This window comes from Amycolatopsis sp. NPDC043887 (assembly GCF_056435665.1).
Genome location: NZ_JBWKEB010000002.1, coordinates 1 through 230686, shown reverse-complemented (window position 1 = coordinate 230686; position 230686 = coordinate 1). Strand labels below are relative to the sequence as shown.

General features: G+C 69.2%; 215 protein-coding genes and 4 pseudogenes (1 of these 219 cut by a window edge). 138 read left to right on the top strand and 81 right to left on the bottom strand.

Going from position 1 to position 230686, the window contains the following annotated elements:
* Positions 1–1263: the 5' portion of a SulP family inorganic anion transporter gene (locus AC069H_RS06215; protein ID WP_478231555.1), read on the bottom strand. Its footprint begins 408 nt before the window's first position; the window shows 1263 of its 1671 coding nt (coding positions 1–1263); the start codon lies at positions 1261–1263; its stop codon lies beyond the left edge, outside the window.
* A gap of 4 nt (positions 1264–1267) precedes the next feature.
* On the bottom strand, positions 1268–1597 hold the full coding sequence (locus AC069H_RS06210; protein ID WP_007031391.1) for an ArsR/SmtB family transcription factor: 330 nt from the start codon (positions 1595–1597) through the stop codon (positions 1268–1270).
* Between the two features lie 100 nt (positions 1598–1697).
* Between AC069H_RS06210 and AC069H_RS06205 the strand changes: the two genes are divergently transcribed.
* Positions 1698–3638, top strand: a complete 1941-nt coding sequence (locus tag AC069H_RS06205; RefSeq protein ID WP_478231554.1) for a transglycosylase domain-containing protein — start codon at positions 1698–1700, stop codon at positions 3636–3638.
* 226 nt (positions 3639–3864) lie between these two features.
* On the opposite strand, the gene AC069H_RS06200 is transcribed toward AC069H_RS06205, so the two are convergent.
* Together AC069H_RS06200 and AC069H_RS06195 are read right to left on the bottom strand one after the other, a co-directional pair.
* Positions 3865–4521, bottom strand: coding sequence for an O-methyltransferase (locus AC069H_RS06200; protein WP_478225700.1), 657 nt, complete (start codon positions 4519–4521; stop codon positions 3865–3867).
* A 32-nt stretch (positions 4522–4553) separates the two neighbouring features.
* The gene (locus AC069H_RS06195) at positions 4554–5381 is read right to left on the bottom strand and encodes an ABC transporter ATP-binding protein (RefSeq protein ID WP_478231553.1); all 828 of its coding nucleotides are present in this window, start codon (positions 5379–5381) and stop codon (positions 4554–4556) included.
* 129 nt (positions 5382–5510) lie between these two features.
* Between AC069H_RS06195 and AC069H_RS06190 the strand changes: the two genes are divergently transcribed.
* Complete coding sequence (locus AC069H_RS06190; protein WP_478231552.1) at positions 5511–6827, top strand: aminotransferase-like domain-containing protein; 1317 nt, start codon at positions 5511–5513, stop codon at positions 6825–6827.
* A gap of 70 nt (positions 6828–6897) precedes the next feature.
* On the opposite strand, the gene AC069H_RS06185 is transcribed toward AC069H_RS06190, so the two are convergent.
* The 3 genes from AC069H_RS06185 to AC069H_RS06175 all read right to left on the bottom strand — a co-directional run bounded on the left by AC069H_RS06185 (position 6898) and on the right by AC069H_RS06175 (position 11070).
* Entirely contained in the window at positions 6898–8706 is a 1809-nt protein-coding gene (locus AC069H_RS06185; RefSeq protein ID WP_478231551.1) for a hypothetical protein, read from the bottom strand.
* 113 nt (positions 8707–8819) lie between these two features.
* The gene (locus AC069H_RS06180; RefSeq protein ID WP_478225696.1) at positions 8820–10793 is read right to left on the bottom strand and encodes an SDR family oxidoreductase; all 1974 of its coding nucleotides are present in this window, start codon (positions 10791–10793) and stop codon (positions 8820–8822) included.
* Positions 10794–10851: 58 nt separating this feature from the next.
* The gene (locus AC069H_RS06175; protein WP_478225695.1) at positions 10852–11070 is read right to left on the bottom strand and encodes a hypothetical protein; all 219 of its coding nucleotides are present in this window, start codon (positions 11068–11070) and stop codon (positions 10852–10854) included.
* 195 nt (positions 11071–11265) lie between these two features.
* Between AC069H_RS06175 and AC069H_RS06170 the strand changes: the two genes are divergently transcribed.
* Positions 11266–12489: an NAD(P)/FAD-dependent oxidoreductase gene (locus tag AC069H_RS06170; RefSeq protein WP_478231550.1), complete on the top strand. Its 1224-nt coding sequence runs from the start codon at positions 11266–11268 to the stop codon at positions 12487–12489.
* A gap of 77 nt (positions 12490–12566) precedes the next feature.
* Here the strand turns inward: AC069H_RS06170 and AC069H_RS06165 are convergent, their stop codons facing one another.
* Complete coding sequence (locus AC069H_RS06165) at positions 12567–13820, bottom strand: Bcr/CflA family multidrug efflux MFS transporter (protein WP_478231549.1); 1254 nt, start codon at positions 13818–13820, stop codon at positions 12567–12569.
* A 230-nt stretch (positions 13821–14050) separates the two neighbouring features.
* On the opposite strand from AC069H_RS06165, the gene AC069H_RS06160 reads away from it, so the two are divergent.
* Genes AC069H_RS06160 through AC069H_RS06135 form a run of 6 tightly spaced genes read left to right on the top strand, consistent with a single transcriptional unit; the run spans position 14051 to position 20562 of the window.
* On the top strand, positions 14051–14911 hold the full coding sequence (locus AC069H_RS06160) for a fumarylacetoacetate hydrolase family protein (protein WP_478231548.1): 861 nt from the start codon (positions 14051–14053) through the stop codon (positions 14909–14911).
* Positions 14911–16212, top strand: coding sequence for an enolase C-terminal domain-like protein (locus AC069H_RS06155; protein WP_478231547.1), 1302 nt, complete (start codon positions 14911–14913; stop codon positions 16210–16212). The genes AC069H_RS06160 and AC069H_RS06155 overlap by 1 nt, the downstream gene beginning before the upstream one ends.
* Positions 16209–16967 carry an SDR family NAD(P)-dependent oxidoreductase gene (locus tag AC069H_RS06150; RefSeq protein WP_478231546.1) on the top strand — a complete coding sequence of 253 codons (759 nt, stop codon included), beginning with the start codon at positions 16209–16211 and terminating at the stop codon, positions 16965–16967. Before AC069H_RS06155 ends, AC069H_RS06150 begins: the two co-directional genes overlap by 4 nt.
* A gap of 39 nt (positions 16968–17006) precedes the next feature.
* Entirely contained in the window at positions 17007–18032 is a 1026-nt protein-coding gene (locus AC069H_RS06145; protein WP_478231934.1) for a sugar ABC transporter substrate-binding protein, read from the top strand.
* Entirely contained in the window at positions 18029–19549 is a 1521-nt protein-coding gene (locus AC069H_RS06140; protein ID WP_478231545.1) for a sugar ABC transporter ATP-binding protein, read from the top strand. The genes AC069H_RS06145 and AC069H_RS06140 overlap by 4 nt, the downstream gene beginning before the upstream one ends.
* A complete protein-coding gene (locus tag AC069H_RS06135; protein WP_016336350.1) occupies positions 19546–20562 on the top strand; it encodes an ABC transporter permease in 1017 nt (338 codons plus the stop codon). The genes AC069H_RS06140 and AC069H_RS06135 overlap by 4 nt, the downstream gene beginning before the upstream one ends.
* An 85-nt stretch (positions 20563–20647) precedes the next feature.
* Here AC069H_RS06135 and AC069H_RS06130 read toward each other — a convergent pair whose 3' ends face one another.
* Positions 20648–21358, bottom strand: coding sequence for a FadR/GntR family transcriptional regulator (locus AC069H_RS06130; RefSeq protein ID WP_034321224.1), 711 nt, complete (start codon positions 21356–21358; stop codon positions 20648–20650).
* A 106-nt stretch (positions 21359–21464) separates the two neighbouring features.
* Between AC069H_RS06130 and AC069H_RS06125 the strand changes: the two genes are divergently transcribed.
* Genes AC069H_RS06125 through AC069H_RS06110 form a run of 4 tightly spaced genes read left to right on the top strand, consistent with a single transcriptional unit; the run spans position 21465 to position 23729 of the window.
* A complete protein-coding gene (locus AC069H_RS06125; protein WP_425342042.1) occupies positions 21465–21767 on the top strand; it encodes an L-rhamnose mutarotase in 303 nt (100 codons plus the stop codon).
* Complete coding sequence (locus AC069H_RS06120) at positions 21764–22735, top strand: aldo/keto reductase (RefSeq protein WP_478231544.1); 972 nt, start codon at positions 21764–21766, stop codon at positions 22733–22735. Before AC069H_RS06125 ends, AC069H_RS06120 begins: the two co-directional genes overlap by 4 nt.
* Complete coding sequence (locus tag AC069H_RS06115) at positions 22732–23577, top strand: amidohydrolase family protein (RefSeq protein ID WP_478225687.1); 846 nt, start codon at positions 22732–22734, stop codon at positions 23575–23577. Before AC069H_RS06120 ends, AC069H_RS06115 begins: the two co-directional genes overlap by 4 nt.
* Positions 23574–23729 (top strand): hypothetical protein, encoded by a 156-nt coding sequence (locus tag AC069H_RS06110; protein WP_340687244.1) that lies wholly within the window; start codon positions 23574–23576, stop codon positions 23727–23729. Before AC069H_RS06115 ends, AC069H_RS06110 begins: the two co-directional genes overlap by 4 nt.
* A gap of 360 nt (positions 23730–24089) precedes the next feature.
* On the opposite strand, the gene shbA is transcribed toward AC069H_RS06110, so the two are convergent.
* The 4 genes from shbA to AC069H_RS06090 all read right to left on the bottom strand — a co-directional run bounded on the left by shbA (position 24090) and on the right by AC069H_RS06090 (position 26112).
* Positions 24090–24746 carry an RNA polymerase sigma factor ShbA gene (shbA, locus tag AC069H_RS06105; protein WP_233621370.1) on the bottom strand — a complete coding sequence of 219 codons (657 nt, stop codon included), beginning with the start codon at positions 24744–24746 and terminating at the stop codon, positions 24090–24092.
* 250 nt (positions 24747–24996) lie between these two features.
* Positions 24997–25299, bottom strand: a complete 303-nt coding sequence (locus tag AC069H_RS06100; protein ID WP_340687246.1) for a DUF202 domain-containing protein — start codon at positions 25297–25299, stop codon at positions 24997–24999.
* Positions 25296–25646, bottom strand: a complete 351-nt coding sequence (locus AC069H_RS06095; RefSeq protein WP_340687247.1) for a YidH family protein — start codon at positions 25644–25646, stop codon at positions 25296–25298. The genes AC069H_RS06100 and AC069H_RS06095 overlap by 4 nt, the downstream gene beginning before the upstream one ends.
* A gap of 10 nt (positions 25647–25656) precedes the next feature.
* Positions 25657–26112, bottom strand: coding sequence for a GtrA family protein (locus tag AC069H_RS06090; protein WP_478225686.1), 456 nt, complete (start codon positions 26110–26112; stop codon positions 25657–25659).
* Positions 26113–26284: 172 nt separating this feature from the next.
* Between AC069H_RS06090 and AC069H_RS06085 the strand changes: the two genes are divergently transcribed.
* Together AC069H_RS06085 and AC069H_RS06080 are read left to right on the top strand one after the other, a co-directional pair.
* The gene (locus AC069H_RS06085) at positions 26285–26500 is read left to right on the top strand and encodes a hypothetical protein (RefSeq protein WP_125673288.1); all 216 of its coding nucleotides are present in this window, start codon (positions 26285–26287) and stop codon (positions 26498–26500) included.
* An 81-nt stretch (positions 26501–26581) separates the two neighbouring features.
* Entirely contained in the window at positions 26582–26893 is a 312-nt protein-coding gene (locus AC069H_RS06080; RefSeq protein ID WP_005153325.1) for a hypothetical protein, read from the top strand.
* A 12-nt stretch (positions 26894–26905) separates the two neighbouring features.
* Here AC069H_RS06080 and AC069H_RS06075 read toward each other — a convergent pair whose 3' ends face one another.
* Both AC069H_RS06075 and AC069H_RS06070 read right to left on the bottom strand, forming a co-directional pair.
* Positions 26906–28030, bottom strand: a complete 1125-nt coding sequence (locus AC069H_RS06075) for a glycerate kinase (protein ID WP_478231543.1) — start codon at positions 28028–28030, stop codon at positions 26906–26908.
* Complete coding sequence (locus tag AC069H_RS06070) at positions 28027–28992, bottom strand: 2-hydroxyacid dehydrogenase (protein ID WP_478231542.1); 966 nt, start codon at positions 28990–28992, stop codon at positions 28027–28029. Before AC069H_RS06070 ends, AC069H_RS06075 begins: the two co-directional genes overlap by 4 nt.
* Positions 28993–29760: 768 nt before the next feature.
* Here AC069H_RS06070 and AC069H_RS06065 point away from each other — a divergent pair.
* From AC069H_RS06065 to AC069H_RS06020, 10 genes are all read left to right on the top strand, one after another.
* A complete protein-coding gene (locus AC069H_RS06065) occupies positions 29761–30570 on the top strand; it encodes a CoA transferase subunit A (RefSeq protein WP_478225680.1) in 810 nt (269 codons plus the stop codon).
* The gene (locus AC069H_RS06060) at positions 30567–31322 is read left to right on the top strand and encodes a CoA-transferase subunit beta (RefSeq protein ID WP_478231541.1); all 756 of its coding nucleotides are present in this window, start codon (positions 30567–30569) and stop codon (positions 31320–31322) included. Before AC069H_RS06065 ends, AC069H_RS06060 begins: the two co-directional genes overlap by 4 nt.
* Entirely contained in the window at positions 31319–32497 is a 1179-nt protein-coding gene (locus AC069H_RS06055) for a thiolase family protein (RefSeq protein ID WP_478231540.1), read from the top strand. Before AC069H_RS06060 ends, AC069H_RS06055 begins: the two co-directional genes overlap by 4 nt.
* Positions 32498–32525: 28 nt before the next feature.
* Positions 32526–33260, top strand: coding sequence for a protocatechuate 3,4-dioxygenase subunit beta (gene pcaH / locus AC069H_RS06050; protein WP_478225678.1), 735 nt, complete (start codon positions 32526–32528; stop codon positions 33258–33260).
* Positions 33260–33808, top strand: a complete 549-nt coding sequence (gene pcaG, locus AC069H_RS06045; RefSeq protein WP_478231539.1) for a protocatechuate 3,4-dioxygenase subunit alpha — start codon at positions 33260–33262, stop codon at positions 33806–33808. The genes pcaH and pcaG overlap by 1 nt, the downstream gene beginning before the upstream one ends.
* The gene (gene pcaD / locus AC069H_RS06040; RefSeq protein WP_478231538.1) at positions 33801–34580 is read left to right on the top strand and encodes a 3-oxoadipate enol-lactonase; all 780 of its coding nucleotides are present in this window, start codon (positions 33801–33803) and stop codon (positions 34578–34580) included. Before pcaG ends, pcaD begins: the two co-directional genes overlap by 8 nt.
* Positions 34577–34981 (top strand): 4-carboxymuconolactone decarboxylase, encoded by a 405-nt coding sequence (gene pcaC, locus AC069H_RS06035; protein WP_340687258.1) that lies wholly within the window; start codon positions 34577–34579, stop codon positions 34979–34981. Before pcaD ends, pcaC begins: the two co-directional genes overlap by 4 nt.
* Positions 34982–35152: 171 nt before the next feature.
* A complete protein-coding gene (locus AC069H_RS06030; RefSeq protein ID WP_478231537.1) occupies positions 35153–35959 on the top strand; it encodes an IclR family transcriptional regulator domain-containing protein in 807 nt (268 codons plus the stop codon).
* Entirely contained in the window at positions 35952–36521 is a 570-nt protein-coding gene (locus AC069H_RS06025; RefSeq protein WP_478225674.1) for a nucleotidyltransferase family protein, read from the top strand. Before AC069H_RS06030 ends, AC069H_RS06025 begins: the two co-directional genes overlap by 8 nt.
* A gap of 31 nt (positions 36522–36552) precedes the next feature.
* Entirely contained in the window at positions 36553–37425 is an 873-nt protein-coding gene (locus AC069H_RS06020) for an AAA family ATPase (protein ID WP_478231536.1), read from the top strand.
* A gap of 3 nt (positions 37426–37428) precedes the next feature.
* Here the strand turns inward: AC069H_RS06020 and AC069H_RS06015 are convergent, their stop codons facing one another.
* Positions 37429–38448 (bottom strand): aldo/keto reductase, encoded by a 1020-nt coding sequence (locus AC069H_RS06015; RefSeq protein ID WP_478231933.1) that lies wholly within the window; start codon positions 38446–38448, stop codon positions 37429–37431.
* Positions 38449–38549: 101 nt separating this feature from the next.
* On the opposite strand from AC069H_RS06015, the gene AC069H_RS06010 reads away from it, so the two are divergent.
* The 4 genes from AC069H_RS06010 (at position 38550) to AC069H_RS05995 (ending at position 42672) form a co-directional block, all read left to right on the top strand.
* A complete protein-coding gene (locus AC069H_RS06010; protein ID WP_478231535.1) occupies positions 38550–39116 on the top strand; it encodes a TetR/AcrR family transcriptional regulator in 567 nt (188 codons plus the stop codon).
* Between the two features lie 57 nt (positions 39117–39173).
* Positions 39174–40385, top strand: coding sequence for an FAD-dependent oxidoreductase (locus AC069H_RS06005; protein WP_478231534.1), 1212 nt, complete (start codon positions 39174–39176; stop codon positions 40383–40385).
* An 81-nt stretch (positions 40386–40466) separates the two neighbouring features.
* The gene (locus AC069H_RS06000; RefSeq protein WP_478231533.1) at positions 40467–41567 is read left to right on the top strand and encodes a vWA domain-containing protein; all 1101 of its coding nucleotides are present in this window, start codon (positions 40467–40469) and stop codon (positions 41565–41567) included.
* Positions 41560–42672 (top strand): XdhC family protein, encoded by a 1113-nt coding sequence (locus AC069H_RS05995; RefSeq protein WP_478231532.1) that lies wholly within the window; start codon positions 41560–41562, stop codon positions 42670–42672. Before AC069H_RS06000 ends, AC069H_RS05995 begins: the two co-directional genes overlap by 8 nt.
* On the opposite strand, the gene AC069H_RS05990 is transcribed toward AC069H_RS05995, so the two are convergent.
* A complete protein-coding gene (locus tag AC069H_RS05990; protein ID WP_478231531.1) occupies positions 42650–43129 on the bottom strand; it encodes an Lrp/AsnC family transcriptional regulator in 480 nt (159 codons plus the stop codon). The genes AC069H_RS05995 and AC069H_RS05990 overlap by 23 nt on opposite strands.
* A gap of 79 nt (positions 43130–43208) precedes the next feature.
* Between AC069H_RS05990 and AC069H_RS05985 the strand changes: the two genes are divergently transcribed.
* The 6 genes from AC069H_RS05985 to AC069H_RS05960 all read left to right on the top strand — a co-directional run bounded on the left by AC069H_RS05985 (position 43209) and on the right by AC069H_RS05960 (position 49966).
* Positions 43209–44126, top strand: a complete 918-nt coding sequence (locus AC069H_RS05985) for a threonine ammonia-lyase (protein WP_478231932.1) — start codon at positions 43209–43211, stop codon at positions 44124–44126.
* Between the two features lie 276 nt (positions 44127–44402).
* Complete coding sequence (locus tag AC069H_RS05980) at positions 44403–44933, top strand: (2Fe-2S)-binding protein (RefSeq protein WP_478225666.1); 531 nt, start codon at positions 44403–44405, stop codon at positions 44931–44933.
* Positions 44933–47371, top strand: coding sequence for a xanthine dehydrogenase family protein molybdopterin-binding subunit (locus tag AC069H_RS05975; RefSeq protein ID WP_478231530.1), 2439 nt, complete (start codon positions 44933–44935; stop codon positions 47369–47371). Before AC069H_RS05980 ends, AC069H_RS05975 begins: the two co-directional genes overlap by 1 nt.
* On the top strand, positions 47368–48222 hold the full coding sequence (locus tag AC069H_RS05970) for an FAD binding domain-containing protein (RefSeq protein ID WP_478231529.1): 855 nt from the start codon (positions 47368–47370) through the stop codon (positions 48220–48222). Before AC069H_RS05975 ends, AC069H_RS05970 begins: the two co-directional genes overlap by 4 nt.
* Positions 48223–48244: 22 nt before the next feature.
* A complete protein-coding gene (locus AC069H_RS05965; protein WP_478225663.1) occupies positions 48245–48880 on the top strand; it encodes an SRPBCC family protein in 636 nt (211 codons plus the stop codon).
* Positions 48881–48907: 27 nt separating this feature from the next.
* Positions 48908–49966 (top strand): NAD(P)-binding domain-containing protein, encoded by a 1059-nt coding sequence (locus AC069H_RS05960; protein ID WP_478231528.1) that lies wholly within the window; start codon positions 48908–48910, stop codon positions 49964–49966.
* Here AC069H_RS05960 and AC069H_RS05955 read toward each other — a convergent pair.
* Positions 49935–50228: a hypothetical protein gene (locus AC069H_RS05955; RefSeq protein WP_478231527.1), complete on the bottom strand. Its 294-nt coding sequence runs from the start codon at positions 50226–50228 to the stop codon at positions 49935–49937. The genes AC069H_RS05960 and AC069H_RS05955 overlap by 32 nt on opposite strands.
* Before the next feature lie 25 nt (positions 50229–50253).
* On the opposite strand from AC069H_RS05955, the gene AC069H_RS05950 reads away from it, so the two are divergent.
* On the top strand, positions 50254–50457 hold the full coding sequence (locus tag AC069H_RS05950; protein WP_478231526.1) for a hypothetical protein: 204 nt from the start codon (positions 50254–50256) through the stop codon (positions 50455–50457).
* Positions 50458–50500: 43 nt separating this feature from the next.
* Entirely contained in the window at positions 50501–51178 is a 678-nt protein-coding gene (locus AC069H_RS05945; RefSeq protein WP_478231525.1) for an NAD(P)-dependent oxidoreductase, read from the top strand.
* Between the two features lie 4 nt (positions 51179–51182).
* On the opposite strand, the gene iolD is transcribed toward AC069H_RS05945, so the two are convergent.
* Genes iolD through AC069H_RS05910 form a run of 7 tightly spaced genes read right to left on the bottom strand, consistent with a single transcriptional unit; the run spans position 51183 to position 58566 of the window.
* The gene (gene iolD / locus AC069H_RS05940) at positions 51183–53027 is read right to left on the bottom strand and encodes a 3D-(3,5/4)-trihydroxycyclohexane-1,2-dione acylhydrolase (decyclizing) (RefSeq protein WP_478231524.1); all 1845 of its coding nucleotides are present in this window, start codon (positions 53025–53027) and stop codon (positions 51183–51185) included.
* The gene (gene iolB, locus AC069H_RS05935) at positions 53024–53914 is read right to left on the bottom strand and encodes a 5-deoxy-glucuronate isomerase (protein ID WP_478231523.1); all 891 of its coding nucleotides are present in this window, start codon (positions 53912–53914) and stop codon (positions 53024–53026) included. The genes iolD and iolB overlap by 4 nt, the downstream gene beginning before the upstream one ends.
* Positions 53911–54843, bottom strand: coding sequence for a 5-dehydro-2-deoxygluconokinase (iolC, locus tag AC069H_RS05930; RefSeq protein ID WP_478231522.1), 933 nt, complete (start codon positions 54841–54843; stop codon positions 53911–53913). The genes iolB and iolC overlap by 4 nt, the downstream gene beginning before the upstream one ends.
* Complete coding sequence (locus AC069H_RS05925; RefSeq protein ID WP_478231521.1) at positions 54840–55625, bottom strand: ATP-binding cassette domain-containing protein; 786 nt, start codon at positions 55623–55625, stop codon at positions 54840–54842. The genes iolC and AC069H_RS05925 overlap by 4 nt, the downstream gene beginning before the upstream one ends.
* Positions 55622–56656, bottom strand: a complete 1035-nt coding sequence (locus tag AC069H_RS05920; protein ID WP_478231520.1) for an ABC transporter permease — start codon at positions 56654–56656, stop codon at positions 55622–55624. Before AC069H_RS05920 ends, AC069H_RS05925 begins: the two co-directional genes overlap by 4 nt.
* On the bottom strand, positions 56653–57642 hold the full coding sequence (locus AC069H_RS05915) for a sugar ABC transporter substrate-binding protein (RefSeq protein ID WP_478225654.1): 990 nt from the start codon (positions 57640–57642) through the stop codon (positions 56653–56655). The genes AC069H_RS05920 and AC069H_RS05915 overlap by 4 nt, the downstream gene beginning before the upstream one ends.
* 24 nt (positions 57643–57666) lie before the next feature.
* The gene (locus AC069H_RS05910; RefSeq protein ID WP_478225653.1) at positions 57667–58566 is read right to left on the bottom strand and encodes a sugar phosphate isomerase/epimerase family protein; all 900 of its coding nucleotides are present in this window, start codon (positions 58564–58566) and stop codon (positions 57667–57669) included.
* A gap of 114 nt (positions 58567–58680) precedes the next feature.
* On the opposite strand from AC069H_RS05910, the gene AC069H_RS05905 reads away from it, so the two are divergent.
* The 3 genes from AC069H_RS05905 (at position 58681) to AC069H_RS05895 (ending at position 61543) form a co-directional block, all read left to right on the top strand.
* Positions 58681–59685, top strand: a complete 1005-nt coding sequence (locus AC069H_RS05905) for a LacI family DNA-binding transcriptional regulator (protein ID WP_478231519.1) — start codon at positions 58681–58683, stop codon at positions 59683–59685.
* Positions 59686–59689: 4 nt separating this feature from the next.
* Positions 59690–60691, top strand: coding sequence for a Gfo/Idh/MocA family protein (locus tag AC069H_RS05900; protein WP_478231518.1), 1002 nt, complete (start codon positions 59690–59692; stop codon positions 60689–60691).
* A 279-nt stretch (positions 60692–60970) separates the two neighbouring features.
* On the top strand, positions 60971–61543 hold the full coding sequence (locus tag AC069H_RS05895) for a hypothetical protein (RefSeq protein ID WP_478231517.1): 573 nt from the start codon (positions 60971–60973) through the stop codon (positions 61541–61543).
* Here the strand turns inward: AC069H_RS05895 and AC069H_RS05890 are convergent.
* Positions 61495–64467 carry an AfsR/SARP family transcriptional regulator gene (locus tag AC069H_RS05890; RefSeq protein WP_478231516.1) on the bottom strand — a complete coding sequence of 991 codons (2973 nt, stop codon included), beginning with the start codon at positions 64465–64467 and terminating at the stop codon, positions 61495–61497. The two genes, AC069H_RS05895 and AC069H_RS05890, sit on opposite strands and share 49 nt — an antisense overlap.
* 415 nt (positions 64468–64882) lie before the next feature.
* On the opposite strand from AC069H_RS05890, the gene AC069H_RS05885 reads away from it, so the two are divergent.
* The 4 genes from AC069H_RS05885 (at position 64883) to AC069H_RS05870 (ending at position 68262) form a co-directional block, all read left to right on the top strand.
* On the top strand, positions 64883–65278 hold the full coding sequence (locus AC069H_RS05885) for a GntR family transcriptional regulator (RefSeq protein WP_478231515.1): 396 nt from the start codon (positions 64883–64885) through the stop codon (positions 65276–65278).
* Positions 65275–66138, top strand: coding sequence for an ABC transporter ATP-binding protein (locus AC069H_RS05880; protein ID WP_478231514.1), 864 nt, complete (start codon positions 65275–65277; stop codon positions 66136–66138). The genes AC069H_RS05885 and AC069H_RS05880 overlap by 4 nt, the downstream gene beginning before the upstream one ends.
* A gap of 9 nt (positions 66139–66147) precedes the next feature.
* Positions 66148–66936, top strand: coding sequence for an ABC transporter permease (locus AC069H_RS05875; RefSeq protein ID WP_478231513.1), 789 nt, complete (start codon positions 66148–66150; stop codon positions 66934–66936).
* Between the two features lie 405 nt (positions 66937–67341).
* Positions 67342–68262, top strand: coding sequence for an ABC transporter permease (locus AC069H_RS05870; protein ID WP_478231512.1), 921 nt, complete (start codon positions 67342–67344; stop codon positions 68260–68262).
* 21 nt (positions 68263–68283) lie between these two features.
* On the opposite strand, the gene asnB is transcribed toward AC069H_RS05870, so the two are convergent.
* Positions 68284–70116 (bottom strand): asparagine synthase (glutamine-hydrolyzing), encoded by a 1833-nt coding sequence (gene asnB / locus AC069H_RS05865; RefSeq protein WP_478231511.1) that lies wholly within the window; start codon positions 70114–70116, stop codon positions 68284–68286.
* Between the two features lie 344 nt (positions 70117–70460).
* Here asnB and kdpF point away from each other — a divergent pair, with 344 nt between their 5' ends.
* The 9 genes from kdpF (at position 70461) to smc (ending at position 83267) form a co-directional block, all read left to right on the top strand.
* Complete coding sequence (gene kdpF, locus AC069H_RS05860) at positions 70461–70562, top strand: K(+)-transporting ATPase subunit F (RefSeq protein WP_020630647.1); 102 nt, start codon at positions 70461–70463, stop codon at positions 70560–70562.
* A complete protein-coding gene (gene kdpA / locus AC069H_RS05855) occupies positions 70562–72223 on the top strand; it encodes a potassium-transporting ATPase subunit KdpA (protein WP_478231510.1) in 1662 nt (553 codons plus the stop codon). The genes kdpF and kdpA overlap by 1 nt, the downstream gene beginning before the upstream one ends.
* A gap of 160 nt (positions 72224–72383) precedes the next feature.
* Entirely contained in the window at positions 72384–74477 is a 2094-nt protein-coding gene (kdpB, locus tag AC069H_RS05850) for a potassium-transporting ATPase subunit KdpB (protein WP_478231509.1), read from the top strand.
* A 3-nt stretch (positions 74478–74480) separates the two neighbouring features.
* Positions 74481–75092 (top strand): potassium-transporting ATPase subunit C, encoded by a 612-nt coding sequence (locus AC069H_RS05845; protein WP_478225641.1) that lies wholly within the window; start codon positions 74481–74483, stop codon positions 75090–75092.
* Between the two features lie 5 nt (positions 75093–75097).
* Complete coding sequence (locus AC069H_RS05840) at positions 75098–77683, top strand: DUF4118 domain-containing protein (protein WP_478231508.1); 2586 nt, start codon at positions 75098–75100, stop codon at positions 77681–77683.
* A complete protein-coding gene (locus AC069H_RS05835; protein WP_478231507.1) occupies positions 77680–78381 on the top strand; it encodes a response regulator in 702 nt (233 codons plus the stop codon). The genes AC069H_RS05840 and AC069H_RS05835 overlap by 4 nt, the downstream gene beginning before the upstream one ends.
* A 120-nt stretch (positions 78382–78501) precedes the next feature.
* The gene (locus AC069H_RS05830) at positions 78502–79038 is read left to right on the top strand and encodes a hypothetical protein (protein ID WP_478231506.1); all 537 of its coding nucleotides are present in this window, start codon (positions 78502–78504) and stop codon (positions 79036–79038) included.
* A 253-nt stretch (positions 79039–79291) separates the two neighbouring features.
* Complete coding sequence (locus AC069H_RS05825; protein ID WP_478225638.1) at positions 79292–79579, top strand: acylphosphatase; 288 nt, start codon at positions 79292–79294, stop codon at positions 79577–79579.
* Between the two features lie 88 nt (positions 79580–79667).
* A complete protein-coding gene (smc, locus tag AC069H_RS05820; protein WP_478231505.1) occupies positions 79668–83267 on the top strand; it encodes a chromosome segregation protein SMC in 3600 nt (1199 codons plus the stop codon).
* Positions 83268–83337: 70 nt separating this feature from the next.
* Here smc and AC069H_RS05815 read toward each other — a convergent pair whose 3' ends face one another.
* Positions 83338–84921 carry a sodium:solute symporter gene (locus AC069H_RS05815; RefSeq protein WP_478225636.1) on the bottom strand — a complete coding sequence of 528 codons (1584 nt, stop codon included), beginning with the start codon at positions 84919–84921 and terminating at the stop codon, positions 83338–83340.
* Positions 84922–84930: 9 nt separating this feature from the next.
* On the bottom strand, positions 84931–86148 hold the full coding sequence (locus tag AC069H_RS05810; protein WP_478231504.1) for an anhydro-N-acetylmuramic acid kinase: 1218 nt from the start codon (positions 86146–86148) through the stop codon (positions 84931–84933).
* 152 nt (positions 86149–86300) lie between these two features.
* On the opposite strand from AC069H_RS05810, the gene ftsY reads away from it, so the two are divergent.
* Complete coding sequence (gene ftsY, locus AC069H_RS05805) at positions 86301–87617, top strand: signal recognition particle-docking protein FtsY (RefSeq protein ID WP_478231503.1); 1317 nt, start codon at positions 86301–86303, stop codon at positions 87615–87617.
* Between the two features lie 64 nt (positions 87618–87681).
* Here the strand turns inward: ftsY and AC069H_RS05800 are convergent, their stop codons facing one another.
* Positions 87682–89178, bottom strand: coding sequence for an MFS transporter (locus tag AC069H_RS05800; protein ID WP_478231502.1), 1497 nt, complete (start codon positions 89176–89178; stop codon positions 87682–87684).
* Between the two features lie 108 nt (positions 89179–89286).
* On the opposite strand from AC069H_RS05800, the gene AC069H_RS05795 reads away from it, so the two are divergent.
* The gene (locus AC069H_RS05795; RefSeq protein ID WP_478225632.1) at positions 89287–90018 is read left to right on the top strand and encodes a TetR/AcrR family transcriptional regulator; all 732 of its coding nucleotides are present in this window, start codon (positions 89287–89289) and stop codon (positions 90016–90018) included.
* On the opposite strand, the gene AC069H_RS05790 is transcribed toward AC069H_RS05795, so the two are convergent.
* Entirely contained in the window at positions 90008–90784 is a 777-nt protein-coding gene (locus tag AC069H_RS05790; RefSeq protein ID WP_125673234.1) for an IclR family transcriptional regulator, read from the bottom strand. The genes AC069H_RS05795 and AC069H_RS05790 overlap by 11 nt on opposite strands.
* Before the next feature lie 103 nt (positions 90785–90887).
* Between AC069H_RS05790 and aceB the strand changes: the two genes are divergently transcribed.
* Both aceB and AC069H_RS05780 read left to right on the top strand, forming a co-directional pair.
* Entirely contained in the window at positions 90888–92465 is a 1578-nt protein-coding gene (aceB, locus tag AC069H_RS05785) for a malate synthase A (RefSeq protein ID WP_340687300.1), read from the top strand.
* 4 nt (positions 92466–92469) lie between these two features.
* On the top strand, positions 92470–93666 hold the full coding sequence (locus AC069H_RS05780; RefSeq protein ID WP_478231501.1) for a DUF6986 family protein: 1197 nt from the start codon (positions 92470–92472) through the stop codon (positions 93664–93666).
* A gap of 64 nt (positions 93667–93730) precedes the next feature.
* Here AC069H_RS05780 and AC069H_RS05775 read toward each other — a convergent pair whose 3' ends face one another.
* A complete protein-coding gene (locus AC069H_RS05775; protein WP_478231500.1) occupies positions 93731–94075 on the bottom strand; it encodes a hypothetical protein in 345 nt (114 codons plus the stop codon).
* A gap of 370 nt (positions 94076–94445) precedes the next feature.
* Between AC069H_RS05775 and AC069H_RS05770 the strand changes: the two genes are divergently transcribed.
* Positions 94446–94691, top strand: a complete 246-nt coding sequence (locus AC069H_RS05770) for a hypothetical protein (RefSeq protein ID WP_340687303.1) — start codon at positions 94446–94448, stop codon at positions 94689–94691.
* Position 94692: 1 nt separating this feature from the next.
* Here AC069H_RS05770 and wzt read toward each other — a convergent pair whose 3' ends face one another.
* Entirely contained in the window at positions 94693–95427 is a 735-nt protein-coding gene (gene wzt / locus AC069H_RS05765) for a galactan export ABC transporter ATP-binding subunit Wzt/RfbE (protein ID WP_478225628.1), read from the bottom strand.
* A gap of 74 nt (positions 95428–95501) precedes the next feature.
* On the opposite strand from wzt, the gene AC069H_RS05760 reads away from it, so the two are divergent.
* Both AC069H_RS05760 and AC069H_RS05755 read left to right on the top strand, forming a co-directional pair.
* Positions 95502–96140: a TetR/AcrR family transcriptional regulator gene (locus tag AC069H_RS05760; RefSeq protein ID WP_478231499.1), complete on the top strand. Its 639-nt coding sequence runs from the start codon at positions 95502–95504 to the stop codon at positions 96138–96140.
* A 135-nt stretch (positions 96141–96275) separates the two neighbouring features.
* The gene (locus AC069H_RS05755; protein ID WP_478231498.1) at positions 96276–96629 is read left to right on the top strand and encodes a hypothetical protein; all 354 of its coding nucleotides are present in this window, start codon (positions 96276–96278) and stop codon (positions 96627–96629) included.
* A gap of 507 nt (positions 96630–97136) precedes the next feature.
* Here the strand turns inward: AC069H_RS05755 and AC069H_RS05750 are convergent.
* Both AC069H_RS05750 and AC069H_RS05745 read right to left on the bottom strand, forming a co-directional pair.
* Positions 97137–98390, bottom strand: a complete 1254-nt coding sequence (locus AC069H_RS05750) for an HNH endonuclease signature motif containing protein (protein WP_478231497.1) — start codon at positions 98388–98390, stop codon at positions 97137–97139.
* Positions 98391–98629: 239 nt separating this feature from the next.
* Positions 98630–99115, bottom strand: a complete 486-nt coding sequence (locus tag AC069H_RS05745) for an N-acetyltransferase family protein (protein ID WP_478231496.1) — start codon at positions 99113–99115, stop codon at positions 98630–98632.
* A gap of 63 nt (positions 99116–99178) precedes the next feature.
* Between AC069H_RS05745 and AC069H_RS05740 the strand changes: the two genes are divergently transcribed.
* On the top strand, positions 99179–99790 hold the full coding sequence (locus AC069H_RS05740; RefSeq protein WP_478231495.1) for a hypothetical protein: 612 nt from the start codon (positions 99179–99181) through the stop codon (positions 99788–99790).
* Between the two features lie 8 nt (positions 99791–99798).
* On the opposite strand, the gene AC069H_RS05735 is transcribed toward AC069H_RS05740, so the two are convergent.
* Genes AC069H_RS05735 through AC069H_RS05725 form a run of 3 tightly spaced genes read right to left on the bottom strand, consistent with a single transcriptional unit; the run spans position 99799 to position 102355 of the window.
* A complete protein-coding gene (locus AC069H_RS05735; RefSeq protein ID WP_478231494.1) occupies positions 99799–100413 on the bottom strand; it encodes a DsbA family protein in 615 nt (204 codons plus the stop codon).
* A gap of 36 nt (positions 100414–100449) precedes the next feature.
* Positions 100450–100932 carry a MarR family winged helix-turn-helix transcriptional regulator gene (locus AC069H_RS05730; RefSeq protein WP_478231493.1) on the bottom strand — a complete coding sequence of 161 codons (483 nt, stop codon included), beginning with the start codon at positions 100930–100932 and terminating at the stop codon, positions 100450–100452.
* 1 nt (position 100933) lies between these two features.
* A complete protein-coding gene (locus AC069H_RS05725; protein ID WP_478231492.1) occupies positions 100934–102355 on the bottom strand; it encodes a PucR family transcriptional regulator in 1422 nt (473 codons plus the stop codon).
* Positions 102356–102491: 136 nt separating this feature from the next.
* On the opposite strand from AC069H_RS05725, the gene AC069H_RS05720 reads away from it, so the two are divergent.
* The 7 genes from AC069H_RS05720 to AC069H_RS05690 are packed head-to-tail and all read left to right on the top strand — an operon-like array spanning position 102492 to position 109813.
* Complete coding sequence (locus AC069H_RS05720; RefSeq protein WP_478231491.1) at positions 102492–103361, top strand: FAD binding domain-containing protein; 870 nt, start codon at positions 102492–102494, stop codon at positions 103359–103361.
* Positions 103352–103822 (top strand): (2Fe-2S)-binding protein, encoded by a 471-nt coding sequence (locus tag AC069H_RS05715; RefSeq protein WP_478231490.1) that lies wholly within the window; start codon positions 103352–103354, stop codon positions 103820–103822. Before AC069H_RS05720 ends, AC069H_RS05715 begins: the two co-directional genes overlap by 10 nt.
* A complete protein-coding gene (locus AC069H_RS05710; protein ID WP_478231489.1) occupies positions 103819–105168 on the top strand; it encodes an 8-oxoguanine deaminase in 1350 nt (449 codons plus the stop codon). Before AC069H_RS05715 ends, AC069H_RS05710 begins: the two co-directional genes overlap by 4 nt.
* On the top strand, positions 105165–107447 hold the full coding sequence (gene pucD, locus AC069H_RS05705) for a xanthine dehydrogenase subunit D (RefSeq protein ID WP_478231488.1): 2283 nt from the start codon (positions 105165–105167) through the stop codon (positions 107445–107447). Before AC069H_RS05710 ends, pucD begins: the two co-directional genes overlap by 4 nt.
* Before the next feature lie 33 nt (positions 107448–107480).
* Entirely contained in the window at positions 107481–107975 is a 495-nt protein-coding gene (locus AC069H_RS05700) for a nucleoside deaminase (RefSeq protein ID WP_016336263.1), read from the top strand.
* Between the two features lie 33 nt (positions 107976–108008).
* Positions 108009–109451, top strand: a complete 1443-nt coding sequence (locus AC069H_RS05695) for an NCS2 family permease (RefSeq protein WP_478231487.1) — start codon at positions 108009–108011, stop codon at positions 109449–109451.
* Positions 109442–109813, top strand: a complete 372-nt coding sequence (locus AC069H_RS05690) for an allophanate hydrolase-related protein (protein WP_478231486.1) — start codon at positions 109442–109444, stop codon at positions 109811–109813. Before AC069H_RS05695 ends, AC069H_RS05690 begins: the two co-directional genes overlap by 10 nt.
* Before the next feature lie 59 nt (positions 109814–109872).
* On the opposite strand, the gene AC069H_RS05685 is transcribed toward AC069H_RS05690, so the two are convergent.
* Together AC069H_RS05685 and AC069H_RS05680 are read right to left on the bottom strand one after the other, a co-directional pair.
* Entirely contained in the window at positions 109873–110562 is a 690-nt protein-coding gene (locus AC069H_RS05685; RefSeq protein ID WP_478231485.1) for a hypothetical protein, read from the bottom strand.
* 102 nt (positions 110563–110664) lie between these two features.
* Positions 110665–111240 carry a TetR/AcrR family transcriptional regulator gene (locus tag AC069H_RS05680; RefSeq protein ID WP_478231484.1) on the bottom strand — a complete coding sequence of 192 codons (576 nt, stop codon included), beginning with the start codon at positions 111238–111240 and terminating at the stop codon, positions 110665–110667.
* Positions 111241–111398: 158 nt separating this feature from the next.
* Here AC069H_RS05680 and AC069H_RS05675 point away from each other — a divergent pair, with 158 nt between their 5' ends.
* Positions 111399–112904 (top strand): alpha/beta hydrolase, encoded by a 1506-nt coding sequence (locus AC069H_RS05675; RefSeq protein ID WP_478231483.1) that lies wholly within the window; start codon positions 111399–111401, stop codon positions 112902–112904.
* Here AC069H_RS05675 and pucL read toward each other — a convergent pair.
* The 4 genes from pucL to AC069H_RS05655 are packed head-to-tail and all read right to left on the bottom strand — an operon-like array spanning position 112901 to position 115125.
* The gene (gene pucL, locus AC069H_RS05670; protein WP_478231482.1) at positions 112901–113779 is read right to left on the bottom strand and encodes a factor-independent urate hydroxylase; all 879 of its coding nucleotides are present in this window, start codon (positions 113777–113779) and stop codon (positions 112901–112903) included. The two genes, AC069H_RS05675 and pucL, sit on opposite strands and share 4 nt — an antisense overlap.
* A 5-nt stretch (positions 113780–113784) precedes the next feature.
* Positions 113785–114102: a hydroxyisourate hydrolase gene (uraH, locus tag AC069H_RS05665; RefSeq protein WP_478231481.1), complete on the bottom strand. Its 318-nt coding sequence runs from the start codon at positions 114100–114102 to the stop codon at positions 113785–113787.
* A complete protein-coding gene (gene uraD / locus AC069H_RS05660) occupies positions 114099–114590 on the bottom strand; it encodes a 2-oxo-4-hydroxy-4-carboxy-5-ureidoimidazoline decarboxylase (protein WP_478231480.1) in 492 nt (163 codons plus the stop codon). Before uraD ends, uraH begins: the two co-directional genes overlap by 4 nt.
* Before the next feature lie 58 nt (positions 114591–114648).
* Positions 114649–115125, bottom strand: coding sequence for a helix-turn-helix domain-containing protein (locus AC069H_RS05655; protein ID WP_378413866.1), 477 nt, complete (start codon positions 115123–115125; stop codon positions 114649–114651).
* A gap of 105 nt (positions 115126–115230) precedes the next feature.
* On the opposite strand from AC069H_RS05655, the gene allB reads away from it, so the two are divergent.
* Both allB and alc read left to right on the top strand, forming a co-directional pair.
* The gene (gene allB / locus AC069H_RS05650; RefSeq protein WP_478225607.1) at positions 115231–116559 is read left to right on the top strand and encodes an allantoinase AllB; all 1329 of its coding nucleotides are present in this window, start codon (positions 115231–115233) and stop codon (positions 116557–116559) included.
* 1 nt (position 116560) lies between these two features.
* On the top strand, positions 116561–117577 hold the full coding sequence (gene alc / locus AC069H_RS05645; RefSeq protein ID WP_478231479.1) for an allantoicase: 1017 nt from the start codon (positions 116561–116563) through the stop codon (positions 117575–117577).
* On the opposite strand, the gene AC069H_RS05640 is transcribed toward alc, so the two are convergent.
* The 5 genes and pseudogenes from AC069H_RS05640 to AC069H_RS05620 form a co-directional block, all read right to left on the bottom strand.
* Complete coding sequence (locus tag AC069H_RS05640; RefSeq protein WP_340687324.1) at positions 117568–117744, bottom strand: hypothetical protein; 177 nt, start codon at positions 117742–117744, stop codon at positions 117568–117570. The genes alc and AC069H_RS05640 overlap by 10 nt on opposite strands.
* Before the next feature lie 34 nt (positions 117745–117778).
* Positions 117779–118229: pseudogene (locus AC069H_RS05635) on the bottom strand (CoA-binding protein).
* Positions 118226–118811: pseudogene (locus tag AC069H_RS05630) on the bottom strand (PLP-dependent transferase); the annotation flags it as partial. The pseudogenes AC069H_RS05630 and AC069H_RS05635, both read right to left, overlap by 4 nt.
* A gap of 65 nt (positions 118812–118876) precedes the next feature.
* Positions 118877–119491, bottom strand: a complete 615-nt coding sequence (locus AC069H_RS05625) for a (2Fe-2S)-binding protein (RefSeq protein ID WP_478231478.1) — start codon at positions 119489–119491, stop codon at positions 118877–118879.
* Positions 119491–120351: a putative RNA methyltransferase gene (locus AC069H_RS05620; protein ID WP_478231477.1), complete on the bottom strand. Its 861-nt coding sequence runs from the start codon at positions 120349–120351 to the stop codon at positions 119491–119493. The genes AC069H_RS05625 and AC069H_RS05620 overlap by 1 nt, the downstream gene beginning before the upstream one ends.
* 175 nt (positions 120352–120526) lie before the next feature.
* On the opposite strand from AC069H_RS05620, the gene AC069H_RS05615 reads away from it, so the two are divergent.
* The 25 genes from AC069H_RS05615 (at position 120527) to AC069H_RS05495 (ending at position 143121) form a co-directional block, all read left to right on the top strand.
* Entirely contained in the window at positions 120527–121921 is a 1395-nt protein-coding gene (locus AC069H_RS05615; protein WP_478225603.1) for an ammonium transporter, read from the top strand.
* Entirely contained in the window at positions 121918–122256 is a 339-nt protein-coding gene (locus AC069H_RS05610; protein ID WP_020630602.1) for a P-II family nitrogen regulator, read from the top strand. The genes AC069H_RS05615 and AC069H_RS05610 overlap by 4 nt, the downstream gene beginning before the upstream one ends.
* Positions 122257–122265: 9 nt before the next feature.
* Positions 122266–124581 (top strand): [protein-PII] uridylyltransferase, encoded by a 2316-nt coding sequence (locus AC069H_RS05605; protein WP_478231476.1) that lies wholly within the window; start codon positions 122266–122268, stop codon positions 124579–124581.
* A gap of 50 nt (positions 124582–124631) precedes the next feature.
* Positions 124632–125219 (top strand): EamA family transporter, encoded by a 588-nt coding sequence (locus AC069H_RS05600; protein WP_478231475.1) that lies wholly within the window; start codon positions 124632–124634, stop codon positions 125217–125219.
* A gap of 165 nt (positions 125220–125384) precedes the next feature.
* Complete coding sequence (locus AC069H_RS05595) at positions 125385–125777, top strand: hypothetical protein (protein ID WP_465431354.1); 393 nt, start codon at positions 125385–125387, stop codon at positions 125775–125777.
* A gap of 50 nt (positions 125778–125827) precedes the next feature.
* The gene (ku, locus tag AC069H_RS05590) at positions 125828–126667 is read left to right on the top strand and encodes a non-homologous end joining protein Ku (RefSeq protein WP_478231474.1); all 840 of its coding nucleotides are present in this window, start codon (positions 125828–125830) and stop codon (positions 126665–126667) included.
* Between the two features lie 260 nt (positions 126668–126927).
* Positions 126928–127629: a pentapeptide repeat-containing protein gene (locus AC069H_RS05585; protein ID WP_478231473.1), complete on the top strand. Its 702-nt coding sequence runs from the start codon at positions 126928–126930 to the stop codon at positions 127627–127629.
* Positions 127548–128528 carry a pentapeptide repeat-containing protein gene (locus AC069H_RS05580; RefSeq protein WP_478231472.1) on the top strand — a complete coding sequence of 327 codons (981 nt, stop codon included), beginning with the start codon at positions 127548–127550 and terminating at the stop codon, positions 128526–128528. The genes AC069H_RS05585 and AC069H_RS05580 overlap by 82 nt, the downstream gene beginning before the upstream one ends.
* 78 nt (positions 128529–128606) lie before the next feature.
* Positions 128607–130142 carry a signal recognition particle protein gene (gene ffh, locus AC069H_RS05575; protein ID WP_007032900.1) on the top strand — a complete coding sequence of 512 codons (1536 nt, stop codon included), beginning with the start codon at positions 128607–128609 and terminating at the stop codon, positions 130140–130142.
* Positions 130143–130146: 4 nt separating this feature from the next.
* The gene (locus AC069H_RS05570; RefSeq protein WP_478231471.1) at positions 130147–131220 is read left to right on the top strand and encodes an amidohydrolase family protein; all 1074 of its coding nucleotides are present in this window, start codon (positions 130147–130149) and stop codon (positions 131218–131220) included.
* Positions 131221–131359: 139 nt separating this feature from the next.
* Positions 131360–132109, top strand: a complete 750-nt coding sequence (locus tag AC069H_RS05565) for a CPBP family intramembrane glutamic endopeptidase (RefSeq protein ID WP_350579133.1) — start codon at positions 131360–131362, stop codon at positions 132107–132109.
* A gap of 57 nt (positions 132110–132166) precedes the next feature.
* The gene (locus AC069H_RS05560) at positions 132167–132973 is read left to right on the top strand and encodes a lysostaphin resistance A-like protein (RefSeq protein WP_478225596.1); all 807 of its coding nucleotides are present in this window, start codon (positions 132167–132169) and stop codon (positions 132971–132973) included.
* 157 nt (positions 132974–133130) lie between these two features.
* Entirely contained in the window at positions 133131–133577 is a 447-nt protein-coding gene (gene rpsP / locus AC069H_RS05555) for a 30S ribosomal protein S16 (RefSeq protein WP_005154724.1), read from the top strand.
* On the top strand, positions 133574–133813 hold the full coding sequence (locus AC069H_RS05550) for an RNA-binding protein (RefSeq protein ID WP_003103110.1): 240 nt from the start codon (positions 133574–133576) through the stop codon (positions 133811–133813). The genes rpsP and AC069H_RS05550 overlap by 4 nt, the downstream gene beginning before the upstream one ends.
* 16 nt (positions 133814–133829) lie before the next feature.
* Complete coding sequence (gene rimM, locus AC069H_RS05545) at positions 133830–134342, top strand: ribosome maturation factor RimM (RefSeq protein WP_340687343.1); 513 nt, start codon at positions 133830–133832, stop codon at positions 134340–134342.
* A complete protein-coding gene (gene trmD, locus AC069H_RS05540) occupies positions 134342–135106 on the top strand; it encodes a tRNA (guanosine(37)-N1)-methyltransferase TrmD (RefSeq protein ID WP_478231470.1) in 765 nt (254 codons plus the stop codon). Before rimM ends, trmD begins: the two co-directional genes overlap by 1 nt.
* A gap of 182 nt (positions 135107–135288) precedes the next feature.
* A complete protein-coding gene (gene rplS, locus AC069H_RS05535) occupies positions 135289–135657 on the top strand; it encodes a 50S ribosomal protein L19 (RefSeq protein WP_005154717.1) in 369 nt (122 codons plus the stop codon).
* A gap of 31 nt (positions 135658–135688) precedes the next feature.
* Positions 135689–136639: a signal peptidase I gene (gene lepB / locus AC069H_RS05530; RefSeq protein ID WP_478225594.1), complete on the top strand. Its 951-nt coding sequence runs from the start codon at positions 135689–135691 to the stop codon at positions 136637–136639.
* Positions 136640–136697: 58 nt separating this feature from the next.
* Positions 136698–137477, top strand: a complete 780-nt coding sequence (locus AC069H_RS05525; RefSeq protein ID WP_478225856.1) for a ribonuclease HII — start codon at positions 136698–136700, stop codon at positions 137475–137477.
* A complete protein-coding gene (locus tag AC069H_RS05520) occupies positions 137474–137797 on the top strand; it encodes a DUF2469 domain-containing protein (protein WP_003096226.1) in 324 nt (107 codons plus the stop codon). Before AC069H_RS05525 ends, AC069H_RS05520 begins: the two co-directional genes overlap by 4 nt.
* A 232-nt stretch (positions 137798–138029) precedes the next feature.
* A complete protein-coding gene (locus tag AC069H_RS05515) occupies positions 138030–138416 on the top strand; it encodes a YraN family protein (protein ID WP_478231469.1) in 387 nt (128 codons plus the stop codon).
* On the top strand, positions 138417–139928 hold the full coding sequence (locus AC069H_RS05510) for a YifB family Mg chelatase-like AAA ATPase (RefSeq protein ID WP_478231468.1): 1512 nt from the start codon (positions 138417–138419) through the stop codon (positions 139926–139928).
* The gene (gene dprA, locus AC069H_RS05505) at positions 139925–141064 is read left to right on the top strand and encodes a DNA-processing protein DprA (protein ID WP_478231467.1); all 1140 of its coding nucleotides are present in this window, start codon (positions 139925–139927) and stop codon (positions 141062–141064) included. The genes AC069H_RS05510 and dprA overlap by 4 nt, the downstream gene beginning before the upstream one ends.
* 105 nt (positions 141065–141169) lie before the next feature.
* A complete protein-coding gene (locus tag AC069H_RS05500) occupies positions 141170–142165 on the top strand; it encodes a tyrosine recombinase XerC (RefSeq protein WP_478231466.1) in 996 nt (331 codons plus the stop codon).
* Positions 142166–142272: 107 nt separating this feature from the next.
* Complete coding sequence (locus AC069H_RS05495; protein ID WP_478225590.1) at positions 142273–143121, top strand: FliA/WhiG family RNA polymerase sigma factor; 849 nt, start codon at positions 142273–142275, stop codon at positions 143119–143121.
* A 448-nt stretch (positions 143122–143569) separates the two neighbouring features.
* Here the strand turns inward: AC069H_RS05495 and AC069H_RS05490 are convergent, their stop codons facing one another.
* Positions 143570–144178, bottom strand: a complete 609-nt coding sequence (locus AC069H_RS05490; protein ID WP_478231465.1) for a murein hydrolase activator EnvC family protein — start codon at positions 144176–144178, stop codon at positions 143570–143572.
* A 381-nt stretch (positions 144179–144559) separates the two neighbouring features.
* Between AC069H_RS05490 and rpsB the strand changes: the two genes are divergently transcribed.
* From rpsB to AC069H_RS05460, 6 genes are all read left to right on the top strand, one after another.
* Entirely contained in the window at positions 144560–145432 is an 873-nt protein-coding gene (gene rpsB, locus AC069H_RS05485) for a 30S ribosomal protein S2 (protein WP_034310929.1), read from the top strand.
* A 93-nt stretch (positions 145433–145525) separates the two neighbouring features.
* On the top strand, positions 145526–146350 hold the full coding sequence (gene tsf / locus AC069H_RS05480) for a translation elongation factor Ts (RefSeq protein WP_340687351.1): 825 nt from the start codon (positions 145526–145528) through the stop codon (positions 146348–146350).
* A 92-nt stretch (positions 146351–146442) separates the two neighbouring features.
* Positions 146443–147186: a UMP kinase gene (pyrH, locus tag AC069H_RS05475; protein WP_005154669.1), complete on the top strand. Its 744-nt coding sequence runs from the start codon at positions 146443–146445 to the stop codon at positions 147184–147186.
* Positions 147187–147237: 51 nt separating this feature from the next.
* Positions 147238–147795 (top strand): ribosome recycling factor, encoded by a 558-nt coding sequence (gene frr, locus AC069H_RS05470; RefSeq protein WP_034310934.1) that lies wholly within the window; start codon positions 147238–147240, stop codon positions 147793–147795.
* On the top strand, positions 147795–148691 hold the full coding sequence (locus AC069H_RS05465; RefSeq protein WP_340687352.1) for a phosphatidate cytidylyltransferase: 897 nt from the start codon (positions 147795–147797) through the stop codon (positions 148689–148691). The genes frr and AC069H_RS05465 overlap by 1 nt, the downstream gene beginning before the upstream one ends.
* An 83-nt stretch (positions 148692–148774) precedes the next feature.
* A complete protein-coding gene (locus tag AC069H_RS05460; RefSeq protein ID WP_478231931.1) occupies positions 148775–150286 on the top strand; it encodes a carboxylesterase/lipase family protein in 1512 nt (503 codons plus the stop codon).
* A 32-nt stretch (positions 150287–150318) separates the two neighbouring features.
* On the opposite strand, the gene AC069H_RS05455 is transcribed toward AC069H_RS05460, so the two are convergent.
* Positions 150319–151164 (bottom strand): VOC family protein, encoded by an 846-nt coding sequence (locus tag AC069H_RS05455; protein ID WP_478231464.1) that lies wholly within the window; start codon positions 151162–151164, stop codon positions 150319–150321.
* Between the two features lie 115 nt (positions 151165–151279).
* Here AC069H_RS05455 and AC069H_RS05450 point away from each other — a divergent pair, with 115 nt between their 5' ends.
* Positions 151280–152119: a class I SAM-dependent methyltransferase gene (locus tag AC069H_RS05450; RefSeq protein WP_478231463.1), complete on the top strand. Its 840-nt coding sequence runs from the start codon at positions 151280–151282 to the stop codon at positions 152117–152119.
* On the opposite strand, the gene AC069H_RS05445 is transcribed toward AC069H_RS05450, so the two are convergent.
* The 5 genes from AC069H_RS05445 to AC069H_RS05425 all read right to left on the bottom strand — a co-directional run bounded on the left by AC069H_RS05445 (position 152065) and on the right by AC069H_RS05425 (position 156816).
* Positions 152065–152673, bottom strand: a complete 609-nt coding sequence (locus AC069H_RS05445; RefSeq protein ID WP_478231462.1) for a PadR family transcriptional regulator — start codon at positions 152671–152673, stop codon at positions 152065–152067. The two genes, AC069H_RS05450 and AC069H_RS05445, sit on opposite strands and share 55 nt — an antisense overlap.
* An 88-nt stretch (positions 152674–152761) precedes the next feature.
* On the bottom strand, positions 152762–153229 hold the full coding sequence (locus AC069H_RS05440) for an N-acetyltransferase family protein (protein WP_478231461.1): 468 nt from the start codon (positions 153227–153229) through the stop codon (positions 152762–152764).
* A complete protein-coding gene (locus AC069H_RS05435) occupies positions 153219–154430 on the bottom strand; it encodes an MDR family MFS transporter (RefSeq protein WP_478231460.1) in 1212 nt (403 codons plus the stop codon). Before AC069H_RS05435 ends, AC069H_RS05440 begins: the two co-directional genes overlap by 11 nt.
* A complete protein-coding gene (locus AC069H_RS05430) occupies positions 154427–156595 on the bottom strand; it encodes a YcaO-like family protein (RefSeq protein WP_478231459.1) in 2169 nt (722 codons plus the stop codon). Before AC069H_RS05430 ends, AC069H_RS05435 begins: the two co-directional genes overlap by 4 nt.
* Positions 156596–156681: 86 nt before the next feature.
* A complete protein-coding gene (locus AC069H_RS05425; protein ID WP_255632411.1) occupies positions 156682–156816 on the bottom strand; it encodes a hypothetical protein in 135 nt (44 codons plus the stop codon).
* Between the two features lie 219 nt (positions 156817–157035).
* On the opposite strand from AC069H_RS05425, the gene rlmN reads away from it, so the two are divergent.
* Both rlmN and AC069H_RS05415 read left to right on the top strand, forming a co-directional pair.
* On the top strand, positions 157036–158142 hold the full coding sequence (rlmN, locus tag AC069H_RS05420; protein ID WP_340687360.1) for a dual-specificity RNA methyltransferase RlmN: 1107 nt from the start codon (positions 157036–157038) through the stop codon (positions 158140–158142).
* Between the two features lie 33 nt (positions 158143–158175).
* Positions 158176–158481, top strand: coding sequence for a hypothetical protein (locus AC069H_RS05415; RefSeq protein WP_478225854.1), 306 nt, complete (start codon positions 158176–158178; stop codon positions 158479–158481).
* Here AC069H_RS05415 and AC069H_RS05410 read toward each other — a convergent pair.
* A pseudogene (locus tag AC069H_RS05410) lies at positions 158478–159043 on the bottom strand (dihydrofolate reductase family protein). The gene AC069H_RS05415 and the pseudogene AC069H_RS05410 overlap by 4 nt on opposite strands.
* A gap of 129 nt (positions 159044–159172) precedes the next feature.
* Between AC069H_RS05410 and AC069H_RS05405 the strand changes: the two are divergent.
* Positions 159173–159595, top strand: a complete 423-nt coding sequence (locus tag AC069H_RS05405; RefSeq protein ID WP_478231458.1) for a hypothetical protein — start codon at positions 159173–159175, stop codon at positions 159593–159595.
* Between the two features lie 104 nt (positions 159596–159699).
* Positions 159700–160515 carry a DUF1206 domain-containing protein gene (locus AC069H_RS05400; RefSeq protein ID WP_478231456.1) on the top strand — a complete coding sequence of 272 codons (816 nt, stop codon included), beginning with the start codon at positions 159700–159702 and terminating at the stop codon, positions 160513–160515.
* Positions 160516–160631: 116 nt separating this feature from the next.
* Here AC069H_RS05400 and AC069H_RS05395 read toward each other — a convergent pair whose 3' ends face one another.
* The 3 genes and pseudogenes from AC069H_RS05395 to AC069H_RS05385 form a co-directional block, all read right to left on the bottom strand.
* Positions 160632–160769, bottom strand: coding sequence for an SDR family NAD(P)-dependent oxidoreductase (locus AC069H_RS05395; protein ID WP_478231455.1), 138 nt, complete (start codon positions 160767–160769; stop codon positions 160632–160634).
* A gap of 64 nt (positions 160770–160833) precedes the next feature.
* Positions 160834–161187 (bottom strand): annotated as a pseudogene (locus AC069H_RS05390) (SDR family NAD(P)-dependent oxidoreductase); the annotation flags it as partial.
* Between the two features lie 16 nt (positions 161188–161203).
* Positions 161204–161977 (bottom strand): AraC family transcriptional regulator, encoded by a 774-nt coding sequence (locus tag AC069H_RS05385; protein ID WP_478231454.1) that lies wholly within the window; start codon positions 161975–161977, stop codon positions 161204–161206.
* 91 nt (positions 161978–162068) lie between these two features.
* Between AC069H_RS05385 and AC069H_RS05380 the strand changes: the two genes are divergently transcribed.
* From AC069H_RS05380 to AC069H_RS05355, 6 genes are all read left to right on the top strand, one after another.
* On the top strand, positions 162069–162872 hold the full coding sequence (locus tag AC069H_RS05380; protein WP_478231453.1) for a sulfite exporter TauE/SafE family protein: 804 nt from the start codon (positions 162069–162071) through the stop codon (positions 162870–162872).
* Between the two features lie 127 nt (positions 162873–162999).
* The gene (locus AC069H_RS05375; RefSeq protein ID WP_478231452.1) at positions 163000–164985 is read left to right on the top strand and encodes a peptidase S8/S53 subtilisin kexin sedolisin; all 1986 of its coding nucleotides are present in this window, start codon (positions 163000–163002) and stop codon (positions 164983–164985) included.
* A gap of 79 nt (positions 164986–165064) precedes the next feature.
* Positions 165065–166246: a cysteine desulfurase-like protein gene (locus AC069H_RS05370; protein WP_478231451.1), complete on the top strand. Its 1182-nt coding sequence runs from the start codon at positions 165065–165067 to the stop codon at positions 166244–166246.
* Positions 166247–166508: 262 nt separating this feature from the next.
* Positions 166509–167060 (top strand): hypothetical protein, encoded by a 552-nt coding sequence (locus AC069H_RS05365; RefSeq protein WP_478231450.1) that lies wholly within the window; start codon positions 166509–166511, stop codon positions 167058–167060.
* 136 nt (positions 167061–167196) lie between these two features.
* Complete coding sequence (locus tag AC069H_RS05360) at positions 167197–168024, top strand: poly(ethylene terephthalate) hydrolase family protein (RefSeq protein ID WP_478231449.1); 828 nt, start codon at positions 167197–167199, stop codon at positions 168022–168024.
* A gap of 67 nt (positions 168025–168091) precedes the next feature.
* Positions 168092–168646, top strand: a complete 555-nt coding sequence (locus AC069H_RS05355; protein WP_478231448.1) for a cysteine hydrolase family protein — start codon at positions 168092–168094, stop codon at positions 168644–168646.
* A gap of 6 nt (positions 168647–168652) precedes the next feature.
* Here AC069H_RS05355 and AC069H_RS05350 read toward each other — a convergent pair whose 3' ends face one another.
* On the bottom strand, positions 168653–170089 hold the full coding sequence (locus AC069H_RS05350; RefSeq protein ID WP_478231447.1) for a PP2C family protein-serine/threonine phosphatase: 1437 nt from the start codon (positions 170087–170089) through the stop codon (positions 168653–168655).
* A 347-nt stretch (positions 170090–170436) separates the two neighbouring features.
* Between AC069H_RS05350 and AC069H_RS05345 the strand changes: the two genes are divergently transcribed.
* Both AC069H_RS05345 and AC069H_RS05340 read left to right on the top strand, forming a co-directional pair.
* Positions 170437–171261 (top strand): GAF and ANTAR domain-containing protein, encoded by an 825-nt coding sequence (locus AC069H_RS05345; RefSeq protein ID WP_478225572.1) that lies wholly within the window; start codon positions 170437–170439, stop codon positions 171259–171261.
* A 28-nt stretch (positions 171262–171289) separates the two neighbouring features.
* The gene (locus tag AC069H_RS05340; RefSeq protein WP_478225571.1) at positions 171290–172153 is read left to right on the top strand and encodes an alpha/beta fold hydrolase; all 864 of its coding nucleotides are present in this window, start codon (positions 171290–171292) and stop codon (positions 172151–172153) included.
* Between the two features lie 37 nt (positions 172154–172190).
* Here AC069H_RS05340 and AC069H_RS05335 read toward each other — a convergent pair whose 3' ends face one another.
* The 5 genes from AC069H_RS05335 to AC069H_RS05315 all read right to left on the bottom strand — a co-directional run bounded on the left by AC069H_RS05335 (position 172191) and on the right by AC069H_RS05315 (position 175929).
* The gene (locus tag AC069H_RS05335) at positions 172191–172532 is read right to left on the bottom strand and encodes a hypothetical protein (RefSeq protein WP_478225570.1); all 342 of its coding nucleotides are present in this window, start codon (positions 172530–172532) and stop codon (positions 172191–172193) included.
* Positions 172533–172696: 164 nt separating this feature from the next.
* Entirely contained in the window at positions 172697–174232 is a 1536-nt protein-coding gene (locus AC069H_RS05330; protein WP_478231446.1) for an alkaline phosphatase D family protein, read from the bottom strand.
* An 83-nt stretch (positions 174233–174315) separates the two neighbouring features.
* Entirely contained in the window at positions 174316–175278 is a 963-nt protein-coding gene (locus AC069H_RS05325) for an NAD(P)-dependent alcohol dehydrogenase (protein ID WP_478231445.1), read from the bottom strand.
* Positions 175279–175285: 7 nt separating this feature from the next.
* Positions 175286–175507, bottom strand: coding sequence for a helix-turn-helix transcriptional regulator (locus AC069H_RS05320; RefSeq protein ID WP_478225567.1), 222 nt, complete (start codon positions 175505–175507; stop codon positions 175286–175288).
* The gene (locus AC069H_RS05315) at positions 175501–175929 is read right to left on the bottom strand and encodes a hypothetical protein (RefSeq protein ID WP_478231444.1); all 429 of its coding nucleotides are present in this window, start codon (positions 175927–175929) and stop codon (positions 175501–175503) included. The genes AC069H_RS05320 and AC069H_RS05315 overlap by 7 nt, the downstream gene beginning before the upstream one ends.
* Before the next feature lie 80 nt (positions 175930–176009).
* Between AC069H_RS05315 and AC069H_RS05310 the strand changes: the two genes are divergently transcribed.
* Both AC069H_RS05310 and AC069H_RS05305 read left to right on the top strand, forming a co-directional pair.
* Positions 176010–176393, top strand: a complete 384-nt coding sequence (locus AC069H_RS05310; protein ID WP_478231443.1) for an LLM class flavin-dependent oxidoreductase — start codon at positions 176010–176012, stop codon at positions 176391–176393.
* A 30-nt stretch (positions 176394–176423) separates the two neighbouring features.
* Positions 176424–176801, top strand: a complete 378-nt coding sequence (locus AC069H_RS05305) for a hypothetical protein (RefSeq protein ID WP_478231442.1) — start codon at positions 176424–176426, stop codon at positions 176799–176801.
* 15 nt (positions 176802–176816) lie between these two features.
* Here AC069H_RS05305 and AC069H_RS05300 read toward each other — a convergent pair whose 3' ends face one another.
* A complete protein-coding gene (locus tag AC069H_RS05300) occupies positions 176817–177203 on the bottom strand; it encodes a MarR family winged helix-turn-helix transcriptional regulator (protein ID WP_478225563.1) in 387 nt (128 codons plus the stop codon).
* Positions 177204–177289: 86 nt separating this feature from the next.
* On the opposite strand from AC069H_RS05300, the gene AC069H_RS05295 reads away from it, so the two are divergent.
* Positions 177290–178747: an MFS transporter gene (locus AC069H_RS05295; RefSeq protein ID WP_478231440.1), complete on the top strand. Its 1458-nt coding sequence runs from the start codon at positions 177290–177292 to the stop codon at positions 178745–178747.
* A gap of 51 nt (positions 178748–178798) precedes the next feature.
* Here the strand turns inward: AC069H_RS05295 and AC069H_RS05290 are convergent, their stop codons facing one another.
* Entirely contained in the window at positions 178799–180049 is a 1251-nt protein-coding gene (locus AC069H_RS05290; RefSeq protein ID WP_478231439.1) for a cytochrome P450, read from the bottom strand.
* Positions 180050–180097: 48 nt separating this feature from the next.
* Here AC069H_RS05290 and AC069H_RS05285 point away from each other — a divergent pair, with 48 nt between their 5' ends.
* Positions 180098–180826 (top strand): alpha/beta fold hydrolase, encoded by a 729-nt coding sequence (locus tag AC069H_RS05285; protein ID WP_478225560.1) that lies wholly within the window; start codon positions 180098–180100, stop codon positions 180824–180826.
* Positions 180827–180880: 54 nt separating this feature from the next.
* Here the strand turns inward: AC069H_RS05285 and pdxR are convergent, their stop codons facing one another.
* Complete coding sequence (gene pdxR, locus AC069H_RS05280) at positions 180881–182317, bottom strand: MocR-like pyridoxine biosynthesis transcription factor PdxR (protein ID WP_478231437.1); 1437 nt, start codon at positions 182315–182317, stop codon at positions 180881–180883.
* A 12-nt stretch (positions 182318–182329) separates the two neighbouring features.
* Positions 182330–185938 carry a methionine synthase gene (metH, locus tag AC069H_RS05275; RefSeq protein WP_478231436.1) on the bottom strand — a complete coding sequence of 1203 codons (3609 nt, stop codon included), beginning with the start codon at positions 185936–185938 and terminating at the stop codon, positions 182330–182332.
* A gap of 554 nt (positions 185939–186492) precedes the next feature.
* Here metH and AC069H_RS05270 point away from each other — a divergent pair.
* The 3 genes from AC069H_RS05270 to AC069H_RS05260 all read left to right on the top strand — a co-directional run bounded on the left by AC069H_RS05270 (position 186493) and on the right by AC069H_RS05260 (position 198219).
* Positions 186493–188403 (top strand): tachylectin-related carbohydrate-binding protein, encoded by a 1911-nt coding sequence (locus tag AC069H_RS05270; RefSeq protein ID WP_478231435.1) that lies wholly within the window; start codon positions 186493–186495, stop codon positions 188401–188403.
* A gap of 111 nt (positions 188404–188514) precedes the next feature.
* Positions 188515–197742 (top strand): LamG-like jellyroll fold domain-containing protein, encoded by a 9228-nt coding sequence (locus AC069H_RS05265; RefSeq protein ID WP_478231434.1) that lies wholly within the window; start codon positions 188515–188517, stop codon positions 197740–197742.
* Positions 197743–198219, top strand: a complete 477-nt coding sequence (locus AC069H_RS05260) for a hypothetical protein (protein WP_478231433.1) — start codon at positions 197743–197745, stop codon at positions 198217–198219. It begins immediately after the preceding gene.
* Between the two features lie 93 nt (positions 198220–198312).
* Here AC069H_RS05260 and AC069H_RS05255 read toward each other — a convergent pair whose 3' ends face one another.
* Complete coding sequence (locus AC069H_RS05255; RefSeq protein ID WP_478231432.1) at positions 198313–198990, bottom strand: peptidylprolyl isomerase; 678 nt, start codon at positions 198988–198990, stop codon at positions 198313–198315.
* Positions 198991–199080: 90 nt separating this feature from the next.
* Between AC069H_RS05255 and AC069H_RS05250 the strand changes: the two genes are divergently transcribed.
* A complete protein-coding gene (locus AC069H_RS05250) occupies positions 199081–199680 on the top strand; it encodes a hypothetical protein (RefSeq protein ID WP_478231431.1) in 600 nt (199 codons plus the stop codon).
* 12 nt (positions 199681–199692) lie between these two features.
* Here AC069H_RS05250 and AC069H_RS05245 read toward each other — a convergent pair whose 3' ends face one another.
* Positions 199693–199962 (bottom strand): DUF2631 domain-containing protein, encoded by a 270-nt coding sequence (locus AC069H_RS05245; protein WP_034311011.1) that lies wholly within the window; start codon positions 199960–199962, stop codon positions 199693–199695.
* Between the two features lie 95 nt (positions 199963–200057).
* On the opposite strand from AC069H_RS05245, the gene dxr reads away from it, so the two are divergent.
* The 6 genes from dxr to map all read left to right on the top strand — a co-directional run bounded on the left by dxr (position 200058) and on the right by map (position 207524).
* Positions 200058–201263 (top strand): 1-deoxy-D-xylulose-5-phosphate reductoisomerase, encoded by a 1206-nt coding sequence (gene dxr, locus AC069H_RS05240; RefSeq protein WP_478231430.1) that lies wholly within the window; start codon positions 200058–200060, stop codon positions 201261–201263.
* Positions 201264–201266: 3 nt separating this feature from the next.
* Positions 201267–202508, top strand: coding sequence for a M50 family metallopeptidase (locus AC069H_RS05235; protein WP_478231429.1), 1242 nt, complete (start codon positions 201267–201269; stop codon positions 202506–202508).
* Between the two features lie 118 nt (positions 202509–202626).
* Positions 202627–203778 carry a flavodoxin-dependent (E)-4-hydroxy-3-methylbut-2-enyl-diphosphate synthase gene (gene ispG, locus AC069H_RS05230; protein WP_167373562.1) on the top strand — a complete coding sequence of 384 codons (1152 nt, stop codon included), beginning with the start codon at positions 202627–202629 and terminating at the stop codon, positions 203776–203778.
* 155 nt (positions 203779–203933) lie between these two features.
* Positions 203934–204788: a GNAT family N-acetyltransferase gene (locus tag AC069H_RS05225; protein ID WP_478230674.1), complete on the top strand. Its 855-nt coding sequence runs from the start codon at positions 203934–203936 to the stop codon at positions 204786–204788.
* Positions 204789–204837: 49 nt separating this feature from the next.
* Positions 204838–206643 carry a penicillin-binding transpeptidase domain-containing protein gene (locus tag AC069H_RS05220; RefSeq protein WP_478231428.1) on the top strand — a complete coding sequence of 602 codons (1806 nt, stop codon included), beginning with the start codon at positions 204838–204840 and terminating at the stop codon, positions 206641–206643.
* Positions 206644–206666: 23 nt separating this feature from the next.
* On the top strand, positions 206667–207524 hold the full coding sequence (gene map, locus AC069H_RS05215) for a type I methionyl aminopeptidase (protein WP_478230676.1): 858 nt from the start codon (positions 206667–206669) through the stop codon (positions 207522–207524).
* Positions 207525–207750: 226 nt separating this feature from the next.
* Here map and AC069H_RS05210 read toward each other — a convergent pair whose 3' ends face one another.
* A complete protein-coding gene (locus AC069H_RS05210; protein ID WP_478230677.1) occupies positions 207751–208440 on the bottom strand; it encodes a FadR/GntR family transcriptional regulator in 690 nt (229 codons plus the stop codon).
* A 48-nt stretch (positions 208441–208488) separates the two neighbouring features.
* On the opposite strand from AC069H_RS05210, the gene AC069H_RS05205 reads away from it, so the two are divergent.
* Both AC069H_RS05205 and AC069H_RS05200 read left to right on the top strand, forming a co-directional pair.
* Positions 208489–209736, top strand: a complete 1248-nt coding sequence (locus tag AC069H_RS05205; protein ID WP_478231427.1) for a CynX/NimT family MFS transporter — start codon at positions 208489–208491, stop codon at positions 209734–209736.
* A gap of 89 nt (positions 209737–209825) precedes the next feature.
* Positions 209826–210302 carry a hypothetical protein gene (locus AC069H_RS05200; RefSeq protein ID WP_478231426.1) on the top strand — a complete coding sequence of 159 codons (477 nt, stop codon included), beginning with the start codon at positions 209826–209828 and terminating at the stop codon, positions 210300–210302.
* Positions 210303–210388: 86 nt separating this feature from the next.
* On the opposite strand, the gene AC069H_RS05195 is transcribed toward AC069H_RS05200, so the two are convergent.
* Together AC069H_RS05195 and AC069H_RS05190 are read right to left on the bottom strand one after the other, a co-directional pair.
* Entirely contained in the window at positions 210389–211783 is a 1395-nt protein-coding gene (locus tag AC069H_RS05195; RefSeq protein WP_478230680.1) for a mycothione reductase, read from the bottom strand.
* Between the two features lie 76 nt (positions 211784–211859).
* On the bottom strand, positions 211860–212522 hold the full coding sequence (locus AC069H_RS05190) for a M15 family metallopeptidase (RefSeq protein WP_478231425.1): 663 nt from the start codon (positions 212520–212522) through the stop codon (positions 211860–211862).
* Between the two features lie 334 nt (positions 212523–212856).
* On the opposite strand from AC069H_RS05190, the gene AC069H_RS05185 reads away from it, so the two are divergent.
* Together AC069H_RS05185 and AC069H_RS05180 are read left to right on the top strand one after the other, a co-directional pair.
* Positions 212857–213690, top strand: coding sequence for a S1 family peptidase (locus AC069H_RS05185; RefSeq protein ID WP_478231424.1), 834 nt, complete (start codon positions 212857–212859; stop codon positions 213688–213690).
* A 33-nt stretch (positions 213691–213723) separates the two neighbouring features.
* On the top strand, positions 213724–214206 hold the full coding sequence (locus AC069H_RS05180) for a GNAT family N-acetyltransferase (RefSeq protein ID WP_219149924.1): 483 nt from the start codon (positions 213724–213726) through the stop codon (positions 214204–214206).
* Here the strand turns inward: AC069H_RS05180 and AC069H_RS05175 are convergent.
* The 4 genes from AC069H_RS05175 to AC069H_RS05160 form a co-directional block, all read right to left on the bottom strand.
* The gene (locus tag AC069H_RS05175; protein WP_478230683.1) at positions 214172–215359 is read right to left on the bottom strand and encodes an 8-amino-7-oxononanoate synthase; all 1188 of its coding nucleotides are present in this window, start codon (positions 215357–215359) and stop codon (positions 214172–214174) included. The genes AC069H_RS05180 and AC069H_RS05175 overlap by 35 nt on opposite strands.
* A 142-nt stretch (positions 215360–215501) precedes the next feature.
* Positions 215502–217001, bottom strand: a complete 1500-nt coding sequence (locus tag AC069H_RS05170) for a DEAD/DEAH box helicase (protein WP_478230684.1) — start codon at positions 216999–217001, stop codon at positions 215502–215504.
* 344 nt (positions 217002–217345) lie between these two features.
* Complete coding sequence (locus AC069H_RS05165; RefSeq protein ID WP_478231423.1) at positions 217346–218287, bottom strand: serine protein kinase RIO; 942 nt, start codon at positions 218285–218287, stop codon at positions 217346–217348.
* 331 nt (positions 218288–218618) lie between these two features.
* Positions 218619–221444 (bottom strand): ATP-binding protein, encoded by a 2826-nt coding sequence (locus AC069H_RS05160; protein WP_478231930.1) that lies wholly within the window; start codon positions 221442–221444, stop codon positions 218619–218621.
* 311 nt (positions 221445–221755) lie between these two features.
* On the opposite strand from AC069H_RS05160, the gene AC069H_RS05155 reads away from it, so the two are divergent.
* The 3 genes from AC069H_RS05155 (at position 221756) to AC069H_RS05145 (ending at position 226063) form a co-directional block, all read left to right on the top strand.
* Entirely contained in the window at positions 221756–222919 is a 1164-nt protein-coding gene (locus AC069H_RS05155; protein ID WP_478231422.1) for a S8 family peptidase, read from the top strand.
* A complete protein-coding gene (locus tag AC069H_RS05150; protein ID WP_478231421.1) occupies positions 222919–224466 on the top strand; it encodes a S8 family serine peptidase in 1548 nt (515 codons plus the stop codon). The genes AC069H_RS05155 and AC069H_RS05150 overlap by 1 nt, the downstream gene beginning before the upstream one ends.
* Positions 224467–224539: 73 nt before the next feature.
* A complete protein-coding gene (locus AC069H_RS05145; protein ID WP_478230688.1) occupies positions 224540–226063 on the top strand; it encodes a phytoene desaturase family protein in 1524 nt (507 codons plus the stop codon).
* Positions 226064–226116: 53 nt separating this feature from the next.
* Here AC069H_RS05145 and AC069H_RS05140 read toward each other — a convergent pair whose 3' ends face one another.
* Together AC069H_RS05140 and yaaA are read right to left on the bottom strand one after the other, a co-directional pair.
* A complete protein-coding gene (locus tag AC069H_RS05140; RefSeq protein ID WP_478231420.1) occupies positions 226117–227568 on the bottom strand; it encodes a trypsin-like serine protease in 1452 nt (483 codons plus the stop codon).
* Positions 227569–227655: 87 nt separating this feature from the next.
* Complete coding sequence (gene yaaA, locus AC069H_RS05135; RefSeq protein WP_478230690.1) at positions 227656–228411, bottom strand: peroxide stress protein YaaA; 756 nt, start codon at positions 228409–228411, stop codon at positions 227656–227658.
* A gap of 59 nt (positions 228412–228470) precedes the next feature.
* On the opposite strand from yaaA, the gene AC069H_RS05130 reads away from it, so the two are divergent.
* Together AC069H_RS05130 and AC069H_RS05125 are read left to right on the top strand one after the other, a co-directional pair.
* Positions 228471–229439, top strand: a complete 969-nt coding sequence (locus AC069H_RS05130; protein WP_478231419.1) for a GNAT family N-acetyltransferase — start codon at positions 228471–228473, stop codon at positions 229437–229439.
* Between the two features lie 73 nt (positions 229440–229512).
* Positions 229513–230487, top strand: coding sequence for an aminoglycoside phosphotransferase (locus AC069H_RS05125; protein ID WP_478230692.1), 975 nt, complete (start codon positions 229513–229515; stop codon positions 230485–230487).
* Positions 230488–230686: the final 199 nt, after the last annotated feature.

Below are 230686 nucleotides of genomic sequence, written 5' to 3'. Positions count from 1 at the left end.
CTCGACGCGGGCCGCCTTCGCGATCGCCCGCAGCGCCAGGGCGCCCGCCACGACGAGGCCGAGGATGACCGCCGTGACCAGGTCCAGGATCAGGGTCGCGGCCGCGGTGAGCACGAGGACCAGCGCATCGCGCCGGGTCGAGCGCAGCAGCGCGCGGACCGAGCCCGCCTCGACCATGCGGACGGCGGTGGCCAGCAGCACCCCGGCGAGCGCCGCGATCGGGATCGTGGCGACCAGCGGCGCGGCCGCGAAGACGATCACCGTCAGCACCATCGCGTGGGTGAACGAGGCCAGCCGGGACTTCGCCCCGGCACGGACGTTGACCGCGGTGCGCGCGATCGCCGCGGTGGCGGGCACGCCGCCGAACAGCGGGGTGACGAGGTTCGCGAGGCCTTGCCCGAACAGTTCCCGGTCCGGGTCGTGGCGTTCGTTGACGCTCATCGCGTCGGCGACCGTGGCCGACAGCAGGCTTTCGAGCGCGGCCAGCGCCGCGACGGCGACGGCGGAGGGCGCCAGCGCGCCCAAGGTCGACAGATCCAGGAAGTCCAGCGAAGGTGCGGGAAGACCGTTGGGCAGGGCGCCGATGCGAGCGACCGGCAGCTGCGCGAAATGACTCACGAGGGTCGCGATGGCCACCGCGACCAGCGAGAACGGGATCGACGGCCGCCATCGGGCGCCGAGCAGCATCAGGGAGGCGACCCCGAAGGCGATCGCGATCGACGGCCAGGCCGGATGCCCGGCGAAATCGGCCACCGCCTTCGCCGCGACGACGGCCACCTTCTCGCCTTCCGGGGTGGCGACGCCGAGCGCGGCGGGGACCTGCTGCAACGCGATCACCCCAGCGATGCCCAGTGTGAAGCCTTCGACCACCGGCGTCGGCACGTAGCGCATGTACCGGCCGGCGCGGGCGACCGCGAGCAGGAGCAGCAAGACCCCGGCGAGCAGGCCCACCGTCAGCACGCCGCCCGCTCCGTGCGTGGCCATGATCGGAACCAGCACCACGGTCATCGCGCCGGTCGGCCCGGACACCTGGAGGTTGGAGCCGCCGAAGATCGCGGCCAGCGCGCCGGCGACGATCGCGGTGACCAGCCCGGCTTCGGCCCCGAGGCCGGACGAGATGCCGAAGCCCAGCGCCAGCGGCAGGGCGACGATCGCGACGGTCAGGCCCGCCGTGAGGTCGCGCCGGGGAGCGCGTTTGAGCGTCCGCAGGTCTTCACGTCCGGGCAGGAGCGAGCGCAGCTCCGAAAGCTTCAGACCCGCCACGGCTTCACTCCGCGTCGCGCAGCTGGGCGAGCAAGGCGTTCTGGTCGGCCAGCAGCTCGGTGAGGATGCGCCGGGCCGCGCGCAGGAGCTCGACGACGTCGCCACCGGCGAGCGCGTACACGACCGTCGAGCCCTCGCGGGTCGAGGTGACGATCCCCGACCGGCGCAGGACGGCCAGCTGCTGCGAGAGGTTGGAGGCCTCGACCTCGATCTCGGCGAGCAGTTCGCGGACGGCCTTCGGGCCTTCGGCGAGCAGTTCGAGCACACGGATCCGGACCGGGTGGCCCAGCATGCGGAAGAACTCCGCCTTGGCCTGGTACAGGGGGACGGGCATATGACCACATTATCAAATGAAGAATTCTTCAAGTCTTGAACCGGATGCCATCCGGTGACTTTCCCACAACCTTTTCACTCGTTCGGGCGTCTAACTTGGCGTGGAAAACCCGGATGAGGCAGACGCACCCGAGTCGGAGACCACGGCCACCCCGGAGCCGAAACGGAAGAAGCGCAGGTGGCGCAAGATCGCCGCCTGGACGCTCGGCCTGGTGATCGGCATCCCGGTCGTCGCGTTCGGGCTCGCGTACGTCCTGCTCGACGTCCGCAGCCCGCAAGAGGTCCTCGCCGACCTCGACAAGACCGTCGTCCTGCAGAACGCCGACGGTTCCGAACTGCTCAAGGTGGTCCCGCCCGGCGGCGACCGGCTGTTCGTGCCGTACGACGCCGTCCCCGCGAAACTGCGCGACGCGATCGTCGCGACCGAGGACCCGACCTTCTGGGACAACGAGGGCTTCGACCTCACCGGACTCGGCCGCGCGCTGGTGACCGGCGTCGGCGGCGGTTCGGGGATCACCCAGCAGTACATCAAGAAATCCACCGGCAACGAGGACGCCACCCTCGCCCGCAAGTTCTCCGAGCTGGTGCTCGCCACGAAGATCACCCAGCAGCAGACCAAGAAGGAGATCTTCGAGAGCTACGTCAACATCATCTCGTTCGGCCGCGGCACCTACGGCCCGGCCTCGGCGATGAACGCCTACTTCGGCCGCAAGCTCGACGACTCGATGACCTGGAGCGAGGCGGCGTTCCTCGCGGGCATGATCCAGTCGCCGTCGGTGCACGACCCGTACGCCTCCAGCCACGAGCACGCGAGGAAACGCTGGTCCTACGTGGTGAACAAGCTGGTCTCGCGCGGCTACGTCGGTCAGGCCGAAGCGGTCGCCATGACCTATCCGGAGGACGCGATCCAGGCGCCGTCGGAGACCAGGGCCGGTCGCGTGACCTACGAGCAGTACCACATCAAGCAGCAGGTCCTCGCGGAACTGGAACAGGTCGGCTACCCGCTCGACCGGCTCCGCGGCGGTGCGATGAAGGTCGAGACGACCATTGATCCGCGGGCGCAGGCCGAAGCCGAGAAGACGGTCAAGGAGCGGTTGCGGGGACAGCCTGAGCACTTCCGGGCGTCGCTGGTCGCCGTCGAACCCGGGACCGGCGCCATCCGCGCCTACAACGGCGGTGGCTGGAGCGTGCACGACTACGCCGGCACCCCGTACGGCACCGGCTCCGCCTTCCAGCCGTTCATCCTCGCCGCCGGCCTCGAACGGGGCGTCGGCGTGGACGAACCCCTCAAGGTGCCCGCGGCGGTCGACTTCCTCGGCGAGACCTTCGAGTTCCAGGACCAATGCGGCGAAGCCGGGAAGTGCACGCTGCGCGAGGCGATGGTGCGGGGCGCACGAGGCCCGTTCGTCGACCTGGCGAAGAAACTCGGCGCGGAAACGGTCCGCGAAGGTGCCCGCGCGGCAGGGATCCCCGAGGCCGTCGACGGCGCGGTGACGTTGCGGGAGAAGGACGGGTTCCTGATCGGTCCCGGGATCGCGGTCGGCCGATATCCCTTGCGCCCCAGCGACATGGCCGGCGCCTACGCGACCTTCGCCGCCGACGGCCTGCGCGCCACCCCGCATCTGGTGTCGAAGATCCGGGACGAGAACGGCGAAGTCGTGTGGGAACGGCCGTCGGACAGGGCACCCGCGTTCAAGGACGACGAGGCGCTGAGCCGCCGGATCGCGGGCACGATGAGCCAGGTGCTGGCCACCGGACTGAAAGACCGCCCGGCCGCGCTGAAGGCCGGCGACTTCCAGTACAACGAGACGGACGACAACGCCGGCGGCTGGGCGGTCGGGTACACCCCCCAACTCGCGACCGCGGTCTGGGTCGGCTCCGACGAGCCGCGCCGGATGCGGGACGCCGCCGGGGAGAAACTGACCGGGCGGACTATCCCGGCCGACATGTGGCAGCGCTTCATGATCGGCTTCCATCAGGGACTGCCGGTGCGGTGGCCGGACGGCTCCGGCCCGCGGCCCGCCACGACGGCGCCGCGGTGAGGCATCGGCCCAGGTGGTGGTGAAGGCCTCCTTGCCTACCCTGAAAGTAGGGAAGGAGGCCTTCACGCCCCTCCTCCGACGCAGCCTGGGCGAGCCCATGGTCTGGGCGTGTGCCGCGAAAGCCACTTTCGCGACACGATCGCCGACCGGGCCACGAGCGGACCGCCCACCGCACCCGAGACCAGCAGACCCGAAGAGAACACGAATCGCCGGCCGAGTGGTTCCTTCAGGGCTTCACGAGCACGACGGTGAGCCCGTCGTAGCCCTTGCTGCCGACCGTCTGGATCGCCGTCGCGTCGACGCGGGGTTCGGCGGCGATCATCTCGTGCAGCCGCCTGATCCCTTGGATGTTCGGGTCTTCGCTGGCGGCGTCGGTCACCGCGCCACCGCGGACGACGTTGTCGACCACGATCACGCCGCCGGGCCGGACGAGCTTCAGCGACGCTGCGAAGTAGGCCGGGTTGTTGGCTTTGTCTGCGTCGATGAACGCCAGGTCGATCGGGCCCTCGACCGAGGGCAGCAGGTCCAGCGCCTTGCCGACACGGACGTCGACCAGCCCGCCGAGCCCGGCCGCTGCGATGTTCCCGCGCGCGACCTCGGCGTGTTTCGGGTCGAATTCGAGGGTGACGAGCCTGCCCTGCGGTGGCAGGGCGCGGGCGAGCCAGATCGTGCTGTACCCGCCAAGCGTGCCGATCTCCAGGATGGACCGGGCGCCGATCATCCTCGCCATCAGGTTGAGCAGTTTGCCCTGATTCGGCGCGACGGCGATCGACGGCAGCCCGGCCTCGTCCGACGCCTGCCGCGCGCCTTCGAGGGCGGGATCGGACGGGACGAGCACTCCGGACAGATAGTCGTCCACTTCGGACCACAGTTGCTGTGACATGGCACCTCCGCGGCCAACCTACTCCGGGACCATCAGGCGGCGCGGCGTCCGGCTTTCGGGATCACCAGCGGGGTACCGGTTTCCGGGCACGGCATGACCCGGCATGGCAGCTCGAAGATCTTCTCGACGTTGGCCGCGGTCACGACCTCTTCGGGCGAGCCGGTCGCCAAGACCTCTCCGCCGCGCATCGCGATCATGTGCGTCGCGTAGCGGGCGGCGTGGTTGAGGTCGTGCAGCACCGCGACCAGTGTCCGGCCCTGTTCCTGGTGCAGCTGCGCGCACAGATCGAGGATGTCCATCTGGTGTGCGATGTCCAGATAGGTCGTCGGCTCGTCGAGCAGCAGGAGATCGGTCTCCTGCGCGAGCGCCATCGCCATCCACACGCGCTGCCGCTGGCCGCCCGACAGTTCGTCGACCAGCCGCTCGGCGAGGTCGTCGACCCCGGTGGCGCGCATGGACTCCGCGACCACGGTGGCGTCCTCACGGGACCATTGGCGCAGCAGGCGCTGGTGCGGGTACCGGCCCCGCGCGACGAGGTCCGCGACGGTGATGCCGTCGGGCGCGGTCGAGCTCTGCGGAAGCAGGCCGAGCCGCCGGGCGACTTCCTTGGCGGGGAAGGAGCTGATCGCCTGTCCGTCGAGGAACACCGAACCCTGGCGGGGTTTGAGCATCCGCGCGAGCGCGCGCAGCAGGGTCGTCTTGCCGCAGGCGTTCGGGCCGACGATGACGGTGAACGACCGGTCGGGGATGACCACCCCGAGGTCTTCGGCCACGGTCCGGCCGTCGTAGGCGAGCGTCAGCGCGTCCGCGTGCAGGCGGGACGTCGTGCTCTGCTCGGTGAGGGTTTCCACGGTCTCCACGCAGGTTAGGCTAACCTAGGAGTCCGCCGTTGTGGTGTTCCGTAGGTCGCAGTCGGCTCACGACGCTCGTCGATGGCATCATCCCCAGTGCAATCCCGCGAGCGGTCTCGGAGCGATCGAAGGAACGGCATGGAGGACTACCGGATAGTCGCGGACGAGATCTCCGCCGACGTCGAGGCGGGAAGGCTCCGCCCTGGCGACCGGCTGCCCCCGCAGCGGCGGTTCGCCCGCGAACGCGGGATCGCGAACTCGACCGCCGCGAGGGTCTACGGCGAACTCGTCCGGAGAGGCGTCGTGGTCGGCGAGGTCGGCCGGGGCACGTTCGTCCGCGCCGGAAGGCCGCCGCTGGAGACCGCCCTCGCCGAACCCGGTGGCGCGACGGTCGACCTCGAGCTCAACTTCGCCGTCCTCCCGGAACAGTCGGCGCTGGTCGGGAAGGCGCTGGAGCCGTTGCTGCGCGAAGACGTCCTGACAGCGGCGCTGCGGCCGGGAAGCGTCTCCGCCTCGAAGCAGGCGCGTGACGCCGTCGCCGGTTTGCTCGCGAAGGACGGCTGGACGCCGGAAATCCTCTTCGCCGGGAGCGGGCGCCAGGCCATCGCGGCCGCCATCGCCGCCTTCGTGCCGATGGGGGAACGCCTCGCCGTCGAAGCCATCACCTATCCCGTGGTCAAGGCGCTCGCCGGACGGCTCGGCGTCCAGTTGGTGCCCATCGAGACCGACGACATGGGTCTCATTCCCGAGGCGCTCGAAGCCGCGTCCGTCCGCGCGCTGTACGTCCAGCCGACGCTGCACAACCCGCTCGGGTCCACAATGGACGAAGCGCGGCGCGTCGAGCTGGCGGAAACGGTGCGCCGGATGGACATCCCGGTGATCGAGGACGGCATCTACACCTTCCTCCGGCCCGAGGTCCGCCCGTTCGCGGCGTACGCGCCGGAACGCACGGTGTTCACCGACAGCATGTCCAAACGGCTCGCCCCGGGGCTGACCACCGGATTCCTCGCCGTCCCGGCGGAATGGAAGGAACGGCTGGCCGCGTCCGTGCGCTCGGGCGGCTGGGTCGCGCCCCGGTTCGCCGTCGAAGCCGCCACCCGGTGGATCACCGGCGGGACACTGGAAACCGTCGAGCGGGCGAAACGGCTCGACGCCGCGGAACGCCAGCGGGTGACGGCGGCGCGGCTGGCCGGGTTCACCCTGCGCGCCGATCCGCGGGCGTATCACTCCTGGTGGGAACTCCCCGAACACTGGCGCGCCGAAACCTTCGTCGCCGCGGCCGCGCGACGCGGGATCGCGGTCACCCCGGCGGCCGCGTTCGCCGTCGTCCCCGGCCACGCGCCGAACGCGGTCCGCCTCGCCGTCTCGTCGCCGCCGCTCGAGACGCTCGGGGCCGCTTTGGACGTCCTCGCCGGTCTCGCTTCCGGCCGCCCCGAGGACGCCGGCGTCGACTGACCCCACGCGTTTCGTCCTCTGAATGCGGTAGTTCGTAGTGCGAACTACCGCATTCAGAGGACGAAACGCGTCAGGGGCGCGGCGCCCACTTGCCGATGAAGCTGCCGCAGGTGACGGTCTGCCCGGTGAGCCGCGACCGCAGCGCGTTCTCCAGCCCGAGGTAGTCGAAGATCGGCGCGTCCGCGGCGACCTCGGCGGGCACCGGCCCGCCCTTGGCGAGGGCGGGCATGCTCACGGTCTGGAACAGCACCAGGTAGTCGCCTTCGCGGTTGAGGACGTCGGCCGTCGCGAGCATGCGTTCCGGAGCGTCGGCGACGATCTCCAGCGGCAGCGGCCATTCCAGCGGGAACGGGTTGCGCAGGCCGAAGGCGGGATAGGCGAACGGGTTGTCCGGCAGGACGGCCGTGCGTCCCGCGGGGAATCGCGTGACACAGTCCTGGATCTGGGAGATGTAGGTGAAGGTGCCCGGATTCGTCCGGATCCCGCGCATCGACGGCGTCACCTTGCCGAGGTCACCGGTCAGCTTCTCGTGCGCCATGTCGAGATACGCGGCCTCGTCGTGGTGCGCGACCACGGCCCAGCCCGACGCCAGCACCGCGACCAGGCCCATCGCGGTGGCGCCCACCAGCCTCAACCGGCGAGACGGCTCGGGCAGCGGCGGCAGCGCGTCCGACAGCAGCAGGATCGCCGTCAGCGCCAGTGTTCCGGTGAACAGCGTCGGCGTGTCGTTCCCCCAGGACAGGCTGGTCATGAAGCCGGTCGCGAAGACCAGCGCGCCCATCCGCGGGAATCGCCGCGTCGCCGCCCAGTGCACCAGCAGTGCGACACCGAGGATCCACCAGAGGACGTCCGCCCAGCGCGACGCGCCGGTGAAGTGCCCGTCGACGACGGTGCCGACCACCACCGCCACGCCGGCCAGGAGCAGCAGCCGCGCGAGGAGCGCCCCGGCGAAACCCGCGCGGTCGCGGAAGATCCCGAGCAGGGCGAGGAACACCCCGGCGATCACGAAGAAGGTCAAGCCCCGCACCGGCGGCCGCAGCAGGGACGCGGGATTTTCCAGCCACAGCCCGAGAAGCCGCTCGCCGTACGCGGGCAGGCCGCCGGTGAGCTGCTCGGCCATCGCGCCGAGCCCGCCGTCGAGTGTGATGATTCCGAAGTAGAACACCAGAAAAGCGCCCAGTGCCAGCAGATCCCAGCCCAGCCGGGCCCACCAGCGGCCGGTGCGGAACGCGCCTTCCCGCAGCGACGGGTGCAGCAGCAGCCAGCACAGCGCGATCAGCGGCACGGGCGCGAAACTCTGCTTGACGAACACCGCGGTGCCCAGTAGCACCAGACCGAGCCGCCGCGGCCACGCCTTGCCGTTGCGCAGCCCCGAATCCAGTGCCCAGGCACCGCAGGCGGTCAGGAAGATCCCGTCGATCGTGTGCCAGGCCATCAGCGGGAAGGCGTTGAGGTTCAGCAGCGACGCGGCCGCCGTCAGCCCGGTGAGCCCAGGACCCCAGTCACGGACGCGGCGCCGGGTGACCAGTACGGCGAAGGCGATGGTCGCCAGGATGATCTCCAGCATGCTGAGCACACTTGAGACGAAGAAGAGCGGCCCCGGCAGCACGAAGTCGACGATGTGCAGGTACGCCGAACCCAGCGGCCGCGCGGAGATGATGTCGGAATGCGGGACTTCGCCGTGCAGTACCCGCCACGCCTGGGCGAGGATGAAACCCTGGTCCGACGGGTGGAAACCGAAGCGCCCCACCCGGAGTTCGGTGGCGACGGCGAGCGCGAGCACCCAGGCCACGTGCAGGGAAAGCCGCAGCACTGTCCTGGACGGACGTACCACCGCCGCGTCCGGTCCGGTCGACAGCGGGGGACTGGCGACGTCCACACTGCCCCTTCCCGGTCGTCCTGCCTCGGCCCGTGCCCGCCGACCCCCCGGCGTATCGGAAACCGATGGTAGCGGCCGGGGGCGTCCCCCGATCGAGCCCTGGCGGCGGGACGTCAGGGACGGCGGCGCCAGACCAGCCGGGTGACGGCTCCCGCCACCGACGCGAGCGGAGCCTTCCTGGGCAGGCCACGGGATTCCGGCGCTGACTCGGGCATGGCGCGGTAGACGAGATGGGCGAAGAACCGTGCCGTCCGAGGTGCGACGAGCGTCACCAGTTCGGCGGCCGTGCCTTCGGGCAGGTTCAGGATCTCGGGTCGTTTCTCCAGCGCCTTCACCACCAGCGCGGCAGCGCGTTCGGGAGAACTCGACGGCATACCGCGGTAGGACCCGGTCGGCGTGATCATGTCGGTGCGCACCAGCGGCATCCGGACCGAGGTGAAGGTGACGCCGTCGGAAAGCGTTTCCCGGCCGGCGGTCAGCCCGAACTCCTCCAATGCCGCCTTCGAGGCCAGGTAAGCGGAAAACCTCGGCGTGTCCGTTTGCAGTCCTTGGGTCGTCACGTTGACGACGTGCCCGAATCCGCGCGCGGTCATCGACGGCAGCAGGCCCAGCGTCAGCCGCACGGGGCCGAAGTAGTTGATCGCCATCGTCCGCTCGAAGTCGTGGAACCGTTCGGTGGACAGCGAAAGCGACCGCCGGATCGACCGGCCCGCGTTGTTGACCAGCATGTCGACGGCGCCGTGCGCGGCGAGCACGTCCTTGACCAGAGCGTCGACGGCACCGCCGTCGGTGAGGTCGCACGGATACGCCGACGCCTTCCCGCCCGCCGCGACGATCTGCTCGCGGACCTGTTCCAGCTCATCGGCGCGCCTGGCCACGAGGATCACTTCGCCGCCCTTCGCGGCGACGGCCAGCGCGGAGGCGCGACCGATGCCCGACGACGCGCCGGTGATCAGCACCTTGCGGCCGTCGAGGGGTTCCGGCCCCGGACGGCGGCGGCCGCGGTCGGGATCGAGGTGCTCCAGCCAGTATCGGTAGAGCGGACCGGCGTACTCCTCCAACGGCGGCAAGGTGATCCCGCTGCCTCCGAGCGCGGCCGTGGTCGCGCTCGTGTCGAAGTCGACCTCCATGCTCAGATGCGGCAGGACTTCCAGCGGGATGCCGAGTTCCGCCAGCACCGCCGCGCGGGCCGAACGCCCGCCGGGGACGCGGTCGAATCCGGCGGCCGCGGATTTCGCCAGCCGGGTTCCGGCCCGCTTCAGCGCTCCGGACGGCAGGGGAGGAAGGACCGCGGAGATCTTCGGCCCGCCCGCGGCCCGCGCGAAGGCGTTGTAGACCTCGTGAAGCGGCTGTGGCCGGGGCGACGCGAGGTGGTACGTGCTGCCGCTGGGCGCGTCGACGTGCATGAGGTGTTCCATCGCTTCGACGACGTAGTCGACCGGAACGATGTTCGTGGCGCCGAGATCCGGGGCGGCGAGAGGGAGACGCCGGGGCAACGCGGCGAGCCGCGAAATGGCCGGGAGGAAGTAGTACGGGCCGTCGATCTTGTCCATCTCGCCGGTCCGCGAATCGCCGGCCACGGCGGACGGCCGGTACACGCGGAACGGCGTTTTCCCGTGCTGCCGCACGAGTTTCTCCGCCTCGAACTTCGTCGCGTGGTACGGCGACGCGAAGCTCTGTCCGAGGTCGAAATCGGCCTCGGTGAACCGCCCGGCGTACTGCCCGGCGACCGCGATCGACGAGACGTGGTGGAAGAGCCCGGCCTTCGCGGCGACGGCGAACTCCAGGACGTTGCGGGTGCCGTCGACGTTGGCCGCGCGGTTCGCCGCTTCGTCCGCGGTGAGGTCGTAGATCGCGCCGAGATGCACGACGTGGTCAAGGGGCGCCAGATGGGCGGGATCGATGCCCAGCAGGGGTTCGGTCAGGTCGCCGGTGACGGGAACGAGCTTCTCGTGGCTCGGGAGCTTCCCGCGTGAGGTCTCCCTCACGAGAACATGGACGGCTACGGTCTCAGGTCGCCGTAGTAGGCGCGCGACCAGGCGTTTTCCCAGAAAACCCGTCGCGCCCGTCACGAAGTAGGTGGTCATGGCCGGCTCCTTCCGAACGGAGCCGACTCTACCTACTCGGAAGTAGGAACGGTAGTTGTCATTCCTTGTGGTCCGGATGTTCGGCCACCGCGACCACGGCGTCGCGGAGCGCGGCGCGCAAGCGCCCCACGTCCAGCGGCCCCAGTACGGCGGCCTCTCCGGGCGGTGCCACGAGCACGATCTTGTCGCTGCTCACGAACACCGTCACGTCCCTGCGCCTGCCCGCGAGATCCCGGCAGCCGACCGACCATTCGTCCCGGGGTGCCAACGTCCTCATCCTCCCGTATCCCATGATCTCCCTTTCTCGTCCGAGGCTGGGACGAGGCGCTTTCGGGGGCGTGACGCGGGTTACCCGACATTCCTACTGATGGGTTAACCGATCCCTCGTATCGTGATCGACTTCCGCCTTCACTGAGCCGGACGAGCACGAACGGGAGTAGCGTCCGGGGGAGGACTGCTTGGGAGGTCATCGATGTCCGAACCCAGGAAGATCGTCATCGTCGGAGCCGGTCTCGCCGGAGCGACGGCGGCCGGGACGCTGCGAGAGCGCGGTTACGCGGGAGAAATCCTGCTGCTCGGCACCGACACGCATCGCCCGTACGAATTACCGCCCTTGTCCAAAGGGCTCCTGATGGGCAAGGCCGATGAACCCGACTGGGTGCACGACGAGGGTTTCTACGGAGAGAAGGACATCGCGTTCGAGAGCGGCGTGACCGCGACCAAGGTCGAACTCGGCGCGCGGCTCGTGCACGACGACGCGGGCGGTGAACACCGTTTCGACCGGCTCGTGCTTGCGACCGGCTCGGGGGCGCGCTCGCTGCCGGTGCCCGGCGGGGACCTGCCGGGACTGCGGACCCTGCGCACCCTCGACGACGCGCTGGCGCTGCGCTCGGCGTTCAAGGATGCCGGACGGGTGGTGATCGTCGGCGCGGGCTGGATCGGGACCGAGGCCGCGGCGGCCGCCAGGGAACACGGTGCCGAGGTGACCGTGGTCGACCAGGTCGGCTCACCCTTGCTCGCGGTGCTGGGCGAGCAGGTGTCCGGGGTGTTCAAAGGCCTGCACACCGAGCACGGCGTGAACTGGCGTTTGGGTGAAGGCGTCGCCGGATTCACGGGCGGCCCGGACGGGGTGACGGGTGTTCGCCTGAAGAGTGGTGACGAGCTTCCCGCGGACGTCGTCCTGGTGGCCGTCGGCGCCGCGCCGCGGGTCGACCTCGCGCACGCCGCCGGGCTGGAACTGTCCGACGACGGAGGCGTCTGCGCCGACGCCGGCCTGCGGACGGCGGCGCCCGACGTCTACGCCATCGGCGACATCGCCGCGCATTTCCATCCCCGCTACGGAAAACGTGTCCGCGTCGAGCACTGGTCGAACGCGAAGTGGCAGGGCGAGCACGTCGCCGGGAACCTGCTGGGGGAGAACAAGCCGTACCTGCGGAGTCCCTATTTCTTCTCGGACCAGTACGACCTTGGCTGCGAATACCGGGGTCTCGCCGATCCCGAACGGGATGAGCTCGTGGTGCGGGGCGATCTCGCGGCGCGGGACTTCACGGCGTTCTGGCTGCGGGACGGGCAGGTGACCGCCGCGATGAACGTCAACCAATGGGACGACGGGGACGCGTTGAAGGCCCTGGTCGAGGGGCGCGCGGCGGTGACCGCGGAGCAGTTGAGGACCGCTGATCTTTCGACGCTGGGGTGACCACCCGTGCAATGAAGGGGCCTTTCATAGCAAAATTTGCTATGAAAGGCCCCTTCATTGCGCTCTGTTGCTGTGGCTTAAGCCTCCTGGGCGACCAAGGCCCGCGAAGAACGCGAAGAACGCGTCATGGTCCCGAAGGCCAGCAGCGCCAGTACGCCGAAGGCCGCCATCACGATCCCCATCGGGACCGCGGTGCCCGCGCCGCCCAGCCCGACCAGCGGAGTCGCCAGCCCGCCGACGACGAACTGCAGCACGCCGAGCAGCGCCGATGCCGAACCGGCGGACCGCGCCTGTTCGGCGAGCGCCAGGGAGCTCGCGTTCGGCGCCACCATGCCGATGCTCGACACCAGGATGAACAGCGGGATCAGCAACCCGGCCAGGCCGAGGTCCAGCACCGCCGCGGCCAGGACGCCGAATCCGGCGACCGCCGCGATGACGAGACCGACGGTCAGCAGGGTCCGTTCCGGGAAGCGGCCGACGATACGCCCGTTCAGCTGGCCGACGGCCACGATGCCGATGCCGTTGAGCCCGAACACCAGGCTGTACGCCTGCGGGCTGAGCCCGTAGACGCCTTGCAGCGCGAAGGACGAGCCGGAGATGTAGGCGAACAGGCTCCCGAACATCAGCCCGGAGGCCAGCGCGTAGCCGAGGAAGCCGCGGTCGCGGAGCAGGCTCGCGTACTTCCGCAGCACCGAGCCGAACCGCGCGGGCGTGCGGCGTTCCTCGGGCAGCGGTTCCGGCAGCAGGAAGAAGACGACGGCGAGCAGGATCGCGCCGAACACGGTCAGGCAGACGAACACGCCGCGCCACGAGGTCCAGTTCAGGATCTGGCCGCCGATGATCGGCGCCAGGATCGGGGCGAGCCCGTTGACCAGCATGAGCAGCGAGAAGAACTTCGTCATCGCGGTGCCGGAGTAGAGGTCGCGCACGGTCGCCCTGGCGATCACGATGCCCGCCGCGGCGCCGAAGGCCTGGACGCCTCGTGCGGCGATGAGCAGTTCGGCGGTCGGGGCGACGGCGCACAGGATCGAGCCGACCATGTAGAGCGCGAGGCCCGCCACGAGCGGTTTGCGGCGGCCGATCGCGTCGGACAGCGGTCCGAGGATCAGCTGGCCGATGGCGAGCCCGATGATGAACGCGCTCAGTGTGAGCTGCACGGTCGCGTCCGCCGCGCGCAGTTCGCCCGCCATCCGCGGCAGCGCGGGCAGGTACATGTCGATGGACAGGGGCCCGAAGGCGGACAGGCCGCCGAGGATCAGGACGAATCGGGCGCGTCCGCTCGTGCGGGGCCGCGCGACGGGTTCTTCCACTCGCTCGGGCGCGATGGTCATGCTCTTCCCTTCCCCAGTCATGGTTCCGCGACGAATAACTTGCTTAGAGTAGGTAACTATTCCCTCTGTGACCCATCGCACTTCCTCGTCCGACTACTGATCCGATCAATTTTCGATCCAAATCCGAACGGACCCTAGATCTTGGCCAAGCTCGTCGGGTATACATCGGATGTCTGTTCGTTGCTGTGGGAGCCGTTGATTGTTGGCGGTTCGGCTTGAAGGGAAAATCCGTGCAGCTGTTGCGACTCGGGGAGCCGGGAAGTGAGCGTCCGTTCGTACGTGCCGGGGACGGCACGCTGCGCGACCTCTCGGGGCTGACCACCGACATCGATGGCGGCTTCTTCGCGAGCGACGGCGTGGCCAGGGTCGCCGCCGCGCTGGCCGCCGGTGAGCTGCCCGAAGCCGGCCCCGAAGCCGCGCGGGCCAGGGTGGGCGCGCCGATCGCGCGGCCGGGCAAGGTCGTCTGCATCGGCCTCAACTACCGGCAGCACGCCGAGGAGTCCGGCGCCGCCGTCCCGACCGAGCCCGTCGTGTTCATGAAGGCCTCCGACGTCGTGGTCGGGCCGGAGGACGACGTGCTCGTGCCGCGCGGCTCGACCAAGACCGACTGGGAGGTCGAGCTCGGCGTCGTCATCGGCAAGACCGCGCGCTACCTCGAAAGCGCCGAAGAGGCGCTCGAGTACGTCGCCGGTTACACCGTCTCGAACGACGTGTCCGAACGCGAGTTCCAGCTCGAACGCGGCGGCACCTGGGACAAGGGCAAGTCGTGCGAGAACTTCAACCCGCTCGGCCCGTGGCTGGTCACCGCCGACGAGGTGGCCGATCCGCAAGCCCTCGGCCTGCGGTTGTGGGTCAACGGCGAGAAGAAGCAGGACTCCTCGACCAAGGACATGATCTTTCCGGTCGCCGAGATCGTGCACTACCTGAGCCGGTTCATGGTGCTGCGGCCCGGCGACCTGATCAACACCGGCACTCCGCAGGGCGTCGCTCTCGGCCAGCCGGATCCCAAGCCGTACCTGCGCGAAGGGGACGTCATCGAGCTCGAGATCGACGGCCTCGGCCGCCAGCGCCAGAACGTCAGGCAGGCGTGATGGCGAAGATCGTGGGCATGGAGGTGCTCGACGTCCGGTTCCCCACGTCGCGGGAGCTCGACGGTTCGGACGCCATGAACCCGGACCCGGACTACTCGGCCGCGTACGTCGTGCTGCACACCGACGGCGGTCCGGACGGGTACGGACTCGCTTTCACCATCGGCCGCGGCAATGACGTCCAGGCCGCGGCGATCCGCGCGCTGGAACCGCACGTCGTCGGCATGGACGTGCCGACCGACGCCGCCGCTCTCGGCGCCCTGTCGAGGACGCTGGTCGGCGATTCGCAACTGCGGTGGCTCGGCCCGGAAAAGGGTGTCGCGCATATGGCGATCGGCGCGGTGGTCAACGCCGCCTGGGATCTCGCGGCGCGCGTCGCCGGCCTCCCGGTCTGGCGATTCGCCGCCGAAATGTCGCCCGAGGACCTGGTCTCCCTCGTCGACTTCCGCTACCTGACCGACGCGCTGACCGAGCAGGAGGCGCTCGACATCCTCCGCGCCGCCGAGCCGGGCCGCGCCGAGCGGATCGCCCGGATCGAGCGTGACGGATACCGCGCGTACAGCACTTCTCCCGGCTGGCTCGGCTACTCGGACGCGAAACTGGTCCGGCTCGCCGAGCAGGCGGTGACGGACGGCTTCGAGATGATCAAGCTGAAGGTCGGCGGGAATCTGGAGGACGACGTCCGCCGGATGAAACTCGCCCGCGAGACCGTCGGCCCGGACATCCGGGTCGCCGTCGACGCGAACCAGCGCTGGGACGTCTCGACCGCGATCACCTGGATGACCGCGCTGGCGCCGTACGACCCGTACTGGATCGAGGAGCCCACCTCGCCGGACGACGTGCTCGGGCACGCCACGATCGCCAAGGCGCTCGCCCCGATCCGGGTGGCCACCGGCGAGCACGTCCAGAACCGTGTGGTGTTCAAGCAACTGTTGCAGGCGGGCGCGATCTCGGTGCTGCAGCTGGACGCCGCCAGGGTCGGCGGGTTCAACGAGAACCTGGCGATCCTGTTGCTGGCGGCCAAGTTCGGGATCCCGGTGTGCCCGCACGCCGGCGGTGTCGGGCTGTGCGAACTCGTCCGGCACCTGTCGATGTTCGATTTCGTGGCGGTATCCGGCTCCGGCACCGACCGGTCCATCGAGTGGGTCGACCACCTCCACGAGCACTTCACCGATCCGGCAGCCGTCGTCGACGGCCGCTACGTCGCCCCGTCCGCGCCGGGCTTCTCGGCACGGATGCACGACGCGACGCTGCGCCGGTTCACCTTCCCCGACGGTCCGGAATGGACGGAGACAAGCAAGTGAGTGAGTTCGAAGGCCTCGTCGCGGCGGTCACCGGAGGCGCGTCGGGAATCGGCCGGGCCACCGCGGACCTGCTCGCCGCACGCGGGGCGAAGGTCGCGGTCCTCGACCTGAATCCCGGTGACCTTCCCGAAGGTCTCACCGGATTCCGCTGCGACGTCGGTTCCGACGAAGAGGTCCGGTCGGCGATCGACGCGGTCGCGGACCGGTTCGGCGGGATCGACGTCCTGGTCAACAACGCGGGTATCGGCGCGCAGGGCGACGTCACCGCCAACAGCGACGACGAATGGCACCGCGTGCTCGACATCAACGTCGTCGGCATGGTGCGGCTGGCGCGGGCGGCGTTGCCGCACCTCAAGAACTCGCCCTCGGCCGCGATCGTCAACACCTGTTCGATCGCCGCGTGGGCGGGCTTGCCCAACCGTGCGCTGTACTCGGCCAGCAAGGGCGCGGTGCTCTCGCTGACCCTGGCGATGGCGACCGACCACCTCGCCGACCGGATCCGGGTCAACTGCGTCTGCCCCGGCACCGCGGACACCCCGTGGGTCGGCAGGCTGCTCGACGCCGCGGGCGATCCGGAGACCGAACGCGCCGCGCTGGCCGCCCGTCAGCCGATGGGCAGGCTGGTCACCGCGGACGAGGTCGCGAACGCGGTCGTGTACCTGGCCAGCCCGCTGTCGGCTTCGACCACCGGCACGGCGCTCGCTGTCGACGGAGGGATGTACGGGCTGCGCCCGCGCGGCCCGGTCCAGCAGTAGTTTTTCGCTGTCATCAAGGAGGATGCGGTGCGTACGAGGGTGATCAAGGTGGCCGCCGCGGCCACCGCGTTCGGGCTGGCCCTGTCGGCCTGTGGGTCCACGAAGGACAACGCCCCCCAGCCGGGTACGGGCGGGGGCGGCAAGGTCGGCGCGACGATCCCGTTGCTGACCTCGCCGTTCTGGCAGGCCTACAACAACTACGTACCGCTGAAGGCGAAGGAACAGGGTGTCGAGGCGCTGCCGACGGTCAACGCGGACAGCGACTCGGCGAAGCAGATCACCGACATCAACACCTTGCTCAACCAGGGCGTCAAGGGCCTGGTCGTGACGCCGCTGGACTCCGCGGCCGTCGTGGCGGGCCTCAAGGCGGCGGAGAACAAGGGGGTCCCCGTGGTCGCCGTCGACGTCGCGCCGGAGAGCGGCAAGGTCGCCATGGTGGTGCGCGCGGACAACAAGGCGTACGGCACCAAGGCCTGCGAGGCGATCGGCGCGAAGGTGACGTCGGGCAAGGTCGTGCAGGTCATGGGCGACCTGGCCTCGGTCAACGGCCGCGACCGCTCCGAGGCGTTCCGGCAGTGCATGAAGACGAAGTACCCGGACGTCCAGGTGCTGGAGGTCGCCGCCGAATGGAAGGCGGACAAGGCTTCGTCCGGTTTGGACAGTCTGCTGACCGCGAACCCGGATATCAAGGCCGTGTACATGCAGGCGGGCGGCGTGTACCTGGCGCCGACGCAGCAGGCGCTCAAGCGCAAGAACCTCTACTTCCCGGTCGGCGACCCGAAGCATGTCGTGCTGGTCAGCAACGACGGCATCCCGCAGGAGCTCGCCGCGATCCGCGCGGGCGAACTCGACGCGACCGTCTCGCAGCCGGCCGACGACTACGCCAAGTACGGCATGTACTGGATCAAGAAGGCCATGGCGGGGGAGACCTTCAAGGCGGGGCCGACCGATCACGGCAGCACCGTCGTCGAGGTCCGGCCCGGCATCCTGGAAGACCAGCTCCCCGCGCCCGTCGTCACCAAGGACAACGTGGACGACAAGGCACTCTGGGGGAACAACCTGTGAGCGCGCTGCCCGCCGGATCCGCCGCCGTGCCGGTGGTCAGCGCACAGGGCGTCGGCAAACGCTACGGCCCGACCGTGGCGCTGTCCGACGTCAGCCTCACCGTGCACCCCGGCGAGTCGCACGCGCTCGTCGGCCGCAACGGTGCCGGGAAATCGACACTCGTCTCCATCCTCACCGGACTGTCCAAAACGGACACCGGGCGCGTCGAGTTCGGCGGCGTCCCCGCACCGCCCTTGTCCAGGCAGGACGACTGGAAACGCGCGGTCGCCTGCGTCTACCAGCACGCGATGGTCGTCCCGCAGCTGACCGTCGCGGAGAACCTGTTCCTCAATCGCCAGTCGGGCACGGGGTTCGCGATCGGCTGGAAGCGGTTGCGCCGTCAGGCACGGGAACTGCTCGACTCCTGGGACGTGCGGGTCGACGTCGACACCCCGGCGGGCGAGCTTTCGGTGGAGGACCGGCAGTTCGTCGAGATCGCCAGGGCGCTCTCCTACGGTGCCCGGTTCATCGTTCTCGACGAACCGACGGCGCAGCTGGACAGCCAGGCGATCGAACGGCTCTTCGCGCGGATGCGCCAGATGCAGGACAACGGGGTGACGTTCCTGTTCATCTCGCATCACCTCCACGAGGTCTACGAAGTCTGTCAGGCGGTCACCGTGCTGCGCGACGCCAAGCACATCCTGACCGCGCCGGTCTCCGAGGTCGGGCGTGCCGAGCTGATCGACGCGATGACCGGTGAGCAGGGCGGGCTTTCCGTGCGTGACGCCTCCACCCGCGAGGCGCTGGCTCAGGACGCCGACGAGGTGCTGACCGTCGACGGGCTTTCCGGTGACGGGTTCTCCGACGTGACCTTCCGGATCCATCGCGGCGAGGTGATCGGGCTCGCGGGCAGCAACGCCAGCGGCAAGCATCAGGTCGCCGAAACCGTGTACGGCCTCCGTTCGCCGTCCGGCGGCACGATCGAGGTGGACGGGAAGCCGCTGAAACCGGGCGACATCCCGGCCGCGATCCGCGCCGGGATCGGCTGTGTGCCGAGGGACCGGCACCACGAGGGGCTGGTGCTGGAGCATTCCATCGCGGACAACGCCACACTGTCCATTTTGGACCGTATGGGGAAGGGTGGCCTGGCGTCACCGGGCGCGCGATACGGCCGTGCCGCCCAGGCGTTGAAGGACTACGACATCGTCGCGGCCGACGCGGACCAGCCGGTGTCCGACCTTTCCGGCGGCAATCAGCAGAAAGTCGTCCTGGCCCGCGCGCTGGCCGGGGATCCGCGCCTGGTGGTGCTCATCAACCCGACCGCGGGCGTGGACGTGAAATCGAAGGAAGCGCTGCTCGCGGTCGTCGACCGGGTGCGCGCGGAGGGCAAGGCGGTGCTGATCGTCAGCGACGAGCTGGACGATCTTCGTCTGAGCGACCGGGTGCTGGTGCTGCGCGCCGGTGCCGTGGTCGCCGAACACCGGGCGGGCTGGTCCGACGGCGACCTGGTGGCCGACATCGAAGGAGTCGAACGGTGACCGAGTTGATGACCGATCCGAAGACTTCGACACTCGCGGCACCGCCGAAGCGCCGGAAGTTCCGCTGGCTGCGCGAACTCGCCCTGGTGCCCGCGCTCGTCGTGGTGCTGATCATCGGAGGACTGATCAGTGACACGTTCCTGACCTTCGGCAGCATCGTCGGGATCCTGTCCGCCTCGGCAGCGCTGTCGATGGTGGTGCTGGGCGAATCCCTCGTGCTGCTCACCGGGAAGTTCGACCTGTCGCTGGAATCCACCATGGGCATGGCGCCCGCGCTCGGCGCGATGCTGGTCATCCCAGTGGCGTCCTCGGGCTTCGGCACCGAGATCCCCGGCTTCGCGGGCATCCTCGCCGTACTGGTGGCCGGTGCCGCGGTCGGGTTCGTGAACGGCTTCCTGATCGTCAAGCTGAAGCTGAACGCCTTCATCGTCACGCTGGCGATGCTGACGGTGCTGCGCGGCACGCAGATCGGGTCCACCCAGGGAAAGACGCTCTTCGATCAGCTGGACGTGTTCACCGCGCTGGCCACGACGACGTTCATCGGGCTGCCGATGTCGGTGTGGCTGGCCGCGGCGCTGTTCACCGTGTTCGGGCTGGGACTGCGGTATCACCGGATCGGCCGGTCGCTCTACGCCATCGGCGGCAACCGGGAAGCCGCGCGGGCTGCCGGTATCCGGGTCGACCGGATCTCGTGGGGTGTCTTCGTGGTGGCCGGTGTGCTGGCCGCGCTCGGCGGGCTCGCGTACACCGGCTACGTCGGTGCGCTCGGGGCGGACCAGGGCGACGGATTGATCCTTCAGGTGTTCGCGGCTGCGGTGATCGGCGGTGTCTCACTGGACGGTGGGAAGGGCACTCTGGTCGGGGCGCTCACCGGTGTGCTGCTCCTGCAGACGGTCACCAACCTGCTGCAGGTGGCGCAGGTGCCGCCGGAATGGCTGAAGGCGATCTACGGCGTGATCATCCTGGTCGCGCTGATCATCTCCCGCTATGCCGGCGGGAAGGCCCAAACGTAGTCCGAAAGTCCGTGAAGGCCTCCTTCCCTACCTTGAGAGTAGGGAAGGAGGCCTTCACGGAGCGTCCATGGAGGAGAGTGCGGTGTCAGGAAGCTTCGGCGGCCGTGGTGGGGTCGTCGGCGGTGCCGAGCGCGTTGCGGAGCCACTGCTCCACCCCCGCCACGTGCACGGTCGCCCAGGAACGCGCGAGTTCGGGCTCACGGGCCGCGATGGCCTCGTAGATCGCCGTGTGCTGCTCGCGGGTCTTCGCGACCGCGCCCTCCTGGGTGAGCCCGCGCCAGATGCGGGCCCGCGCGGTGGGGCCGGACAGGCTGTCCAGCAGGGAGCACAGCACCGGATTGCCGGAGCCGTCGGCGATCTTGCGATGGAACTGCAGGTCGTTCGCGACCAGCGCCTCCACCGTCGGCGAGTCGGCCAGTTCGTCGAGCAGGCGGCCTAGTTCCTCGATGTCCTCGTCGCTCATGTGCATCGCGGCCAGCGCCGTCGCCGCCGGTTCGAGGATCCGGCGCACGGCGAGGAAGTCCAGCACGGTGTCGTCGCGGTGGAAGTCCACCACGAACGTCATCGCGTCGAGGAGGAGATTCGGTTCGAGGCTGGTGACGTACGTTCCGTCGCCCTGGCGGACGTCGAGCACGCGGATCAGGCACAACGCCTTCACCGCTTCGCGCAGCGAACTGCGGGACAGGCCGAGCCGCTGGGCCAGTTCGGCCTCCTTCGGCAGCCTGTCGCCCGGAGCAAGCTCGCCGGAGATGATCATGTCCTTGATCTTGTCGATCGCGACATCGGTGACCGGCATGTTCCACCGCCCTCCCCGAAGACCTCGGATGTTTGAGTGTTAGTTGACAGAGTGCCATGTTTCGAGTCGAGGAGGCGCGGTGACCCACGGTGTCGCACTACAAAGAGTGGCGCTCCACACCCGGTTGAAGCCGGGCAAGGAGGCCGAATACGAGTCGGTCCACGCCGTGATCCCGCCTGAGCTGGACGAAGCCCTGCGCGGTGCGGGCGTGCGTTCGTGGCGGATCTGGCGGGACGGGCTCGACCTGTTCCACGTCGTGGAGGTCGAGGACTACGCGAAGATGCGCGCGATCCTGCGCGACCACCCGGCCAACATCCCGTGGCAGGCACGGATGTCGGAACTGCTCGACGTCGAGGACGACTACTCGGGCGACGATTCGGGGCTCGGCCTCGTTTGGGAGCTTCCGTGAAGATCCCCCTGTCCCCGCTGGGGCTCGGCTGCGCGCAGCTGGGCAACCTGTACCACGCCATCACCGACGAGACGGCCGAAGCGACCGTCCGGCAGGCGTGGGACGAAGGCATCCGTTACTTCGACACCGCCCCGCACTACGGTCTCGGGCTGTCGGAACGGCGGCTGGGCGCGGCGCTTTCGGTGTATCCCCGCGCGGATTTCGTGGTCTCGACGAAGGTCGGCCGCGTGCTGGAACCCGATCCCGGCGGCGCTTCGCGCACCGACTCGCAGGGTTTCGTCGTTCCCGCCGCGTACAAACGCAGATGGGACTTCAGCCGCGACGGGATCCTCCGGTCGCTTGAGGACAGTCTGGAACGGCTGGGGCTCGACCGCGTCGACGTCGTCTACGTGCACGACCCGGACGAACACTTCGAGGACACCGTCAACGGTGCGTTCCCCGCGCTGCTCGAACTACGGGAGCAGGGTGTCGTCGACGCCATCGGGGCAGGGATGAACCAGGCGCCGATGCTCACGGAGTTCGTCCGCCGGTTCGATCTCGACGTGATCCTGCTGGCCGGCCGGTACACCCTGCTCAACCAGCCCGCGCTCGACGACCTTCTTCCGCTGTGCGCGGAACGCGGCGTGGACGTGGTGGCGGGCGGGGTGTTCAACGCCGGGATCCTCGCCACCGCGTCGCCGGGCACGATGTACGACTACGCCGAGGCCCCCGCCGAACTGGTGGAGCGCGCCCAGCGGATCGCCGACGTCTGCGCGCGGCACGGTGTCGAACTCCCGCAGGCCGCGCTGGCGTTGCCCGCCGCGCATCCATCGGTGGTGTCCGTCGTCGTCGGCGCGCACGATCCCGGCCAGGTCCGGCTCAACGCCGAACGGTTCCGGCGTCCGGTGCCACGCGAGGTGTGGACGGACCTGATCCGTGCGGGACTGTTGCGTGAGGACACCGTGCTGCGACAGGAGGGACGGCCGTGATCGACGCGCACCATCATCTTTGGGATCCCGCGCGGCGGGACTACCCGTGGATGACCGGTACGGCACTGGAACCGATCCGCCGTCCGTACACAGTGGACGGTCTGCGCACGGTGACGAAGGCGGCGGGAGTGAAGGGGACCGTGCTGGTGCAGACGGTCTCGTCGGAAGAGGAGACGCGCGAGTTCCTCGCGGCGGCTCAGGCCGAGCGGCTCATCGTGGGCGTCGTCGGCTGGACCGACCTCACCGCGCCCGGCGTCGCCGAGCGCGTGGCGTCGTTTTCCGGGCCGTTGGTGGGAATCCGGCATCAGGTGGAGGACGAGCCGGACCCGTCGTGGCTGACGCGGCCCGAGGTCCTGCGTGGTCTCGCCGCCCTCGGCGAGGCCGGGCTGGCGTACGACCTGCTGGTGAAGCCACCGCAGCTCCCCGCCGCGCTCGCCGCCGCGAAAGCGTTGCCGGACCAGGTTTTCGTGCTCGACCACGCCGCGAAGCCACCGATCGCCACGGGCGAATGGCAGCCGTGGGCCGATGGTGTCGCGGCCTTGGGGGAGCTGGACAACGTGTACTGCAAGCTTTCGGGGCTGGTGACCGAGGCCGACTGGGCGCGGTGGAAGGTCGGGCATCTGGCGCGCTGGGCCGAACACGTACTGGAGTCCTTCGGGGCTTCGCGGCTGATGTTCGGCTCGGACTGGCCGGTCTGCGAGCTCGCGGCGGCGTACGAAGTCGTCGTGGACACCGCCTTTTCGTTGACGGGCTCGCTGAGCGACGGTGAGCGGCTGGAGTTCTTCGACGGCACCGCGAAGCGCGCTTACCGGCTTCCCGCCGCGGGTACCCGGCCCTCATGACGACAGCACCGTTCGAACCGAACCCCCACACCGGGGAAGTCCGTATCGCGGCCGCGGACGCCGGACCGGGCGCACCGGAGCCCGCCGAAGGCTTCGGCCCCGTCGACAACGAGGACGACACGTCCGTTCCCCCGGACGACGAGGACCAGTGAGCCGGCTGGATGTGCCGAGCCCCACGTGCCGCGCCGTTTGGCCGATGGCGGGGCGGGTATCGAGTGCTCGTGACTTCCTCTATGGAGAAAGAGCCCGGCGCGGGTTCGCTGCCGATCGCCGGTGACCACGGATGATCGTCGTGGCTCTGGTGTTCGTCGCCCATCGCAGAGCGATGGAGTCGCGCACTCAGGCGTGGCATTCCGGGCGGAACCGGATCCATCGGTGATCGCGAAGTTGCCCCGGGCGGTCGGCGTCGCCGAACTGCGGCGGTGAATCGCTCCGAGCGGAAGAAGTGGGCGGCGCGGGGTCCGGGCGCCTGAGAGCCGCCGATCGACGACCTGCGGCAGGAGGACGAAAGATCAGAACTCGTCCTGCTTGACCATCGTCCGCAGGCGGGCCAGTGCGCGGTGCTGCGTCACGCGCACGTTGCCGGCGGAGATCCCGAGCGCTTCGGCGGTTTCGGCGGCGGACAGGCCGACGGCGATGCGGAGGGCGAGGATCTCCTGCTGCACCCGCGGCAGGGTGGAGAGCAGGCGGCTGAGCCGGGCACCGAGGTCCAGGTGCAGGGCGTGCGTTTCGGGTTCGTTGTCGCCGATGGGCCGTTCCGGCAGTTCCGGGACCGGTTCCGACCGGTCGCGGGAGACCGCGCGGTAGGCGTCCGCGACCTTGTTGGCGGCGATGGCGTGCACGAGGTAGAGGAACGAGCCGCCGCGATCCTGATAGCCGGGCAGCGCCTTCAACACCGCCATGCACACTTCCTGCGCGACGTCGTCCGCCGACAGGTAGGACAGGTCGCGGCCGCCCATTCTGGCGCGGCAGTAGCGGACCACGACGGGGCCGATCATCCGCAGGAGGGACTGGATCGCGGCGGGATTCCCGTCGCCCGCGTCCTTGACGAGGGGGTCGAGGTCCTCCTTCGTCAGCCGTCCGCCCGGTCGAGGCAGGTTCTCCGGAGTCGTGTATCCGGGGACCGCATCGGGGGTGACGGTTCTGGACGCGCTGGAAGTTGCTTGCATGGTCGTCCTCCCCGGCCGACCCTGCGACCTTCGCTGTCGAGGGGTCAACACTCCGTAACGATTGAGGGCGGCAGATGCTCCGTAAGATCAGATTCATCTGCCGCCGTTGCGACGCAGCGTAATCGTAGGCGTCGATCGGACGGCAGTAAAGATTTCAACTAGAGATAGCCCATTCGCCGGAGTCGGCTTAATACAACCGAGACTCTGCGCCGGGAAAACGGGCTCCGAGGTAGCTGGACGTGTGCGCCACTTAGCGCACCGCGATCAGCGCGACCGCTGTCGCTACGACGAGTGCCGATGCCGTGACAGCAACGACTCTGTTAAGAGGTTTCGGGGTTCCCGGGCGGCGGAGTGCTCGTTCACGGATCGCGCCGGTGGCGACCAAGGTGATCACCATGGCGCCCGCGAACGCGACCGGGACGACCGCCGTCCCCCAGCCCCGCCGGGCCGCGGTGTGCAAGAGCAGGAGTGTGCAGGCAGTAGCCGCGAGCGCGGTCCGGCGCCACGCCAGCCCGGTCCGCTCCGCTTGCGCTCCGTGATCGCGCGGGCTCACGAAAAGACCACGAGCGCCGCCGCCGTCAGGGTGATCGCGAGGATCCCGGCGGTCAGCAGGATCAGCATCCCGCTCTTCGGCAGCGGCCGTCCCGCGCGCATCGCGCTCTGCACCTGCCGCCAGCGTGGATACGCGCTCGCCGCGACGACGGCGGCCAGCAGGACGCACAATCCCGCCAGGACGGTGCTCAACGCGCTCGGGTCGGGAACCAGCTGATGGACGGCGACGCCGCCGGCCAGCAGGCCGAGGGCCGTCCGGAGCCAGGCGAGGAAGGTCCGTTCGTTGGCGAGCGTGAATCGGTAATCGGGTTCGGAGCCGCCGTCGTGCGGGCCGTTGATCTCTGCCACTTGAAGGAGACTAGGCGTTCCGGCGCGCGAAGACCCACCAGCGAAGGACCGCGAAGCGCGCGATGCCGCCCACGACGCTGGCCGCGAGCAGGGCGCCTGTCTGTTCCAGCGCGGTCGGCTCGGTGATCACCGCGTCGAGCGACGCGAGCACGATCGAGCCGTACGCGGCGTAGAAGGCGAAGGTCACCAGATCCTGGAAATGCCGTTTGCCCGCGTTGCTCTTCCGGGTGGCGAAGGTGACCCTGCGGTGGAATTCGGTGTTCCCGACGGTCGTGACCGCGAGCGCGACCAGATTGGCGAACTGGGGGCCGAGGATCGGCTGCAGGACAAGGAACACCACCGCCTGCAGGCCGGTGGCGGCGACGCCGGCGACGACGTACCAAGCGGCATGGTTGCCGAGTTCGTGATGCCGCTCCGGCGCGCGCCGGATGATCCGGTGCCCTGGCGCCCACCTGGTGGTGGTCATACCGACGACGCTACTCCTTGTTTCACAAACTCGTGAAGGTAGTGAACCACCTGAGAAACTGTGATCCCCGCGACAGCGCCGCCGTTTGGCCTGCGGAGACGCCGGGTAAGCCACAGGGACCGGGTCGAGTACAGCACGCCCCGGCCAACGTCCGACCAGGAGGGAGCGGCCGATGAGCGACCGGGAGACCGCGGAGCCGGAGACGTTGGATCCCAGCGAGGCACTCGACGAGGACGAACTCCGCGTCGACCCGCTCGAAGAAGGCGTCGAACCGCCCGAGCACTGGAGCGGGGCAGACCGCTTCGGGACAACGCCCGCGGAGATCCACGAAGGGGAGTCGCACGCCATGCGGCTGGCCGAGGAGGAGCCGGACGTCGGCGAGAAGTGATCTTCACTCACACGGCGGGCTGTGCCGACAGCCCCTAGCGTGGTCGGTCAAGTGCAAGACCGCGACGAAGGAAGGGCAGAGATGCTGACAGTCACCGAAGCCGCCGCCGAGGCGATCACCGCACTGACCGGCCAGGAGAACGGCCAGGACGGGGGCGGACTGCGGTTCGCGATGCATTCCCAGCAGGGGGACAGTCCCCAGCTCGCGGTTTCCGTCGCCCCCGAACCGGAAAGCGGCGACAAGGTACTCGGCGCCGACGGCGGTCCGAAGGTGTTCTTGGAGCCGGAAGCCGCAGCGTTGCTCGATGACAAGGTGCTCGACGTCCAGCAGGACGAAACCGGCGAAGTCGCCTTCGCCGTACTCCCGCAGGCTCAGCCCCAGCCTGGCAGCTGAGCCAGGCGGGTCTTAAGTCCGGGCCCAGACGCGGACCAGCTCGCCGGCCCGCTCGCGCAGGAGTTCCGCCGCGTGCGCACGCGCGTGGTCGAGCGAAGGCGCGTGGTCGATCAGGGCGGCGCTGCCCACGACCCCGAGGCCGGCGAGCTGGCTCTGGTCCAGCTGGATCCGTCCGGCCAGCACCATCAGCGGCACCGCGTGCTCCTGCGCGCGGGCCGCGATGCCCGCCGGGGCCTTGCCGTCGAGGCTCTGCTCGTCCAGCGAGCCCTCGCCGGTGATGACGAGGTCGGCGCGTTCGATGGCGTCGGCGACCCCGGTGAGCCCGGCGATGAGCTGGAAGCCGGATTCGACGCTCGCGCCGAGTCCCGCGATCGCGCCGGCGGCGACCCCGCCGCCCGCGCCCGCCCCGGGAAGATCGGAGACATCGGGGGTCCCGGCGTTCCGCAACGCCTGCGCCCAGCGGGACAGGGACTCGTCCAGTCGCTCCACCTCGCGCGGGCCCGCGCCTTTCTGCGGGCCGAAGATCGCGGCCGCGCCACGGGGCCCGAGCAACGGGTTCGTCACGTCGGTGGCGACGGCGACCTCGACGGAGCCGAGCCGTTCGCGCACCGGGCCGAGTTCGGCCAGCGCGACACGGCCCAGCGTGCCTCCGCCGAGCCCGACCGGCGCGCCGAACGCGTCGAAGACCCCGGCACCCAGCGCCGCCAGCATCCCGGCGCCGCCGTCGGTGCTCGCCGTTCCGCCGACGGTCAGCACCAGGCGTCGCGCGCCGTTGTCGAGCGCGTGCGCGAGGAGTTCGCCGACACCCCAGGTGTGCGCGGCCAGCGCCACTTCCGGGCTCGGCTCCACGAATTCGATGCCGCACGCGCGGGCCGATTCGATGTAGGCGGTTCCGTCGAGCATCACGTAGCGCGCGTCGACGGTGTCGTCGAGCGGACCGCGGACCGGGAGTTCCACGAGACGGCCACCTGCCGCGACGAGGACGTCGAGCGTTCCTTCGCCGCCGTCGGCGACCGGACAGGAGGAGACCTCGGCTCCGGGCAGCGCGTCGCGGACGCCGTGGGCGATCGCCTCCGCGGCCTCGACCGCGGTCAAGCTTCCCTTGAACTTGTCGGGCGCGATGACCACGCGAGTCATGGACGAACCTCCGTCAGCGGGTTTCCGCCGGTGAGCACCGACGCGACGTTCTCGGCCGCGAGCACGGTCATGGCGGTACGGGTCTCGACCGTCGCCGATCCCAGATGCGGCGTCAAGACGACGTTTTCACGGTTCAGCAGGCGTGGTTCGACCTCGGGTTCGGCCTCGAACACGTCGAGGCCCGCTCCGGCGATCTCGCCCGCTTCGAGCGCGTCCGCCAGCGCGGCCTCGTGGACGACGGGGCCACGTGTGGTGTTGATCAGGTACGCGCCCGGTTTCATCGACTTCAGCGCGTCCGCGTCGATGAGGTGCCGGGTCTCGGGCGTCAGCGGGCAGTGCAGCGACACGATGTCGGAGCTTCGCACCAGTTCGCCGAAGGACACGTACTCCGCGCCCAGGGTCTTCTCGACTTCTTCGGGGGCCCGCGATCGTCCTGAGTAGACGATCCGCATGCCGAAACCCAGTGCCCGCCGCGCGACCGCCTGCCCGATCTGGCCGAGCCCGACGATCCCGAGTGTCTTGTCCTGCAGTGAAGAGCCGAGCAGGAAGCCCAGATGGAACGACCAGGGGGTGCGCGAGCGGAGCAGTCGTTCGCCCTCGCCGAGCCGTCGCGTGACCGCGAGGATCAGCCCGAACGCCAGATCCGCGGTGGCGTCGGTGAGCACACCGGGGGTGTTGGTGACGGTGATCCCGCGCTCCGACAGCGCCGCGACGTCGACGTTGTCGTAGCCGACGGCCACGTTCGCCACGACCTTCAGCTCCGGGCCCGCCGCGTCGGCGACCTCGCCGTCGAGCCGGTCGTGCAGCATGCCGACGATCGCGGACGCGCCCCGGACGAACTCGAGCAGTTCGTCCCGCGTCAGCGGGCGGTCGGCGCGCGAAAGTTTCACCTCCCCGGCTTCGGCGAGCACTTTCAGCGCTTCGTCGGGAATCCACCGGGTCACCGCGATCTTCGAGGTCACGTCCTCAGCCTAGTGTGCGCCGGTTGGTATCCCAAACATGGAAATCCCCGCTATGAGGGAGACGCTTCCCCTGCGCGGGGGAGTCGTCACCCTCGGGCACCCCGGGATGGTGATGAGCGCGGAAAAGTTCCGCGAGCAGGGGATTCCAGGGGGAACATGAAACGATCACGAGAACTCGCCGCCGTCGGCGTCGCGATGATGCTCGCCACGGCGCCGTCCGAGCCGAGTCTGGTCGGTGGCGCCAAGATGCTGCGCAAGGACGGCCAGGACGTCCGGTTCGCCTTCGACGCGCACGGTCTCTTCCCGGAAAGCCGGGGGACGTTCCGGGTGAGTCGCGTCGGCGGCGGGTTCTCCGCCTGCTTCCGGGGCGGGATCGACTGCCTTGTCGTCGGCGGCCCGGTCGCCGTGGTCACCGGCATCGTCGAGGGCGCGGACGTCCCCGGTCTCAAGGACCGCCGGGTCGGGATGACGGTGTACGACAACGGCAGGCGCGACAGGTTCGGCTACGGCTGGGGTCCTGATCCCGAGCACAAGTCCGTCGTGCCGCCCTGTATGAGCAGTGCTCCGTTCGAGACGGTCGAGACGGGGGACTACAAGGCCGTCGAACGGTTCCCGCCCGCCCGGCAGTGGGATCAGCTGAGCCGGAGTCCTTTCCGGGCGGTGCCGGGCGGTGATCGTCGCCCAAAGAAGGAGTGCGCGGGCCTGCCGAACCATGCTATGTTCATATGCAGAACATGTGTGCGCGATCCGAACAAGCCGGGAGTGGGGATGGCTGAGCTGCTGTCGTTGAAGGAGGCCGTGGCACGGCTGGTGCACGACGGGGACACCGTCGCGCTGGAGGGCTTCACGCACCTCATCCCCGTGGCCGCCGGTCACGAGATCATCCGCCAGCGCCGCACCGGCCTGACGTTGATCCGCATGACCCCGGACATCGTCTACGACCAGCTCATCGGCGCGGCCTGCGCGAGCAAGCTGATCTTCTCGTGGGGTGGCAACCCCGGAGTCGGCTCGCTGCACCGGTTCCGTGACGCGGTCCAGCATTCCTGGCCGGTACCACTGGAGATAGAGGAACACAGTCACGCGGGCATGGCGAATCGGTACGTCGCCGGTGCCTCGGGCCTGCCGTTCGCCGTCCTGCGCGGGTACACCGGCACGGATCTCGCCGCGCACACCGACACGATCAAACCCATCACCTGCCCGTTCACCGGTGAGCGGCTGGCCGCCGTGCCCGCCCTCAACCCGGACGTCACGATCGTCCACGCCCAGCGCGCGGACAGGTCCGGCAACGTCCAGATCTGGGGGATCACCGGCGTGCAGAAGGAGGCGGTGCTCGCGGCGAAGCGGTCACTGGTCACCGTCGAGGAGGTCGTGGACGAGCTGGAGCCCCGGCCGGGCGCGATCGTGCTGCCGTCGTGGGCCGTCACCGCCGTGGCCGAGGTGCCCGGCGGCGCGAGGCCGTCGTACGCGGCGGGCTACTACGAACGGGACAACGACGCCTACCAGTCATGGGACGCGATCGGCCGGGACAGGGAGAGCTTCACCCGCTGGCTCGACGAGCTGACGGGAGTGAAGGCATGACCGAGTACACCTCCGACGAGATGATGAGCGTCGCCGCCGCTCGCGCGCTCGGCGACGGGATGTCCTGTTTCGTGGGGATCGGCCTGCCGAGCACGGCCGCCAACCTGGCCCGACGCGGGCACGCGCCGAACCTGACGCTCATCTACGAATCCGGTTGCCTCGGGGCCAAGCCGAGCAGGCTCCCGTTGTCCATCGGCGACGGCGAACTCGCCGACACCGCGGACGCCGTGGTCAGCGTTCCCGAGGTCTTCAACTACTGGCTCCAGCCGGGCCGGATCGACGTCGGTTTCCTCGGTGCCGCCCAGCTCGACAAATTCGGCAACATCAACACCACCGTCATCGGCCCGGACTACGCCAATCCCAAGGTGCGCCTGCCCGGGGCGGGCGGCGCTCCGGAGATCGCCGCCTCCTGTCGCGAGGTGTTCGTGGTGCTCCGGCAGAGCACCCGCACGTTCGTCGAGAAGGTCGACTTCGTGACCTCGTTCGGCCACGGCACCGGCAAGGGCGATCGCGCGCGCCTCGGTCTCCCCGGCGCCGGGCCGACGCTGGTGGTCACCGACCTCGGCCTGATGCGGCCGGACCCGGAGACCTCCGAGCTCACGCTGACCGAGCTGCACCCCGGGGTCGAGGTCGATCAGGTCGTCGCGGCGACCGGGTGGAAACTGAAGGTGGCAGGCGACCTGGGAACCACCCCGGCGCCGACCGAGGCAGAACTCCGCATCCTCCGAGACCTCACAAGGGCGAGCGCATGACCGACGTCTTCCTGTTCGACGCCATCCGTACCCCGTTCGGCAAGTACGGCGGCGCCCTGTCCGGGGTTCGCCCGGACGACCTCGCCGCCACCGTCCTGCGGGCGCTGGCCGAGCGCAACGACCTCGACCCGGCCACCGTCGACGAGGTGGTGCTCGGTGACGCCAACGGCGCGGGCGAGGACAACCGGAACGTCGCGCGGATGGCGGCTCTGCTCGCGGGCTGGCCGACGTCCGTGCCCGGTGCCACGGTCAACCGCCTGTGCGGATCCGGCCTCGACGCCGTCATGCAGGCCAGCCGGTCGGTCCAGGTCGGCGACGCCTCGCTCGCCGTCGCGGGCGGGGTGGAGTCGATGAGCCGCTCGCCGCTGGTCATGCAGAAACCGGAGAAGGCCTTCCCGGCGGGCAACCAGACCCTGTACTCCACCGCGCTGGGCTGGCGCATGGTCAACCCGGAGATGCCCGAGCAGTGGACGGTCTCGCTCGGTGAGTCCACCGAGCAGCTCGCTGAGCGCTACGGCATCGGCCGCGACGAACAGGACGCGTTCGCCGTCCGCAGCCACGTCAACGCCGCCCGCGCCTGGGACGAGGGGTTCTACGACGACCACGTCGTCCCCGTCGAGGGAGTCGGACTCACTCGCGACGAAGGCATCCGGCCCGATTCCAGCCCGGAAAAGCTCGCGAAGCTGAAGCCGGTCTTCCGTCCACAAGGGACGGTCACGGCCGCGAACGCGTCGCCGTTGAACGACGGCGCCTCCGCGCTGCTGCTCGGTGACGAGGCGGCGGGGAAGCGGCTCGGCAAGGCCCCGCTGGCCCGGATCGCCGGCCGGGGTGCGGCGGGCGTCGACCCGGACGTCTTCGGCATCGGCCCGGTGCGCGCGGCGGAGATCGCCCTGGAGCGGGCCGGGATCGGCTGGGAAGACCTGGCCGCCGTCGAACTGAACGAGGCCTTCGCCGCGCAGTCGCTGGCCTGCCTGCGGGACTGGTCGAAGCTCGACCCGGAGCTCGTCAACGTGAACGGCGGCGCGATCGCGATCGGGCATCCGCTAGGCGCCTCCGGCGGCCGGATCCTCGGCACGCTGGCCCACCACCTGCGCCGCACCGGCGGCAGGTGGGGTCTGGCCGCCATCTGCATCGGCGTCGGCCAGGGGCTGGCCGTCGTCCTCGAAGCCCAGTGACCCACTGACCCGCGCTGGAGGGAACAGCATGTCCGCACCCGCAGAACTGAGGCTCCCGCGCTATCGGCGCGATCCGGAGGGCACACATCCGCCGCTCGACTACGCCGGCTATCGGTCGACGGCGCTGCGGCACCCGAAAGAGCCGTTGATCGTGCTCCCGCATCTGCTGACCGAGGTCACCGGCCCCGCGCTGGGGCCGGGCCGGATCGGCGAGTTCGACAACGACCTCACCAAGGGGCACGCGGGGGAGCCGCAGGGCCAGCGGATCATCGTCACCGGACGGCTGCTCGACGGCGGCGGGCGGCCGATCCGCGATTCGCTGGTGGAGATCTGGCAGGCGAACGCGGGGGGCCGGTACCGGCACACCGGTGATCGCTGGCCGTCGCCGCTGGACCCCAACTTCGACGGCGCGGGCCGGACGCTCACCGACTCCGAAGGGCGTTACACCTTCACCACCATCAAACCGGGCGCGTACCCGTGGAAGAACCACGACAACGCCTGGCGGCCGGCGCATATCCACTTCTCCGTGTTCGGCAGCGCGTTCACCCAGCGGCTGGTCACCCAGATGTACTTCCCGGAAGACCCGCTGTTCTCGCAGGACCCGATCTTCAACTCGATCCCGGACGAGAAGGCGCGGCAGCGGATGATCGCGCGCTTCGACCTCGACCGCACGGAAGCCGAGTGGGCGCTGGCCTTCCAGTTCGACATCGTCGTGCGCGGCCGCGAGGCTTCGGTCTTCGAAGACGAGGAGGACGAGCACTGATGCCGGAGACGACGCCTTCCCAGACCGTCGGCCCGTACCTGTCCATCGGCCTGCCCTGGCCGGACGGGCCGGACGTCGTCCCCGCGGACCAGCCTGCCGCGGTCCGGATCCACGGCCGCGTCCTCGACGGCGCGGGAGAACCCGTCCCGGACGCGATGATCGAGACCTGGCAGGCCGACGCCGACGGCCGGTTCGATCACGCCGACGACCCGCGCGGGCCGGTCGCGAGCGGGTTCCGGGGCTTCGGACGCTGCCCCACCGATCCGGGCGGCAACTACGAGATCCGGACGATCATGCCCGGTTCGCTGCCCGGTCCGGCGGGCAGCACGCAGGCGCCGCATATCGACGTCTCGGTGTTCGCGCGCGGACTCCTGCACCGGGTGGTCACCCGGATCTACTTCGAGGACAACGACAACTCCGGGGATCCGGTGCTGGCGTCGGTCCCGGAGGCCCGCCGGGGAACCTTGGTCGCCACCAAGGCCGGCGACGGCTACCGGTTCGACATCCGGTTGCAGGGCGAGGGAGAGACGGTGTTCTTCGATGTCTGAGCCGGTGAAGGTGCACAGCGTCGCGGAAGGGCCCGCGGACGGCCCTGCCGTGGTGTTCAGCGGATCGCTCGGCAGCGATCACCGCATGTGGGAGCCGCAGGTAAAACCCTTGGTGGAGCAGGGTTTCCGGGTGATCCGATACGACAACCGCGGGCATGGCGCGTCACCCGTGCCGCCCGGTCCGTACACCCTCGCGGATCTCGGCGGTGACCTGCTCGCACTGCTCGACGAGCACGGTGCCGAGCGGGCTCATGTCGTCGGGCTCTCGCTCGGCGGGATGACCGGGATGTGGCTGGGCGTGAACGCGCCGGACCGGATCGCGAGCCTCGTCCTGTGTTGCACGTCCGCGAAGCTCGGGCCGCCGAGCATGTGGGCGGACAGGGCGAAGACGGTCCGCGAGAAGGGCACCGCCGCGGTCGCCGAGGCCGGGGTCGGCCGCTGGCTGACCGCCGGTTACGCCGCCGCCCACCCCGAGCGGGCCGGGTACCTGCGCGAGATGATCGCGAGCGTCCCCGCCGAGGGCTACGCGTCGTCCTGCCAGGCCATCGAAACGATGGACCTCGTCGGCGACCTGCCCAAGATCGCGGCTCGGACCCTGGTGATCGCCGGGGCCGAGGATCCGGCCACCCCGGTCGAGCACGCCGAGGTGATCGCGGGCGGCATCCCGGACGCGCGGCTCGAAGTCGTCGAAGGCGCCGCGCATCTCGGGAGCTTCGAACAGCCCGAGCGGTTCACCGCGTTGATCCTCGAACACCTGGAGGCCGCCCGATGACCGACGACACCTACGAGACCGGCATGAAGGTGCGCCGCGAGGTCCTCGGGGACGCGCACGTCGATCGGGCGGTCGCCCGCACCACCGAGTTCAGCCGCCCGTTCCAGGACTACATCACCCGGGGCGCCTGGGGGTCGGTCTGGTCGAGGGACGGGCTCGACCGCAAGACCCGCAGCTGCGTCACCCTGGCCGCGCTCACCGCGCTGCACGCCCACGACGAGCTCGCGATGCACGTCCGGGCCGCCGTCCACAATGGACTCACCGCGCGGGAGATCTCCGAGGTCCTGCTGCACACCGCCGTCTATACGGGTGCCCCGGCCGCCAACACCGCGTTCGCCGTCGCCCAGCGGGTCCTGGCCGAACTCGGTGAGCCTGCCGCCCAGGAAAAGGGAGGCCGCTAGGACGTGTCCGGTAACTCTGTCCGCGGTCTTCGCGCCCAAGCGGTCCCTGACGGCACGGGCGGTTCAGCCGAGTACAACCCGGTACGAGGCCGAACCGCCCGCACCGTCAGGAACCACTTGGATCACGAAGCCCATCGAACAGAGTTACCGGACACGTCCTAGGGTTCTCATATGGACGAAGGCGAGGTGACCGAGCGCGGGGCGCATCATGTCCAGTCGCTGGAGCGCGGGCTGGCCGTGATCAAGGCGTTCAACGCGGACGCGGCGGAACTCACCCTGAGCGACGTCGCCCGCTCGACCGGGCTGACCAGGGCGGCCGCCCGCCGGTTCCTGCTCACCCTCGTCGACCTGGGGTACGTGCGTACGGACGGCAAGTACTTCTCGCTCACCGCGCGGGTCCTCGAACTCGGCTACTCGTATCTGTCGAGCCTGTCGCTCCCGGAGGTCGCCCAGCCGCATCTCGAGCGGCTTTCCGCCGAGGTGCACGAGTCGAGTTCGGTCTCGGTGCTCGAAGGCCGGGACATCGTCTACGTCGCGCGCGTGGCCGTATCGCGGATCATGACCGTCAGCATCAACGTCGGCACCCGCTTCCCGGCCCACGCGACGTCGATGGGACATGTCCTACTGGCCGGCCTCGATGACGCCGACCTGCGGGACTACCTCGCCGGGGCGAAGCTCGACAAGCTCACCGCGCGGACCAAGAGCCGGCCGGAGGAACTACTCGCCGAACTGGTCAGGGTCTACGAGCAGGGTTACGCGATGGTCGACCAGGAACTCGAAGAGGGCCTCCGCTCGATCGCCGCGCCGATCCGTGACCGGCAGGGCAAGGTCGTGGCCGCGGTCAACCTCTCCACTCATGCCAGCCGCACCACACGTGAGTCGGTCGAACAGGAATTGCTGCCACCCCTGCTCGCGACGGCACGCGCCATCGAGACCGATCTGGCCTCGGCGCCGCCCACCAAAGCGCGGCATGGCTGAGGTCGCCGGGCTGCTGCTCGCGGCCGGAGCGGGGCGCCGGTTCGGCGGGCCGAAGGCACTGGCCGTCCTCGATGGGGAGCCGTTCGTCGTCCGGGCTCTGCGGGTACTCACCGACGCGGGCTGCGCGCCGGTCCGGGTGGTGCTGGGTGCCTCGGCCGCGGAAGTCCGCGCGCTCCTGCCCGCCCCCGAGGCCACCGTCGTGGCCGAAGACTGGGAGTCCGGCATGGGCGCGTCCTTGCGCGCGGGCCTGAGGGCGCTCGCCGGAACCGATGCCGAAGCCACCGTCGTGCATCTCGTGGATCTGCCCGGGGTCGGTGCCGAAGTGGTCAGCCGGGTCGCCGCCGGGGCCGACGAAGTCACCGTCGCGCGCGCCGCGTACGAAGGTGTTCCCGGCCATCCCGTCGTACTCGGCCGCCGATGGTGGCCGGAGATCTTGGCGGGCGCGTCCGGGGACAAGGGTGCCCGCGACTGGCTCAAGGGACGCCAGGACCTGCGGCTCGTCGAATGCGGCGACCTCGGCACCGGGCACGACGTGGACCGCCGCGAGGATCTTCCGGGCTGATCTCACGCTCGCCGAGGCTTACGATCGGCACGTGACCGTCGAATCGCCCGAGAAACTGGCCGAAGCCCTCGAAACGGTCGGCTACCTCGCCGACGACGGCATCGCCACGGCAGGGTTCCTCGCCGTGGCTCTCGGCCGCCCGCTGTTCTGCGAGGGCGAACCGGGCACCGGCAAGACTTCGCTCGCGCTGGGACTGGCCGAAGCGCTCGGCATACCGCTCATCCGGCTCCAGTGTCACGAAGGGATCGACGCGGCGCAGGCACTGTACGAATGGGACTTCCCCCGCCAGTTGCTGCATTTGCGCGCGCTGGAAGCCGCGGGTGACGGCGGCCTCGACGTCGAGGCCGCCGAACAGTCCCTCTACACCGAACGCTTCCTGCTCTCCCGGCCGCTGCTGAAGGCGTTGCAGACCGCTCCGTGTGTCCTGCTGGTCGACGAGATCGACCGGGCCGACGACGAATTCGAGGCCTTCCTGCTGCAACTCCTCGACGAGAACGCGGTGACGATCCCCGAGTTCGGCGAGGTGCGCGCCGAGCATCCGCCGCTTGTGGTGCTCACCTCCAACCGGACGCGGGAGGTGCACGACGCGCTGAAGCGCCGCTGTCTCTATCACTGGCTCGAACATCCGGAACTCGGCCGCGAGATCGAGATCCTGCGCCGCAAGATCCCGAACCTGGGCGAGGCGCTCGCGGCACAGGTCGCGACGGCGGTGCACCGGCTTCGCGCGATGGAGTTGCTGAAACCGCCCGGGGTGGCGGAATCCCTCGATTGGGCTCAGGCGCTCCTCGCGCTCGGGATGTCCGAATTGGACGCCGCGACCGCCGCCCGGACCCTCGGTTCGGTCCTCAAGTACAGCGAAGACCTGGACAGGGTCCGGGCCAAGCTGGACACACTGCTCGCCTGAGCGTCAGCGGCGCCGCAGTGACGCGTCGAGCAGGGCGGGCGGGGTGTCGTGCTTCTCCTCCGGGGCGAGGTCGGTGCCCGGGGCGACGATCTCGTCGATCGCGTCGAGGACGTCCGCGGAAAGCACGGTGTCCGCGGCGGCGAGTTGCGACTCGAGGTGGTCCAGCGTGCGGGGGCCGATGATCGCGCTCGTCACCCCCGGATGCGCGACGACGAAGCCGAGCGCGAGCTGGATCAGGCTCAGCCCGGCCTGGTCGGCGACCTTGACCAGCCGTTCGACGGCTTCCAGCCGGGCCCGGTTGGCGGGCCGGGCCAGGTCGAAACGCTGGGGCAGGACGGCCGATCGGTTCGTGCTGATCTCCCGGCCTTCCCGGACCGCGCCGGACAGCCAGCCGGACGCCAGCGGGCTCCACGCGAGCACGCCCATCCCGTATTCCTCGGTCACGGGCAGGACCTGCGTTTCGATCCCGCGCTGGAGGATCGAGTAGCTGGGCTGCTCGGTGACGTAGCGGCCAAGGCGGAGTTCGCTGGCGGCCCACTGGGCCTGCACGATGCGATACGCGGGGAACGTCGACGAACCGAAATACCGGATCTTCCCCGCCTGTCGCAGATCCGTCAGCGCGGAAAGGGTTTCTTCGTCGCTGGTCTTCGGGTCCCAGCGGTGGACCTGGTAGAGGTCGACGTGGTCGACCCCGAGGCGGCGCAGGCTGTTGTCCAGTTCGGTGACCAGCCAGCGACGTGAAGCGCCCTGGTGGTTGCGCTCGTCGCCCATCGGCATGCTCGCCTTCGTGGCCAGCACGATGTCCTCGCGGCGGCCCGCGATGGCCTTCCCGACCATTTCCTCCGACTGGCCTGCGCTGTACATGTCCGCGGTGTCGATGAGGTTGATCCCGCCAGCCAGCGCGGCGTCGACGATGGCGGTGGCCTCGTCCTGGGTGGTGCGCCCGATCGCGCCGAAGTTCATCGCGCCGAGCGCGAGGGTGCTGACCTGCACGCCGGTCCTGCCCAAGGTGCGGTACCGCATGACGATGTCCTCCATGGCAAAATGAGCAAGCGGAACGTTGCTCCGCTAACGATACGGAGCAGTGTTCCGTTTGGCAAGCCCGGTGGCAGAGGAGTGGCGTGATGAGTGAAGAGGGCTCCAAGTCCAAACGCGCGGACGCCCGCCGCAACGAGAAGACCTTGCTCGACGCCGCCGCCGCGGTCTTCGTCACCTCGGGCGTCGAGGCACCGGTCCGCGACATCGCGGCCAAGGCGGGGGTCGGGATGGGCACGATCTACCGGCACTTCCCGACGAGGGCCGACCTCATCATCGCCGTCTACCGGCATCAGGTCGACGCGTGCGCCGAAGCCGGGCCGGAGCTGCTGGCGTCGAGCGCTTCCCCCTATGAGGCGTTGCGGCGCTGGGTCGACCTCTTCGTCGATTTCCTGGTCACCAAACACGGTCTGGCGGCGGTACTGCAGTCCGACAACGCCGGATTCGAGACTCTGCACGCCTACTTCCTCGACACCCTCCTGCCGGTGTGTGCCCGGTTGCTCGACGCGGCGGCGGAGGCGGGCGAGATCCGCTCCGATCTGGGGGCGCTCGAAGTCATGCGCGGCGTCGGGAACCTCTGTATCGGCGCCGAAAGCGATCCGCGCTACAACGCGCGCAAGATGGTCGGCGTCCTCATCGCGGGCCTTAGGACCTAGGTCCCCTTCGCGGCCGAAGACGTGGCGACGTCCCATTCCACGCGCTACAACTCGACTATGGAACGTACACAGTGCTGTGTGGTGGGGGGCGGTCCGGCGGGGATGGTGCTCGGGCTCCTGTTGGCGCGAGCCGGGGTCGAGGTCACCGTTCTCGAAAAGCACAAGGATTTCTTCCGCGATTTCCGTGGTGACACGGTGCATCCGCCGACGCTGATGCTGCTCGACGAACTCGGGCTCGGCGAGCGCTTCGCGGAATTGCCGTCGCGACGGCTGGAGAAGATGCGGATGCTGATCGGCGACGCGACCATCGTCGCCGCCGATTTCAGCCGCGTTCCGGGGCCGCACAAATACATCGCGATGGTCCCGCAATGGGATTTCCTGAACCTGCTCGCCGAAGCCGCGGCCGAGGAACCCACGTTCACCCTGCGCATGGGGGCCGAGGTGCTCGGCCTGCGCGACGGTGGCGGCGTGCGTTATCGCGATTCCGACGGCGAGGAGCGGGAACTGGCCGCGCCGCTCGTGGTCGGCTGTGACGGCCGGGACTCGCTGATCCGCGCCGAGGCGGGACTCGTGCCGAAGGAGTACGAGGTGCCGATGGACGTCTGGTGGGTCCGGGTGCCGAAACTCGAAGACACCGGCAAGGATGCGCAGGTGTTCGGCCGGTTCGAGGGCGGGCTCGCCGGCGTGACGATGGACCGCGGCGACTACTTCCAGACCTCGTACCTGATCAGGAAGGGGCAGGACGCCGCGCACCGAGCCGAAGGGATCGAGAAGTTCCGGGAGCGGATCGGCGGCCTGTTCGGCTGGAACGACGAGCAGTTGAGCGAGATCCGCGGCTGGGACGACGTCAAACTGCTGAAGGTGCGGATGTCCAAGCTCCCGCATTGGTACTCCGGCCGGGTGCTCTGCATCGGCGACGCCGCGCACGCGATGTCGCCGGTCGGCGGCATGGGCGTCAACATCGCGGTGCAGGACGCGGTCGCGGCCGCGCGGATCCTCGCCGCCCCGCTGCTGCGCGGAACGCTGACCGCACGGGATCTCGCCCGCGTGCAGCGCAGGCGATCGGTGGCTGTTTCGCTCGCCCAGAAGCAGCAGCTGGAGGAGCACAAGATGCTCATCGAGCCCGCTCTCGACGGGACCCTGAACGAGCGGACCGTCCCGCTCCCGCTCCGGATTTCGGACCGGTTTCCGCAGCTGACCGCTCTCGCCGCCTTCATGGGTGGCATCGGCCCCCTGCGCGAGAAAACCCCGGTCTTCGCGCGCCGCTGACCCCGCGTTTCGTCCTCTGGATGCGGTACTTGCACGCGCAAGTACCGCATCCAGAGGACGAAACGCGCGCACAATGGGGGAGTGAGCGATCCACTGGCGGGCTTCGTCGGCTTCGCGGAGGCATTGCGCGAAGCCGGTTTGCCGTGCGTCGCGCACCGAGTGCGGGCGTACCTCGAAGCCGTCGGCGAGATCGATCTGGCCGATCCGGACCAGCTGTACTGGGCCGGACGGCTGACGCTGTGCGCTGATCCCGACGACGTTCCGCGCTACGACGCCGCGTTCGACGGCTGGTTCGCCGGAAAGGAAACCGGGTCACGGCGGCGCGGCCGGGAAGCGGCCCCGAAGCGCGCCAGGATCGCCACACTCGCGCAGGCGGGCCAAGGCGAGTCCGCCGCGGATCCCGACGAGCTCCGCGTGGCGGCGAGCGAGGAAGAGGTCCTGCGGCACCGCGATCTCGCCGAGCTGAGTGTCGCCGAACGCGCTCACCTGCGGGAACTGCTCGCGAAACTGCGCCCCGCGCTCCCGGTGCGGTCGTCCCCGCGCCGTCGCGCGGCCCGCCGGGGCACGCTCGATCCCTCGCGCACGCTCCGCGCGATTCTGGCCGGGGGCGGCGAGCCCGTGCGCCTGGCGTACCGGCGGAAGGGGGTCAAACCGCGCCGCGTCGTCCTCCTGATCGACGTCTCCGGCTCGATGGGGCCGTACGCCGACTCCCTGTTGCGGTTCGCGCACGTCGTGGCGCGGCGCGCTCCGGGCAGGGTCGAGGTGTTCACCCTGGGCACCCGGCTCACCAGGGTCTCCCGCCAGCTCCGGCTGCGCGATCCCGAGCACGCGATGCTCGCCGCGGCCGCCGCGGTCCCCGATTTCGCGGGCGGGACGAGGCTCGGCGAGACCTTGCGGGCGTTCCTGGACCGGTGGGGACAACGCGGTGTGGCCAGGCGATCCGTGGTCACCGTGTTCTCCGACGGCTGGGAACGGGGCGACCCCGGACTGCTCGGCGAGCAGCTCGCCAGGCTGCGGCGGCTCGCGCACGTCGTATTCTGGGTGAATCCGCACGCGGGGCGGGCGGGTTACGCTCCCGTGCAGTCCGGCATCGTGGCCGCGCTCCCGTACCTCGATCGGCTGCTCGCCGGGCACAGCTTGGCCACATTGGAACGACTGCTGGTGGAGATCGCCGATGCGTGACGTACTGGACGAACTGCACCGCCGCTGGGCGGCAGGCGAGACGGTGGGGGTCGGCACCGTGGTGGCGACGTTCTCGTCGGCGCCGCGGAGCCCGGGCGCGGCGATGCTCGTCGCCCCGGACGGCACGGTCACCGGCAGCGTTTCCGGCGGCTGCGTCGAAGGCGCCGTCTACGAGCTCGCACAGCAGGTGGTCGCCGAACGCGCGCCCGTGCTGCAGCGCTACGGCGTGTCCGACGACGACGCGTTCGCCGTCGGGCTGACCTGCGGCGGGATCATCGACATCTACGTCCAGCACATCGACCGCGACTCGATGCCGGAGTTCGGCGACGTCGTCGAATCGGTCCACAGTGGACAGCCGGTCGCCGTGGTCACGGTGATCGAACACGAACGGGACGGCCTGGTCGGCGAGCAGCTGATCGTCTGGCCGGATCGCGTCGCGGGTTCGCTCGGTTCGTCGCGGATGGACGACGCCGTCGTCGACGACGCGCGCGGCATGCTCGCCGGCGGCCGCACGGGCACCCTGCACTACGGGCCGGACGGGCAGCGCCGCGGCGAGGGGATGACGGTCTTCGTCAACTCCTTCGAGCCTCCCGCGCGCCTGCTGGTCTTCGGCGCGATCGACTTCGCCGCCGCGATGGCGAAGATGGGCGCGTACCTCGGCTACCAGGTCACGGTCTGCGACGCGCGGCCCGTGTTCGCGACGAAGAGCCGTTTCCCGGACGCCGACGAGGTCGTCGTCGACTGGCCGCATCGCTATCTCAAGGCCGAAGCCGAAGCGGGCCGGGTCGACGGCCGGACCGCGATCGCCGTGCTCACCCACGACCCGAAGTTCGACGTGCCGTTGCTGGAGGTCGCCTTGCGGCTCGACGTCGGCTACGTCGGCGCGATGGGCTCGCGCAAGACCCACGACGACCGGTTCGCGCGGCTGCGTGAAGCCGGGCTCACCGAGGCGGAACTCGAACGGCTTTCCTCGCCGATCGGCCTCGATCTCGGCGCGCGGACCCCCGAGGAGACCGCGGTGTCGATCGCGGCGGAGATCATCGCGCTGCGGTGGAGCGGTTCGGGATCGAGGCTCGCCGAACTCAGCGGCCGGATCCACGGCTGACGCCGGGCAGCGGCACCGACTGACTCGACTTGATCACCTCGCAGGCTGGCAGGGTCTCGTACCGTTTGACGTGCTCGTCGAACAGTTTCCTGGACAGGTACCGGCTCGCCTTGAGATCCGGGCTGAGCAGGACGACGACGTAGTCCCACTGCCCGACGATGCTGTAGCAGTGCTGGACGCGGGGCTCGGCCAGCATCCGCTCGCGGAAGGCCGTGTGGTGCTTTTCGTCGTCGTCGGTCAGCGCGACCAGGATGACCGACGTCATCCCCGCCCCGAGCGTCTCCGGATCGAGCACGGCGACCTCGGCGCGGATCACGCCCGCGGCGCGAAGCCGGGTCAGCCGCCGCTGGACCGCGCTCGGGGAGAGGCCGATGGCGTCGCCCAGATCGTGCAGGGGGCGGGCGGCGTCGGCCTGGACGAGGTCGAGCAGCCGATGGTCGATCTCGTCGAGAGGCACGCAAGAATTTTGCACGCGGGCGGGAAAATTTACAATCGCCGTGATCGGCTCCCGGCCTAGCTTGGGCGTCATGACCGACATGGACCTGAAGCTGGACAACGTCGCCGAGGCGGCGAAGGTGATCGATCCCGTTTTCCTGAACTCTCCGCAGTACAGCGACGAACAGCTGAACGCACGGCTCGGCCGGTCCGTGCTGGTGAAGATCGAAACGCTGAATCCGTTGCGCAGCTTCAAAGGCCGGGGCGCCGACTACTTCGCGGCCGGGCTGGAGCCGGGTACCACCATGGTGTGCGGGACCAGCGGCAACTTCGGGCAGGCCGTCGCGTTCGCCGCCAGGAAGCGCGGTTCGCGGGCCGAGGTGTTCGTCCCGGCCGACATCTCCCCGGTCAAACTGCGGCGGATGAAGACCTTGGGGGCGCGGGTGCGCCGGGTCGAGGGCGAGGTGAAGGACGCCGCGGCCGCCTTCGCCGCCGAAGCGCCGGACCGTGTCTTCGTGGTCGACGGCCGTGAACCGGCGATCTCCGAAGGGGCGGGCACGATCGGGCTGGAACTGGCGGGGGCGGGCGCGATCGACACGGTCGTGCTCCCGGTCGGCGACGGCGCGCTGATCGCCGGCGTCGCGCTCTGGCTCAAGGCGCATACGCCGGACGTCCGGATCGTCGGCGTCGGGACTACGTCGGCTCGGGCGATGGCGACGAGCTGGCGGGCCGGTGAGCCGGTCACCGTCGACCGGGCCAACTGGTTCGCCGGTGGCATTTCGATCCGCACCCCGGAACCCGAATCCGTCCGGCGCCTGCGGTCGCTCGTGGACGACTTCGTGCTGGTCGAGGACGACGATCTGCGCGCGGCCATGCGGCTGGGCGCGGAAACCCTCGGTGTCCTGCCGGAACCCGCGGGAGCCGCCGGCCTGGCTGCGCTGACCGTGCACGAGATCCCCGGCGACCGGGTCGCCACCGTGGTCACCGGCGCGAACGCCGTCTGGCCTCGTGAGTGGTAAGGACGGTTCTAACCGTCCTTACCACTCACGAGTCTGTACCTAAAGGACACTCTCGCTTTCCCCGCATCTGCGTCGTTTTCTCGTCCCTGACACCGTATCTGCGCACCTGTTGGCGAGTCACCCCCTGGTGGGGGTTGCCCTGGCAGGACCTAAGTAGCACGCTCGACTGTGAGTCCGATCACGGTCGCTCCGGGGTCGGTCCGTGACAACCGAATGACCGGCCGCTCCCGAACGACCCCGGACCAGCGCGGGGTTTCTCTTGCTTTTGGAGGCCTGATGCGCATCACCGTCACCGTCGACGGCACCTGCTACACAGACGACGTCGAGCCCCGCACCCTCCTCGTGCACCATCTGCGCGAACGGCTCGGGAAGGTAGGCACCGTGGTCGGCTGCGACACCAGCAACTGCGGTGCCTGCACCGTCCACCTCGACGGGCACAGCGTGAAATCCTGTTCGGTACTCGCGGTCCAGGCCGACGGCTGCGAGGTCACCACGATCGAGGGACTCGCCCGCGACGGCGAACTGCATCCCGTTCAGAAGGCCTTCCACGAGAACCACGCGCTCCAGTGCGGTTTCTGCACCCCCGGCATGATCATGCAGTCGATCGACCTGCTCGCCGACAATCCCGATCCGGACGAGAAGGCGGTCCGTGAAGGCCTCGAAGGCAACCTGTGCCGCTGCACGGGCTACCAGAACATCGTCCGCGCGGTGCGCGACGTCGCCCACGAGATGCGGCCCGGCGCCGGTCCCGAGGCCGAGCGGCTCGCTTCGGACACCGCTTCCCGTGTCGGCGCGGGTGGTGAGTGATGACCTCCACGATCGAACCGGAGGTAGGCAAGTCCCGTCGCCGCAAGGAGGACGAGCGCCTCATCACCGGCAGGACCCGCTGGACCGACAACCTGACCCTGCCCGGCATGCTGCACCTCGCGGTGCTCCGCAGCCCGTTCGCGCACGCCAAGATCGTCTCGATCGACGTCACCGAGGCGAAGTCCGCGCCCGGTGTGGTCGCGGTGTTCACCGGGAAGGACCTCGACCCCGAGGGCGCCATCGGCATGCCTTGCGCGTGGCCGATCACGCCGGACATGAAGTCGCCGAGGCGGCCCATCCTCGCCTCGGACACGGTGAACTTCGCCGGTGAGGGAGTCGCGGTGGTCGTCGCCCGCACCTCGGCCGAGGCACACGACGCCCTTGAAATGATCGACGTCGACTACGACGAGCTGCCGGTCGTCCTCGGCCTGGAGAACGCGCTCGCCGAGGGCGCGCCGCTGGTGCACGAGGATCTCGGCACGAACCGGAACGCGTTCTGGGTCTTCGATTCCGCCGACGCGGGAACGGGTTCCAGTGTCGAAGACGCGATCTCGAACTCCGAAGTCGTGCTCAAGCGGCGGTTCCGGCAGCAGCGGCTGGTGCCGGCGTTCATGGAACCGCGGGCGTGCGTGGTCGACCCGACGGGCAACCAGCTGGTCATGTGGTCGGCCACCCAGGTCCCGCATATCCTCAAGACGATGACCGCGGCCACGCTCGGTCTTCCCGAGCACAAGGTGCGGGTGATCGCGCCCGACGTCGGCGGCGGGTTCGGCGGCAAGATCGCCGTGCTGCCCGAAGAGATGATGTCGACGCTCGTCGCGCAGCGGCTCGGCAAACCGGTCAAGTGGACCGAGTCCCGTTCGGAGACGATGGTCGCCGCGCACCACGGCCGCGACCAGATCCAGGACATCACCATCACCGCGAACCGCGACGGCACGGTGACCGGCCTCAAGGTCGAACTGCTCGCCGACATGGGCGCGTACCTCGGCCTCGTCGGTCCCGGCGTGCCGATCCTCGGCGCGTTCATGTTCAACGCGATCTACAAGTTCCCGGCGTACCACTTCGCCTGCACCAACGTGTTCACCAACACCACGCTCACCGACGCGTATCGCGGCGCCGGGCGGCCGGAGGCCACGTTCGGGATCGAGCGGATGATGGACGAACTCGCCGTCGAACTGGGCATGGACCCGATGGAGATCCGCGAGAAGAACTGGATCAAGCACGAGGAGTTCCCGTTCACCACGGTGGCCGGGCTGACCTACGACTCGGGCAACTACGAGGCCGCGACAGCCAAGGCCAAGGAGCTCTTCGACTACGACGGGCTCCGCCGCGAGCAGAAGGAACGGCGGGAATCGGGCGACCCGGTCCAGCTCGGCATCGGCATCTCGACATTCACCGAGATGTGCGGTCTCGCGCCGTCGCGGGTGCTCGGCTCGCTGGACTACGCGGCGGGCGGCTGGGAGCACGCGGAGATCCGTGTGCTGCCCACCGGCAAGATCGAGGTCATCACCGGCGCCTCCGCGCACGGCCAGGGCCACGAGACGGCGTGGAGCCAGATCGTCGCCGACAAACTCGGCGTCCCGTACGAGGACATCGAGGTCATCCACGGTGACACCCAGTCCTCGCACAAGGGCATGGACACCTACGGCTCCCGGTCGCTGGTGGTCGGCGGGATCGCGGTGGTCAAGGCGGCGGACAAGGTGCTCGCCAAGGCCAAGCCGATCGCGGCGCATCTGATGGAGTGTGCCGAGGACGACCTCGAATTCTCGGCGGGCGAGTTCTCGGTCAAGGGCACGGATTCCTCGACGTCCATCCAGGACATCGCGTGGGCCGTGTTCTCGGCGCACAACCTGCCGGACGGGGTCGAACCGTCGCTGGATTCGTCGGACACGTTCGATCCGGAGAACTTCTCGTTCCCGCACGGCACGCATCTGTGCGCGGCCGAGGTCGACACCGAGACCGGGCGCGTGCGGTTGCGCTCCTATGTCTGCGTCGACGACGTCGGCGTGGCCGTCAACCCGCTGATCGTCGAGGGCCAGGTGCACGGCGGGCTCGCGCAGGGCATCGCGCAGGCGTTGTTCGAGGAGGCCGTCCACGACGAAGGCGGCACGCTGACCACCGGGACCTTCGCCGACTACCTGCTCCCGTCGGCGGCGGATCTGCCCAGTTTCACCACCGACCGCACCGAGACACCGTCGACGACGAACCCGTTGGGCGCCAAGGGAGTCGGAGAGGCGGGAACGATCGCCTCGACCCCGGCGGTGGTCAACGCCGTGGTCGACGCCGTCCGGCACTTCGGGGTGAACGACATCGAAATGCCGTTGACCCCGATGCGGGTCTGGCATGCCATCCAGCACGGGTCGGCCGCCGCGGGCGGGCTGGGCTCCGAAGCGGGTGGCGGTCTCGGTTCGATCGACGCCACCGGAGGTGCCCAGTGATCCCGGCCCCGTTCGACTACGTCGCCCCGTCCACAGTGGACGAAGCGATCAGTGCGCTCGCCGAGGCGGGCGAGGACGCCAAGGTCCTGGCGGGCGGGCAAAGCCTGCTTCCGGTGCTGCGGATGCGGCTCGCCACGCCGACCACGCTGGTGGACCTCGGGAAGATCGCCGAGCTGCGTGGCGTCCGTGAGGACGGCGACGCGCTGGTGATCGGCTCGATGACCACGCATTACGACGTCCAGCGGGACGCGCTGGTCGCCGAGCACGCCGCGTTGCTCAAGGCCGCCACCGACACGGTGGCCGATCCGCAGATCCGCCACCGCGGCACGTTCGGCGGTGCCATCGCGCACGCCGATCCCGCCGGTGACCTGCTGGCTCCGGTGCTCGCGCTCGGCTGCGAACTCGTCGTCGCCGGGCCGGGCGGACGGCGGACGGTCGCCGCGGCGGACTTCTTCCAGGACATGTTCACCACCGCGCTCGCCGCGGACGAACTCCTGGTCGAGGTCCGGGTGCCGAAGCACACCGGCTGGCAGGCCCACTACGAGAAGTTCAACCGGGTCGCGCAGGCGTGGTCGATGGTCGCGGTCGCGGCCTGTGTCCGCACCGAGGCGGGCACCATCGAGGAGGCGCGGGTCGCGCTGACCAACATGGGCTCGACCCCGGTACGGGCGGCCGGGGTCGAGGAGGCCTTGGTCGGCTGCGCGGCCACCGCCGAGGCGGTCCGCGGCGCGGCCGAACGCGCGGCCGAGGGCACGAACCCCACGGCCGACGGCAACTCCGACGTCGAATACCGGCAGCACCTCGCGCGGGTGCTGACCGGCCGGGCGGTCCTCGCCGCGGCGGGTTCTTAGATACCAGAGAGGAGGTCGGCCCGTGCGGCTCGACCACGAATTCACCGTTCCCGCCCCGGTCGGCGAGGTCTGGAAGGCCGTCGTCGACCCGGAACGAGTGGCGCCGTGCATGCCGGGCGCCACCGTCACCGAAGTCGACGGGGACGCCTTCAAAGGCACGGTGAAGGTCAAGCTCGGGCCGATCTCCCTGCTCTACAAGGGAACCGGCCACTTCGTCGAGAAGGACGCCGACGCCAAGAAGGTGGTGATCAAGGCAGCGGGCAAGGACGCGCGGGGAGCGGGCACGGCCTCCGCGACGGTGACGCTCACCCTGACCGAGAAGGGCGGCGTCACCCATGGCGCCGTCGCCACGGAGCTGGCGGTCACCGGCAAGCCGGCGCAGTTCGGGCGCGGGATGATCTCCGAGGTCGGCGGCAAGATCCTCGACTCGTTCGCGGACTGCCTGTCCGGCAAGCTCGCCACCACGCCCGAGCCCGAGAAACCCCAGGAACGCCCGCCGTTGCAAGCGGTCAAGCCGGTGACGGAGGGCGAAGCCATCGACCTGATGGAGTACGCGGGCGGATCCGTGGTCAAACGCGTGGCGCCGGTGCTGGTGGCGCTCGCCGGGGTGCTCCTGGTCGTCGCGATCGTGCGGGCTGTGACGCAGCGGACGAAATAGCCGCTTCGCCCAGCCGTTGAACCCGGTATGAAGGCGGATCACAAAGTCGACGTGGCGGTGATCGGGGCGGGCCAGGCGGGTCTGTCGGCGGCGTATCACCTGCGCCGCGCGGGATTCGCCAACGAGGCGGGTTTCGTCGTGCTCGACCACGGCAAACGGCCCGGTGGCGCGTGGCAGTACCGATGGCCTTCGTTGGTGATGGAGAAGGTCCACGGCGTCTACGACCTTCCCGGCATGTCCTTCGGCACCCCGGATCCGAAACAGCCCGCGGCCGAAGCCGTCGCCGAGTACTTCGGCCGGTTCGAGCGCACCTACGACCTTCCGGTCCATCGGCCCGTCGACGTCCTGTCGGTGAGCGCCGAGGACGATCGGCTGGTCGTGGCGAGCGCGGCGGAAACCTGGGCCGCGCGTGCGGTGATCAGCGCGACCGGTACCTGGGACCGCCCGTTCTGGCCGTACTACCCGGGGCAGGAAACCTTCCGCGGCCGCCAGCTGCACACCGCCGACTACACCGGAACCGGCGACTTCCGCGGCAAACGTGCCGTCGTGGTCGGCGGTGGCGCGTCGGCCGTCCAGCTGTTGCTGGAGATCGCGCCCTTCGCGCGCTCGACGCGCTGGGTGACGCGGCGTCCGCCGGTGTGGCGTGACGAGCCGTTCAGCGAGAACTGGGGCCGGGAGGCCGTCGCGAAGGTCGATCGGCGGGTCCGCGAGGGCCTGCCGCCGAAGAGTGTCGTCAGCGTGACCGACCTGGCGGTGACGCCGGAAGTGCGCGCCGGCCTCGACGCGGGGATCCTCGACCGCCGCCCGATGTTCCAGCGGATCACGCCGGACGGCGTGGAATGGGCGGACGGCACCTTCGAGCCCGCCGACGTCATCTTGTGGGCCACCGGGTTCCGTGCCGCGATCGACCACCTCGCGCCGCTGCGCCTGCGCGCGGCCGGCGGGGGCATCCGGATGGACGGCACCCGCGTCGTCGCCGAGCCGCGGCTGCACCTGGTCGGCTACGGCCCGTCCGCCAGTACTGTCGGCGCGAACCGGGCGGGCCGCGCGGCCGTCACCGAGATCCGGCGCCTGCTCGGACGCTGAGGTCGTCGAGGATCCCGGCCGGCTCGGCGGGCCGCCGGAAGAACCCGGCGTGACTGCTCGCGAGGTCGCGGACGTCGAACGGGTTGTCCGGGGCCAGCGCGTCGCCCTCGGCGAGGTAGAGGTCCTGCGCGGCGAGCGGCATCGACCGGTCCTCGGCCAGCCTGACGTACGTGCGCGGGATCCGGCCCCAGGAGTCCTTGTCGGCGCGCTGGTCCCATTCCTGCCCGGTCAGCCAGAACACCTCGTCCGGCTGGCTCGTCACGACGACCTGAAGGAACTGCTCTTCGGTGAGTTCGCCGGAGATGGCCTTCCGCAGCGCGTCGCGCTGGGCGCGGTCGGCACCACGCCAGTTGACCCGGACGAAACCCTGGCGCGACGGGGCACCGACGAGGAGCGGTGCCAGCGCGGGGAAGAGAGCGGACGACGACCACTCGGGCAGCGCCGGGTATTCGCCGGGCGCGCGGTCCGCGGGGCACTGCGCGGCGATGTAGACGACCCGGTCGATCAGCTCGGGGGATCGCGTTGGCGGCGGCGGTGACCGGGAGCGACGGCCCGGCGGTACTGGAGGCGATCCGCGCGGCCGCCCCCGCCGCCGGAACGATCTGGGTCCAGCTCAGCACCGTCGGCGACGCGGTCGACGAACTGGTCGCGTACGCCGACGAGCACGGCCTCGTCTTCGTCGACGCACCGGTGCAGGGCACCCGTCAGCCCGCCGAGCTGGGCCAGCTGATCGTGCTGGCGGCGGGCACCACCGAGGCGCGCGAGTCCGTCCAGCCGCTGTTCGACGCCATCGGCAAGCGCACGCTGTGGGTCGGCGAAGACGGCCGCACCGGCGCGGCGAGCAGGCTCAAACTGGTGCTGAACACCTGGGTGATCGCGCTGACCCACGGCGTCGGCGAGGCACTCGCGCTGGCCGAGGGGCTCGGTGTCGACCCGCGGCATTTCGTCGACGTCGTCACCGGCGGGCCGATGGACAACGGCTACTTCCAGGCGAAGTCCGCCGCGATCCTCAAGAACGACTACACCACCGCCTTCTCGGTCGACAACGCCGAGAAGGACGCCCGGCTGGTGCTGGAAGCCGCGGCCCGCGCGGGTGTCCGGATGGACGCCGTCGAGGCCGGGCGAGCCCGGTTCGCCCGCGCGTCCGAGGTCGGACACGGTGCCGAGGACATGGCGGCCGGCTACTTCGCCAGTTTCACCGCTCGCGTTTAGTCCTCTAAAGGCGACTGTTCACGTAGCGCACCTGACCGGACTTGCCCCGCTCGAACCCCTCCCTTCCAGCGAGGTGTTCCGGAACGCCGACTTCCCACCAGGCACCGGCTTCGGTCCACGAGTCCGGCTGGGTGCGCACCACGACCACCGCCGGCCGGTGCTCGGCCACCGCGGCTTCCCTCGCCCTCGCGTACGCCGCCCGCACATCGTCCACAGTGGACGCTGTGAACACCGTGCATCCCAGCGATTCCGCATGCCGCGCGAAGTCGACCCGAGGGGGAGTGGTGTGCGCGCTCCGGCAGTCGCCGAGGAAGTTGTTGAACGGCTTGCCGCCCTGTCCCTGCTGCAGCCGGGCGATGACCGCGTAACCGTCGTTGTCACAGACCACCGCCACGAAGGGATGTCCGGCGAAGGCGGCCGAGAACAGCTCGGAATTGAGCATCAGGTACGAACCGTCGCCGAGCATCGTGGTGACCAGGCCCTCGGTATGCGCCATCGCCGCACCCCAGGCGCCCGCGAGTTCGTAGCCCATGCACGAGAACCCGTACTCGACGTCCATGCCGATCGAGCCCGATCCGCGCCAGCCGCCGATCAGTTCGCCCGGCATCCCGCCGGACGCGGTCATCACGTAGTCGTGCGGCTCGGAAAGATCGTTGACCGCGCCGACGACCTGGGCGTATGTCGGCAGCTCGCCGGAAGCGGCGCGCAGGGTGTCGATATGCGCGTCCCAGCGGCCGCGTTCCGCCGAGGCGCGCTCTGTCCACTGTGGATCGGCATGCCAGTTCTCCAGCTGGCCTGCCAGATCCACGAGACCCGCGTCTGCGTCGCCCACGACGGCCAGCGCACCGTGCTTGACCGCGTCGAACCGGGCGGCGTTCAGGGTGATCAGCCGGACTCCGGAGGAGAACACCGTCCAGGACGCCGTGGTGAAGTCCTGCAGGCGAGTGCCGACGGCCAGCACCACGTCGGCCTCCGCGGCCAGGACGTTCGCCGACGCCGAGCCGGTGACCCCGAGCGGGCCCGCGTGCAGCGGATGACCGTGCGGGACCAGGGTGCGCCCCGCCGTGGTTTCGGTGACCGGGATGCCGTGCCGTTCGGCGAAGGCCAGCGCGCGCCCGCCCGCGCCGGAATACCGGACGCCGCCGCCGAGCACCAGCAACGGTTTCCGCGCCGCCCGGAGCAGGCCTGCCGCTTCGGTGAGAGCCCGGCGATCGGGCCGCGGGCGGTGCGGACGATGGGTCACCGGCGCGAACAGGGCGTCCGGGAAGTCGTAGGTCTCCGCCTGGACGTCCTGGGGGAGCGCCAGCGTCACCGGCCCCGCGTCCGCCGGATCGGTCAGCACCCTGGTGACCTGCGGCAGTGTCGAAAGCAGCTGCTCCGGCCGGACGATACGGTCGAAATACCGGCTCACCGCGCGGAAGGCGTCGTTGACCGTGGCCGTCGGATCGCCGAAATGCTCCACCTGCTGCAACACGGGATCCGGGGCGCGGCTGGTGAAGGTGTCCCCGGGGAGCAGCAGTACCGGCAACCGGTTCGCGTGCGCGACCCCGGCCGCGGTGACCATGTTCAGCGCGCCGGGCCCGATCGACGACGTCACCACGCCGACCTGTCGCCGGTGCGTCGCCTTGGCGTAGCCGACCGCCGCGAGCGCCATGCCCTGCTCGGTCTGCCCACGCCACACGGGGAGTTCGTCACGGTGCTCTTCCAGCGCGGTGCCGAGGCCGAGGACGTTGCCGTGCCCGAAGATCGCGAACACCCCGGGGAACAACGGGACTTCCCGCCCGTCCAGGGTTTCCGACCGCTGCGCCAGCAGCCAGCGCACCAAGGCCTGTGCCGTGGTCAGCTTCATGAGACCCGCCCTTCGTGGCTCGTGACCGGACAGCGCGGATCGAGCTCCTGGTCTTTCCACGTCTCGCGGACCCAGCCGTGCGCCGGGTCGTCGCAGAAGGCCATCGACCGATCGTCGGCGGGCCCGGCCAGGACGTTCAGGTAGTACATCGAATAGCCGGGCGCGGCGACACAAGGCCCGTGGTAGCCGCGCGGGATCAGGAAGACGTCGCCGTCCCGGACCGCGACGTCCTCGTCCAGTTCACCGTCGGAGGTGTACGTCCGGTGCAGGCCGAACCCTTCGCGCGAAGGTGTCACGCCGTCGCGGCCCGCGATGCGGAAGTAGTAGATCTCCTCGTTGACGACCTCGCATTCGGACGCCTCGTCGTGTTTGTGCGGCGGGTACGACGACCAGTTGCCGCCGGGGGTGATCAGCTCGCAGGCGTTCAGCTTGTCCGCGTGCTCCCAGGCACCGGGCACGCCGAAGTTGGTGACCTGCCTGGTCGCCTGTCCGGCCCCGCGCACCTCCACCGGCACGTTTTCGGCCGGTCCGTAGCGCGGTTCGAGACGGCGGGTACAGCGCGCCATCGGCAGTGCGACCTCGATCCCCGCGACTGTCGACAACTCGACTTCGGCGTCCCGTGGCACATAGGCGAAATCCGTGACACGGGTGAACACGGAATCCCGTCCGGCGAGTGCGAAGACCTGTCCGTCGACCCGGACGGTGCAGGAACCCGCCAGGGGCAGGACGAACGCTTCGTATTCGCCTGTGCGCACCAGCCTGGATTCTCCGGCGGCCAACGAGAGAACCCGCAGGCCGCTGTAGTCCCAGCCCGCCGAATCCGGGGTGAGCCGGACCGGGTCCCGCTCGTCCGAAAGCGTCCCGAGTGGACGATGCAGCTTGCTCACAGCAACTCCTCGATCTCGTCGGCGGTGGGCATGGCGTCGGCGCAGGCGAGCCGGGAAGCGACGAGCGCGCCCGCCGCGTTGGCGTAGGTGGCGATCCCCACCGGATCCCAGCCGGACAGCAGACCGTGGATCAGAGCGCCGCCGAAACCGTCCCCGGCGCCGAGCCCGCAGACGACCTCGACCCGCTGGGGCGGCACAGTCCAGCGGCCCTCGGCGGTGGCCACCAGCACCCCTTCGGCGCCTTTCTTGATCACGGCCAGCTCGACACCCCTGGCCAGCATCCGGGATGCGGCCTCGTCGGGGTCCGCCGTGCCGACGGCGACCTCGGCTTCGGTGCGGTTGCCGACGGCGACCGTGACGTGGTCGAGCATCCAGCCGATCTCTTCCTGAGCCGTCTCGGTGTCGGGCCAGAACATCGGCCGGAAGTCGAGGTCCAGCACGGTATGCGACCGGCGCCCGCGCCGCTGGAGCATCTTGCGCTGGGTGCCGCGCGACGGCTCGACGGAGACACCGGTGCCGGTGACCCACAGCAGCGGAACGGATTCCACGACGTCCCAGGGCACGTCGTTCTCCGTGATGGTCAGGTCCGGGGCGATGGGGGACCGGTAGAACAGCAGCGGCGGATCCGCGGGCGGGTCGAGCGAGCAGAACACCACCGGCGTCTGCAAGCCGGCCGACGTCCCGACGTGCTCGGGGGACACACCGAACTCCCGCAACGCCTGCCGCACGTACTCGCCGAAGCCGTCCGGGCCCACTTTCGTCAGCACCGACGTCGAGCGGCCGAGCCGCGCGGCGGCGACCGCGACGTTGGTCGCGGTGCCGCCGAGCGACTTGGCGAAGGTGCTGACCCCGGCCAGCGGCACGCCGCTCTGTTCGGGGTAGAGGTCCACCCCGACCCGGCCGACGGTCAGTGCTTCGAGAGTGGTCATGAAGGGGACTCCGAGGCTCGCAATTCGTGTTCGAGGGCTTCCAGTTCCGCGCCGCCCGCCATCTGCCGGGTCAGCTCGGCCAGATCGATCTCGGACTTCTCGTACGCGCCGAGCGACGCGCCCCGTTTGAGTAGCAGGAAGCGATCGGCCACCGGGTACGCGTGATGCGGGTTGTGCGTGATCAGCACGACGCCGAGCCCGCGGTCACGGGCCTGTGCGACGTACTTGAGCACGACACCCGCCTGTTTGACACCCAGCGCGGCCGTCGGCTCGTCGAGGATCAGCACCTTCGCCCCGAAGTACACCGCGCGTGCGATGGCGACGCACTGCCGTTCACCACCGGACAGCGTGCCGACCGGCTGTTCGACGTCACGCAGGTCGATGCCCATGTCGGACAACGCCTTCTTGGTCGTCTCGCGACCTTTCTTCCGGTCGAGCGCCCGGAACGGGCCGAAACCGACCGTCGGTTCGGAGCCGAGGAAGAAGTTCCGCCACACGCTCATCAGCGGGACGACGGCCAGATCCTGGTACACCGTCGCGATTCCGCGATCGAGCGCCTCACGCGGCGAAGCGAACTTGACCGGCTCTCCCTCGACCAGGAAGTCGCCCCGGTCGTGCTGGTGGACCCCGGCGAGGATCTTGATCAGAGTGGATTTGCCCGCGCCGTTGTCGCCGAGCACGCAGGTGACCTCGCCCGCGTCGACCACGGTGGAGACGTCGCGCAGCGCGATCACGCTGCCGTAGGTCTTGCCGACGTCTTTGACCTCGAGAAGATGGCTCATCGCCGCACCCTTTCCGCGCGCCGCCGGAAGGCGTTGTTGACCAGGACCGCGGACAGCAGCATGACCCCGAGGAACAACATGAACCAGTCGCTGTCCCAGCGGGCGAACACGATGCCCTGCCGCGCCATCCCGAAGATCAGCGCGCCGATCGCGGCGCCGATCGCCGAACCGAATCCGCCGGTGAGCAGGCAGCCGCCGATCACGGCCGCGATGATGTACTGGAACTCCAGCCCGATGCCCTGGTTCGCCTGGACGCTCGCGAACCGCAGGATGTTGATCGAGCCGACCAGCCACGCGGCGAGCGCGGTGGTCATGAACAGCAGGATCTTGGTGCGCACCACCGGGACCCCGACCGCGCGCGAACTCTGCGCGGAGCCGCCGACGGCGAAGATCCAGTTGCCGAACCGGGTCCGGACGAGCAGCCAGGCCGCCAGTACGGCGAACCCGATCCACCAGACGATGGAGATCTGGAACGCGGTCCCGCCGATGTCCACTGTGGACGCGAAAACGAAACCGGCGGATTCGTAGCCGTCGGTCGACCGCATCCCGGACACCTGGACGGTGCCGGTGACCAGGCGGGTCACGCCGAGGTTGAGCCCCTGCAGTGCCAGGAACGTGCCCAGGGTGACGATGAAGCTGGGCAGTCCGGTGCGCATCACCAGCCAGCCGTTGAACGCGCCCACCGCGAGGGCGAAGACCAGCGACGCGAACAGCGCGAGCCAGACGTTCCAGCCGGCCTGTGTCGCCAGTGTCGCGGTGACGAGCGCGGTGGACGCCGTCATCACGCCCGCCGAGAGATCGAACTCGCCGCCGATCATCAGCAGGGACACCGCGACCGCCATGATGCCGAGCGTCGAGGCGTCGTCCAGCCAGGTCGCCACGCCGCTGCCGCTGAAGAACTGGTCGGTGACGAGGGTGAAGAACAGGAAGACGACGACGGCGCCGAGCAGCGCGCCGATCTCGGGGCGGACGACCAGCCGGTCGAGCAGCCGGGGTTTCGCGATCCGTTCGTCGAGCATGGTGGTTGTCATCGCGTGCCCCTTTGCACGTACTGGCCGACGGTGTCCACAGTGGATTTGTCGACCAGGTCGGGTCCGGTGAGCACCGGCTTCCCGCCGCCGACGACGTTCGCGTTGTCCCGGTAGAGCTTGAGGAACTGCACCGGTAGATAGCCCTGCTCGTACTGCTGCTGGTCGACCGCGAAGACCACTTCGCCCGCCTTGATCGCGCCGACGACGTCGGTGTTGAGGTCGAAAGTGCCGACCTGGGCCTCCGAGCCCACCGCCTTGATCGCGCTCACCGCCCGAGCCGCGACCTGGGAGTTCAACGTCAGAACGGCGTCGAGGGAGGAGTCGGTCCGCACCGCGCCCCTGATCCGGGATTCGGCGTCGGTGGGGTTGCTGATGTCGACCTGCAAGGTCTGTACGTCACCCGCGAAGCCGGTCTTGGCGCCGTCGCATCGCTGCGCCTGCCCGACGTTGCCCGCTTCGTGGACCACGCAGAGCAGCTTCTTCTTGCCGAGTTCCCGGAACTTCTTCCCGGCTTCCTCACCGGCGATGGTCTCGTTCTGCCCGACGTGGGTGAGCGCGCCGTAGCCCGCGCTCTTGTCCTCGCCGGAGTTGATGGTGATGACCGGGATCCCGGCGCGGACCGCGTTCTCGATCGAGGTCTTGAGCGCCTCCGGGTTCGCCATCGACACCACCAGCCCGCCGACCCGCTGGGCGACCGCGTTGTCGATCAGCTTGGCCTGGTTGCCGGGGTCTCCGTCGGAGTTGTACTCGACCTGGACGTCGAGCTGCCTGCCCGCCTCCTCGGCGCCGTTCTTGACCACGTTCCAGAACGCGTCACCCGCCGTGCCGTGCGAGATGACCGCGACCCGCAGCGGACCACTCGGCTGCGCCGTCGTCGCCGGGCCCACTCCCGCGGTGGGTTTCTCCTCGGCCTTCGGCCCGGTGCACGCGGACAGGAGCAGCAGCCCCGCCACGGCCACCAAAGCCATTTTCAAGCGATGGGACATCGTCGTCTCTCCTCGCTTCTTCCGTTACCTGGCAGCCGGGAGCCGGCTGACGATTCCGTCGAGACGCGCCAGGCTCCTGGCCACATCCCGCTTCGGCAGATCCTCCGGGCTCCCCTCGCTCAGCGCGGTGTCCTGTTCGAGTACGTACCACCCGTCGTAGCCCGCCTCGTGGACGGACCTGACCATCGTTTCGATGTCGACGTCACCGTCGCCGAGGGGGACATAGAGACCTTTGCCCACGGCCTCGGCGTAGGGAAGCCTGCCGGCGCGGACGTCTTCGGCGAGCTCGCCGCGCACGTCCTTGAGATGCAGATGCCCGACCCGTTCGGGGTACCGCTTCGCCAGCGCGACCGGATCGGTCCCGCCGATCAGGAGATGCCCGGTGTCCAGGCACAGCGGGAGAGCGGAATCCGCGAGGAAACGCTCGACCTCGTCCTCGGTCTCCGCGTGCGTCCCGACGTGCGGGTGCAGCACGGTGCGAAGGCCGTGGCGCGCGGCGATTTCCTCGATCTCGCCGGAGGTTTCGACGAGGGTCGTCCATTCGGTGTCGCTCAGCTTCGGCCGGTCGTCGTAGCCGTCGAGACCGGTGGCGGCGGCGAGCACGAGCACGTCACCGCCACAGGCCGCGAACAGCGCGGCGGACTCCTCGGCCTCGGCCAGCGCGGCCTCGGGATTCTCGTGCAGCACCACGGCGAGGAAGCCGCCGACCAGTTCGAGTTCGTATCCGCCGAGCAGTTCGCGCAGGGCGGCCGGGTCGCGCGGCAGGTATCCGGGTGGGCCCAGTTCGGTGGCGCGCACTCCCAGTTCCGCCATCTCGCCCAGTACGGTGCCCGCGTCGAGCACGCGGCCCCAGCCGGGTACTTCGCAGACACCCCAGGAGATCGGGGCGGCGGCGATGCGGATCCGGGGTGTCGTGGCTGTCATCGGCGGCCTCCGGGAGATCGGATTAGAGCGCTCTATTGATTAGAGCGCTCTAATCATGTAGCGTCCGTCACAGTAAAGTCAAGGGCGGGGGGCAGAGCAGGGGGGACAGTGAAGATGGCGCGACCGACGATGGAGGACGTCGCCGCGAAGGCGGGGGTGTCCCGTGCGCTTGTGTCGCTGGTGATGCGGAACGAGCCGAACGTCTCCGACGAACGGCGCACGCGCGTGCTGTGCGCGGCGCACGAACTGGGTTACCAACCGCACGCGATGGCCAGGTCATTGGCGAGCCGGACGTCGACCGTCCTCGGCGTGATGGTCTCCGATCTCCGCAACGCGTTCTTCGCCGATGTCGTCGAGGGGCTGGACGCGGCGGCCGAGGCGGCCGGGTTCCACCTGATCCTCAACACCGGTGGCCGCAGTCCCGCGCGCGAGCGTGCCGCGCTGAAGAGCCTGCTGTCCTTCCGGCCAGCCGGGGTGATCCTCCTGTCGCCGGTGGTCCCCGCGTCGGCGATCGAGGAAGCGGCCGCGCAAGGTCCCGTCGTCCTGGTGTCGCGCACTTCGCGCGCCGCGGGCGTGGACACGGTGAACGACGACGGCGAGGCCGGTTCCGCGCTCGCCGTCGATCACCTGGTTTCCTTGGGGCACCGGAGGATCGCGCATCTGGACGGTGGGCTCGCCGCCGGCGCGGCGGCCCGGCGCCGGGGTTACCAGCGGGCCATGCGGCGGCATCGGCTGCATCCGATCATCGTGCACAGCGAGCACACGGACACCGCCGGGGAGAAGGCCGTGCATGAATTGCTCAGCGACCCTCCGCAGGGAGGGATGCCGACGGCGCTGGTGGCGGGCAACGACTTCAACGCCGTCGGCGCGATCTCCGCGCTCGAAGAGGTGGGCCTGCGCGTGCCGGAGGACGTCTCCGTGGTCGGCTACGACAACACCTCGCTCGCCGCGCTGCGCCATCTCTCACTGACCACTGTGGACCAGCCGCGTACGGAAATGGGCAGGCTGGCCGTCGAAGCACTGCTCGAACGGATCCGGGGCGAACGCGCCGAGCCGGTCCGGCATCTGCTGCACCCGTCGCTGGTGGTCCGTTCGACCACCGCCGCTCCAGAAAGGTAACCACATGAGGTTGGGACTCGCCGGCACCGGCCGGATCGGCACTTCGCACGCCGAGACCTTGAAGAGCTTCGACGAGGTTTCCTCCGTGGTCGTCGCCGACGTCGACACCGCCCGTGCCCAGGCCGCCGCCGCGAAGCTCGGCGTCGAAGCGGCGGCGGACATCCCCTCGCTGTTCGCGTCCTCTTTGGACGGCCTGGTGATCGCCGCGGCGACGGACGCGCATCCGGAACTGATCCTCAAGGCCGTGGACGCGGGCATCCCGGTGTTCTGCGAGAAGCCGGTCGCCGCCGACATCCCGGGGACACTCGCGGTGATCGACAAGATCTCCGGTGCGGACGTGCCGGTGCAGATCGGTTTCCAGCGCAGGTTCGACGCCGGCTACACCGCCGCGCGGGCGGCGGTGGCCTCGGGCGAACTCGGCTGGCTGCACACCTTGCGCGCGACCACGCTCGACCCGGCACCGCCGCCCGCCGAGTACGTCGCGCACTCCGGTGGCCTGTTCCGCGACTGCGGCGTGCACGACTTCGACGTCGTCCGGTTCGTGAGCGGCCGCGAGGTCGTCGAGGTCTACGCGGTCGGTGCCAACAAGGGCGAGCGGTTCTTCGTCGACGCAGGTGACGTCGACACAGCGGCCGCGACGCTGACGCTGGACGACGGAACGCTGGCGGTGGTTTCGCTGACGCGCTATAACGGCGCGGGCTACGACGTCCGGCTGGAAGTCCTCGGCTCGGCGGGCAACGCCGTGGTCGGCCTGGACGACCGCGCGCCGCTGACCTCGGTGGAACCCGGCGTCCAGCCGTTGCCCGGCCCGGCCTATCCCGGGTTCATGGAACGCTTCCGCCCCGCGTACATCAGCGAACTGAAGGCGTTCCTCGACGTCGTCGCCGGTCGCGCACCGAGCCCGTGCGGCGCGGCGGACGCACTGGAGGCGTTCTACATCGCCGAGGCGTGCGAGGTCTCGCGCCGCGAACGCCGCCCGGTCCGCGTGGACGAGGTCCGCGTCTGACCACGGGAGTCACGACCGCTGTACCGATGTCGGCGGTTCGCGTGATCGACCCGACTGGGTGGACGACACGAGCGTGACCGGGTTCCGCCGCGAGTCGTCCGCCCCATCACGCGAGTCGTCCGTCCAGTCACGCGAAATCGCCGCACCCTGGCACGGCGTCACCGCGCCGCGAAGGCAGCTTCCTGCCATAAACAGCCCGCCGCGAGCCACTTCTCGCTACGGTGGCCACGAACCACGACAGGCGGCCGGTTCGTGCCGCCGAACGCGCGAGGAGTGCGGATGCAGCCGAATCCACCGCAGCCCGGCTTTCCGCAGTACGGTCAGCCGACCGCGAGCGGACCCGCGCCGTGGAGCGAGCCGAGGCCGCCCAAGCCGAGGGCCGACGCCGCGGCGGCGATGGTCGCAGGCATCCTGGCGCTGCTCGCCGCCGCCATGCTCGTCTGGTTCGCGCTCTACAACGTCATCGTCGCCACGGAGGCGGACGATCGCCCGTCGGGCATCGTGGTGCAGAACATGGTCAGCGGCACCATCTCCGCCGTGGTCCTGGTGATCGCGGCGGTGTTCACGTTCGCCCGCCGGATTCCCGCCGCGTGGACTCTGTTCGGGCTTTGCGTGTTCTACGTGGTCGCGGTCTTCGTGGGGACGCCCCTGGTGTGGGGCACGCCGTTCGGCGCTCAGGTCAAGTGGCTCTTCAGCTTCGACGACGGCGACAGCACCGCCATGGCGGTGACGATCATCCTCGCCGTTCTGACGGCGATCGCGGCGGCGATCGCCGGTAGCGTGAAATCCAACGGCGGGAAGAACTATAGCTCGTCCAGGATCAGCTTCGCGCGTTCTTCGACGAGCCGGTAGCCGGAGCGCGCGGCGAGCTCCTGTGCCAGTTCGCCGTGCGTCCGGGCCTCCGCGAGCTTTCCCAGTTTCAGCAGGGTTTCCGCGAGTCCGGTGCGTGCGGTGGCCTCGCACCAGAAGAAGCTGGTCGTCCGCGCGATGGACAACGCGAGCCGATAGCGCTCGGCGGCCTCTTCCGGCAAGCTGAGCCGCAGGCAGACCTCGCCGAGCCCGACGAGCGTCCAGGCTTCGGTGCCTCGGTCGCCGATCTTGCGGGTGAGTTCGACGGCTTCGAGCGCGTCCGCACGGTTCTGCTCGCTCGGGTCGCGCCTGCTTTCGAGCACGGCCCTGCCGGAGAGCGCCGTCGCCTCGCCGTAGGTGTAGCCCAGCTCGCGGTTGGCCGCGAGTGCGCGGGTGTAGAAATCGTAGGCGTCGTCGAGGCGGCCGAGGTCGCGGTGCACGTTGCCGAGGTCGACCAGCAGGACCGCGACGCTGAACCGGGCGCCGTCCCGTTCGGAGACCGCGAGCGCGCGCGTGAAGTTGGCGAGCGCCTCGTCGAGCTGCCCCGTCTGCCAGTACGGGAAACCGAGGTTCGCCAGCGCCATCGAGACGGCGGGCATGTTGAGTTCTTCGCACAGCCGCAGGGATTCCAGCCCGCAGCGGATCGCCTCCTGCGGGTCGCCGAGACGCTGGTGCACCGCGCTGAGATTGTTGAGCACGGCCGCGCGGCCGGCGTCCCAGCCGTCGAGGAGATCACCGCGCAAGGCGCTGGTGAGGTGTTCGCGCGCTTCGTCGTAGCGGCCGCTGTTGACGCAGGCCAGCGCGATGCTCAGATGCATCGCGGCCTGGGCTTGCCCTGCGCCGCTGCGGCGCGCGGCCTGGAGCGCGGTCGAGGCCGTGTCGATCCATTCCGCGTGATGCCCGCGTTGGTGGAAAAAGGCGCGGAGCGCGTCGGCGAGATGCCAGGAGAACTCGGGCGGGCCGTGTTCGGCACTGTGCTCGACGGCGGCGGCGAGGTTCGGCCATTCGGCGTCCAGCCAGGCCAGCGCCTCTTCGGTGTCGGCGAAGGGTTTGCCCGCGGGTTCTTCGCGCGGCAGGCGCAGGAAGTGCGGGATGAGGGCACGTCCCGCGGCGTCGGCGGTGCTCAGGTAGCTCTCGAAGAGCCGCCTCTCCGCGGCGTCACGTTCGGCCTTGGAGTCCTCCGACAGCGTGCGGCCCGCCGCGAAACTGCGGAGAAGATCGTGAAACCGGTAGCGCCCCGGGGTGTAGCGCTCGACCAGGTGCGCCGCCGCGAGCGCCTTGAGCTGCTGGTTCGCCTTCGAGTGCGGAACGCCGGTCAGTGCCTGCGCGGCGGGAGCGGTGAACGTCTGGCCCGGAACCAGCGCGAGACGGCGGAACAGCTCGCGGTGCTCCTCGGGAAGCGCCCGGTAGGAGACGCCGAACGCCGTGGTCACGGCGCTTTCCTCGGCGCCGTCGACGGTCAGCTCCGCCAGCGGGTCACCACCGGCGAGCTCGCGGGCGAGTTCGGCGATCTCGGGTTCGCCACTGGCACCGAGGTTGGCCGCCGCGATCCGGAGGGCGAGCGGAAGATGCCCGCACAGCCGCGCCAGTTCCGCGGCCGCGACGGCCTCGGCGGCGACGGTTTCGCTGCCGAGCACGGCTTCCAGCAGGTGCCGCGCGTCTTCGGCGGGCAGCACGGACAGCGGGAGCGCGCGGGCGCCGGTGCGCGCGATGAGGTCGCCGAGCCGCTGGCGGCTGGTGACCAGGACGGTGCCCGAAGGCGGCAGCAGCGGCAGCACCTGGCCGCTGTCGCGCACGTTGTCGAGCACCAGCAGCACCCGGCGGTCGGCGAGGAAGGAGCGGAGCAACGCGGCCCGCGTGTCGGTGTCCGGGGGGATCGCCTTGGGCGCGGTGCCGAGTGCCTGCAGGAGCTGGGTGAGCGCGACGGCCGGGGTGAGTGGTTCGTGGTCGGGATCGAAGCCGCGCAGGTCGAGATAGAGCTGGCCGTCGGGGAACGCGTCGCGGACGCGGTGGGCCCAGCGGACCGCGAGCGCGGTCTTGCCGACCCCGGCGGTCCCGCTGATGACCCAGATGTCGGTGCCGTCGGCCGGGTGCCGGGCGGCCTCGTCGAGCCGTTCCAGTTCGGCCGCGCGTCCGGCGAATCCCCGGACGTCGTGTGGCAACTGGGCCGGGCGGACAGGCCTGGTCGCGGGTTCCAGCGCGGGATCGGCGGCGAGGATGGCGGCTTCCAGGCGTCGCAGCTCGGGAGAGGGATCGAGGCCCAGCTCGGTACCGAGCCGGCCCCGCAGCGCCCGGAACGCCTCGAGAGCGTCGTCGGTACGGCCTTCGCGGTGCAGCGCGAGCATGAGCTGGCCGACGAACCGCTGGCGCAAGGGATGCGCGGCGACCAGCTCGGTCAGCTCCGCGAGGACCTGCCTGCCGCGGCCGAGCCGCAGCTGCGCTTCGGCGCGATCCTCGAGCGCCGTCCAGCGCGCCTCGTTCATGCCGCCGCGAAGCCGCTGGGCGACCTCGCCGCTCACCACATCGGACAACGCCTCGCCGCGCCACAGGCCGAGCGCCTCGTCCAAGAGCTCCACGGCGGTCTCGTCGTCGGCGTCGCGGGCTTGCGCGGTCAGCTCGGTGAAGCGGTGCAGGTCGACCTGACGTGGGTCGACCTTGAGCAGGTACCGGGTCCCCTCGGAGACGATCTCCGGCCCGCCCGCGCCGCGGAACACCGCGCGCAGCCTGGACACCAGCGCTTGAACGGTGTTCCGTGCACTGGCGGGGGGTTCTTCGGGCCAGAGCAGGTCGATGATCCGGTCGCGCGGCACCGGCTTGCCCGCCTCCAGCAGCAGAACCGCCAGCACGAGCCGTTGTTTGGGCGAGCCGAGATCGACCGGAACGCCACCGGCCCGCGCCTCGACGGCGCCGAGGACGCGGAACTCCACGCGGCCACCTCCGCTCACCCTCGTCGGAGCCTGCAAGCGTAGTGCAAGCGCCCTGCATCCGGACGGCGTGATCCTTGCCTGTGTCCACCGAGGACCCGTCGCCGGAACCGTGCCCAACCAACCAGACGGGCAGGACCCCCCATTCGGTTCCGGTACGACGGTGGGCACCTTCACTTTCACAGGCACCGCCAATCTGAGGGCGGTGGGGGTTGGGGGTAGTGCCAGCTCGACGTCTTCCCCCGTGTCGTCGAACTGGCGCTTCTTCTTGACTGGGGCTGGGGTTTTCCGTGAAGGCCTCCTTGAGGGAATCAGAGTCCCTCAAGGAGGCCTTCACGGCTTTTCGGCGTGATCACTTGACAGGCGCCGACGTCTGCCTGCACCCTTTCACTACTTAATTAGTGAAAGGGTGTTGCCAGTGGTCACCTTCCACTTGGACAAGGGCTCGGGCGTCGCGACGTACGTTCAGCTCGTCCAGCAGGTCAAGAACGCCCTGCGCCTGGGCTTGCTGGAGCCGGGGGACCGGCTGCCGACGGCGAAGGAAGTGGTCGCCGAGCTGGCGATCAATCCCAACACCGTCCTCAAGGCCTATCGCGAGCTGGAACGCGAAGGGCTCGTCGAGGGGAAGCCGGGCCTCGGCACCTTCGTCAAGAAGACGCTCGGAGGCGCTTCGTTCGCGGAGCACACCCGCTTGCGGAAGAGCCTCGCAGTGTGGGTCCGCGACGCACGCGAATCGGGGCTGGATCAGGAAGACGTCGAGGCGCTGTTCACCTCGGTGGTGGTCGATGGCTTTCGAGGGGAGCGGACGGCATGACCGATGAACCCGTCATCGAGGCGACCGGACTCGGCAAGCGCTACCGCCGCAAGTGGGCGCTGCGCGACTGTTCCCTCGCCGTCCCGAAAGGGCGCGTCGTCGCGCTGGTCGGGCCCAATGGCGCGGGCAAGACGACCCTCCTGCACCTGGCCGTCGGACTGCTCGACGCGACCCTCGGCTCGGTCGCGATCCAGGGCACCGCCGCCTTCCTCGCGCAGGACAAGCCGTTGTACTCCGGCTTCAGCATCGCGGAGATGCTCAAGTTCGGCAGACGCCTCAACCCCGGATGGGACGACGAGTTCGCGCTCAAGCGCATCGATTCACTCGGGCTTCCCTTGCGGCACAAGGTCGGCAAGCTCTCCGGCGGGCAGCGCGCGCAGGTGGCCCTCACCTTGGCCCTCGCGAAACGCCCGGACCTCCTGGTGCTCGACGAGCCGCTCGCGAACCTCGACCCGCTGGCCCGGCACGAGGTCATGCGGGGGTTGATGGAGGCGGTCGCCGAGACCGGGATGACCGTCCTGCTCTCGTCCCACGTCGTCTCCGATCTGGAGAACACCTGCGACTGGCTGATCGTCCTCAACGGCGGTCGTGTCCAGGTCAGCGGCGACATCGACGAACTCGTCGCCGGGCACCGGACCTTGGTCGGCCCCGCCGAGGAGGCCGACGCGCTGGCCAGGCGGGTCGCGATCGTGGACGAGGCCAGGGCGGGGAGGCAGGCGACCGTCTTCGCCCGCACCGAACCGGCCCCGCTGGGTCCACAGTGGACCGAACGGCCGGCGAACCTGGAGGAATTGGTACTCGCCTACCTGCGGCGGCCCGAATCCGCGAGCCTGCCTCGCCCGACACTGGCTTCGGCGTAAGGGGGAACGATGCTCTGGCTCACCTGCCGTCAGCACCGGATGCAGCTGATGATCACCGCCGGTCTGCTCGTCGCCGTCGGAATCATCTTGCTGATCAACGGAAACGCCGCCGCGGACAGTCCGGCCCCGGCGAAGCTCTTCGCGGATCTGTACCAGTACCTCTCCTGGCTCCAGGTCGTCCCGGTCGCGATCGGCGTCTTCTGGGGCGCCCCTCTGGTCGCGGCCGAATTCGAACGCGGCACCACGAAACTCGCCTGGACCCAGTCGATCTCACGGTTCCACTGGCTCGGAGTGAAACTGGCCTTCCTCGCCGTTCTCGCCACCCTCGGCGGGCTCGCGTTCGGCGCGATGATGCAGCGCTGGGTGGAGGTCTTCCCGGCCGATCGCGGCGACACCGCCTTCGCCAGCCGTTTCGACAACCCGGTCCTGTTCACGATGACCGGCGTCGCGCCGGGCGCGTGGTGGCTCTTCGGGTTCGTGCTCGGCACCGCCGCGGGCGCGCTCATCCGCAAGACCCTGCCCGCCATCGCCGTCACCATCGCGGTGTCGGTGGGCCTGATGATCGGCCTGAGCAACGTCCGTGACGGCTACGCGGAACCCCGGCTCGTCGCGCTGGGCGCGGAACCCGCGGGCCGGGTCGTCGAGATGGTCAGGGACGCCGCCGGCGAGATCTCCGCGCTCAAGGTCCTGCCCGCGGACTGGTACTGGCGCTTCCAGTGGACCGAAGCCGCGATCCTGACGGGCGTCTCGCTCCTGCTGGCCGTCGCCGCGACCTTCGCCATCCGCCGCCGCTCTTAGAAAGGGGTAAGTCAAATGTGGCGTGACCTAGCCTCTGCGGTGAAGGACCCCTTCGCTGGGTCAAGACAGAGAGGCGGCCTTCGCGGCGTGGTGCTGGACTGGCCGACAGGAGCCAGCCAGCTGCCCTCTGAGTGTCCACAAGGGACGCTTTCTGGTAGCGAAATGTCTGCTTCAAGGTCATATGCCCGGTTGGTGAGAGTGTCGTGAGTGGCAAGTAGGGTTCTAACCCTCTTTGCCACTCACGACCTCCTCGTCAAACCGCGCAAATCGCTCAACTCGGGCACTGGCACCTCGGAAGATGTCCCTTATGGACAGTCAAGAAGGTGTCTCTTCGGCGAGTCCCGCTCCTGCCGCCAACTCCGGCACGCCACGTTGGCCTTACCCTCTATAGAAAGGCACAGCTTCTTGCTTTGGCTCACCTGGCGGCAGCACCGCACGCAGCTGCTCGTCACCCTCGGATTCCTCGCCGTGCTCGGCGGAATCCTGCTCTTGTCCGGACAGTTCGCCGCCGACGCCGCGAACGGCAAAACCTCCTTGTACTGTCACGGAGGCGGTGTCCCGTGCCGTGAGTACGACGCGGGGCTGGAGGATCTCTATCAGAAGATCTACCCGCTCGTCGTGCTGGTACCGTTCGTTCCCTTGCTGGCAGGCGTCTTCTGGGGCGCGCCGCTGCTCGCCAGGGAGTACGAGCGCAACACCCACCAGCTCGCGTGGACGCAGTCGGTCGGCCGCGGGCACTGGCTGGCCGTCAAGTTCGGTGTTCTGGCCGGATGCGCGATGCTGGCCGGACTCGCTTCGGGGCAGATGTTCGGCGCGTGGCTGGAAATGTTTCCTGGCAAGTCGGAGAGCTTCGCCGAGACGTCCTACTTCGGTGCGCTCGGGATCGCGCCCGCCGCCTGGTGGCTGTTCGCCTTCGCTCTCGGTACGGCGGCTGGGGCGCTCGTGCGCAAGACCTTGCCCGCCATCGCGATCACGGTCGCGGTGTTCCTCGCGGCTTCGATCGCCTTGCTGTTGCTGAGGCCGCATTACGCCGAGCCGGTGCGCACGATCGGCGCGGATCCGGCCACGAAGGGGGCGCTGATCGTCAAGCTGGGCAGGGTCACGCCGGACGGCCGCGAGATGAGTTCGCTGGACGAAGTGCCCGGCTGCCCGCTAGGGCTGGGGAAGAACGCGTGCGCTCAGGCGGCGGGATATCAGGACTTCACCGTCTACCAGCCCGTCGACCGGTTCTGGCGTTTCCAGTGGACCGAGGCGGGCATCCTGCTCGCCGCGACCGCGGTGCTCGGGGGCTTCGCGATAGGGGGCACGGTCCGCCGCCGTCGCTGAGACGGCGGCGGATCGGGGTACTCAGTCGAGCCGCAGTTCGGGCCGGTACAGGTCGAACCAGTGGTAGAGGTCCAGCGCCCGGTCGATCCCGGAGCGCTGGGCCGACGACATCGTGGCCGGGTCCACTTCGGACACCCGGTGCAGCCAGTCGCGGTCCACCAGCTCGAACACCGGGTTGTGCCGTTCGGTCAAGGCCTCCTTGGCCTGCTGCTGCAACGCGGCCGCGTAACCCGGGTCCTGAGTGGACGGATACGGGCTCTTGACCCGATCACGCACCGACGTCGGGAGCACGTGTTCGGTCGCGTGCCGCAGCAGGCTCTTTTCCCTGCCGTCGAATGTCTTCAGCGACCACGGCGTGTTGTAGACGTACTCGACGAGGCGGTGGTCGCAGAACGGCACCCGCACCTCGAGCCCGACGGCCATCGACGCCCGGTCCTTGCGGTCCAGCAGCATCCGCACGAACCGGCTCAGGTGCAGGTTGCAGACCGTGCGCATCTTGCGGTCCTGCTCGCTCTCGCCGTCGAGATGCTCGACCTGGGCGACGGCGGTGGCGTACTGGTCGGCGATGTAGCCGGGCAGGTCCAGCTTCTCCTGGACCTCGCCGCGCAGGAGGGCGCCCCGCTCACTGGTGAGCCCCATCCGGAAGGCGAGCCAGGGGAACGTCCCCGAATTCACCGCGGCCTCGTCGTGGAACCAGCGGTATCCGCCGAAGACCTCGTCGGCGGATTCGCCGGACAGCGCCACCGTCGACTCGGCACGGATCGCCTTGAACAGCAGGTACAGCGAGGTGTCCATGTCCCCGAGCCCGGCCGGGATGTCCCGTGCGGCCAGCACCTTGCGGCGCACCTCGGGGTCGCTGAGCTCGGCCGGGTTCAGCACGACGTCCTTGTGGTCGGAGCCGACCAGCCGCGCGACATCGCGGATGTAGGGCGAGTCCGGGGTGTCCCGCACCTCGTCCGGCTGGAAGTTCTCCTCCTGGCCCTGGAAATCGACGGAGAACGTGCGCAGCCGCTCACCCTGTCCGGCCAGCCGCGCGGCGGCGAGACCGGTGACGGCGCTGGAATCGAGCCCGCCCGACAGCAGGACGCAGCGCGGGACGTCGGCGATCAGCTGGCGGTGCACGATGTCGGTCATCAGCTCACGAACCCGTTCGACAGTGGTCTCCTGGTCGTCCGTGTGCTGCTTCGCGTCGAGCGTCCAGTACGTCCGCGTGCGGATGCCGGAGCGGTCGACGGTGACGATCGTGCCCGGTCCGACCTCGTGCATGCCCTTCCACAGCGACCAGCCGGGGGTCTTGGTCATGGCCATCAGCTCGCGCAGGCCGTCGGTGTCGACCACCTTGCGCGCCAAGGGATTCGCGAGGATCGCCTTCGGCTCGGAACCGAAGAGGACGCCGTCCGGGGTCGGGTAGTAGTAGAAGGGCTTGATGCCCATGCGGTCGCGGATCATCACGAGCTTCTCGTCACGCTCGTCCCAGATCGCGAAGGCGTACATGCCGTTGAGGTGATCGACGACCTCGTCGCCCCACTCCAGGTAGCCGTGGAGCACGACCTCGGTGTCGCTGTCGGTCTCGAACCTGTGGCCGCGCTTGAGAAGTTCCTCGCGCAGCTCGGTGAAGTTGTACGCCTCGCCGCTGTAGACCATCGCGGCCAGCCCGGCTTCGGCCATCGGCTGCCTGCCGCCCGGCAGGTCGATGATCGCCAGCCGCCGGTGGCCCAGAGCCACGTTCGGCCGGATCCAGGTGCCCGAGTCGTCCGGTCCGCGGCACGCCATGGTCGCGGTCATCGCGTCGACGACCTCACGGCGTTGGAGCAGGTCCGTATCGAAGGAGACCCATCCTGCGATTCCGCACATCGCTACCTCCCGGTGATTAGTTAGCGCATACAACTATCCGTAACACCGGTGTAACACGCTTCGTCGGGCTTGTCTGCCCGAATTGCACGCTCCGTCCGCAGTGCGTCACGGTCTGTGGGGCACGTCACCGGGCATCAAGAAGTCGTAAAGGCACCCGATCGGGGCATCAAGAGGCCGTCAGGCAGGGGCCACGATGGTCTGTACCAGGCGCAGTGTTGCGGGGTCCTGGTCACCGATGGGGTGACCTGTCCTGAGAGGTGCCTAGTGGCCGACTTGCTCTACGCCGTGCTCCTGATCGGCGTATTCGTGGTTCTCGCGCTGACCCTTCGCGGCCTGGAAAAGCTGTGACCGGCACGGGAACCGTGGCCAACGTCGTCGGCGGACTGCTGGCGCTGGGGCTGATCGTCTATTTGTTCATCGCACTGGTCAGGCCGGAGAAATTCTGATGTCAGACACCGCGGCCGGCCTCCTGCAGGCCGGCCTCCTCCTCGTCGCGCTCGCCGTGGTCTACCGGCCACTGGGCGACTACATGGCGCGCGTCTTCTCGACGGAGAAGCACACCAAGGCCGAACGTGGCCTGTACCGCCTGTTCCGGGTGAACCCCGGATCGGAACAGCACTGGAAGACCTACGCGTCCGCCGTGATCGGCTTCTCGTTCGTCTCCGTCGTGCTCCTGTACCTGCTTCAGCGGCTTCAGGCGATCCTGCCGTGGAGCCTGGGCAAGGAACCGGTCTCGCCGGCGGTCGCCTTCAACACCGCCGTCAGCTTCGTGACCAACACGAACTGGCAGTCCTACAGCCCCGAAGCGACCATGGGTCACTTCGTGCAGATGGCCGGGCTGACCGTACAGAACTTCCTGTCCGCGGCCGTCGGCCTTTCGGTCGCCATCGCGGTGGTCCGCGGCTTCGTCCGCTCGAAGACCGACCGCCTCGGCAACTTCTGGGTGGACCTGACGCGCGGCACGATCCGGATCCTGCTGCCGATCGCCTTCGTGGCCGCGATCGCGCTGATCGCGCTCGGCGTCGTGCAGAGCCTCAAGAGTGGCGTCGACGTCCTCAACCCGGACGGCAGCACGAGCAAGATCGCGCTCGCCCCCGCCGCGAGCCAGGAAGCCATCAAGGAACTCGGCACCAACGGCGGCGGCATCTTCAACGCCAACTCCTCGCACCCGTTCGAAAACCCGAACGCCTGGACCAACCTGATCGAGATCTTCCTGATCCTGGTCATCCCGGTCTCGCTCACCCGCACGTTCGGCAAGCTCGTCGGCAACACCAAACAGGGCTACGTCCTGCTGTCGGTGATGGCCGGGCTGTGGACCGCGATGCTCGCGGTGACCTGGCTGGCCGAAGCCAACGCGAGCGGGCCGGCGTCGCTGGCCGCCGGGGCGAACATGGAGGGCAAGGAACAGCGGTTCGGCATCGGCCTGAGTTCGCTGTTCGCCAACAGCACCACGGGCACGTCCACCGGCGCGGTCAACAGCATGCACGACAGCTACAGCGGACTCGGCGGTGGCGGAGCGCTGCTCAACATGCTGCTGGGCGAGATCTCGCCGGGCGGGGTGGGCACCGGTCTCTACGGCATCCTCGTGATGGCCGTGATCGCGATGTTCCTCGCCGGGCTGATGGTCGGCCGGACACCGGAATACCTGGGGAAGAAGCTCGGCAAACGCGAGGTCACCTGCGCGGCGGTCTCCATGCTCGCCATGCCGACGGTGGTGCTGCTCGGCGCCGGGATCGCGCTGATGAACCCCGGCAACCTGGCCGCCTTGAACAACCCGGGCGCCCATGGGCTTTCCGAGGTGCTCTACGCCTACGCGTCGGCGGGCAACAACAACGGCAGCGCGTTCGCGGGGATCACCGTCACCAACGACTGGTTCCAGTCCTCGCTCGGCGTCGCCATGCTGCTCGGCCGGTTCATCCCGATCCTCGCCGTGCTGTGCCTGGCCGGATCCCTTGCCTCGCAGAGGAAGGCTCCGGAGACCGCCGGCACGCTACCCACCACCGGACCGCTCTTCGGCACGATGCTCGCGGGCACGATCGTGCTCGTCGCGGCCCTCACCTTCATCCCGGCGCTCGCGCTCGGGCCCATAGCGGAAGCACTGGCATGAGTCGCGGCACGCACCGAGACCACAACGCGCGCGTTGGTCGGCAGATCCCGCTATCGGGGCGGCAGGGTGCTATTACATCGGACTCGCGCTTCATCCGGAAACCGCGCTCTGGCGACGCGATCGCGGCCGCGCGCAAACTCGCGAAGGACACATCACTCGCATGACCGCCACTCAAGAACGCACCCCTGAAGAGATAACGCAGCACCACGTGGAGAACACCGGCCGGGTCGGCGCGGGGATCTTCAGCCCGCGCCAGCTGCTGACCTCGCTCCCGGAGGCGCTGCGCAAGCTCAACCCCAAGCACCAGCTCGGGAACCCGGTCATGTTCGTGGTGTGGATCGGCTCGGCGCTGACCACGGTCTTCGCGATCACCGACCCGAGCGTGTTCACCATCCTCATCACGATCTGGCTGTGGTTCACCGTCCTGTTCGCGAACCTCGCCGAGGCCGTCGCGGAGGGCCGGGGCAAGGCGCAGGCGGAAACCCTGCGGCGCAGCAAGAAGGAGACCGTCGCGCGCCGTCTCACCGAGGACGGCGACGAGGAGACCGTGCCGGGCGCCGACCTGCGCGTCGGCGACCTCGTGGTCGTCGAGGCCGGACAGGTCATCCCGGGTGACGGCGACGTCGTCGAGGGCATCGCGACCGTCGACGAATCGGCCATCACCGGCGAGTCGGCCCCGGTCATCCGCGAATCGGGCGGCGACCGGTGCGCGGTCACCGGCGGCACCACGGTGCTCTCGGACCGCGTCGTCGTGAAGATCACCACCAAACCCGGTGAGTCCTTTGTGGACCGCATGATCGCTTTGGTGGAAGGCGCTTCCAGGCAGAAGACGCCGAACGAGATCGCGCTGACGATCCTGCTCTCGACGCTCACGATCATCTTCCTGCTCGCCGTGGTGGCCTTGCAGCCGATGGCGGGCTACTCCGGCAGTCAGCAGTCCGTGATCGTGCTGACCGCGTTGCTGGTCTGCCTGATCCCGACGACGATCGGCGCGCTGCTGTCCGCGATCGGCATCGCGGGGATGGACCGGCTGGTGCAGCGCAACGTGCTCGCCACGAGCGGTCGCGCGGTGGAGGCCGCCGGTGACGTCTCGACGCTGTTGCTGGACAAGACCGGCACGATCACCTTCGGCAACCGCAAGGCCACCGAGCTGATCCCGGTCGGTACCTCCACCGTGGGCGACATCGCCAAGGTGGCCAGGTTGTCCAGCCTCGCCGACGGCACGCCGGAAGGCCGCAGCATCGTCGAACTCGTCGCCAGGGAACACGGGCTCGCGGAAACGGCGTCCGACGACGAGAAGCTCGCGGACTTCGTCGAGTTCACCGCGCAGACCCGGATGAGCGGCATCGACATCGGCGAACGCCAGGTCCGCAAGGGCGCCACCGCGGCGGTGCGGGAGTGGGTCCGCGAACGCGGCGGCGAAATGCCGGACGAGACCGAACGCGTCGTCGACGAGATCAGCCAGCAGGGCGGGACCCCGCTGGTGGTCGCCGAGTACGACGGCGCGCAAGCGTTCGTGCGCGGCGTGATCCGGCTGTCCGATGTGGTCAAACCCGGGATGAAGGAGCGGTTCGTCCAGCTCCGCGCCATGGGCATCAAGACCGTCATGATCACCGGGGACAACCCGCTCACCGCGAAGGCCATCGCGCAGGACGCGGGCGTCGACGACTACCTCGCCGAAGCCAAGCCCGAAGACAAGATGGCGCTGATCAAGAAGGAACAGGAGGGCGGGCGGCTGGTCGCGATGACCGGCGACGGTACGAACGACGCCCCGGCGCTCGCGCAGTCCGACGTCGGCGTCGCGATGAACACCGGGACCTCCGCCGCCAAGGAGGCGGGGAACATGGTGGACCTCGACTCCGACCCGACGAAGCTGATCGAGATCGTGGAGATCGGCAAGCAGCTGCTGATCACCCGCGGCGCGCTGACCACCTTCAGCGTCGCCAACGACCTCGCGAAGTACTTCGCCATCCTGCCCGCGATGTTCACCGGTATCTTCGCCCAGCTCGGCGCGCTCAACGTCATGCAGTTGGCGACGCCGAAGTCGGCGATCCTCTCGGCGGTCATCTTCAACGCCCTGATCATCGTCGGGCTGATCCCGCTCGCCCTGCGCGGCGTCCGGTACAAGCCGTCGTCGGCCTCGGCGCTGCTGCGCCGGAACCTGCTGGTCTACGGCCTCGGCGGGATCGTCAGCCCGTTCCTCGGGATCTGGCTGATCGACCTGCTCGTCCGTCTCATCCCTGGAATCGGGTGACTCATGAACGCACTGCTGAAACAGACCCTCGCCGGGCTGCGTGTCCTGCTCGTCTTCACGGTCCTGCTGGGCGTGGTCTACCCGCTGGGTGTCTGGGCGATCTCCCGGATCCCCGGCCTCGAAGGCAACGCGGAAGGCTCGATCATCACCCAGGACGGGCAGGCCGTCGGCTCGGCCCTGATCGGCGTCGACCCGGTCGCCGCCGACCCGGCCAAGGACCCGTGGTTCCACAACCGCCCGTCCGCGGGCTCGAAGGACGTCCTCGGTCCCGGTGACCCGTCGTCGTCCGGCGCGTCGAACAAGGGCCCGTACAACGAAGACCTGGTCTCCGCGATCGGTGAGCGCAAGAAGCTCATCGCCGCCCGCGAGGGTGTCCAGGAGTCGCGGGTGCCCGCCGACGCGGTGACGGCGTCGAGTTCCGGGATGGACCCGGCGATCAGCGTCGCTTACGCCGACCTCCAGATCCCGCGAGTGGCCAGGAACACGGGCCTGTCCGAGGAGAAGGTCCGGCAGCTCGTGGCGGAGAACACGAGCGGCGCCGGTATCGGTGTGCCGGGCGTCAATGTGCTGAAGGTCAACTTGGCCGTGCGCGACGCGGCCGGAGGAGCACACTGACAGACGTGGACGAGAACACGACCAAGCCGCGCCGGGGTGAGCTGAGGATCTACCTCGGCGCGGCCCCCGGCGTCGGCAAGACCTACGCGATGCTCGGCGAGGCGCGGCGACGCCTCGATCGGGGCACCGACGTGGTCATCGGCCTGGTCGAGACGCACGGGCGGAAGAAGACCGCGGAACTCGTCGAAGGGCTGGAGACGGTGCCGCGCCGCCGGTCGGCGCACCGGGAGCACGAGTTCGAGGAGATGGACCTCGACGCGCTGCTCGCCCGCGCGCCCGAGGTCGCCGTCGTCGACGAACTCGCGCACACCAACGTGCCGGGTTCGCGCAACGAGAAGCGCTGGCAGGACATCGACGAGCTGCTCGCCGCCGGGATCGACGTCCTGTCCACGGTCAACGTGCAGCATCTGCAGAGCCTCAACGACGTCGTCGAGCGGATCACCGGCGTCACCCAGCAGGAGACGGTGCCCGACGAGGTCGTGCGGCGGGCCGAACAGCTGGAGCTGGTGGACATCACGCCCGAAGCGCTGCGGCGGCGCCTGGCGCACGGCAACGTCTATCCGGCCGAGCGGATCGACGCCGCGCTGGGCAACTACTTCCGTCCCGGCAACCTCACCGCGCTGCGGGAACTCGCGCTGCTGTGGGTCGCCGACCAGGTGGACGTCGCGCTCCAGCGGTACCGGGCCGAGCAGAAGATCACCGACACGTGGGAAGCACGCGAACGGGTGGTCGTGTCCATCACCGGCGGACCGGAGAGCGAGACGCTCATCCGCCGCGCGAGCCGCATCGCGAACCGCGCGGGCGCCGAACTGCAGGTACTGCACATCCTGCGGGGTGACGGGCTCGCCGGGATGGGGCCGACGGCGGTCGGCAAGTACCGGAAGCTGGCCGAAGAGGTCGGCGCGACCTTCCACACCGTCGTCGGCGACGACGTGCCGACGGCGCTGCTCGACTTCGCGCGCGGGGTGAACGCGACCCAGCTGGTGGTCGGGACCTCGCGACGGTCACGCGTGGCGAGGCTGTTCGACGAGGGCATCGGCGCGGCCGTGGTCCAGCGGTCCGGCCCGATCGACGTCCACATGGTCACGCACGACGAAGCGGGCGGACGGCTGCGCGCCCGGTTCAACCGGAGCCCGCTTCCTTCCTCGCGGCGGCTGGCGGGCTGGGCGCTCGCCGTCGTCCTGCCCGTCTTGGCGACGTTGCTCGGCGTCATGCTGGAGGAGCAACTCGATTTTTCGACCGACGTGGTCGTCTACATGCTGGCGACGGTACTGGTCGCGCTCGCGGGCGGGCTCGGGCCCGCGCTGCTCGCGGCGGTGTTCTCGGCCGGTCTGCTGAACTTCTTCTTCACCCGGCCGCTGTACACCCTGACCGTCCACGAACCGCGGAACGTGATCACGCTGGTCGCGATGGTGCTGGTGGCGGTCCTCGTCGCGGCGGTCGTCGACACGGCCGCCCGGCGCGCGACACTGGCGGCGCGGGCGCGGACCGAGGCGGCGCTGCTCGCTTCCTATGCGCGGACGGTGCTCACGCACACCAACCCGATCGAGCGGCTGCTGGAGAAGGTCCGAGAGAACTTCGGCCTGACTTCGGTGACCCTGCTGGAAAAGCGGGACGGGAAGTGGAAACGGGTGGCGAACGCTGGCACGGACCCGTGCACCGACCCGGATCAGGCCGACGTCGACATCGCGGTCACCGCCGACGTCCACCTGACGCTGCGGGGCCGCGCGCTGCCCGCGTCGGACCGGGGAGTGCTGGAAGCCGTCGCCGGGCAGGCACTGCTCGCCCTGCGGCAGCAGCGGACGGCGAAGGCGGCCATCCGGGCCGAGCGCAAGGCCGAGGCGACCGAGCTCCGCACGGCCCTGCTGTCGGCCGTCGGACACGACCTCCGGACCCCGCTGACGTCCATCAAGGCGGCCAGCGGAAGCCTGCGCGCGACCGACATCTCACTGTCCGAAGAGGACACTGACGAGCTACTCGAAGCGATCGAGGAATCGGCGGACCGGCTGGCCGGGCTGATCGACAACCTGCTCGACTCATCCCGGCTGGCGACCGGCGCGGTGCGCCCGCACCTGCGCCCGGTCGGTTACGACGAGGTCGTCTCGCACGCCCTGTCCAATGTGGACAACTCGGCGTCGGTCGTCGTCGCGATCGACTCGCGGCTGCCGTCGGTCTGCGCCGATCCAGGCCTGCTGGAACGCGTGGTGGCGAACGTGATCGACAACGCGCTGCGGCACGGTGCTTCGGGCGAGCCGGTGTCGGCCCGCGCCAGCACGCATTCGAATCACGTCGAACTGCGCATCGTCGACCACGGGCGCGGGCTCAAGAAGGGCACCGCGGACTCGGCGTTCGCGCCGTTCCAGCGGCTCGGGGGAGACCGGGACAGCGTGCCCGGCGTGGGACTGGGGCTGTCGGTCGCCAAGGGGTTCACCGAGGCGATGGGCGGGCGGATCCGGGCGGAGGACACGCCAGGAGGCGGGCTCACCGTCGTCATCTCGCTGCCCGCATATGTTGGTCAGGATCCGGAAAAGAGCCTCCTCGCTTTCGACGACGAGGACCTCGAGAACGAAGAGGAGGAGCGAGTGCGATGAGCGCAGACACCGCGTCGGCGACCGTGCTGGTCGTCGACGACGAACCGCAGATCGTGCGAGCCCTGCGGATCAACCTGTCCGCCCGCGGCTACAAGGTGATCACCGCACACGACGGGACGGCCGCGCTGAAGGCGGTCGCCGAGACCAAACCCGACGTCGTCGTGCTCGACCTCGGCCTGCCCGATCTCGACGGCACCGAGGTGATCGCCGGGCTGCGCGGCTGGACGACCGTGCCGATCATCGTGCTGTCCGCGCGTGGCGACTCGGCCGACAAGGTGCAGGCCCTCGACGCCGGCGCCGACGACTACGTCACCAAACCCTTCGGCATGGACGAACTGCTGGCGCGGCTGCGGGCCGCCGTGCGCCGCTCGGCGTCGTCCGGTGTGGACGGTGCGGACGCGGTGGTGGACACGGGATCGTTCCGGATCGACCTCGCGGCGAAGAAGGTGCGCCGGGACGGCAAGGAAGTGCACCTCACCAAAACCGAATGGGGAGTGCTGGAGCTGCTGGTGCGCAACCGCGGCCGTCTGGTGGCGCAGAAGCAGCTGCTGCACGAGGTGTGGGGCCCGAGCTACGAGACCGAGTCGCACTACCTGCGGGTGTATCTGGCGCAACTGCGGCGGAAATTGGAACCGGAACCCTCGCGGCCGCGGCACCTGCTGACGGAGCCGGGAATGGGGTACCGCTTCGAAGTGTGAGCCCGTTCGAATGGCGGCTGACGCGTTGCGAACCCTGCCGCAAAGTAGTGAAGGCCTCCTTCCCTACCCTCAAGGTAGGCAAGGAGGCCTTCACGACCCAAGGCTTACCGGGCGCTGCTCGTGGACGTGTCGGTGCTCGACGTGCTGGACCGGCCCGGCGTCGACTCGCTGGGGGCGCCGCTGGAGCTGGAGCCGCCACCCGGCGGGGTTTCATCCGTCGTAGTGGGCGTCGTAGTGGGCGGTGTCGTCGTGGTTGTCGGCGGATTCGAGGTCGGTGGCTTCGGCGAGCTCGGTTTGGTCGGCGTCGTCGGCGGCAGGACCGTGTGCGTCGGCTCGCCGCCGCCCGGGGTCGTCGCAGGCGGGGGCGGGGTGACGACGCTCGTCGTCTCCTTGCCGTCCGCGCCGACCGAGGTCACCGTGGTCGGCGGCGCCGTCGAGCTGGAGGGCGCACCCGGGGTCGGCGAGCCGCTGACGGTCATCGGGCCGCCGGGGACGGCGTTGCCCGGGACCAGCTGGACGCCGGCGGGGGCGATGCCCTGTCCGCCGCCGGGGACGCCGGTGCCGCCCGCGGTGGCGGAGACACCGGGGCCCGCGAGTTCGGCGATCGCGGCGAAGGCCGTCGCCACCACGAGGCCGCTGACGCCGAGTACGGCGTAGCCTGCGCGGTTGAGCTTGCCGGTGGCGCCGCGCGGCGGTGCCACGGACACGCGTGCGCTCGGATCAGACCCGTCGGGACGGGGCATGTGCTGGCTCCTCGGATGGGGGGCTTCGGGGAGTTCGGCTACCCGGGCGAGGTAGCCCGAAGTGGGGACCCGGCGCGGAGATTATCACCGCCGCTTCACCGTCTGCGAACTACAGCGAACGTTGTGTTCACCCTCCGCGTTCATCCGCATGGTGCACGATAGGGGACGTGAGTGAAGAAGTAACGCACACCAGGCTGACCGCGTGGGCGCACGGCCGGGTGCAGGGTGTCGGTTTTCGCTGGTGGACCCGCAGTAGGGCGCTTGAGCTGGGGTTGGTCGGCAGTGCGGCCAATCTGGCGGACGGGCGTGTCGAGGTGATAGCGGAGGGTGATCGTGAACACTGTGAGCGGCTTTTGGCCGCCTTGCGATCCGGGGAATCACCCGGAAGTGTGGATCACGTCGTCGAGCGGTGGTCGCCCGCGAAAGGCGGGCTTCGCGGGTTCGTGGAGCGCTGAAGCCCCGCGTCCCACGATCACCGTGAGCACACAGGTAGCCTGGGTCGATTGAAAGACCGGTTCCCGCAGCCAGAGGGGGCAGCACGACGTGCACCTGAAGAGCCTGACGCTCAAGGGCTTCAAGTCCTTCGCCTCGGCGACGACGTTGCGTTTCGAGCCGGGCATCACCTGTGTGGTCGGGCCGAACGGCTCCGGCAAGTCGAACGTCCTCGACGCGCTCCGCTGGGTCATGGGCACCCAGGGCGCGAAGGACCTGCGCGGCGGCAAGATGGAGGACGTCATCTTCGCCGGGACCGCCGGCCGTGCCCCGCTCGGGCGCGCCGAGGTCACCCTCACCATCGACAACGCCGACGGCGCGCTGCCCATCGAGTACTCCGAGGTCTCGATCACCCGCCGGATGTTCCGTGACGGCGCGAGCGAGTACGAAATCAATGGCGACCGCTGCCGCCTGATGGACGTGCAGGAACTGCTGTCGGACTCCGGTATCGGCCGCGAGATGCACGTCATCGTCGGGCAGGGGCAGCTTTCGGCGATCCTCGAATCGAAGCCCGAGGAGCGCCGCGCCTTCATCGAAGAGGCCGCCGGCGTCCTCAAGCACCGCAAGCGCAAGGAACAGACCCTGCGCAAGCTCGCGAACATGCAGGGCAACCTCGACCGCCTCGGCGACCTCACCACCGAGCTCCGCCGTCAGCTCAAACCACTGGGCAAGCAGGCCGAGATCGCCCGCAAGGCGCAGTGGGTGCAGTCCGAACTGCGCGACGCGCGGCTGCGGCTGTTCGCCCACGACCTGGTCACCCAGCGCGAAGGCATCGCCAAGGAAGAGGCGGACGAGCGTGTCGCGCGTCAGCGGCGCTCCGAGGTCGAGCAGGCGCTGGAGATCGTCGCCGCCGAGGAGGCCGAGCTCGAAGCGTCGCTGGCCGAGGACGCGCCGAAGCTGGCCGCCGCACAGGAGACTTGGTACAAGCTTTCCGCCTTGACCGAGCGGTTGCGGGGCACCGTGCGGCTCGCGCTGGAGCGTCAGCGGCACCTCTCGTCCGACGTGCAGCAGGCGAGCACCGGCCGCGACCCCGACGAGCTGCTCGCCGAGGCCGAGCAGGTCGCCGAACGGGAGCAGGAGCTGAACGAGGCCGTCGCCGAGGCCCGGATGGTGCTTTCGGAGACCGTCCAGCGGCGCGAGCAGCTCGAACATCTCGTCCAGGCCGCCGAGCGCGCGCATATGGCCGCCGTCCGCGCGATCGCCGACCGCCGGGAAGGTCTCGCGAAGCTGTCCGGTCAGGTCGAGGCGCTGCGCAGCAAGAACGGCGCCACGTCCGACGAGATCGACCGGCTCACCGTGTCGCTCGAAGAGGCGGCCGAGCGGGCGGAGATCGCCGTCGAGGAGCTCGAAGAGGCCAAGGCCGCCGGTGGCGTCGAGGAATCCGACGACTCCGACCTGCAGGCCCATCACGACCGCGCCGTGGAGGCCAACAACGCCGCCAAGGCGCGGGTCGAGGAGCTGGTCAAGGCCGAGCGGGCCGCCGAACGTGAGATCGCGTCGGAGAAGGCCCGCGTAGAGGCGTTGTCGATGGGCCTGCGGCGCAAGGACGGTGCCGGGGCGCTGCTCGGCGCGCAGCACGAACTGCCGGGCCTGCTCGGTTCGGTCGCCGCGCTGCTCACCGTCGAAGCCGGCCACGAGGTCGCGCTGGCCGCGGCACTCGGCCCGGTCGCCGACGCGGTCGCGGTCAACGGTGGCGAAGACGCACTCGCCGCGCTGAAGTTCTTGAAGGACCACGACTCCGGGCGCGCGGGGATCCTGCTCGGCGGCCTGGAGTCCACTGTGGACACGAGCGGCTGGCCTTCGCTTCCCGAAGGCGCGCACTGGGCGCGTGAAGTGGTCACCGCGCCGCCCGCGTTGCGGTCCGCCGTCGAGCACGCGCTCGATCGGGTGGCCATTGTGGACGGTCTGGAGTCGGCGCGCCGTCTCGTCGAGGTGTATCCCGAAGTCAGCACGGTCACGCCCGAAGGCGACGTCTTCGGCGCGCGCTGGGCGGTCGGTGGTTCCGCCCGCAGCGAGAGCGTCATCGAGGTGCAGGCCGCGGTCGACGAGGCGGGCGATCGGCTGAGCGCCGCCGAGCGCGCGCTGGAACGCACCGCCGCGGAACTCGAAGGCGCCCGCGCCGGACAGGCTGCCCGGCGCGAAGAGGTCGGCAGGGCCAAGGAAGCGCTCGGGGACGCGAAGGTCCGCAAGGCGCGCTCGTCCGAGCGGCTGAACCGGATGCAGCAGGCCGCGCGTGCCGCGCAGGCCGAAATGGACCGGCTGAGCAACCAGCGCGCCAAGGTCGAGCAGAGCCGCGAAGAGGCGCTGCGGCAGCTCGCCGAACTCGAAGAGCGGCTGGCCGCCGTCGCCGACCAGGAAGTCGACGAGGATCCGGACACCGCCGAGCGCGACCAGGCCGCCGAAGACCTCGGCACGGTCCGCCAAGAGGAGATGGAATCCCGGCTCGCGCTGCGTACCGCCGAGGAGCGCGCGCGGAGCATCCAGGGCAAGGCCGAATCGCTCCGCCGGGCCGCGCACGCCGAGCGGCAGGCACGCGAACGCGCCGAAAAGTCCAGGGCCGCGCGGAAACGCGGCGCCGAGATCGCCAACGCGGTGGTCAACGGCGGCGAGATCGCGCTGGAGCGCATCGAGGTCTCCGTGCAGCGCGCCGCCCACGAACGGGACGAGGCGCAGGCGCAGCGGCAGTCGCGGGAGACCGCGCTGACCCAGGTCCGCAGCAAGGTCCGCGAGCTGACCGGCGAACTCGAGAAGCTCACCGACGCCGTCCACCGTGACGAGGTGCTGCGCGCCGAGCAGCGGCTGCGGCTGGAACAGCTGGAAACCAAGATCGCCGAAGACTTCGGCATCGGTCTCGAGGACCTCGTCGCCGAGTACGGCCCGGACGTTCCCGTGCCGCCGAGCGCGGGGGAGATGGCCGAGTACGAGGCCGCCAAGGAACGCGGCGAGGACGTCACCCCGCCGCCGCCCATGCCGTTCGACCGCGACACCCAGGCCCGCCGGGCGAAGCGCGCGGAGAAGGACCTGAGCCTGCTGGGCAAGGTCAACCCGCTGGCGCTGGAGGAGTTCGCGGCGCTGGAAGAGCGCTACAAGTTCCTCTCGACCCAGCTCGAAGACCTCAAGGACACCCGCAAGGACCTCGAAGCCGTCATCAAGCAGGTCGACGAAAAGATCCTCGAGGTCTTCGCGTCGGCGTACGAGGATGTCGCGCGCGAATTCGAGACCGTGTTCGGCGTGCTGTTCCCGGGTGGCGAGGGGCGCATGGTGCTCACGCAGCCCAACGACCTGCTTTCCACCGGTGTCGACGTCGAAGCGCGCCCGCCGGGCAAGAAGGTCAAGCGGCTCTCGCTGCTCTCCGGTGGCGAGAAGTCGCTCGTCGCCGTCGGCATGCTGGTGGCGATCTTCCGCGCCCGGCCTTCGCCCTTCTACGTCATGGACGAGGTCGAGGCCGCGCTCGACGACACCAACATGCGGCGGCTGATCGGGCTGCTGGAGCAGCTGCGGGACTCGTCGCAGCTGATCATCATCACCCACCAGAAGCCGACCATGGAGATCGCCGACGCGCTGTACGGCGTTTCGATGCAGGGCGACGGCATCACGAAGGTGATCTCGCAGCGGCTGCGTACCTCCGAAGAGGACCCGGTTCCCGCTTAGCGCGTGCTATGAAAGGCCCCTTCATTGCAAAATTTGCAATGAAGGGGCCTTTCATGTCGTCCGGGACCGGCTAAACCGGCGTGGACTCCTTCACGTCCGGCTCGGCCAGCGGGTCCACGCTCCCGTGCCGCAGCGACAGCAACCCGCCCACCACGAGCGTGATCACCACACCGCACAGCGTGTACCACGGCCACGCCAGCGCCACGGTGTTCCCGGACGCCTTGCTGAAGTCGACGCCGATCAGGCTGCCGTCCGGTTTGTTGAACTTGACACCCAGGATGAGGAAGGCCATCACGATCACCGTCGACACGAACGCCACGATCGCGTCCGCCTGCCTCGCCCGCTTGATCAGCAGGCCCAAGAGGAACGCGCCGAGCAGCGCGCCGTAGGTGTAGCCGGTGATGCCGAGCGCCTGCACCACGATCGGGTCGGCCGAGGTCTTGTTGGAGGAGGCGAAGAAACCCGCGCACAGGATCAGCGCGCCCGCCCAGACGATCGTCCAGATCCGGCCGTGCTTCAGCCGGTCGGCTTCCGGGAGCTCCCGGCCGATCACCCGTTCGTAGACGTCGGTCACCGTGGACGAGGCCAGCGCGCCGAGCGACGAACTCAGTGCGGCGGCGAGGATCCCGGCGATCACGAACCCGGACAGACCGCTCGGCAGGTCGTTCACGATGAAGTTCGCGAACAACTCGTCCTTGTTGGCCAGCCCCAGTCCTTCCGGCTTCGGCTTCGTCGGGGCGAGACCGTTGTACAGCGCCCACAGCAGCACACCGATGAACAGGAACAGCGCGAACTGCAGGAACACCACGAAACCGCTGGCGACCAAGGCTTTCCGCGCGGCGCGCAGATCGTTGGTGGCCTGGAGGCGCTGCACGATCAGCTGGTCCGAGCCGTGCGAGGCCATCGAGAGCACCGCGCCACCGATCAACGCGGTGAAGAACGCGTACTGGCCGGTGAGCATGTTCGAGGAGAAGTCGAAGATCTGGAACTTGTTCGCGTCGACGGCCTTGCCGAACCAGCCGTCGGGCAGCCTGCCGGAGATCGCCCAGATCACCACGACCGCGCCGAGGACGTACCAGAGCATCTGGATCGCGTCGACCCAGACGACCGCGCGGACCCCGCCGAAGAAGCTGTAGAGCACCATCGCGATACCGAGTCCGACGACGATGGTCCAGTACGAGACGTTCAGGCCGTAGGCCGCCATCACCACCTTGATCGGGATCGCGGTGGCGAACAGCCGGATGCCGTCGGCCAGCGTGCGGGTGAGCAGGAAGGTCACCGACGCGGTGCCCTGCAGCCCGCTGCCGAAGCGCTTGCCGAGGAAGGCGTAGGCGGTGACCAGATTGCCCGCCACGTAACGCGGCAACAGCACCATCGACACCACGATCCGGCCCGCGATGTACCCGATCGCCAGTGCCAGGTACGTCATCCCGCCGTCGCCGGGGGTGGCGATGTAGGCCACCGTCGGCACGGAGAGCACGGTGAGGGTGGACGTCTCCGCGGAGACCACCGAGAGGCAGGCCACCCACCAGGAGATCTTGCCTTCGCCGACGAAGTAGTCGGAGCCGGATTTCTGTTTGCCGCCGATCCAGACGCCCAGCAAGGGCATGCCGACCAGAAAAAGCCCGATGATCGCGAGGTCAAGTGCGCGCATCCGTATCTCCTATCGCTCGCCGGTCTTCGCCGCTACCCGTAACCGGGTCACGGTTGAGCTGTGCGGCGCGGGAAGCCGCAGGGGACCCGCGCCCGGGGTGATGCTGCCGAGCAGCCGGTCGCCGCGGGCGCCGGTCGCCGACGGGAGATTCCCCGGGACGCCGGACCAGGTCAGCCAGCCGAGAAGAATGGTCAGGTATGCCTCTTTGCCCGCGCGGGGCAGCCCGTGGTCGTCGCTGGTCTTCAGCGCCGTATCCGGCAGGTTCCTGGCGAGCGCGGCCATCAGCGCCGGGTTGTCGGCGCCGCCGCCGGAGACGATCACCGTGGCGATGGAGTGGCGACGGCATTCCGCGGCGATGGTCACGGCGGTCAGTTCGGTCAGTGTCGCGAGGAGGTCTTCCGCGCCGATCGGCGGGAGCCCGTCGAGCGCCTTGTCGAGATACGTGGCGTGGAACAGTTCCTTGCCGGTGGACTTCGGCGGCGCGGCCGCGTAGTAGGGCTCGAGCAGGAGTTTCGCCAGCAGGTCGGGCCGCACCGTTCCGCGCAGGGCGAGCGCACCGTCGATGTCGGCGCGCAGCCCGGTGACGCGGTGCGCGGCGATGTCCATCAGCGCGTTGCCCGGTCCGGTGTCGTAGGCGAGGACGGCGCCGGCAGTGCCGTTTTCGGGGACCACCGTGATGTTCGCGATCCCGCCGATGTTCAGCGCCGCGACCGGGCCGGAAGCGGCCATTTCCCGTAACCACAACGCGTCCAGCGTGCTGGCGAGCGGCGCGCCGTGCCCGCCGGCGGCGACGTCCCGGACGCGCAGGTCGGCCACCACCGGCAGTCCGGTGCGTTCGGCGATCCACGCGGGGTTCCCCAGTTGCAGCGTGCCGCGCGCGATGCCGTCTTCGACCCAGTGGAACACCGTCTGGCCCAGCGAGGCGACGACGTCCGCCGCGCCACCGGCCAGCTCCTCGACCCCGCGCACGGCGGCCTCGGCGAAGGCCTGGCCTACCAGGGTGTCGAGTTTCGTGAGCTGCCCGGCGTCGCAGGGATTCGGCGGCAGGGCGGCGAGCAAGGTCTCGCGGAGCTCTTCGGGATAAGGGACTTCCAGTCGGCCGAGCGGGGAGAGCACCACGGTGCCCCCGTCGGCGTGCAGTTCGGCGGCCGCCACGTCGATCCCGTCGATCGACGTGCCGGAGATGAGCCCGATCACCCGGACCCCAGTGCCGGAAGAAACCGTCATTCGGAGTGGTCTAGCCGTCGTTCCGGAGATCGCGCAAGCCGGACCGTTTCTTCTTGTCCGAAATGAGTCCTATCCGGTGGATGCTTGACAAGATCGGCTTCCTTCCCGTGGGGCGTCTGAGCGCGACGGGATGCGGATGCGAGGATGGCGCCGTGTCGAGTACCCCCTGGTTCTGGATCGTTGTCGTTGCCGTAGTGGTCCTGGTCGCCGTTCTGGTGGCCGGGCTGTTCATCGCGCGCCGCCGCCGGATCAGCCTGGACGAGTCCAAGGCTGCCGACGCCGTCGAGAAGCCGAAGGGCGGCGGTTATACCGCGACCGGCGGGATCGCTCTCGCCCCCGGCGGCGAGAAGACCGAGGAACCGGAGCACCCGGTCGAGGATCGTCCGGAGACCGACGGGCAGCCCGCCGTCGGGGACGACGCGGCGGTGCCGAGGGATTCCGCGCAGCGCACGGTGCGCGACGTCGAACTTCCCGAACCGGCCGAGGATGTGGCGCCCGCGCCGGCTCCCGCCCCCGCCCCCGCCGAGGAGATCGCCCCGGCGACCGGCCGCCTCGAGCGGCTGCGCGGCAGGCTGGGCAAGTCCCGTTCGGTGTTCGGGCAGAGCCTGCTCGGCCTGCTGGGCGCCGGTGACCTGGACGAGGACTCCTGGCAGGACGTCGAAGACACGCTGCTCATGGCGGACCTGGGTGCCGCGACGACCACTGAGATCGTCGAGCGCCTTCGTGACGAGCTGAAGCGCCGCGCGGTGCGGACCTCCGAGGAGGCGCGCGCGGTGTTGCAGGAGGTACTGACCGCCGCCCTGTCGACCGACGCGGTCCGGGCCGTCCGCGCGCTGCCGCACACCGTCGACGGAGTGAAGCAGCCCGCCGTGGTGCTGGTCGCCGGGGTCAATGGCACCGGCAAGACCACCACCACCGGCAAACTCGCCCGGGTGCTCGTCGCGCAGGGGAGCACCGTGGTGCTCGGCGCGGCCGACACCTTCCGCGCCGCCGCGGCGGACCAGCTCCAGACGTGGGCCGAGCGGGTCGGCGCGGAGGTCGTACGCGGCAAGGAAGGCGCGGACCCGGCGGCGGTCGCCTTCGACGCCGTCAAACGCGGCACCGAGGCGGGCGTGGACGCGGTCCTGGTCGACACGGCAGGCCGTCTGCACACCAAGACCGGCCTGATGGACGAGCTGGGCAAGGTCAAGCGAGTCGTCGAGAAGCAGGCGAAGGTCGACGAGGTGCTGCTGGTGCTCGACGCCACCACCGGGCAGAACGGGCTGATGCAGGCTCGCGTGTTCTCGGAGGTCATCGACGTCACCGGCATCGTCCTGACCAAACTGGACGGCACCGCGAAGGGCGGCATCGTCTTCCAGGTGCAGCGCGAACTCGGGGTGCCGGTCAAGCTGGTCGGCCTCGGTGAAGGACCGGACGATCTGGCGCCGTTCGAGCCGGGCGCGTTCGTCGAGGCTCTGCTCAGCAGCTAGCGGACTGCAATGAAAGGCCCCTTCATTGCAAAATTTGCAATGAAGGGGCCTTTCATATCACTTGTCAGGCCGTGACTGGGACGTTCTCGCTGGCCGGAACCGGTGCGGTCTTCTTGTCCCGCATCACCAGGAACGCGACCACCGCCGCGGCCAGCACGCCCACCGCGCTCACCAGGAACGTGGTCGACATCGCCAAGGTGAACGACTCGCGGGCCACGGTGATGAGGCCGCCGTCACCGGTCGCGAAGGCGTCACCGATCGAAAGCCGTGCCTGCGCCGGGGCGGACTCGGGCATGTTCGCGGTGAACAGGCCCGACACGACGCTGCCCAGGATCGCGATGCCGAGCGCGGCGCCCAGCTGCTGGATGGTGTCGTTGAGCGCGGAGCCGACACCGGCCTGCTCCTCCGGGACCTCGCCCATCAGCGCCGCGATCGCCGCCGGCATCGCCAGCCCGCCGCCGGCGCCGAGCAGGAACAGCGCGATCGCGGGCAGCAGGAAACCTTCGCTCGCCGACATCGTCGCGAGCAGGCCGAAGCCGCCGGCCATCACGGTCATCCCGACGGTGGCCAGTGTGCGGTTGCCGATCTTCTGGCCCAGTGTGGCGCCGAGGGTGTTGAAGAGCAGCGACGCGACGGCCATCGGGATGAACGCGAGACCCGCCTCGGTCGGGGTGTAGCCGAGCACGAACTGCAGGTACTGGGTCAGAAGCAGCAGCAGCCCGCCGTTGCCGATCTGCACCAGCGTGAGCGACAGGCTGCCGCCGCTGAAGTTACGCTTGCGGAACAGCTTGAGCGGGACCATCGGCGACGGCGTGTGCCGCTCCCAGAACACGAAACCGGTCAGGCACACCACCGCGACCGCCAGCGGGATCAAGGTGCCGGCTTCGGCGAGGCCGTGCTTGGGCAGTTCGATGATCGTCCAGACCAGTGCGACCATGCCGGCCGCGGACAGTACGGCGCCGAGCGGGTCCGGCTTCTGCCACGGGCCCTTGGACTCCGGCATCAGGGTGAGCGCGGCGAGCACGGCGATGACGACGATCGGCACGTTGATCAGGAACACCGCGCCCCACCAGAACCACGCGATCAGCACGCCGCCCAGTACCGGGCCGCCGATCAGGCCGATCATCGCGACCGCGCTCCAGGCCGCCATCGCCTTGCGGCGTTCCTCGTCGTCGAAGACGGTGATCAGGATCGACAGGGTGCTCGGCATGATCAGCGCGCCGCCGACGCCCATCACCGCGCGGGACACGATCAGTTCGAGCGGATTCGCGGCGAACGCCGCGACGAGTGAGGCCACTCCGAACAGGAGGAGGCCGATGAGCATCACCTTCCGGCGCCCGAACCGGTCTCCGAGGCTTCCCGACGTGAGCAGCAGGCCGGCGAACACGAGGATGTAGGAGTCCAGGATCCACTGCGTGTCCTGGGCGCTGGCCCCGAGATCTTCGGCCAGCGGCGGGATGGCGACCGTCAGCACCATGTTGTCGACGACCAGTACGAGCGTGCTCAGGCACAGCACGATCAGGATCCACCAGCGGCGTGGATCGCGGACGGGTTCGTTCATCGGGATACCCCCAGAGGTGTTTGCGTACGTTGTTCGACTGACGCGCACACTGTACGCAAAACGAAACGGCGTACGCAAGGGGGTACCTCGTGCGCTAAGGTGGGGGCCATGTCGATCGAGGAGCAGCCGATCCAGTCGGTATGGACCCGTCCTCGCCGGAAGCGGGACCAACCCGCGTTGAGCCAGGCGCAGATCGTGGCCGAGGCCGTCCGGCTCCTGGACGTCGAAGGTGTCGACGCGCTGAGCATGCGCAGGCTGGGCACCGCGCTGAACGCGGGCGCGACGTCGCTCTACCGGCACGTGGCGAACCGAGACGAGCTGATCGAACTCGTCGTCGACGAGGTCTACGGCGAGATCACCGTGCCGGACGGCGACGGCTCGGCAGGGTGGCGCGAAGCGGCCGTAGTGGGGGCGGAAAGCGTTCGCGCGATGATCCTGCGGCACCCGTGGGTCGCTTCACTGCTCGGCTCGGTCGGCCTGTCGTACCTGGGGCCGAACGTCATGCGGCTCAACGAGCGGCTGCTGGGCGTCTTCGCGGGCGCGGGCTTCCCCGGTGACGAGGCCGATCAGGCGATCAGCGCGGTCATCTCCTACGTCATCGGCATGGGGACGACCGAGGCGGCCTGGCTCACGACGGTCGCCAAGAGCGGCCGGAGCGAAAGCGACTGGGCGGAGCGCCTGCGGCCCGCCGTCGAGGAGGCGGTGCGAGGACATCCGCATCAGCGGGAAGCGCTCACCAGGGCCGCCGCCGGAACCGATCCGGTCCGGCTCCGTGACGAGAAGTTCCGCTATGGGCTGGACAGGATGCTCGACGGCTTGGAGGCCAGGCTCAAACGGTGACCCCGTCCTGCGAAAGGGTCGAACCGAGCGAGTTCGCGATCCGCTGGACGACGGGCGCGATCCGCTCGACGGCTTCCATCGTGAGCCGTCCCGAAGGCCCGGACACCGAGACGGCCGCCGGCACCGGCGCGCCCGGCACCGCGACGGCGACGCAACGGACGCCCAGCTCCTGCTCCGCTTCGTCGAGCGCGTAACCCTGCTGGGCGATTTTCGCCAGCTCGCGCAGGAGCGCGTCCTGGTCGGTGAAGGTGTGCTCGGTGTAGGAGGGCATGCCCGTCCTGGCGAGCAGCGCCGTGACGTCGTCGGACGGCAGATGCGCCAGCATCGCCTTACCCACGCCGGTGCCGTGCGGCAGGAGACGCCGCCCGACCTCGGTGAACATCCGCATCGAGTGCTTCGAGGGCACCTGGGCGACGTATACGACCTCGTCGCGCTCCAGGACGGCGAGGTTCGCGGTCTCGCCGACCTCGTCGACCAGTTCCGCGAGCAGCGGCCGCGCCCACGAGCCGAACTGCATGCTGGCGTTCTCGCCCAGCCGGATGAGGCGGGCGCCCAGCGCGTACCGGCGGTTGGTGTTCTGCCGGACGTAACCCAGGTCCACCAGTGTCCTGATCAGCCGGTGGATGGTCGGCATCGGCAACCCGGACAGGGTCGCCAGCTCCGAAAGACTGGCCTCCCCGCCGGTGTCCGCGAGATGCTCGAGGAGCTCGAAGGCCCGCTGAAGGGACTGGACGCCGCCGTCGCGCCCGTTCTTCTCCGCTGCCACCGTGGTACTCCTTACGTCGGCGTTGATGTTCCGCTATGCAGAAACTATAGTCCGTCATGTAAAACCGTAGGGACGTTATCTTTCCGAACTCGGGGTGTTACTCATGTCTGAAGCTCAGGTGCTCGGCGATCCGGTCGAGCGCGGGGACGAAATCCTCACGCCGGAGGCCCTCGCCTTCCTCGCCGGCCTGCACGAGGCCTTCGCCGCCCGCCGCGACGAGCTGCTGCAGGCCAGGAGCAAGCGCCGCGAGGAGGCCAGGACCACCGGCAAACTCGACTTCCTGCCCGAGACCAAGGAGATCCGCGAGGGCGACTGGAAGGTCGCCGAGGCCCCGCCCGCGCTGCGCGACCGCCGCGTCGAGATCACCGGCCCTACCGACCGCAAGATGACCATCAACGCGCTGAACTCCGGCGCCAAGGTCTGGCTCGCCGACCTCGAGGACGCCAACACGCCGCACTGGGCGAACGTCGTCTCGGGCCAGGTCAACCTGTACGACGCGGTCCGCGAGACCATCACGCTGGAAAGCGGCGGCAAGAGCTACGCCCTGCGTGACGACGTCGAGCACGCGACCATCGTCGTCCGCCCGCGCGGCTGGCACCTCGACGAGCGTGGCCTGTCCTTCGGCGGGCGCCAGGCCGTCGGCGCGCTGGTCGACTTCGGCCTGCACTTCTTCCACAACGCGCAGGAACTGCTCAACCGCGGCAAGGGCCCGTACTTCTACCTGCCGAAAATGGAGAGCCACCTCGAAGCCCGGCTCTGGAACGACGTCTTCACCCACGCGGAGAAGGCGCTCGGCATCGAGCACGGCACCGTCCGCGCGACCGTGCTGATCGAGACCATCCCGGCCGCGTTCGAGATGGAGGAGATCCTCTACGAACTGCGCGAGCACGCCTCCGGCCTCAACGCCGGCCGCTGGGACTACCTGTTCAGCGTCATCAAGTACTTCCGCGACGCGGGCGAGAAGTTCGTCCTGCCGGACCGCAACTCGGTCACCATGACCGCGCCGTTCATGCGCGCGTACACCGAGCTGCTGGTGCGCACCTGCCACAAGCGCGGCGCGTTCGCGATCGGCGGTATGGCCGCGTTCATCCCGAACCGCAAGGACCCGGAGGTCACCGCCGCGGCGCTCGACAAGGTCCGTGCCGACAAGAGCCGTGAGGCCGGCGACGGCTTCGACGGCTCCTGGGTCGCGCACCCCGGCATGGTGGACATCTGCCGCGAAGAGTTCGACAAGGTCCTCGGCGACAAGCCGAACCAGCTCGACCGCACCCGCGACGAGGTGTCCGTCACCGCCGACCAGCTGCTCGACGCGGCTTCGACGCCGGGCAGTGCCACCGCGGCCGGGCTGCGTGCCGCCGTCGACGTCGGCATCCGCTACATCGCCTCCTGGCTGGGCGGCAACGGCGCGGCGGCCATCCACAACCTGATGGAGGACGCCGCCACCGCGGAGATCTCGCGTTCGCAGGTGTGGCAGTGGGTGCGCAACGGCACGCAGCTCGACACCGGCGACAAGGTCACCGAGGAGCTGGTGCGCGGCGTGCTGGCCGAGGTCCGCGGCGAACTCGCCGCCGAGATCAAGCCGGAGCTGCTGGAGCCCGCCGTCGAACTGTTCGAGCAGGTCGCGCTCGCCGACGAGTTCCCGGACTTCCTGACCCTGCCCGCCTACGAACGGATCAAGTAGACAGATGGGGAACGGGCGGCTCACCGAGGACGTTTACACCGCCGCTGACGCGCGTCTGGCAGAAGCCGACGCGCGCGTCGTGGCCAAGTACCCCGGCGAGCCGCCCGGCCGCCAGCCCGTGCACACCGTGTACGTGCCCGCGTCGCGGTACAAGACGCGGCTCGTGGCGGACTGGGGCAAGCAGGCGCTGCGGGTCTTCGGTGAGCACGCCGATCAGCTGGGCCTGGACGCGGACATCGCCGACCGGGTCCGGACCAAACTGCTGACCGAGCCGATCGAGGATCTGCGGATCGACTTCGAGGACGGCCTCGGCAGGCCGGGCGATGACGAAGAGGACGCCATCGCGCTCGCCGCCGGGCGGACCCTCGCCGTCACGGGCGGCACACCGTTCGTCGGCATCCGGTTCAAGAGCTTCGAGCAGGCGACCCGCCGTCGCGGCATCCGCACGCTCGATCTCTTCCTGGCCGGGTTGCTGGAAAGCGGTCCGCTGCCGGATGGTTTCGTCGTCACGCTGCCGAAGGTGACCGCCGTCGAGCAGGTCGAAGTGGCGGCGGACGTCTTGGAGCGCCTCGAATCCGCGTACGGGCTGCCCGAGGGCGCGCTGCGGTTCGAAGTCCAGATCGAGACCGCCCAGTCCATTGTGGACATGGACGGGACGGTGGCGGTCCCGCGGATCATCGAAGCCGCGCGCGGCCGGTGTTCGAGTCTGCACTACGGAACCTACGACTACAGCGCCGGGCTCGGGATCGGCGCCGAGTACCAGAGCATGGAACATCCGGCCGCCGATTTCGCCAAGCAACTCATGCAGGTTTCGGCCGCGGGCACCGGCGTCCGGCTTTCCGACGGCTCGACGAACAAGCTGCCCGTCGGCGACGCGATCCTCCCGGCCTGGCGCGAACATCTGCGGCTGGTGCGGCGATCCCTCGAACGCGGCTTCTACCAGGGCTGGGATCTGCACCCGCATCAGCTGCCGACCCGGTTCGCCGCGACGTACGCGTTCTTCCGCGAGGGTTTCCCGGCGGCGCTGGGCCGGTTGCGGGACTACGCGGACCAGACCGGGCGCGGGGTGCTCGACGAACCGGCGACCGCTCAGGCCTTGGCGAGTTTCCTGGTGCGAGGCTTGGATTGCGGGGCCGTGGACGGGGGGGAGCTTTCGTTCTCCCGGGCGGAGTTGGACGGCTACGCGCGACGGGCGGTGTGAGAAGCGGCTGAGCGAGCGCCTTTCGTGGCAGGCGTTCGCTCAGCCGCTCCTCGCCCGGGCGGCGTCAGACGGATGGACCGCGGCCGGGCGTCTCCTTCGGGTGCGCGGACTTCGCGACGAGCACCAGCATGGCGAGCTGGGCTGCGATCGTTCCCGCCGTCGCCCACACCGGAAAGGCGGCCGGAACCACCTGCAACGTGAGCGCCGGGCCGAGTACGGCTCCGAGCACCAACAACGTGTTCAGGATCGTCGCGAGGAGCCGACGGGTTTCGGTGGCGGGCACCGTCGCTTCGGCCTTCAGCTCGGTCGTTTCGATCCTGATCCTGGCGAGCGGGGTCGGTGTCTCGTCCCAGCCCGGTACTGCTTCCACGGGCGCGGTCTCTCCCGGGCCCTCGGTTTCGGCAGCCATGCGCATGCCCTTTCCGACCCAGTCAGGCGAGCCGGGATTGGCGCGTCAAGCTGGGGACCACTTTCATCCGGAGGCGACTCCCCAGCTGCCTCCGTTTCCCCCTCGCATCTGCGGCTTGCGAGCTTCTCTCCAGCTCGCACGCCGCAGATCCTCCTACCAGGCCGACGAAGTGAGTGGTCGCACTTGCCGTCCGTCGCATGGGACGGATGCCGGTCCGGCTCGGCCCCGGAGGGCCGAGACCCACTGTAGGGCCGCTGTGAGGGAAGCCGCAACCCATCTCACACATTTTCGGTGTGGAAAATGTGGTTAAGGGGTGCCGTCTGTGTCAGCATGGACAGGCGGCTCTTCGCCGCAGGGGAAGGGAGCGGGTATGCCATCGGTCGAGGAGACCGCGACCGGCCGCCCCGCGGTGGTCGATCGCGTCAATGTCGCGCTGATCGCCGAGGCGGTCGACGCGCTGGGCAAACTGCAGGAGCGCACCGGGTTGAAGAAGGTCGACCTGGTCAACCGCGCGCTGCTGGTCTACGAGTTCGTCGACGCGGAACTCCGCGCGGGCAAGCAGGTCGTGCTGCGAGACCCGGACGGCCAGGACCAGCTGGTCAAGATCTTTCTCTGAATCAGCCGTGATAGGTCGCGAGTACCTCGTCGAGTGAGCCGCGCGCCCGGATCCGTCCTTCGTCCATCCAAAGGGCGGTGGTGCACAGTTCGCGCAGTAGTTCGTCGGAGTGGGAGGCGAACACCAGTACTCCGGAGCGGCGGGCGAGGTCGACCAGGCGTTCGCGGGCCTTGATGAGGAACGCGGCGTCGATCGCGCCGAGCCCCTCGTCGAGGATGAGGATCTCCGGGTCGATGGTGGTGACCACGCCGAGCGCGAGCCGCACCCGCATGCCCGCGGAGTAGGTGCGCAAGGGCAGGTGCAGGTAGTCGCCCAGTTCGGTGAACTCCGCGATGTCGTCGACCCGTTTCGTCAGCTGCTTGCGGCTCATGCCGAGGAACAGGCCTCGGATCAGGATGTTCTCGTGGCCGGAGACCTCGGGATCCAGCCCCACGCCGAGGTCGAACACCGGCGCGATCCGGCCGACCACCCGTGCGCTGCCTCTGGTCGGCTCGTAGATGCCGGACAGTAACCGCAGGAGCGTGGACTTCCCGGCGCCGTTGTGCCCGACCAGGCCGACGCGATCGCCCTCGCTCAGGGAGAGGGAGATGTCCCGCAACGCCTCGATGACCGGGACCTTCGCGTCGGTGCCGATCTTGCCGCCGACCTTGCCGAGTACCTGTTTCTTCAATGACCGGGTTTTGGCGTCGAAGATCGGGAAATCGACGTAGGCGCCCTGCACCTCGATGCTCACCATGATGCCGCCCTTCGCGCTCCGTAATATGCGAACGGAAGTTATCATTCGCATCTGGGTGCGGTATCGTGCGGCCGGTGAGTCGATCCGTCGAGCAGGGCTTCCGGCCGCCGCAGCAGGCCCGCAGCCGGGAGTCGTTGCAGAAGGTGCTGGCCGCGGCCGAGCACGTTCTGGCAGGCCAGGGCTTCGAGGAGTTCACCGTCGCCGCGGTCGCCGAGCAGGCGGGCATGTCGGTGGGCGCGATCTATCGCCGGTTCGACGGCAAGAACCAGCTGCTGTACGCCGTGAAAGACCAGCTGCTAGGACAGTTGGAGGTCGGCGTCAACGAAGCGCTTCGTTCCGCTGAGCCAGGATTGAGCGCGGTCGTCGGCGCCTTCACCCAGGCTTTGGCGTTGACCTTCGCCCGTCACGACCGGATCTTCTCCGAACTGCTCGACAGTCAGCGCGCCGAAGGGCGCGACCGCGGCCTCCGGGCGCTGGACACGATTCAGCGCGATTTCGTGAAGGCTGCCCGGCCTTGCTTCGGCGAGATCCGCCGGGCGGACGAGGAGCGGGCGATCCGGATGACGAGCCGGACCATCATCGGATCCTGTGTGCACCGGGCCGCCAGCGGCCGGTTCTGGTCCGACGGCCTCGGCTGGGACGCTTGGGCGAGTGAGATGACCGAAATGTCCTTGGCCTATCTGGGTTCGGCTCCTCGAGATCCCGCTCAGTGAGCGGTTGGGGAGATCGCGCGCGGGGGCCGCCGCCGGCTACAAGTCCGGGCTGTGGGTTCCAGTGGATGATGTGGCTCATCGGCGGCAGGTCCTGACGGCTCAGGTTTTGAACGCGTGTACGTTCCAGTGTCAGGCGTGGCCGACGTGGATGGTGTGCCCTGTTACTTTCAGAGCGCGTACTTCGCGGGCGAGGATGAAGCCGATTCGGGCGAGTTCCTGATCTGGCCTATCACCCGCTCCGCGCTCGAGGCGGAGATCGAGCATTATCCGATCTTCGCGGAGTGGCTGGGTAACGGCCAGGTCGGATCCCATCCTGGTAGTCCACCGAAGAATGTTCGCTACGGCGAACTCGAGGAGGTTTTGGCGCCGCTGCGCCGAGTTCCGCGGACACGCCAGAAGAGGACCGCGTACTGGGCCTCCTTCGATGAGCATCGTCACCGTCTCGACGGGCCTGGGTATCTGGTCCGGTGGAGCCAGGAATCACCTTGAGCGATTCGTTGTTCCCGGATTCCTGGCGAGCCAGTGGAGTGTCGCGGCCGGCTTGTCAGACTTCTTCGCGATTCCGCGCCACTGCTTGAGTTCCGGGAAACGCCGCCTGCCCGGGAGTCGGGCGAACGCCACCGTGCGGCCACGCTCAGCACAGGTCAGGTGGGTCTTGGATGTCAGATCACCACGGGACCGGCCGAACCCTCGGCGAGGGACTGCATCCTTTGCGCGCCGCGCTCCCTGTGCCTATCGCTTGAAGTTTGTTGCAGTTCCCGAATCACTCCGGCAGGTCCCGCCATGTCGTCGCCTCAACCGCTGCTCGCCGATCGACCTACGGCCCTTCGTTGACGGGAGCAACGGCCCGATTTCCGGGATCGCATCCCGCGACATCACCGGGAATCGCCCACGAGTCGCCGAAACACATTGAGCCACAAGGCCTAGCTCGGTCCTGTGGTTCCAGTGGGCATGCCGAGGGCCCGTCGCCGGTGTGGCTGGCGGGCTCCTCGGGGTTCAGCGGTGATGCAGGGTGTTACGCCGAGGTTTTCGGAGCGGATCTCGGTATTGGGGTGGGATGAATTCCGGTAACCCGTCGGCCGCCATGCGGACTTCCCAGTCGCCGTGGTGGATCAGCCGGTGGTGGAACCCGCACAGCAGCACCAGATTCCGAAGATCCGTCGGGCCACCGTCTACCCAGTGATGAATGTGATGAGCGTGGCAGTGCTTGGGTTTCCGGTGGCAGCCGGGGAAGGCGCAGCCCCGGTCGCGGATGTTCAACGCACGTCGTTGGCCTGGCGTGACGAAGCGTCGTAGCCGTCCCACATCGAGGGGTTCTCCGGCGGCGCTCATCACCACGGGCAACATCAGACAGTCGCAGGCAGCCAGCCGGGCTTCGCGGGCGGTCATCGTCCCCACGAAATCCAGGCACGCGGTCCCGAGTCCCGACTTCAACTCGTCAAGGCCGATGGTGACGTTCACGAGGGTGCGGTAGCCGCTGGTGCCGGGCTGATCGGGACACGCGATCGCCAGGTCGAGGATGTCGGCCCAGGCATCACCCAGGCGCTCGCATTTCATCCGCGGATCCGCCTGCCCGAACTCGTCCACCGGCCGCGGCTGGGCATACGCCTCCAACGCGGCCGCGGTGCGGGCACCGGTCTCGTCATCGAGCAGACCAGTCAGCTTCCAGAACCCGTCTTTCCGGCGCTCCAGGGTGATTTCCCGGCGCGGCTCCTTCGGTTCCGGATCCTTCGGCTCATTCCCGTCCGGATCCAGCAAGCCGAGCAGATTTACTTCAGCTTCCGCCAACTGGCGAGGACCCGCGTCCCGGGCAAGAGTGGCGAGAATCTTCTCCGCACTCGCCCGATCCTCTGCGGAGGTGTCGGCGGGGAGTTTCTTCAAGAACTCCAGGATCTGATCGATCCGCTCGTCCCCGACCAAGCCTTCGGCGGCGACAACGGCAGTAGCCGGTGCCACGGCAGGAACCTCGGTGCCGTCCAACGCACGCGTGGGATTCAGCGCGATGGCCCGGTTCACCACCGAACGGGCTTCACCGACCGACAACCCCGCGATATCGGCGAACCAGTTGGCCGTGCGGCCATACCCGTACAAGTCCTTGACGCCCCGAGACTCGATCTCCGCCAAATACCGCCCCAATCCGGCGGCAGCCATCCGAATCATCCGCAGAGACCGCTGCACGCCATGGGCAAGCTCCAGCTTGCCAGCGCGCCACAGTTCCTGCGGCAACTCGGGAAGAAAGGTCTCGGGCACCCCTCAAGAATACCGCAAACAATCGAACACGTGTTTGTAATTTTAAGTCACCGTGAACGAGTGCATTTGCCACTGAAGGGTGATCCGCTCGTTGTGGTCTGAACACGCTGAGGCAAGGAAACCGGAGGCTCAATTCCCGGGCTTCCCAGCGTCAACGCGCCTGCGGTGCCCGTCAGGTCGATTACGTAAGGGTGCAAGGCGCCCGAATCCACCGCAATTAGTCGCCTAATTGCGAAGGTTCAAGCAATCGTCTTCGCATAACGTCGGCAAGGCACCGAAACCATCCCCTCCGGACCGGTGACCCGATTATCGAACTCGCCATCGTCAACCCACCCGCACCGCTCGTAAAACCGCCGCGCCCGCGCGTTCCCCGGCGCAACGGCGAGCCAAGCGCGTGCATGCCCGCCTGCGCTCACCAGCCGTTCGGCCTCCGAGAGCAGCACGCCGGCCACGCCGCTTCCGCGATGATCCGAAGAAACGTAGACCTGTTCGACCTCATCGCCGACGACCATCACGAAACCCGCCACCTCGCCGTCCAGTACGGCGACTGTCGTGTCGCCGACGCGCTCCGCGGCTCGCTCCCAGAACGACTCGCGGGTGCGGATACGGACGAGCGAGTCGGGCACGTTGCCGAGATGGCCGTCCTGCCAGCCGTGGTACCAGATTTTCGCGATGGCATCTGCGTCCGCGGACGTCGCCGCCCGGACCATTGTGGAGGTAGGCATGACGCCAGCTTAAGTGGCGAGAGCCGACTTTGTGGTGCGCCCGGAATCGGGCAGTATCGGCTTATGGGAACCACCCGTGGCCTCGACCCCTTGGACCCCGACGCGGCGGCGGGTCCACTGCTCTTCCTCGAAGTGGACCTCGGCCCGGTGCCTACGCTGGAGGACTATCAGCGGAACGTCACCGCGCTGCTGATCCTGGCGGGCCACGCCAGTTTGCTCCCGCCCGTCGAGTCGCGATGGCTCGATTCCTCGGCGCGGGTTCTGCCGAGGTCTCCTGGAATCGTTCGGACCACCATGGCCAGTCCTTGGGTGAGCGTGTTGTCGGGGCTCGCCGAGCGTTCGGCGCCGGTCGCCTATGGCGCGGCAGCCCTGTATGGGTTGCACCGGCTGCTGGAGATGGTGATGACCTGGCAGCGTCATCGGCTGGAGATCGAGGAGGGAGAGGTGCGCCTGGAGCAGCTTCGGGGGCAACTGCGGGACACTGGCGTTCAGTTGCGCCAGGAGTTCGATCCGCGACTGGTGGCGCCCGGCGAAGACCGGGGCGAGCCGGGTCGGCAGGACGAACTGGCGGAGCGGGCGGCGAACCCGCCCGCCGAGGTCGTGCGGGCGGCCGGCCAGATCGGCACGATCATCGGCGCGGAAATAATCGATCCGGGCGATCCTCGCGCCGGATAGAACGCAGTTCAGGAAACCAGCGCGCCGATCCGCCGCTCCACCTCGTCCGCGCTCGCGTTCCCGGAGACCAGCGTGACGACCCGTTCCCCGTCGTCCGCGGGAAAGGCGGCGAGCAGGGTCGGGTATCCGGTGACACCCAATTCCCGTGCTCGCCGGAAGTCGTCCGCGGCGGAAACCCGGTCCAGCGCGGCCTCGACGGCGTCCCCGTCCAGGCCTGCCCGCTGCGCGACCACACGATAGGTCGAGACCTCGGACAGGCTTAGCCCGTCGAGGTAGAAAGCCTCCTGCAGCAGTGCCGCGAGCCGTACCGCGCGGTCCGGCCCGACCTCGCGCAACGCCGCCATCCCGCAGGCGGCGGCTTCGGAGTCCATGACGAACTCCCCGTCCGCGATGAGCCGTTCGTAGCTCTCCCCGAACGGCGCGCCGGTCCGGCGGGTGATCTCGGCGTTGGCTCCCTGGACGTAGCCGAACTGCCGGATCGGGACCCGGCGCCCGCCGAGGAACAGGCCGCCGGACACCACTTCGACCGGCAGGTCCGGATGCCGGTGCGCGACGTCGGCCATGGTGCGGGCGAACCCGTACGACCAGCCGCAGTACGCGTCGAAGACATAGATGAGCTTCATGACGGGACTCAACGATGTCTGACTGGTCAGATATTCCTACCGGAGTTTGGGGAGTGCGTCACGGGCCGAGTGGCTCAGCGTCCGGAGGTCCTGCGCGAACCGCTCACGGTGGTCGGCGGGCAGCGGGTCGAGGAAGAGCCGCTGGATGTTCTCGACGTGCACCCGCGCGGCCCGCACGGTCGTCTCCTCGCCTTGCGCGGTCAGCCTGACGAGTTGCACGCGGCGGTCGTCGGGGGCGCTGGAACGGACGACAAGGCCGAGGGTGGTCATCCGGTCGACCAGCCTGGTCGCGCCGCCGGTGGTCAGCACCTGCTCCTGCGCGATCGCGCGCATGCTCATCCCGGCTTCACCCGACCTGCCGACGATGAGCAGGACCTCGAACATCAGGTGCGAGATCCCGCATTCGGCCTCCAGCGCGCGGCCGAGCAGGTATTCGAGCCGGTTCGCGGCGCCCATCATCCGGCCGAAAGCGACCACGCGCGGGTCGTAGGCGGCTTCTTTCGCCGTGGTGATGCCCATTTCAGCTCCCTGCCGACAAGGCCAAATAGACGTCGAGCTGTTCGGTGAACTCGGTCAGGTCGGTGCCGAGCAGTTCGCTCGCGCGCCCGATCCGGTAGCGCAAGGTGTTGACGTGGACGTGCAGCGCCCGTGCGGCCCGCGTCGGCGAGCCGGAACATTCGAGGTAGACGCGCAGGGTGTGCACCAGATCGGTGCCCTGTTCGGCGTCGTAGCTCAGCAGCGGGCCCAGCACCCGCCGTCGCAACGCGGCTCGCAGGTCGTCGGGTGCGCCCGCCAGCAGTAGCCGGTGCATGCCGATCTCGCCGCCGGGGACGACCTCGATCGTGCCGGGCCGTTCCTCCGCCACGGCCAGCGCGTAGCGCGCGACCTCTTTGGCGCCCCGAAGCACGGAGACCGGGGAGCGATCGCTGACGCCGATCAGCACCCGGCGGCACGGCAACAAGGATTCCACTCCGGTCAGTGTGTCGGTCACCGTGGCGGGCCAGTCCTCCGGCCATTCGCGGTCGTCCTCGGCCAGCGCCCAGGTGGTTTCGCCGACGGGGCCGACGAGCGCGCCCGGCGGCATGAGTTCGGTCAAGATGCCGCGCGCCGCTTCGGAGCCCTCGGTGCGCGCGACGACGACCCGGAGATCGCCGCGCAGCCCGGTCGCGGTCAGCGCCGCGTGCGGATCGCTTCCCTCGTCGAGCGCGGCGAGCAACGGTTCGAGCACCCTGTCGGTGACGGCGCGGACCTCGTCCGCCCGCGTGCGCGCGAGTCCGATCAGACCGGCGAGTTCTTCGGCGATCTCCGCCTGCGCGGCGGTCAGCCTGCCGCCGATCACGAGCAGCCACGGCAGCGCGTGCCTGCCGCCGACCGGCCGGACCGAGACGTCGTCGGCTTCCAGGGAACGCCCGCCCGCGGCGACGAACCGGCGCACGAGATCCGACGGCGTGCCGACGGGCACCACCGAGCAGGGCAGGCCGATCTCGCCGCGCGCTCGCTCCAGGAGGGCCTCGACCGACGAGTCTTCCGTGGCCGCTGAAAGCAAACGTTTGCGAGCGCCTTCCGCGGCCGCGGCCAGCGCCAGGACGACGCGTTCGGTGACGACCGAGAACGACAGGTCCGCCGGCACCTCGAGCAACGGGATCCCATGTCGCGTACAGGCTTCGACGAGGTCTTCGGGAATCCCGTCGGAGTCGGCTCCGGACGCCGCCAGAGCCGCCGCCCCGGCCTTCGCGAGCGCCGCGACGAACGCCTCCGAATCACCCGGCCCGCGCCACCACAGCAACCCGCTCAGGACGAGTTCGCCCGCAGACACGTACCGCCCGGGATCGGACAGTTCCGTGACGTAGATCCGGGACACCGGACGGTCGAGCAAAGCCGCCCCGGCACGTACGCGCAAGCGCAGCCCGGGCAGCGCGAGCAGAGTTTTCACGGTCGTCATCAGGTTTGTAGGAAAGCACAAAACGACCCGGTCGTGCAGGGGAGATTTCATGCTTCGGCACCGTTGCCGCCATACGGGCACAGGGCGTCTACTGAGTCAGCCGTCACACATCACCGCCGAACCGAGGAGCCCGAGAGTGGATTTCCTGCGCCCCAGCTCGCTGACCGAGGCGCTCGCCGTCAAGGCCGAGCGGCCCGACGCGGTGCCCATCGCGGGCGGCACGGACGTCATGGTGGAGCTCAACTTCGACCACCGCCGCCCCGGTGCGCTGCTCGATCTCAACCGGGTCACCGAACTCGCCGAATGGACCGAGACCGACGGCAGGATCCGGCTCGGCGCCTCGGTGCCCTACGTCCGGGTGATCGCTGAGCTGGGTGAAGTTCTGCCCGCGCTGGCCATGGCCTCGCGCACCGTCGGGTCGCCGCAGATCCGCAACCGGGGCACCGTCGGCGGCAACCTCGGCGCAGCCTCACCCGCCGGGGACACGCATCCCGTCCTGCTCGTGCTCGGCGCCGAGGTGGAAGCCGCGTCCGTCCGCGGCACCCGGTTGATCCCGGCCGAGGAGTTCTACCTCGGCGTCAAACGCAACGCCCTCGAACCCGACGAGCTGATCACCGCGGTGCACCTGCCGGCCGAGGTCGGCCCGCAGCAGTTCGCCAAGGTCGGGACGCGCAACGCGATGGTCATCGCGGTCTGCTCGTTCGCGCTGGCGCTGCACCTGGACACTCGCGAGATCCGCGCGGCCGTCGGTTCGGCGGCGCCGACCCCGCGCCGCGCGACCGCCGCCGAAGAGTTCCTCGGCGACGAGCTTCCCTGGTCCACCAAGGCTTCGATCACGGATTCCGTCAAACGCCGGTTCGGCGAGCTGGTGTCGGAGGCGGCGTCGCCGATCGACGACGTCCGCGGCAGCGCCGACTACCGCAGGCACGCGCTGTCCGTCCTGGCGCGGCGAACGCTGACCTGGGCGTGGAACGACTTCCAGAAGGGTGAACGCGAGTGCGCGTGAACGTGACGGTCAACGGCGAGTCCCGCCAGGCCGACGACGTCTGGGAGGGTGAAAGCCTGCTTTACGTCCTCCGCGAGCGGCTCGGCCTCCCAGGCTCCAAAAACGCCTGTGAACAGGGCGAATGCGGCTCCTGCACGGTGTACCTCGACGACGTCCCGGTGTGTTCGTGCCTGGTCGCGGCCGGCCAGGTCGAAGGCCGCGAGGTCCGCACGGTCGAAGGACTCGCCGAGGGCGACAAGCTGGATCGCGTCCAGCGGTCCTTTGTGGACGCAGGTGCCGTCCAATGTGGCTTCTGCACCCCCGGTCTCGTGGTCGCGGCGCACGACCTGCTCAACCGCGTCGAAAACCCCGCCGACGAGGAGATTCGGGAGGCTTTGGCGGGGAACCTCTGCCGGTGTACCGGATACGAGAAGATCCTCGACGCCGTCCGGCTGGCCGCGACCAGGGGAGAGACCACGTGAAGACCGTCATCGAGAACGCCGCGATCGCCACCGTCGACGGGGCGGGCACCGAACACGCTTCGGGCCACGTCGTCATCGAGAACGACCGCGTCGCGGCGGTCGGCGCGGGGAAGGCGCCCGACGGCGAGTACGACGACCGCGTCGACGGCTCCGGCTGCCTGGTCACGCCCGGTCTGATCAACACCCACCACCACCTCTACCAGTGGGCCACGCGCGGCCTCGCCGCCGACCACACGCTTTTCGAATGGCTGGTCGCGCTGTACCCGATCTGGGGCAGGCTCGACGCCGAGATCACGCACGCGGCGGCCACGGCCGGGCTCACCCGGCTAGCGACCACCGGCTGCACCACGGTCGCCGACCACCACTACGTCTTCCCGCGTGACGGCGGCGACCAGGTCGAAGCCCTGGCCGCCGCCCGGATCCGCGTCGGTGTGCGGCTGCACGTCGTACGCGGCTCGATGGACCGGGGCGAGTCACAGGGCGGGCTGCCGCCGGACAACCTCGTCGAGGAGACCGAGGCCGCGCTGCTGGGCACCGAGGCCGCGATCGACCGGTTCCACGACGCGTCCGCCGGCGCGCATCTGCAGATCGCGGCCGGTCCGTGCTCGCCGTTCTCGGTGAGCGAGCGGTTGATGACCGGCGCGGCGGAATTGGCGCGCCGCAAGGGGATCCGGCTCCACACGCACCTCGCCGAGACGATCGACGAGGAGAAGCAGTGCCTCGCCGAAGTCGGCTGCACCCCGGCCGAGTACGCCGACGAACTCGGCTGGCTCGCCGACGACGTCTGGCTCGCGCACTCGATCCATCTCGCCCCGGAGGCGATCCGGCGGATGGGTGCCACGGGTACCGGCGCGGCGCACTGCCCGACGTCGAACGGGCGCATCGGCGCAGGGATCGCTCCGGTCCGGCAGCTGCTCGACGCCGGGGTGCCGGTCGGGCTCGGCGCCGACGGCGCCGCGTCCAACGAATCCGGTGGCCTCGGCGAGGAACTGCACCAGTCGTTGCTCCAGGCCCGACAGCGCGGCGGACCCCGTGCGCTGACCACACGCGAGGCGCTGTGGATGGGCACGATGGGCGGCGCGCGCTGCCTCGGCCGTCAGAAGGACCTGGGTTCGATCGAGGTGGGCAAGCTCGCCGACCTCGCGGTCTGGAACCTGAACGGCCTGAACTACGCCGGGATCCCCGACCCGGTCGCCGCCTTGGTGCTCGGCACGACCCCGCCGGTCGAGCGGCTGTACGTCGGCGGCGCGACCGTCGTCGACGGTGGAACGCTGCGCGAGGAATCCGAAGACGAGATCGCCCGTGAGCTGGCCGTGGCCAGTGCGCGGCTGAGGGAGACGGTATGACCACCACTGAAGTCTCCAAGCAGACCACCGGGAACGGGGTGGGGACGAGCCCGCAGCGGCCCGACGGCACGGTCAAGGTCCGCGGCGAATTCGCCTACTCCTCGGATCTGTGGCACGAGGACATGCTGTGGGGCGCGACGTTGCGCAGCCCGCATCCCTACGCGCGGATCACCGGTATCGACATCACCGAAGCCCTTGCGGTGCAAGGGGTGTACGCGGTGCTGACCCACGAAGACGTGCCGGGGGTGAACAAGTACGGTCTGGAGCACGCGGATCAGCCGGTGCTCGCCGTCGACGTCGTGCGCTACCAGGGCGAGCCCGTCGCGCTCGTCGCCGCGGACCACCCCGAGACCGCGCGCCGCGCGATGAAGCGGATCAAGGTCTCCTACGAGGTCCTCGAACCGGTGACGGATTCCGAGAAGGCCGCCGCCGGCGAGGGAGCCGAGCTGCACCCCGGCGGGAACGTCGTGCGGTACGCGAAGATCCGGCACGGCGACCAGTCGGTGAAGGCCGACGTCGTGGTGTCCGGCGTCTACGAGGTCGGCATGCAGGACCAGGCCTTCCTCGGGCCGGAGTCGGGTATGGCGATCCCGGACACCGAAGGCGGTGTCGACCTTTACGTGGCCACGCAGTGGCTTCACGTCGACCAGCAGCAGATCGTGGCCGCGCTGGGGCTGCCCAAGGAGAAGGTGCGGCTGACGCTGGGTGGCGTCGGCGGCGCGTTCGGCGGCCGCGAGGACCTCTCGATCCAGGTCCACGCGTGTTTGCTGGCGCTGCACACCGGCAAGCCGGTCAAGATGGTCTACAACCGCGAGGAATCCTTCTACGGTCACGTGCACCGCCACCCGGCGAAGATGTACTACGAGCATGGCGCGGACAAGGACGGCCGGCTCGTCTACGTGAAGGCGAAGCTGTACCTGGACGGTGGCGCGTACGCGTCGTCCACCGGCGCGGTGGTGGCGAACGCGGCCACGCTCGGCGTGGGTCCGTACAATGTGGACAGTGCTTCGGTCGATTGCTGGGGTGTGTACACCAACAACCCGCCCTGCGGTGCGATGCGTGGTTTCGGCGCGGTGCAGGCGGGCTTCGCGTACGAGTCCCAAATGGACAAGCTCGCCGAGGCGTGCGGCATCGACCCGGTGGACATCCGGATCCGCAACGCGATGGCCGAAGGCAGTGTCATGCCCACCGGGCAGATCGTCGACTCGGCCGCCCCGGTCGCCGAACTGCTGGAACGCCTGCGCGCCAAGCCGTTGCCGGTCACGCACGAGGAACTCGACCTGCGCCGCATGCCCGGCGGCGTCTCCAACACCACGCATGGTGAGGGCGTCGTCCGCGGTGTCGGGTACGCGGTCGGCATCAAGAACATCTGCTTCTCCGAGGGTTTCGACGACTACTCGACGGCCCGCGTGCGGCTGCAACTCGTCGGCGGCGAACCCGCGGCGACCGTGCACACCGCCGCCTGCGAGGTCGGCCAGGGGCTGGTCACGATCATGCAGCAGATCGTGCGGACCGAACTCGGCATCGAGCAGGTGACGATCCTGCCGATGGACACCAATATCGGCAACGGCGGTTCGACGTCGGCCTCCCGGCAGAGTTACGTCACCGGCGGCGCCGTGCAGGCCGCGTGCGTCGTGGTGCGTTCCGGGCTGCACAAGCACCTGGCGGGCAAACTCGCCGCGGACGGGAAGCTGAACGTCGTCGCGAACAAGGTCGTCTCGGCCGACGGCAGTGTGCTCGCGGACCTCGCCGACGTCCTCGGCGACGAGGTCTTCGACGAGACCGTCGAATGGCGGCACCGTCCGACGGTGCCCATCGATCCCGAGACGGGGCAAGGGAACGCGCACGTCCAGTACGGTTTCGCGGCACACCGCGCGGTCGTGGACGTCGACACCGAACTCGGTCTGATCAAGGTCGTCGCGCTCGACTGCGCGCAGGACGTCGGCAAGGCGCTGAACCCGCAGGCGGTACTCGGCCAGATCCAGGGCGGTTCCGCGCAGGGGCTCGGGCTCGCGGTGATGGAGGAGATCCAGACCGACGGCGGGAAGATCCGCAACCCGTCGTTCACCGACTACCTGATCCCGACGGTACTGGACATGCCGCCGATGGACATCGACGTCCTGGAACGGCCCGATCCCAACGCCCCGTATGGTCTGCGAGGGGTCGGGGAGCCGCCGACGATCTCGTCCACCCCGGCGATCGTCGCGGCCATCCGCGCGGCCACCGGGCTCGCGCTGTCCCGTGTCCCGGTGCGTCCCGAACACCTCACCGGCACCTGAGAATCCGTACTTTTTCGAGCTAGGAGCACATCCGTGGGTACCCGTCTGTCCATTTCGGAGTCCGACGAGCAGAAATGGCTCGCCGAAGCCGTCCAGCTGGCCACCGCGAACGTCGAAAACGGCGGCGGCCCGTTCGGCGCGATGATCGTCCGCGACGGTTCGGTGCTGGCCACCGGGACCAACCAGGTGACCCCGACGCTGGACCCGACGGCGCACGCCGAGGTGGTCGCGATCCGTGCGGCCTGCCAGGCGATCGGCGACTACAAACTCGACGGCTGCGTCCTCGTGACCTCCTGCGAGCCTTGCCCGCTCTGCCTTTCCGCAGCGCTCTGGGCGCGTGTCGGCAAGGTCGTTTACGCCGCGGACCGCCACGACGCGGCCGAGGCGGGCTTCGACGACCGCGAGTTCTACGACCTCTTTTCCCGCCCGCGCGAGACCTGGTCACTACCCGTCGGCCAACTGTCCCTTCCGGACTCTTTCGCGCCTTTCCAGGCCTGGCTGTCGAAACCCGACAAGAAGGCTTACTGATCTCTTCCCGCCCCACAACGTTGTGGAGTAGGCATGACCCAATTAGGTACCGAGCGTCCCCACCTGCCCTCGCCCGAGCCGGGGCGGCTGTCCGGGCTCGACCGCTGGTTCAAGATCTCCCACCGCGGCAGCACGATCGGCCGCGAGGTGCGCGGCGGGATCACCACGTTCGTCGCGATGTGTTACATCGTGCTGCTCAACCCGCTCATCCTCGGGGCGTCGGCCGACATCACCGGAGCCCGGCTGAGCACCGAGGCGATCACCACCGCGACCGCGCTCGCGGCGGGGGTCACCACGATCCTGATGGGACTGGTCGGCAACGCGCCGCTGGCGCTCGCGGCCGGTCTCGGCGTCAACGGTGTCGTCGCCTTCCAGATGGCTCCGGCCATGACGTGGGCGCAGGCCTTCGGGCTCGTCGTCCTCGAAGGTTTCTGCATCGTGTTGATGGCCGTTTCCGGCATCCGCGAGCGGATCATCAACGCGATCCCGATGGCGCTCAAGGTCGCGATCACCGTCGGCATCGGGCTCTACATCGCGCTGGTCGGCCTGGTCAGCGCCGGATTCGTGACCAGGACACCGGACTCCGCCCAGTCGACGGTGCCGGTGCGGATGGGGATCGCCGGTCATCTCGAAGGCTGGCCGATCGCGATCTTCTGCCTCGGGCTGTTGCTGATGATCGTGCTCGTGAGCCGCGGGGTGCCGGGTGCGGTGCTGATCAGCATCGCGGTCGCGACCGGGCTCGCGGTGCTGGTCAACAGCGTGTTCCACGTCGAGGGCTGGGGCCTGGTGGAACCCAAGGTGCCCGACCAGGTCGTGGCGCATCCCGATTTCAGCCTGCTGGGCGACATCGACCTCTTCGGTGGATTCGGGTCGGCGGGCGCGGTGACGGCCGCGGTGTTCCTGTTCACGCTGGTGCTGTCCGGGTTCTTCGACGCGATGGGCACGATCACGTCCGTCTCGGAGGAGGCGGGGCTGGTCAAGAACGGCAAGGTCGAGGGGATGGGTCGCATCCTGCTGGTCGACGGCGCGGGCGCGCTGGCGGGCGGCGTCACCGGGTCGGCGCCGAACACCGTGTTCCTCGAATCGGCCGCCGGCGTCGGTGAGGGCGCGCGGACGGGGCTGGCGAGCATCGTCACCGGCGGGTTGTTCACCGCCACCCTGTTCCTGACGCCGATCGCGGCCGTCGTCCCGGCGCAGGCCGCGGCGCCCGCGCTGGTGGTCATCGGCGGGATGATGATGGCGCAGTGCCGCCGGATCCCTTGGCAGGACCTGGATTTCGCGATCCCGGTATTCCTGACCATCGCGCTGATCCCGTTCACCTACTCGATCACCAACGGGATCGGCGCCGGGCTGGTCGCCTACGTGCTGATCAAGATCTGCAAGGGCAAGATCCGCGAGATCGGCTGGATCCTCGGGATCCTGGCCGCGGTGTTCGGGGTGTACTTCGGGATCGAAGGGATCATGTCGTGGTTCTGATGTTCCTCAACGGCGGCGGGATGCGCGGCGGACCGCTGCACGAACAGTTGCAGGGCGCGCCCTTGTGCTGCGTGGCCCGATCCGCGCCCAAGTACCACTACTTCTCCGTGGGCGACCGGTTCCCGGCGATGCGCGAAGGCGGCTCCGCGTCCGTCGTGGGCGAGGTCTACGACCTGCCGCTCACGGTGCTGCGGGACCACCTCGTCCCCGCCGAACCGCCGGAACTGGAGCTGGGCGTCATCGAACTCGAGGACGGCGCGGCCTGCCTCGCCACCGTCCTGCGTTCGTCCTATGTGGACTCCCCGGAGCTGACGGACATCTCCTCGATAGGCGACTGGCGGGCGTACCTCGCGTCCCGCTAGCGGTCCGTGAAGGCCTCCTTCCCTACCCTGAGAGTAGGGAAGGAGGCCTTCACGGAACGTCAGAGCACGAAGACGAGGTCGCTCGCCGCCGCGTGGAACATCTCGGGCGCGCCCGCGTAGAAGGCCCGCCAGGCGCCGGGCTTGCGGTGTTCGGCCGAAGCCGCGAAGGCCCAGGTGGTGCCGTTCCAGGTCGCGGTGACCGTCGCCGCCGTGGTCCAGCGGTAGGTGCTGAACGAGAAGTACTGGAGCTCGACCGGGATCGGGTTCGCGGTGTACCGGCCGGGGAACTCGATCGTCCCGGTGGCGGTCACGGCCTTGGCCGCGTTCCGGCCCGCCGCGAACGACGTGATCTCCGCCGGGTGGAGCACGACGATCTTCGCGGTGTCGGCGCCCGAGTTCGCGATCGACGGGTCGGCCGAGAAGAAGTCGGCGCGGTAGTGGCCGGTGCGGATCGGGGTCAGTGTCGCGCTGTACGCGCCGGCGGCGTCGGTGACCGGCTTGGCCTGGGCCTCACCGCAGAAGCCGTTGAAGCAGAACGAGATACCCACCTCGGCGCCCGCGATCGGCGTGGCGTCGGCCTTGGCGAGCTTCCCGGAGATCGTGACGCTCTGCCCGGCGTCGATCCGGGTGCTGCTGGTGGTCGTGGTGAGGGTGGACGGCTGGACCTCGGCGGCGGTCGCTGGTACCGCGCCCGCGGTGAGCAGTGCGGCCGCGGCGATGGTGCCGATCACGAGCTTCCTGATGATCATGGGCTCCCCAAACGGATTTCGGTGTTGGCGACCGCTAGGTCGGCCGGAAGCCGTTGTCCGTTGCGGAGAAATCCCGGTGTTCAGAAGCCTGCCGTCGGTGCTTCACGCAGCAGGGAGCAATGTGCGCGCGAAAGCCACCGACGAGGCCCCCGCGACCTCGAGTGCTTCGGTGTTACGCAGCGAACGGCTCAACACGAACGCTCCTTCGAGACTGTTCACCAAAGCGATCGTGAGGCGCCGCGCGGCTTCGGGGGCGAGGCCGTACTTGCCCAGCTTCTCGGAGCCGGTCTCGATCCACGCCGTGAACACGTCGGCGGTCGCGATCCGCAGCTTCTCGTTGGTGCTGGCGACCTCCAGCGCGACCGTGGCGATGGGGCACGCGTCGGCGTAGTCGGTCGCCTTCAGCGTCTCGGCGGCGCTGGCGAAGCACGCCTCGATACCGTGGAGCAGGTCCGGCTCGTCGGCGAAGAAGATCTCGAACAACGCGAGGTACATCATCCCCGAGGTGCGGATGACCTCCTCGCCGAGCTGTTCCTTGCCGCCGGGGAAGAAGTGGTACAGCGAGCCGAACGGCGCGTTCGCCGCCTCGACGATCTGCTTCACCCCGGTGCCGGTGTACCCGTTGCGCCGGAGCAGCTCGGCGCCGGCGTTCACGATGCGTTCCCGCGTTCCAGTCACTCTTCCATGATAGAGCGTTCTATCAAACGCGTCCGTGGATCTAGCCGCCCCTTGAACCTTGGTTCACCCTCCGGCGCTACCTGCGGTCGATGTCCGCGTGGTGTGCCCGGCCCTAGCGTCGTGAGCCGTTGGGAATCCAAGGAAGAAGGGGGAAATACATGAAGCGGCTCTTGGCAGCCGGGATGCTCCCGGTGATCGTGGGCGGGCTCCTCGCCGGAGCCACACCGGCTTCGGCGGGCGTCCCGGCCCACTACGCCGAGCAGAAGCTGGCGTGGCATCCCTGCGCCGAATCCGACCTGATCTCGTTGCCGCCGGGCACCGACATCAGCGGGCTCGAATGCGCGACGTTCCGTACTCCCCGTGACTGGGATCGGGCGGGGGAGCGGCAGGATCTGACCATCGCGATCAGCAGGCTGAAGTCCACCGGGCCGTCGACGGCGTCGCTGCTCACCAACCCGGGCGGGCCGGGCGGTGCCGGCCGCTGGCAGCCGACGATGTTCCGCGGGCAGGAGAAACTGCGCGAGCACCAGGACATCATCGGTATCGACGTGCGCGGGACCGGCAAGAGCACCAACGTCACCTGCCGGGGAGCGGTCGACGGCATCCGGAAGCTGGATCCGCGCGACCGGGATCCGCGCAATCTGGACCAGATCCTGGCGAACGCCGAGTACGCGGCCAAGTCCTGCCAGAGCGCCGGCGGCGAACTCGGGCCGCTGATCACCACCTACCAGACGATCAGGGACTTCGACCTGCTCCGGGCCCTCCTCGGCCGGGAGAAGATCAACTGGGTGGGGTACTCGGGCGGCACCTGGCTGGGAGCGCACTACGCCCAGCAGTTCCCGCAGCGGACCGGGCGGTTCGTGCTGGACTCCTCGACGGAGTTCACCACCGACTGGCAGAAGACGTTCGACCGGCAGCCGGTCGGTTTCGAACGGCGCTGGAGGCAGGACTTTTTGCCGTGGATGGCGCGGTACGACGCCAAGTACCACTTCGGCACCAGCGGTGAGGAGGTCCGGCAGACCTACGAGCGGGCCCGCTACGCCTTGTCCCGCAACCCGATGGACGGGACCGGGCCGATGGAACTCGACACCGCGATCATCTACATGCTCTACAAGAAGGCGACCTTCCCGGCGCTGGCCGATCTGCTGGTCAAGGTCCGGGACGCGATGGAGAACCAGCAGGCCAAGCCCGAGGCCAAGGCCGCCGTCGAGGCCGCGGGTGACCACTCCGACGCGGCGGACGCCACCTTCTGGAACACCGTCTGCGGCGAAGGGCGCTTCACCGGCACCCGCGAGTCGCTGATCCGCGCTTCACAGCGGAACCTCGACCGCGGTCTGCTCCTGGCGGGCGGCGGCACGTTGAACGCCTCGGTCTGCCTGTTCTGGGACAAGGAACCGCGCCCGCTGCCGAAGCTGGACGGCAAAGGGGTCCCGCCGGTGCTGATCGTCCACTCCGAGCACGACCCGGCTACGACGATCGAGGGCGCCCGGAAGGCGCACGCGGGGTTCGCCAACTCGCGCATGCTGACCGTGACCGGTGAGGGCGACCACGGGCTCTACGCGGACGGGAACCCCGCCGTGGACAAGATCGTGAACGCCTTCCTGGTCGACGGGGTCGTCCCCGCCGACCAGAGCGTCCCCGGTATGCCGCTGCCGGTGCCTTAGAAGGCGGCGAGGGTGTGCCAGGCGAGACCGGCGTCTTCGGCGTCGTCGCGGAGGACCACACCCTCGATCAGGCCGTACGGACGGTCGGCGGCGTAGAAGACCTCGTTGTCGTTCTTCAGTCCGAACGGTGACAGATCCACCAGGAAGTGGTGCTTGTTCGGCAGTGAGAGCCGGACTTCGGCGACCTCTTCGCGTTCGTTGAGCACAGCCTCTCCCATGGCGTACAGCGTCTGCTGCAGGGAGAGGCTGTGCTTGTCCGCGAAGGTCTCCAGCAGGATCCGCCGGATCTCGGCGTGGCTCGTGGCCCAGTCGATCCCGTCGCCCTGGTAGCGCCAGCGCGCGGTCACGGCGGTCGCGAGGATCCGGTCGTTCGTCTCGGCCAGTGTCGTGTACTTGTCGCGAGGGAAGCCGTGGAACTCCGAGCCGGTCGACTTGAGCACCACGAGATCGTCCAAACCGGACACCACCCAGGCCTGGTCGCCCTGCACGGTCACGGCGGTCGTCCGCTTCTCGCTGCCCGCCTGCGAGAACGCGTGGTCGTGGCCCGAGATGCGGTTCCAGCCGTGTTCGTCGATCAGGATCCGGGCGCCGGTGATGTGCTCGAACGAGCCGACGAAATGGCGCCCGAGCCGCAGCGCGAAGTCCTCGATCTCGCCGACCGGGGCTTCCTTGGCGAAGGCGTAGACGGTGTTCTTCTGGGTGTCGGTCGCGACGACGTCGGCGTTGTCACCGGTGAGGTGCGTCGCCGCGAGGTCGCCACGAAGCGACGTCGAAACGGTGAGGTCCTTGAGGTGATGGACGGTGCCTTCGCGCTGGACGGTGACGAGCCGGACTTCGGCCTTGCCGTACTGGTTGGGGCCCAGGGTGATGGCCACGGCGATCAGCTCCCTCGATAGGTGGAATAGGCGAACGGGCTCAGCAGCAACGGCACGTGGTGGTGCTCGGTCCCGTCGGCGATGCGGAAGGTCAAGGTGACTTCGGGGAAGAAGGAGTCGGGGTCGAGGTAGGCGCCGGTGTCGAAGACCAGCCGGTAGACCCCGGGTTCCAAGGTGTCCGGGCCGAGGCCGCGGATCCGGCCGTCGGTGTCGGTCCGGCCTTCGGCGACGGGTTCGCCCGCGCCGGTTTCGAGCCTGACCCCGACGCCGGCCGCCGGCCGTCCCGCGGCGGTGTCGAGGATGTGCGTGGTCACGAGGCTCATGCCGTCACCGCCTTCTCCAGCCGCAACGCGGCGATCCTGGCCAGCTCTTGACCGGCCACTTCGAGTTCCTTCTCGGGGTCGTTCGAGAGCCTCGAACGCAGGTTTTCCAGCAGTTCGGCGCCGCTCCGGCCGCTCGCGCAGACCAGGAAGACGTGCCCGAACGTCGCTTCGTACTCGGCGTTGGCCGCGGCGAACTCACGTGCCGCGTCACCGTCCACACCGGACTGTTCCGAGCGCGACCAGCTCGCTTCGGTGCTCTTCCCGTCCGCTTTCTCCCCGATCCGGGGATGGGCGGCCATGGCGCGCCGGACCTCTTCGGGGCGCAACGGGGTGAGCGCCTCGGAAGCGGCGAGCAGTGCGCTGAGATCGGCGTACGGGCGCCTGGCCAGCAGGGTCTCCACCCAGCGCGGGACGTCGAGGCAGGCGGTCAGCGCCGGCCGGATGTCCTGTGCGGGGGCCTCGTTGAACTCTCGGATGGTGAGCGGCACGGGAACTGACGGTACGGCGACGCTTCCGCCGTCGTCAACATTTTGTTGAAACAGCTCTTCAGTCTTGGTCGCGGTTGAGGTAGTTGTAGACCGTGAACCTCGTGACCCCCAGCGCCTCGGCGACGGTCGACACCGACTTGCGGAGGCCGAACGCGCCGCGTTCCTTGAGCAGCCGTACCGCGCGCTGCTTGGCGGCGCGGTCGAGGGTGTCGAGTTTGCCGCCGAGTTCGCGTTCGACGTCGCCGATGAGGCGGGCGAGGGCACTGTGCAGTTCGACGGCGGGTTCGCCCGCGTCGTCGCCGACCTGGCGGAGCTGGAGGGTCACGCGGGTGGCGCCGCCGTCCAGTGCCGCCCTGGCGATGGCGGGAAGCGCGTCGAGGAGAGTGTCGGCGTCGCCGCGGACGAGGGTGCCGAGCGGGCCGAAGTCGGCGGACAGGCCCGCGCCCTCCGCGGTGTCGCGGGCTTTGACGGCGTGTTCGGGTGGCGGACCTTCGCCGTGGAACGGTTCGCTGGTGAACTCGGCTTCTAACTGCACGAAGCGAAGGTAGCGCCGTCCGGGCTCGTTGACGAGCAGGGCGGCCGGAGTTAATGTCGGAGTGCGAAACCTCGATTCCACTCAGTGGAAGTTGGAGGCTTGTGGATGGACTTGGTGATCAAAGCCGCCCGGGCCGTGACGGCCGCCGGAGAGGTACCCGCGACCATCGGTGTCGACGGCGGCCGCATCGTCGCGGTGGAGCCCGCCGGAGCCGATCTGGGCGGCGATCGGCTGCTCGAACTCGGTGAGGACGTCGTCCTGCTGCCGGGCCTGGTGGACACGCACGTGCACGTCAACGACCCCGGTCGCACGGAGTGGGAGGGTTTCGCTTCGGCGACCCGCGCGGCCGCGGCAGGCGGGGTCACCACGATCGTGGACATGCCGCTGAACAGCCTCCCGCCGACGGTCGACGTCGCGTCGCTGGAGGTGAAACGCGAGACCGCCGAGGGACGGGTGCACGTCGACGTCGGCTTCTGGGGCGGGGCGATTCCCGGCAACCTCGCGGACCTGCGCGGCCTTCACGAGGCCGGCGTGTTCGGTTTCAAGTCGTTCCTGCTGCATTCCGGTGTCGACGAGTTCCCGCCGCTGGACGCGCGCGGGCTCGAAGAGGCGATGACCGAACTGCGGACCTTCGACGGCATGATCATCGTGCACGCGGAGGACTCCGACGCGATCGACCACGCGCCCGACCCGCACGGCGAGAAGTACGAAGACTTCCTGCACTCGCGGCCGCGCGGCGCGGAGAACGTGGCGATCGCGCAGGTCATCGAGCTGGCCAGGAAGACCGGCGTCCGCGCGCACATCCTGCATCTGTCCTCTTCGGACGCGTTGCCGATGGTCGAGAGCGCGCGGCGCGACGGCGTCCGGCTGACCGCCGAGACCTGCCCGCACTACCTGAGCTTCACCGCCGAGGAGATCGGCGACGGCGCCACGCAGTTCAAATGCTGCCCGCCGATCCGCGAGGCCGGGAACCGCGAACTGCTGTGGAAAGGCCTCGCGGACGGGGTCATCGACTGTGTGGTGACCGATCATTCGCCGTGCACCCCCGAGCTGAAACGTTTCGACAGCGGCGATTTCGGGCTCGCGTGGGGTGGGATCGCCGGCCTGCAACTCGGCCTGCCCGCTGTCTGGACCCAGGCACGACAGCGCGGGTTCGCCCTCACCGACGTCGTCCGCTGGATGGCCGAACATCCGGCCGCGCAGGCGGGGATGCGGCGCAAGGGGCATCTCGCGCCGGGTTACGACGCCGACTTCAGCGTGTTCGCGCCCGACGAGGCCTTCGTCGTCGACGTCGCGAAATTGAAGCACCGCAACCCGGTCAGCGCCTACCACGGACGGCCGCTGGCCGGTGTCGTCCGGAGCACGTGGTTGCGGGGCGAGGAGATCACCGGTGAAGACCCGGCAGGCGTTCTGCTGACCCGGGGTGACTGCTGAGATGGAGGATGCCGTGAACGACCGTCCTGAGTGGACAGCCCTGCCCGATCTGGCCTCGCGCAAGTTCGGCGGGACCGTGATGTGGGCCACGGACGAGTTGTTCGCCGAGAAGGAGAACCTGGTCAACCCCTGGGTCCCCGCGCATCAGACGGAGACCTTCGGCCCCAAGGGCCAGGTCTACGACGGCTGGGAGACCCGGCGGCACCGCGAGCCCGGTGACGACCAGGCCGTCGTCCGGCTCGGCCTGGCGGGCGCGATCACCGGTGTCATCGTGGACACCGCCTTCTTCAAGGGCAATTACCCGCCGTTCGTCTCGGTCGAGGCGTGCGCCGTCGACGGCTATCCCAGCGCGGCCGAAGTGGCCGAAGCGGACTGGGACGTGCTGGTGAAACGCGGCGCGGCGGCGGGGCACACGGAGAACTCCTTCGAGGTCGGCGGGAGCAAGCGCTACACGCACGTCCGGCTGACCATGCACCCGGACGGCGGCGTGGCCCGGCTGCGGGTGCACGGCACACCGATCCCCGATCCGCGGCTGCTCGACCTCGGCGCGCTCGATCTCGCCGCGCTGGAGAACGGCGCGGTGGTCACGGGGTGCAGCAACATGTTCTATTCCTCGCCCAACAACCTCTTCTCGCCAGGGCTCGCCGCGCATCAGGCCGAGGGCTGGGAGACCGCGCGGCGCCGGGACGGCGGGAACGACTGGGTCACGGTGCGCCTCGCCGGCGCGGGCGTCGTCCGGTTCGCCGAACTGGACAACAGCAACCTCAAGGGCAACGCGCCGGGCTGGGCGTCGCTGAGCGGCCGGGACGGCGACGGCGAATGGGTCGAACTGCTGCCGAAGACCCGCTTGCAGCCCGATACACGGCACCGCTTCGGCCTCGCCGAGGGGCCCGAGGTGACCGAGGTCCGTCTCGACATCTATCCCGACGGCGGGATGGCGCGCCTACGGCTCTTCGGGGCGCTTTCGGAGCGCGGCCGCGCGGATCTCGCTTCGCGTTTCGAGGCCGCTCAGGGCTGAGCGCCGGGCCGGTTCAGATACGCGGAGAACAACGAGAGGACGGTGCCGATCGAGAAGATCGCGGTGAGCCACCAAGCGCCGCCGATGGACAGGTTCCACACCAGGGCACCCACCATCAGCACCGCCATGACGATGTTCCTGATCTGCAGCGGCGTCGGTTTGGCCATGCCGCCACCCTCTCACGGGCGGCGGTCGCGCTGGTCAGGGGGCGGACTGGCGACGGGAGCTGATCACACCGGTGTCGAATCCGGCGAGGTGGAGCCCGCCCGCGAACCGGGCGTGCTCGATCTTGACGCAGCGGTTCATCACCACGTCCAGGCCCGCTTCCTTCGCGCGGTCGGCGACGGGTTCGTGCCACAGGCCCAGTTGCAGCCAGAGCGTGCGCGCCCCGGCCTCGACGACCTCCCCGGCGACGCCGGGGAGGTCGTCGTGTTTGCGGAAGACGCTGACCAGGTCGACCTCGCCGGGCACCTCGGCCAGTGACGGGTACACCGGGCGCCCGAGGAGCTCGTCCAGCCTCGGGTTCACGAAGTTGACTTCGTGCTTGCTGGTAGCTCGGCCGCGCCGGGTTGTTCGAGGCGCCGACGATGATCACCGACCTCGTCCGCGAAAGGATGCGGCGGCGTTCGACCGCGCCGACGTCGTAGGTCATCCCGCCACCGCCTTGCCGAGTGCCTGATCGAGATCCCACAGGATGCCGTCGACGTCCTCCAGCCCGACCGACAGGCGGATCAGATCCGCTCCCACCCCCGCCACGCGCAACTGGTCTTCGGAGAGCTGCTGGTGGGTGGTGGACGCCGGATGGATGACCAGGGTCCGCGCGTCCCCGACGTTCGCCAGATGCGACAGCAGCTCGACGGAGTTCACGAACGTCTCCCCGGCCGCGCGCCCGCCGTCGACGCCGAAGGACAACACGGCGCCCGGCCCGGCGGGCAAGTACTTCTTCGCGCGGTCGGGCGTCCATCCGTTGCGGCAGCGTCTCGACCCCCTGCAGCAGGAGGAAGGCCGAATGCGGGGAGAGGACCGCGCCGATGTCGCGCAACTGCTCGGCGCGGAGCCGGGTGCAGAAGGCGTACTCGCCGAAGTTCTCCCAGTACTTCAGTCCGCCGTAGCTCTCGACGACCACGCCGCCCAACGTGGTCCCGTGCCCGACACCAACACCGAGCCAAGACCAGCCACTACCAGCGACGACACCCAGATCACGAACTACAGCTGGAGTATTGGAACCCGAATCGCCACTCACGACCAACCCGACCGATCGCCAGGCGAACTCGCCTTGTCGCGCAAGGAAATCGCGCACTAGCCGAGCGCGGCGCGCAGCCGCCGGTCCCGTTCCTCCGGGGTCTGCCGGGGGCAACTGGTGCACTTCGGGTTGCCCGCTTCGTAGATCAGGCAACAGGAAGCACGGCGCACCACGGTGTTCCGCCCGATCCGGGAGAATCGCGGCTCCGGCATCCCGAGCCCGATCGCGGCCACGAGCGGTGCCGCCAGCTCGATCGCTCGCGCGGTGTCGCCGGTCCACAGCAGGCGGTTGCCGATCGAATCCGTCGCGATCGCGCCCAGCGCGCGCGGATTCGCCCCCGTGACGGCCGAAATGGTGCCGATCGCCGTGCTCAGCGTCCCGGCGAACGCGGCGCCGAGTTCGGCCAGCCCACCGTCGAGGAGCCGTGCCGACCGGGCGCCGGTGAAACGGCCGTCCGGGACGAGGTCGATCGTGACGGCGTCGAGTGACGGGTCCAGCGGCTCACCACGTACGAGCGACTCGACAGAGGGCGCGACGAGGACGGAGGACAGCGAGTACCACCAGATCGTGCCGAGCACTTCGGGTCGCGAGCAGCCGTAGAGTTTCGCGGCCCCGCCGATGCGGGCGCTGACCCAGGTTGCGTCGGCGAGGAGGGTCGCGGATGCCTCCATCAGGGCACCGGCCGGTACAGCGTGACGCTGAACGAGGTGGTGACGTCCACCGGCGCGGTGATCGCGTCGAGGCGTTCACGGCGGCCGTCGCGGTGCAGGTGGTGTGCGCTCGGCCCCATTTCGACCACCTGGCGGATCAGGGCGGGCCCCAGCGTCACCCGCTGGGTGACCTCGTGCCGGTCCACCCGGGTGAAGCGTTCGCCGAGGGTGTCCTCCAGCCGCGCGTCCTTGCCGCCGTCGACGGAGATCACCAGGTCGCCCAGTTCCCGGAGGTGTCCCGGTTTCGGTGTCGCGACGACCAGCAGCCCGTCCGCGGTCAGGACGCGGTGGAACTGCGGGGCGTTGCGGGGCGCGAAGACGTTGAGGATGAGTGACGCGCTCGAGTCGGCCACCGGCCAGGGTTCCCACAGATTCCACACGGCCGCGCCCGCGCGCGCGTGTGCGCGAGCGGCCCGGCGCAGGGCGACGGCGGAGACGTCGAGCGCCAGGCCGTACGCGGCGGGGACGGCGTCGAGCACGTGCGCGAGGTAGTACCCCGTGCCCGCGCCGGCGTCGATGACCATCCCGTCCTCGACGTGGTCCGCGGCCACCTTCGCGAGGTCGTCGGCGAGAGGCAGATAAGCACCGGAAGAAAGGAGATCGACGCGGGCCGCGACCATCGGCGCGGTGTCCGCCGTGCCCGCCGGGATGCGCGCGTGCAGAAGATTGACGTAGCCCTGCTTCGCTACGTCGAACGAGTGGCCTCTCCCGCAACGCACCGTGCGATCGGTTACCCCGACCGGGTCACCGCAGACCGAACACCGCAGCGACCGGACGATCTCCGGTGGCAGTGGGTCATGGCCGGATACACGTGCGTTCATGGACCTATTCGACCATGAGGTTTCGCAACCGGACAGAACGCACCAGGTCTCCGGAAACCTGGCCGTAACAACGCCGCACCGACAGTTCACGCGGGTGAAACCTGAATCGCCGCCCGAGGAAACACCGCGGTCCAAAGATTCCTGCGCAGTACACCCCAGGCACGGGAGGAAGATTGTGCTGAACGCAGGAGACACCGCATGGGTGTTGATCAGCGCCGCGCTGGTCATGCTCATGACACCGGGATTGGCGTTCTTCTACGGCGGCATGGTCCGCGCGAAGAGCGTCCTGAACATGTTGATGATGAACTTCATCGCGCTCGCCGTAGTCGGTGTCCTCTGGACGCTGTACGGCTTCACGATGGCGTTCGGCAACGATATCGGCGGAGGATTGCTCGGTAACTTCGACTTCGCCGGTCTCTCGAACATCTCCGGCAAACTCGCCGGGTTCGCGACCGCCGCCACCGACACCGCGCCCGAGGTCGCCTGGCCCGGTGCGGACGCGCTGCCGTTGTTCGCCTTCGTGATGTTCCAGCTGATGTTCGCGATCATCACGCCCGCGCTGATCTCCGGTGCCATCGCCGACCGCGCCAAGTTCTGGGGCTGGACGCTGTTCGTCGCGGTGTGGGTGACCGTCGTGTACTTCCCGGTCGCGCACTGGGTGTTCTCGTTCAACGGCTTCATCAGCGCCGATTCGGTCGGCGGCTGGATCGCCAACCAGCTCAAGGCGCTCGACTTCGCGGGCGGTACCGCGGTCCACATCAACGCCGGTGCGGCGGGACTGGCGCTCGCGATCGTGCTCGGCAAGCGCAAGGGCTGGCCGAAGGGCACCGGACGTCCGCACAACGTCCCGTTCGTGCTGCTGGGTGCCGCGCTCCTGTGGTTCGGCTGGTACGGCTTCAACGCCGGTTCGTCGCTGGCCGCCAACGACCTCGCCGCCGTCGCGTTCACCAACACCACCGTCGCGACCGCCGCCGCCATCCTCGGCTGGCTGATCATCGAGCAGATCAAGGTCGGCAAGCCGACCACCCTCGGCGCCGCCTCCGGTGCCGTCGCGGGTCTCGTCGCGATCACCCCGGCGGCCGGTTTCGTCAGCCCGCTGGGTGCCATCGCCATCGGCCTCATCGCCGGTGCCCTGTGCGCGCTGGCGATCAGCCTCAAGTTCCGCTTCGGATTCGACGACTCCCTCGACGTCGTCGGTGTCCACCTCGTGGGTGGTCTCGTCGGCACGCTGCTCATCGGTTTCTTCGGCACCACCAGCGTCAACTCGCTCGGCGTCGACGGCCTGTTCTACGGTGGCGGCCTCGGCCAGCTGGGCAAGCAGGCGCTCGCGGCGGCCGTCGTCCTCGGCTACTCGTTCGTGCTCACCTTCGTCATCGGCTGGGTGATCAAGAAGCTCGGCGGGTTCCGCGTCAGCGCGGAGGACGAGGTCAGTGGTATCGATGAGGCCCAGCACGCGGAGAGCGCGTACGACTTCACCGGATCGGGCGGCGGCCTCGGCCAGCCGAGCTCCATCCCGGTCAAGTCGTCCACCGGAAACGCGGCCACGAAACTCGAGGAGAGCAAGGCATGAAGCTGATCACCGCGATCGTGAAGCCGTTCACGCTCGACGACGTCCGCTCCGCGCTGGAGCAGCTGGGCGTGCTCGGCATGACGGTCAGCGAGGTGCAGGGCTACGGCAGGCAGAAGGGCCACACCGAGGTCTACCGGGGTGCCGAGTACTCCGTGGACTTCGTGGCGAAGCTGCGGGTCGAGGTCGTCACCGACGATTCCAACGTCGAGAAGGTGCTCGACGCGATCACCACGGCCGCCCACACCGGCAAGATCGGTGACGGCAAGATCTGGGTGACGCCGGTGGAGACGGTCATCCGGGTACGCACCGGCGAGCGCGGCTCGGACGCCCTATAGGCGTCACGGATGGCCGACGGGGGTGAACTGGTCAAAGCCACCGAGCGGTTGCTCGAGGGCAGGCACGGGAGGCTGGGGGCGACCGCGTTGCGGGCGGCCCTGGTCGACCTCTACGAATTCTGGTTGGGCAAGGGCGCTGCGGCGGCCGGCGTCGACACCGCTGAACCCGGTGTCGCGCTGGCCGCCGTCGGCGGCCTGGGGCGCAGCGAGCTGGTGCCCTTCTCCGATCTCGATCTTTTGTTGCTGCACAACGGGAACTCGCGGGTCGGCGAGATCGCCGACGCGATCTGGTACCCGTTGTGGGACGCCAAGATCGGTCTCGATCACTCGGTGCGCACTCCGGGTGAGGCGCTGAAGGTGGCGTCCGAGGACCTGCGGACCGCGATGGGGCTGCTCGACATCCGCCACATCTCCGGGGACGCCGAGATCACCGCCAGGCTGGCGGCCGCGGCACGGGACCAGTGGCGGCGGACCGCGAGGAAACGGATGGGCGAGCTGGCTGACGCGGTGCGTCAGCGCTGGGCCCGCAGTGGCGAGATCGCGCAGTCCGCCGAGCCGGATCTCAAGCACGGCAGGGGTGGGCTTCGCGACTTCGCCGTCTTGGAAGCGCTGGCGGCGGCACAGCTGACGGCGAGACCCGGCGAGGAACTACTGGCCGCGAAGAGCCTGCTGCTCGACGTCCGGACGGAACTGCGCCGGGAACTGCGCCGTGAGCGGGACATCCTCAGCGCGCCGGAGGCCGAGACGGTCGCGGGCGAGCTCGGGTTCGGCGACCGGTTCACCTTGGCGCGCAAGATTTCCGGTGTCGGCAGGACGATCGCGTACGCGGTGGACGTCGCGCTCCGGTCCACTGTGGAACCGCCAAGGGCGCGGTTCGGGCGGCGGCCGGTGCGGACGCCGCTCGACGAGGGTGTCGTCCTGCACGGGAACGAAGTCGCGCTGGCGCGGGACGCGGTGCCCGCCAAGGATCCGGCCCTGCTGCTGCGGGTCGCCGCGGCGTCGGCCCGGATCCGGAAGCCCATCGCGCACGGGACCCTGCGGGCCCTCGCCGAAACCGCGCCGGAACTGCGCGCACCGTGGCCCGCCGACGCCCTCAAAGCGCTGGTGGAATTGCTCGGCGCGGGCGAGGGACTCGTCGACGCCGTGGAGGCGCTGGACCGCACCGGCCTGTGGGCGCGCCTGTTCCCCGAATGGGGGGCGGTGCGGGATCTCCCGCCGAGATCGCCGGTGCACTCCTGGACCGTCGACAGGCATCTCGTGCGTGCCGCGGTCGAGGCGTCGAAACTGACGACCACCGTTTCGCGGCCGGATCTGCTGCTGATCGGCGCGCTGCTGCACGACATCGGCAAGGGCCGCGACGCGGACCACTCCGAACTCGGCGCGAAGATCAGCGCCCAGGTCGCGGCCCGGCTCGGGCTGACGGACGCCGATTCGGCGCTGGTCGCGGCGATGGTCCGGCATCACCTGCTGCTGCCGCACACCGCGACGCGGCGGGACATCAGCGATCCCGCGACGATCCAGCGAGTGACGAAGACGCTCGACGAGAACCTCGTCCTGCTGGAACTGCTGCACGCCCTGACGACGGCCGATTCGCTGGCCACCGGGCCTGGCGTGTGGACCGACTGGAAGGCACGCCTGCTCGCCGAACTCGTCTCCGGTTGCGAAGAAGCCTTGCACGGAAAGGGTTTCGTGCCGCCGGAGCCGATGGGTGCCGAACAGCGGGAGCTCGTCGCCGAAGCCGTCGCGTCCGGCCGTGGCGAGGTGCGCATCACCGCCGCCGGCAAGGTCGTGACCGTGGTGCTGGCGGTCCCGGCCCGCGCGGAACTGCTGGCTCCCGCGGCCGGGGTGCTCGCGCTGAACTCGCTCGAAGTCCACGCGGCGGTGCTGCGCGGGCACGACGGGGGACGAGCCGGCGTGTTCACCGCGTCGCCGAAGTTCGGCTCGCTGCCCGACGTCACCCTGCTGCGTGAGCAGTTCGCGCGGGCGGTGGCCGGGACGCTGCCGCTCACCCAGCGGCTCGCGGCCAAGGAACGGGACTACGGCGGAGGGGAGACGCCGTCGGCAGAAGCGAAGGTGATCTGGTTCGACGACGAGACCAGCGGGCACGACACGGTCGTGGTCGAACTACGGGCCGCGAACCGGATCGGGCTGCTGTACCGGGTCGCGGGCGCGCTGCGCCGGTGCGAGGCCGAGGTGCGCTGGGCGAAGGTGGCCACGCTCGGTGGCGCCGTCGTCGACTCGTTCGCCGTCGCGCCGCGGGCGGGCCGCGTCGACCAGGAGTGGCGGTCGAAGATCGAAGCCGCGCTGCTGGCCGCCGCTTCCTGACGCCGGTGCCTTGATCGTTTGGGACGCCGTCCACCGGGTAGGCGAGCGCCATGCCCGATCCCACTCTGCTCGCGCTGGGATCCGCCCTCTGTTACGGATTCGTCGACTTCGCGGGCGGGCTCCTGGCCAGGCGGGCCGACTTCGCCGCCGTCGCGTTCGCCGGCCAGGCGGGCGGTTTCGTGTTCATGCTCGGTGCCGTACCGCTGCTCACGCCGGCGGATCCGTCGATGCCGGACCTCGTATGGGGCGCGGCCTCCGGCTTCGGCACGGCCGTCGGCATGGTCTTCCTCTATCGCGGTCTGATCGGCGGGGCGATGAGCATCGTGGTGCCGATCAGCGCGGTGGGCAGCGTGACGCTGCCCGTGCTCGTCGGCGTGCCCCTGCTGGGCGAGCGGCCCTCGGTGCCGGGATTCGCCGTCCAGTATCTCGCGCTGGCGCGGGCGGCACCGGAAGCCGGTCTCTGGCCGGTCGTGGCGAGCAGGCTGGCGGCGACTTCGGCGATCCTCCCGATCGTCATCCGACGAGGGAACGGTGTGCGGTTGCCGTGGCGCTTCGCCGTCGGCTCGGCGGCGAATGGCTGCTTCGCCGCGTTGTCACTGGTCCTGTATCTCCTCGCCACCCGTCAGGGCACTCCGTGAGCGGCCGGGACCCGTGCGATCCGCGGGGTTGGTCCTGGCGGCGGCCGCGGTGGTCCTGCTCGGTCACGGATGACCCGGGACCGGGGTGTCGCGCGAATCGCGGAGCGTAGCGGTGGCAGGATGTGCGCGGTCGAGACCCGAAGGAGCCGGAGGGGCGGTGAGCACGTGCTCGACCACGAGCAGGACTCGCCCGGACCACAGCGGATCACGCTTCCGCCGACGGTCGTGGCCTCCCATCTCCGTGCGTGCGCCGACGACCTCGCCGTCTCCCTCACCGCGTCCGGTACCGCCGCGACCGTGCCCGAACTGCTCAAGGTGGTCCGGCACCTCGTCGCGGGGCAGCAGGCCCTCGCCATCGCGCTCGAAGGCATGGCGGGCCGGGTCGAAGGGGGAGGCGAAGGCGCGCTGGCCACCGCCCCGATGGTCGACGTCGAGGTCGTCGCCGAAGTGCTCCGTGCGGCGGCCACCGCTGTCGACTGTTCGGCCGAGGCACTCGCCGAATCCCGTCCCTCGTTCGAATGTGTGAGCGAATCGGTCGCCCCTGACACCCGTTTGTAGCTGTCCCGCCCCTTCGGCGCGTGGATACGCTGACCAGGCGGAGGTGGGCCATGCGAGCGGTGTGGAAAGGCACGATCGGATTCGGGACCTACGCCATTCCGGTGAAGGCGTACAGCGCGACCGAAGAGCACAACGTCCCCCTCCACCAGGTGCACGAGCCCGACGGCGGCCGGGTGCGGGTGAAGTGGGTCTGCGAGGTCGACGGCGCCGAGGTGCCCGCGGCCGAGATCGCCAAGGGGTATCCCGTCCCCAACGGCGACGTCGTCCTGCTGACCGCCGGGGATTTCGCGTCGCTGCTCCCGCCCACCACCCAGTCGATGGACGTCGTCGGCTTCACCCCCGCCGAGCAGGTCGACCCGATGTACTTCGCGCGCAGCTACTACCTCGAGCCGGAGCCGGCCGGCACGAAGCCGTACGTGCTGTTGAGCGAGGCGCTGCAGCAGTCCGGGCGGATCGCGATCGTGAAGGTGACCTTGCGGCAGCGCGAAACGCTGGGTGCGCTGCGCGTGCGGGACCAGGTGATCCTGCTCGAGACGATGCTGTGGCCCGACGAGATCCGGCGGCCCGACTTCCCGTTCCTGCACGAGGACGTCGACCTGCGGCGCGGGGAACTGCGGAACGCGGTTTCGCTGATCGAGGACCTCACGCGGGATTTCGACCCCGGCCGGTACACCGATCACTACCGTGAAGCGCTCGAAGCGCTCATCCAGGCCAAGCTGGACGGCGACGACGTCCTCCAGCCGACCGCCGCCGAACAGGCCGAAGGCGTGACGCGGCTGCTGGCGGCCTTGCAGCAGGGGCCGGTCGAGAAAGCCAAGGAAGCGGCGGACAAGGCGCGCCAGGCGCGGACGCGGGCGGAGCGGGCTTCGTCGGCGGCCAAGACCAGTTGAGTAGATCTACTCAGGGGGAGTTGGGGGTCTTCACGCTGCCGTGACCCCAGGGTGACCAGGCATGGTTATGTCATCGCGCGGAGAGAGCGCGGGCAGCGAATCGCCTGGTACTGGGGGTCCGGCGATACCGAGTCCCGCGACGCTCGCCAAGTGTGCTTACGGTCGGCTCGCGGGGAGGCGAGCCTTCCGTAGGGGCTCCGGTACCGGTCTGCGAGGGGCGATCGGTCCCGGAGCCCTGTTTTGTGCGCTAGTAATGACGCATGGGCGAGGCCTGGCCGGTATGCGGACTCGAACACTGCTGCGGCGTCCGCGTTCCCGACTTCGATCATTGTCTCCGGCACCTCGAACCCGGGCAGCGGGACGAATACTTCGACGGTCTCTCGCTCGGCGCGGAGGTCGACCTGCGGGGAACCGAGCTTTCCGGCGAACTGATCGAGAGGCTCGTCGACGCCGTCGGGAGTATCGACGGCCGTCGCGCGGAGTTCGGCCGAGCGGAGTTCGCCGAAGCGCGCTTTTCCGGGCCCGTGGCTTTCGAGGACGTGACGTTCTTCGACGCGGACTTCACGAATGCCAGGTTCGAGGGCGGCGCGCGATTCGACAAAGCCGGGTTCCGTGACAGCACCACTTTTCACCGGACCTGGTTCGGTGGCCCGGTCTCGTTCCGGGACTGTGCTTTCGAGGAGGTCGGGTTCACGACCGCGACCTTCTCCGGCGACACCGCGTTCGACCGGGCGAAGTTCACGAGCGACGTGTCGTTCTCCCGCCAGACTTTCGGCGCTGTTTCCTTCGGCGAAACGGAATTCGCGGGCGAGGCGGGATTCGGGTCGTCGCGGTTCACCGGCCGTGCCACGTTCACCGGGCGAAGTTCGCCGCGGCCGCGATGTTCGACGGTGCCGTGTTCGATGACGACGCGCGGTTCGACGATGCCGCCTTCGATGGGGAAGCGACCTTCGATGGCGTGAGATTCCATGCGGAAGCCCGTTTTCAGGGAGCCGTCTTCACCGCCGCCGAGCGCTACGGGCCGGTCAGCGCCGAGCGGCTGGACTTCGGCCGCGCGACCTTCCGAAGACGGTTGACCCTCTTCGTCGCGTCGCCGTCGATGGACTGTTTCGAGACCAGGTTCGAGGAAGGGGTCACGCTCAGGCTGGTCCGTCAGTCGATGGTCGGCTTGGAAAGGTCGGTGTTCGGCAAGGCTTCGACGGTCACGGGAGCCGCGTCCGTGACGTCTGTCGAGGGAGTGGATGTCGCCGACCTCGTGTTCACCGACGTCGACTTGGCGGACTGCTGCTTCGCCGGTGCGCATCACCTGGACAAACTGAGGTTGGAAGGCGACTGCACCTTCGGCTCGTACGGCAATCGCCAGGTCCTCGCCGAGGAACGCGCCTGGCGAAGTCGCAGAGACGCACCGGTCGGCCCGCGCCGCATCGCCGACCTCTACCGCCAGCTCCGCAAGGCGCAGGAAGACAGCAAGAACGAACCCGGTGCCGCCGACTTCTACTACGGCGAGATGGAGATGCGCCGCCACAGCCCGGCCACCCCGTGGTCCGAGCGCGTCATCCTCCATCTCTACTGGCTCGTCTCCGGCTACGGACTTCGTGCCCTCAGAGCCCTCGCGACCCTGGCGGTCCTCATAGCCGTCGTGAGCACGAGCATCTGGCTGGGCGGCTTCAAGACCACGCCCCCCTTCGGTGACACGTTGATCTACGTCGCCCAAAGCACCGTTTCGCTGGAAACGAAACTGGCGTCGCTGCCGAAGGACCTGACGCCGCTCGGAGAGGTCTTGCGGCTGGTCACGCGCGTCCTCGGGCCGCTGCTGCTCGGCCTGGCACTGCTGGCCGTGCGCAACCGCGTCAAACGCTGACCTCCGACACCGACTACCCTGGGAAGCCGCCGGTTGGTACCGGCGAGCCACAACGACCCAGCTGGAGCGTGCACACCCGTGTTCGACACCCTCTCCGATCGGCTCACGTCCGCCCTGCAGACGCTGTCTCGCAAGGGCAGGCTCTCCGACGCCGACATCGACGCCACCGCGCGCGAGATCCGTATCGCGCTGCTCGAGGCGGATGTCGCGCTGTCTGTGGTCAAGGACTTCATCGCCCGGATCAAGGAGCGCGCCAAGGGCGCCGAGGTGCACGGCGCGCTGAACCCGGCGCAGCAGGTCATCAAGATCGTCAACGAGGAACTCGTCACCATCCTCGGCGGCGAGACCAGGCGGCTCACGTTCGCGAAGAACCCGCCGACGGTCATCATGCTCGCGGGTCTGCAGGGTGCCGGTAAGACGACGCTCGCGGGCAAGCTCGCGATGTGGCTGAAGAAGCAGGGCCACGCGCCGATGCTGGTCGCGTGTGACCTCCAGCGTCCCAACGCGGTCACGCAGCTGCAGGTCGTCGGCGAGCGGGCCGGGGTCGCGGTCTTCGCGCCCGAGCCCGGGAACGGCGTCGGCGACCCGGTCGACGTCGCCCGCCGCGCCATCGACGAGGCCAAGCGCGCCCAGCACGACATCGTCCTGGTCGACACCGCCGGCCGTCTCGGCGTCGACGAAGAGCTGATGAAGCAGGCCGCGGACATTCGCGACGCCGTTTCGCCGGACGAGACGCTGTTCGTCGTCGACGCGATGATCGGTCAGGACGCGGTCACCACGGCCGAGGCGTTCCGCGACGGCGTCGGCTTCACCGGTGTCGTGCTCACCAAGCTCGACGGTGACGCCCGCGGTGGTGCCGCGCTGTCCGTCCGCCAGGTCACCGGCCAGCCGATCCTGTTCGCCTCCAACGGTGAGAAGCTCGAGGACTTCGACCTCTTCCACCCGGACCGGATGGCCAGCCGCATCCTCGGCATGGGCGACGTGCTCAGCCTCATCGAACAGGCCGAGCAGCACTTCGACCAGGAGAAGGCCGAGCAGACGGCGGCCAAACTCGGCAGCGGCCAGCTCACCCTCGAAGACTTCCTCGAGCAGATGCTCGCGGTCCGCAAGATGGGCCCGATCGGCAACCTGCTCGGCATGCTGCCCGGCGCCGGGCAGATGAAGGACCAGCTCGCGCAGGTCGACGACAAGCAGCTCGACAAGCTGCAGGCGATCATCCGCGGCATGACCCCCGCCGAGCGGGCCGACCCGAAGATCATCAACGCCTCGCGCCGCGTCCGGATCTCGAAGGGCTCCGGTGTCGCCGTCCGCGACGTCAACGACCTGGTCAACCGGTTCTTCGAAGCGCGCAAGATGATGGCGCAGATGGCGGGCCGGTTCGGCTTCGGCGGCGGAGGCGGCGGCAGCAAGAACCGCAAGGGCAAGAAGGGGAAGAAGGGCAAGGGGCGCGGCCCGACGCAGCCCAAGGTCCGTGGCGGCTTCCCCGGCGGCATGCCGATGCTCCCCCCGGGTGGCGGTATGCCCGGTGGAATGCCCGACCTCTCGCAGCTCGGCGGCATGAACGACGTACCAGGGTTCGACCCGAAGAAGTTCAAGCTGCCGAAGGACAAGTAGCCCCGTGGAAGCGCTGCACCTGGCCGGCGTCGTCCTGCCGGACGGCGAGCACCGCGAGCTGTGGGTCACCGGCGGCCGGATCACCACCGAACCGGTCGCCGGAGCGGAAACCGTGGTCCGGGAAGGCTTTCTGGTTCCCGGGCTGGTCGACGCGCATTGTCACCCCGGGATCGGCGTCGGCGGCGCGACCACGCTGGAAGAGGCCGCCGAACAGGCGATCACCGATCGCGACGCCGGGACGCTGCTGATCCGCGACTGCGGGCTGCCGATCGACGTCCGGCCGTTGCAGGAGCGGGCCGATCTGCCGCGGATCATCCGCGCCGGACGGCATCTCGCCCTGCGCAAGCGCTACATCCCCGGCCTGGGCCTCGAACTCGAAGACCCTTCCGAACTTCCGAAGGCGGTCGCCGAACAAGCGCGTGACGGTGACGGCTGGGTCAAACTCGTCGGCGACTGGATCGACCGCGGTGTCGGCGATCTCGCGCCGCTCTGGCCCGACGACGTCCTCGCCGAGGCCATCGCCGCCGCGCACGCCGAGGGCGCCAAGGTGACGGCGCACGTGTTCGGCCAGGCCGCGTTGCCGGGCCTGATCGACGCGGGGATCGATTGCCTCGAACACGGCACTGAGCTTTCTACGGACCAGCTGGACGTCCTCGCCGAACGCGGGATCGCGCTCGTGCCGACTCTGATCAACATCGAGAATTTCCCGGGTATCGCGGACAAGGCAGGCAAATACCCGGTGTACGCCGACCACATGCGGGCACTGCACGCCGGCGTGGGGGAGATGGTCTCGACGGCGATCGAGGCGGGCGTCGCGGTGTACGCCGGAAGCGACGCGGGCGGCATGGTCGAGCACGGCAGGCTCGTCGACGAGATCGAGGCGCTGCACAAGGCGGGCATGTCCGCGGAGCAGGCGCTGGCTTCGGCTTCGTGGGCGGCCCGCGAATGGCTCGGCGTACCGGGAATCGTCGACGGCGCGTCGGCCGATCTGCTCGTCTACCCGTCCGATCCGCGCGAGGATCTCGCGGTGCTGCGGCATCCGAGCCACATCGTGCTGCGTGGCAAGATCTACGCCTGACCCGACTCCATCCGTGACCGGAGCGGCACTGGGCCGTGTCCTGTGAGTCTTGTCCGCGGTCTCCGTGCCGCCAGGAACCACCTGGATCACGAATCCCATCGAACAAGACTCACAGGACACGGCCTAGCGTGGAGGCGTGGTGGACGACGGGCAGGCTCGCGAGCGGTTGGTGCTCGGAGCGCACTGGGGCTTTGTAGCGTTCTTCGCGGGCATCGCCGGATACCACCTCGTCACGCTCGTCATGAGCTTCCTGATGTCAGGCCGCTTCGGCGGCTACGACCCGCTCGAACTCCGTGACGTCGGCCCGCTGCTGATCCTCGCGTTCCTGCCGACCCTCGTGCTCGGTCTCGGCCCGGCGGTCGGCTCACGCGTTTGGGGGCAGGGGCTCCGCACGGACTTCGGGCTCAAACCCACCTGGCGCGACGTCCGGATCGGGCTCGCTTGCGGGGCCGCCGCGCTCGCCGCCGGCTACCTCCTCAACCTGCTCCTGCTCGCCGTGTACGGGACCGACAGCGACGACAGGACCTTCTCCGACGTCTCGCCCGGCCCGATCACCGAGCTGTCGGGCACCACCGACGGCGACACGATCTGGCTGGTGCTGGCCGCGGTCATCGTCGTCCTCGCCGCTCCGGTCACCGAAGAACTGCTGTTCCGCGGCACGCTGTGGAACGCCATGGGCTTCCACCGCCTGCCCTCGTGGGTGATCCTGCTGGTCACCGCACTGGTGTTCGCCCAGTTGCACGGCGAGGCCGCGCGCACGATCGCGTTGTTCGGCCAGGGCATCGCCATCGGTCTCGCCCGCTACCTCTCCGGCAGGGTGAGCGCGTCCGTGATCGCGCACGCCGCCAACAACCTCCCACCGGCTGTATTGCTCTTCGCGGCGAGGTGATCGCCGGTCCAGGCGGTTAGAGTCTTTGAGTAACCGAACGATCACCGGAGGATCGGCGTGACCGTATCTCAGCCCAGGGAGCCGATCCCCGAGGCCGCGCCGCCGGATGAGCTCATTGCCGGAGGTGAGGTGGCCGCGCCCGACACGCCACCGCCGCATCGCTGGGGATTCGGGGCCTTCCTCCTGGTGGAAGCCGTCCTGCTGGCGTCGGCGGCGTTCATCAGCGTCCTGCTCGGCGACGTCCAGCCCGGTCAGCCCCTGCCGATGCGCATGGTGCTGCTGGGCACCATGCTGCCGACGATGATCGCCGCCGGGGTCGCGCTGCTGATCACCCGCCTGCGTGGCAACGGTCCATTCACCGACCTGCGGATCGGCTGGAGCTGGGCCGACGTCAAGGTCGGGCTCAAGCTCGGTGTGCTCGGGCTCGGGTTCACCTCGCTCGCCGCCTACATCTGGACGCAGGTCGTCGGCGACGAGAACGCGACCTCGGCGATCAGCGCGCTCGTGGAGGACCGGCGGATGTCGGTCTCGGCGGCCGTGGTCATGTTCATCTACCTGTGGCTGGTCGGGCCGATCTGCGAGGAGATCATCTACCGCGGCCTTCTGTGGGGCGCGGTGGAACGGTTGACGTGGCGCACCGAACGCTGGGGGAGGATCGCGGCGTTCCTGGTCTCCACGGCCGTTTTCGCGGCGAGCCACCTGGAACCGCTGCGCACCACGTTGCTGCTGGTGATCGCGATCCCGATCGGGCTGGCCAGGGTGTTCACCGGGCGGCTGCTCGGCAGCGTGGTCGCCCATCAGGTGAACAACTTCCTCCCGGCCGTGACGATCCTGCTGGCCTCGCTCGGGATAGCCGCGTTCTGACAGCCGATCAGCGTCTGGCAGAATGTACGCTTGCCTGCTTTGGCCGGACCCTCTCACCGCGCCCGAGCTCACCCTTCGGGTGTGCGCAGCCGTGTCCCCACTCGGCTGGCGTACGCCTTCCACATGCATCAGAGAGAACTGAGGAGTACCCACACCCGTGGCCGTCAAGATCAAGCTGCAGCGTCTCGGCAAGATCCGTGCGCCGTACTACCGCATCATCGTCGCCGACGCGCGCACCCGCCGTGATGGCAAGGCCATCGAGACGATCGGCAAGTACCACCCCAAGGAAGAGCCGAGCTTCATCGAGGTCGACACCGAGCGGGCCCAGCACTGGCTGTCCGTCGGTGCCCAGCCGACCGAGCCGGTCCAGCGCATCCTCGAGATCACCGGTGACTGGCAGAAGTTCAAGGGCCTGCCGGGCGCCGAGGGCACCCTGAAGGTCGCCGAGCCGAAGCCGTCGAAGCAGGACCTGTTCAACGCCGCGCTCGCCGCCGCCGGTGACTCGGCCTCCGCCGAGGCCACCACGCCGAAGAAGAAGTCCGCTCCGAAGAAGGCCGAAGCCGACAAGGCCGAAGCCGCCGAGGGTGACAAGGCCGAGGCGTGAGCTTCCTCGCTGACTCCCTCGAGCACCTGGTGCGCGGGATCGTCGACAACCCGGACGAGGTCCGGGTCGAGCTGCTGACCACGCGTCGTGGCCGCACGCTCGAGGTGCACGTGCACCCCGACGATCTCGGCAAGGTGATCGGCCGGGGCGGTCGTACCGCGACCGCCCTGCGCACCGTCATGGGCGGCATCGGTGGCCGCGGCGTCCGCGTGGACGTCGTCGACACCGATCGCTGACCAAGGACACAACGGGATGGACGTCGTAGTCGGCCGGATCGCCAAGGCGCACGGAATCCGCGGGGAGCTCGCGGTGGACGTGCGCACGGACTCGCCGGAACAGCGGTTCGCGGTCGGTTCGGCCGTCACGACGAAGCTGCGTGACGGCAGCAGCAGAGACCTCACCATCGCAGCCGCCCGCGAGCACAGCGGGCGGCTGCTGGTGCGTTTCGAAGAGGTGCTGACCAGGGACGTCGCGGAGACCCTCCGCGGCGCGCTGCTGATCGCCGACACCTCGACGCTGCCGCCGACCGAAGACCCCGACGAGTTCTACGACCACGAACTCGAAGGCCTGCGGGCCGAACTCGCCGACGGCACGGTCGTCGGCAAGGTGCTCGAAATCGTGCACTCGCCCGCCGGTGAGCTGCTGTCGATCGAGCACGACGGACGAGAGGTGCTGGTGCCGTTCGTGAAGGCGATCGTCCCGGCGGTCGACGTCCCGGGCGGCCGCGTGGTCATCGACCCGCCGGAAGGCCTGCTGGACGCCTGATGCGCCTCGACGTCGTCACGATCTTCCCCGAATACCTCGACCCGCTCCGCGCCGCGCTGCTCGGGCGCGCGATCGACCGCGGCCTCATCGAGGTCGGCGTCCACGACCTGCGGAACTGGACGCACGACGTCCACCGCGCCGTCGACGACGCGCCGTACGGCGGCGGGCCCGGCATGGTGATGAAACCCCAGATCTGGGGCCCCGCCCTGGACGATGTCTGCGGCGAGAACACCCGCCTCGTGGTCCCGACCCCCGCCGGGCGGCCGTTCACCCAGGCCATGGCCCACCAGTACGCCACCGAGGAGCACCTGGTGTTCGCGTGCGGCCGCTACGAGGGCATCGACCAGCGGGTGATCGACGACGCCGCGAGGCGGATGCCCGTCGACGAGGTCTCCATCGGCGACTACGTGCTGGTCGGCGGCGAGGCCGCGGTACTGGTGATGGTCGAGGCCGTCGTCCGGCTGCTGCCCGGAGTCCTCGGCAACGCCCGCTCCGCCGAGGAGGACTCGTTCTCCGACGGGCTGCTCGAAGGTCCCAGCTACACCCGGCCGGAGGTCTGGCGCGACCTGGCCGTACCGGACGTCCTGCGTTCGGGAAACCACGCGCTGATCGACCGCTGGCGCCGCGACCAGGCGCTGGAACGCACCGTGCGGCGCAGGCCCGAACTGATCGGGCAACTGCCGGAAGGTAGTCTCGACAAGCACGATCTCGCCGTCCTCGAGCGGTTGCACGAGGACGGCGGCCAGGCCGGGTCAAACGCCTGAGACCTGGTCTGCAATACTTGACAGGTTGGCGTGAGCGGACGCGCGAATTTGTACTTCTGCCATTGGCCGGAGTCAAAGCGCGAGGTCGGCCGGAACGCCATCAGCCCCCGGGTAGGTCGCAGTGCCCGACACTGCGCGCCCAAGCTGCACGTAAGCCATACGAAGACGAGGACGGACCACCGATGAACACCCTGGACGCGCTGGACGCGCAGTCACTGCGTTCCGACATCCCGGACTTCCGACCGGGCGACACGCTCAAGGTTCACGTCCGCGTCATCGAGGGCAACCGCGAGCGCAACCAGATCTTCCAGGGCGTCGTGCTGCGTCGCCAGGGCGGCGGCATCCGCGAGACCTTCACGGTCCGCAAGGTGTCGTTCGGCATCGGCGTGGAGCGCACCTTCCCGGTGCACTCGCCGAACATCGCCGAGGTCGAGGTCTTCAAGCGCGGTGACGTCCGCCGGGCGAAGCTGTACTACCTCCGCGAGCTGCGCGGCAAGGCCGCCAAGATCAAGGAACGCCGCGAAAACCGCGAGACGACCTCCGCCAAGTAGGTAGCCGCACGGTTACAGGTAACCTGGCGTCGTGGTCGAACCCGTGTCCCAGAACACCTCCGAAGACGAGCCCGATCGCCCCGAAGAGGAGCGCCCCACCAGGGCCTCCCGGCGGGGCCGGTCCGGATCCAAGAAATTCGGCAAGGTCAACAAGAAGCGGTCGTTCTGGAAGGAACTGCCGATCCTGATCGTCGTGGCACTCGTGCTGACGATCTTGATCCAGCAGTTCCTCGCCAAGGTCTACATGATCCCCTCGGGGTCGATGGAGACCACGCTGCACGGCTGCGCGGGGTGCACGGGCGACCGGATCCTGGTCGACCGGATCACGTACGACTTCACCGATCCCGGCCCCGGCGACGTGGTCGTCTTCAAGGGACCGCCCGCCTGGGTCGGCGAGATCGACACGCCGGAGTCCAGCAACATCTTCGTCACCGGATTCCGCACGCTGGGTTCCCTGATCGGGTTCGCGCCGCCGGACGAGCGTGACTTCGTCAAGCGGATCATCGCGACCGCCGGGCAGACTGTGCAGTGCTGCGATCCGCAGAACCGGGTGATCGTGGACGGCAAGGCGCTCGACGAGCCGTACATCCACTGGGAACCGGGTTCCAACGTGGATGAGAGCGGCAAGCCCGTCCAGGACACGTTCGCTCCGGTCAAGGTGCCTGCCGGCTATGTCTGGGTGATGGGCGACAACCGCAACAATTCGAGCGACTCACGGCGCCAGGGCGGCGGCGGGGTCAACGGCGCGATTCCGGTCGAGAACATCATCGGGAAGGCGCGGATCATCGTGCTCCCGCCGGGCCGCTGGGGCGGCGTTTCGGACCACAACCCGCAGGCGAACGCCCAGCCGCTGGCGCTCAGTGCGCCCGCCTGGCAGCAGGGGCTTCCCCTCGGCGTCGGTGTCGCCGCGGCGTGGCCCGTGCTCTTCCTCGGCAGGCGGATGTCGGCCGGAGTGCGCAAGGCGGTCGACCGGAGGCGGTAAGGCCTTGAGATTTCCTGTACCGCTCACACCGGCCGAGCCGCTTCGGCCGCCGCGGGCAGTGGTGCGTGGTGACCTCTTCTGGGGGTTGCAGGGTGCGCTGGACCGGCGGGGCCTCGGGCCCGTCGCCGGAGTCGACGAGGCAGGGCGCGGCGCTTGCGCCGGCCCGCTCGTCGTGGCCGCCTGTGTCCTGCGCCCGGGGGACGCCGCCCGCCTGCCCGAGCTCACCGACTCGAAGGTGCTCACGGCCAAGGCTCGCGACCGGGTGTACGACCGGGTCGTCCAGCGTGCCGTCGACTACTCGGTCATCGTCATACCGGCCGCCGAGATCGACCTGTTCGGCATCCATGTCATGAACCTCGAAGGCATGCGGCGCGCCGTCTCGGCGCTGCGGAACACACCTGGCTACGTCCTGACCGACGGATTCCGCGTGTCCGGGCTGCCCGCCCCGAGCGTCCCGGTGCTCAAAGGGGACAAGGCCGTCGCGTGCGTGGCGGCGGCGTCCGTGCTGGCCAAGGTCACCCGGGACCGCATCATGGGCGACCTGCACGACGTTCACCCGCATTACGGTTTCGACGTGCACAAGGGGTACAGCACCACCGACCACAGCGCGGCGCTGGACACTCACGGTCCGAGCCCGGTCCATCGCTGGTCGTACACGAACGTGGCCACCGCGGCCGCCGCGCACCGCGTGCCACCACCTCACCCGGTGGTGCTGACCGTCGCGGCACTGGAAAACCCGAGCGTGCCGATACGTGCCCTCGGCCCGTACGTGGGTGACAATGAACGCTCCGCCGCTGGAACAGCAGCAAAATCGCGAGGAGGGGCGCGGATTTCATGAGCGCAGAGGATCTCGAGAAGTACGAGACCGAGATGGAGCTCTCGCTTTACCGCGAGTATCGCGACATAGTCGGCCAGTTCTCGTACGTGGTGGAGACCGAGCGGCGGTTCTATCTGGCCAACGCCGTCGACGTGCAGGTGCGCGACGGCGGCGGTGAGGTGTACTTCGAGGTCCGCATGTCCGACGCATGGGTCTGGGACATGTACCGGCCGGCAAGGTTCGTCAAGCACGTCCGGGTCATCACGTTCAAGGACGTCAACGTCGAGGAACTCGACAAACCGGATCTCCGGTTGCCGGAGGACGGGCCGTTCTCCGGCTGATCTTTCGGAACGTCCATGAAGGCCCCCTTCATCGTGTGAAGGGGGCCTTCACGTATCTCCGGGGCGCCTAGCACAGCCCACCGACGATTCCGCCCGGCGAGCTTCCGCGACGGCCGAACCATCCACAACACCCCGGTTGTCCACAGGCGACGAAATCAGACCTGTCCGCCGCCCCCTCACCCTGGCAGCGTTGATCGCACACGCACCGTGACGATCGCTGAGGGGGATCGAGATGACGAGCACGGCCGAACAGCCGTCCGCCGGGGCACCACATATCGAACTGGGCCGATGGGGCGAGGAGCTCGCGGTCCGGCATCTGGAAAAGACGGGCTATGTCGTCTTGTGCCGCAATTGGCGTTGCCGTGACGGCGAACTGGATCTCATAGCGACCGACACCAAACGCCTCGTCTTCTGCGAGGTGAAGACGAGGACCGGGGTGGGTTTCGGCACGCCCGCCGAGGCGGTGACCCCGGACAAGGCGGACCGCATCCGCCGTCTCGCGTACCAGTGGCAGCGCCAGTTCATGCTCCGCTGGTGCCCCGTCCGCTACGACATCATCGCGATCGTCGCCCGGCCCGACGCCAAGCCCAAGGTGCGGCATATCAAGGCGGCGTTCTGAATGGCACTGGCGAGGGCCTGGTCCGTCGCGTTGCTCGGTGTCGAAGGCAGGATGATCGAGATCGAGGCCGACATCGGCGGTGGCTCGCCGAAGGTGACGATGGTCGGACTGCCCGACACGGGGCTGAAAGAGGCCAAGGACAGGGTCCGCTCCGCCGTTCGCAATTCGGGGCGGACCTGGCCGGACGAGCGGGTGATCCTTGGCCTGTCACCGGCGAATCTGCCGAAGGTGGGGTCCGGTTACGACCTGGGGATCGCGGCGGCGATCATGGCCGCGACCGGATCGGTTCCCGCCACGAAACTGCTGAACACCGTGCTGCTCGGCGAACTCGCCCTGGACGGCCGGGTGCGGGTGGTCCGCGGGGTCCTGCCGGGACTGCTGGCGGCACGCAACGCGGGGTACCGGAGGGCCGTCGTACCCGCCGAGTCGCTGTTCGAAGCCGCACTCGTGGACGGCTTGGAAGTCCGCGGGGTAGCGCGGCTGAGCGAATTCGTGGATTGGCTCAAGGGCGAAGGGGAACTCACCCGTCCCGAGCCGTCCGTCGTCCAGGAGCCGCCGCGGGTACCCGACCTCGCCGACGTCGTGGGACAGCCGGAAGCGCGGTGGGCACTGGAGGTGGCCGCGGCGGGCGGGCATCACCTGCTCATGACCGGACCGCCCGGGGTGGGGAAGACAATGCTCGCTCGGCGCCTCCCAGGCCTTCTTCCGCGACTGACCGCTGAAGAGTCGTTGCAGGTGACAGCGGTTCATTCGATCGACGGTTCGCTTTCGCGGTCCGCGCCGCTCGTCACCGTGCCGCCGTTCGTCGCGCCTCATCACTCGATCAGCGTGCCCGCCCTGATCGGCGGTGGAAGCGGCCTTGCCGTGCCCGGCGCGATCAGCCGGGCGCACCGGGGAATCCTGTTCCTCGACGAGGTGTGCGAATTCGGCCCGGAGCGGCTGGAGTCGCTGCGTACGGTGCTCGAAGAGGGCGAAGTGCGGATCGCGAGGGTCAAGGGTGCCGTGCGGTACCCGGCACGGTTCCAACTGGTACTGGCGACCAATCCCTGCCCTTGCGCTCCGGCGAAGGACGCCGACTGCACGTGCTCCGCGACCGTGCGGAGGCGCTACTTGAGCCGACTCTCCGGGCCATTACTCGATCGGGTGGATTTGCGGGTTCGGCTGCGCCCGCTTTCCGCGCTCAGCGCACACCTGAGTGAGCCGCCCGAAGCGTCGGCGGCCGTCCGGGAGCGAGTGCTGGAGGCGCGCGAACGGGCCGGAAAACGCTGGGCGGAGCAGGGCTGGCTCACGAACGCGGAGGTGCCCGGCCCGGCGCTGCGCCGTGAGTTCGCGCTGCCGCCGCAGGTCACGGCGTTGCTGGACCGAGCGTTGGAGCGGGGCGCGATCACCGCGCGCGGCGCCGACCGCTGCCTTCGCATCGCTTGGACGCTCGCCGATTTGAAGGGCGCCGACAAGCCGGAGGCGGACGAGGTCGCGGCTGCCCTGAACTTCCGAGAGAGGTCATCCGGATGAGTGAACTCGACGCCGAGCGCATCGCCCGGTCGTATCTCCTGCGCGTGGCCGAGCCGCCGGCACCCGCCTTGGCCGATTTCGTCGGTGAGTTCGGCCCCGTCGCCGCCGCGGAACGAGTGCGAAGTGCCGAATGCCCGCCGAAGGTGCGCGACGAGACCGCCGCGCGGCGAGCACACGACTACGCCGAGCGGGATCTGGAGCGAGCCGAGGCGGGCGAGGCCCGTCTCGTCATCCCGGAAGACGACGAATGGCCGGCCTGGCCGTTGCTTTCGCTGGCCGTGGCCCAAAGCAGGGGCGTTTCCGGCGTGGCGCCACCGCTGGCGCTGTGGGTACGCGGCCCCGCGAGGCTCGACGAGGCCGTGGACCAGGCGATCGCGATCGTCGGTGCCCGCGCGGCGACCGGGTACGGCGAGCACAACGCGGCCGAGGTGGGCTACCACCTCGCGAGCCGTGGGATCCCGGTGTTCTCGGGGGCGGCGTACGGCATCGACGGCGCGGCCCACCGGGGCGCGTTGAGCGCGGACGGTACGACGGTCGCCTTGCTCGGCTGTGGTGTCGACGTCGGCTATCCGGCCCAGCACGCGACCTTGTTGCGCTCCATCGGTAAGACCGGCGCGGTGGTCAGCGAGTACCCGCCAGGCACCACACCCGCGAGGCATCGCTTCCTCGTCCGGAACAGGCTCATCGCGGCACTCACGGAAGGGACCGTCGTGGTCGAGGCGGGCAGGCGAAGCGGCGCGCGGAACACCGCGGGGACGGCCGGAGCGCTCGGCAAGGTCGTGATGGCCATGCCGGGACCGGTGTCTTCGGCGATGTCCGCCGGCTGTCACGCGCTGATCCGCGAAGGCGAGGCCACGCTGGTGACCTCGGTCGACGAGATCCTCGAAACGGCGGGACGGTTCGGCACGGCCGGAGCGGATCCGTCGAAACCGCGCCGCCACACCGATCGGCTCGGTCCGGAGGCGCTGCGAGTGCACGACGCGCTGTCCGATCGGTCGGCGAGGCAGGTGGAACGGATCGCCGCCGAGTCCGGCATCCCGGTCGAACGTGTCCGTTCGCTGCTTCCGGCGCTCGAACTCGACGGCTTCGCGGAAAGGGGTGACGCAGGGTGGCGAAGACGGACCGCCAAGACCTGACTGGCCTACACGTGAGGCGCCATCCCGGCACGATCCGACCACGGACACCGCAACAGGGTGCGGCGATACTTGACCATCCGCCGTACATCGCGCAGCGTGATCGGCATGCCGTCGACCGAAGGTCCCCACGGCACGGGGAAACGCGCCCGCAGACCCGATCTGCGCGCCGCCCGTGCCGCGCTGCCGGAGCCTGTCCGGAAGCTGATCGACGACTACGAGCGGCACCTTTCCCTCGAACGCGGGCTATCCGCGCATACGGTGCGTGCCTACCTCGGCGACGTGGTGTCGCTGATGGGTTTCGTGGACGGGAACGGTGGCCGGTTCTCCGACCTCGACATCGGGACGCTGCGCGGCTGGCTCGCCCGGCAACGCGAGGAAGGGGCGAGCCGGACGACGTTGGCCAGGCGAGCCGCGGCGGCCCGCACCTTCACCGCGTGGGCCCACCGAGGCGGGGCGCTCGCGTCGGATCCGGGTGGGCGGCTGGTGGCGCCGCGCGCGCATCGCAAGCTTCCCGGGGTCCTCCGCGCGGAGCAGGCCAGTGACGTCATGCGCTTCTCAGCCGCCGGTGCCGAACAGCGCGACCCGGTGGCTTTGAGGGACAGTGCCATCGTGGAACTGCTCTACGCGACCGGTGTGCGGGTCTCGGAACTGTGCGGGCTGGATGTGGGCGACGTCGATTTTTCCCGCCGGGTCGTGCTCGTGCTGGGCAAGGGCGGGAAGGAACGTGTCGTGCCGTTCGGCGTCCCCGCCGAAGCGGCCTTGCGGGCGTGGCTGGACGAGGGCAGGGGAAGGCTCGCCGTCGAAGCGAAGGGGCCCGCGGAGGCGGCGCTCTTTTTGGGAGCGCGGGGAGGCAGGCTCGATCCGCGGGCGGCCCGCCGGGTCGTCCACGAAGCCGTCGGTTCGGTGCCGGGCGCGAACGACATGGGACCGCACGGCTTGAGGCATTCCGCAGCCACCCATCTGCTCGAAGGGGGTGCTGATCTTCGAAGCGTTCAGGAACTGCTTGGTCACGCTACGCTGGCCACAACGCAGCTCTACACTCATGTGACCGTCGATCGGCTGAAGGCGATCCACGACCGCGCGCACCCCCGGGCCCGATGATGCCGGGGAGGACTCGGCAGGTGACCCGGCGGCCCGAACCGGCGGCGCACGCGCATCCGCACGAGCACGGAGAACACGCTGAGTCGCATGCTGAGAACGGCGGTCCGATGACCGCCGACCCACATGTCACCGAAGCCGCCGGGAAACACCGCCCCGGCGGGGACGGTCCTGCCGTCGCGCCCGAAGCGCGGACCGGCTACGAAGTGGACGCCGGGATCCAGGCGCTGTGGCGTGAGTTCACTGAGTCTCCCGACCAGATCGTGCGCGACCGGCTCGTGCTGCACTACGCCCCGCTCGTCAAGTACGTCGCGGGCCGGGTCGGCACCGGGCTGCCGACCCATGTCGACGTCGGTGACCTGATCCAGTCCGGGATCTTCGGCCTGGTCGACGCGATCGAGAAGTTCGAACCCGCCAGGGGCCTGCGCTTCGAGACCTACGCCATGCAGCGCATCCGGGGCGCGATCCTCGACGACCTCCGCTCCCAGGACTGGGTCCCCAGAGCGGTACGCAGCAAGGCCCGCGAAGCCGAGCGCGCGCTGGAACGCCTCGGCGCCCGGCTGAACCGCACCCCGACCGACGCCGAGCTCGCGGCCGAGCTCGAAATCAGCGTCGACGACCTTCGTGAGTTCTACGGCCAGATGCAGCTGACCAGCATCATCGCGCTGGAAGACCTGGTCGCCGCCGGCAAGGACAGCGGCTCGCTGGTCGACACCCTGCCCGACGACGGCGCCGTCGACCCGGTGGCCGTCCTGGTCGACCAGGACAACCGCCGTCAGCTCGCGCAGGCGATCGCCCAGCTCACCGAACGCGACCGGATCGTGGTCGGTCTCTACTACTTCGAAAGCCTGACGCTCGCCGAGATCGGCAAGGTCCTCGGCGTCACCGAGTCTCGGGTCAGCCAACTGCACACCCGCGCCGTCATGCGGTTGCGCGCCAAACTGGTCGAGCAGGCCTAGCCACCGTCCTGTTTCCGCGACGATCAGCCGAGCTGCTTCGGGTGGGCCGCGATAACCCGAGGTCCGCGTCGCAACCTCGCTGCGCTACCGGAACCCCTTTCCCTGCGTGTGTCGCATGCTCCGGGGGCGGCGGTGACGACGCGTGTGCTTGGACGGACGACACGTGTCTCCAGCCGGAAGACACGTGTGTGGAGCCGGATCATGCGTGTCTCGCGCCGGATCACCTGGTGCGGAGTCCGGTCCCGGCGTGTTCGCTCCCCAAATCACGCGCGTCCCGTGCCTGGACACGCGAATCGCGCCATCCACCGAAACAGCAGCAAGGGCGAACAGGACCACGCCAGGAACCAAAGCCAGGACCACGCGACCCACCCTGCGGCTCCGCGGGCAACGCCTGCGACCCATCCGTCCTCGAGACCCGCAGGCCATGGGCACCGGCCTTCCGAAGCGCTCACTCAGTCCCTTCCCAGGGTTTGAGGCGGATCTCGGACGGCTCACCGATCACCGTGAGCGGATCGACGTACTCTTCGCCCCGCCGCACACCGAAATGCAGACACGCCGGCTCCGGGCAGCCCGGGTGGCCCGCCGCGAGCGTTCCGAGCACCTGGCCGCGGTAGACCTGATCACCCGCGGTGACCGTCGGGGCGAGCGGTTGGTAGGTGGTGCGCAGGCCTCCGTCGTGATCGAGCGACACCACTCCGCGGCCCGCCACCTGCCCGGCGAACATCACCACTCCCTCGGCGGACGCGAGCACGTTCGCACCCGGTGGCGCGGCTAGGTCGACGCCCCGATGACCGGGGCCGTACGGCGTCGAGGGCGGCTCGAAGTACCTGGTGACGCTCGGTGCCGGCGAGAGCGGCCAGGAGAGGCGCCCCTGCGGGGAGGGCGCCCCTCTCGCCGTCCCGGGCATCGTCGCGGACGTGAGAATCGCGAGCACGGTCGCGAGGATCGCGAGGCGGGGAAGGCGTCGTGCGTGCCCTGGGCGGCGGTGCCTGCCGCCGGTGCGGTCGATCGCGAAGGAATGCCTGGTGACAGGGCGGGAAGAGGTCGTCGAGGTCATGTGTTCCAGGTTGGGGGTACGGCGTGGCGTGCGGGGCGCGCCGGTGGAATCTGTGGATAACCGAGGCGGTTGTGGACAACCCCTCTCATCCGGGGCTGCCGGTGCGGTACCCGGTGGCGACAGGGAGTAGACTCTTTTGCGCGGTCCGCGGCAGCGGACTGACTTCGCGTGCACGTGCGCGCTCCCGATGGCCGATCTCCTCACGGAGGGTCAGGACAGCCGGGGGCACACGGCCCGGCGGTCCCTGGGGTACTTCGCTCCCGGGTCCGGGCCCGAGCATCGGCACCAGGGCGATCGGCCACCCGGCCGAGAGCGACGAACCGAGCAAGCGCGTTCCGGCGGAGCCGGGCGCGCACGACACAGAAGAGGTTGATTCCGGCAATGGCCGTCGTCACCATGAAGCAGCTGCTCGACAGCGGCGTGCACTTCGGGCACCAGACCCGTCGGTGGAACCCGAAGATGAAGCGCTACATCTTCACCGAGCGCAACGGCATCTACATCATCGACCTGCAGCAGACGCTGACCTACATCGACCGTGCGTACGAGTTCATCAAGGAAACCGTCGCGCACGGCGGCACCATCATGTTCGTCGGCACGAAGAAGCAGGCTCAGGAAGCGATCGCCGCCGAGGCTTCGCGTGTGGGCATGCCCTACGTGAACCAGCGCTGGCTCGGTGGCATGCTGACCAACTTCCAGACGGTGCACAAGCGTCTCCTCCGCCTGAAGGAGCTCGAGTCGCAGGAGCAGACCGGTGGTTTCGCCGGCCTGACCAAGCGCGAAATCCTCACGCTCACCCGTGAGAAGGACAAGCTCGAGAAGACCCTCGGCGGTATCCGCGACATGGCCAAGGTGCCGAGCATCGTGTGGATCGTCGACACGAAGAAGGAGCACATCGCCGTCGGCGAGGCTCGCAAGCTGAACATCCCGGTCGTCGCGATCCTGGACACCAACTGCGACCCGGACGAGGTCGACTACCCGATCCCGGGTAACGACGACGCCATCCGTTCGGCCGCGCTGCTGACCAAGGTCGTGGCCGAGGCCGCCGCCGCCGGTCTGATGGCCCGCTCCAGCCGCAACGGTTCCTCCGCCGACGCCAAGCCCGAGGCGGGCGTCGCCACGGACGAGCCGCTGGCCGAGTGGGAGAAGGAGCTGCTCGCCGGCTCCGAGACCGCCGCCGCGGACGCCAAGGAAGCCGCCGCCGCGACCGAGGCCGCCACCGAGGCTCCGGCCGAGCAGGCCACCGCCTCCTCCTGATCCACCCCGCTCGTGGGGCCGCCTCCGGGCGGCCCCACGGGTGACTTCCCCAAAAGACTTTCTCGTACCTGAAAAAGGACGGACACACCCACGATGGCGAACTACACCGCCGCAGACGTGAAGCGTCTCCGGGAGCTGACCGGCTCCGGAATGATGAACTGCAAGAAGGCGCTGGAGGAGAACGACGGCGACTTCGACAAGGCCGTCGAGTTCCTGCGCATCAAGGGCGCCAAGGACGTCGGCAAGCGCGCCGAGCGCGCCACCGCCGAGGGCCTCGTCGCCGGTGACGGCGGCGTGCTGATCGAGCTCGACTCCGAGACCGACTTCGTCGCGAAGAACGAGGACTTCCAGGCCCTCGCCGCGAAGATCGTCGAGGTCGCGAAGGCCGAGAAGACCAGCGACGTCGAGAAGCTGAAGGCCGCCTCGCTCGACGGCAAGACCGTCGAGGAGCAGGTCCAGGAGCTCGCCGCTCGCATCGGTGAGAAGCTCGAGCTGCGCCGTGTCGCCGCTTACGAGGGCACCACCACCACGTACCTGCACCGTCGCGGTGCGGACCTCCCGCCCGCCGTCGGCGTGCTCATCGAGTACACCGGTGAGGGCGAGGCCGCCGCGGAGGCCGCTCGTGGCGCCGCCATGCAGGTCGCCGCGCTCAAGGCCAAGTACCTCACCCGCGAAGAGGTCCCGGCCGAGATCGTCGAGAACGAGCGTCGCGTCGCCGAGGCCACCGCCCGCGAGGAGGGCAAGCCGGAGCAGGCCATGCCCAAGATCATCGAGGGCAAGGTCAACGCGTACTACAAGGACAACGTCCTGCTCGAGCAGCCGTCGGTCAAGGACAACAAGAAGACCGTCAAGGCCCTGCTCGACGAGGCCGGCGTGTCCGTGAGCCGGTTCGCCCGGTTCGAGGTCGGCCAGGCCTGATCCAGGCGCGGAACACAAGAATCCCCACTGTGCCCCGTCTCCGTCCATCGGGGACGGGGCACAGTCGGGTTCAGAGCACTAGGGAGGGCGACATGGGTGTCCGTGTCGAAGGCGGATACCGGCGGGTGCTGCTGAAGCTGGGCGGCGAGATGTTCGGCGGCGGTTCCATCGGGGTTGATCCGGATGTGGTGCACTCGGTCGCTCAGCAGATCGCCGACGTCGCGCGGACGGGCGTGCAGATCGCCGTCGTGATCGGCGGTGGCAACTACTTCCGCGGCGCGGAACTGTCGCAGCGCGGCATGGACCGCGACCGCGCGGACTACATGGCGATGCTCGGCACCGTCATGAACTGCCTGGCGTTGCAGGACTTCCTGGAGAAGGAGGGCCTGCCGACCCGCGTGCAGACCGCCATCACCATGGGGCAGGTCGCCGAGCCGTACATCCCGCGCCGCGCCGAGCGTCACCTGGAGAAGGGCCGCGTCGTCATCTTCGGCGCCGGGGTCGGCATGCCGTACTTCTCGACCGACACCGCCGCCGCGCAGCGCGCGCTCGAACTCGGCTGCGAGGCCGTCTTGATGGCGAAGGCCGTCGACGGCGTCTACACCGCGGACCCGAAGAGCGACCCGACCGCCGAGATGTTCCACGAGATCAGCCACCGCGAGGTGCTGGAGCGGGATCTCAAGGTCGCCGACGCCACCGCGTTCAGCCTGTGCATGGACAACAACATGCCGATCATCGTGTTCAATCTGCTCACCGAGGGGAACATCGCCCGCGCGGTCAGTGGTGAGAGGATCGGCACCCTGGTCGACACCCCCGCCGACGGGGTGCCCGCGTAAGCCTGCTCTGATCTTCGCAATCGGTACGCATACACAACTACGGGAGTTGCCGTGATCGACGAGACCCTCCTCGACGCCGAGGAGAAGATGGAAAAAGCGGTGTCCGTCGCCAAGGAGGACCTGTCGTCGGTACGCACCGGCCGGGCCCACCCCGGGATGTTCTCGCGCATTGTCGTCGAGTACTACGGCGCGCCGACCCCGCTGAACCAGATGGCGAGCGTCAACATCCCCGAAGCCCGGATGGCGTTGATCAAGCCTTACGACCAGACCTCGCTCAACGCCATCGAGAAGGCGATCCGCGAGTCGGACCTCGGTGTGAACCCGAGCAACGACGGCAACGTGATCCGCATCGTCATTCCGCAGCTCACCGAAGAGCGCCGCAAGGAGATGGTCAAGGTCGCCAAGGCCAAGGGCGAGGACGCCCGTGTTTCGATCCGCAGCGTCCGCCGCAAGGCCAAGGAAGAGCTCGACCGGATCAAGAAGGACGGCGAGGCGGGCGAGGACGAGGTCGTCCACGCCGAGAAGGAACTCCAGAACCTCACCGACACCTACAGTCACAAGGTCGACGAGCTGGTGAAACACAAGGAAGCCGAGCTACTCGAGGTCTGATGAGCCAGGTGAGCGAGGAACGCGAGGACCGGGTGGAGAACCCGGAACCGGTTCCGGCCAAGAAGCCGGAACCGGCGAAGAAGGTTTCCCGCGCCGGCCGCAACCTGCCCGCCGCGATCGGGGTCGGGCTGCTGCTGGGGGCGGCGATCGTCACGTCCCTGCTCACCGTCCGCTTTCTGTTCATCGGCATCATCGCGATCGCCATCGCGGTCGGCACGATCGAGCTGGCCGGGGCACTGAAGCGCGCGGCGGGCATCCGGGTCGCGCTGGTCCCGGTGCTCGTCGGCGGTCAGGCGATGATCTGGCTGGCGTGGCCGTACGGCCGTGAAGGCGCGCTGACGGCGTTCGTGCTGACGGTGCTCGTCTGCCTGCTGTGGCGGTTGCCCGGCGGCGCGGACGGCTACCTGCGCGACATCAGCGCGTCGGTCTTCGCCGCCGCGTACATCCCGCTTTTCGGCGCCTTCGCCGCCATGCTCGTCCCGCCGGAGGACGGCGTCGGCCGGGTGCTGGCGTTCATGATCGGCGTCGTCGCTTCGGACACGGGCGGCTACATCGCCGGTGTCCTGGGCGGCAAACATCCGATGGCGCCCAGTATCAGCCCGAAGAAGACCTGGGAAGGGTTCGCCGGTTCGCTCGTGGCCGGTGTGGTCGCCGGCGCGCTGACCCTGAGCCTTCTCCTCGACGGCCACGCCTGGCAGGGTGTGCTGTTCGGCGCGGCGATCGTCTGCACGGCGACCCTGGGCGATCTCGTCGAGTCGCTGATCAAGCGCGACCTCGGCGTCAAGGACATGGGGAACATGCTGCCGGGCCACGGCGGGCTGATGGATCGGCTCGATTCGTTGCTCCCTTCGGCCGTCGTCTCCTGGCTGCTGCTCTCCGCATTCGTCCCCGTTTAGACCGAACCCAGGTGACAAAGTCCGGGGCGCCGGGCCAAGGTCGGGGTATGCGAACTCGACGGATGAGTAAGCGACTTCTGGCCATGGCACTGGGCGTGGTGACGCTCGGCGCCCTGACGACGACCGTGGCGGAGGCGGGCGGAAGCCCCGTAGTCCGCACGGATTCCGGCCCCGTTCGCGGGGTGAGTACTGCCGAATACCGGAGTTTCCAAGGCATTCCGTTCGCCGCGCCACCGGTCGGCGACCTGCGCTGGGCCTCGCCGCGGAGACCCGAGCCGTGGACCGCGGTGCGGGACGCGAGCAAACCGGGACCTCGATGCGCGCAGGGAGCCGGCCTCGGTTCGGCAGCGAGCGAGGCCGAGGATTGCCTGTACCTCAACGTGATCAGCCCGGCCAAGCCCGCGCGTAAGCCGCGTCCGGTGATGGTCTGGGTGCACGGTGGCGGCTTCACCTCCGGCGCGGGCAGCGACTATGACTTCGAGCGCATGGCCCTCGGCGGGGACGTCGTCGTGGTGACCGTGAACTACCGGCTGGGTGTGTTCGGCTTCTTCGGGCATCCGGAACTCGGCCGCGACTCCGGTTCTTTCGGCTTCCAGGACCAGCAGGCCGCCCTGCGCTGGGTGCAGCGCAACGCGCATGCGTTCGGCGGGGATCCCCGGAACGTCACGTTGTTCGGCGAATCCGCCGGAGCGATGAGCACTTGTGTCCAGTTGGCCTCCCCTTGGGCCGCGGGGCTGTTCCACCGCGCGATCATCCAGAGCGGGCCTTGCACGCTGACCTGGCCCGACGGCGGGTTCTTTCCCGGCGTCCCCGCGGGCTCGCCGTATCTGCCCCGCGCCGACGCCGAAGCGATGGGTGCTGCAGGGGCCGAGAAACTCGGCTGCGCCGACATCGCCTGCATGCGGCGGCTTCCGGCCAAGGATTTGGTGAACCAGCCGCTCGGGACGCCCGCGTTCGGCACCGGCCTGCTGCCCGAGCATCCGGCAGACGCGCTGAAAGCGGGGCGCTTCGCCCGCGTCCCGGTGCTGACGGGGGTCACCAGGGACGAGGCGAGGCTGTTCGTGGCCCTGTTCCCCGGACATCCGTTCACCGAGGAGCACTACCAGGGACTGTTGCGGACCGCGTTCGGGGAGAAGGCTCCGCTCGTCGCCGCCCGATACCCGTCGGCGAAGCACGGCGGCCCGGCGATGGCGTTCGCGGACGCGATGACCGACCGGATCTGGGGCTGCCCGCAGGTGGGGACCGAGCGATTGCTGCGCGAGCGCACGCGGACCTTCGGTTACGAGTTCGCCGATCGGGCGGCTCCCCCGCTTGTTCCCGCGCCACCAGGCATGAATCTCGGCGCCGCCCATGGAACCGAATTGGCTTATTTGTCTGATTTAACCGGGTTCCCGGCGAAATTGACGCCCGCGCAGCAGGAACTGGCGGGGCAAATGATTCGGTACTGGACCGCGTTCGCGCGCACCGGCGATCCGAATGGCGGCGAACTGCCGAAATGGCGTCCTTCGCCGCGGACGCAATCGCTGGCGCCGGGCGTGATCGGCCCGGTCGACCTCGCGGCAGTGCACGACTGCCGGTTCTGGGCGGATATCTGACCGAAGAGCCGGGGCGGCCTCGTCGCCCCGGCTCAGTCGTCGTAGGGGTCGTCGACTTCGGCGGTGCCCCAGCCCTCGACGGCCCGCGAGTGGTCGATCACGGCGAACACCGAACCGTCCGGGTCGGCGAGGATCGCCATCCGGCCGTACGGGGTGTCGTAGGGCTGGACCACGACGGTGCCGCCGAGCATCAGGGCCTGTCCCGCCGCGGCGTCGGCGCCGCGGGCAGGGGCGAGTTCGAAGTAGACCATCCAGTGCGGGGGAGTGTCCGGCCGGTACTCCGAACCCATCACGTATCGGTACACCACGGGTTCATGCTCGATGAGCCATTCGGCGTAGTCGAGCGAGGCGCCGTCGCCGATCTGGTGGCTGGTGTAGTTGAAGAGGCGGCAGTAGAAGTGATCCGCCGCCGCGCCGTCGTGGGTGTTGAGATCCGCGCCGCTGAAGGTGTTCGGCACCCCTGTCGCGAACTCCCAGGTGGCGGGCGGCTCCCAGAAGACGACGTGCGCGCCGCACGCGTCGACGGCGTGGATGATGGTGCCGCGATGGGGGATCGCCACCGGCCCGAGCGTGACCCGGCCACCGAGACTGTCCACCCACTCGGCGGCCGCGGCCGCCTGGGGCACCGAGATGTGGACGCTCCAGCCGGACGGCCCGCCCGAACCCGCGCGGTACAGACCACCGGCCGGGACGCCGTTCAGCGTCGCTATCGAGTAGCGGCCGGTCGGCGTCGCCGGATCACGCTGGACGACGTACTCCCAGTCGAAAAGCCCGCTGTAGAAGGTTTGCGCGGCCGTTTCGTCTCTGCACGCGAGCTCGATCCAGCACGGGATTCCCGAAGGTATGACGGAAGTGTGGGCGGCCGAGCCGAGCGACATGCGGTTCTCCCTTACCGGTGGGAGTAAAGTCTAGTCGCTGACCGCATTGTTTCCGTCAAAGATTCCGACCGGATGACCCCGGAACCCGGCCCGGTGTCCCTTCGTTGGAGCTTCCGTGCGCTGGTTTCCCCGAGCCCTCTCCTCCTTCCGCCGCGGCGGTGAGGAGGTGCTGCCGAGCCCGAACATCTGGTATTACCAAAAGGCCTACGAGGTCGAGAACCGCGCGCAGGACGTCGACGACGAGATCTGGCGCGCGCTCGCCGGGTATCGCGATTGGTCCGGTGCGGACGTGCTCGACATCGGCTGCGGTGACGGTTTCCATCTGCCGCGGTTCGCCGAGACGGCGCGGTCGGTGGTCGGGATCGAACCCCATGAGCCGCTCGTCCGCGACGCGCGGAAACGGGTGGGGCGGCTGGAGAACGTCGAGGTGCGGCAAGGACGTGCGCAGCGGCTTCCCTTATCGGACGCGGCTTTCGACGTCGTCCACGCGCGCACCGCGTACTTCTTCGGCCCCGGTTGTGAACCCGGCCTTCGCGAAGCGGAGCGGGTGCTGCGTCCGGGTGGGCTGATGATGATCGTGGATCTCGATGTGGCGAGTGAGCCCTACGGACGCTGGATGCGGCTGGATCTTCCGCACTACGATCCGCCCGGAGTGGAGAAGTTCTTCGCCCGTCAGGGATTCGGCTGTCGCAAGGTGATGACGCGGTGGCTGTTCGAGGACGACGCCGCGATGGAAGCCGTGCTGAAGATCGAGTTCAGCGCTCCGGTCGCGGCGAAGGCGATCGCGGAGGTCCGGCGCCTGAACGAGGTTTCGTCAGGCTCCGGGGAGAAACGGATGACGTTGCCGGTGGGCTATCGCGTGCATACGCGCGTCAAGCCCACCGGCCTCGTCGTGCCAGGTCACTCCGTGTCCTCGTCCGGAGTCGAGTCCTCGGCCTCGCCGAGGATGCCGTAGATCGTCCGGCGTGCCTCGTTGAGCACGTCGACGGTGCGGGCTTGCTGCCTTTCGGTGCCGGCGTGCATCACCTGCGCGACCGCAGCGGCCAGGGTCGCGCCCGCTTTGCGCAGGTTGACCTCGACCGGGTCGACGTCGTGGGCGATCTGCTCCCACGGCGGGACCGCGTCCTGCTGCTCGGCCGCGGCGCGGCCGGATTCGGTGAGTTCGAACAGCTTCTTGCCGTTCTCGTCCTTGCTGATCACCAGGCCTTCGTCGGCCAGCAACTGCAAGGTCGGGTAGACCGAGCCGGGGCTCGGCTTCCAGAAGCCGCCGCTGCGCTCGCCGATCTCCCGGATGATCTCGTAGCCGTGCCTCGGCTGCTCGGAAAGCAGCGCCAGGATCGCGGCGCGGACGTCACCGCGTTTGCCGCGCCGCCCGGGGCCACCGCGGCGGCCGTGCCGGTGCCGATGGCCCGGTCCGCCCGGACCCGGCGGGAAATCGCCGAAGCCGCCGCGGGCCCAAGGGCCGAAGGCCGGTCGGCCGTGTTCTGGAGGGAAGGGTCGTCGTCGCATGATGTGAATCCTTTCTACGTACTGTTCCGACATGTACACGATATATCGGAAACAGTCGTACGACAACCCGTTCTCGGTGATCTGGGTCTCAGGAGAGGTCGAGCGCGAGCAAATCGATGCCACCGGAGTCGAACTCGCCGACCTTCCGCCAGCCCCAGCGGCGGTACAGCCGCCGAGCGGGCGCCTCGACGCGGGACGCGAGTACGGCGAATCGCTCGGGGCGCTCTTTCAGCAGGTCATCGAGCAGAGCGCGGCCAAGCCCGCGACCGCGGAGCTCGGGGAGGAGCGCCAGCTCGTACACGTAGAACAGCTCTTCGCCGTCGAGCCACGAAGGCGCCGGAGCCGCCGCGCGTTCGGGCCACCAGCCGGCTTCTTGCCGGACCCCGTAGGCGAAGCCGCCGAGTGCTCCGCCTTCGCACACTGTCGTCATGGCGAACCCCGGGAGCGCGGCGTGTTCGGCGAACAGCACGCCGAACCGGGCGACGTCGTCCTCTCCTTCGAGGTACGGCGGTTCGCGGTAGACGCGGCGGTAGACGTCGTCCAGTTCAGAGCGCACGGTTCAGTCTGCCCAGTACCAGGATCGCCACGCCACAACAGCCGATCAGCACCAGCCACGGCAAAGCCGCGCCGTGCGACAGCAACCAGGTGAACGTCGCCGGGGCGATCACCCGCGCCGCGCTCCACACGAGTTCTTCGAGGCCGAGATAGCGGCCGCGCAACCGCGCCGGGGCGATCGCGACGGTCAGCGCGCTGCTGGTCGGCGCCTGGAGCAGTTCGGCGCCGGTGAAGACGATCATCGCGAGGGTGAGCACGAGGAACGCCATCGTGGGCCGCCCGGTGGGAACCAGCGCGAACAGGATGAACGACACCGCCCACACCGCGGCCGAGACCTGGAGCGTGCGCGGCATCCGGCGCCGCTCGACCCGGCGCGACACCACGGTCTGCGCGAGCACGACCAGCACCGTGTTGATCGCGAACAGGACCCCGGGTTGCCAAGCCGGCAGCTTCAGGCCGTCGAGGACGTACGCGCTCAGCAAGACGGTCAACGCCAGATCGCACAACGCGAAGACGAAGACTGTCACGAGTACGCCGCGAAAGATCCGGTCGGCGAGCACCTTCCGGTAGCCGCCCGCGGGAACGGCCTCCGATCCGGTCTCGCGAGGGGTGCTCGCCGGGGCTCGCCACGACGCGACGAGAACCGCGGCGACGACGAAACTAGCCGCGTTGACGAGCACGATAACGGTGTAGCCGCCGGTACCGCCCCAGGCGACCATCGCGGCGCCGAGGAGTCCGCCGAGCCCGATGCCGACGTTGCGCAGCGCGCGTTCCATCGCGTACCAGCGGGCGCGCTGGCCGTCGTCGGCCACCTGCGCCACCAGCGCGCCGGTCGACGGCCAGAACATGCCCTCGCCCCAGAACGTCACCGCGGCCAGGACGACCAGATGCCATGCCTCGCCGGCGAAGACGTAGCCGGTGAAGGTCACCGCGCGGATCAGGTTGGCGGTGATCACCATCCGGCCCGGCCCGAACCGGTCGATCAACCGTCCCGCGAGCGGTCCCGACGGCAGCGCGATCATCGCCGCGATCGACAGCGCCGCCCCGACGGCCGTCAGCGACAGACCCTTCGCCGCGTGGAAGTACACGACGGCGAACGGCAGGAACAAGCCGGTCCCCAGCGCGTCGACGCTTTGCGCCGCGATGAGCGGGAACCGGCCGCGAGTGCTCGGCAGACCGAGCAGGTCGGCGGCGGCCATCATGCGTGGGGGAGCGGGAAGACGTTGAGTTCGTGCTCGGCGAGCGGTTCGTCCCGCCAGCCGAGCCCCACCGCCGCGTCGGCGATCCTTCCGTTGCCCCACATCGGCGATCCGGCGGGGAAGTTCGAGACGAGCCCTGGGACCAGCGTATGCGCGGCGTGGAATCCGGCGGCCGCGACGTCGCAGGTCGTCAGGTCGACGCTGATCACCTCGAATCCCCGGGCTTCGACGCGGGCTTGGTAGGCCTTGAGCCGTCGTTCCCCGAGGGCGGGAAGGTCGCCCCAGCCGCGGCTCGGCAGGTCCATGACCCAGGGGGCCACTCGCTTCACGGCCCGGGGATCGAGGTAGATCTGTTGCTGGCAAAGGAGATCCGCGACATCGGCGAAGTCTTCGCGGTACGAGTCCAGGTAGCGCCGATCGGCCCGGTGCGGCTTGAGGTTGCCCAGATGCGGCAGGTCCCGGCGCATGCCGGACAGCTCGCGTTCGTCGTCGAGGGCGCGGCAGGTGTGCTGGAGCGTGAATCCCTCGGCGAGCGCCTTCTTCGCGGCCTCCAGCGCGTCCGGCCGGGTGGCGAAGCCGATCGACAACCAGCGTTTCACACGGTCGAGTACCACCGCGGCGACCACTGGGACGTCGAACTCGTTGTCCAGGTGGATGAGCGTGACTTCGTAGTCGTCGGTGGCGTCGGCGATGAGTGACCGGATCTCATCCGGGATCGTGAGCCTGCCGAGGCGTGGCGTGTTCGCCCACCAGAGCATGGTCGTGTCGCGCTCGAGTACCTCTTCGAGGCCGGAGGTGACGGCGTGCTCCTCGGTGGTCCCGCTCGCGAGGCCGGCGATCAGCGGATCGGCGAAATGCGCTTCCCCCGGTTGGCGTTCGTTCGAGAACAGGAACGCCGGAACCCAGACGGGTTCGTCGGTGGTGTGGGAGAAGCCTTCCACCCACGAGCATTCCGTGTCCTGGGTCAGTGGCGCGAACGGGAAACCCGGGGATCGGTACTGCGTGGCGGAGTAGAGGTTCAGCCGTTGCGGGTCGAGTGCGGGGATTCCGTAGCGGGCGAATTGCTTGTAGCTGCCGAAGCACACTTCGTGCTCCGGAGCGAGCCAGCTTCCGCAGTAGCGCTCCACCGCTTCGCCGATGGCCGACTGACGCGCGAGGTCGAAATCGTGCCACGACGTGCCGAAGGCCTGACGGTCGTTGGGCCAGTTCGTCACCCGGCGCATGTCCGCGACATCGACCGCGCAGACCCGCAGCCGGGCGGGCATCCCCGGTGCGGGCGGGATTTCGCCGACGCCGGTCACGATCCCGGTCTGGTCGTCCACCAGCAGTTCGGGGTCGGTCGTGGCGGGAACGGGCCGGGCCCGGTCGGGTAAGGGGAGGATCGGGCGGCGGATCTCGGTGAGGTCCGCCGGGTTCAGTTCGATCTCGCCGGTGGTCATGGCGGATCGTCCGCCGGAGAGCCAGCGTTCGAGATGGACGGCGAGAGTGGTCAGCGCCCAGCGGGCGTCGCCCGGCCGAAGCGGGGTGGAGTCCGAGGTGACCGAAAGGAACGCCTCGACGACACGCGGGTCCTGCGCGGCGGAGCGGCGCCGCGCGACGACGTCGGCGAAATCGATGCCGTCGGGCGCGATCGCGGGTCCGGCGATCACCCGGCCGCGTTCCCGGCGCAACGGCAGCCAGCGCACCCCGCTGCCGGCGCACAACGCGTCAAGCGCGATCAACTCGGTATAGGCGGGGTGATCGAAGGCCGCGACCACGACCGCGTTCTCTATGTCCATTTCGGACAGATCGTGGAAGTAGGGGACCGTCTCGACGCTCGCGTACCCGCTGCCGTCGAGGATCTCCGCCAAGGGCTCGACGAGCGCGGGCGAGCCGGTGAGAAGGATCGAGGTGGCGGCGACGTCGTCCGCCCCGGTGTCCCGATCGTGGCGGAGGCAGCCGTCCGCTTCGAGGATCTCCATCATTTCCTCGTAGTCCGGGGTCATGCCGGCCAGCAGCTCGGCGCGGGTCCGGGTGCCGTCGCAGCGGTTCGCCCAGGCGCGGAACTCCCGGGTGGGCGCGGCGATGTAGAACTGTCCCCCACTGGGTGTGACGAGAAAGCAGAGCTCCGGTTCGAGATCGGTGATCTCGATTCCGTCGAGCCGCGGTCTGAACTCTTCGTACCCCATGGCAACCCCATCGTTTCCAGGACGCCCGCCTCGCCGCCGCGGACCAGGTGCGGGACCGCGGCGGCGGGGGCGGCTTTGTCGGCCGGTTACTTGGCGGCGGAACGGTTGTGGACGACCGCGCGGTTGTGCACGACGGCACGGTTGTGGACGACCGCGCGGTTGTGGACCACGGCACGGTTGTGGACTACGACGGCGGCGGGGCGCTCGTAGGTCGAGATCATGGTTCCTCCTGTAGTTCACTCGGGGTCGTCACGCTCCGTGGCGCGACATGACCAAGTCTCGGTCCGGACGTGACCTCCCGACGTCTCCTGAAATGCGATCCGCACGACTCCGCGGGAAGAACACACGGTCCGGCCCGGGTGCGGCTCACGTGACCTGGGAAACAGCGATCCGGGGCGGCTCAGGCGCGTCAAAGGTGGACATGGGACACTGAGTGAGCTATGACTGCCCTCCCTCTTGTCTTCGACGCGCCCAAGCGCGGCCTCCCGCCGCGCCACCTCGCCGACCTCTCCGCCGCCGAGCGGGCCGCTGCCGTCGCCGAGCTGGGGGAGAAGCCGTTCCGCGCGAAGCAGCTTTCGAACCATTACTTCTCGCGGCTCACGGTGAACCCCGAGGAGATGACCGACATCCCGGCGGCGTCGCGGGAGAAGCTCGTCGGCGATCTGATGCCGACGCTGCTCACCGAGATCAAGGCCCTCGCGTGCGACGACGGCACCACGCGCAAGACGCTGTGGCGCGCGCACGACGGGACGCTGCTGGAGAGCGTGCTGATGCGCTACCCGGACCGGGCGACCCTGTGCATTTCGAGCCAGGCTGGCTGCGGCATGGCCTGCCCGTTCTGCGCGACCGGTCAGGGCGGTCTCGACCGGAACCTGTCGACCGCGGAGATCGTCGACCAGGTTCGCGCGGCCGCCGCGGTGATGCGCGACGGAGCGATGCCCGGCGGCCCCGGCCGTCTGTCGAACATCGTCTTCATGGGCATGGGCGAGCCGCTGGCGAACTACAAGCGCGTCGTGGCGGCGGTCCGGCGGATCACGGATCCCTCGCCGGACGGGCTCGGTATCGGTCAGCGTTCGGTGACGGTGTCGACGGTGGGTCTCGCGCCGGCGATCCGCAAGCTGGCGGACGAGAAGATGCAGGTGCGGCTGGCGGTTTCGCTGCACACGCCGGACGACGAGCTGCGCGACACGCTGGTGCCGGTGAACGAGCGCTGGTCGGTGGACGAGGTCCTGTCCGCGGCCCGGTACTACGCGGACACTTCCGGCCGCCGGGTGTCGATCGAGTACGCCCTGATCCGGGACGTCAACGATCAGCCTTGGCGTGCCGAGCTGCTGGCGAAGCGGCTTCGGCAGCACCTTGGCCAGCTGGTGCACGTGAACGTGATCCCGCTGAACCCGACGCCGGGCAGCAAGTGGGACGCCTCGCCGAAGCCGGTGGAGCGGGAGTTCGTCCGTCTGGTGAACGCGGGCGGAGTGGCGTGCACGGTCCGTGACACGCGTGGTCAGGAGATCGCGGCGGCGTGCGGTCAGCTCGCCGCCGAGAACTGAGTTCTTCCTTTCAGTGATGGAGATTTTGTCGTGATGTATGCCCCCAGCCTGCTGGACCCGGCTGCGGAGGAGCTGAAGCTCACAGACGTGATCGGCCACGGCGCGACAGGTGTCGCGCGCGAGGCCAGGACGCTGCTCGGTGACCGGTTCAGCTCGGTGACCTTCATGTACGTCCTGATGCGGGCGTTCGAGGTGGAGTACATGGCGGCGCGGGACGCTTCGCGGTGGCACGAGTTCCACGGCGGGCCGTACGCGTTGTCGGACGCCGACCTCGAAGCCCTGCTGGCGCCCTGGCTCGGTTCTCACCGCCGTCCGGCGGTCGCGTCGAGCACCGTCTAGGCAGGCTCGACGCGACCGTCCTTTGTGGATGGTCGGCTCGATTCGTGCCGGGGCGGCCGGTAGACGAGCTCCTGGACGCGCCGTCGAAGGTGTGGCTCCGCTTTTCCGGTGACCACAGGGAAGACCGTCACCTGGACGCGATCCACGAGGCCGGCGGCCATCAGCGCCCGGTTCATCGCCAGGCTGCCGTGCGAGCGCAGCGGCACGTCGGACTCCTCCTTGAGCCGGGCGACGACGTCGACCGCGTCTCCGTTCACGACGGTCGCGTCCGGCCAGTCGAGCGGCCCCCGCGGCGTGGCCGACACCACCGTCGCGGGCAGGTGCTTCAGCCGGACACCCACGGGTCCAGAGCCTCGCGCTCCACGATCTCCGCGTTCAGCATCTCCATGTTCGCGCGGAACGTGGTGGCGCCGAAGACCATCCGCTGTTCCTCGGAGTACAGGGCGAGGCGGTGCCGGAGGAGTTCGGGGCCCTGCTTGCCCCAGTAGCCGCCCCAATCGCCGGTGTGGGAGCCGTAGCCGTCGAGGCTGGAAAAGACGTCGAAGGTTCAGGTCGCGGTCATGGTGCTCCTTCGGTGAGTTCCGCATGGAGGGCACTCCTCGTCCCTCACCCTGGCTACGAAAGGGCCCGGCGCCGATCGACATCGGCCCGGAAAAATCCGCCACTGGGCCACGAGTGACAGGATGTGGGCGTGTATTGCCTGCAAGCTGCCCTCGTCACCGAGTCCGCACGTGGTGAATTGCTCGATTCGGTCGATGGCGCGCGGTTCGTCTCGCTCGGACACCAGCTGTCACTGATGCCGCTGAGCGAGGCGCTCCTCGAAGCCGGGGAATTCTGGACAGCGCTCGCCGAGTGCTCCGAGCACGGCGCCGTGGCGTACGTCGAGGCCGAGTACTTCGGCGGCGCCGGGACGCAATCCGCGCAGGTGTGGGACGGCGGCGAGAGGGTCCTCGGCCCGCTGCACCTGGCCGAGGGCGAGGCCGCCCCGGCCGGGGGCAGTCCGATTTCCCAAGCGCTTCGGCGGCTCGGCGTGGTCAAGGGTGACCACTTCGACGAGTTCGACGCCGTCGGGCTCGGCAGGCACCGCGACACGCGCGACTGGCTCCTCGCTTAGGCGACACACCACCTCCTTCCCCGCTGGGCCGGACGGACCAGTCGCGCGGCGGTCATGGCCGTCGGCCGTGACACTCGATGAAGACTCACGAGGAGGTGGACCGGATGTCCGCGACCAAGGCGAGACAGGTGCGGCACAACACGGCCGTCCAGGTGCTCGGACGGATCGGGATGGGGTGCTACGGCCTGGTGTACCTGCTCATCGGGTACCTGGCGGTGCGCGTCGCCGTCGGCGGTGGCGGCCAGGAGGCCGACGGACGTGGCGCGATCGCGGAGGTCGGCTCGACCGCGATGGGCGGTGTGCTGTTGTGGGTGCTGGCGGCGGGACTGGTGGCCTACGGCCTGTGGCAGGCGTTGCTGGCCGCGGTCGGCTACACCTGGATCGACGAACGCGGGACCCGGACCGTCAAGCGGGTGACGTCCGGAGTGCGCTGCGTGGTCGGGGTTTCCCTGGGCGTCTACGCGGCCAGGGTCGCCGCGGGCGCGGGACAGCAGGGCAGCGGCGACCAGAAGCAGCAGGAGTTCACCGCGCGGCTGCTTGAGTTGCCCGCCGGACCGTTCCTGGTGACCGTGGTGGCCGTCATCGTGTTCGGCGTCGCGGTGGGTTCGGTGGTGAAGGGCGTACGCCGGACCTTCGAACAGGATCTCGACCTTTCGCGGCTCCCGTCGAAGACCCGGCGTTGGGTGGAGCGGCTCGGCAGGATCGGTTATGTGGCAAGGGGTGTCGTGTTCGGTATGGTCGCGGTACTCGTCGGCTATGCGGCGCTGACGCACGACCCGGCCCGCTCCGGTGGGCTCGACGCCGCCCTGCGGACCTTGGCCGCTCAGCCGTTCGGCACGGTACTGCTCATCGTGGTGGCCCTCGGCGTCGCGGCCTTCGGCGTGTACTGCGTCGGGGCGGCACGGGCCCAGCGTGGCTGATGAAGCGGTCCCTTCCGGATCCCTTCCGATTCCGCCAGTTTCTCGTCGATGAGGTCCCACCTGGCCGTCCCGACGATGCCAGGGCAGTACGCGTTGACGGTGATTCCGTGGCGGGCTCATTCCATCGCGGCGGCCTGGGTCAGCCCGCGCACCGCCCATTTGGACGCGGAATAGTGGCCGAGCAACGCGAACGGCCGATGGGCGACGATGGAGGCCGCGCCGGTGATCTTGCCGCCGTTCCCCTGATGGATCATCTGCTTGGCCCGCGGCCTGGTAGCAGAGGAACATGCCGCGCGCGTTGACGGCCATCATCCGGTCCCAGTCCTCCGGGGTCACTTCGAGCAGCGGCAGGACCTGCGCGATCCCCGCGTTCGCCACCATGACGTCCAGGGAACCCAGCGCGGCGGCGGTTTCGGCGACCATGGCGGTGACCGACTCCGGATCCGAAACGTCCACCGTGATCGCCGCGGAGCGCCGTCCCGTTCCGCGGATCTCCTTGGCGACCGCCTCGAGTTCCGCTTCGTTGGCGGCGACGTCGTTGACCGCGACGTCGTGCCCGTCCGCGGCGAGCCGGAGCGCGATCCCCTTTCCGACGATGACTCCCTTGTTCGCCTGGGCTTGAACGGAAGGTAGGGGCGACGACGCACCGTGGGAGGGGACCTCGTGTCTCACCTTGAGACACCGGCGATCAGAGCGACGACGCTGCGCGATAGTCCTTCGGAGAGGTGCCGAGAAGCCGGGTGAACATCGTGGAGAACGCGGCGGGGCTCTCGTAGCCGAGTGAGGCGGCGATCCCGGCGATGGGACGACCCTCCGACAGCAGCGAGAGGGAATGCAGGACGCAGGCCCGCTGCCGCCAGCGGGCGAAACTCAGTCCGGTTTCGGTGGTGAAGAGCCGGTTCAGCGTCCGCTCGCTCACGTGCAGCCGGGCGGCCCAGCCGGCGACCGGATCGTGGATGTCCGGATCGTCCAAAAAGGACTCGCAGAGGGTTCGCAGCCGGTCGTGCTTCGGCAGCGGGAGATCGAGCCGGACCGGGGCGGCCCGGCGGATTTCGTGCAGGGTCAGGCCGATGACCGCGGCGTCCCGCCCACGCGGGGTGTACAGATCGGGCACGCCGACGGCCTCGTTCAGGAGTTCCCGGAGCAGCGCGGAGACTTCGACGACCTGGCAGCGGCGCGGGAACCACGGCACGGCCTTCGGCTCGATGTACAGGCTCCGGGTGCTCACGGTCGTGGTGAAGACCTGATGGACGGTCTCCGGCGGCACGAGCACCGCCCGCCGCGTCGGGATGGTCCACGTGCCGTCGGCCGTTTCGACCCGCATCGATCCCGTCGCGCTGTAGAGGAACTGCGCCCGCCGGTGCCGATGCGGGAGGATCCGGTGCTCCGGCGGGTAATCGGTGCGGATCGCCACCACCGCGCGGTCGAGGTGGTCGACCTCGTCGATGGGGATGTCACGCACCTCACCGAGCCTACGCTGGGTGTCCGGTCCGCGAAAGAAATTGACGTTCTTTCGAATGCCCGCCGCGCCGCGGGCGCCTACCGTCGCAGGAGTGCTGATCGAGATCTCGGTGCTCCTCGGGTTCGGCTGCCTGAGCGGGGTCACCACCGTCCTTTTCGGATTCGGCGGCGGATTCATCACCGTTCCCGTCGTCTACGCCTTCGCGCTCGCCGAGCCGGAGCACGCGCTGGGCGCGATGCACGTGGCGGTGGCCACGTCGACCGCGGTGATGGTGGTCAACGCCGGGAGCGCGACCCTCGCGCAGCTGCGGACAGGACGGCTTCGCCGCGACTACCTGTGGCCGCTCATCGCGTTCATCGGCCTGGGTGCCGTGCTCGGGTCCTTCGCGGCCACCATGGCCGACGAGAGTGTCCTGCGCTGGCTCTTCGTCGCCTACCTCGCGCTGACCATCGCCGACAGCGTGGTCCGGAAGGGATTCGTGAGCAGGCGGGACGACAGCCGGCCGCGTGCGCTCGGCGGGATCACCACCACCGCGGGCGGGACCGGGATCGGTGCCGTGGCGAGCTTCCTCGGGGTCGGGGGCAGTGTCCTCACCGTCCCGCTCATGCGGCGCAAGGGCCTGCCGATGGCCGACGCGGCCGCGCTGGCGAACCCGCTGAGCCTGCCGGTGGCGGTGATCGGCACGGCCGTCTACGCCTTCGCGGCGACGGGCATGGTTCCGGGCGCCGCCCACCTCGGTTACATCGATCTGGTGGCCGCGGGCGCGCTGCTGTGCGGATCGCTGCCGACCATCGCCGTGACGCGCCGGGTGGTCGGCCGGATCCCGGATCGCGCCCACGCCATCGCGTACCTCGCCCTGCTCGTCACCGCGCTGGTCGCGATCGTCGTGCGGTAGTGATCGGATGAGTTTGGCGGATATCAACCCTTGACAAGGCTACGACAAGCTGGCAAGGGGTTATCGCCAGGCAAAGATCCGACGAATCCTCTATCTCTTTTCGGGAACTTGCGCCAAGATCTCCCGCATGAAACTGAGATCGATCACCAAACGCATGTTCGTTCTCGGACTGCTGACGGCTCTCGGGACCACCGGGGCGACGTCGGTGGCCACCGCCGAACCCCAGCTTCCGCCCGCCGAGGCCAACGCGACCGGGCTGCCGCACGGCGCCTGGGACCCGGTCGGCCCGAACAGCGTCGGCGGGCTGCTGGCGGTTTCGCCCGCCGGGCTCGCGATGATGGTGCCCAGCCCGCCCGCCCTGTGGCTCTCCGGCGACCGCGGCGCCTCGTGGACCGTGCGCAGGGGGCTGCCGGCGGACACCGCCATCCAGGGAATCTTCGCCGATCCGGTGAACCCGGACCGGATGCTCGCGGTGGGCAACTCGCCCGGCGGGATGCCCGGCGAGTGGCACGGGATGCTGCTGCGGACCACCGACCGTGGTCAGAGCTGGGAGACCCTGCGCGAGTGGTACCCCGACGGCGCGTTCGGGATGGCCACGGACCCGACGGGCCGGGTCGTCGTGGTGCAGAACCTCGACTCGCTGAGCGTCAGCATCGACGGCGGCGAGCACTGGAACGACGTGCCGAGGACCTGGCCGCGCGAGGGGATCGCCTCGCCGGTCGGCGCGCTCAAGCTCACGATGGTCGGCGACGACGCCTACTTCACGACGGTCTACCCCGAATACGCGCTCTGGGTGGTCCGCGGGGTCAGCGGCAAGGAACGGCGGGCGGAACTCGTCTACCGGACCAACGGCGAGGTCAATCAGGTCGCCGCGGACGGCGAGCGGCTCGTGGTCACGGTCGGCCCCGAACTTCACGGTTCCGCCGACGGCGGCAAGACCTGGACGGTGCTGCGCCGCGAGCCCGGTGGGCAGACCCTGCGCGAACCGCGTTTCGTCGGCGGACGCCTGTACGTCTCGACGTATAACGACATAGACGCCAGCACGGACTTCGGCCGTACCTGGACCCGCAAACCGGCGCCCGCTCCCGGCGAGGGTGTCAGCGACATGATCGATCTTCCCGCCGTGCCGGGCAAACCCGCCACCACGCTGATCTCCTCGCTGTACCGCGGCGTGTACGCCGACGGCGGCAAGAGCGGATACCAGCAGATCGGCGTGCCCGGGGAGACCATTCGCGACCTCGTGACCACCGGGAACCTCCTGCGGGAGAGCGTCGTCGCGGCCGGTGTGCAGGAGATCTACAACACCCCGCTCCCGCGCGGCAAGGTCTCCGCGACGGACCGGGTCTGGCAGTCCCACCCCACCGACCGGCTGCACGAGGACGCGAGCCTGTCCGTCTCGCCGAGCCGCCCGGACGTCGTCTGGCAGGTGACCAGGAACGGGTTCTCGCTCGACGTGCTGCGCAGCGGTGACGGCGGGCGGACCTGGCAGTTCGCGGCGAAGGCGAAGGAAGGACTCCCCAGGGCGATCTTCGCCCACCCCGCCGACCCGGACCGGCTCCTCGTATCGGCCTTCGCACCCGGCGGCTACGTGCTCTACCGCAGCGACGACGCGGGCAAGACCTGGGAAAAGCTCGCGACCGACAGCGGCTTCCTCACGTTCGCCGGTGATCCGTGGAACCCGAACCGCGTCTGGGGCGGGGACTCCGGCGGTCTGTCCCGCTCGGACGACGGCGGCAAGACCTGGACCCATGTCACGAGCGAACCGGTCAGTTCGATCTCGGTCAGCCGGTGGGGTGGCGGTCGCGTGCTCATCGGCGGCGCGGGCATCCACCTGAGCGACGACGGCGGCCGGACGTTCCGCCGGGTTCGCGACGGCGAAGACCCCCGTGAGATCAGCCGGATCCTGCCGCATCCGTTCGACTTCCGGGTGTGGTTCGCGAGTGATTCGACCGGGGGAGGCGTGCTGCGCAGCACGGACTTCGGCCGCACCTGGGCGCCCGTGCCCGGCGCGCTGCCCGATCCCAGGGTGCTCTCCCTGGCGATCAGCGCGGATGGCCGGTATCTGTTCGCCGGCACCGCGCAGTCCGGCGCGTACCGGTTGAAGCTGTACTGAGTCCTGGCGCTTCGTGGTCGGAGAAAGTTCCGGCCACGAAGCGTTTACTCGGTCCTCGCCGAATGTCAGAGTCGAGGGCATGGCCATCGACGTCGCCGCCCTCCGGCTCCATTTCCCTTCCCTCGCCGACGGAACCGCCTTCTTCGACGGACCAGCGGGTACCCAGACACCCCGGCCCGTCGCCGACGCCATCGCCCGGACACTCACCGGGCCACTGTCGAACCGGGGCGAGGTCTGTCCGTCCGAACTCAACGCGGAGAACTCCGTCGCCGCGTTCCGAGCCGCCTACGCCGACTTCCTCGGTGTGCCCGCCGAAGGTGTCGTCCACGGCCGCAGCGCCACCCAGCTGACGTACGACTTTTCCCGGCACCTGGCCAAAAGCTGGTGTGAGGGCGACGAGATCGTCGTCAGCAGGCTCGATCACGACGCCAACGTCCGGCCGTGGGTGCAGGCCGCGGAGCGAGCCGGGATGACCGTCCGCTGGCTCGACATCGATCCTCTGACCACCGAACTGGACCTCGATTCCCTGGTCCTCACCGAAAGGACGAAACTGGTCGCGGTCACGGCGGCTTCGAACGTCCTCGGCACGAAACCGCCGATCCGCCGGATCGCCGATCTCGCCCACGACGCCGGGGCGCTGGTGTTCGTGGACGGAGTGCACTACGCCGCCCACGACCTGGTGGACGTTCCCGCGCTGGGAGCGGATTTCTTCGTCTGCTCGCCGTACAAGTTCCTCGGCCCGCACTGCGGGGTGCTCGGCGCGTCGCCGTCCCTCCTCGAAACCGTCGAGCCGGACAAGCTCATGCCGTCGCCCGACACCGTGCCCGAACGGTTCGAATTCGGAACGCTGCCCTACGAAATCCTCGCGGGCGCGACGGCGGCCGTGGACTTCCTCGCCGCACTCGACCCGGGGCCGGCCGGATCGCGACGCGACCGGCTGACGAACTCGATGAACTCGTTGCACGAGCACGAAAGCCTGCTGCACACCAGGCTGGAGAAGGGATTGGGCGACGCCGTCACCGTCCACGGCAAGGCCGCCGACCGGACGCCGACCGTCCTGATGAGTCTCGGCGGGCGCGAGCGCGAGGCGCAAAAGTCTCTCGCCGAGAGGAATGTCGTCGCGCCGGCGGGGTCCTTCTACGCCTACGAAGTCTTCGCGGCCCTGAAGCTCGAGGACCCCGCGCTCCGCGTCGGGCTGGCACCGTACACCAGCACGGAGGACGTCGACAGGCTGCTGGACGGGCTTTCGGCGTTCGGGTGACGGCCACAGTGGACAGTTCGGCGTGCCGAATGCCCGGTTTCGCGTGCCTGTCCATCCCATCACGTGTGTCGTCCGTCCAGACACGCGAAACCCCAGCCGCCGCGAAGGAAGGAGTCCTTCATGTACTTGGGAACGCGTGAAGGGGGCCTTCACGCACATCGCCGTGAGGCCCTCACGGACCGGGCCCGCGACGCACCCAAGACGCTTAACTCGAACAGGTTGGATTTCCGCGCCGCCGCCGGAGCCGTATTACCGTTCGATCATGATCGACAACGGGAGGTTCGCGGTGCGTTTCCGGTCGGTGGCCGCTTCTGTCCTTCTCGGTTGCGCGCTGTGCGTGGCGCCCGCCGCACTCGGTGCCGGAGCCCAGTCGCTCGCGATCCAGCCTTGCCCCGAGGTCAACGATCCGCCCGACTACAAGATCTCGAACGGCGCCAAGGCCTGGATGAAGACGAACCTGCGCAGCGACTACCTGCGCGGGCCGGGGACGATCACCTACAACAAGACCACGACCTCCTCGGTCAACGCGTCCATCACCGGTACGACCAGTGCCGAGGCGGGCGTCATCTTCGCCAAGGCGAGTGTTTCGCTGGCGGTGAGCGTCGGCGCGAGCTACTCGAAGTCCGACTCGTGGTCGTATGCCGCGACGGTGCCCGCGGGGAAGACGTTGCGGTTGCAGCAGTACAAGGAAGCGCGCTCGTTCACCGTGCAGAAGTACCGGATCGTCCCGCCGTGCAAGGTCAAGTACCTCTGGAAGAAGAACGCCGTCGCGCCGGTCAAGAGCCCCAGTTACCTCTGGCAGCTCATCGGCTGACGCCGGTTTGGGGTCGATCACAGGACTCCTTCGCCCGATCTTGTGATCGGCCCCATGGACGTACGGTGACCGTGCCGACACGCTGGGAGGAGCATCGCGGGCAACGGGGCCCGGACGGAACGGGACGGTGGCCACGATGGGGAAACTTCGCGCACGGATACTGATCGCCGGGATGGTCGCGCTCGCGACCGTGGGTATCACGCCCGCCGCGACGGCCGAGTCCGGCATCGCGAGCCGGTGGAGTGAACCGGGGCCGTACGCGGTGACCGTCGAAGCCCTCGACGGCGCCCACACCGTGTACCGGCCTTCGCGGCTGGAGAAGCACCTGGTGATCCTGTGGGGCAACGGGACCGGCGCGAACCCGAAGATCTACGACGGCCTGTCGCGGCATCTGGCTTCCCACGGTTTCGTGGTCGCGGCGGCCGACACGCCGAACGCGGGTTCCGGCCAGGAGATGCCGGCCGGGGCCACGACGTTGATCGCCGAGAACCCCCGTCCCGGCAGTCCGTACCACGGGAAGATCGACACGGCGCACATCGGCGCCACCGGCCACTCCCAGGGCGGCGGCGGGGCGATCGCCGCCGGCGCGGACTCCCGTGTCACCACGACGATCCCGATCGAACCGGGACCGCAGGGCTCGGCCGCGGCGCTGAAGGGGCCTGCGTTCTTCCTGGGTGGGCAGTTCGACACCATCGTCGTTCCCGGGCTGCTGGTCATCCCGCGCTACCGCCTCGCGGACCAGGTCCCCGCGGTCTACGGCGAACTCGGGGGAGCGACCCATTTCACGCCAGTCGGGGACGGAGGCGGGTTCCGCGGCGTGATCACGGCGTGGTTCCGGTTCTGGCTTTCCGGCGACGAGCGGGCACGCGCGGAATTCTTCGGCGCTTCCTGCGGATTGTGCAGCGACCGGGCGTGGTCCGACGTCCGGCGCAACGCGAAGGCGCTGGCCGTTCCCGGAGCTTGACCGCCGGATCTTGTCGGTGCCCGGGGTTAAGGTCTGCCCAGCAGTCTGACCTGGAGGGACATCCGCGATGACCACACTCGCCAACCGGCCGAACACCGCGCTCCTCGTCGTCGACGTCCAGAACGGCGTCGTCGACGGAGCCCACGAGCGTGACTCCGTGGTCGCGAACATCGGCGCTCTCGTCGGCAGGGCGCGCCGGGAAAGCGTGCCGGTCGTGTGGGTGCAGCATTCCGACGACGGACTCGTGCGAGGCAGCGAAGAGTGGCGCATCGTCGGCGAACTGGACCGCGAAGACTCCGAGCCTCTCGTCGAAAAGTCCTACGGGGACTCGTTCGAGGACACCGATCTGGAGCAGGTGCTCGCCGAGCGCGGTGTCGGGCGGCTCGTGGTCGCAGGGGCGGAGACCGACGCCTGCATCCGTTCGACACTGCACGGCGCGCTGGTCCGCGGGTACGACGCGACGCTGGTCGGTGACGCGCACACGACCTTCGACAAATCGGAGTGGGGTGCGCCCAAGCCGGAACAGGTCATCGCGCACACGAATCTGTACTGGCGGCACCAGGTCGCGCCGGGCCGGAAGGGAGGGACGGTCAAGACCGAAGACGTCGATTTCCGCGGCTGAGCCGCTTCACCGCGTGCCCGGCCAGCGAGCGACCAGCAGACCGGCGTCGCCCGCGAAACCGCTGCGGCAGTGGGAGTTCGCCGCCGCGAGCACACGACGGACGATTTCCGGCGGTACATGCTCGGCGACGGCGGCCAGGCTGTCGGCGAGCGCGAACCGTCCGCCGTCGGCGACGCGTGTTCCCGCGAGGCCTTCGGTGTGCAGGACAAGGAGATCTCCGGCCCGGAGGTGGGCGGTCGTGATGCGCCCGGGGCCTCCGTCGCCGAACGGTGGCCGCCGTTCACTGTCCACTGTGGTCGGTTCGTACCCGGTGCCGAGTACGAGCGGTGGTTCCCCGCCCGCTTCGAGATGGCGCAGGGTTCCATGGGTGAGGTCCACTTCGGCCAGCGTGCCGCGGACCGTGGTGCCGTCACCGAACTGCGTCGAAAGCGCTTTGTCGACAGAGCGCTCCTGACCACGTAGATCCTGGCCCTCGCGGCGAGCGGATCGGTAGGCGGCGAGCGCCGCCGACACCACCAGGCCCGAGGACACGGTGTCCCGGCCCGCGTCGAAGATCGCCAGCCACGCCGTCGTTTCGGAAAGGGCGTAGTCGAAGCTCACTCCGCGAACGTCGTAAGCCGGTTCGACGCCGCCCGCCACCACGAAGTCGCCCGTCGCCGCCGTCGACGGGGGCAGGTTCTGCCAAAGCAGCTCGGCGGTGGGGCCGCGCCGTCTTCGACGCCGGGTCATGTCGAGGCCGTCGCCGTAGCGCATCGCGGCGGCGATGAGGTGGCCGGACAGCGAGGCGAGCCACTGGCACTGGGTGCGCAGGGTGGGGTCGTGCAGGTCCGCGTCCGTGGTGGCTTCGATCTCGAGCACGCCCATCCGCTCGTCGCCGTCCAGCAGGATGGCCCACAACCGCGGTCCGCTCGGCTCCTCGGTCAGCGTGGTGCCGGCGTTCCGGTAGGCCCGGCCGGCGGTGCTGGCCTCGATGGGCAGCGGCATTCGGCCGGGCGCCCGCTCGCCGGGCAGGGGGAAGAGCAGCCGCTGCTCATAGTCGGCGAGATAGACCGTCAGCTCCAGGTCCAGCGCCAGGCCCGCGGCGGTGACGATCTCGGGCAGCCGCTCGGGTGAGACCCGCTGGGCGCCATCGAGAAGTCCCACCAGCGCGGCCAGGAGACCGCGGGGGCGGCTGTCCTCCCCGACGTCGCGGCTGTACGGTGCCCGTCGCGCGCCGGAGAGCTCGTCGAGTCGCTCGTTGACCGCGTGGGCCACCATGTCCCGCTGGATTCTGGGCAAGGGGAGCACTCCCCGCAGGTAGGCCTCCAAGTCGACTTCGCTGACATCGCCGCCCAGTGCGAAGTACCTCAGCCACAGTTGTTCCAAAGTCAGCCCTGTGTGCGTGAAGCAATCGGCGATGATCCGGCGCTGCTCCGCGGCCTGGAACGAGGACACAGTGATCACCCCCGGGGTTCTCGGCGACACCGGCCCGGGTACCACCACGGCCCGAGGTGAAACATGAGCCGGACCCGGCGGGCCGGTGCGGAATTACGCCAGGTGGCCGAACCCGTCATCGCCGGTGTGGCCGGAGGAGGCGATCCGGGACGGGCCGAACGTGGGGCGCGGTAGGCCGGGTGATCGCATTCGGCTAAAGTCGGCTTCCGAAAGCGGTTCTGAGCGTTGAGAAGTTAGCGCCGATCCGCCGGTAACCGGGTTGGTTGCGGCGGTTGATGGTGCGCGCTCGGCGCCGGTTCCCGCCGGTGACTCCCGTGGTGCATCACGCCGATGTGCAGAAGTGGGAGAGGCGGGCTTTGGCCGATGAATTCGACTGGCAGCAGGATAAGAACCGATTCGTCGAGGATGTCGGCGACGGCGACCTGCCGGTGATCTCCGAAAGCGGCGTCCGGCTCATCGCCGGGCCACTTGTCACCCAGTTCGTAGCCCTGACCAGGGCGTTGCTGGATTCCGGTTCGATAGCGGCGGTCCTCGAACGGGTGGTCTTCGCGACGCGAGACCTGGTGCCGGGCGCGGATCTGGTCAGCGTCACCCTCCTCGATCCCGACGGAGGGTTCCACACGCCGGTGCGGACCGACGAGATCGCCGGCGAGCTGGATCAGCTGCAGTATCAGTACGGCGAGGGTGCGTGCGTCGAAGCGGCGCGGGTTTCGGGGCCGGCGGCGGCGTTCAGCGACAATCTCGCGGAAGACGCCCGATGGCCGCGTTTCGGTCCCGCCGCCGCGGCGCTCGGGTTCCACTCGCTGGTCTCGACGGCCCTCCTGCCCGAAGCGTCGAGTTCGCAGCCTTCCGGCGCGCTGAACGTCTATTCGCGCAGTCCGCACGGCATCGCCAAGGCCGACCGTGACGTGTTGCTGCTTCTGGCGACGCACGCGTCGCTGGCCTTGGCGACGACCCACGCGGTCACGCGCGGTCAGCTCCAGGAGGAGCAGCTCCAGCAGGCGCTGGACAGCCGCGACGCGATCGGGCAGGCCAAGGGCATCCTGATGGCGCGGCGCGGGATCGACGCCGCGGAGGCGTTCGAGGTGCTGCGGCACACGTCGCAGAACATGAACGTCAAACTCCGGGAGCTGGCGGAGATGCTGTCCAAACGGCATACGGAACTGCAACTGCCGGACTGAGCCGGTGGCCGCCACTACGATCGCGATCATGGGTTTCGGTGAGCTGGAGTTGTCGCGGACGTTCGAGTGGCGTGGCCGTTCGGTGGCGTGGGAACGCCTCGGCGAAGGCGTCCCGGTGGTGCTGTGCCACGGGACACCGTGGTCGGCGCAACTGTGGGCGCCGTTCGCGCGAGCGCTCAGCGCGGAGTTCGCCGTCCACGTCTGGGACATGCCGGGGTACGGCCGTTCGTCGAAGGACCCCGGCCACGCCGTCGATCTCGGGACGCAGGGCGAGCTTTTCGCCGACCTGCTCGAGTACTGGGGGTTGACGGCCCCGCACGTGATCGCCCACGACTACGGCGGGGCCGTATCTCTGCGCGCGAAGCTGCTGCACGGCGCGGAGTACGCCTCGCTCGCCCTTGTGGACGTCGTCGCGCTGCGGCCGTGGGGTTCGGAGTTCTTCCGGCTCGTCGCGGAGAACGCAGAGGTCTTCCAGGCGCAGCCCCCGGCGGTGCACAGGGGAGCGCTGGAGTCCTACATCGGGACGGCCTCCCATCGCGGTCTCACCGGCGCGCAGCTGGCCACGCTCACCGGGCCCTGGCTGGACGCGGACGGGCAACGTGCCTTCTACCGGCAGATCGCCGAGGCGGACGTCCGCTACACCGACGAGATCCAGGACCGCTATCCGGAACTGGCGTTGCCGGTGAAGGTGATCTGGGGTGCGGACGACACGTGGATCCCGGTGGACCGGGCGAAGCGTCTCGCCGACGCGATTCCCGATGCGCTACTGGACGTCATTCCCGAGGCCGGGCATCTGATCCAGTACGACGCGCCGGTCGAACTGGCCTTTTCCCTGCATCGGTGGCTCACCGCGGAAGTGGGCCGGTGGGGACCTGCCGGGAGCGGACGCTGAACCGCGCCGTCAAGATCGACATCAAGTCATTCGGATATTAGAAGTCGTCTACGTGATATCCGGCCACGTATGCGCTCGAAAGCAGTGCGCCGTGACATTCCGCCGTCGACGGGCCGAAACCGACCGGAACCCAATGTCCGACGGTGTACCAATAGGAGGATCCGGACGCGCAGTGGGCGACCACCCGGTAGGTCTCCGAGTGTCCCGGCAGGCCGAAACAGGTCAGGGAAATACCCTCGCCGAAGAGGATTCCATAGCGATCGCTGCCGCATCCGTAGGGTGGGAACCTGCCCTCGGTCGCCGCGGAGGCCGGTGAAGCGGCCAGGATTCCGGCCGCCGAAAAGGCGGCCATGACTAAAGCGGCGATTTTCTTCTTCATTGCTTTCTCCTGCGGCTCGTTCCCAATGGAATGCCCAGATTAGCCGCACGGAAGAATTGTCGTGAATTCATCGGGCAGGTGAAACGAGAACGCGTGCGGTGAACCACGCTGCTCCGAAAGGGCGTCGCTCGCCCCTCTTCTGAGTTCCCGGCTCCCCTTTTGGCCTAGCGCCTCCGGTACTGCGCCGGAGACGTGATGGTGGACCTGTCCTCGTACGACCCGGGCCTGCCGCGGTCGACGTGGAACGTCGTCAGGGTGCTGACCGGGGAGCGCGGGTCGCGCCGGTCGCCGATCACCCGCATGTGCGTGCTCCAGCGGTGCGGGGTGACCTCGTAGACGTCGTAGCCGTACCGGTCGCCCTCGAAGTACTTGAGGTGCGGGTTCGCCGCACCCATCTTCGGTCCGTTCGTGGCGTTCCATTCGGGGGAGTAGGCCCCGGAGGTGACCGAATGCGCGGTGAACTCCGTGCCGATCACCGGGGTGGCCGGATCCGCGAAGTCCGGGCGGATGTCGTCGACGAACGCGGAGTGCCAGTCGCCGGTGATCACCACAAGGTCTTCGAGACCGCTCTGGGCCACGTGGGTCAGCACTTCCTTGCGTTCGGCGAGGAAGCCGTCCCATTGGTCCGTGAACATGTAGCCGCCGCCGGGCTTCGCGAGCTGGCTCAGCATGATCGAGTTCACCCAGCAGTGCCACGCCTCGCCCGCACCGGTCACCTGGTCCTTGAGCCATGCCTTCTGGTCCGCGCCGAGGATCGTGCCGTCGGGCAGGTTCTGCGCCGACCGGTACTGCCTGAGGTCCAAAATGGACAGATCGAGGAGGTCGCCCCAGCGGCGCTGCCGGTGGATCCTCGGTGACGAGGGGTGGTCGGGGCGCACCGGCATGTGCTCGAACCAGGCCTGGTACGCCGCCGAGCGCCGCGCCCGCAAAGACGGGGTCGTGCCGCTGTAGTCGTTGACGACCTCGTGATCGTCCCAGGTGATGAACCAGGGGTGGGCGGCGTGGGCGTCCCGCAGCGAGGGATCGGATTTGTAGAGCGCGTGCCGCCGCCGGTACGCCGGCAGGGTGAGCACTTCGGGTCCTTCGTGATCGCGCAGAGGGTTCCCGCCGACCTGACCGTGCTCGTAGACGTAGTCACCGAGGTGGACGACGAAATCCAGGTCCTCCCGCGCGATCCCGGCGTGCGCCGCGTAGAACCCGTCGTGGAACGCCTGGCAGTTCGCCGAGGCGAACCGCACCCGCCGGACCGGCCCGACCGGCGCGGTTCGGGTGCGGCCGATCCGGCTGACCTTGCCGAGCGCGTGGAACCGGTAGTAGTACTGAGAGCCCGGCTCCAGCCCGGACACCGGGACGTGCACGCTGTGCCCGAGCCCGGCGGTGGCGGCCGTCGTCCCGTGTGCCACGCGACGGCGGAACGCGCGGTCGGTGGCGACCTCCCAGGCGACCTCGACGGTGTCGTCCAGCGGCTGCTCGAACTCCATCGGTTTCGGGGCGAGCCTGGTCCAGAGCGCGACGCCGTACGGGACCGGGTCACCGGACGCGACGCCCAGGGTGAACGGCGCTTCGTCCCAGGTCGCGCCCAGCGCCGCCGCGGCCTCCTCGGCCTGCGCGACCGTCATCCGCGAACTCAACGGCCAGGCCAGCCCCAGCACACCGGCGGTGGCGGCGCCTCGCAACAGGTCGCGGCGGTTGACGGACATCGGTGGTCTCCTCGGCACTCGGCGGATCGCTCTCCGACACCGAACACTGCCAAGATGGCCGGAGTCCGACGTGGGGGAGAACATCAGACGGTGATGACGACCTTGCCGCGTGCGTGTCCTTCGCGGACGTACCGGATGGCTTCGGGCACCTCGGCCAGCGAGTAGGCCCGATCGATGACCGGCGCCAGTTTCTCCGCTTCGATGAGCGCCCGCAGTGTCTGGAGATCGTCGTGGTCCTCCATGGAGAACAGGCCACGGAGCTTCTGCTTCACGAACGGCCCGAGGAGCAGCGCCTGCACATTGCGTCCTACCGCGCCGATCCACTTCCCCTCGCTCTCGCCGCCGACGAGGACGAGAGTGCCTTGCGGGGTAAGGGCCTTCCGCAGCGAGGACAGCGGCCGGTTGCCCGCGGTGTCGAGGATGAGGTCGTAGCCGCCGCCGAAGTTCTCGCGTGTGTAGTCGAAAACGCGGTTCGCGCCGAGTGAGCGGACGAGGTCGACCTTGCCCGTTCCGCACACGCCGTCCACCTCGGCACCGAACGCCTTGGCGATCTGCACCGCGAAGGTGCCCACGCCACCGCCGGCACCGATGACCAGGACCTTCTGCCGGGGCGCGACCCGGCCTTTGTCCCGAAGGGCTTGGAGCGCGGTGAAAGCGGAGATGGGGACCGCCGCGGCTTCTTCACAACTGAGCCGCTCGGGCTTCCGGGTGATCTTGTCCACCGTGGTCAGTGCGTACTCGGCGAAGGACCCTTGGCAGGTGCCGAAAACCTCGTCGCCCGGCCGGAATCGGGTCACCCCGTCGCCGACGGCGTGCACTACGCCGGCGAAGTCCAGCCCGCGGACGCGGGCCTTCGGTCTCCGTACGCCGAAACCCATCAAGCGCACCAAGTACGGCGTGCCCTCCATGAGGTGCCAGACTCCGGGATCGACCGCCGCCGCCCGGATCCGCACGACCACGCCGTCCGGTCCGGCTTCGGGTTCGGGCAGGTCGGTCAGTGTCAGGACGTCAGTGTTGCCGTACTCGTTCTGGGTGATCGCCTTCACGGCGGCCTCATTCCTGGTCTGGGTACTGGAAAACGTCGTCGAGCCCGACGCCGAACACCCTGGCGATCCGGAAGGCCATCTCCAAGGACGGCGAGTAGCGGCCCTGTTCGATGGCGATCACCGTCTGGCGGGTGGCGCCGATCCGGTCCGCGAGTTCCGCTTGGGTCATCTCACCCTTCGCGAACCGCAGGGCACGGATGGAGTTCGTGACCTTGGTCGGTTTCACCATGCCTGGAATCCCCGGCGGTAGGCGGCGATCTTCGCGATCGAGCCGAGCACGGAGGACAGGACGAAGGCGAGGTACACGGTGTTGGCGATCCAGAAGTGGTCCAGCTCCGCCATCGCCATGACGAGTGCCGCGACACCACCGATCACGACGAACGACTGTCCGATGTGCTCGCCGAACCGGCCGATCTCGCGGTCGCGCTGGTCCTTGCGGCCCGCGTCGCGCGGTGAGGCGATCGCCGCGGCGATGTGAAGCACGATCGAAGCCGCGATGGCCGCGCCGATCGTCCACACCAGTGCCGCCACGTAAGGGACATCGACGAGCGGGCCGGAGCCCGCCCGGCGGAGGACGACGATCAGGTACGCGGCGTAGCCGAAGACCGTGACCACCACCATGATCCACGCGCGTTTCTCTTCCATAGCCACGAGACCAAAGGTAAAGAGTTCTAGACATGATGTCAAACATTCTTTACTTCGACGCGGGCAGCTAGTTCGTGATGCAAATAGTGCGTAGTACGAACTTCGCCGACCGGCTCGACGCGTACGCGGCACTGGGCGTGATCCTCGGCCGGACGTCGCAGGTCACGGCCGCGGTCAACGTGACCAACCTGCCGAGCCGTCCCGCGCCGATGCTGGCGAGGACGATCACCTCGCTTTCGGCGCTCTCCGGCGGCCGGGTCACGCTCGGCATCGGTGCGGGCGGCCTCTGGCGGGAGATCGCCAAACTCGGTGTCGAGCATCGGACGCCCGCCGAAGCGGTCCGGGCGATGGGCGAGGCGATCACCCTGATCAAGGCGCTTTCCGGCGGCGGGGCGCCGTTGACGTTCGAGGGGGAGTTCTACTCCGTCGACGGGTTGGTGCCGGCGGCCGCGCCCGCGCCCCCGGTCTGAACGGGCGCTGTCGGGCCCAAATCCCTGGCGGTGACCGGAAAACTCGCCGATGGCTGGATCCCCGGGCATGCCGCGGACTGGCTCAGCCCGCGGTTCGCCGAATCCCGTCCGGTGATCGACCAGGCCGCCGCCGACGCGGGCCGCGACCCTGGCGAGATCGCCACCATCTACAATTTCCCGGGCCGCATAACGGAAAAGCCCCTGCCGTCGCCGCGTGACGACGAGGGACGATGGGTCGGTGGTTCGCCGGAGCGGTGGGTCGAGGAACTGGTTCCGGCGGTGCGCGACCACGGCGCCGCGGGGTTCATCTACTTCCCGGTCGAAGACGCGACCACGACTGACAGCGCGCTCGGCCGTTGGGGGAACGAGGTCGTCCCGGCGATCCGCGAGGAGCTCGCCCGGAACTGACCCGGCTGCCGAGATTCAGGCGTCGACGGTGAGGGTCTCTTCGAGGGTCGCCCGGTGCGTCGGCTTCGCCTCTTCGTAGCGACGGCGGCCCTCGTCGGTCACGACGACGAAGATCCCGCGCCGGTCCGACTCGCAGAGCGCGCGCTGGACGAGTCCTTCACGTTCGAGGCGGGCGACTAGTCGTGAGGTGGCGCTCTGGCTCAGGTGGACGACCTCGGTCAGGTCGGCCGCGCGGCATTTGCCGACGACGCAGGTCACCAGTCGTTCGAGAGCTTCGAACTCGGTGACGCCGAGGCCGTGGCGCTCCTGGAGGCGGCACTCGAGCCGTCCGAAGACCGCCGCGTGCCGGGCGGACAGTTCGTGCCACTCCCGCAGCAGGTCTTGTTCGGCGACGTCGCTCACGCGGCCCAAGATAGCATGCACATGAATTTTATGCAAAGTCATTAAATGCACTTGCATTAGATGCGCGTGCATGTACTGTATGGGTCATGAGTTCTTCCGTGCAGCTGTCCACCAGCTCGACAAGGTGGGACGCGCGCCTCTGGGGTGTCCTGCTCACTGTGTCCGTCGTCGTGGGCCTCGACGCGCTCGACGTGTCGATGGTCGCCGTCGCCCTCCCGTCCATCCAGGCCGAACTCGGTCTCTCCACCGGTGCCCTGCAATGGATCATCAGCGCCTACGTGCTCGGCTACGGCGGCCTGCTGCTCCTCGGCGGGCGCACCGCCGACCTGCTCGGCAGGCGCCGGGTCTTCCTCGTCGCCGTCGCGGTCTTCGCGCTCGCTTCCCTGCTCGGCGGCCTCGTCGACGACGGCGCGCTGCTGATCGCCACCCGCTTCATCAAGGGACTCGCCGCCGCGTTCACCGCACCGGCCGCGTTGTCCATCATCACCACGACCTTCCACGAAGGCCCCGCCCGCAACCGGGCGATCAGCATCTTCGCCGTCTTCGGTGCCAGCGGTTACTCCGCGGGCCTCGTCTTCTCCGGTCTGCTCACCCAGGTGGGCTGGCGCTGGACGTTCCTGCTGCCGGTGCCGATCGCGCTCGCCGCGCTGGTCGCCGCGATCAAGCTGATCCCGTCCTACCGGCCGCAGACCGGTGGCGGCTATGACTTCCCGGGCGCGATCACCGGTGCCGCCGGTTCGCTTCTGCTGGTCTTCGCCGTGGTCGAGGCACCGGAGATCGGCTGGGCCGCGCCGCGGACGCTGATCTCGTTCGCCCTCGCGCTCGCCCTGCTCGTCACCTTCGTGTTCATCGAGAAGCGCAGCAAGCACCCGCTGCTCCGCCTCGGCATCCTGCGCTCCGGCCCGCTGGCCCGCGCCAACCTCGGCGGTGCGACGTTCTTCGGCGCCTACATCGGTTTCCAGTTCGTCGTCATGCTGTACCTGCAGACCGTGCTGGGCTGGTCCGCGCTGCAGACCGCGCTCGGTTTCCTGCCCGCCGCGCTGATCGTGGCCTTCGGTTCGCCCAGGATCGAGCCGCTGATCGACCGGCTCGGCACCCCGCGCACGATCCTCGCCGGTGTCGTCGCCCACGTCATCGGGTACGCGCTGTTCCTGCGGATCGACGAGAGTTCCAGCTACGCCGGTTCGGTGCTGCCGAGCATGATCCTGCTGGGTATCGGCTTCATGCTGGCGTTCTCCTCGCTGAACATCCAGGCGACCAACGGCATCTCCGACGACGAGCAGGGGCTCGCCGGCGGGCTGCTGAACACGTCGATCCAGGTCGGCGGCGCGATCGGCCTCGCCGTGGTGACCGCGGTCCTGACCGGTAACTCCGGTGGTGCCACCGGTCCTGCCGCATTGCTGAACGGGCTGGCGCCCGCGCTCACCGTCGTCACCGGCATCGCCGTGATCAGTGTCCTGGTGGCGCTGTCCGGAGTCGTCGGCCTGCGCAAGGCCGAAGCCCGCTCCACCGTCGCCGAACCGGAGTTCGCCGCGGCCGAATGACCAGGGGGTGATGGCCCCTTCCCGCGCTCGGGGGCGGGAAGGGGCCCGTCGCTACCAGCGGATCGGCAGCGATTTCAGCCCGTTCTGGAAGTTCGACCGCAACCTCACCGGTTCCCCGGCGGGTTCGACCTCGCCGAGCAGGTCCAGGACCGCTTCGAACATCGCGCGCAGCTGCACCCTGGCGAGCTGGGCGCCGAGGCAGAAATGCGGGCCGTGCCCGAAGGTCAGGTGATCGTTGGGGGTGCGGCCGATGTCAAAGCGGTCCGGGTCCTCGAAAACGGTCTCGTCGCGGTTCGCGGCGGAGAACCAGACGACCACCTTGTCACCCGCCCGGATGTCCACATCGGACAGGACGACGTCCTCGGTCGCGGTCCGGCGGAAGTGCATGACCGGCGTCCACCAGCGCAGCATCTCTTCCACCGCACCGGGAAGCAGGGAACGGTCGGCGAGCAGCCGCCGGTACTGGTCCGGATGCGACAGCAGCGCCTGCATGCCGCCGGGGATGCCGTTGCGCAACGTTTCGTTGCCCGCCACGGAAAACAGCCAGAACAGGTTCTCGAACTCGGCGATGGACACCCGGCCGCCGTCTTCGACGTGACTCATCAGGTTGCTCATCACGTCTTCGCCGGGATGCCGGCGTTTGTACTCGCCGAGCTCGTTGGCGTACGCGTAGAGATCCGGCATCCCCGCGCGGGTGCGCGGATCGGGCATCGACCCGTCCGGCCCCGGAACCGGCCGGACGGCCAGCGCCGCCCGCGCGAGTTCGGTGACCTCGTCCGCCTCGACGGTCGCGCTCACCGCGTAGTCGGCGTCCTGATAGCCGATCACGCGATTACTCCAGTCGTACATCAGCCGCCGGTCCTGCTCGGGGATCCCGAAGACCTCGGCGAGCGTCAGCAGCGGGAGATCGGCGGCGACCGCGGCGAAGTCGCACCCACCGTCCGCGCGGACTCCGGCGATCAGATCCCTCGCCCAGCCCTGGATCCGTTCGGTCAGCCTGCCGACCGCGCGCGGCGTGAACGCCTTGGTGAGCAGGCCCCGCAGCCGGGCGTGCTCGGGCGGATCCATGTTGAGCATCATCCGGCGGACGTACCCGAGGTCCTGCTCGGTCGCCGGATCCCGGATCTGCGTCCCGCCCAGCCGCGACGAGAACAGCTTCGGGTTCCTGAGCACGTGTTTGACGTCCGAATGCCGCAGCACGGCCCAGAAATCGTCGACGCGCACGACCGGTGACCCCCGGCGCAGCGACGCGAGGTGCTCGTACGGCACGCCCCGGGTGTATACGTCCGGATCGGTGATCACGCCTCCGACCCTAGCCCGCGGACGGGTGACTGCGGAAAGATCCGTCCGGTGGACACGCTGAAGATGCGCACCGCCGGAACCGAAGGCCCCGCCGTGCTCCTGCTGCACGGCCTCGGCGCGACAGGAGCGGTCTGGGACGGCCTCATGGCGCAGCCGGGATATCGCTGGCTGGCACCGGATCTGCCTGGTCACGGAGGATCGCCCCGGTTGCCGCACTACTCGTTCGGCGGCCTGGCCGCGGCGGTCGCCGACGCGCTCCCGGAACGCGGTCCGGTACTGGTGGTCGGCCATTCGCTGGGTGGTGTGGTCGGGCTCGCGCTGGCCTCCGGCTGGTTCGGGGTGAAGGTCGCCGGGCTGCTCGCGGTCGGCGTCAAGGTCGAATGGAGCGAGGAGGACCTCGCGCGGGCGGCCGCCATGGCCGCCAAGCCGCCCAGGGTGTTCCCGTCCCGTGAGGACGCCGAACGCGGCTTCCTCAAGATCGCCGGCCTGGTCGGTATCGCCGACGCGGATCCCGACGGCGTGGCCGAAACCGAAGGTGGCTGGCGGCTGGCGCTGGACCCCCGGGCGTTCGCCGTCGGGGCTCCGGACATGCGTGGACTGCTCGGCGCGGCACGCTGCCCGGTCGTCCTCGCGGCAGGGGAGCACGACCCCATGAGCCGTCCCGAGCAGCTTCGCGCGCTCAGCTCTTTCACCGTCGAGTTCCCCGGACTGGGCCACAACGCCCACGTCGAAGACCCGTCCGCGCTCCTGCCCTTCCCCCGGCAGTTCGTCCTCTGAATGCGGTAGTTCGCCATCGAACCACCGCATTCAGAGGACGAAATGCGATGGTGGCTAGCGCCTGAGCCTGCCCAGGACGGCGATGCCCTCGGCGATGTCGCTCGCCGGGCTGGCCCCATAACCGAGGACCAGCCCCGGATTCATCGGCCGCTGACAGTGCCACGACAGCGGCTGCACCTTCACCCCCTGATCCAGCGCGGCGGCGGCGAAGTCGAGATCGGAGAACTCCGCGTCGAAGGTGATCGTCAGGTGCAGCCCGGCGGCGGCGCCGTGCACCACGGCGTCCGGGAGATGCGTCCGGAGCGCGTCGATCATCGCGTCCCGGCGGCGGCGGTGCCGCTTGCGCACGAACCGCAGCTGCCGCTCCATCTCGCCGGACTCCATCAGATGCGCGAGTACCAGCTGCGGGAGGACGGCGTTGCCCAGGTCGGCGAACCGCTTGGCCGCGACCACCTCGTCCCGGTACCGCGGCGGAACCAGCATCCAGCCCACCCGGAGCGCGGGGGCGAGCCACTTCGACACACTGCCCGCGTAACAGACCTGCTCGGCGAGCATCGAGCGCAGCGCGGGGACCGGCGGACGGTCGTAGCGGTGCTCGGCGTCGTAGTCGTCCTCGATGATCAGCCCGCCGTCCGCGGCCCAGCGCATGAGCTCGCGACGGCGTTCCCCGCCGAGCACGACCCCGGTCGGGAACTGGTGCGCCGGCGTGAGCAGTACGGCGGGCGCGCCGCTGCGCACGAGCTCCTCGACGTCGATCCCGTCTTCGTCGACGCCGATCGGCGGCGTCGCCAGCCGCCGGTCGTGCAGATGCTGCCGGGCGCCCAGCGAGCTCGGATCCTCGACCGCGATCTCGGAGATCCCGGTGTCGCACAGCACCTGGGCCAGCAGGCCGAGGCCCTGCGCGACACCGGCGACGATCAGCACGTCGTCGGCGTCGGCGGTGATCCCCCGGGTGCGGGCGATCCAGTGCGCGATCGCGAGCCGCAACGCGGGCGCGCCCCGCGGGTCGCCGTAGCCGAAGTCCGCCGCCGAAAGATTGTTGAGCACGGCGCGTTCGGCGCGGAGCCAGGCCGTTCGCGGGAACGCCGTCAGATCCGGCACGCCGGGGGACAGGTCGATCCTCGCCGGGGTCGACCGCAGTGAGTCGAAGACACCGATCCCGGGCGCGGGCCGGAAGATCGTGCCCGCGGACGGGGGACCGGGCGCCGTCTGCTCCTTCGTCCGCGCCGGCGCCGCGACGACCACCGTGCCCGCGCGGCCGCGTCCGGCGACATGACCATCCTCGACCAGCCGCTGGTAGGCCTCGGTGACCACACCGCGGGAGACCCGCAGGTCCGCGGCCAGTGCCCTGGTCGCGGGCAGCCTGCTGCCGACCGGCAGGCGGCCGTCGGAGATGGCGTGCCGCAACCGCGACGCCAGCCAGTCCGACCGGCGTCCCGGCGGGGCGTCCCCGATGTCCAGCTGCAGGAAGTCCGAGCCTTCGGCGGTCACCTGATCATTGTGTCATTCGGGCTCGTAGGCGAGGTTCGGACGCAGCCACTGCTCCACAGTGGACAGTTCGAGGCCGCGACGGGCGGCGTAGTCCTCGATCTGGTCCTTGCCCAGCCGTCCGACGGTGAAGTACCGCGAATCGGGGTGGGCGAAGATCAGCCCGCTGACGCTCGCCGCCGGCGTCATCGCGAACGACTCGGTCAATCCCATCCCGAGCCGGTCGGAATCGAGCAGTTCGAACAGCTCCAGCTTCTCGCTGTGATCCGGGCTCGCCGGGTAGCCCAGCGCCGGGCGGATGCCGCGGAACCTTTCGGCGTGCAGGTCCTCCAGCTTCGGATCGGCGTCGGGCTCGAACCAGTCCCGCCGCGCCTGGAGGTGGAGGTGCTCGGCGAACGCCTCGGCGAGCCGGTCCGCGAGCGCCTTCACCATGATGGCGCGGTAGTCGTCCTGCTTCGCCTCGAACTCGGCCGCGAAGTCCTCGGCGCCGAGGATGGTGACCGCGAAACCGCCGAGGTGATCGCCCGCGCCGGCCGGGGCGATGTAGTCCGCCAGGCAGCGGTTGGGGCGCGACAGCGGCTTCTTGGTCTGCTGGCGCAGCATCGGAAACTTGACGCCCGACTCCAGGATGATGTCGTCACCCTCGGAGTGCGCCGGCCAGAACGCGTACGCGCCCTTGGCCTGGAACCGCTCTTCGGCGATGATCTGGTCCATCAGGGTGTTCGCGTCGTCGAACAGTTCCCGCGCCACCGGGTTCTCCAGGATCGCCGGGTACTTGCCCTTCAGCTCCCAGGCCAGGAACAGGAAGGTCCAGTCGATCATCTCGCGCAGCTCGGTGAGGGACGGCGAGACGTACCGGACGCCGGTGAACGCGGGCGTCGGGATGTCGTCGAAGGAGACCTTCTCCGGGTTGGCCCGCGCCTGCTCGACCGTCAGCAACGGCGTCCGCTGCTTGTTCGCGTGCTGCACGCGCAGCTCTTCCTGATCCTCGCGGTTCTTCTTGTCGAGGATCTCGGCGCGGTCGGCGTCGAGCAGGTCGCCGACGACGCCGACGACGCGGGAGGCGTCGAGGACGTGCACGGTCGTGTGCTCGTACGCGGGCGCGATGCGGACCGCGGTGTGCTGGCGCGACGTGGTCGCACCGCCGATCAGCAGCGGCAGCTTCAGCCCGCGCCGCTCCATTTCGGCGGCGACGTTGACCATCTCGTCGAGCGACGGCGTGATCAGGCCGGAAAGCCCGATGGCGTCGGCGCCTTCGGAGACGGCGGTGTCCAGGATGACCGAGGCCGGGACCATCACGCCGAGGTCGATCACCTCGTAGTTGTTGCAGCCCAGGACGACGCCGACGATGTTCTTGCCGATGTCGTGCACGTCGCCCTTGACCGTCGCCAGGACGACCTTCCCGTTGCCCTGGCGGGTCTCGATCCGGCCTTCGAGGCGCGCCTTCTCCTTCTCGGCCTCCATGAACGGTTCGAGGTAGGCCACCGACCGCTTCATCACGCGCGCGCTCTTGACCACCTGCGGCAGGAACATCTTGCCCGAGCCGAACAGGTCGCCGACGATCTTCATGCCGTCCATGAGGGGGCCTTCGATGACCTCCAGCGGCCTCGGCAGCTTCTGGCGCGCTTCCTCGGTGTCCTCTTCGATGTAGTCGACGATGCCGTGCACCAGCGCGTGGCTCAGCCGTGCCTCGACCGTGTTCTCGCGCCAGGAGAGGTCGACCGTGCGCCGGGTCCCCTTGCCGTTGACCGTTTCCGCGAACGTGACCAGCCTGTCGGTGGCGTCCTCGCGGCGGTCGAAGAGCACGTCCTCGACCAGCTCCAGCAGATCCTTGGGGATGTCTTCGTAGACCGCGAGCTGTCCGGCGTTGACGATGCCCATGTCCAGCCCGGCGCGCACCGCGTGCAGCAGGAAGGCCGAGTGCATCGCCTCACGCACGACGTTGTTGCCGCGGAAGGAAAAGGAAAGGTTCGAGATACCGCCGCTGATATGCACGCCGGGGCAGCGTTCCTTGATCCGCGGCAGCGCGTCGATGAACGCCTTGGCGTACCCGTTGTGCTCGGAGATACCGGTCGCGACCGCGAGCACGTTCGGGTCGAAGATGATGTCCTCGGCGACGAAACCGGCTTGCTGGGTGAGCAGGTCGTAGGCGCGGGCGCAGATTTCGACCTTCCGGTCGGCGGTGTCGGCCTGGCCCTGTTCGTCGAAGGCCATCACGACCACGCCCGCGCCGTAGTCGCGGATGCGCCGGGCCTGCTGGAGGAACTGCTCCTCGCCCTCCTTGAGGCTGATGGAGTTGACGACTCCCTTGCCCTGCACGCATTTCAGCCCGGCCTCGAGCACTGTCCAGCGCGAGCTGTCGATCATGATCGGCAGCCGGGCGACCTCGGGTTCGGTGGCGATGAGGTTCAGGAACGTGGTCATCGCCTTTTCGCTGTCGAGCAGGTCGGCGTCCATGTTGACGTCCAGCAGGTTCGCCCCGCCACGGACCTGCTCCAGCGCGACGTCGACGGCGGCCTGGTGGTCGTCGGCCTCGATCAGCTTGCGGAACTTGGCGGATCCGGTGACGTTGGTCCGCTCGCCGATCATGACGAACCCGGTGTCCTTGCCGATCTCGAACGGCTCGAGCCCGCTGAACCGGGTGTGCGGCTTCGGGGCCGGGACGTTCCGCGGCGCCATCCCGCGGACGGCGTCGGCGATCTCCTTGATATGCGCGGGGGTCGTGCCGCAGCAGCCGCCGACGACGTTGACCATCCCGGCCGTGGCGAAGTCGCCGAGCAGGCCGCCGGTCTCGTCGGGCGTCTGGTCGTACCCGCCGAACGCGTTCGGCAGGCCGGCGTTGGGGTGGCAGGCGGTGTACGTGCCCGCGAGGCGGGACAGTTCGGCGATGTGCGGGCGCATTTCCTCGGCGCCCAGCGAACAGTTGACGCCGACGAGCAGCGGATCCGCGTGCTCGATGGAGCTCCAGAACGCCTCGACCGTCTGCCCGGACAGCGTCCGGCCGCTGAGGTCGACGATCGTCACCGAGATCCACAGCGGCAGATGCGGTGCGACGTCGCGCGCGGCGGCGATCGCGGCCTTGCAGTTGAGCGTGTCGAAGATCGTCTCGATGAGGAGCAGGTCCACGCCGCCCTCGGCGAGCGCCTTGATCTGGTCGGCGTACGCGGCGTACACCTCGTCGAAGGTGACCGCGCGGAACGCCGGGTCCTCGACCTTGGGCGACAGCGACAAGGTGACGTTCAGCGGCCCGACCGACCCGGCGACGAACTTCCCGCCCGCCGCGTCCGCCGCCTCGCGGGCGATCTGGGCGCCGCGGAGGTTCATCTCGTACGCGAGGTGCTCGAGCCCGTAGTCCGCCTGGCCGATCGTGGTGGCGGTGAACGTGTTCGTGGTCGTGATGTCCGCGCCGGCGTCCAGATACTGGCGGTGGATGTCGCGCACGACGTCCGGCCTGGTGATGTTCAGCAGGTCGGGGTCGCCGGTGATGTCACGGGGGTGGTCCTGGAACCGCTCGGTGCGGTAGTCCTCCGGCTTGAGGCCGGCGTTCTGGAGCATCGACCCCCACGCCCCGTCAAGCACGACGATGCGCTCATCCAGCAGCTTTCGCAGGGCGGTCGTTTTCATCCAGCGCTCCTCCCATGTCGTGGGAGGCGCCCTTGCGGTGAAGTCCGGGGCCGAGCGTGGCGGACCCGGCGGTCCGTTGCAGCGCCTCTCGACCTTGGTGCCCAAGACTACCGGATCAAGACAAGGGCACTTCGCCTGAATTGCTCAGCTGCTGGCCAGCGCGGGTTCGGCTTCCCGCACTGTGGGACGGGTCGGCGTGGGCACGGACGCGAGCGGGGATGACATTCGTCGGATGTAGGCCAGACAGCCGAATCGTAAGAAATTCGGTAACGGGCGCCGGAGCGTGCCGATGTGATCATCGGACGGCTCGCGGGAGGGTGAGCCCGGCCGAAGTCGGAGGTTGGTACTGGGGGACGGGACTGCGTCCGATCGTTCGGGATCAGGGGCACGTTCGTTTGTCCAGTCGGCGTTTCGCTGACGCCACGTCTTCACGATTCACCCAAGATCTCGCAGCTCCACCACGCCTTCGTGGTGGAGCGCGGCGACGCTGCCCGAATTACCTTCACATTACGAAAAGGATTTCCATGCGCCAGAGACGGTCTGTCCGGAGATCTGTGGTTCTTTGCTCCGCCTTCACCATCCTGCTCAGTGGTGTGACCGCGGTGGCCGGGACGCAGGTCGCGGCTGCCGAGACGATCACCTGCCGGGCGAACGCAGGTGTCTTCTACACGAGACCCGACACGTTGCTGCAGCTCGACCGGCACAACGAGCCCGAGACCGGCGCCAACTCGTGGACCGGCAACGTGACGATCGGCAATACCTGGGCGGGCAAGACCCTGGCCGGTCCCGACGGCCGGATGTACTTGATCAATGACAACGGTGACGTCCTGCGTCAGCGGCGGCTGGCGACAGGCTGGGAGAACGGCGGGGCGGGCCAGATCATCGCCACTGGCTGGCGAGGCGTGACACATCCCTCTCAGCGCAACAGGATCACCGTCGATGCGCTGGGCGACTTCTACTGGTCGCACGACGGCATCCTGGCCTGGCTCCACTACGACGAGGCCACCAAGGTGTGGACCGACCGGCTGATCGACACCGGTTGGACGACCACCCGGTACGACATGATCGTCGGGGCCGGTGCCGGTGTCTTCTACGCGCGCACACCCGGCGGAGACCTTCACCGCTTCCACTACGACGCGAACAGCCAGCGCTGGCTCGAGTACGCGAAGCTCGTCGGCGCCGGTGGCTGGCAGAACTTCGCCCAGATGGCGTCCGCGGGCGGCGACGTCCTCTACACGCTCGACAAGAACAACGGTCAGATCAAGTGGTACCGCTACCTCGGAGGCGGCACTTGGGCTCCCGGCCCGACGGTCATCGGCACCATCGGCGCGGATTGGCAGCTCTCCGTCACGACGGACGATTGCAAGCTCGTCAACACGGGGGTGCCCGCCCGCCCGTCGGTCCCATTGCGGACGAACGCGCCCAGCATCGTGCTCGAAGGAGCGGGTGGCAGGCTTCAGCACTTTTACGTGGACGGATTCGGCAGGCTGATCCATGGCCGCCAGCGTTCCGACGACGTCACCGTGGTCGAGTTCACCGTCGTGCCTGGACATCAGGCGTACACCGGGACTCCCTCCGCGGTCCGGCTCGCCGACGACAGCCTGCGTGTCGTCGCACTCGGGCAGGACAGTGAAAGCCGCACCAGCACTCTGGCCGCGGGCACCACGACCTGGCCTGCCGTATCCGGGTTCGGTGGCTGGACGCCGGATGCCGCTTCGCTCGTTCAGCGGGCGGGTCTCGGCACCGCGTTCATGATCGACGACCTCGGCAAACTCTGGGCGCGCCCCCAGGATGGGGGGAGCAAGCAGTACCTGCCGTGGCGGGTGCTCCCGTCGTCCGGGCTCGCCGGCGATCTCACCGCCGTGGTGCAGGGTGACGGGATCGACCTCGTGGCGAGGACGACTGCCGGTGCCTACACCAAGGCCACTTATGCGAACGGCGCGCTCAGCGCTTGGACCGCTGTGTCGGGCAGTGGGGGGACCGGAAAACTCGCTGGGGCTCCGAACCCGGACAACTCACTCGAAGCCTTCGTGACCCGGGCCGACGGAGCAGTGGTCACCCAGCGTGAGAAGGCCGACGGTTTCTCCGGCGGCTGGGTCCCATTGGCAGGCCTCGTCGCGGCTGGACCGCCCGCCGCGACGGTGGATTCGGGCGGCATCGTGCACGTCGCCGTCCGGGCCAACGACGGCTACGTCTACACGACCGAGCAGAGTGCGCCGGGCAGCACGAACTACAAGGCCTGGCGGCAGCTGATCGACTCCCGGACCGGTGCGGCTTATCAGTCGGCCACCGACCCGGCCGTCACGAGCGTTTCAGGGGGCGGGGTGGTGGTGACGTTCCGGGACATCGACGGCATCACCTACGCCTATTCGCCCACCCCGGCGCCGGCCGCGGCGATGCGGTCGGCATCGGTTCCGGACGGCACGGCCTACCGTGGCGGACCGCTGCCCAGGCCGTCGTTCTGACGGCCCGGTGACGAGGCCCGGGTGCGGCCGGAGAGATTCCGGCCGCACCCGGGCGAAACCGCCACTTTTCCATCCCTGCAGTGACTTCACCTCACGAGGACGGGTCTACCCATGTCTTTTTCGCACCGGGACAGCACACGGGGAACCGGTCTGCTGAGCAGGATCGGCCTGCTCGGCTTGACCGTCGCGCTCGTGGCCGGATTGCTCGGGCCCGCCACCCGGTACGGCGCGTCCGGCCTTTCCGACGCCGAGTTGCTGCAGCAGGCGATGGCGTTGTCGCCACGCCAAGAGCAGGGGGACGCGGCGTCCGGTGAGCCGGAGGCCGGTGGTCCGGCCAATGTCGCGGCAGCGAAGTCCTTGCAGGCGAAGTACCCGCCGATCGCCGCCGGCACGGAGAACGTCCGGGAGAATGCGGTCAAGGTCGAACCGGTCACCGCGCAGGTCCGGGGTTTCGACGAGAAGACCAGCAGGGAGCTGCCGGATCGCCGGACGGCGACGGATCGGACGTTCGCCAACGCCGACGGCACGCTGACCACGGAGTTCGGTGACGAGGCGATCAACTACCGTGCGCCGGACGGCACCTACCGGCCGATCGACACGGCGCTCGTCCCGCGCGAGCGGAACGAAGGCTGGCGCAACGGCGGGGACAGCGTGGCGCTGAACTTCGCTTCGGCGGTGTCGGCGGACGGGCTGGTCGATGTTCGCATCGACGATGAACACCAGTTCGGTTTCGGCCTCTCGGACGCCGCGCGCCAGGGGGGCGCCGCGTCCGGCAGTCGGGTCGTCTACCCATCGGTGCGACCCGAATCGGACGTCAGATTCGACGTCGTTCCCGGCGGGGTCAAGGAAACCCTCGTCCTCAAATCGGCGAACGCGCCGACGAGCTGGGAATTTCCTTTGCGTCTCAAGGGGCTTCGAGCGTCGCTGGCGGGTGGGGACGTCGTGCTGCTCGATGCGGAGGACCGGGAAAGGGCCCGGATTCCGGCCGGCTTCATGGTCGATTCACGGACCGATCCCGAGACCGGTGAACAGACAAGATCCGAGGGCGTCACCTATCGGCTGCTGGAACGCGATGGCGGGACGGTGCTGCGAGTGGATCTCGACGCCACCTGGCTCCGGGATCCGGCACGCAAGTTCCCGGTCGAGGTCGACCCCAGCGTCGACACGACGGTGTCGGACGGTGGCGCGGTCTTCCAGAGCGGTTCGCGGATCGATGGCGGGACGGAGCTCAAGGTCGGCACCAACGGCTCCTCCAAGGCCGCCAGTTATCTGTCGTTCGGAGGCGTCGAGAACCGTCTGCGCAACCACAAGATCCTGGGCGCGCAGCTGACGCTCAAGAGCAGCTGGTCGTGGTCCTGCCAGCCGAGGCCGGTCACCGTGCACGACGTCATCGCGCCCTGGAACACGTCGAGTGCTTTCCCCGGCCCCGCCCACGGCGCCGCTCTCGCACAAGAGTCTTTCGCACACGGGTATATCGGTCTCTATCAACACGCTTCGAGCTGTCCGTCCGCGACCGAGCTGATCCCGCTCGGCGTCGCGGGGCGTGATCTGGTGCAGCGGTGGGTCACGGGCGCGCAGCCCAACTACGGCCTGACAGTGCGCGCGTCGGAGACGGATCGCTTCGGATGGAAGAAGTTCACGGGTAACCGCACCGCCAATCCGCCCCGCCTGTTCGTCACCCATTCCGCCTACGACGCCGAATACCGGGTCGATCGCGGGGTGCCCGAGCCGCCGGTGACGCGTGTGCAGAGCGGCAAGGTCAAGATCACCGTCACCAACCGCGGCGCGGACACCTGGACCGCCGCGAACTTCGCGCTCGGTTATCGCGTGTTCACCAAGGCGGGTGCGCCGGTCGGCGCCATCGAAGCCGCTTCGTTGCCCCGCGACGTCCCCCGTGGCGATTCGGTCACCCTTGACGCGACCATCAAGGCGATCGATGTGGGCGACTACTTCTTCGACTTCAGCATGCTGCGCCGCGGCGGCGCTTGGTTCACGGACGAACAGATCCCGCCGACACGGCTGGCGATGACCGTTTTCGACGTCCCGCCGATCGTGAAGGCGCAATACCCGCCCAACGGTTTCTCTTCGCAGACCCTGACCCCGCAGCTGTGGGTCGACGCCGTCGATGTCGACGCTCCGGTCTCGTCGACCCTGAAGTACCGCTTCGAGGTGTGCGAAAAATACGTGCCGAAACCCGACGGCACGCTCACCGGTGTGTCCTGTGTGGACTCGGGCTACGTGACGAAGCGGACCTGGACGGTCCCGGTCGGTGGGCTGAGGTGGAGCAAGGACTATCAGTGGCGGGCCTTCGCCTTCGACGGGAACTCCGAGAGTCAGAAGCTCCCGCCGAGCCACCTGCTGACGGCGGTGCCGCAGCCGGAGATCACCTCGCATCTGTCCAACGCGCCCTACAGCGGCGCACAGCGTGACTTCGATCCGCAGACCGGGAACTACTTCACCAGCGCCATCGACGCGGCCCTGCAGGTGAAGGGGCCGGAGCTGACCGTCGGACGGACCTACAACAGCCTCGATCCCCGCAAGGATCTGCTCTTCGGGGCAGGGTGGTCGACGCGGTACGACATGAAGGTCGTCCCTGACGGCGACGGCTCCGGAAACGTGGTCGTCACCTATCCGGATGGCCAGCAGGTCAGATTCGGACGGAACCACGACGGTACGTTCGCGCCGCCACCCGGGCGGCAGGCGAACTTCCGCATCGAGGTCGAAGCCGCGGGCGGCGGCTGGGTGCTGACCGACAAATCGGCGACGTTGTACCGGTTCAGGCCGGACGGCAGGCTCATCGAGATCTACGACCACGCCGGCAACCACATCGAGCTCGATTACGGGACACCCGAACAACTTCGGCGAGCGATCAGCCGCACGAGCGACCGGATCCTGTACTTCGGCTGGACCGGAAGCCACGTCACGTCGGTCAGCACCGATCCGATCGACGGGAAGCAGCTCACCTGGAACTACACCTACGACGGCGATCGCCTCACCAAGGTCTGCGATCCCGACGGCGGCTGCACCGGTTACGACTACACGGCGGGTTCCCACTACCGGAGTTCCGTCGTGGACTCGCGGCCGTCGTCGTACTGGCGGCTGGGAGAGTCCGCGGGTACCACCGCGGCCAGTGAGAACGGGCTCAAGCTCGGCAAGGACAACGGGACCTACAAGGACGTCGTCCTGGGTCAGCCGGGTCCGTTGACCGATGGGGCGAACACGGCGGCTTCGTTCAACGGAACGTCCTCCGTGGTCACGCTGCCGGACGGAATGGTCCGCAAGAACCGTGATCTCGCGGTCGAACTGTGGTTCAAGACCACGACGGGTGGCCCGCTCTTCGGGTACCAGAAGGCGCCGATCAGCGGCACGCCATCCGGTGCCGTGCCGGTGCTGTACGTCGGCACCGACGGAAAGTTGCGCGGGCAGTTCTGGAACGGCGCGGCCGCGCCGATCACCTCGGCCACGGTGGTGAACGACGATCGCTGGCATCACGTCGTGCTTTCCGGCTCGCTCGCCACGCAGACCTTGTACCTCGACGGGCAGAAAGCCGGTTCGGTCCAGGGCGAGATCTCGCATGACGACGTCGTCTACAACCAGATCGGCGCGGCCTACACGGTTCCGCCGTCCGCCTGGCCGGCCTGGGGCACCGACGCACGCCGCTTTTTCTCCGGCCAGATCGACGAAGTCGCCTTCTACGAGTACCCGGTCGGGCCGACGACCGCGGCGGCCCATTACCAAGCGCGTACGGGCGCGAGCTACCTCTCCAAGATCACTTTGCCCACGGGCAGGGTGGCCGCCCAGCTGAGCTACGACGCCGCGGCGGACCGGCTCTCCGAGGTCGTCGACCGGGACGGCGGACGCTGGCGCCTCGGCCGCCCCGTCGTCACCGGGACCGAGACCAACCTGATCCGGACCACTCAGGTGGCGGATCCGGCGAACCGGTTGCACTTCTACGACTACGACCCGGTTCGCGGCCGCATCCTCCGCTACGTCGCCCCGCTGGGCCAGGGGCTCCGGCAGGAGGACAAGCGGGATTCCGGCGGAAAGCCGTTGCCGCCGGACCCGGTTCCCTGTGATCCGAGTGCGCCGCCGACACCGGGCGACCCCTCGTATTGCGGTGGACCGGTAGGCGGTGACGGAACCTGGGTCGGTGGACCCGTCAACGGTCAAGGGGTTCGCACCTACGACTACGACGAAAAGGGATTCCAGACCACCATCGGTGACGAGCTCGGCAACGTCCTGGTGCTCACCAACGACGAGCGTGGCAACGTCGTCGCGAGGAAGACCTGCCGGGTGGCGCCTGGGGACTGCCAGACCGCCTACTACAGCTACTACCTGAACTCGGCGGACGTCACGGACCCGCGCAACGACAAGCTCCTGATCTCCAGGGACGCGCGTTCCGCGAGCAGCTCGGATGCGACCTTCGCGACGAACTACGCGTACACGGACCTGGGTGTTCGTGGGTTGCTGACGACCGAAACCAACGCCGCCGGTGAGGTCACGCGGCACGAATACGCGAATGGGTCAGAGGCGGCGGTGGGCGGGGGCAACGTTCCCGCGGGCTCGCTGCTCAAGACCACGGATCCGCGCGGCGGAGTGACGGCCTATTCGTACTTCCGCAACGGCGACCTGGCGAAGGTCGTCGACCCGGCGGGGCTGAGCACGTCCTACACCTACGACGTCCTCGGTCGCAAGAAGACCGAAACCGTGGTCAGCGACGCGGATCCGAGTGGATCGACGACCACCTACGCCTACGACGCGCGCTCGAAGCCGGTCTCCGTGACCGGTCCGGGAGTGACGAATCCGATCACCGGTGTGACGCACACCGCGCAGACACTGACCGCCTATGACGCCGACGGCAGCGTCATCCGTACGGAGACCAAGGACCTGACCGGCGGGGATCCAAGCAGGGTCACGACGTTCGGCAACGACGCCTTCGGCCGGCAGAACCAGGTGACCGACGCTGAGGGTGGGACGACCCACTTCGGATACGACCACTTCGGCAACAAGATGTGGATGGTCGACCCCGCTGGAAACAAGTACGAGTACGGGTACACGGCGCGCAACGCGCTCGCCGAGGTCCGGTTGCGGTCCTGGCACGGCCAGGCGACGGACCCGGGTGGCGAAGGTGGCGACACCGACGGAGAGGGCGACACGTCCTCTTCGCCCACTTTGGTTCTCGCCTCGTACGGCTATGACCTGGCCGGGCGGAGAGTCCGCGAGACCGACTCGATGGGCCGTACCACCCGCTACCAGTACTTCGGCGACGGGAAGCCCTGGAAAGTGATCGCGCACAACGTGAGCGATCCGTTCAACCCCAGCGCGCCCAAGCGTGACATCACGCTGCAGGAGTTCGGCTACGACGCCGCGGGGCAGAAGACCAAGCTCGTGGAGCCCGGCGGCCGGGTCACCACGTACGAATACGACGCCGCGGGAAGAGGCGTCGCCAAGACGGTCGACCCGACCGGCCTCGCCAACCGGATCGCCTGGACCTACGGATCGGGCGGCGACGTCGAAAAGGTCGTCCACACCGGACAGAGTTCGAACAGCACGAGACTGGACCTGGGGAACCAGGAGACGACCGAGTTCCGCTACGACGCGGCGGGCCGCCAGACCAGCACATCGGTGACGAAGAGCCTGACGGAGAAGCTCACCACCACCGTCGCCTACGACCAGCGTGGATCGGTCACCTCGGTCACGGCACCGCGGGGGAATGTCTCCGGTGCGGACGCGGCAAGGTTCACCACCAACCTGGTCTACGACAAGGTGGGGCGGTTGTCCGTCACCACGCTCGCACCGGTTTCCGCGGAGACCGCGGGTTCTGCGGCCGCCACGACGCGTCCGCAGAGCACCTCGGGCTACAACACCTTCGGCGAGGTGACCGAGACCCGGGATCCGAACGGCAACGTCGTGACGAACTCGTACGACCGGCTCGGCCGGATGATCCAGGCGACGTCGGCGGATTACCGCAAGCCGGGAGACTCCGCCGCGGCGAAGGCGGTCTCGAAACGGCAGTACGACGCCTTGGGCAATCTGCTGGCGCAGACCGATCCTCTCGGCGCCGTCACCCGGTACCGCTATGACCAGCTGAACCGTCCGGTGGAGCGGATCGACCCGGACCCCGAGGCGGGCGACCGCCCTGGTGGCGTCTGGAAGTACGGCTACACGACCGAAGGGGAAATGCTCTCGGCGACCGATCCCACCCTGTCGCGGGTCGAGGCGACCTACGACGACCTGGGCCGCAAGGTCACCGCGACACGTTTGGAACGGCGTCCCGACCCCGCCGCTTTCGTCACGAAGCTGCGTTACGACGACTCCGGCAACCTCCGGTCGGTGACCTCCCCGACCGGAGAGCTCACCGCTTACGAGTACGACGTGCTCGGTCAGCGGATCAAGGCGACCGACCCCGCCGGAGTGGTGTCGCGACACGGCTACGACCTCGCGGGACGACAGGTCCGGGAGTCCGACGGGCACGGCCGCACCGAGTACGTCAGCTACGACCAGGTAGGCCGTGCGACGGGCGTCTACAGCCTTTCGCCGGAAGAGCGGATCCTGCGCAAGACGGCGGCGGCTTACGACGCTGACGGTAACCAGGTGTCCGTGTCCGACGCTCTCGGTCGCACGACCCGTTTCGAATACGACAGCCGGGGCCTGCTCGTCAAGCAGCAGGAACCGGTCTCCGAATCGGCGACCATCACGACGAGCTTCGGTTACGACGCCGCCGGGAACCGCACGCGAATCACGGACGGCCGGGGCAACGCGACCTACCAGACGTACAACTCGCTGGGACTGCCGGAATCGGTCATCGAGCCCGCGACACAGGCGCATCCCGCGGCTGCGGATCGCACGTGGACGACGTCCTACGACCTGGGCGGCAAGCCGGCCTCGGTCCGGGCGCCGGGCGACGTCGTCCGGCGACCCGTGTTCGACACGCTCGGCAGGCTGAAGTCCGAGACCGCGACAGGTGCCGAACAAGCGACGACGGAACGCAAACAGCGGTTCGACCTGGCGGGAAGGTTGCTGGGCGTCGACACGCCCGGTGGGGAAAAGACGTTCACCTACAACGATCGTGGCGATCTGCTCACCAGCACCGGGCCGACGACCGGCACGTCGACGTACGGCTACGACGACAGCGGACGGCTGGCCAAGCGGGTCGACGTCGCCGGAACCGCGGTCTTCACCTATACGAAGGGGCGCCTCGATACCCAGCAGGACGGACTGACCGGTGTCAAGCAGACGGTCGGTTACGACGACGCGGGGAAGGTGGCCAGCCTCGACTACGGCTCGGGACGCGTGCGGACGTACGGCTATGACGATTTCGGCCGTCATTCCAAGGACGAGCTGAAGGGCGCGGACGGCAAGCCCGTGGCGTCGCTGACCTACGGTTACGACCTCAACGACCGGCTGACAGCGAAGAAGACGGTCGGCTTTGCGGGCGCCGCGGAGAACACCTACGCCTACGACCACGCCGGCCGCTTGAAGTCGTGGAGTGCCGGCGGAACGACCGTCGGCTACGGCTGGGACGACTCGGGCAACAGGATCAAGGTCGGAGACCAGACGTCGACCTTCGACGAGCGGAACCGTCAGCTGACCCAGGGCGCCGAAGGCTTCTCGTGGAGCCCGCGGGGAACTCTGGTCTCGCGAACCGGTCCGGCCGGAACCGTCCAATCCGGATTCGACGGCTTCGACCGTGCGGTCAAACAGGGCAGTGTCAGCTACGAATACGACGGCCTCGACCGCACTTCGTCGCGAAACGGTGCGGCGTTGTCCTACGACGGGTTGAGCCTCGACCTGGTCTCGGACGGCTCGTCGGCCTTCGCCCGCGGGGCCGGCGACGGCGTGCTGTCCCAGCGCTCGCCGGACGGCGCTGCGCAGCTCACGCTGACCGACCAGCACTCGGACGTCGTCGGCATGCTCGACGCGTCCGCGGGAGTCCTGGCCGGCTCGGCGACCTTCGACCCGTTCGGCGGGAAGACCGCGTCCAACGGTGTCTCGAGCGCGCTGGGTTTCCAGTCGGACTACACGGATCCGAGCACCGGTTCGGTCGACATGGGGGCGCGGTGGTACTCACCGGGCTCGGGGACCTTCAACGCACGGGACAGTATTTCCCTGCCGGTCACTCCTTCGGTGGGAGCGAACCGCTATACGTACGGGAACGCCGATTCGCTCAATGGAATCGACCCGGACGGACACCGCGTGGTCGCTCCCGCGCCCCCGGCTCCGGCTCCGGTAGCAGCGCCGCCGGCGTACAACCCCTGGAAGGGAGCGGGCCGGTTCGCGTCCCGGCTCGGCGGATGGATCGGCAATGCCTACAACTTCCTCTGGGATGTCCCGGCCGCCGGACCGTCTTGTGAGTTCCGAGATGCGGCAGGCAATCGTTGTGCTACGACCACTCGAGAGGCGTGGCGAGCGGGGTGCGGCTTCGGTTTCCGGGACTGCTATGCCGGTAGCGGCCGCCTTGGCTACTGGGTCGACACCAGCAGTGACAGGGCTTGGAATCCTTCGTGGAGGAGCGGAAGCAACCCTCCGGGCCCTGGCCCTGGCCCAGGTCCTGGCCCTGGCCCTCGGCCCCCGAAGTGGATCGCTCCCCCGCCCCCGCCCCCTCCGATCGGTATCTGGGCGCGGGCACAGCAGAAGAGGAAGGCGGAGCGGGTCGCCGATCCGATCCCGGTCGCAGCGAAGAACCCCTTTGTGAGCGGGCCGCAGATCTCGTCGTCACCGAACCTGCCGGCGAACGTGGTCGCCGGAGTCCTCGACAACGTTCAGGATCTGGTGTCGATCTACGACGGCTTCCTCAAGGAGGTCCTGGACCCGAAGAACCCGGTGGTTCAAACCGTCGACGCGCCGATCCCGTCGCCGCTCCTGCCTTCGCAGGTGTCGGCTTGGGACAACTGCGGCGGTGGCGTTGTCAGGGACGACTTCAACGGTGGTACCTCACGGACGGCGTTCGCCTGCGATGACCTGCCCTCGCAGGACGAGCTTGAGGCGGCGTCTGCCCAAGCTCGTCTCGAGCGAGATGGCCTAGGTGAGATCAAGGGTAAGAAGGTCCCCACATTCATCGGCGCCGTCGATCCCGTAACAGGGAAGATCTACCTCGGCTGCTCATCCAATCCCACGGGGTGCGCCGAAGAGGATGTAGAACGTCAAATCGGCCGCGGTCCGGGTGCCCCAATATTCACTCGCGCGTTTGGCTGGCGCAGCGGAAATTGGAGGGAGATTCCGACTTGTGTCAGGTGTCAAGGTCGTTACAATCAGGATCAGATGCCGGAAAATGGCTTGTTTGACCAGGGGGGACCATGGAGCAAGTCGTTTGATCGTACTGATCGAGAGGGTGATTAGATGAGTGAAATTGCAAGAAAGGAGATCAACCGAATCGATTGGTCCTTGCTCCCTGTGATGGGCGATAGGTCGAATGCGACTGCTCAAGTGCTTGTCGCGTTGATTGAAGCGGAGACCGATGATCAGGCGGAATCGGCATACTGGCAGCTCGAGAACGTCGTTGTTGTTCAAGGACAGCTGTTCGAAGCAGCCCCTGCGGTGACTTCCGTGCTGATGGCTGCTCTGGCGGATGGAGTGACGAAAGCGGCAAAGACGCATGTTATAGAGCTGCTCTATCAGCTGGTTTCTGGTGAATCTGATCGAGAAGCTATTGCTCGGGGTAACTCATCTTTGGGTGATGAATGTCGAGCGCGAGCTCGCGAGGGCCTCTGGATTCTCTATCGAGAGTTTGAGAAGGAAGGTTCTTCTGAGGTGGTTGATATTATCGAGCGGGTGGATCAAGAAAAAGATCGCCTGAGGGCTTGGCTTGCCAGGTAATCCGATGTCACTATTTGTGAGGTCACAGCGATTTCAGTGCGAGCTGCGGGTGAACGCGTAAGGCCAACCTCGGATGGTATGACGCCTGAACGATCAGAAACCGACGGTAGCCTTCTGGATCTTCACCGGCTTCGCGGGCAGCCCGTCCTGCGGGCCGTTCGGATCGGTCGGGATGATCCCGTTCGCCACGATCCGGTCCAGCACCTCCATGCCCCGCACGACCTTGCCCATCACCGAGTAGTTCTTCGGGATGTTCGCGAACGAGTGCACGATGAAGAATTCGCTGCCGTTGGTGCCGGGGCCCTGGTTGCCCATGGCGATGGTGCCGCGTTCGTAGGTCTCGGTGCCGTCGACCTCGTCCGGGAACTTGTAGCCCGGCCCGCCCTTCTCGGCTTCGTAGATGTCGCCGCACTGCAGGACGCCGAGGCGCGACGAATTCGTCAGGCGCCAGCACTGGCTGTGGTCGTAGAAGCGCTGTAGCGCCAGGCTCGCCAGGTTGTGGACGGCGCACGGAGCGGCGCCGGCGCGGTTCAGGCGCACTGTCACCGGGCCGTAGTTGAAGCGGAACGTGACGTCGACGGTGCCGCGGGTCAGCGCGAAGGGGAGCGGGCGCAGGACTGGCCGGGCCGCGGGGTTTTCGGGCGTCGGCGTGAACTCGCAGCGCACGATCGGCAGGGACGCCGAAGACGCGGGCGCGGCGGTGGCCACGCCGGGCAGCACGACGGCGGCGAGAGCGGAAACGACAGCGGTGACACCCCAGCGCAGCTTCATGAGGGGGAACCTAACTCAAAAGAGTGGTCGTCGGGTAGCGGTTCACGCGGGTCGCGCAGGCTGGGTGGCCGTGGCCGTTAGAACACGCACATGATCACTACGACCCTCGCGGTTCTCCTGCTCCTGCTCCCGCCCACCGAGATCCGGCCCGACCAGGTCGAACACGTCGCCTTGCCGTGCCTCCAGACGGGCGTGTCCGCCGACGACGCGGATACGGCGGGAGCGCTCAACCAGCAACTCGCCACCAAGATGCGCGGCTACATGAACCCGTACAACACGTCGTGCGCCAGAGTGATCGTCGAGACCGTCCAGAGACAGGGGCTCAACGATCGCGCGGCGGCCATCGCGATCGCCACCGTGATCGTCGAGTCGAGTATCGCCAATCTCGACGGCGGCCTCGGCGACTCGGTCGGGCTCTTCCAGCAGCGCGCGAGCTGGGGGAGTTTCGAGCAGCGGACCGACCCGGTCTGGGCGACCGGCCGGTTCCTCGCCGTGATGCGGCAGTTCTACCCGAACGACTCCTGGAACAACGTCGCCATCGGGGAGGTCGCCGCGGTCGTCCAGCGGCCGGCGGCGAAGTACCGGCATCGCTACGGGGTCGAGGCGGGCGACGCGGTCAAGATCGTCAACGAGCTGTGGGCCGGGAACGGCAATTGGCCCCCGTCCTCGAAGGAGAACGGGGGCCGATGAGCCGTGAAGGAGCTACTTGCGCCAGGCCGTGCGCTGCTTGCGGATGTCCAGCACGAGGCCGAACACGAGCAGCAGGGACAGGCCGATCAGCCACAGGTTCTCGGTCCAGCCGTGGTGGTTGCCGTACAGCATCACCAGCAGGATGATCGCGCTCAGCCAGCCCGCGATCCGCGTCGCCTTCGGGAAGGAACCGTGCCAGCCCCACTCGGCCGACGGCTCGTCGCGGGGGTCAACGGTGTCGACGCCCACCCGGCCGCGCTTTTCGACCGCCTTGCTCGCCACGATCAACTCCTCAAAACCCGATGGTTCGCTTGCCCGCGAATGATCCCACACCTGGCTGCACGCGCCCGACGGGCCCCAAGCGACAATGAGCCCCGATGACTACCTCGCGAAGTGTGCTCGTGCTCGGTTCGACCGGATCGGTCGGCGCCCAGGCCCTCGACGTCGCGGCCCGTAACCCGGAGCTGTTCCGGGTCGCCGGGATCGCCGCGGGCGGCTCCGACCCCGCCGCGCTGGCCGCGCAGGCCCTGGCGCACCAGGTCGACGCCGTGGCGATCAGCAGGCCGACGGCCGTGGAAGACCTGCAGCTCGCGCTGTACGCCGAGGCCCAGAAGCGCGGCTACAACCGCGGCGACTTCAAGCTCCCGCGCATCTTCGCCGGGGCCGGCGCCGTCGTCGAGATGATCGACGCCACCCCGGTCGACGTCGTGCTCAACGCGCTCCCCGGCTCGCAGGGGCTCCCGCCGACCCTGCACGCGCTCGCCACCGGCGCCACGCTCGCGCTGGCCAACAAGGAATCGCTGATCGCGGGCGGACCGCTGGTGCTGGCCGCGGCCAAACCCGGCCAGATCGTCCCGGTCGACTCCGAGCACTCCGCGATCGCCCAGGCCTTGCGCGCCGGCCGCGAAGCCGAGGTCGCCCGGCTGGTGCTCACCGCGTCGGGCGGCCCCTTCCGTGGCCGCAAACGCGAGGAACTCGCCGACGTCACCGTCGAGCAGGCGATGGCGCATCCGACCTGGTCGATGGGCCCGCTCATCACGATCAACTCGTCTACTTTGGTCAACAAGGGACTGGAGCTGATCGAGGCGAAGCTCCTGTTCGACATCGAGACCGACCGCATCGACGTGGTGGTTCACCCGCAGTCGATCATCCACTCGATGGTGACCTTCGCGGACGGCTCGACGATCGCCCAGGCCAGCCCGCCCGACATGCGGCTGCCGATCGCGCTGGCCCTGCACTGGCCGGATCGCGTCCCCGGCGCCGCGGCCGCGTGCGTCTGGGACAAGCCCGCGAGCTGGACCTTCGAGCCGCTGGACAACGAGGCGTTCCCCGCCGTCGAGCTGGCGAGGCACGCCGGAACCGTCGGCGGCTGCATCCCGGCGGTCTACAACGCGGCGAACGAGGAACTGGTGGCCGCCTTCCTGGCACAGAACACCGGCTTCACCTCGATTGTGGACACTATTGCCCAGGTGGTGGAAGCCGCCGACGAATGGCGTCGTGAACCTCGCGACGTGGATGACGTACTAGCTGCCGAGCGCTGGGCTCGCGCGCGTGCCGGTGCGCTGATCGGTAAGGGGAAGTAGCGCGTGGTCTTCATTCTCGGGATCGTGCTGTTCGCGCTGGGCATCTGCCTGTCCGTCGCGCTGCACGAGGCCGGCCACATGTGGGCGGCGAAAGCCTTCGGCATGAAGGTCCGGCGCTACTTCATCGGCTTCGGGCCGACGATCTTCTCCTTCCGTCGCGGTGAGACCGAGTACGGCATGAAGTGGATCCCGCTCGGCGGGTTCTGCGACATCGCGGGCATGACCGCGCTCGACGAGGTGACCCCGGAAGAGTCGAAGCGCGCGATGTGGCGCTTCAAGACCTGGAAGCGCACCGTCGTCATGTCGGCGGGCTCGGCGATGCACTTCATCCTCGGTTTCATCATCCTGTACTTGATGGCCGTCACCATGGGCCTGCCGAATCCGGCCGCGCAGGCCGCCCCCACCGAAGCCGTGATCAGCGCCACGTCCTGCGCCCGCGCGGCCACCACGGTGGAGCAGCTGAACGACACCACCTGCCCGCCGAACGCCCCAACCCCCGCGAAGACCGCCGGTCTCCAGGCGGGCGACAAGGTCGTCTCCGTCGCGGGCAAGCCGATCAAGACCTGGCGCGAGATGCTCGCGGCCGTCCAGGTCGCCAGCGGTCCGACGCCGTTCGTGGTCGAGCGGAACGGGCAGCGGCTGAACCTGACCGTCGACGTGCCGAGGGTGCAGCGGCTGGTCGCCGACGGTTCCAACAACACCACGGTCAAGGACGTCGGCATGATCGGCGCCTCGCCGATCCAGAACACCGCGCCGCCGCTGCTGAGCTACGGCCCCGTCGACGCGGTCGGGGCGACGTTCTCCTTCACCGGCACGATGTTCTCCGAGACCGCCAAGCGGCTGATCGAGTTCCCGTCGCGGATCCCCGCGGTGGTGGATTCCATCTTCGGCGGCGAGCGCGACCCGAACACCCCGGTCAGCGTGGTCGGCGCCAGCCGGATCGGTGGCGAGGCCGCCGAGCGCGGTCTGTGGGAGATCTTCGTGCTCCTGCTGGCGAGCCTGAACTTCTTCATCGGCGTGTTCAACCTGCTGCCGCTGCTCCCGCTCGACGGCGGGCATATCGCGGTCGTCTGGTACGAGCGGGTCCGCGACTGGTTCCGGAAACTGCGCGGCAAGGCGGCGGGCGGACCGGTCGACTACACCAAGCTGTCCGCGGTCACGATGGTGCTCGTCTTCATCGGCGGCGCGGTGACCCTGCTCACCGTCACCGCCGACATCGTGAACCCGGTCAAGCTGTTCCAGTGACGCGGGAGGACGGTTACGGAGCGCGCTGTCAGCACCGTTGGGCTGCCCAGGTAATGCTGCTCACCGTGACGGCTGACGTCGTGTATGTCCGCCGATCGGGGTAGGTACGCTTGAAGGCGTGACTGTCGCTCTAGGTATGCCAGCGCTTCCTCCTCCCGTTCTCTCCGAGCGTCGCAAGACCCGACAGCTGCAGGTCGGGCCGGTGGGCGTGGGCAGCGAGCACCCGATTTCGGTGCAGTCGATGACCACCACACTCACCTCCGACGTCAACGCGACCCTGCAGCAGATCGCCGAGCTGACCGCTGCGGGCTGTGACATCGTGCGCGTCGCGTGCCCGTCCGCGGACGACGCCGAGGCGCTGCCCGCGATCGCGAAGAAGTCGCAGATCCCGGTGATCGCCGACATCCACTTCCAGCCGAAGTACGTCTTCGCCGCGATCGAGGCGGGCTGTGCGGCGGTCCGGGTGAACCCGGGCAACATCCGCAAGTTCGACGACCAGGTCAAGGAGATCGCGCGGGCCGCGAAGGACCACGGCACCCCGATCCGGATCGGCGTCAACGCGGGTTCGCTGGACAAGCGGATCATGGACAAGTACGGCAAGGCGACCCCGGAGGCGCTGGCCGAGTCGGCGCTGTGGGAGGCGTCGCTGTTCGCCGAGCACGACTTCTACGACGTGAAGATCTCCGTGAAGCACAACGACCCGGTGGTCATGGTGCGCGCGTACGAGATCCTCGCCGAGCAGTGCGACTACCCGCTGCACCTCGGCGTCACCGAGGCGGGCCCGGCGTTCCAGGGCACCATCAAGTCGGCCGTGGCCTTCGGCGCGCTGCTGCGCCAGGGCATCGGTGACACCATCCGCGTTTCGCTGTCCGCGCCGCCGGTGGAAGAGGTCAAGGTCGGGATCCAGATCCTGCAGTCGCTGAACCTCAAGGAGCGCAAGCTCGAGATCGTCTCCTGTCCCTCGTGCGGCCGCGCGCAGGTGGACGTCTACACGCTTGCCGAGCAGGTCACCGCCGGGCTGGAGGGCATGGAGGTCCCGCTGCGCGTCGCGGTCATGGGCTGTGTCGTCAACGGGCCCGGCGAGGCGCGCGAGGCCGACCTCGGTGTCGCCTCGGGTAACGGCAAGGGCCAGATCTTCGTCAAGGGCGAGGTCATCAAGACCGTGCCCGAGCACGCGATCGTCGAGACGCTGATCGAAGAGGCCATGCGCATCGCCGAGGAGTCGGGCCAGACGATCGGTGAGGGCGAGCCCACCGTCACCGTCGGCTGACTGGTCGAGACAACTGCAATGAAAGGCCCCTTCATCGCAAAATTTGCGATGAAGGGGCCTTTCATTGCACTCGGTGGCCTCGACCAGCCGAAGTTCTCTCAGCGTGTCGTGAAGCTTGCGTTCCGTTTACGCCGCCGATCTGGCACCCTGGAGTGGTGTTGCGGCTTGCAGGTGCACGGCTGCTCGATGATCGGGACTATCCCGCGGTCCGTGCCGCGCTCGCCACAGACCCGGTCGGCAGCTGCATGGTGAGTGCCAGGGTGGAGACGGCGGGTCTCGACCCCTGGCGGCTCGGTGGTGAGCTCTGGGCCGCGGATTCCCGCCCCGTTCGCGCGGGCAGGCTCCAAGGGCTGTGCTTCTCCGGGCCGAACTTGATCCCCTTGCGCGGCAACGCCTCCGCTTTGCGTTCCTTCGCCGATCGCGCCCTGCGGCGGCAGCGGACCTGTTCGTCACTGGTCGGCCCGGCCGAGCAGGTGCTGGGCCTCTGGGACGAACTGGAGCCGGAATGGGGTCCCGCCCGCGAAGTCCGGCACGACCAGCCGCTCCTGGCGCTCGACGGGATCCCGTCCGTCGCCACCGATCCGCTGGTCCGCGCGGTACGTCCGGAGGAACTCGACCGGTATCTCCCGGCCGCGATCTCCATGTTCATCGAAGAGGTCGGCGTCGATCCCCGCAACGGCGACGGTGGCGCCGGGTATCGCGCCCGCGTCGCGGAGCTGATCGCCGGCGGCCGGGCGTTCGCGCGGTTCGAGGACGGCGAGGTCGTCTTCAAGGCCGAAATCGGCGCGATGTCCTCGACGGTCGGCCAGATCCAGGGCGTCTGGGTGCATCCGGAACGCCGCGGCGGCGGGGTCGGCACGGCCGGGACGGCGTCGGTGGTGACCAGGCTCGTCCGCGGGATGGGCCGCACGGCGAGCCTGTACGTCAACGCCTACAACAGTCCCGCGCTCGCCGCCTACCGCAAGATCGGCTTCCAGCAGGTCGGGCAGTACGCGACGGTTCTCTTCTAGGCCGTGTCGTGTCCGGCCGGAAAGGGCCGGGGCTGGCAGGATTCGCAGCATGCCTGCAGGTCGTCGTGTCGCCGTCGTCGTGCTCGCGGGGGTGGTGGGCCTCTCGGCCGCCGGGTGCGGACTCTTCGCCGACTCCGGTCCTGAAGACGCCATCTCGGGCTTCCTCGGCGGACTCTCTTCCGGTGACGTCGCCGCCGCGGCCTCCTTCACCGATTCGCCGGAGGCCGCGCGTGCGTCGCTGGAGATGGCGCGGAAAGCGCTTTCGCCCGAGTCGATCACCGTCGTGGACAAGCAGGTCCAGCATTCGTCCGGGGCGGACGACGGGACGGCGACCTATCAGCTCAGCTGGAAGCTGCCGCGCGGCCGGACCTGGACGTACAAGGCCGACGCGCAGGTCCATTCCACGCAGGACGGCTGGAAGGTGCGCTGGTTGCCGACGGCGCTCCATCCGCAGCTCGCCGCGCAGCAGAGCATCGCGCTGAAGGCCGATCCGCCGGATCTCGCGCCGGTGCTGGACCGCGACGGGATGCCGTTGCTGCGCCCGCAGACGGTCGTCAGCGTGGTGCTCGACCCGGCGAAGGCGGGCGATCTGGTGGCCGTCACCGACAAACTCGGCGCGGCGCTCAACCGGTTCGAGGCGTCGGTGACCGGCCAGTCGATCCGCGACGGGGTGAAGACGCTCAAACCCGGCTCCGGCTATCCGGTGGTGAGCTTGCGGGCGAACAGCTACCAAGAGGTGAAGCCCGAGATCTACGACCTGCCCGGCGTCCGGTTCAGTCAGCAGGAAAGGCTGCTGCCCGACGACAAGAACTTCGGCAAGCAGGTGCTGCCCGCGGTCCGGTCGCTCGTCGAAGACCAGGTGGAGGGCTCCGCGGGCTGGCGCGTCGTCACGCTCGACACGGGCGGCGGCGAGATCATCGACCTGCACTCCGAGAACCCCAAGCCCGCGCCCGCGGTCGTCAGCACGCTCAGCGTGAAGGCGCAGGGCTCGGCGGAGCGGGCGCTCGCGCCGGTCCCGACGGCCTCCGCGCTGGTCGCGATCCAGCCGTCGACCGGCGAACTGCTGGCAGTGGCGCAGAACGCCCCGGCCGATACCCAGGGCGCGATCTCGCTCACCGGCCGGTTCCCGCCCGGCTCCACGTTCAAGATGGCCACCGCCGTCGCGGGGCTGACCGCGGGTTCGGTGCGGGCGGACAGCCCCGTCGACTGCCCCGGCACGGCCACGTTCGAAAACCGGACCGTGCCGAACGAGGGCAAGTTCGCGCTCGGCGTCGTCCCGCTGTCCACGGCGTTCGCCAAATCCTGCAACACGACGTTCGCGAAACTCGCGACCGATCTGCCGCCCGCCGCACTGACCGACGCCGCGCGCGACCTCGGCGTCGGCGCCGACTTCGTGATCCCCGGCCTGACCACGATCACCGGTTCGGTCCCGCCGGCGAACACTGTCGCGCAGCGGGCCGAGAACGGCTTCGGGCAGGGGACCGTCGTGACGAGTCCGTTCGGGCTGGCGGTCGCCACCGCGACGGTCCAGTCCGGGAAGGTCCCGGTGCCGACGCTGGTGCGGGGGATGGCCACGACGTCGTCCGGGCTCGGCAAGCCGATCAAGCCGGAGGTGCTCGACGCGCTGCGCGGGATGATGCGTGAGGTCGTCACCGACGGCACGGCGACGCTGCTCAAGCCCTTGGCGGACGTGCGGGGCAAGACCGGGACGGCCCAGTTCGGCGATGGGACGCATTCGCACGGCTGGTTCGTCGGCTACACCGGTGACCTGGCCTTCGCGGTGCTGACGACCGACGCGGGAACGTCCAAGCCCGCGGTCGAGGCCGCCCAGCGCTTCCTGACGGGGCTCGGCTAGCCGTCAGGTCGTAGGCTGGGCTCATGTCCGTTCGCTCCCCCTTGAAGCCCGGCGTCCAGACGCCGAGGCGAGTCGTCCCCGCCAGCATCGCCCGTCCCGAGTACGTCGACCGGCCGGCGCCGAAACGCGACACGGGCAACGGGGTCCGCACGCCCGAGGTGATCGAGGCGATGCGCGTCGCGGGCCGGATCGCGGCGCAGGCGCTCGAGGTGGGCGGCAAGGCCGTCAAACCCGGTGCGACCACCGACGACATCGACAAGGTGATCCACGAGTTCCTGCTGGACAACCACGCGTACCCGTCCACCCTCGGCTACCGCGCGTTCCCGAAGTCGTGCTGCACCTCGCTCAACGAGGTGATCTGCCACGGCATCCCGGACTCGACGGTGATCGAGGACGGCGACATCTGCAACATCGACGTCACCGCGTTCATCGGTGGCGTCCACGGCGACACCAACGCGACGTTCCTGGCGGGTGACGTCTCCGAGGAGGCGCGGCTGCTGGTCGAGCGCACGCGCGAGGCGACCATGCGCGCCATCAAGGCCGTCCGCCCCGGCAGGCAGCTCAACGTGATCGGCCGCGTCATCGAGGCGTACGCGAAGCGGTTCGGGTACGGCGTCGTGCGCGACTTCACCGGCCACGGCGTCGGCCCGGCGTTCCACACCGCGCCGACCGTGCTGCACTACGAGGAACCGTCGGTCGACACGGTCATCGAGCAGGGCATGACCTTCACGATCGAGCCGATGATCACCCTCGGGACGATCGAGTACGACATCTGGGCCGACGACTGGACCGTCACCACCAAGGACAAGAAGTGGACGGCCCAGTTCGAGCACACCCTCGTGGTGACCGAGGACGGCGCCGAGATCCTCACGGTGCCCTAGGCGGCTCGTGAGTGGTAAGGACGGTTCTAACCGTCCTTACCACTCACGAGACCGATGTGACCGCTGCTGCGCGTGGGACGAGCGTGCCGGTCCCAGAGGTAGTGAAGGCCTCCTTGCCAACCCTCAGGGTAGGCAAGGAGGCCTTCACGGACCGGGCCCGGGACCAACCGCAGCCGGTATCCCCGTATGTACCTGAGATCCCCTTACCGCTCGCGAGGATCTTGGGTCAGCTCTCGTCCTGCTCCACGCGGGCCAGGAGCTCGTCCAGGAAACCGCACGCCTCGCTGGCGGCCCGGTCGGCGTCGCGGTCGGCGATGGCCTCGGCGAGGCCTTCGTGCCCTATCTCCGGCAGGTACTCGCGCCCCGGCGTCACGTTCGACGTGGCGGCCACGCTGGCCGTGATCACCTCGGTGAGCCCGCGGTACATCTCGGTCAGCAGCGTGTTATGTCCACTTTGGACGACGGCGAAGTGGAATTCCGCGTCGAGGCGGGCGAAATCCTCCCAATGGCCATCGCGCAGCTCGGCGTTGCGGCGTTCGAGCAGTGCCTTCAGCTCGGCGACCTCCTCGTCGGTCCGCGACGCGGCCGCGAGCCGGGCGCCTTCGACCTCGAGGATGCGCCGCACCTGCAGCACCTCGCGCAGTTCCGAACCGCACAACCGCCGGATGGCGCCCGAGACCTCGCTCGTCGCCCGCACGTAGGTCCCGTCGCCCTGCCGGACCTCGAGCAGCCCCGTGTGCGCGAGCGCGCGCACGGCCTCGCGGACGGTGTTACGCCCGACGCCGAGCTGCCCTGCCAGCTCCGGTTCGGTCGGAATCCGCTGACCGATGGGCCATTCTCCCTGCGTGACGGCGTCACGCAGCTGCTCGATGACCTGATCGACCAGGCCGGCACGGCGCGTGGTGGCCAATGGCACAGCGTTGTCCCTTCATCCAATCATCCTATGTATGTGATACTAGCCGACGTGCGTGTCGACTCCCGAGAAGCCGTTTCCCCGTTCGACGAAAGTCTCGAACTCGAAGGCTCGATCGAAACGGAGTGGCGGCCGGGAGTGATCACCGGCGGCGTGCTGCTCGGTGTCGCGGTGATCCTGGTGGCGCTCAACCTGCGCCCGGCCATCACCAGTGTCGGCCCGATCCTCGGCGAGATGCGCGACGACCTCGGCGCCACGGCGACCTGGGCCGGTGTGCTCACCACGCTCCCTGGCCTCTGTTTCGCCGCCGCCGGTCTCGCCGCGCCCCTGCTGGCCCGCCGATTCGGCATCGGCGCGGCCATCGCTTCCGCGCTTTCGGTGCTGGCCGTCGGCCTGGTGCTGCGGGTGCTCGACGGACCGTACGTCGTGCTCGGGGGAACCCTGGTGGCCACGGCGGGAATCGCCCTGGCGAACGTACTGATCCCGGTCGTCATCAAGGACTCCTTCCCGGCACGTGTCGGCATGATGACCGGCGTGTACACCGCCGCTCTGCAGGGCGGGGGCGCCCTGGGGTCCGCGCTCACCCCTCCCTTGGAGAACGCGTTCGGCGGCTGGCGCCAAGGTCTCGGCGCCTGGTCGGTACTGGCGGTGCTCGCACTCCTCGTCTGGATTTTCGCAGCCCGCGGTGCGGGGCGTGCGCCCGTTGTCGAGGCAGGCAAGCAGGGTAGCGGGCGATCGCTCCTGCGTAGCCCCCTTGCGTGGATGGTCACGCTTTTCTTCGGAACTCAGGCCTTTTTGGCCTACGTCGTGATGGGCTGGCTGCCGGAAGTGATGATCGACGCGGGGGTGAGCAAGGGGGATTCCGGGCTGTTGCTCGGCCTGATCTCGCTCATCGCCGTCCCGATCAGTCTCGTGGTGGCGCCGATGGCCGCGCGGCACAAGAGCCAGAGCCCGTGGATCGTCGGACTGGGTGTTCCCGGCTTCGTCGGCATGGGCGGCATGATGGTCGCTCCGGCCGCCTCGCCGCTGCTCTGGTGCATCCTCATCGGGCTCGGGATGAGCGTCTTCTCGCTCGCGCTGACGGTGATCGCGCTGCGGGCGCGCACCGGCGAGGACACCGCGCGGCTGTCGGGGATGGCGCAGGGCATCGGTTACCTGATGGCCGCCGTCGGGCCATTCCTCTTCGGGCTGCTTCACGATCTCACCCACGGCTGGACCGTTCCCTGGATCATGATGCTCGCCGTCTTCGCCGCGCAGATGACCTTCGGCGCCTTGGCCGGCCGCCGCCGCTTCGTCTGAACGCGTTCAAAAAACATCTTGACCCGGCCGGGGCGGAGCCATAGCCTGATTGAGTTGAACCTGTTCAAAACTCGGTCCTGGGGGTCGGCGTGGTGGAGGGACCGGCGTACGGGGCGGCTCTGGCGTGTTTCGCCGCGGCGTGCGTCGCCGTGGCGCCGGAGCGGCCCGCGGCGGTGGCTTCGCCGCACGAGTTCTACCGCGCCGTGGACCGGGTGTGCGTGTGGGTATGGAAGGACAGCGGCGCGGATATCGAGCGCTACTGGCCGGATCCGAAGGGGGACGCCGCGACGGAGCTGCGCAAGTGGCAGCACTACGTCGCGACGCGGGTGGACGACGCCAAGGAGGTCCTCAAGGGGGCGACGGGGGTCCGCGCGGTGCCAGGAGGGGCGGCATCCGCGCGGGAGGAGTTCTTGGCGGCGATCCGCCGGTACGTCGAGGCGGGCGAGCGGTTCTCGGAGGACGGGGCCCGCTCGGCCGTCTTGATGGGCGCCTCGGACGCCGAGATGAACGCGGTGAGCGCGCTCGCGGCGCGGAACGGGGCCCGCGCTTGCGACCGCGTCGTCTGAGAGCGCATTTAGTCCTCTAAATGCGCCGTACTCGGGCGTCACGTGCGCCCGAAGAACGCATTTAGAGGACTAAATGCGGCGAAGGGTCAGTCCAGCGGAAGGTTCAGCAGCGCGTTCTCGACCAGTTCCGGCATCGCCGGGTGGATCCAGTACTGCCCGCGCGCCATGCTCTTCGCGTCCAGCCCGAAGCTCATCGCCTGGATCAGCGGCTGGATCACCGAGGACGCCTGCGGGCCGATGATGTGCGCACCCAGCAGCTGCCCGGTGGCCGGGTCGGCGAGCAGCTTCGCGAAGCCGGTGGTGTCCTCCATCGCCCAGCCGTACGCGATGCCCGCGTAGTCCTGGTGCGACGTCACGTACGAAACGCCACGCTCGCGCGCCTCGCGTTCGGTCAGCCCGACCGAAGCGACCTGCGGCGAGGTGAACACCGCGTGCGGGACGAACCGGTGGTCGGCCTCGATCCGCTCGTCCGGGTGCAGCAGGTTGTGCTGCACGACGCGCTGCTCGTGGTTCGCGACGTGCTTCAGCTCGAAGACCGACGAGATGTCGCCGAGCGCGTAGATCCCGTCGACCACGGTCTGCTGGTACTCGTCGACCACGACGTGCCCGCGCTCGCCCGTGGTCACGCCGGTGGCGGCGACGTCGAGGAGGTCGGAGTTCGGCGTGCGGCCGGTGGCGACCAGGAGCACGTCGGCCTCGACAGTCTCGGCGCCTTCCGGGCCTTCGAGGTCCAGAGCGACGCCCGACGCGGTCTTGCGCGCGCGGACGGTCTTCCGGTCGAGCCGGACGTCGAACCGCTGCGACGCCAGTTCGGTGAACCGGGCGCTGACGTCGTCGTCCTCGGAGCGCAGCAGCGCGCCGGACCGGTTGACCACGGTCACGTTCACCCCGAACGAGGCGAAGACGTGCGCGAACTCGGCCGCGATGTACCCGCCGCCCAGGATCACGATGCTCGACGGCAGCTCGTCGAGCCGCATCACCGTGTCGGAGGTGTGGTAGCCGGTTTCGGCGAGACCGGGGACGTCCGGGATCACCGGGCGCCCGCCCGCGGCCAGCACGAACCTGTCGGCGGTGATCGTCTCGGCTGGGCGGCCGTCGGAGTAGGAGACCCGCAGCTCCTTGTGCCCGGTGAAGCGGCCTTCGCCCTCGTACACGGTGACGTTCTTGTTGTCCTCGTGCTGGACGCGGTATTCGCGACCGCCGGCGGCGATCGGATCGATCCGGCCGAAGATCCGGTCGCGCACGTCGCGCCAGCGGACCTCGGTCAGCTCCTCGTCGACGCCGAACTTCGACGACGTGGCGGGCGTGGCCGCGACGTTGGCGGCGTGCACGAACATCTTCGTCGGGATGCAGCCCACGTTCAGGCAGGTCCCACCGAACGTGCCCTTCTCCACGATCGCCGTGTTCCAGTCCGCGAAGCGCGGGTCGAGGATCGAGTTGCCCGATCCGGTACCGACGATGACCAGGTCGTAGTGGGGCACGCTGTCTTCCTTTGCGGCGGGGGAGCGGGTGGTTCCGACTCTAGCCAACTTGTCACGGCGTGCGGTTGTTCCCGGTTCAGCGCCCGTTGGCGCTGAAGTGCATCCGGTCCGTCGGCGTCGTCCAGGTGCCGCCCCAGGTCCAGCCGATCGCGGAGAAGGCGGCCACGGTCCGGTCGCCGGCGGTGATCATCCCCGGCCGCCGGTTTTCCCGGTCGAGGTACGCCGACGCCAGCTCGGGCAGCACGAGGTCGCCCTTGGTGTACGGGTTGCAGAAGGGGTTGACGTCGATCGCGAGCCCGTAGGCGTGCGCGGACCAGTTCGTCTGGCCTCGCGCCGGACGGCAGACGAAGGCGTTGGTGTTGTTCCCGTCACCCGTCGGGAGAGCGGCGAGTACGGCGGGAGCGGTCACGCGCATTTCCTCCATCGGGAACTTCGCGGCGAACAACTGCCCGAATACGGTGACGACGGCGTTCGCCACCGACGCGTTCACGAGCATTTCCCCGGTATGCGCGCGGCCGTCGAAACCCCAGAACGAGAGGGTGAGATAGCGCAGTGCGCCTGCGGAGACGGGGCAGCCCGCCTGCCAGGTGCTGCGGGCGAGCACGTCGGCGGGAACGGGATTCACCGTGCCCGAGAACCGGTCTCCGGCCGGCGGCGGAAGCAGGTCGGCGGTCGGCAGGGAACGGTTCGCCAGCACGGGAGGAGTGGGGAGGATCTGCCCGAAGCCGTCACCGCGCAAGGGAAGCGGCTTCGCCCCGACCTGCCAGACGGGTGCGGGTGGCGGGGCCGAGGTGGTCGGAGTCGTTGCCGCCGAAGAGGTTTGGGTCGGACCGCTGGTGACGGCCGGGCTCGAACACGAGAAGAGCAGAAGGGCCGTAGCCGCCAGAATAGTCGCCGTAGCCCGCACGAGGTCCAGGGTGACAGATGCGTTCGGTGAGCACAGGTCCACCCGTTCCAGTGACACCACATCGGGCTTTCTCCGATTAGGGTATTCGCGATCGCTCGTGTACGCGCTGGAGTCGAATGACTTCCCAGGGTTTGACCGTACGTACGCCCCGGTGAAGGGACAGAACATGCCCAAGAAGTCACGTCGCACGCTGCTGCTCGCGGTCGGAGCGGTGCTCGCGACGGCCGTGATGGTGCCGGTCGCGGTCAACAGCGCGTCGGCGGACGACGGCTCGATGAGCGGCCCGGAGCAGGCTGCCCAGCCGAGGATCGTCGGCGGCGGCAAGGCTTCGGTCTCGCAGTACCCGTACGCGGTCTATCTGGCCGATCGCGGCGGCAACCAGTACTGCGGCGCGGTGATCGTCAGTTCCACCACGGTCGCGACGGCGGCGCACTGCGCGGTCGCGGTCAAGCGCGCCGATGTCCGCGTGGTGGCGGGGCGGGACAACAAGCGCTCCCGGGACGGCGTGGAGCTGCGGGTTTCGCGGATCTGGGTCAGCCCCGACTACAGCGGCGATCCCGGCAAGGGTGACGACATCGCGGTGATGACGGTCAGCGGCCAGTTGCCGTACCGGCCCGCGAAGGTCGCGGACAACGGCGACGCCGACCTGTACAGCGAAGGCACCAAGGCGACCGTCCTCGGCTGGGGCCGGGTCGCCGAGGGCGGCGCGCGATCGGACTACCTGCGCAGCGCGGTCGTCCCGGTGGTCAGCGACAAGACCTGCCGCACCGCGTACTCGGGCTACGACCCGAGCGACATGGTGTGCGCCGGCTACCCCGAAGGCGGCGTCGACGCCTGCCAGGGCGATTCGGGCGGACCGCTCATGGTGGGCGACACGCTGATCGGGATCGTGTCGTTCGGCGAAGGCTGCGCGAAGGCGGGCAAACCCGGCGTTTACACCCGTGTCTCCCACTTCGCGGACGAGATCTCCCAGCAGAAGAACCGGGGCCTGATCGGCTGATCGATGCCTTCTTCACGTCCGATGTGCTAACAAGTGGGCGTGAGCACCGACACCCCGATCATCGAGACCTCGTCGTTCCCGCTGTCCGTCGCCGGTGACGAGATCACCGCCGCGCAGCTGCACGGCATCCTCCGCCTGCGCGTGGACGTGTTCGTCGTCGAGCAGGACTGCGCCTATCACGAGATCGACGGGCGTGACCTCCTGCCCGGCACCCGGCATCTCTGGATCGGGGGTTCCGTCGCCGTCGATTCGTACCTTCGGGTGCTGCAGGACGCCGGCGGCACCTTCCGCATCGGCAGGGTGTGCACGGCCGTCCGCTCACGCGGCAAGGGACTGGCGGGACGGCTGATGGAGACCGCGCTCGCGGGGATCGGGGACGCGCCGTGCGTCCTCGACGCGCAGACGTACGCGACGGATTTCTACGCCAAGTACGGCTTCGTGGTCGAAGGCGAAGAGTTCATGGAGGACGGGATCCCGCACCTCACGATGTGGCGCCGGGAGGCGCCGCGGCCGTGATCACCCCGACCGCGCGGTCCACGTCGGCCTCGGTGAGGTCGGCCCGCGCGGTCAGGCGCAGGCGGGAGATGCCGTCGGGTACGGACGGCGGACGGAAGCACCCGACCCGCACGCCCTGATCGGCGCACGCGGCCGCCCATGCGACGGCCGATTCCGGCGACGGCGCCTGCACCGAGATCACCGCGGCGTCCGGGAGACCGACCCGGAAACCCGCGGATTTCAACTGCATCGCGAGGTTTCCGGCCGCTTCGGTCACCTTGGTGGCCAGCTCGGGCTCGGCCTTCAACGCGCTGAGCGCGGCCAGCGCGGCGGCGGCACTGGCGGGCGCGAGGCCGGTGTCGAAGATGAAACTGCGCGCGGTATCCACGAGATGCTTGATCACACGACGCGGCCCGAGTACTGCTCCGCCTTGTGCCCCAAGGGATTTCGACAGCGTGATCGTGGTGACGACGTCCGGCGCTCCGGAGAGTCCCGCCGCGTGGACGGCGCCGCGGCCGCCCTCGCCGAGGACGCCGAAGCCGTGCGCGTCGTCGACCAGCAGTGAGGCGCCGTGCTCCCGGCAGACACCGGCGAGCTGCTCCAGCGGGGCGATGTCGCCGTCGACGGAGAACACGGAATCGGTGACGACGAGCGCGCGCGGTTTGCGGCGGGTCGCGAGCGCGTGCTTGAAGGCGCTCGGGTCGCTGTGCGCGACGGCGGCGATGTCCGAGCGGGACAGGCGGCAGCCCTCGATCAGCGACGCGTGGATGTACTTGTCCGTGACGATCGCGGAATCCGCGCCGGACAGGGCCGTGACGGCGCCGAGGTTCGCGGTGAAGCCGGACGAGAAGACCAGCGCGGCCTGTGTGCCGCAGAAGCGGGCGAGCTCGTGCTCGAGTTCGGCGTGGACCTCGGTGGTGCCGGAGACGAGCCGGGAGCCGGTGGCCCCGGCGCCCCAGCGCAACGCGGCCGCCGCGGCGGCACCGGCGACGCGCTTGTCCCTGGCGAGCCCGAGGTAGTCGTTACCCGCGAGATCCAGCTCCGGTTCCTGCGCCTGCCGGATGCGCAGCTTGCGCACCAGCCCGGCCTCGACCCGCTTCTCCGCCTCCACGTCGAGCCAGTCGAAGACCTGGTCGGGCGGGAGGTTCTGGAAAGCGGGGCCGGAAGAAGTCACGTCCCGCAGTCTCCCATCCGCCGCTCGGCGCTGGGCGTGGTGGTCCCCACAGCGAACGCAAGGAACGGTCCGTTCCTTGCGGAATTCGCAAGGAACGGACCGTTCATGGCACTAGCCGCCGGAAGGACCGGCTTCAGTTACTTCAGCTGTCGTAGCTGCGACGCGGGCGTCCGCCCGGACGCTGCGGACGGCCGTTGCCGCCACCGGACTCGCCACGACGCGGGCGGCCGCGGAAGCCACCGGGACGGCCGCCTTCGCGGTGACCGTGACCCTCACGCGAACCCTGGTAGCCGCGGTCGCCGCCACCGTAGCCGCGGCCACCGCCACGACGCGGGGACTCACGACGACGCTCGACGACCGGCTCGCCGCTGGGCTGCTGCGCACCGGTGATACGAGCGAGCTCGGCGTCGCCCGGGCGGACCGTGGTCTGCTCGGCGCGGACACCGGCGCGGTCGGTCATCCGGCGCACCATGCGGCGCTGGTCGTGGGTGATCAGCGTGACCACGACACCGGACGCCCCGGCGCGCGCGGTGCGGCCGGCGCGGTGCAGGTAGTCCTTGTGGTCGGCGGCCGGGTCGACGTGCAGCACCAGCGAGATGTCGTCGACGTGGATACCGCGCGCGGCGACGTCCGTGGCGACGAGGACGGGCGCGTAGCCCTCCTTGAAGTCCGCGAGGACGCGGTTGCGCTGGCCCTGGGTCTTGCCGCCGTGCAGCGCGGCCGCGTGGACGCCCTTCTCGCGCAGGCGCTCGGTGAGGCGGTCCACGTGGTGCTTGGTGCGGACGAACATGATCGTGCGGCCCTCACGGGCGCCGATCTCGGTGATGATGTCCTGCTTGTCCTGGTGCGACACCTGGAACACGTGGTGATCCATGGTGGTGACGCTCGCGGTCGACGGCGCGACCGAATGCGTGACCGGGTCGGTCAGGTACGCGCGGACCAGCCTGTCGACGTCACCGTCGAGGGTGGCCGAGAACAGCAGGCGCTGGCCGCGGGCCGGGGTCAGGTCGAGGATCTCGCGGACCTGCGGCATGAAACCCATGTCGGCCATCTGGTCGGCCTCGTCGAGCGCGACGAAGTTGATGTCCGACAGCGACGCGGTGCCCTGGCGGACGTGGTCCGACAGCCGGCCGGGGGTGGCGATCAGCAGGTCGACGCCGCGGGAAAGCGCGTCGGCCTGGCGGGTGAAGGCCATGCCGCCGACGGCGGTGCGGCACCACAGGCCGAGCGACTTGGCCAGCGGGGTCAGCGAGTCGGCGACCTGCATGGCCAGCTCGCGGGTCGGGACCAGGATCAGCGCGCGCGGGTGCTTCGGACGGGCACGGCCGCCGTTGAGCCGGGTCAGCATCGCGAGGCCGAAGGCCAGGGTCTTGCCGGAACCGGTCTGGGCGCGGCCCAGCACGTCGCGGCCGGCGAGCGCGTCGGGGATGGTCGCCGACTGGATCGGGAACGGGGAGGTGATACCGGCGTCGGCCAGTGCCCGCAGCAGCGGCTCGGGAAGCCCGAGCTCCGCCCAGGTGGTGGCCTTGACACTCTCGACGGCGTCGTTGTGCAGCATCGCGTCACCCGCGGGGCGGGTGCGCGGCTTGCGGTGCTGCCGGGCCGACGGTGAGGTGTGGCCGGAGTTGAACGTGACTGTCACAAATGCCTCTCGGACGTGGCACGTCACAAGGAGGCCCGGGCTGCCCGCACGCAGGCAAGGCAAGATGGTGTGCACAGATGGGCGTTCACAGGGACGAACCCGGCACACCGCGTCTGCGTGACACCGCGCGCCAATTGGTTGATACGGATACCGCGAGCCATTCGGTTGGCTTTGGAGGCGACGGACACCAACTCATCCACGCCGCCGGTTGCGGTCTGTCACTACTGTACCGGACCGTTATCCGGCCTCCCAACCGGAGGGACCGATTGTGGGCAGGGTCTCCACCGCGGGGTCCTTCCCGGCGTGATCGTGCCGGGAAGGACCCCGCGAGCCACTGTGGACGGTCACCGGAGACCGGCGATCTCCTTCAGCTCCTCGATCAGCTCCGGGACCGCCGTGAGCCGCTCCGGCAGCCCCCGCGAGTGGAACCACGTCGCGATGTTCCGCACGTCCCGCGCGAGGAACTCCAGCCCGCCGGGGTTGGCCACGATGTCGACCACCTGCGGCAGATCGATCACCATGATCCGCTCACGGTGGACGAGCAGGTTGTACGCCGAGAGGTCGCCGTGCGCGAGCCCCTGCGACGCCAGCAGTTCCAGCATCGCCGCGGTCTGGAACCACAGTTCCCGCAACTGCTCGGGCTCCGGCCGGACCTGTGCCAGGCGCGGGGCGGCCGTCTCGCCGTCGCCGAGGAATTCCAGCAGCAGCTCGGTGCCGTCGCGCTGCACCGGGTACGGCACCGGCGCGCCGACCGTCCAAAGCCTGCTCAGCGCGCCGAATTCGGCCACCGCCCACTGTTCGGCGATGAGGTTCCGGCCGAAGCTGCTGCGCGACTCCATGGCCCGCATCTCCCGCGACCGCCGCATCCGCCTGCCTTCGAGGTAGCCGGCGTCGCGGTGGAACAACCGGTGCTCGCCACTGCGATACCGCTTGGCGGCGAGCACGACACCCTCGGTGCCGGGCAGATTGCGCCGGACGAGATGGACGTCCGCCTCCTTGCCGGTCTTGAGGACGCCGAGTTCGGTGTCCACCGCCGCGAGTTCGGTGATCACCCAGTCCGGGCGCGGCAGCGGCCCGTGCTCCGCGTCTCCCCACGTGCTCCAGCGGTCGGTGCCGTCGGGGATGGCGGTCTCGGTGTAGGCGTCCTCACGCAGCCGGGCGAGCCGGACGCGTTCGGCTTCGGTGAGCCGTCCGCCGCGGGTGGGTTCGGGCTCGTCGTCGAAACGGGCACGACGGGTGCGGCGAGGACGTTGTTCGTAGGACTCTTCGAGATCGTGCTTGCGCACTGGTGGGTTTCTCCTAGTCAGGGATGCCCCACCGGGCGAGCGTCGTGCTCAGCCTCGAGGGGCGAGTGGATGGGGGCGGCCAAGGCCCCGGACAGTCATCAGCACGAGGCACCTCCCTGTCGCATCCACCGGCTCCCTGCCGGATCGCGCACGATCATCGCGGACGCCGTCAGGCGCGCGCAACCGAATTGATTTCCGGCGCGTTGAAGTGACAAGCATGGCGGTGGCGGGTGCCCAGGTGGTCGTGAGTGGCGATTCGGGTTAGAACCCGAATCGCCACTCACGACCAACCCGACCCACGCCACACCGCCACGCCGTTCCCTTTTCTGTCCTATGCCGACCGCAGTCCCGCCAGCTCGCTCCGCGACCGCACCTTCAGCTTCCGCAGGACACTCGCGACGTGCTGTTCCACCGTGCGCCGGGACAGGAACAGCACCTCGGCGATCTCCCGGTTCGTATGCCCGGCGGCCAGCAGGCGGGCGACGTCGCGCTCGCGGGGGGACAGCTCGTCGCCGTACCCACGGCGGCCGCGCCGCGACGGGGCGACCGCGCCGGTGGACCGGAAGGCGTGGCGGCAGCGCGCGGCGTCGCGGGTGGCGCCGAGGTGGTCGAAGGTCTCCGCGAGCGCCGCGAAGGTTTCGGCGACGTCCTCGTTGCGGGCCAGACGGCAGCGCGCGGCGCGTTCGGCGATCAGGGCCGCGTGATACGGCGCGGGAAGGGCCTCGAACCGGGTCCGAGCCTGCTCGAAGGCCTCGATCGCCTCCGCGTACTCGCCCCGGGACGCCGCGATCAGGCCGCGGTCCGCGGCCAGCGCCGCCCGGGTCGACGGCGCGTCGAGATCGCCGATCTCCCGTTCGAACTCGTCGGTCAGCGCTTGCGCTTCGGCGTCCCGCCCGGTGGCGCAGTACGCGTCGACGGCGGCCGTCAGCAGATCGGCGCCCCAGGCCCAGACACCCTTGGCGCGCAGGAGTTCCAGTCCCTTGTCGGCCTGCGCGACGGCGGCCTCGCCGAGATCCTGCGCGAGCAGCATGCCCGCCATCCCGGCGTGCGCGGCGATCGCGACCGGCGTGAACGCGTTCTCCGGCTGGTCCGCCGCGGTGCCGGCGAACCGGGCGGCGGCCTCGTCCCATTCGCCGCGCGCGGCGGCGAGCAGGCCGAGGACCAGGCACAGTTCGCTGGTCACCGGCAGGAGGTCGCGGTACTCGTCGATCAGCGCGCGGGCCCGTTCGGCGAGGCCGTCCCAGTTCCCGGTGAGCCAGTCGGTGTGGACAGCCGTCGCGCGGGCGGTGCTGACGACGTACGGCGCCCCGCAGTCGGCGGCCAGCTGCATCCCGCTGTGCAACAGGCTTCTGGCCCGCCGATGATGGCCCGTCCAGGCGCACGCGTCGGCAGTGTTGCAGTGCAGCCGCGCCAGATGCCGCTGTTCGTCGGCGGAACCGACGCTGGTGGGCGCCCGGTCCAGCATGTCCCAGCCGCGGGCGTCCCCGATGTGCAGCCGCGACGCCGCGTTGTTGGCCAGCAGGATGATCTTCAGCCGCCGGTCGGTCGCCCGCTCGATGAGCCCGTCCACCCGGTCCATCCAGCGCCGGTGCTCCCGCAGCGGGGTCGCGCCGACCCACGGCTGCGCGAGGACGCCCATCCCGCGTCCGGCCAGGTCGGGCCGGTCGGCGAGGTCGTTGACGGCGATCTCGATCTCGGTCCTCGCGGCCTCCAGCCCGCCTGCCTGGCGCACCAGCAGGAGCCCGAGCCCCAGCCGGACCTCGCCGCTCAGGCGCCCGGACAGCCTGCCGTCGGTGAGCAGCCGCTCCAGTGCCGGGACGACCTCGGTCTGCGCGAGGCCGTTGCACGCCACGGAGCTGAACTTGACCGCCAGTCTGTCCACATCGGACGGTTGCAGTCCCGGTTCGTCGAGCAGAGTACGGAGCAGATCCGTCGCGGTCGCGAGATCACCGACCGCGGACGCCTGGTCCGCGGCCGCTTCGCCATACTTCATGGCACCGGCCCGGTCACCCGCCTTGCGGCAATGCTCGGCCAGCCGTACCAGGGATTGCGGGAGGCGGTCGCGCAGCAGCCGCGCGGCCCGCCGGTGCAGTTCCTGGCGATCGGGGCCGGGGATGGTGCGGTACGCGGCCCGCTGGGCGAACGCGTGCCGGAAGCCGTACGTGCCCTCACCGGTCTCCACCAGGACGTTGCGTTCCAGCGCGAGGACGAGTGCGCGGCGGGCGCGCTCGGGGGTGAGCGCGGCCGCGGCGGCCAGCAGGTCCGAAGTGGACGGTGTGGCGAGGACCGCGGCGGCTTCGGCGATCCGCCGGGCGGCCGGTGGCAGCGCGACGAGGTGTTCGACCGTCGCTTCCCGCAGCAGCGCCGGGACTTCGACCGTGTCGAGCAGATGCCGTGCGGTCGCGCCGTCGGCGTGCACCGCGCCCTCGACGCCGCCGATCGCGTGCACGATCTCCTCGACCACGAACGGGATCCCCGCGGTCCGCTCGTGCAGCCGTGCGGCGAACTCGGCGGACACGTTCGCTCCGCCGAGCAGCGCCGAAACCAGCGCCTGGACGCCGTCGCGGTCCAACGGCCGGAGTGTGACGAGCGCGTGCGCGGTGCCGGGCACCGGCCGATAGGCGCTGCCGAGCGGGATACCGCCGGGCGTCTCTTCGCGCCGGTACGTGAGCAGGAGGGTCAGGCCCGCTGGCGGGTCGGTCATCAGGAATCGCAGCAGGCGGCGGGATCCGTCGTCCGCCCACTGGAGGTCCTCGACGAGGAGGACGTGCGGGCCCAGCGAGCCGAGCAGTTCCCGGACGGCGCGGAAGAGCCGGTGCCGTTCGGCCCTCGGATCTCCGAGCCGGGGCGGCGGCTCCGGCAGGAAGGCCGCGAGTTCCGGCAGATAGGGCGCGAGGACGCCGGTCACGGGGTTGAGGTCGCGCGCCGGGTGGATGTCCTTCAGCGCGTCGAAGACCACGCCGTACGGGAAGGGCTCGCGCAGCGGCTGGCAGGTTCCGGTGAGGACCGGTCGTCCGGCCAGTTCGGGGCAGGCCAGCAGTTCGGCGGCGAGCCGGGTCTTGCCCACCCCCGCTTCGCCTTCGAGCATGATCACCGACGGCGAGCGCATCGCGCCGTCGAGGAGTTCGCGTAGTTCCGCCTCACGGCCGACGAGCACGGGCGAGCTCGTCGTGCGTCGGCAGCCACCGATCACCATTGCCGGGTCACCCCCGCTTCACGAACCACACCGTTCGAGTGAACGCAGCTTAAGCGCCTGCTTAGTGATCACGGAACCCACTCGGACCGTCACAGAACTTTCGTAGGGCAGGGGAGTTCGCCTATTAGATACGTAGTCCTACGGAGTGTTGCCTCGCTTGTTCGCGCAGGTCCCGCCACCCGAAAGTGATTCATGCGTGACTGCACGTCACGGCACCGGCCCTGGATCCCCGCCGGTGCGAACCACCTGTTCGAGTGAACGGAGCTCAGGAAATGCGTGGAGAACTTCGACGTCACCGGATCGCGGGTGCGGTGCTCGCCGGGGCCTGTGCGGCGGCCACCGTGGCCTTCGCCGGACCGGCCGCGGCCGCCGAGGGGCAGATCCGCGGCGCCGGTGTGCCGGGAGCCGTCACGGACGGGTACATCGTCTCGCTCAAGAGCGGCGACGCCGGCCTCGCGGCCAAGTACGGCGGCCAGGTGAAGGCGACCTACACCGCCGCGCTCAACGGTTTCTCGGTGAAGATGACCGAGGCGCAGGCGAAACGGCTCGCCGCCGACCCGAACGTCGACTTCGTCCAGCAGGACGCGGTCGCGCAGATGACCGGCACCCAGACCAACCCGACCTGGGGCCTGGACCGGATCGACCAGAAGAATCTGCCGCTGGACAAGAAGTACACCTACCCGAACAACGGATCCGGGGCGACCGTCTACGTCCTCGACACCGGTGTCGACTACCGCCAGACCGAATTCGGCGGCCGCGCGACCAGCGGGTACGACTTCATCGACAACGACAGCGACGCCCGCGACTGCCAGGGCCACGGCACGCACGTCGCCGGTACCGTCGGCAGCGCCACCTACGGCGTCGCCAAGGGCGCCAAGATCGTCTCGGTCCGCGTGCTGAACTGCCAGGGCAGCGGCCAGTACTCGCAGATCATCAGCGGGATCGACTGGGTCGTGAAGAACGCCAAGGGCCCGTCGGTGCTCACCATGAGCCTCGGTGGCCCGGCCGACTCCGGTGTCGACGCCGCCGTGCGCCGCGCCGTGTCCGCGGGTATCACCAACACGGTGGCCTCCGGCAATTCCAACACGGACGCCTGCTCCACCAGTCCGGCCCGCGTCCGTGAGGCCATCACCGTCAACGCCACCCAGAGCGACGACCGCCGGTCCTCGTTCTCGAACTACGGCAGCTGCACCGACATCTTCGCGCCGGGCACCGGCATCACGTCGCTGCGCAACGGTGGCGGCACCCAGCAGATGAGCGGTACCTCGATGGCGACGCCGCATGTCGCCGGCGCGGCCGCGATCTACCTGACCTCGAACCCGTCGGCCACCCCCGCCGCCGTCGCCTCCGGTCTCGCCAACGCCGCCACCAGCGGTGTCGTGAAGAGCCCGGGCACCGGTTCGACCAACAAGCTGCTGAACGTGGCGGGTCTCTGATGCGGCGCGGCGTGCGGGCCGGTGTGGTGGCCGTCGCGGCCACCGCGCTGGCCGCGCTCGCCGCGGGCAACGCCCTCGCCGCGGAGGCGGAAGGCGTTGTCGTGCAGGCGAAGCAGCACTACGGCGATCAGTACATCGTGGAGCTCCACGATGTCGGCACCATGGCGGTCGAGCAGTCCTCGGCCACGTTGACGGGCCGCTACGGCGGCGAGGTCCGGTCGGCGTACAAGAACGTGCTCCGCGGATTCTCGGTCAAGGGTATGTCCGAGCAGCAGGCCCGACGGCTCGCGGCCGACCCGGCGGTCAAGGCGGTCTACCAGGACGGAACCGCGCGTGCCGTCGGCACGCAGGCCAACCCGACCTGGGGCCTCGACCGCGTCGACCAGAAGAACCTGCCACTGGACAAGAGCTTCACCTACCCGAACACGGGCGAGGGCGTCACGGCGTACGACCTCGACACCGGGATCAACCCCGAGAACCCGGAGTACGAGGGGCGCGCGTCCATCGGCAAGGACTTCGTGGGCGGCAACGGGAAGGACTGCAACGGGCACGGCAGTCACACCGCGGGCACCATCGGCAGCAAGACCTACGGCGTGGCGAAGAAGGTCAAGCTCGTCGGGCTGAAGGTGCTGGGCAACGACTGTTCGGGCAACGGTCCCGACTCCGCCATCGTGGACGCGGCGGAATGGCTGACCGCGAACGGCACCAAACCGGCGGTGGCGAACCTGAGCCTGCGGATGGACCAGGTCGGGCTCGGCGACGACGTCATCAAGAAGTCCATCGCGGCGGGCTTCGTCTACGTGGTGGCGGCGGGCAACGAGAACCAGAACGCCTGCAACGTCAGCCCGGCCCGGATCCCCGAGGCGATCACGGTCGGCGCCTCGGACCAGAGCGACGCGAAGTCCTCGTTCTCCAACCACAGTTCGTGCGTGGACATCTTCGCCCCTGGCAGCAACATCACGTCGCTGTCCACGTCCAACGGTGGTTCGGCGAACATGAGCGGGACGTCGATGGCCACGCCGCACGTGGCCGGGGCGGCGGCGCTGTACCTCGCCGCGAACTCCGGTGCCACCGCGCAGCAGACGCGGGACGCGCTGGTGAACAACGCCTCCGACGGCGTGCTCAAGGGGCTGCCGTCCGGCACGGTCAACAAACTGCTGAACGTGTCGTTCATCGGCGGCGGTGGCCCCACGCCGACGTGCGGGGCCAAATCCAACACGACACCGGTGTCCATTCCGGACGCGGGTGACGCGGTGACCAGTTCGGTGACGCAGGAAGGCTGCGACGGCAAGGCGTCGGCGACGCTGCCCGTCAAGGTCGACATCGCGCACACCTACACCGGTGACCTGGCGATAGACCTGATCGGGCCGAGCGGTGCGGTGTTCGGCCTCAAGCAGGCGGGAGGGATCGGCGAGGCGGGCGGCGTGCACACGTCCTACACGGTGAACGCCTCGTCCGAACCGGCGAACGGGACCTGGAAGCTGCGGGTCCGTGACGTCTACCGGTTCGACAGCGGGACGATCGAAGGCTTCTCCATCACCTTCTGAGTCCTTGCGAACGGCGGTGCGCCGCGGTCACGATGACCGCGGCGCACTGTCGTTTTTCGCTGGGAGGCTTTGCATGGAGTCCTACGACGCCGTGATCGTCGGTGGCGGGCACAACGGCCTGGTGGCGGCGGCCTACCTGGCCGGAGCCGGCCGCTCGGTGCTGGTGCTGGAACGGCGCGACGAGGTCGGTGGGGCGGCGGTGTCGTTCCGGGCCTTTCCCGGCGTCGACGTCCGGTTGTCGCGGTACTCGTACCTGGTGAGCCTCTTGCCACGCAAGATCATCGCGGATCTCGGGCTGGGCCTCGATCTCCGGCGGCGACGGATGTCGTCGTACACGCCCGTCGGCGACGGTGGTCTCCTTGTCGACACGGGCGACGACGGCCGTACGGCGGCGTCGTTCTCCGCGCTCACCGGGTCCACAAAGGACTTCGAGGCGTGGCGGCGGTTCTCCGCGATGACGGCCCAGGTCGCGGAACGGACGTTCCCCACCCTGACCGAACCGCTGGTGTCCAGGGAGGAACTGCGTTCGGGCATCGAGCCGGAGGCGTGGGACGCGCTGTTCGAACGGCCGATCTCGGAAACGCTCACCGGGATGTTCGGCGACGACACCGTCCGCGGCGTCGTCCTGACCGACGCGCTGATCGGCACTTTCGCCGGAGCCGGTGATTTCCGGCAGAACCTGTGCCTGCTCTACCACGTGATCGGCAACGAGACCGGCGACTGGGACGTGCCGGTGGGCGGGATGGGCGCGGTGACCGGGGCGCTCGCGTCGGCCGCGCGGGCGGCCGGGGCGCGGCTGGTGACCGGTGCCGAGGTGCTGTCCGTCGATCCCGGCGGGTCGGTGCGTTACCGGCTCGGCGACGACGAATTCACCGTGCGCGGCGGGCACGTGCTGTCGAATGTCGCGCCGCGAGTGCTCGCGCGATTGCTGGGGGAAGAGCCGCCGGAGGCGCCGGAAGGCGCGCAGCTCAAGGTGAACATGGTGCTGTCACGGCTGCCGAGGCTGCGCGATGCGAGTGTCGATCCGCGGGAGGCGTTCGGCGGGACGTTCCACGTCAACGAGGGCTACGAACAGTTGGCGGCGGCCTACGCGGAGGCCGCCGCGGGCCGGATCCCGTCGCTGCCGCCGTGCGAGATCTACTGCCATTCGCTGACCGATCCGTCGATCCTCGGCCCGGCCGAACAGGCGGCCGGGGTGCAGACGCTGACGTTGTTCGGCCTGCACATGCCCGCGCGGCTGTTCGAGGGGCGAAACGACACCGCGCGAGAGGAGGCGTTGCGTGCGACCTTGTCCTCTTTGGACAGTGTGCTGGCCGAGCCGATCGAGGATTGTGTGCTGCGTTCGCCGGACGGCGGGTCGTGCATCGAGGCGAAGACGCCGCTGGACCTCGAAGCCGAGCTGGGGCTGCCCGCGGGACACATCTTCCATCGCGATCTGTCGTGGCCTTACGCGGCGGATGCCGCTCAGGTGGGCCGCTGGGGCGTCGAGACCGCGCACGAGCGGGTGCTGCTCTGCGGTGCGGGCGCCGTGCGAGGTGGCGGCGTCTCGGGCATTCCCGGGCACAATGCCGCGATGGCGGTGCTGGCGAGCGCGTGAAGGCCCCCTTCCCTCGGCTCAGCCGAGGGAAGGGAGCCTTCACGCGCATTCGATTACTGGACCGTGAGGGTGTAGGTCGCCGTGGCGGTCTTGCCCGCCGAGTCCGTCGCGGTGACGGTCACCGGGTACGTGCCGCGCTGGAACGGCGCGACCACCTGCATGGTCGAACTGCCGCCACTCGAGATCGTCTTCGGGCTGAAGAACGGCGCGAACGGCAGACCCTGCCCGGACGCCGACAGCGTGATCGTGCCCGTGCCCCCGGTGGCGGAAACCGTGACGTTGCTGAAGAAGCCGGGCTGCGATGTCCCGCTGGTGGGACTCAGGCCCACCTTGAGTTCGCCGGGTTGGGGCGCGCCGTCGCCGACGGTCAGCGTCAGGTTCGTGGTCGCGGTGTCGACGGTGCCCTTGCCCGAGATCGTGACCGCGTAGTCCTTTTCGGCCGTACCGGCGGGAACCTCGATGCTCACCTTCGCCGACTCACCCGACGTGATGGACGTGGGCTGGAACGTGGCTGTCGCGCCATCGGGAAGTCCCGAAGCACTGAGATCGACCTTCTCCGCGCCGTTCTTGCCGGGCTTGCTGGTCACCGTGGCCGAAACGTACTTGCCCGGCTCGACCTTGAGGGCCGACGGCGTCACCCCGAGCGAGAACGTCTCCGGGTTCTGCGGCTCGCCGATCTGCTGCTTGACCCAGTCGCCCATCTCGTTGTTGAGCCTGCCGTACACGCTGTACCACTTGAAATCGCTGCGGCTCCAGGACGCGACACCGACGACCTTGCCGTCCACGATCAGCGGCCCGCCGCTGTCGCCGGGCAGGATCGTGACGCGGCCGTCGCTGTAGCCGCTGCAGATCATCGTGGCGTCTTTGAAGCCCGCGCCGACGCCGTTGCAGTTGCTGCCCTGGACGATCGGCAGCGTGAACTTGTGCAGTTCGACGTTGCGGCTGTCGTCGTTGTGGTCCTTCTTGCCGTAGCCGAGCCCGAGCCCTGACTTGCCCGGCTTGTGCAGCTCCGTGTCGGCCGACGTCGCGACCTTCGCGTACTGGCCACCCGGCACCGGGATGTCCGCGTCGGTGGTGACGACCGCGACGTCGTAGCCCTGGTCGAAGTTGACGTACTTCGGGTGCTTCTCGTAGCTGACGACGCCGATCCGCGTCCCGCCACCGGCGTTGAGGTCGTCCAGCCCGTAAAGGAAGGACTTCTCGCCCGCCGCGTCCTTGCAGTGCGCGGCGATCAGGATCTTGCGCGGCGCGACGACCGATCCGGTGCACGTCTGGCCCTGCGGCCGCGTCCCGCCTTCGCGCAGGCCCGCGATGATGAACGGGTAGTCCCGGACCGAGGCGGGGGTGCCGCCGATGGAATTCGTGTGCAGTCCACCGGGGACGACCGCTTGATCCGTCGGGGTGACGGCGGGCAGGTTCGCGGCGGCCGCCGGAGCGGGCAGGAGGACCGAGAGGCAGCCGAGGGTGGCGGTGGCGATCCCCAGTAGCCGTTGTCTTCTGTTCACGGTGGTTCCTTTCCAGGTGGCTGGAAATCACTTTCCGCATGTGCACCTGGCGGAACAACCGAGGAAGGAGCCCGTAGGGGTACGGAACTAATGCGCCCCGTCGCCGGTGAGCAGTTCGATACTGTGGTCTCCGGTGCGCTCGACGTCGAGGCCCGCCTTCGTCAGGACCCGCATCAGCTGCTCCACAGTGGACGGTTCGCTGCGCGACTTCACCAGCTCCGCGGCCAGCCGCCCCTTGTAGGCCTTGTTGAAGTGGCTCACCGTGGTCCGGTTGCCCTTCGCGTCCTCGGTCACGACGCGCACGGTCACCGCGTCCGGGCGGAGCTTCGCCAGCGCCGAGTAGGTCCCGGAGCGCAGGTCGACGACGAGCCCTTCGACACCTTGGAGCGCCGGTTCGAGGACCGGCTTCCACACGCTGCGGACCGTGCCGAGCGACGGCAGCGCGTTGCCACCCGAAAGCCGGTACGCGGGAATCGGGTCGGTCGCCGCGACCACCCCGAACAGCGCAGAAGCGACGGCGAGGCGCTTCTCGGCCTTCGCCAGCGTCGCCCTGGTGAACGACTTCACGTCGAGCGCGTCGTAGAGGACCCCGGTGTAGCGGCGCAACGCGGGCATCGTGGGCGAAGTCCACAGCTCGGCGTTGCGGGCGACCTCGTCGGCCTGCCGCGGCGTGATGCCGAGCGCGGCGACACTGGCCGGGACGTCGACGGCCAGTTCGGCCAGCGCGTCGGCCAGCTTCGCCCGGGTCGGGTTCAACTCCGGGAACGACAGCGCGTCGAGGTCCAGCGGCGCGCCGGTGCCGCCGGCGGCCTTGGTCTCGGAAGGGGGCAGGAGCACGAGCACCACGGAAGCGTAACTAAATGGAGTGCGTCACCCCGAGCCGCGGCCTTAGCCTCGTCCGCATGAGCCTGACCTGGCGCCCGCTGACCATGGACGACATGCCGCGACTGGCCGAGACCTTCGCCGAGGCGGAGCGTGCCGAGCCGATCGAGGAGCACTACAGCGCGGAGGATCTCGCCGAAGAGATCGGTACGCCGACCGTCGACCTGCCGACGGCGTCCACCAGTGCCTGGGATGGCGACACTCTGGTCGCCTACGGTCTGCTCCGGAAACGTGACGCGGCGGATCCGGTGCACATGATGCGGGTCGAGACCCTCGTCCACCCCGCGTACCGCGACGCCGCGATCGCCGCGCGCCTCACCGGCTGGTTCGAGGAGGCGGGCAAGAAGCTCCACGCGACGTCCCACCCGGACGTGCCGCTGGAACTGCACGCCGCAGCCAACACCAAACAGCGCTGGCTCTCCGAGGTACTCGTGGACGCCGGGTACGAGCACGCCCGGTGGTTCGTCGACATGCGGGCGGACCTCGGCTCGATCCCGCCGGTCAAACCGCTGCCCGAAGAGTTCCCGCTCGTCGCGTACGAGCAGAAGTACGAGGCCCTCACGCTGCGGTCCCGTAACGAGACCTTCGCGGACCACTGGGGGAGCACGGAGCAGTCCCCGGAAGCGTGGCGGCATCTGATCGTCGGCGCGAAGGACTTCCAGCCGGACCTGTCGTTCCTGCTGCTGAGCCCGGAGAGGGACCGGGTGGTCGCGATGGTGCTGAGCGCCCACTTCGCCTCCGATACGGCCGCCACCGGCGTGAAGGATCTGTACGTCAGCCACGTCGCGACCGACGCGAGCCTTCGCGGGCGCGGGATCGCGGGCGCGCTGCTCGGGCACACGCTCACCCAGGCCAAGGCCAAGCGCTTCCAGCGGGCTTCGCTCAACGTCGACCAGGACAACACTCATCGTGCCCTCGGTGTCTACGAGCGTGTCGGGTTCAGCGAGTTCCAACGCTGGGCCGGGTACGTGAAGCCCGTTCCGACCTGACCGGTTGTCACCCGAAAGGGCGGATTTCGGTACAGTCGATCCTCTCGGAGAGATCGCTGGGGGTGGTAGGGCGTTGCCGGTTTCCGCACGCCTCGGCTGGCATGACCTGCCGTCGGCGACGCGTGACGCCGTGGAGCGTGAGCTCGACAGTGTCCTCAGGCCCTCGGCGGGAAAGAGAACCTCGGGACGTGTGGTCCGTCGCTCGTTGTGGCAGACCCCGGAGTTCGACGGCGGTGTCGCCGCGCGGCTCGAACTCGACCGCGGTCATCACTGGGTCTTCCTGAAGGCGATCCCGGCGGACAGCCCGCGCGCGGGCGGTTACCGGACGGAGGCCGCGATCGCGCGACGGCTTCCCCCGGAGGCGCCCACGCCGAAGCTTCTGTCCTTTGTGGATGGTGAGTGGCTGGTGCTGGCGTTCGCCGACTTCGACGGCACCAGGCCGAACCTGCGCCCCGGATCGCCGGACCTCTCCGCGGTGCTGGCCACCTTCGGCGCGCTCGGGCGCACGCTCACGCCGTGCCCGCTGCCCGACGTCCCGGACGCCCTCGACGATCTCGGCCCGCTCCTGCGCGGCTGGCACGAACTGGCGAAGGAAACGCCGGACGACCTCGACGGCTGGGCCGTCCGCAACCTCGACCGGCTCGTCCAACTGGAGACGTCCTGGCATCCCTGGTCGGCCGGGGACACGTTGCTGCACAACGACATCCAGCCCGAATACCTGGTGCGGACCGGGCCGGGCAGGGTGCTGGTCACCAACTGGCGCTACCCGGCGCGGGGCGCGGGCTGGCTCGATCTGGTCGCGCTCGTCCCGTACCTGCTCGACGCCGGGCACGAGCCCGCCGACGTCGACCGTCTGCTCCGGCGGCGCCCCGTGCTTGCCGGTGTCCCGGTCTGGGCGGTCACCGCGTTCGGTGTCGCCCTGGCCGGGCACGCCGAACGAGCTTCCCGGCTACCGGAACCGCCCGCGACGACGGGCGTCCGCGCGGCGCAGCGCCGTCTCGCGGCGGCCATGCGGGGCTGGCTCGCTTACCGGACGCACTGGCAGTAGCGCCTCGATTCGTGAGCGGTTGGTGCCGGGTGGTCGTGGGGGGGGGGTTGGGGTGGGAAACCAACCCCCCCCCCCCCCCCCCCCCCCCCCCCCCCCCCCCCCCAACCCCCCCCCCCCCCCCCCCCCCCCCCCCCCCCCCCCCCCCCCCCCCCCCCCCCCCCCCCCCCCCCCCCCCCCCCCCCCCCCCCCCCCCCCCCCC

Coding starts and splice junctions, on each gene's coding strand:
- AC069H_RS05220 (WP_478231428.1), top strand. CDS start 204,838: ATGCCTGCAGGTCGTCGTGTCGCCGTCGTCGTGCTCGCGGGGGTGGTG.
- AC069H_RS05490 (WP_478231465.1), bottom strand. CDS start 144,178: ATGACCTCGACGACCTCTTCCCGCCCTGTCACCAGGCATTCCTTCGCG.
- AC069H_RS05250 (WP_478231431.1), top strand. CDS start 199,081: ATGATCACTACGACCCTCGCGGTTCTCCTGCTCCTGCTCCCGCCCACC.
- AC069H_RS05675 (WP_478231483.1), top strand. CDS start 111,399: ATGAAGCGGCTCTTGGCAGCCGGGATGCTCCCGGTGATCGTGGGCGGG.
- AC069H_RS05685 (WP_478231485.1), bottom strand. CDS start 110,562: ATGATCATCAGGAAGCTCGTGATCGGCACCATCGCCGCGGCCGCACTG.
- AC069H_RS05610 (WP_020630602.1), top strand. CDS start 121,918: ATGAAGCTGATCACCGCGATCGTGAAGCCGTTCACGCTCGACGACGTC.
- alc (WP_478231479.1), top strand. CDS start 116,561: ATGGAGGATGCCGTGAACGACCGTCCTGAGTGGACAGCCCTGCCCGAT.
- AC069H_RS06190 (WP_478231552.1), top strand. CDS start 5,511: ATGGAGGACTACCGGATAGTCGCGGACGAGATCTCCGCCGACGTCGAG.
- pyrH (WP_005154669.1), top strand. CDS start 146,443: ATGGGTGTCCGTGTCGAAGGCGGATACCGGCGGGTGCTGCTGAAGCTG.
- AC069H_RS06085 (WP_125673288.1), top strand. CDS start 26,285: ATGAGCGACCGGGAGACCGCGGAGCCGGAGACGTTGGATCCCAGCGAG.
- AC069H_RS05150 (WP_478231421.1), top strand. CDS start 222,919: ATGCGGCGCGGCGTGCGGGCCGGTGTGGTGGCCGTCGCGGCCACCGCG.
- AC069H_RS06030 (WP_478231537.1), top strand. CDS start 35,153: ATGGACGAAGGCGAGGTGACCGAGCGCGGGGCGCATCATGTCCAGTCG.
- AC069H_RS05775 (WP_478231500.1), bottom strand. CDS start 94,075: ATGGCTGCCGAAACCGAGGGCCCGGGAGAGACCGCGCCCGTGGAAGCA.
- rplS (WP_005154717.1), top strand. CDS start 135,289: ATGAACACCCTGGACGCGCTGGACGCGCAGTCACTGCGTTCCGACATC.
- dprA (WP_478231467.1), top strand. CDS start 139,925: ATGAGTGAACTCGACGCCGAGCGCATCGCCCGGTCGTATCTCCTGCGC.
- AC069H_RS05510 (WP_478231468.1), top strand. CDS start 138,417: ATGGCACTGGCGAGGGCCTGGTCCGTCGCGTTGCTCGGTGTCGAAGGC.
- asnB (WP_478231511.1), bottom strand. CDS start 70,116: ATGTGCGGAATCGCAGGATGGGTCTCCTTCGATACGGACCTGCTCCAA.
- pcaD (WP_478231538.1), top strand. CDS start 33,801: ATGTCTGAGCCGGTGAAGGTGCACAGCGTCGCGGAAGGGCCCGCGGAC.
- AC069H_RS05320 (WP_478225567.1), bottom strand. CDS start 175,507: ATGGTGAAACCGACCAAGGTCACGAACTCCATCCGTGCCCTGCGGTTC.
- AC069H_RS05745 (WP_478231496.1), bottom strand. CDS start 99,115: ATGCCTACCTCCACAATGGTCCGGGCGGCGACGTCCGCGGACGCAGAT.
- pcaC (WP_340687258.1), top strand. CDS start 34,577: ATGACCGACGACACCTACGAGACCGGCATGAAGGTGCGCCGCGAGGTC.
- AC069H_RS05260 (WP_478231433.1), top strand. CDS start 197,743: ATGAGTGAAATTGCAAGAAAGGAGATCAACCGAATCGATTGGTCCTTG.
- AC069H_RS05330 (WP_478231446.1), bottom strand. CDS start 174,232: ATGTCCGTCAACCGCCGCGACCTGTTGCGAGGCGCCGCCACCGCCGGT.
- AC069H_RS05265 (WP_478231434.1), top strand. CDS start 188,515: ATGTCTTTTTCGCACCGGGACAGCACACGGGGAACCGGTCTGCTGAGC.
- AC069H_RS05585 (WP_478231473.1), top strand. CDS start 126,928: ATGGGCGAGGCCTGGCCGGTATGCGGACTCGAACACTGCTGCGGCGTC.
- AC069H_RS05740 (WP_478231495.1), top strand. CDS start 99,179: ATGGGAACCACCCGTGGCCTCGACCCCTTGGACCCCGACGCGGCGGCG.
- AC069H_RS05730 (WP_478231493.1), bottom strand. CDS start 100,932: ATGGGCATCACCACGGCGAAAGAAGCCGCCTACGACCCGCGCGTGGTC.
- AC069H_RS05425 (WP_255632411.1), bottom strand. CDS start 156,816: ATGATCTCGACCTACGAGCGCCCCGCCGCCGTCGTAGTCCACAACCGT.
- AC069H_RS05465 (WP_340687352.1), top strand. CDS start 147,795: ATGAGCCAGGTGAGCGAGGAACGCGAGGACCGGGTGGAGAACCCGGAA.
- rimM (WP_340687343.1), top strand. CDS start 133,830: ATGGACGTCGTAGTCGGCCGGATCGCCAAGGCGCACGGAATCCGCGGG.
- AC069H_RS05815 (WP_478225636.1), bottom strand. CDS start 84,921: ATGCGCGCACTTGACCTCGCGATCATCGGGCTTTTTCTGGTCGGCATG.
- ku (WP_478231474.1), top strand. CDS start 125,828: ATGCGAGCGGTGTGGAAAGGCACGATCGGATTCGGGACCTACGCCATT.
- shbA (WP_233621370.1), bottom strand. CDS start 24,746: ATGCAAGCAACTTCCAGCGCGTCCAGAACCGTCACCCCCGATGCGGTC.
- AC069H_RS05515 (WP_478231469.1), top strand. CDS start 138,030: ATGACGAGCACGGCCGAACAGCCGTCCGCCGGGGCACCACATATCGAA.
- map (WP_478230676.1), top strand. CDS start 206,667: ATGTCCGTTCGCTCCCCCTTGAAGCCCGGCGTCCAGACGCCGAGGCGA.
- AC069H_RS05795 (WP_478225632.1), top strand. CDS start 89,287: ATGTCGATCGAGGAGCAGCCGATCCAGTCGGTATGGACCCGTCCTCGC.
- AC069H_RS06170 (WP_478231550.1), top strand. CDS start 11,266: ATGTCCGAACCCAGGAAGATCGTCATCGTCGGAGCCGGTCTCGCCGGA.
- AC069H_RS05415 (WP_478225854.1), top strand. CDS start 158,176: ATGTATGCCCCCAGCCTGCTGGACCCGGCTGCGGAGGAGCTGAAGCTC.
- AC069H_RS05880 (WP_478231514.1), top strand. CDS start 65,275: ATGACCGATGAACCCGTCATCGAGGCGACCGGACTCGGCAAGCGCTAC.
- AC069H_RS06015 (WP_478231933.1), bottom strand. CDS start 38,448: ATGCGGTACCGCACCTTGGGCAGGACCGGCGTGCAGGTCAGCACCCTC.
- AC069H_RS06130 (WP_034321224.1), bottom strand. CDS start 21,358: ATGCCGGTCACCGATGTCGCGATCGACAAGATCAAGGACATGATCATC.
- allB (WP_478225607.1), top strand. CDS start 115,231: ATGGACTTGGTGATCAAAGCCGCCCGGGCCGTGACGGCCGCCGGAGAG.
- AC069H_RS06175 (WP_478225695.1), bottom strand. CDS start 11,070: ATGAGGACGTTGGCACCCCGGGACGAATGGTCGGTCGGCTGCCGGGAT.
- tsf (WP_340687351.1), top strand. CDS start 145,526: ATGGCGAACTACACCGCCGCAGACGTGAAGCGTCTCCGGGAGCTGACC.
- AC069H_RS05640 (WP_340687324.1), bottom strand. CDS start 117,744: ATGGCCAAACCGACGCCGCTGCAGATCAGGAACATCGTCATGGCGGTG.
- AC069H_RS05445 (WP_478231462.1), bottom strand. CDS start 152,673: ATGCGACGACGACCCTTCCCTCCAGAACACGGCCGACCGGCCTTCGGC.
- AC069H_RS05335 (WP_478225570.1), bottom strand. CDS start 172,532: ATGAAGAAGAAAATCGCCGCTTTAGTCATGGCCGCCTTTTCGGCGGCC.
- AC069H_RS05435 (WP_478231460.1), bottom strand. CDS start 154,430: ATGATGGCCGCCGCCGACCTGCTCGGTCTGCCGAGCACTCGCGGCCGG.
- AC069H_RS06010 (WP_478231535.1), top strand. CDS start 38,550: ATGAGTGAAGAGGGCTCCAAGTCCAAACGCGCGGACGCCCGCCGCAAC.
- kdpA (WP_478231510.1), top strand. CDS start 70,562: ATGTCAGACACCGCGGCCGGCCTCCTGCAGGCCGGCCTCCTCCTCGTC.
- AC069H_RS05975 (WP_478231530.1), top strand. CDS start 44,933: ATGACCTCCACGATCGAACCGGAGGTAGGCAAGTCCCGTCGCCGCAAG.
- AC069H_RS05910 (WP_478225653.1), bottom strand. CDS start 58,566: ATGACAGCCACGACACCCCGGATCCGCATCGCCGCCGCCCCGATCTCC.
- trmD (WP_478231470.1), top strand. CDS start 134,342: ATGCGCCTCGACGTCGTCACGATCTTCCCCGAATACCTCGACCCGCTC.
- AC069H_RS05835 (WP_478231507.1), top strand. CDS start 77,680: ATGAGCGCAGACACCGCGTCGGCGACCGTGCTGGTCGTCGACGACGAA.
- AC069H_RS05155 (WP_478231422.1), top strand. CDS start 221,756: ATGCGTGGAGAACTTCGACGTCACCGGATCGCGGGTGCGGTGCTCGCC.
- AC069H_RS05145 (WP_478230688.1), top strand. CDS start 224,540: ATGGAGTCCTACGACGCCGTGATCGTCGGTGGCGGGCACAACGGCCTG.
- AC069H_RS05810 (WP_478231504.1), bottom strand. CDS start 86,148: ATGACGGTTTCTTCCGGCACTGGGGTCCGGGTGATCGGGCTCATCTCC.
- AC069H_RS05395 (WP_478231455.1), bottom strand. CDS start 160,769: ATGATCCATCAGGGGAACGGCGGCAAGATCACCGGCGCGGCCTCCATC.
- AC069H_RS05430 (WP_478231459.1), bottom strand. CDS start 156,595: ATGGGGTACGAAGAGTTCAGACCGCGGCTCGACGGAATCGAGATCACC.
- pucD (WP_478231488.1), top strand. CDS start 105,165: ATGACCACCACTGAAGTCTCCAAGCAGACCACCGGGAACGGGGTGGGG.
- rpsB (WP_034310929.1), top strand. CDS start 144,560: ATGGCCGTCGTCACCATGAAGCAGCTGCTCGACAGCGGCGTGCACTTC.
- pcaG (WP_478231539.1), top strand. CDS start 33,260: ATGCCGGAGACGACGCCTTCCCAGACCGTCGGCCCGTACCTGTCCATC.
- AC069H_RS06025 (WP_478225674.1), top strand. CDS start 35,952: ATGGCTGAGGTCGCCGGGCTGCTGCTCGCGGCCGGAGCGGGGCGCCGG.
- AC069H_RS05360 (WP_478231449.1), top strand. CDS start 167,197: ATGGGGAAACTTCGCGCACGGATACTGATCGCCGGGATGGTCGCGCTC.
- AC069H_RS05725 (WP_478231492.1), bottom strand. CDS start 102,355: ATGACGACCGTGAAAACTCTGCTCGCGCTGCCCGGGCTGCGCTTGCGC.
- AC069H_RS05800 (WP_478231502.1), bottom strand. CDS start 89,178: ATGAACGAACCCGTCCGCGATCCACGCCGCTGGTGGATCCTGATCGTG.
- AC069H_RS05845 (WP_478225641.1), top strand. CDS start 74,481: ATGAACGCACTGCTGAAACAGACCCTCGCCGGGCTGCGTGTCCTGCTC.
- AC069H_RS05185 (WP_478231424.1), top strand. CDS start 212,857: ATGCCCAAGAAGTCACGTCGCACGCTGCTGCTCGCGGTCGGAGCGGTG.
- AC069H_RS06110 (WP_340687244.1), top strand. CDS start 23,574: ATGACGACAGCACCGTTCGAACCGAACCCCCACACCGGGGAAGTCCGT.
- AC069H_RS05295 (WP_478231440.1), top strand. CDS start 177,290: ATGAGTTCTTCCGTGCAGCTGTCCACCAGCTCGACAAGGTGGGACGCG.
- AC069H_RS05605 (WP_478231476.1), top strand. CDS start 122,266: ATGGCCGACGGGGGTGAACTGGTCAAAGCCACCGAGCGGTTGCTCGAG.
- AC069H_RS05995 (WP_478231532.1), top strand. CDS start 41,560: ATGCGTGACGTACTGGACGAACTGCACCGCCGCTGGGCGGCAGGCGAG.
- wzt (WP_478225628.1), bottom strand. CDS start 95,427: ATGGTGAGCATCGAGGTGCAGGGCGCCTACGTCGATTTCCCGATCTTC.
- AC069H_RS06075 (WP_478231543.1), bottom strand. CDS start 28,030: ATGACTCGCGTGGTCATCGCGCCCGACAAGTTCAAGGGAAGCTTGACC.
- AC069H_RS06155 (WP_478231547.1), top strand. CDS start 14,911: ATGGCGAAGATCGTGGGCATGGAGGTGCTCGACGTCCGGTTCCCCACG.
- AC069H_RS05580 (WP_478231472.1), top strand. CDS start 127,548: ATGTTCGACGGTGCCGTGTTCGATGACGACGCGCGGTTCGACGATGCC.
- AC069H_RS06060 (WP_478231541.1), top strand. CDS start 30,567: ATGACCGAGTACACCTCCGACGAGATGATGAGCGTCGCCGCCGCTCGC.
- AC069H_RS05375 (WP_478231452.1), top strand. CDS start 163,000: ATGAAACTGAGATCGATCACCAAACGCATGTTCGTTCTCGGACTGCTG.
- AC069H_RS05625 (WP_478231478.1), bottom strand. CDS start 119,491: ATGGAGGCATCCGCGACCCTCCTCGCCGACGCAACCTGGGTCAGCGCC.
- iolD (WP_478231524.1), bottom strand. CDS start 53,027: ATGAAGCTGACCACGGCACAGGCCTTGGTGCGCTGGCTGCTGGCGCAG.
- AC069H_RS05695 (WP_478231487.1), top strand. CDS start 108,009: ATGACCCAATTAGGTACCGAGCGTCCCCACCTGCCCTCGCCCGAGCCG.
- AC069H_RS05875 (WP_478231513.1), top strand. CDS start 66,148: ATGCTCTGGCTCACCTGCCGTCAGCACCGGATGCAGCTGATGATCACC.
- rlmN (WP_340687360.1), top strand. CDS start 157,036: ATGACTGCCCTCCCTCTTGTCTTCGACGCGCCCAAGCGCGGCCTCCCG.
- AC069H_RS05600 (WP_478231475.1), top strand. CDS start 124,632: ATGCCCGATCCCACTCTGCTCGCGCTGGGATCCGCCCTCTGTTACGGA.
- AC069H_RS05495 (WP_478225590.1), top strand. CDS start 142,273: ATGACCGCCGACCCACATGTCACCGAAGCCGCCGGGAAACACCGCCCC.
- AC069H_RS06055 (WP_478231540.1), top strand. CDS start 31,319: ATGACCGACGTCTTCCTGTTCGACGCCATCCGTACCCCGTTCGGCAAG.
- AC069H_RS05340 (WP_478225571.1), top strand. CDS start 171,290: ATGGGTTTCGGTGAGCTGGAGTTGTCGCGGACGTTCGAGTGGCGTGGC.
- AC069H_RS05455 (WP_478231464.1), bottom strand. CDS start 151,164: ATGTCGCTCGGCTCGGCCGCCCACACTTCCGTCATACCTTCGGGAATC.
- AC069H_RS06180 (WP_478225696.1), bottom strand. CDS start 10,793: ATGACCACCTACTTCGTGACGGGCGCGACGGGTTTTCTGGGAAAACGC.
- AC069H_RS05905 (WP_478231519.1), top strand. CDS start 58,681: ATGGCGCGACCGACGATGGAGGACGTCGCCGCGAAGGCGGGGGTGTCC.
- AC069H_RS06080 (WP_005153325.1), top strand. CDS start 26,582: ATGCTGACAGTCACCGAAGCCGCCGCCGAGGCGATCACCGCACTGACC.
- metH (WP_478231436.1), bottom strand. CDS start 185,938: ATGAAAACGACCGCCCTGCGAAAGCTGCTGGATGAGCGCATCGTCGTG.
- AC069H_RS05400 (WP_478231456.1), top strand. CDS start 159,700: ATGTCCGCGACCAAGGCGAGACAGGTGCGGCACAACACGGCCGTCCAG.
- AC069H_RS05770 (WP_340687303.1), top strand. CDS start 94,446: ATGCCATCGGTCGAGGAGACCGCGACCGGCCGCCCCGCGGTGGTCGAT.
- AC069H_RS06210 (WP_007031391.1), bottom strand. CDS start 1,597: ATGCCCGTCCCCCTGTACCAGGCCAAGGCGGAGTTCTTCCGCATGCTG.
- AC069H_RS06200 (WP_478225700.1), bottom strand. CDS start 4,521: ATGTCACAGCAACTGTGGTCCGAAGTGGACGACTATCTGTCCGGAGTG.
- AC069H_RS05780 (WP_478231501.1), top strand. CDS start 92,470: ATGGGGAACGGGCGGCTCACCGAGGACGTTTACACCGCCGCTGACGCG.
- AC069H_RS05980 (WP_478225666.1), top strand. CDS start 44,403: ATGCGCATCACCGTCACCGTCGACGGCACCTGCTACACAGACGACGTC.
- AC069H_RS05365 (WP_478231450.1), top strand. CDS start 166,509: ATGATCGACAACGGGAGGTTCGCGGTGCGTTTCCGGTCGGTGGCCGCT.
- AC069H_RS05960 (WP_478231528.1), top strand. CDS start 48,908: ATGAAGGCGGATCACAAAGTCGACGTGGCGGTGATCGGGGCGGGCCAG.
- aceB (WP_340687300.1), top strand. CDS start 90,888: ATGTCTGAAGCTCAGGTGCTCGGCGATCCGGTCGAGCGCGGGGACGAA.
- AC069H_RS05925 (WP_478231521.1), bottom strand. CDS start 55,625: ATGAGCCATCTTCTCGAGGTCAAAGACGTCGGCAAGACCTACGGCAGC.
- kdpB (WP_478231509.1), top strand. CDS start 72,384: ATGACCGCCACTCAAGAACGCACCCCTGAAGAGATAACGCAGCACCAC.
- AC069H_RS05130 (WP_478231419.1), top strand. CDS start 228,471: ATGAGCCTGACCTGGCGCCCGCTGACCATGGACGACATGCCGCGACTG.
- AC069H_RS05895 (WP_478231517.1), top strand. CDS start 60,971: ATGCAGCCGAATCCACCGCAGCCCGGCTTTCCGCAGTACGGTCAGCCG.
- pcaH (WP_478225678.1), top strand. CDS start 32,526: ATGTCCGCACCCGCAGAACTGAGGCTCCCGCGCTATCGGCGCGATCCG.
- AC069H_RS05460 (WP_478231931.1), top strand. CDS start 148,775: ATGGCACTGGGCGTGGTGACGCTCGGCGCCCTGACGACGACCGTGGCG.
- uraH (WP_478231481.1), bottom strand. CDS start 114,102: ATGAGCCTCGTGACCACGCACATCCTCGACACCGCCGCGGGACGGCCG.
- AC069H_RS05915 (WP_478225654.1), bottom strand. CDS start 57,642: ATGTCCCATCGCTTGAAAATGGCTTTGGTGGCCGTGGCGGGGCTGCTG.
- AC069H_RS05355 (WP_478231448.1), top strand. CDS start 168,092: ATGACCACACTCGCCAACCGGCCGAACACCGCGCTCCTCGTCGTCGAC.
- AC069H_RS05985 (WP_478231932.1), top strand. CDS start 43,209: ATGGACCTGAAGCTGGACAACGTCGCCGAGGCGGCGAAGGTGATCGAT.
- AC069H_RS06090 (WP_478225686.1), bottom strand. CDS start 26,112: ATGACCACCACCAGGTGGGCGCCAGGGCACCGGATCATCCGGCGCGCG.
- iolC (WP_478231522.1), bottom strand. CDS start 54,843: ATGACCACTCTCGAAGCACTGACCGTCGGCCGGGTCGGGGTGGACCTC.
- AC069H_RS05370 (WP_478231451.1), top strand. CDS start 165,065: ATGGCCATCGACGTCGCCGCCCTCCGGCTCCATTTCCCTTCCCTCGCC.
- AC069H_RS06065 (WP_478225680.1), top strand. CDS start 29,761: ATGGCTGAGCTGCTGTCGTTGAAGGAGGCCGTGGCACGGCTGGTGCAC.
- AC069H_RS06005 (WP_478231534.1), top strand. CDS start 39,174: ATGGAACGTACACAGTGCTGTGTGGTGGGGGGCGGTCCGGCGGGGATG.
- AC069H_RS05900 (WP_478231518.1), top strand. CDS start 59,690: ATGAGGTTGGGACTCGCCGGCACCGGCCGGATCGGCACTTCGCACGCC.
- AC069H_RS05620 (WP_478231477.1), bottom strand. CDS start 120,351: ATGAACGCACGTGTATCCGGCCATGACCCACTGCCACCGGAGATCGTC.
- AC069H_RS05520 (WP_003096226.1), top strand. CDS start 137,474: ATGAGCGCAGAGGATCTCGAGAAGTACGAGACCGAGATGGAGCTCTCG.
- AC069H_RS05500 (WP_478231466.1), top strand. CDS start 141,170: ATGCCGTCGACCGAAGGTCCCCACGGCACGGGGAAACGCGCCCGCAGA.
- dxr (WP_478231430.1), top strand. CDS start 200,058: ATGACTACCTCGCGAAGTGTGCTCGTGCTCGGTTCGACCGGATCGGTC.
- AC069H_RS06165 (WP_478231549.1), bottom strand. CDS start 13,820: ATGACCATCGCGCCCGAGCGAGTGGAAGAACCCGTCGCGCGGCCCCGC.
- AC069H_RS05735 (WP_478231494.1), bottom strand. CDS start 100,413: ATGAAGCTCATCTATGTCTTCGACGCGTACTGCGGCTGGTCGTACGGG.
- AC069H_RS05255 (WP_478231432.1), bottom strand. CDS start 198,990: ATGAAGCTGCGCTGGGGTGTCACCGCTGTCGTTTCCGCTCTCGCCGCC.
- AC069H_RS05920 (WP_478231520.1), bottom strand. CDS start 56,656: ATGACAACCACCATGCTCGACGAACGGATCGCGAAACCCCGGCTGCTC.